The organism is Pantoea sp. Cy-639 (assembly GCF_011752525.1).
Classification (GTDB): Bacteria; Pseudomonadota; Gammaproteobacteria; order Pseudomonadales; family Pseudomonadaceae; genus Aquipseudomonas.
Genome location: NZ_VWXI01000009.1, coordinates 1 through 223,831, shown reverse-complemented (window position 1 = coordinate 223,831; position 223,831 = coordinate 1). Strand labels below are relative to the sequence as shown.

At 65.1% G+C, this 223,831-nt stretch carries 207 protein-coding genes, 3 tRNA genes, 3 pseudogenes and 1 riboswitch (1 of these 214 cut by a window edge); of the genes and pseudogenes, 115 read left to right on the top strand and 98 right to left on the bottom strand.

Going from position 1 to position 223,831, the window contains the following annotated elements; translation table 11 throughout:
- From F3J43_RS13735 to F3J43_RS13705, 7 genes and pseudogenes are all read left to right on the top strand, one after another.
- On the top strand, positions 1-2,659 hold the 3' portion of the coding sequence (locus F3J43_RS13735; protein WP_166887056.1) for an RHS repeat-associated core domain-containing protein. It extends 1,994 nt beyond the left edge of the window; the window shows 2,659 of its 4,653 coding nt (coding positions 1,995-4,653); its start codon lies off the left edge, out of view; it ends in the stop codon at positions 2,657-2,659.
- 2 nt (positions 2,660-2,661) lie between these two features.
- Positions 2,662-2,982, top strand: a complete 321-nt coding sequence (locus F3J43_RS13730; protein ID WP_166887055.1) for a hypothetical protein — start codon at positions 2,662-2,664, stop codon at positions 2,980-2,982.
- 52 nt (positions 2,983-3,034) lie between these two features.
- Positions 3,035-3,343, top strand: a complete 309-nt coding sequence (locus F3J43_RS13725) for a hypothetical protein (RefSeq protein ID WP_166887053.1) — start codon at positions 3,035-3,037, stop codon at positions 3,341-3,343.
- A gap of 300 nt (positions 3,344-3,643) precedes the next feature.
- The gene (locus F3J43_RS13720) at positions 3,644-4,231 is read left to right on the top strand and encodes a hypothetical protein (RefSeq protein WP_166887051.1); all 588 of its coding nucleotides are present in this window, start codon (positions 3,644-3,646) and stop codon (positions 4,229-4,231) included.
- A gap of 216 nt (positions 4,232-4,447) precedes the next feature.
- Positions 4,448-5,050, top strand: coding sequence for an RHS repeat-associated core domain-containing protein (locus F3J43_RS13715; RefSeq protein ID WP_286184566.1), 603 nt, complete (start codon positions 4,448-4,450; stop codon positions 5,048-5,050).
- Between the two features lie 169 nt (positions 5,051-5,219).
- A pseudogene (locus F3J43_RS24320) lies at positions 5,220-5,363 on the top strand (toxin C-terminal domain-containing protein); the annotation flags it as partial.
- Positions 5,364-5,810, top strand: coding sequence for a hypothetical protein (locus F3J43_RS13705; RefSeq protein ID WP_166887049.1), 447 nt, complete (start codon positions 5,364-5,366; stop codon positions 5,808-5,810).
- 95 nt (positions 5,811-5,905) lie between these two features.
- On the opposite strand, the pseudogene F3J43_RS13700 reads toward F3J43_RS13705, so the two are convergent.
- Positions 5,906-6,025, bottom strand: a pseudogene (locus F3J43_RS13700) (IS5/IS1182 family transposase); the annotation flags it as partial.
- Positions 6,026-6,554: 529 nt separating this feature from the next.
- Here F3J43_RS13700 and F3J43_RS13695 point away from each other — a divergent pair.
- Complete coding sequence (locus tag F3J43_RS13695) at positions 6,555-6,818, top strand: PAAR domain-containing protein (RefSeq protein WP_011531938.1); 264 nt, start codon at positions 6,555-6,557, stop codon at positions 6,816-6,818.
- A gap of 11 nt (positions 6,819-6,829) precedes the next feature.
- Here the strand turns inward: F3J43_RS13695 and F3J43_RS13690 are convergent, their stop codons facing one another.
- Complete coding sequence (locus tag F3J43_RS13690) at positions 6,830-7,327, bottom strand: GlcG/HbpS family heme-binding protein (RefSeq protein WP_166887046.1); 498 nt, start codon at positions 7,325-7,327, stop codon at positions 6,830-6,832.
- 235 nt (positions 7,328-7,562) lie between these two features.
- Between F3J43_RS13690 and fdnG the strand changes: the two genes are divergently transcribed.
- The 7 genes from fdnG to F3J43_RS13655 all read left to right on the top strand — a co-directional run bounded on the left by fdnG (position 7,563) and on the right by F3J43_RS13655 (position 16,747).
- Positions 7,563-10,631, top strand: coding sequence for a formate dehydrogenase-N subunit alpha (gene fdnG, locus F3J43_RS13685; protein WP_166887043.1), 3,069 nt, complete (start codon positions 7,563-7,565; stop codon positions 10,629-10,631).
- Positions 10,631-11,581: a formate dehydrogenase subunit beta gene (fdxH, locus tag F3J43_RS13680; RefSeq protein WP_166887040.1), complete on the top strand. Its 951-nt coding sequence runs from the start codon at positions 10,631-10,633 to the stop codon at positions 11,579-11,581. Before fdnG ends, fdxH begins: the two co-directional genes overlap by 1 nt.
- Entirely contained in the window at positions 11,578-12,234 is a 657-nt protein-coding gene (locus F3J43_RS13675) for a formate dehydrogenase subunit gamma (RefSeq protein WP_166887037.1), read from the top strand. Before fdxH ends, F3J43_RS13675 begins: the two co-directional genes overlap by 4 nt.
- Before the next feature lie 4 nt (positions 12,235-12,238).
- Positions 12,239-13,159 carry a formate dehydrogenase accessory protein FdhE gene (fdhE, locus tag F3J43_RS13670; RefSeq protein WP_166887034.1) on the top strand — a complete coding sequence of 307 codons (921 nt, stop codon included), beginning with the start codon at positions 12,239-12,241 and terminating at the stop codon, positions 13,157-13,159.
- Positions 13,160-13,294: 135 nt separating this feature from the next.
- Positions 13,295-14,722: an L-seryl-tRNA(Sec) selenium transferase gene (gene selA, locus F3J43_RS13665; RefSeq protein WP_166887031.1), complete on the top strand. Its 1,428-nt coding sequence runs from the start codon at positions 13,295-13,297 to the stop codon at positions 14,720-14,722.
- Positions 14,719-16,641 (top strand): selenocysteine-specific translation elongation factor, encoded by a 1,923-nt coding sequence (gene selB, locus F3J43_RS13660; RefSeq protein WP_166887028.1) that lies wholly within the window; start codon positions 14,719-14,721, stop codon positions 16,639-16,641. The genes selA and selB overlap by 4 nt, the downstream gene beginning before the upstream one ends.
- A gap of 10 nt (positions 16,642-16,651) precedes the next feature.
- Positions 16,652-16,747 (top strand) — tRNA-Sec (locus tag F3J43_RS13655).
- A 102-nt stretch (positions 16,748-16,849) separates the two neighbouring features.
- Here the strand turns inward: F3J43_RS13655 and F3J43_RS13650 are convergent.
- Entirely contained in the window at positions 16,850-17,839 is a 990-nt protein-coding gene (locus F3J43_RS13650; RefSeq protein ID WP_166887025.1) for an asparaginase, read from the bottom strand.
- Between the two features lie 75 nt (positions 17,840-17,914).
- Positions 17,915-19,357, bottom strand: coding sequence for an alanine/glycine:cation symporter family protein (locus F3J43_RS13645; RefSeq protein WP_166887022.1), 1,443 nt, complete (start codon positions 19,355-19,357; stop codon positions 17,915-17,917).
- A gap of 181 nt (positions 19,358-19,538) precedes the next feature.
- Here F3J43_RS13645 and F3J43_RS13640 point away from each other — a divergent pair, with 181 nt between their 5' ends.
- Complete coding sequence (locus F3J43_RS13640; protein ID WP_166887019.1) at positions 19,539-20,351, top strand: helix-turn-helix domain-containing protein; 813 nt, start codon at positions 19,539-19,541, stop codon at positions 20,349-20,351.
- 82 nt (positions 20,352-20,433) lie between these two features.
- Here F3J43_RS13640 and F3J43_RS13635 read toward each other — a convergent pair whose 3' ends face one another.
- The 3 genes from F3J43_RS13635 to F3J43_RS13625 all read right to left on the bottom strand — a co-directional run bounded on the left by F3J43_RS13635 (position 20,434) and on the right by F3J43_RS13625 (position 23,147).
- Positions 20,434-21,273 carry an alpha/beta hydrolase gene (locus F3J43_RS13635; protein WP_166887016.1) on the bottom strand — a complete coding sequence of 280 codons (840 nt, stop codon included), beginning with the start codon at positions 21,271-21,273 and terminating at the stop codon, positions 20,434-20,436.
- Positions 21,274-21,282: 9 nt separating this feature from the next.
- The gene (locus F3J43_RS13630; RefSeq protein ID WP_286184563.1) at positions 21,283-22,029 is read right to left on the bottom strand and encodes a TSUP family transporter; all 747 of its coding nucleotides are present in this window, start codon (positions 22,027-22,029) and stop codon (positions 21,283-21,285) included.
- Between the two features lie 77 nt (positions 22,030-22,106).
- Positions 22,107-23,147, bottom strand: a complete 1,041-nt coding sequence (locus F3J43_RS13625) for a Fe(II)-2OG oxygenase family protein (RefSeq protein ID WP_166887013.1) — start codon at positions 23,145-23,147, stop codon at positions 22,107-22,109.
- A 268-nt stretch (positions 23,148-23,415) separates the two neighbouring features.
- Between F3J43_RS13625 and F3J43_RS13620 the strand changes: the two genes are divergently transcribed.
- Both F3J43_RS13620 and F3J43_RS13615 read left to right on the top strand, forming a co-directional pair.
- Positions 23,416-24,300, top strand: coding sequence for a sugar nucleotide-binding protein (locus F3J43_RS13620; RefSeq protein WP_166887010.1), 885 nt, complete (start codon positions 23,416-23,418; stop codon positions 24,298-24,300).
- A complete protein-coding gene (locus F3J43_RS13615; RefSeq protein WP_166887008.1) occupies positions 24,293-25,225 on the top strand; it encodes an NAD-dependent epimerase/dehydratase family protein in 933 nt (310 codons plus the stop codon). The genes F3J43_RS13620 and F3J43_RS13615 overlap by 8 nt, the downstream gene beginning before the upstream one ends.
- A gap of 78 nt (positions 25,226-25,303) precedes the next feature.
- On the opposite strand, the gene F3J43_RS13610 is transcribed toward F3J43_RS13615, so the two are convergent.
- Complete coding sequence (locus F3J43_RS13610; RefSeq protein ID WP_166887005.1) at positions 25,304-25,744, bottom strand: winged helix-turn-helix transcriptional regulator; 441 nt, start codon at positions 25,742-25,744, stop codon at positions 25,304-25,306.
- 97 nt (positions 25,745-25,841) lie between these two features.
- Here F3J43_RS13610 and F3J43_RS13605 point away from each other — a divergent pair, with 97 nt between their 5' ends.
- The gene (locus F3J43_RS13605) at positions 25,842-27,083 is read left to right on the top strand and encodes an MFS transporter (RefSeq protein WP_205297844.1); all 1,242 of its coding nucleotides are present in this window, start codon (positions 25,842-25,844) and stop codon (positions 27,081-27,083) included.
- On the opposite strand, the gene F3J43_RS13600 is transcribed toward F3J43_RS13605, so the two are convergent.
- The 5 genes from F3J43_RS13600 to F3J43_RS13580 all read right to left on the bottom strand — a co-directional run bounded on the left by F3J43_RS13600 (position 27,071) and on the right by F3J43_RS13580 (position 30,976).
- Positions 27,071-27,754 carry an OmpW/AlkL family protein gene (locus F3J43_RS13600; RefSeq protein ID WP_166887002.1) on the bottom strand — a complete coding sequence of 228 codons (684 nt, stop codon included), beginning with the start codon at positions 27,752-27,754 and terminating at the stop codon, positions 27,071-27,073. The two genes, F3J43_RS13605 and F3J43_RS13600, sit on opposite strands and share 13 nt — an antisense overlap.
- Before the next feature lie 109 nt (positions 27,755-27,863).
- The gene (locus F3J43_RS13595) at positions 27,864-28,427 is read right to left on the bottom strand and encodes a DUF3299 domain-containing protein (protein ID WP_166886999.1); all 564 of its coding nucleotides are present in this window, start codon (positions 28,425-28,427) and stop codon (positions 27,864-27,866) included.
- 9 nt (positions 28,428-28,436) lie between these two features.
- Positions 28,437-29,702, bottom strand: a complete 1,266-nt coding sequence (locus F3J43_RS13590; RefSeq protein ID WP_166886994.1) for an ABC transporter permease — start codon at positions 29,700-29,702, stop codon at positions 28,437-28,439.
- A complete protein-coding gene (locus tag F3J43_RS13585) occupies positions 29,702-30,406 on the bottom strand; it encodes an ABC transporter ATP-binding protein (RefSeq protein ID WP_166886991.1) in 705 nt (234 codons plus the stop codon). Before F3J43_RS13585 ends, F3J43_RS13590 begins: the two co-directional genes overlap by 1 nt.
- Entirely contained in the window at positions 30,407-30,976 is a 570-nt protein-coding gene (locus F3J43_RS13580; RefSeq protein ID WP_166886989.1) for a DUF2796 domain-containing protein, read from the bottom strand.
- A 135-nt stretch (positions 30,977-31,111) separates the two neighbouring features.
- On the opposite strand from F3J43_RS13580, the gene F3J43_RS13575 reads away from it, so the two are divergent.
- A complete protein-coding gene (locus tag F3J43_RS13575; protein ID WP_166886986.1) occupies positions 31,112-31,456 on the top strand; it encodes a hypothetical protein in 345 nt (114 codons plus the stop codon).
- A gap of 63 nt (positions 31,457-31,519) precedes the next feature.
- On the opposite strand, the gene trxA is transcribed toward F3J43_RS13575, so the two are convergent.
- From trxA to F3J43_RS13560, 3 genes are read right to left on the bottom strand one after another with little or no spacing between them, the layout of a single operon-like run.
- Positions 31,520-32,407: a thioredoxin gene (gene trxA, locus F3J43_RS13570; protein WP_166886983.1), complete on the bottom strand. Its 888-nt coding sequence runs from the start codon at positions 32,405-32,407 to the stop codon at positions 31,520-31,522.
- Positions 32,408-32,438: 31 nt separating this feature from the next.
- Positions 32,439-33,098 carry a class I SAM-dependent methyltransferase gene (locus tag F3J43_RS13565; protein ID WP_166886980.1) on the bottom strand — a complete coding sequence of 220 codons (660 nt, stop codon included), beginning with the start codon at positions 33,096-33,098 and terminating at the stop codon, positions 32,439-32,441.
- Positions 33,099-33,551, bottom strand: a complete 453-nt coding sequence (locus F3J43_RS13560; protein ID WP_166886977.1) for a YbaY family lipoprotein — start codon at positions 33,549-33,551, stop codon at positions 33,099-33,101. It abuts the gene before it with no gap.
- Between the two features lie 104 nt (positions 33,552-33,655).
- Between F3J43_RS13560 and nrdR the strand changes: the two genes are divergently transcribed.
- The 12 genes from nrdR (at position 33,656) to F3J43_RS13500 (ending at position 42,363) form a co-directional block, all read left to right on the top strand.
- Entirely contained in the window at positions 33,656-34,120 is a 465-nt protein-coding gene (nrdR, locus tag F3J43_RS13555) for a transcriptional regulator NrdR (RefSeq protein WP_009685710.1), read from the top strand.
- Between the two features lie 2 nt (positions 34,121-34,122).
- A complete protein-coding gene (gene ribD / locus F3J43_RS13550) occupies positions 34,123-35,253 on the top strand; it encodes a bifunctional diaminohydroxyphosphoribosylaminopyrimidine deaminase/5-amino-6-(5-phosphoribosylamino)uracil reductase RibD (RefSeq protein WP_166886974.1) in 1,131 nt (376 codons plus the stop codon).
- 42 nt (positions 35,254-35,295) lie between these two features.
- Positions 35,296-35,961 carry a riboflavin synthase gene (locus tag F3J43_RS13545; RefSeq protein ID WP_166886970.1) on the top strand — a complete coding sequence of 222 codons (666 nt, stop codon included), beginning with the start codon at positions 35,296-35,298 and terminating at the stop codon, positions 35,959-35,961.
- Entirely contained in the window at positions 35,962-37,071 is a 1,110-nt protein-coding gene (ribBA, locus tag F3J43_RS13540; RefSeq protein ID WP_205297843.1) for a bifunctional 3,4-dihydroxy-2-butanone-4-phosphate synthase/GTP cyclohydrolase II, read from the top strand.
- A 97-nt stretch (positions 37,072-37,168) separates the two neighbouring features.
- The gene (gene ribH, locus F3J43_RS13535) at positions 37,169-37,639 is read left to right on the top strand and encodes a 6,7-dimethyl-8-ribityllumazine synthase (RefSeq protein ID WP_499225968.1); all 471 of its coding nucleotides are present in this window, start codon (positions 37,169-37,171) and stop codon (positions 37,637-37,639) included.
- On the top strand, positions 37,636-38,136 hold the full coding sequence (nusB, locus tag F3J43_RS13530) for a transcription antitermination factor NusB (protein ID WP_011531968.1): 501 nt from the start codon (positions 37,636-37,638) through the stop codon (positions 38,134-38,136). Before ribH ends, nusB begins: the two co-directional genes overlap by 4 nt.
- An 18-nt stretch (positions 38,137-38,154) precedes the next feature.
- Positions 38,155-39,129, top strand: coding sequence for a thiamine-phosphate kinase (gene thiL / locus F3J43_RS13525; RefSeq protein WP_166886964.1), 975 nt, complete (start codon positions 38,155-38,157; stop codon positions 39,127-39,129).
- Complete coding sequence (locus tag F3J43_RS13520) at positions 39,126-39,629, top strand: phosphatidylglycerophosphatase A family protein (RefSeq protein ID WP_166886961.1); 504 nt, start codon at positions 39,126-39,128, stop codon at positions 39,627-39,629. Before thiL ends, F3J43_RS13520 begins: the two co-directional genes overlap by 4 nt.
- A 16-nt stretch (positions 39,630-39,645) precedes the next feature.
- Positions 39,646-40,368 carry a substrate-binding periplasmic protein gene (locus tag F3J43_RS13515; RefSeq protein ID WP_166886958.1) on the top strand — a complete coding sequence of 241 codons (723 nt, stop codon included), beginning with the start codon at positions 39,646-39,648 and terminating at the stop codon, positions 40,366-40,368.
- Positions 40,369-40,520: 152 nt separating this feature from the next.
- Positions 40,521-41,138: a GTP cyclohydrolase II gene (gene ribA, locus F3J43_RS13510; protein WP_166886957.1), complete on the top strand. Its 618-nt coding sequence runs from the start codon at positions 40,521-40,523 to the stop codon at positions 41,136-41,138.
- Positions 41,135-41,554 (top strand): MFS transporter, encoded by a 420-nt coding sequence (locus F3J43_RS13505; RefSeq protein ID WP_166886954.1) that lies wholly within the window; start codon positions 41,135-41,137, stop codon positions 41,552-41,554. Before ribA ends, F3J43_RS13505 begins: the two co-directional genes overlap by 4 nt.
- Positions 41,554-42,363, top strand: coding sequence for a cobalamin-binding protein (locus tag F3J43_RS13500; RefSeq protein WP_166886951.1), 810 nt, complete (start codon positions 41,554-41,556; stop codon positions 42,361-42,363). Before F3J43_RS13505 ends, F3J43_RS13500 begins: the two co-directional genes overlap by 1 nt.
- Here the strand turns inward: F3J43_RS13500 and F3J43_RS13495 are convergent.
- From F3J43_RS13495 to F3J43_RS13480, 4 genes are all read right to left on the bottom strand, one after another.
- Positions 42,341-44,218 (bottom strand): TonB-dependent receptor plug domain-containing protein, encoded by a 1,878-nt coding sequence (locus tag F3J43_RS13495; protein WP_205297841.1) that lies wholly within the window; start codon positions 44,216-44,218, stop codon positions 42,341-42,343. The genes F3J43_RS13500 and F3J43_RS13495 overlap by 23 nt on opposite strands.
- 88 nt (positions 44,219-44,306) lie before the next feature.
- Positions 44,307-46,202: a 1-deoxy-D-xylulose-5-phosphate synthase gene (gene dxs / locus F3J43_RS13490; RefSeq protein ID WP_166886944.1), complete on the bottom strand. Its 1,896-nt coding sequence runs from the start codon at positions 46,200-46,202 to the stop codon at positions 44,307-44,309.
- A 234-nt stretch (positions 46,203-46,436) separates the two neighbouring features.
- Entirely contained in the window at positions 46,437-47,324 is an 888-nt protein-coding gene (locus tag F3J43_RS13485) for a polyprenyl synthetase family protein (RefSeq protein ID WP_166886941.1), read from the bottom strand.
- Positions 47,321-47,563, bottom strand: a complete 243-nt coding sequence (locus F3J43_RS13480) for an exodeoxyribonuclease VII small subunit (RefSeq protein ID WP_166886938.1) — start codon at positions 47,561-47,563, stop codon at positions 47,321-47,323. Before F3J43_RS13480 ends, F3J43_RS13485 begins: the two co-directional genes overlap by 4 nt.
- Positions 47,564-47,795: 232 nt before the next feature.
- Here F3J43_RS13480 and F3J43_RS13475 point away from each other — a divergent pair, with 232 nt between their 5' ends.
- The 3 genes from F3J43_RS13475 to F3J43_RS13465 are packed head-to-tail and all read left to right on the top strand — an operon-like array spanning position 47,796 to position 51,487.
- The gene (locus F3J43_RS13475) at positions 47,796-49,199 is read left to right on the top strand and encodes an MBOAT family O-acyltransferase (RefSeq protein ID WP_166886935.1); all 1,404 of its coding nucleotides are present in this window, start codon (positions 47,796-47,798) and stop codon (positions 49,197-49,199) included.
- Positions 49,186-50,289, top strand: coding sequence for an SGNH/GDSL hydrolase family protein (locus F3J43_RS13470; protein WP_205297840.1), 1,104 nt, complete (start codon positions 49,186-49,188; stop codon positions 50,287-50,289). Before F3J43_RS13475 ends, F3J43_RS13470 begins: the two co-directional genes overlap by 14 nt.
- A 1-nt stretch (position 50,290) precedes the next feature.
- On the top strand, positions 50,291-51,487 hold the full coding sequence (locus F3J43_RS13465; protein ID WP_166886932.1) for an SGNH/GDSL hydrolase family protein: 1,197 nt from the start codon (positions 50,291-50,293) through the stop codon (positions 51,485-51,487).
- A 26-nt stretch (positions 51,488-51,513) separates the two neighbouring features.
- Here F3J43_RS13465 and F3J43_RS13460 read toward each other — a convergent pair whose 3' ends face one another.
- Positions 51,514-52,029 carry a GNAT family N-acetyltransferase gene (locus F3J43_RS13460; RefSeq protein WP_166886929.1) on the bottom strand — a complete coding sequence of 172 codons (516 nt, stop codon included), beginning with the start codon at positions 52,027-52,029 and terminating at the stop codon, positions 51,514-51,516.
- A gap of 508 nt (positions 52,030-52,537) precedes the next feature.
- On the opposite strand from F3J43_RS13460, the gene F3J43_RS13455 reads away from it, so the two are divergent.
- Positions 52,538-52,837: a hypothetical protein gene (locus tag F3J43_RS13455; RefSeq protein WP_166886926.1), complete on the top strand. Its 300-nt coding sequence runs from the start codon at positions 52,538-52,540 to the stop codon at positions 52,835-52,837.
- A 19-nt stretch (positions 52,838-52,856) separates the two neighbouring features.
- On the opposite strand, the gene F3J43_RS13450 is transcribed toward F3J43_RS13455, so the two are convergent.
- From F3J43_RS13450 to F3J43_RS13435, 4 genes are all read right to left on the bottom strand, one after another.
- On the bottom strand, positions 52,857-54,422 hold the full coding sequence (locus F3J43_RS13450; RefSeq protein WP_166886923.1) for an ABC transporter permease: 1,566 nt from the start codon (positions 54,420-54,422) through the stop codon (positions 52,857-52,859).
- A complete protein-coding gene (locus F3J43_RS13445) occupies positions 54,422-55,435 on the bottom strand; it encodes an extracellular solute-binding protein (RefSeq protein WP_166886920.1) in 1,014 nt (337 codons plus the stop codon). The genes F3J43_RS13450 and F3J43_RS13445 overlap by 1 nt, the downstream gene beginning before the upstream one ends.
- 203 nt (positions 55,436-55,638) lie before the next feature.
- Positions 55,639-55,725: transfer RNA gene (locus F3J43_RS13440), tRNA-Leu, on the bottom strand.
- 87 nt (positions 55,726-55,812) lie between these two features.
- A tRNA-Leu gene (locus tag F3J43_RS13435) sits at positions 55,813-55,899 on the bottom strand.
- 98 nt (positions 55,900-55,997) lie between these two features.
- On the opposite strand from F3J43_RS13435, the gene F3J43_RS13430 reads away from it, so the two are divergent.
- The 9 genes from F3J43_RS13430 to F3J43_RS13390 all read left to right on the top strand — a co-directional run bounded on the left by F3J43_RS13430 (position 55,998) and on the right by F3J43_RS13390 (position 65,821).
- A complete protein-coding gene (locus F3J43_RS13430) occupies positions 55,998-56,171 on the top strand; it encodes a hypothetical protein (RefSeq protein WP_166886917.1) in 174 nt (57 codons plus the stop codon).
- On the top strand, positions 56,171-58,747 hold the full coding sequence (gene rnr / locus F3J43_RS13425; protein WP_166886914.1) for a ribonuclease R: 2,577 nt from the start codon (positions 56,171-56,173) through the stop codon (positions 58,745-58,747). Before F3J43_RS13430 ends, rnr begins: the two co-directional genes overlap by 1 nt.
- Positions 58,744-59,490 carry a 23S rRNA (guanosine(2251)-2'-O)-methyltransferase RlmB gene (gene rlmB, locus F3J43_RS13420; protein WP_166886911.1) on the top strand — a complete coding sequence of 249 codons (747 nt, stop codon included), beginning with the start codon at positions 58,744-58,746 and terminating at the stop codon, positions 59,488-59,490. Before rnr ends, rlmB begins: the two co-directional genes overlap by 4 nt.
- Before the next feature lie 299 nt (positions 59,491-59,789).
- A complete protein-coding gene (gene rpsF / locus F3J43_RS13415; RefSeq protein ID WP_166886907.1) occupies positions 59,790-60,215 on the top strand; it encodes a 30S ribosomal protein S6 in 426 nt (141 codons plus the stop codon).
- Positions 60,216-60,244: 29 nt separating this feature from the next.
- Entirely contained in the window at positions 60,245-60,475 is a 231-nt protein-coding gene (gene rpsR, locus F3J43_RS13410; RefSeq protein ID WP_003249563.1) for a 30S ribosomal protein S18, read from the top strand.
- Positions 60,476-60,509: 34 nt separating this feature from the next.
- Complete coding sequence (locus F3J43_RS13405; RefSeq protein WP_166886904.1) at positions 60,510-61,376, top strand: YybS family protein; 867 nt, start codon at positions 60,510-60,512, stop codon at positions 61,374-61,376.
- A gap of 20 nt (positions 61,377-61,396) precedes the next feature.
- Positions 61,397-61,843: a 50S ribosomal protein L9 gene (gene rplI / locus F3J43_RS13400; RefSeq protein ID WP_134690280.1), complete on the top strand. Its 447-nt coding sequence runs from the start codon at positions 61,397-61,399 to the stop codon at positions 61,841-61,843.
- A gap of 113 nt (positions 61,844-61,956) precedes the next feature.
- Positions 61,957-63,354 carry a replicative DNA helicase gene (gene dnaB, locus F3J43_RS13395; protein WP_166886901.1) on the top strand — a complete coding sequence of 466 codons (1,398 nt, stop codon included), beginning with the start codon at positions 61,957-61,959 and terminating at the stop codon, positions 63,352-63,354.
- Between the two features lie 169 nt (positions 63,355-63,523).
- Complete coding sequence (locus F3J43_RS13390) at positions 63,524-65,821, top strand: YgiQ family radical SAM protein (RefSeq protein WP_166886898.1); 2,298 nt, start codon at positions 63,524-63,526, stop codon at positions 65,819-65,821.
- 118 nt (positions 65,822-65,939) lie between these two features.
- Here F3J43_RS13390 and F3J43_RS13385 read toward each other — a convergent pair whose 3' ends face one another.
- The gene (locus F3J43_RS13385) at positions 65,940-66,527 is read right to left on the bottom strand and encodes a cytokinin riboside 5'-monophosphate phosphoribohydrolase (protein ID WP_166886895.1); all 588 of its coding nucleotides are present in this window, start codon (positions 66,525-66,527) and stop codon (positions 65,940-65,942) included.
- A gap of 348 nt (positions 66,528-66,875) precedes the next feature.
- Here F3J43_RS13385 and azu point away from each other — a divergent pair, with 348 nt between their 5' ends.
- On the top strand, positions 66,876-67,325 hold the full coding sequence (gene azu, locus F3J43_RS13380) for an azurin (RefSeq protein WP_166886892.1): 450 nt from the start codon (positions 66,876-66,878) through the stop codon (positions 67,323-67,325).
- Between the two features lie 114 nt (positions 67,326-67,439).
- Here azu and nadE read toward each other — a convergent pair whose 3' ends face one another.
- Both nadE and pncB read right to left on the bottom strand, forming a co-directional pair.
- Entirely contained in the window at positions 67,440-68,267 is an 828-nt protein-coding gene (gene nadE / locus F3J43_RS13375; protein WP_166886889.1) for an NAD(+) synthase, read from the bottom strand.
- A 3-nt stretch (positions 68,268-68,270) separates the two neighbouring features.
- Positions 68,271-69,476 carry a nicotinate phosphoribosyltransferase gene (pncB, locus tag F3J43_RS13370; RefSeq protein WP_166886885.1) on the bottom strand — a complete coding sequence of 402 codons (1,206 nt, stop codon included), beginning with the start codon at positions 69,474-69,476 and terminating at the stop codon, positions 68,271-68,273.
- Between the two features lie 463 nt (positions 69,477-69,939).
- Between pncB and F3J43_RS13365 the strand changes: the two genes are divergently transcribed.
- The 6 genes from F3J43_RS13365 to F3J43_RS13340 all read left to right on the top strand — a co-directional run bounded on the left by F3J43_RS13365 (position 69,940) and on the right by F3J43_RS13340 (position 76,460).
- Entirely contained in the window at positions 69,940-71,076 is a 1,137-nt protein-coding gene (locus F3J43_RS13365) for a branched-chain amino acid ABC transporter substrate-binding protein (protein WP_166886882.1), read from the top strand.
- A 156-nt stretch (positions 71,077-71,232) separates the two neighbouring features.
- Positions 71,233-72,147: an ABC transporter permease subunit gene (locus F3J43_RS13360; protein WP_166886879.1), complete on the top strand. Its 915-nt coding sequence runs from the start codon at positions 71,233-71,235 to the stop codon at positions 72,145-72,147.
- A gap of 2 nt (positions 72,148-72,149) precedes the next feature.
- On the top strand, positions 72,150-73,451 hold the full coding sequence (livM, locus tag F3J43_RS13355; protein WP_166886876.1) for a high-affinity branched-chain amino acid ABC transporter permease LivM: 1,302 nt from the start codon (positions 72,150-72,152) through the stop codon (positions 73,449-73,451).
- Entirely contained in the window at positions 73,448-74,323 is an 876-nt protein-coding gene (locus F3J43_RS13350) for an ABC transporter ATP-binding protein (protein ID WP_166886873.1), read from the top strand. The genes livM and F3J43_RS13350 overlap by 4 nt, the downstream gene beginning before the upstream one ends.
- Positions 74,320-75,036, top strand: coding sequence for an ABC transporter ATP-binding protein (locus tag F3J43_RS13345; RefSeq protein WP_166886870.1), 717 nt, complete (start codon positions 74,320-74,322; stop codon positions 75,034-75,036). The genes F3J43_RS13350 and F3J43_RS13345 overlap by 4 nt, the downstream gene beginning before the upstream one ends.
- 656 nt (positions 75,037-75,692) lie before the next feature.
- Positions 75,693-76,460, top strand: a complete 768-nt coding sequence (locus tag F3J43_RS13340; RefSeq protein WP_166886868.1) for an SDR family oxidoreductase — start codon at positions 75,693-75,695, stop codon at positions 76,458-76,460.
- 73 nt (positions 76,461-76,533) lie between these two features.
- On the opposite strand, the gene F3J43_RS13335 is transcribed toward F3J43_RS13340, so the two are convergent.
- The 3 genes from F3J43_RS13335 to F3J43_RS13325 form a co-directional block, all read right to left on the bottom strand.
- Positions 76,534-77,622, bottom strand: coding sequence for an AGE family epimerase/isomerase (locus tag F3J43_RS13335; RefSeq protein WP_166886866.1), 1,089 nt, complete (start codon positions 77,620-77,622; stop codon positions 76,534-76,536).
- Positions 77,623-77,740: 118 nt separating this feature from the next.
- Positions 77,741-78,373, bottom strand: coding sequence for a TetR family transcriptional regulator (locus F3J43_RS13330; protein ID WP_166886864.1), 633 nt, complete (start codon positions 78,371-78,373; stop codon positions 77,741-77,743).
- A gap of 121 nt (positions 78,374-78,494) precedes the next feature.
- Positions 78,495-78,860 (bottom strand): hypothetical protein, encoded by a 366-nt coding sequence (locus F3J43_RS13325; RefSeq protein ID WP_166886862.1) that lies wholly within the window; start codon positions 78,858-78,860, stop codon positions 78,495-78,497.
- Between the two features lie 334 nt (positions 78,861-79,194).
- Here F3J43_RS13325 and F3J43_RS13320 point away from each other — a divergent pair, with 334 nt between their 5' ends.
- On the top strand, positions 79,195-81,261 hold the full coding sequence (locus tag F3J43_RS13320; protein WP_166886860.1) for an AsmA family protein: 2,067 nt from the start codon (positions 79,195-79,197) through the stop codon (positions 81,259-81,261).
- An 81-nt stretch (positions 81,262-81,342) separates the two neighbouring features.
- Here F3J43_RS13320 and F3J43_RS13315 read toward each other — a convergent pair whose 3' ends face one another.
- Both F3J43_RS13315 and osmE read right to left on the bottom strand, forming a co-directional pair.
- Entirely contained in the window at positions 81,343-81,870 is a 528-nt protein-coding gene (locus F3J43_RS13315) for a ferritin-like domain-containing protein (protein WP_166886858.1), read from the bottom strand.
- Positions 81,871-81,896: 26 nt separating this feature from the next.
- On the bottom strand, positions 81,897-82,238 hold the full coding sequence (gene osmE / locus F3J43_RS13310; RefSeq protein ID WP_166886855.1) for an osmotically-inducible lipoprotein OsmE: 342 nt from the start codon (positions 82,236-82,238) through the stop codon (positions 81,897-81,899).
- Between the two features lie 123 nt (positions 82,239-82,361).
- Here osmE and F3J43_RS13305 point away from each other — a divergent pair, with 123 nt between their 5' ends.
- Positions 82,362-83,252, top strand: a complete 891-nt coding sequence (locus F3J43_RS13305) for a lipase family alpha/beta hydrolase (RefSeq protein ID WP_166886851.1) — start codon at positions 82,362-82,364, stop codon at positions 83,250-83,252.
- Between the two features lie 90 nt (positions 83,253-83,342).
- Here the strand turns inward: F3J43_RS13305 and F3J43_RS13300 are convergent, their stop codons facing one another.
- Positions 83,343-84,215, bottom strand: a complete 873-nt coding sequence (locus F3J43_RS13300; RefSeq protein WP_166886848.1) for a DMT family transporter — start codon at positions 84,213-84,215, stop codon at positions 83,343-83,345.
- 135 nt (positions 84,216-84,350) lie between these two features.
- Between F3J43_RS13300 and F3J43_RS13295 the strand changes: the two genes are divergently transcribed.
- The 3 genes from F3J43_RS13295 (at position 84,351) to F3J43_RS13285 (ending at position 86,565) form a co-directional block, all read left to right on the top strand.
- Complete coding sequence (locus F3J43_RS13295) at positions 84,351-85,139, top strand: AraC family transcriptional regulator (RefSeq protein ID WP_166886845.1); 789 nt, start codon at positions 84,351-84,353, stop codon at positions 85,137-85,139.
- 63 nt (positions 85,140-85,202) lie between these two features.
- Positions 85,203-85,487, top strand: coding sequence for a PsiF family protein (locus F3J43_RS13290; protein ID WP_166886843.1), 285 nt, complete (start codon positions 85,203-85,205; stop codon positions 85,485-85,487).
- A 70-nt stretch (positions 85,488-85,557) separates the two neighbouring features.
- On the top strand, positions 85,558-86,565 hold the full coding sequence (locus F3J43_RS13285; RefSeq protein ID WP_166886840.1) for an AI-2E family transporter: 1,008 nt from the start codon (positions 85,558-85,560) through the stop codon (positions 86,563-86,565).
- Between the two features lie 27 nt (positions 86,566-86,592).
- On the opposite strand, the gene F3J43_RS13280 is transcribed toward F3J43_RS13285, so the two are convergent.
- Positions 86,593-87,864 carry an Hsp70 family protein gene (locus F3J43_RS13280; protein ID WP_166886838.1) on the bottom strand — a complete coding sequence of 424 codons (1,272 nt, stop codon included), beginning with the start codon at positions 87,862-87,864 and terminating at the stop codon, positions 86,593-86,595.
- 164 nt (positions 87,865-88,028) lie between these two features.
- Between F3J43_RS13280 and cbpA the strand changes: the two genes are divergently transcribed.
- Together cbpA and F3J43_RS13270 are read left to right on the top strand one after the other, a co-directional pair.
- Positions 88,029-88,985, top strand: a complete 957-nt coding sequence (gene cbpA, locus F3J43_RS13275; protein WP_166886835.1) for a curved DNA-binding protein — start codon at positions 88,029-88,031, stop codon at positions 88,983-88,985.
- 2 nt (positions 88,986-88,987) lie between these two features.
- On the top strand, positions 88,988-89,293 hold the full coding sequence (locus tag F3J43_RS13270; protein WP_166886832.1) for a chaperone modulator CbpM: 306 nt from the start codon (positions 88,988-88,990) through the stop codon (positions 89,291-89,293).
- A gap of 145 nt (positions 89,294-89,438) precedes the next feature.
- On the opposite strand, the gene ribB is transcribed toward F3J43_RS13270, so the two are convergent.
- Entirely contained in the window at positions 89,439-90,089 is a 651-nt protein-coding gene (gene ribB, locus F3J43_RS13265) for a 3,4-dihydroxy-2-butanone-4-phosphate synthase (RefSeq protein ID WP_166886830.1), read from the bottom strand.
- 80 nt (positions 90,090-90,169) lie between these two features.
- Positions 90,170-90,311: riboswitch (FMN riboswitch) on the bottom strand.
- A 62-nt stretch (positions 90,312-90,373) separates the two neighbouring features.
- Here ribB and F3J43_RS24090 point away from each other — a divergent pair.
- Both F3J43_RS24090 and F3J43_RS13255 read left to right on the top strand, forming a co-directional pair.
- Positions 90,374-90,684, top strand: a pseudogene (locus F3J43_RS24090) (SPFH domain-containing protein); the annotation flags it as partial.
- A 39-nt stretch (positions 90,685-90,723) separates the two neighbouring features.
- Positions 90,724-91,929 carry an RtcB family protein gene (locus F3J43_RS13255; protein ID WP_166886827.1) on the top strand — a complete coding sequence of 402 codons (1,206 nt, stop codon included), beginning with the start codon at positions 90,724-90,726 and terminating at the stop codon, positions 91,927-91,929.
- A 240-nt stretch (positions 91,930-92,169) separates the two neighbouring features.
- On the opposite strand, the gene F3J43_RS13245 is transcribed toward F3J43_RS13255, so the two are convergent.
- The 3 genes from F3J43_RS13245 to F3J43_RS13235 are packed head-to-tail and all read right to left on the bottom strand — an operon-like array spanning position 92,170 to position 94,599.
- Positions 92,170-93,093, bottom strand: a complete 924-nt coding sequence (locus tag F3J43_RS13245; protein ID WP_166886824.1) for an alpha/beta hydrolase — start codon at positions 93,091-93,093, stop codon at positions 92,170-92,172.
- A gap of 44 nt (positions 93,094-93,137) precedes the next feature.
- Positions 93,138-94,067, bottom strand: coding sequence for a FecR domain-containing protein (locus F3J43_RS13240; protein WP_166886821.1), 930 nt, complete (start codon positions 94,065-94,067; stop codon positions 93,138-93,140).
- Positions 94,060-94,599, bottom strand: a complete 540-nt coding sequence (locus F3J43_RS13235; protein ID WP_166886818.1) for a sigma-70 family RNA polymerase sigma factor — start codon at positions 94,597-94,599, stop codon at positions 94,060-94,062. The genes F3J43_RS13240 and F3J43_RS13235 overlap by 8 nt, the downstream gene beginning before the upstream one ends.
- A gap of 179 nt (positions 94,600-94,778) precedes the next feature.
- Between F3J43_RS13235 and F3J43_RS13230 the strand changes: the two genes are divergently transcribed.
- From F3J43_RS13230 to F3J43_RS13210, 5 genes are all read left to right on the top strand, one after another.
- Positions 94,779-97,709, top strand: a complete 2,931-nt coding sequence (locus F3J43_RS13230; RefSeq protein ID WP_205297838.1) for a TonB-dependent receptor — start codon at positions 94,779-94,781, stop codon at positions 97,707-97,709.
- Positions 97,710-98,088: 379 nt separating this feature from the next.
- Entirely contained in the window at positions 98,089-99,213 is a 1,125-nt protein-coding gene (locus F3J43_RS13225) for a LuxE/PaaK family acyltransferase (protein WP_166886811.1), read from the top strand.
- 1 nt (position 99,214) lies between these two features.
- On the top strand, positions 99,215-101,638 hold the full coding sequence (locus F3J43_RS13220) for an acyl-CoA reductase (protein ID WP_166886808.1): 2,424 nt from the start codon (positions 99,215-99,217) through the stop codon (positions 101,636-101,638).
- 13 nt (positions 101,639-101,651) lie between these two features.
- Complete coding sequence (locus tag F3J43_RS13215) at positions 101,652-102,944, top strand: phenylacetate--CoA ligase family protein (RefSeq protein WP_166886805.1); 1,293 nt, start codon at positions 101,652-101,654, stop codon at positions 102,942-102,944.
- The gene (locus tag F3J43_RS13210) at positions 102,941-103,855 is read left to right on the top strand and encodes a GNAT family N-acetyltransferase (RefSeq protein ID WP_166886802.1); all 915 of its coding nucleotides are present in this window, start codon (positions 102,941-102,943) and stop codon (positions 103,853-103,855) included. Before F3J43_RS13215 ends, F3J43_RS13210 begins: the two co-directional genes overlap by 4 nt.
- A gap of 246 nt (positions 103,856-104,101) precedes the next feature.
- On the opposite strand, the gene F3J43_RS13205 is transcribed toward F3J43_RS13210, so the two are convergent.
- The 9 genes from F3J43_RS13205 to exaC form a co-directional block, all read right to left on the bottom strand.
- The gene (locus F3J43_RS13205) at positions 104,102-104,800 is read right to left on the bottom strand and encodes a LexA family transcriptional regulator (protein WP_166886799.1); all 699 of its coding nucleotides are present in this window, start codon (positions 104,798-104,800) and stop codon (positions 104,102-104,104) included.
- Positions 104,801-104,957: 157 nt separating this feature from the next.
- A complete protein-coding gene (ppa, locus tag F3J43_RS13200) occupies positions 104,958-105,485 on the bottom strand; it encodes an inorganic diphosphatase (protein ID WP_166886797.1) in 528 nt (175 codons plus the stop codon).
- Positions 105,486-105,577: 92 nt separating this feature from the next.
- Complete coding sequence (locus F3J43_RS13195) at positions 105,578-106,393, bottom strand: M90 family metallopeptidase (protein ID WP_166886794.1); 816 nt, start codon at positions 106,391-106,393, stop codon at positions 105,578-105,580.
- Positions 106,394-106,400: 7 nt separating this feature from the next.
- Positions 106,401-107,054 (bottom strand): DedA family protein, encoded by a 654-nt coding sequence (locus F3J43_RS13190; protein ID WP_205297837.1) that lies wholly within the window; start codon positions 107,052-107,054, stop codon positions 106,401-106,403.
- 273 nt (positions 107,055-107,327) lie between these two features.
- Positions 107,328-107,786 carry a GNAT family N-acetyltransferase gene (locus F3J43_RS13185; protein ID WP_166886788.1) on the bottom strand — a complete coding sequence of 153 codons (459 nt, stop codon included), beginning with the start codon at positions 107,784-107,786 and terminating at the stop codon, positions 107,328-107,330.
- Positions 107,787-107,892: 106 nt separating this feature from the next.
- A complete protein-coding gene (gene eutC / locus F3J43_RS13180) occupies positions 107,893-108,711 on the bottom strand; it encodes an ethanolamine ammonia-lyase subunit EutC (RefSeq protein ID WP_166886785.1) in 819 nt (272 codons plus the stop codon).
- Positions 108,712-108,719: 8 nt separating this feature from the next.
- On the bottom strand, positions 108,720-110,114 hold the full coding sequence (locus F3J43_RS13175; protein ID WP_166886782.1) for an ethanolamine ammonia-lyase subunit EutB: 1,395 nt from the start codon (positions 110,112-110,114) through the stop codon (positions 108,720-108,722).
- 49 nt (positions 110,115-110,163) lie between these two features.
- Positions 110,164-111,612 (bottom strand): ethanolamine permease, encoded by a 1,449-nt coding sequence (gene eat, locus F3J43_RS13170; RefSeq protein ID WP_166886779.1) that lies wholly within the window; start codon positions 111,610-111,612, stop codon positions 110,164-110,166.
- Positions 111,613-111,793: 181 nt separating this feature from the next.
- The gene (exaC, locus tag F3J43_RS13165; RefSeq protein WP_166886776.1) at positions 111,794-113,314 is read right to left on the bottom strand and encodes an acetaldehyde dehydrogenase ExaC; all 1,521 of its coding nucleotides are present in this window, start codon (positions 113,312-113,314) and stop codon (positions 111,794-111,796) included.
- Between the two features lie 263 nt (positions 113,315-113,577).
- On the opposite strand from exaC, the gene F3J43_RS13160 reads away from it, so the two are divergent.
- From F3J43_RS13160 to F3J43_RS13145, 4 genes are all read left to right on the top strand, one after another.
- On the top strand, positions 113,578-115,548 hold the full coding sequence (locus tag F3J43_RS13160) for a sigma-54-dependent Fis family transcriptional regulator (protein ID WP_166886772.1): 1,971 nt from the start codon (positions 113,578-113,580) through the stop codon (positions 115,546-115,548).
- Positions 115,549-115,614: 66 nt separating this feature from the next.
- Positions 115,615-116,964 carry a UDP-N-acetylmuramate:L-alanyl-gamma-D-glutamyl-meso-diaminopimelate ligase gene (gene mpl, locus F3J43_RS13155; protein WP_166886768.1) on the top strand — a complete coding sequence of 450 codons (1,350 nt, stop codon included), beginning with the start codon at positions 115,615-115,617 and terminating at the stop codon, positions 116,962-116,964.
- The gene (gene ubiX, locus F3J43_RS13150) at positions 116,961-117,590 is read left to right on the top strand and encodes a flavin prenyltransferase UbiX (RefSeq protein WP_166886765.1); all 630 of its coding nucleotides are present in this window, start codon (positions 116,961-116,963) and stop codon (positions 117,588-117,590) included. Before mpl ends, ubiX begins: the two co-directional genes overlap by 4 nt.
- Positions 117,587-117,874, top strand: a complete 288-nt coding sequence (locus F3J43_RS13145) for a YceK/YidQ family lipoprotein (protein ID WP_166886762.1) — start codon at positions 117,587-117,589, stop codon at positions 117,872-117,874. The genes ubiX and F3J43_RS13145 overlap by 4 nt, the downstream gene beginning before the upstream one ends.
- An 86-nt stretch (positions 117,875-117,960) precedes the next feature.
- On the opposite strand, the gene F3J43_RS13140 is transcribed toward F3J43_RS13145, so the two are convergent.
- The 3 genes from F3J43_RS13140 to F3J43_RS13130 form a co-directional block, all read right to left on the bottom strand.
- Positions 117,961-118,605 (bottom strand): oxidoreductase, encoded by a 645-nt coding sequence (locus F3J43_RS13140; protein WP_166886759.1) that lies wholly within the window; start codon positions 118,603-118,605, stop codon positions 117,961-117,963.
- Positions 118,606-118,632: 27 nt separating this feature from the next.
- The gene (locus F3J43_RS13135; RefSeq protein ID WP_166886756.1) at positions 118,633-120,366 is read right to left on the bottom strand and encodes a C13 family peptidase; all 1,734 of its coding nucleotides are present in this window, start codon (positions 120,364-120,366) and stop codon (positions 118,633-118,635) included.
- A gap of 158 nt (positions 120,367-120,524) precedes the next feature.
- Positions 120,525-120,980 (bottom strand): MaoC family dehydratase, encoded by a 456-nt coding sequence (locus F3J43_RS13130; protein ID WP_166886753.1) that lies wholly within the window; start codon positions 120,978-120,980, stop codon positions 120,525-120,527.
- Between the two features lie 150 nt (positions 120,981-121,130).
- On the opposite strand from F3J43_RS13130, the gene F3J43_RS13125 reads away from it, so the two are divergent.
- From F3J43_RS13125 to F3J43_RS13115, 3 genes are read left to right on the top strand one after another with little or no spacing between them, the layout of a single operon-like run.
- Positions 121,131-121,493: a CidA/LrgA family protein gene (locus tag F3J43_RS13125; RefSeq protein WP_166886750.1), complete on the top strand. Its 363-nt coding sequence runs from the start codon at positions 121,131-121,133 to the stop codon at positions 121,491-121,493.
- Positions 121,490-122,206, top strand: coding sequence for an LrgB family protein (locus tag F3J43_RS13120; protein WP_166886747.1), 717 nt, complete (start codon positions 121,490-121,492; stop codon positions 122,204-122,206). Before F3J43_RS13125 ends, F3J43_RS13120 begins: the two co-directional genes overlap by 4 nt.
- Positions 122,207-122,215: 9 nt before the next feature.
- Positions 122,216-122,806 (top strand): LON peptidase substrate-binding domain-containing protein, encoded by a 591-nt coding sequence (locus tag F3J43_RS13115; protein WP_166886744.1) that lies wholly within the window; start codon positions 122,216-122,218, stop codon positions 122,804-122,806.
- 4 nt (positions 122,807-122,810) lie between these two features.
- Here F3J43_RS13115 and F3J43_RS13110 read toward each other — a convergent pair whose 3' ends face one another.
- On the bottom strand, positions 122,811-124,127 hold the full coding sequence (locus F3J43_RS13110; RefSeq protein ID WP_166886741.1) for a bifunctional DedA family/phosphatase PAP2 family protein: 1,317 nt from the start codon (positions 124,125-124,127) through the stop codon (positions 122,811-122,813).
- A 3-nt stretch (positions 124,128-124,130) separates the two neighbouring features.
- Entirely contained in the window at positions 124,131-124,823 is a 693-nt protein-coding gene (locus F3J43_RS13105; RefSeq protein ID WP_166886738.1) for a DNA-3-methyladenine glycosylase, read from the bottom strand.
- A gap of 249 nt (positions 124,824-125,072) precedes the next feature.
- Between F3J43_RS13105 and F3J43_RS13100 the strand changes: the two genes are divergently transcribed.
- The 13 genes from F3J43_RS13100 to F3J43_RS13040 all read left to right on the top strand — a co-directional run bounded on the left by F3J43_RS13100 (position 125,073) and on the right by F3J43_RS13040 (position 137,603).
- Positions 125,073-126,344, top strand: a complete 1,272-nt coding sequence (locus F3J43_RS13100) for a glutamate-5-semialdehyde dehydrogenase (RefSeq protein WP_166886734.1) — start codon at positions 125,073-125,075, stop codon at positions 126,342-126,344.
- Between the two features lies 1 nt (position 126,345).
- Positions 126,346-127,005 (top strand): nicotinate-nucleotide adenylyltransferase, encoded by a 660-nt coding sequence (gene nadD / locus F3J43_RS13095; protein ID WP_286184548.1) that lies wholly within the window; start codon positions 126,346-126,348, stop codon positions 127,003-127,005.
- Positions 127,006-127,049: 44 nt separating this feature from the next.
- On the top strand, positions 127,050-127,478 hold the full coding sequence (gene rsfS, locus F3J43_RS13090; RefSeq protein ID WP_166886727.1) for a ribosome silencing factor: 429 nt from the start codon (positions 127,050-127,052) through the stop codon (positions 127,476-127,478).
- Positions 127,479-127,487: 9 nt separating this feature from the next.
- Complete coding sequence (rlmH, locus tag F3J43_RS13085; RefSeq protein ID WP_023631106.1) at positions 127,488-127,955, top strand: 23S rRNA (pseudouridine(1915)-N(3))-methyltransferase RlmH; 468 nt, start codon at positions 127,488-127,490, stop codon at positions 127,953-127,955.
- Positions 127,956-127,971: 16 nt separating this feature from the next.
- Positions 127,972-129,870: a penicillin-binding protein 2 gene (gene mrdA / locus F3J43_RS13080; protein WP_166886724.1), complete on the top strand. Its 1,899-nt coding sequence runs from the start codon at positions 127,972-127,974 to the stop codon at positions 129,868-129,870.
- Positions 129,867-131,012, top strand: coding sequence for a rod shape-determining protein RodA (rodA, locus tag F3J43_RS13075; RefSeq protein ID WP_353618231.1), 1,146 nt, complete (start codon positions 129,867-129,869; stop codon positions 131,010-131,012). The genes mrdA and rodA overlap by 4 nt, the downstream gene beginning before the upstream one ends.
- Before the next feature lie 17 nt (positions 131,013-131,029).
- Positions 131,030-132,040, top strand: coding sequence for a lytic murein transglycosylase B (gene mltB / locus F3J43_RS13070; RefSeq protein WP_166886721.1), 1,011 nt, complete (start codon positions 131,030-131,032; stop codon positions 132,038-132,040).
- Positions 132,041-133,036, top strand: a complete 996-nt coding sequence (locus F3J43_RS13065) for a septal ring lytic transglycosylase RlpA family protein (RefSeq protein ID WP_166886718.1) — start codon at positions 132,041-132,043, stop codon at positions 133,034-133,036. It begins immediately after the preceding gene.
- 354 nt (positions 133,037-133,390) lie between these two features.
- The gene (locus F3J43_RS13060) at positions 133,391-134,551 is read left to right on the top strand and encodes a D-alanyl-D-alanine carboxypeptidase family protein (RefSeq protein ID WP_166886716.1); all 1,161 of its coding nucleotides are present in this window, start codon (positions 133,391-133,393) and stop codon (positions 134,549-134,551) included.
- 73 nt (positions 134,552-134,624) lie between these two features.
- Complete coding sequence (locus tag F3J43_RS13055) at positions 134,625-134,900, top strand: DUF493 domain-containing protein (protein ID WP_011535839.1); 276 nt, start codon at positions 134,625-134,627, stop codon at positions 134,898-134,900.
- Complete coding sequence (lipB, locus tag F3J43_RS13050; RefSeq protein ID WP_166886713.1) at positions 134,900-135,547, top strand: lipoyl(octanoyl) transferase LipB; 648 nt, start codon at positions 134,900-134,902, stop codon at positions 135,545-135,547. The genes F3J43_RS13055 and lipB overlap by 1 nt, the downstream gene beginning before the upstream one ends.
- Positions 135,548-135,549: 2 nt before the next feature.
- Complete coding sequence (gene lipA, locus F3J43_RS13045; protein ID WP_166886710.1) at positions 135,550-136,566, top strand: lipoyl synthase; 1,017 nt, start codon at positions 135,550-135,552, stop codon at positions 136,564-136,566.
- 98 nt (positions 136,567-136,664) lie between these two features.
- A complete protein-coding gene (locus tag F3J43_RS13040) occupies positions 136,665-137,603 on the top strand; it encodes a S66 peptidase family protein (RefSeq protein WP_166886707.1) in 939 nt (312 codons plus the stop codon).
- 84 nt (positions 137,604-137,687) lie between these two features.
- On the opposite strand, the gene F3J43_RS13035 is transcribed toward F3J43_RS13040, so the two are convergent.
- From F3J43_RS13035 to cbiE, 9 genes are all read right to left on the bottom strand, one after another.
- Positions 137,688-139,001 (bottom strand): lytic murein transglycosylase, encoded by a 1,314-nt coding sequence (locus tag F3J43_RS13035; protein WP_166886704.1) that lies wholly within the window; start codon positions 138,999-139,001, stop codon positions 137,688-137,690.
- A 62-nt stretch (positions 139,002-139,063) separates the two neighbouring features.
- A complete protein-coding gene (gene arfA, locus F3J43_RS13030) occupies positions 139,064-139,228 on the bottom strand; it encodes an alternative ribosome rescue factor ArfA (protein ID WP_166886701.1) in 165 nt (54 codons plus the stop codon).
- Between the two features lie 188 nt (positions 139,229-139,416).
- A complete protein-coding gene (locus F3J43_RS13025; RefSeq protein WP_166886698.1) occupies positions 139,417-140,271 on the bottom strand; it encodes an SPFH domain-containing protein in 855 nt (284 codons plus the stop codon).
- 31 nt (positions 140,272-140,302) lie between these two features.
- The gene (locus F3J43_RS13020; RefSeq protein WP_166886693.1) at positions 140,303-140,740 is read right to left on the bottom strand and encodes an NfeD family protein; all 438 of its coding nucleotides are present in this window, start codon (positions 140,738-140,740) and stop codon (positions 140,303-140,305) included.
- A gap of 57 nt (positions 140,741-140,797) precedes the next feature.
- Positions 140,798-141,208: a type II toxin-antitoxin system tRNA(fMet)-specific endonuclease VapC gene (gene vapC / locus F3J43_RS13015; protein ID WP_166886690.1), complete on the bottom strand. Its 411-nt coding sequence runs from the start codon at positions 141,206-141,208 to the stop codon at positions 140,798-140,800.
- On the bottom strand, positions 141,208-141,438 hold the full coding sequence (vapB, locus tag F3J43_RS13010; RefSeq protein ID WP_166886687.1) for a type II toxin-antitoxin system VapB family antitoxin: 231 nt from the start codon (positions 141,436-141,438) through the stop codon (positions 141,208-141,210). The genes vapC and vapB overlap by 1 nt, the downstream gene beginning before the upstream one ends.
- A gap of 83 nt (positions 141,439-141,521) precedes the next feature.
- Positions 141,522-142,250, bottom strand: a complete 729-nt coding sequence (locus tag F3J43_RS13005; protein ID WP_166886684.1) for a cobalt-precorrin-6A reductase — start codon at positions 142,248-142,250, stop codon at positions 141,522-141,524.
- Complete coding sequence (locus F3J43_RS13000) at positions 142,247-143,341, bottom strand: cobalt-precorrin-5B (C(1))-methyltransferase (RefSeq protein ID WP_166886682.1); 1,095 nt, start codon at positions 143,339-143,341, stop codon at positions 142,247-142,249. The genes F3J43_RS13005 and F3J43_RS13000 overlap by 4 nt, the downstream gene beginning before the upstream one ends.
- The gene (cbiE, locus tag F3J43_RS12995; RefSeq protein ID WP_166886678.1) at positions 143,334-144,545 is read right to left on the bottom strand and encodes a precorrin-6y C5,15-methyltransferase (decarboxylating) subunit CbiE; all 1,212 of its coding nucleotides are present in this window, start codon (positions 144,543-144,545) and stop codon (positions 143,334-143,336) included. The genes F3J43_RS13000 and cbiE overlap by 8 nt, the downstream gene beginning before the upstream one ends.
- A 182-nt stretch (positions 144,546-144,727) precedes the next feature.
- Here cbiE and cobG point away from each other — a divergent pair, with 182 nt between their 5' ends.
- Genes cobG through cobJ form a run of 4 tightly spaced genes read left to right on the top strand, consistent with a single transcriptional unit; the run spans position 144,728 to position 149,076 of the window.
- Complete coding sequence (cobG, locus tag F3J43_RS12990) at positions 144,728-146,038, top strand: precorrin-3B synthase (protein ID WP_205297835.1); 1,311 nt, start codon at positions 144,728-144,730, stop codon at positions 146,036-146,038.
- A complete protein-coding gene (locus F3J43_RS12985) occupies positions 146,031-146,657 on the top strand; it encodes a precorrin-8X methylmutase (RefSeq protein ID WP_166886672.1) in 627 nt (208 codons plus the stop codon). The genes cobG and F3J43_RS12985 overlap by 8 nt, the downstream gene beginning before the upstream one ends.
- On the top strand, positions 146,654-147,388 hold the full coding sequence (locus tag F3J43_RS12980) for a precorrin-2 C(20)-methyltransferase (protein ID WP_205297834.1): 735 nt from the start codon (positions 146,654-146,656) through the stop codon (positions 147,386-147,388). The genes F3J43_RS12985 and F3J43_RS12980 overlap by 4 nt, the downstream gene beginning before the upstream one ends.
- Positions 147,385-149,076 carry a precorrin-3B C(17)-methyltransferase gene (gene cobJ / locus F3J43_RS12975; RefSeq protein ID WP_166886669.1) on the top strand — a complete coding sequence of 564 codons (1,692 nt, stop codon included), beginning with the start codon at positions 147,385-147,387 and terminating at the stop codon, positions 149,074-149,076. The genes F3J43_RS12980 and cobJ overlap by 4 nt, the downstream gene beginning before the upstream one ends.
- A gap of 6 nt (positions 149,077-149,082) precedes the next feature.
- Here cobJ and tspR read toward each other — a convergent pair whose 3' ends face one another.
- The 8 genes from tspR to prmA all read right to left on the bottom strand — a co-directional run bounded on the left by tspR (position 149,083) and on the right by prmA (position 159,687).
- On the bottom strand, positions 149,083-149,679 hold the full coding sequence (gene tspR, locus F3J43_RS12970) for a type III secretion system genes modulator TspR (RefSeq protein WP_166886666.1): 597 nt from the start codon (positions 149,677-149,679) through the stop codon (positions 149,083-149,085).
- Between the two features lie 199 nt (positions 149,680-149,878).
- The gene (locus tag F3J43_RS12965) at positions 149,879-152,638 is read right to left on the bottom strand and encodes a hybrid sensor histidine kinase/response regulator (protein WP_166886663.1); all 2,760 of its coding nucleotides are present in this window, start codon (positions 152,636-152,638) and stop codon (positions 149,879-149,881) included.
- Positions 152,639-152,774: 136 nt separating this feature from the next.
- Positions 152,775-154,070, bottom strand: coding sequence for a phosphoribosylamine--glycine ligase (gene purD / locus F3J43_RS12960; RefSeq protein ID WP_166886660.1), 1,296 nt, complete (start codon positions 154,068-154,070; stop codon positions 152,775-152,777).
- Positions 154,071-154,252: 182 nt separating this feature from the next.
- Entirely contained in the window at positions 154,253-155,860 is a 1,608-nt protein-coding gene (gene purH, locus F3J43_RS12955) for a bifunctional phosphoribosylaminoimidazolecarboxamide formyltransferase/IMP cyclohydrolase (protein WP_166886656.1), read from the bottom strand.
- Positions 155,861-155,937: 77 nt separating this feature from the next.
- Positions 155,938-156,216 (bottom strand): DNA-binding transcriptional regulator Fis, encoded by a 279-nt coding sequence (gene fis / locus F3J43_RS12950; RefSeq protein ID WP_013974370.1) that lies wholly within the window; start codon positions 156,214-156,216, stop codon positions 155,938-155,940.
- Positions 156,217-156,254: 38 nt separating this feature from the next.
- Positions 156,255-157,268: a tRNA dihydrouridine synthase DusB gene (dusB, locus tag F3J43_RS12945; RefSeq protein ID WP_166886651.1), complete on the bottom strand. Its 1,014-nt coding sequence runs from the start codon at positions 157,266-157,268 to the stop codon at positions 156,255-156,257.
- 205 nt (positions 157,269-157,473) lie between these two features.
- The gene (locus F3J43_RS12940; protein ID WP_166886648.1) at positions 157,474-158,766 is read right to left on the bottom strand and encodes a DUF3426 domain-containing protein; all 1,293 of its coding nucleotides are present in this window, start codon (positions 158,764-158,766) and stop codon (positions 157,474-157,476) included.
- 42 nt (positions 158,767-158,808) lie between these two features.
- Complete coding sequence (prmA, locus tag F3J43_RS12935) at positions 158,809-159,687, bottom strand: 50S ribosomal protein L11 methyltransferase (protein ID WP_166886646.1); 879 nt, start codon at positions 159,685-159,687, stop codon at positions 158,809-158,811.
- 175 nt (positions 159,688-159,862) lie between these two features.
- Here prmA and F3J43_RS12930 point away from each other — a divergent pair, with 175 nt between their 5' ends.
- On the top strand, positions 159,863-160,411 hold the full coding sequence (locus F3J43_RS12930; RefSeq protein WP_166886643.1) for a hypothetical protein: 549 nt from the start codon (positions 159,863-159,865) through the stop codon (positions 160,409-160,411).
- Positions 160,412-160,524: 113 nt separating this feature from the next.
- A complete protein-coding gene (locus F3J43_RS12925) occupies positions 160,525-164,433 on the top strand; it encodes a type III effector 1 (protein WP_166886640.1) in 3,909 nt (1,302 codons plus the stop codon).
- Positions 164,434-164,505: 72 nt separating this feature from the next.
- On the opposite strand, the gene accC is transcribed toward F3J43_RS12925, so the two are convergent.
- The 6 genes from accC to F3J43_RS12895 all read right to left on the bottom strand — a co-directional run bounded on the left by accC (position 164,506) and on the right by F3J43_RS12895 (position 172,700).
- Complete coding sequence (gene accC / locus F3J43_RS12920; RefSeq protein WP_134692520.1) at positions 164,506-165,861, bottom strand: acetyl-CoA carboxylase biotin carboxylase subunit; 1,356 nt, start codon at positions 165,859-165,861, stop codon at positions 164,506-164,508.
- Between the two features lie 17 nt (positions 165,862-165,878).
- On the bottom strand, positions 165,879-166,340 hold the full coding sequence (gene accB, locus F3J43_RS12915) for an acetyl-CoA carboxylase biotin carboxyl carrier protein (protein ID WP_166886638.1): 462 nt from the start codon (positions 166,338-166,340) through the stop codon (positions 165,879-165,881).
- Between the two features lie 98 nt (positions 166,341-166,438).
- Entirely contained in the window at positions 166,439-166,891 is a 453-nt protein-coding gene (gene aroQ / locus F3J43_RS12910; protein WP_011535870.1) for a type II 3-dehydroquinate dehydratase, read from the bottom strand.
- A gap of 177 nt (positions 166,892-167,068) precedes the next feature.
- Complete coding sequence (locus tag F3J43_RS12905; protein ID WP_166886635.1) at positions 167,069-168,847, bottom strand: protein-disulfide reductase DsbD; 1,779 nt, start codon at positions 168,845-168,847, stop codon at positions 167,069-167,071.
- 121 nt (positions 168,848-168,968) lie between these two features.
- The gene (locus F3J43_RS12900; protein WP_166886632.1) at positions 168,969-170,930 is read right to left on the bottom strand and encodes a methyl-accepting chemotaxis protein; all 1,962 of its coding nucleotides are present in this window, start codon (positions 170,928-170,930) and stop codon (positions 168,969-168,971) included.
- Between the two features lie 153 nt (positions 170,931-171,083).
- Positions 171,084-172,700, bottom strand: a complete 1,617-nt coding sequence (locus F3J43_RS12895) for a response regulator (RefSeq protein ID WP_166886629.1) — start codon at positions 172,698-172,700, stop codon at positions 171,084-171,086.
- Positions 172,701-172,949: 249 nt separating this feature from the next.
- Between F3J43_RS12895 and F3J43_RS12890 the strand changes: the two genes are divergently transcribed.
- The 4 genes from F3J43_RS12890 (at position 172,950) to speA (ending at position 177,233) form a co-directional block, all read left to right on the top strand.
- Complete coding sequence (locus F3J43_RS12890) at positions 172,950-174,017, top strand: DUF2333 family protein (protein WP_166886626.1); 1,068 nt, start codon at positions 172,950-172,952, stop codon at positions 174,015-174,017.
- A 1-nt stretch (position 174,018) separates the two neighbouring features.
- On the top strand, positions 174,019-174,555 hold the full coding sequence (locus F3J43_RS12885) for an NUDIX hydrolase (RefSeq protein WP_166886624.1): 537 nt from the start codon (positions 174,019-174,021) through the stop codon (positions 174,553-174,555).
- Between the two features lie 240 nt (positions 174,556-174,795).
- Positions 174,796-175,167 carry a translation initiation factor Sui1 gene (locus F3J43_RS12880; protein WP_166886621.1) on the top strand — a complete coding sequence of 124 codons (372 nt, stop codon included), beginning with the start codon at positions 174,796-174,798 and terminating at the stop codon, positions 175,165-175,167.
- Positions 175,168-175,319: 152 nt separating this feature from the next.
- Positions 175,320-177,233: an arginine decarboxylase gene (gene speA, locus F3J43_RS12875; protein WP_166886616.1), complete on the top strand. Its 1,914-nt coding sequence runs from the start codon at positions 175,320-175,322 to the stop codon at positions 177,231-177,233.
- Positions 177,234-177,264: 31 nt separating this feature from the next.
- Here the strand turns inward: speA and F3J43_RS12870 are convergent, their stop codons facing one another.
- Positions 177,265-178,602, bottom strand: a complete 1,338-nt coding sequence (locus tag F3J43_RS12870; RefSeq protein ID WP_166886612.1) for an MATE family efflux transporter — start codon at positions 178,600-178,602, stop codon at positions 177,265-177,267.
- A gap of 188 nt (positions 178,603-178,790) precedes the next feature.
- On the opposite strand from F3J43_RS12870, the gene F3J43_RS12865 reads away from it, so the two are divergent.
- Positions 178,791-183,695: an alpha-2-macroglobulin family protein gene (locus F3J43_RS12865; RefSeq protein WP_166886609.1), complete on the top strand. Its 4,905-nt coding sequence runs from the start codon at positions 178,791-178,793 to the stop codon at positions 183,693-183,695.
- 119 nt (positions 183,696-183,814) lie between these two features.
- Here F3J43_RS12865 and F3J43_RS12860 read toward each other — a convergent pair whose 3' ends face one another.
- Positions 183,815-184,108: a hypothetical protein gene (locus tag F3J43_RS12860; protein ID WP_166886606.1), complete on the bottom strand. Its 294-nt coding sequence runs from the start codon at positions 184,106-184,108 to the stop codon at positions 183,815-183,817.
- A 68-nt stretch (positions 184,109-184,176) separates the two neighbouring features.
- Here F3J43_RS12860 and pbpC point away from each other — a divergent pair, with 68 nt between their 5' ends.
- The gene (gene pbpC, locus F3J43_RS12855; protein ID WP_166886603.1) at positions 184,177-186,525 is read left to right on the top strand and encodes a peptidoglycan glycosyltransferase PbpC; all 2,349 of its coding nucleotides are present in this window, start codon (positions 184,177-184,179) and stop codon (positions 186,523-186,525) included.
- Positions 186,526-186,586: 61 nt separating this feature from the next.
- Here pbpC and F3J43_RS12850 read toward each other — a convergent pair whose 3' ends face one another.
- Both F3J43_RS12850 and F3J43_RS12845 read right to left on the bottom strand, forming a co-directional pair.
- Positions 186,587-186,994, bottom strand: coding sequence for a response regulator (locus F3J43_RS12850; RefSeq protein ID WP_166886600.1), 408 nt, complete (start codon positions 186,992-186,994; stop codon positions 186,587-186,589).
- Positions 186,995-187,040: 46 nt separating this feature from the next.
- Positions 187,041-187,214, bottom strand: a complete 174-nt coding sequence (locus F3J43_RS12845; protein ID WP_166886597.1) for a Flp family type IVb pilin — start codon at positions 187,212-187,214, stop codon at positions 187,041-187,043.
- Between the two features lie 285 nt (positions 187,215-187,499).
- Here F3J43_RS12845 and cpaB point away from each other — a divergent pair, with 285 nt between their 5' ends.
- Genes cpaB through F3J43_RS12805 form a run of 8 tightly spaced genes read left to right on the top strand, consistent with a single transcriptional unit; the run spans position 187,500 to position 194,943 of the window.
- The gene (gene cpaB, locus F3J43_RS12840; protein ID WP_166886593.1) at positions 187,500-188,441 is read left to right on the top strand and encodes a Flp pilus assembly protein CpaB; all 942 of its coding nucleotides are present in this window, start codon (positions 187,500-187,502) and stop codon (positions 188,439-188,441) included.
- Positions 188,442-188,459: 18 nt separating this feature from the next.
- Positions 188,460-189,707, top strand: coding sequence for a type II and III secretion system protein family protein (locus F3J43_RS12835; protein ID WP_166886590.1), 1,248 nt, complete (start codon positions 188,460-188,462; stop codon positions 189,705-189,707).
- Entirely contained in the window at positions 189,704-190,894 is a 1,191-nt protein-coding gene (locus F3J43_RS12830) for a CpaE/TadZ family protein (protein WP_166886587.1), read from the top strand. The genes F3J43_RS12835 and F3J43_RS12830 overlap by 4 nt, the downstream gene beginning before the upstream one ends.
- Positions 190,891-192,147, top strand: coding sequence for a TadA family conjugal transfer-associated ATPase (locus F3J43_RS12825; protein ID WP_166886584.1), 1,257 nt, complete (start codon positions 190,891-190,893; stop codon positions 192,145-192,147). The genes F3J43_RS12830 and F3J43_RS12825 overlap by 4 nt, the downstream gene beginning before the upstream one ends.
- The gene (locus F3J43_RS12820) at positions 192,147-193,025 is read left to right on the top strand and encodes a type II secretion system F family protein (protein WP_205297833.1); all 879 of its coding nucleotides are present in this window, start codon (positions 192,147-192,149) and stop codon (positions 193,023-193,025) included. The genes F3J43_RS12825 and F3J43_RS12820 overlap by 1 nt, the downstream gene beginning before the upstream one ends.
- A gap of 2 nt (positions 193,026-193,027) precedes the next feature.
- Positions 193,028-193,912, top strand: a complete 885-nt coding sequence (locus tag F3J43_RS12815; RefSeq protein WP_166886578.1) for a type II secretion system F family protein — start codon at positions 193,028-193,030, stop codon at positions 193,910-193,912.
- Positions 193,913-193,967: 55 nt separating this feature from the next.
- Complete coding sequence (locus tag F3J43_RS12810) at positions 193,968-194,669, top strand: tetratricopeptide repeat protein (RefSeq protein ID WP_166886573.1); 702 nt, start codon at positions 193,968-193,970, stop codon at positions 194,667-194,669.
- A 13-nt stretch (positions 194,670-194,682) separates the two neighbouring features.
- Positions 194,683-194,943 carry a DUF3613 domain-containing protein gene (locus tag F3J43_RS12805; RefSeq protein WP_166886570.1) on the top strand — a complete coding sequence of 87 codons (261 nt, stop codon included), beginning with the start codon at positions 194,683-194,685 and terminating at the stop codon, positions 194,941-194,943.
- A gap of 31 nt (positions 194,944-194,974) precedes the next feature.
- Here F3J43_RS12805 and F3J43_RS12800 read toward each other — a convergent pair whose 3' ends face one another.
- Both F3J43_RS12800 and F3J43_RS12795 read right to left on the bottom strand, forming a co-directional pair.
- On the bottom strand, positions 194,975-195,751 hold the full coding sequence (locus F3J43_RS12800; protein WP_166886567.1) for a response regulator: 777 nt from the start codon (positions 195,749-195,751) through the stop codon (positions 194,975-194,977).
- A 118-nt stretch (positions 195,752-195,869) separates the two neighbouring features.
- Positions 195,870-196,340, bottom strand: a complete 471-nt coding sequence (locus F3J43_RS12795) for an A24 family peptidase (RefSeq protein ID WP_166886562.1) — start codon at positions 196,338-196,340, stop codon at positions 195,870-195,872.
- A gap of 75 nt (positions 196,341-196,415) precedes the next feature.
- Here F3J43_RS12795 and F3J43_RS12790 point away from each other — a divergent pair, with 75 nt between their 5' ends.
- Positions 196,416-196,859 (top strand): TadE/TadG family type IV pilus assembly protein, encoded by a 444-nt coding sequence (locus tag F3J43_RS12790; protein WP_166886559.1) that lies wholly within the window; start codon positions 196,416-196,418, stop codon positions 196,857-196,859.
- Positions 196,856-199,492 carry a PAS domain-containing sensor histidine kinase gene (locus F3J43_RS12785; protein WP_166886556.1) on the top strand — a complete coding sequence of 879 codons (2,637 nt, stop codon included), beginning with the start codon at positions 196,856-196,858 and terminating at the stop codon, positions 199,490-199,492. The genes F3J43_RS12790 and F3J43_RS12785 overlap by 4 nt, the downstream gene beginning before the upstream one ends.
- Here F3J43_RS12785 and F3J43_RS12780 read toward each other — a convergent pair.
- The 7 genes from F3J43_RS12780 to F3J43_RS12750 all read right to left on the bottom strand — a co-directional run bounded on the left by F3J43_RS12780 (position 199,477) and on the right by F3J43_RS12750 (position 206,129).
- The gene (locus tag F3J43_RS12780; protein WP_205297830.1) at positions 199,477-201,429 is read right to left on the bottom strand and encodes a pilus assembly protein TadG-related protein; all 1,953 of its coding nucleotides are present in this window, start codon (positions 201,427-201,429) and stop codon (positions 199,477-199,479) included. The two genes, F3J43_RS12785 and F3J43_RS12780, sit on opposite strands and share 16 nt — an antisense overlap.
- A 114-nt stretch (positions 201,430-201,543) precedes the next feature.
- A complete protein-coding gene (locus F3J43_RS12775) occupies positions 201,544-202,104 on the bottom strand; it encodes a DUF4136 domain-containing protein (protein WP_166886553.1) in 561 nt (186 codons plus the stop codon).
- A 20-nt stretch (positions 202,105-202,124) separates the two neighbouring features.
- Positions 202,125-202,763: a DUF4136 domain-containing protein gene (locus F3J43_RS12770; RefSeq protein ID WP_166886550.1), complete on the bottom strand. Its 639-nt coding sequence runs from the start codon at positions 202,761-202,763 to the stop codon at positions 202,125-202,127.
- Positions 202,764-202,781: 18 nt separating this feature from the next.
- Positions 202,782-203,531: a methyltransferase domain-containing protein gene (locus F3J43_RS12765; RefSeq protein ID WP_166886546.1), complete on the bottom strand. Its 750-nt coding sequence runs from the start codon at positions 203,529-203,531 to the stop codon at positions 202,782-202,784.
- A complete protein-coding gene (locus tag F3J43_RS12760) occupies positions 203,528-203,833 on the bottom strand; it encodes a MazG-like family protein (protein WP_166886543.1) in 306 nt (101 codons plus the stop codon). Before F3J43_RS12760 ends, F3J43_RS12765 begins: the two co-directional genes overlap by 4 nt.
- An 89-nt stretch (positions 203,834-203,922) precedes the next feature.
- Complete coding sequence (locus tag F3J43_RS12755) at positions 203,923-204,774, bottom strand: MaoC family dehydratase (protein ID WP_166886540.1); 852 nt, start codon at positions 204,772-204,774, stop codon at positions 203,923-203,925.
- A gap of 2 nt (positions 204,775-204,776) precedes the next feature.
- A complete protein-coding gene (locus F3J43_RS12750; RefSeq protein ID WP_166886538.1) occupies positions 204,777-206,129 on the bottom strand; it encodes a 3-oxoacyl-ACP reductase in 1,353 nt (450 codons plus the stop codon).
- A 117-nt stretch (positions 206,130-206,246) separates the two neighbouring features.
- On the opposite strand from F3J43_RS12750, the gene F3J43_RS12745 reads away from it, so the two are divergent.
- Both F3J43_RS12745 and F3J43_RS12740 read left to right on the top strand, forming a co-directional pair.
- Positions 206,247-207,524 (top strand): acetyl-CoA C-acetyltransferase, encoded by a 1,278-nt coding sequence (locus F3J43_RS12745; protein ID WP_166886534.1) that lies wholly within the window; start codon positions 206,247-206,249, stop codon positions 207,522-207,524.
- 112 nt (positions 207,525-207,636) lie between these two features.
- The gene (locus tag F3J43_RS12740) at positions 207,637-208,425 is read left to right on the top strand and encodes an AraC family transcriptional regulator (RefSeq protein ID WP_166886531.1); all 789 of its coding nucleotides are present in this window, start codon (positions 207,637-207,639) and stop codon (positions 208,423-208,425) included.
- Between the two features lie 45 nt (positions 208,426-208,470).
- On the opposite strand, the gene cueR is transcribed toward F3J43_RS12740, so the two are convergent.
- The 3 genes from cueR to F3J43_RS12725 are packed head-to-tail and all read right to left on the bottom strand — an operon-like array spanning position 208,471 to position 211,706.
- Complete coding sequence (gene cueR / locus F3J43_RS12735; protein ID WP_166886528.1) at positions 208,471-208,869, bottom strand: Cu(I)-responsive transcriptional regulator; 399 nt, start codon at positions 208,867-208,869, stop codon at positions 208,471-208,473.
- Positions 208,866-211,265, bottom strand: a complete 2,400-nt coding sequence (locus tag F3J43_RS12730) for a heavy metal translocating P-type ATPase (protein WP_166886524.1) — start codon at positions 211,263-211,265, stop codon at positions 208,866-208,868. Before F3J43_RS12730 ends, cueR begins: the two co-directional genes overlap by 4 nt.
- Positions 211,266-211,319: 54 nt before the next feature.
- Positions 211,320-211,706 (bottom strand): hypothetical protein, encoded by a 387-nt coding sequence (locus F3J43_RS12725; protein ID WP_166886521.1) that lies wholly within the window; start codon positions 211,704-211,706, stop codon positions 211,320-211,322.
- Positions 211,707-211,852: 146 nt separating this feature from the next.
- On the opposite strand from F3J43_RS12725, the gene F3J43_RS12720 reads away from it, so the two are divergent.
- The 3 genes from F3J43_RS12720 (at position 211,853) to F3J43_RS12710 (ending at position 214,735) form a co-directional block, all read left to right on the top strand.
- Positions 211,853-212,050: a heavy-metal-associated domain-containing protein gene (locus F3J43_RS12720; protein WP_166886518.1), complete on the top strand. Its 198-nt coding sequence runs from the start codon at positions 211,853-211,855 to the stop codon at positions 212,048-212,050.
- Positions 212,051-212,240: 190 nt separating this feature from the next.
- Complete coding sequence (locus tag F3J43_RS12715; RefSeq protein ID WP_166886515.1) at positions 212,241-213,422, top strand: multidrug effflux MFS transporter; 1,182 nt, start codon at positions 212,241-212,243, stop codon at positions 213,420-213,422.
- Between the two features lie 602 nt (positions 213,423-214,024).
- Positions 214,025-214,735, top strand: a complete 711-nt coding sequence (locus F3J43_RS12710; protein ID WP_166886512.1) for an ArsR/SmtB family transcription factor — start codon at positions 214,025-214,027, stop codon at positions 214,733-214,735.
- Here the strand turns inward: F3J43_RS12710 and F3J43_RS12705 are convergent.
- The 6 genes from F3J43_RS12705 to F3J43_RS12680 form a co-directional block, all read right to left on the bottom strand.
- Positions 214,732-215,682 carry an adenosine deaminase gene (locus F3J43_RS12705; RefSeq protein WP_166886509.1) on the bottom strand — a complete coding sequence of 317 codons (951 nt, stop codon included), beginning with the start codon at positions 215,680-215,682 and terminating at the stop codon, positions 214,732-214,734. The two genes, F3J43_RS12710 and F3J43_RS12705, sit on opposite strands and share 4 nt — an antisense overlap.
- A gap of 81 nt (positions 215,683-215,763) precedes the next feature.
- Entirely contained in the window at positions 215,764-217,119 is a 1,356-nt protein-coding gene (locus F3J43_RS12700; protein ID WP_166886506.1) for an 8-oxoguanine deaminase, read from the bottom strand.
- A 120-nt stretch (positions 217,120-217,239) separates the two neighbouring features.
- Positions 217,240-217,926, bottom strand: a complete 687-nt coding sequence (locus F3J43_RS12695) for an SDR family oxidoreductase (protein WP_166886503.1) — start codon at positions 217,924-217,926, stop codon at positions 217,240-217,242.
- A gap of 407 nt (positions 217,927-218,333) precedes the next feature.
- Positions 218,334-218,918, bottom strand: coding sequence for an IMPACT family protein (locus F3J43_RS12690; protein ID WP_166886500.1), 585 nt, complete (start codon positions 218,916-218,918; stop codon positions 218,334-218,336).
- Positions 218,919-218,927: 9 nt separating this feature from the next.
- Complete coding sequence (locus tag F3J43_RS12685; protein ID WP_166886497.1) at positions 218,928-219,590, bottom strand: TetR/AcrR family transcriptional regulator; 663 nt, start codon at positions 219,588-219,590, stop codon at positions 218,928-218,930.
- A gap of 89 nt (positions 219,591-219,679) precedes the next feature.
- Positions 219,680-220,597 carry a LysR family transcriptional regulator gene (locus tag F3J43_RS12680; protein WP_166886494.1) on the bottom strand — a complete coding sequence of 306 codons (918 nt, stop codon included), beginning with the start codon at positions 220,595-220,597 and terminating at the stop codon, positions 219,680-219,682.
- 124 nt (positions 220,598-220,721) lie between these two features.
- On the opposite strand from F3J43_RS12680, the gene aptA reads away from it, so the two are divergent.
- Positions 220,722-222,062 carry an omega-aminotransferase AptA gene (gene aptA / locus F3J43_RS12675; protein WP_205297845.1) on the top strand — a complete coding sequence of 447 codons (1,341 nt, stop codon included), beginning with the start codon at positions 220,722-220,724 and terminating at the stop codon, positions 222,060-222,062.
- Positions 222,063-222,133: 71 nt separating this feature from the next.
- Positions 222,134-223,627, top strand: a complete 1,494-nt coding sequence (locus F3J43_RS12670) for a CoA-acylating methylmalonate-semialdehyde dehydrogenase (protein WP_166886488.1) — start codon at positions 222,134-222,136, stop codon at positions 223,625-223,627.
- The last annotated feature ends 204 nt before the right edge of the window (positions 223,628-223,831 follow it).

Below are 223,831 nucleotides of genomic sequence, written 5' to 3'. Positions count from 1 at the left end.
GCGTCATGTGCACGCCGATGGTAGCGAAGACCGCTACGACTATGACGAACAAGGCAGTGTCATTCGCCATATCCGTGCCGATCACAGTCAGATCCATATCGCTTACGACGACCGTCGTCATCCGATCAAGATCCGCGACGCCGAGGGTGGCCTGTGGCTGCGGGATTACGACCAGAAGGGCAACCTGGTCGAGACCACCGACCCGTTGGGCAACAAGACCGAATTCGCCTATACGCCATCCGGCCTGGTCAAGGCGATCAAGGATGCCAACGGCAACGAGAAGAAGCTGGCTTACAACGCCGCAGATCAACTGGTCGAGTACACCGACTGTTCGGGCAAGACCAGTCAGTGGGCGTACGACGCCTTCGGTCAGTTGGTGTTGTTCACCGACGCGGCTGCCAACCAGACCGCTTATGAGTACAAGGCCGGTCAGCTCTCTAAAGTCATTCACCCGGACAACACCGAAGAACGCTTCGAGCGTGATGCCGAAGGCCGGCTGCTGGCCCATGCCGATGCACTGGACCGCTGCACCACCTGGACCTACAACGCCGTGGGCCTGCTGGCCGAGCGGGTTGATGCCAACGAGCACACCTTGCGCTACCGCTGGGACAAGCTGGGCCGTTTGACCGGGCTGGAAAACGAAAACGAAAGCAAGGCCGACTTCCTTTACGACCCGGTGGGTCGTCTGTTGGAGGAAAAGGGCTTCGACGGACTGGTGACGCGCTACCAGTACGACCCTGATACGGGCCGCCTGGCCAGTACCCAGGTCGGCCAGCGCCGGATCGACATCGCCTTCGATCCGGTCGGGCGTCTTGTTTCCCGCGTGGCCAGCCAGGGGGATCAGCGCCAGGAAGAGACGTTTGCCTACGACGGCAACGGCAACCTGATTCAGGCCCTCAATGCCGACAGCAAGCTGCAATGGTTCCATGACCCAGCGGGCAACCTGACCCGCGAGCACCAGTACTACCTCAAGACCGATGTGCCGATGGTCGCGGTGTGGCAGCACGAGTACGACGCGCTGAACCTGCGCACGACAACGATCCGCCCCGATGGCCACAAGGTCAGCGTGCTCACTTACGGCAGTGGCCATGTACTGGGCATGACCCTTGATCAGCATGAACTGCTGGCCTTCGAGCGCGATGACCTGCACCGCGAAGTGGTGCGTCATCAAGGCAACCAGCTGATGCAGACCCAGAGCTGGGATCCGGCAGGGCGCTTGCAGGAGCAACTGCTGGGTAGCCATGACGGCCAGTCGACCTTGCTCAAACGCCAGTATCAGTACGATGCGGTCGGCCAACTGACTGATATCCACGACACCCGGCGTGGCCACCTGGCCTATCAATACGACCCGGTTGGCCGCCTGCTGCAAGCCACCAGCCGTCTCGGCGTGGAGACCTTTGCCTTCGACCCGGCCGGCAACCTGCTGGACGACAAGACCCAGGAACTGAACCGTCCGCTGGAAAGCGACCCGTGCCGTAACAAACTGATGGACAACCTGCTGCGTGAATACGCCGGGACCCATTATCGGTACGACGATCGCGGCAACCTGATCCACCGTCTGCACAACGGTGAACAGGCCCGGTTGAGTTGGGACCTGTTCGACCGCCTCATGCGTTTTGACGATGGCAGGCTCAGCGTGGTGTACAGCTACGACGCCTTGGGCCGCCGCTTGCACAAGCACTCCACCGCGCACCACCAAGACGATCCGCGTGCCGGCAGTGGCTGGAACCAGATACAGCGGGCCAAGCGCCAGCGCGAACTGGGCTGTGGTTACACTTTATACGGTTGGGATGGTGACAACCTGGCCTGGGAGAGCTCGCCGCCGCAGGGCGAAGGTGAGACTGGGCGTACCGTGCATTACCTGTACGAGCCGGGCAGTTTCGTGCCGGTTGCCCAGGCCCAGCGCAGCAATCCGATCCGCCTGCTGCGTCAGCCGGACTGGAGCGATCGTGAGTACGACTTCGATCAGGACCCGTTGTGGCATACCGAGGTCAAGGCGCAGCCATTCGATGCGATCCTCTGGTACCAATGCGACCACCTCGGTACGCCGATGGAACTGACCGACCACAACGGTGAGGTGGCGTGGGCGGCGCAGTACAAGGCGTGGGGTGAGGTCAAGGAAACGCGGTCTGACTGGGCGAAGCAGGTCGGCCTGACCAACCCGATTCGTTTCCAGGGGCAGTACCACGACCAAGAGACTGGGCTGCTCTACAATCGAAGCCGATACTATGACCCGAAGGTTGGCCGGTTTACGAGCCAAGATCCTATAAATTACGCGGGTGGTCTAAACCTATATTCCTATGCCTTGAACCCTATACTTTGGATTGATCCTTTAGGGCTAAGTGCTAGAAACAATGGAACAACTAGAGTTCGGCACTATACAAGCAGGCAGGGTTCGAACGCGATATGTGAAGAAGGGGTGATTCGTGCTAAGGATAATAATAGAGTGTATCTGGAGCCCGCTAGCAAAAAACCGTTATCAAAAGTAGAAGTGCAGAAAAAATATCAGATCAAGGAGAATAAAGGTCGGGATTATATTGAGACTGATGTTGAGAATAGTAGGTTGGAGTGGGTGGAGAATCCCAGGTATCATAGGAAAGAGTTGACTGTCAAAGGCGATCTTGAGCTGAAAAATCATACTGTAGTGCAAAGGAAGTAGTAATGAGAAGTGAGAATGAAGAGATTTTTCTGAGCAAAAAAGATGTGGGTGCCATATTGCGAGAGTTAGAATTTATTTTGGTGTCACTTGGGAGGTTGAATAGGCACTACGAAAGGGAACTAATCGCGGACCTCGCGGAGTGTGAGGGGTACTGTGCGGCGGTCACGAAATTTGTTGATGCCGAGCGGGTGACTGATAGGCTGGCAAAGATGAGAATGATAATTTCTTCAAAATTTGATGATACGCTAGGCGATGATGATATGGATGATCTGGAGAGGGTGTTGGATAAAATCGAGTTTTGGGAGCGACCAGGGGATGTATAGTTTCGTGGGTTTAAAGTTTATAAAAATTTAGCCCGGCGGGGAGGGGTAGTAATTGCTTGAAGAAAAAGAAGTGAAAATTTCTGGCGAGGAGGCTGTAGATATTCTTTGGGAGTTGGAGTATCTCCTGATTTCTTTAAGGAATATCGGGCTGTATTACTATATGCGTGAAGAGGTTACCGAAAACGATGAAAGGGACTATTGCATAGAGACTGCAAGGTTTGTATGTGGCTCTCAAATGATTTCTAGGTTGGAACGGATTAAAGGCAAACTATCGGATAGGTTTGAAGCGTGCTATGGTCAAGAGGAATTGGATGTGTTCCGAAAAAAGCTTAGAAGGAAGCGCTTTTGGAAGGCGGAGTGATTTATAAAAATTAAAGGAAAAGTTTAAATGATGTTTTTAACAAACTTCTGGTGTTCATTTTTCTGATCTCTGCCCTTGCTGATCGACGTGATTTGGTCTGTAAGGGGGGAGGCCTGAGGCCTTCGTTTGGATAGTAGGGGCAGTTTTTATTTTAATATCTGCCTGCATGGGGCTAAGGTGAGGGTTCTATCCTGCTAATACGGACACTTTCACGACTCATAGTGACAAGCAGAGTGAGTGGAAAGTTGGTGTAGGGATATCTGGGTCTACGCAAAAAAAAGATAACTCTGGGGATGAGTGATGGGAGAGTCATCAAAGTTGCCAGGTAGCTTTTCTCTGTGTGATATAAATTTTAACGGTTTTAGCAATTCGGCTAATTGGATTGGGTATTTTGAAAGGAATAAGGCTTTCTCATATTCACTGATAGATGAGGCGGTATCGTTATTTGAGGGGTTTTTCAAGTTGGATAATAAGGGGGCTGTGGTTCTCACGGCGCTTTCGTTTGATGATGAGCGGGAAGATGATGAGGAGACAATCAAGAAATATCAATGTATTTATGATGAGATGAAGACTAAGCGACTGCTTTTGCCAATGACTGATGATTTTGAAAGCTATCGATATGGGGAATCCCCTTTGATTGCAAACTCTCTCAGTTTCGGTTTTTCCAGTGCTGATTTTATAGGTCTTTCGAAACTGCTGATGTGTCATGCAGGGGTAATAGGTCAGGTGTGTTTTTATATTGATCCGTCATTGAATGTTGCAATTTATCCTCATGATGATACTGGTTTTGGGTGTGTTGCGCTTAATTCTGATCAGGGTGCTTGTCGAGATTTTCTAAATTACTGCTCCGGTAGTGGTAATTTTACTGTTGTTATGAATGATACTTAAGGGTTAGGTATAGTGGATTGTCGAGATTAGCTGTCCGCTCAAAGTTAATGCCTGAGAGGTTGGCTTGTAGTAAGAGGGGGGATTTGTTTTCCTATTCTAATCGAATTTTCGGAGAGTGCATTGAGCAGACGAGGCAGGGTATCCTAAAGTTAGAATAGGGAAAATAAATCTGTCCCCTTTTCTGTGGTGCACAGCTACGACGCCTTGGGCCGCCGCTTGCACAAGCACTCCACCACGCACCACCAAGACGATCCGCGTGCCGGCAGTGGCTGGAACCAGATACAGCGGGCCAAGCGCCAGCGCGAACTGGGCTGTGGTTACACCTTATACGGTTGGGATGGTGACAACCTGGCCTGGGAGAGCTCGCCGCCGCAGGGCGAAGGTGAGACTGGGCGTACCGTGCATTACCTGTACGAGCCGGGCAGTTTCGTGCCGGTTGCCCAGGCCCAGCGCAGCAATCCGATCCGCCTGCTGCGTCAGCCGGACTGGAGCGATCGTGAGTACGACTTCGATCAGGACCCGTTGTGGCATACCGAGGTCAAGGCGCAGCCATTCGATGCGATCCTCTGGTACCAATGCGACCACCTCGGTACGCCGAGGGAACTGACCGACCACAACGGTGAGGTGGCGTGGGCGGCGCAGTACAAGGCGTGGGGTGAGGTCAAGGAAACGCGGTCTGACTGGGCGAAGCAGGTCGGCCTGACCAACCCGATCCGCTTCCAGGGTCAGTACCACGATCACGAGACCGGGCTGCATTACAACCGCTATCGCTACTATGACCCTACACTCGGGCGTTTCATCAGTCAGGACCCTATATAAGCTACGCAGGTGGGTGGAACTTGTTTGCTTATGCGCCAAACCCGATATTTTGGGTTGACCCACTTGGCTTGGCAAAGCAGTGCCCGTTTGCAGATCAAGCGGCGGAGCTTGGTTATTCCAAAACGAATGAGCGGTCGCATGGTCAGGCGGTTTATATGAGAAAAAAGCGCCAAATAAATTAAAGTACATAACGCCGGATGTGGATGGACGTAATGGCGGAACTTGGAAGGCGGCCGATAGCGTCAGGAATTTGGGGAGTCGAAAGACACGGTCGGGGACATATGGCGAAAAGTTGAACAGAATTGGTGATTGAGTGAAAAAATCATATAGGATTACAAAGTATCACTGCTACAACGGGGAAGGGAGGCTTTACTCCCCAGATAGTGAGTGGGCTAGTTATTTCGATGTTGGAAGTAAAGTTTCGATCGAAGAGTATCTTCTTGTGGAGGGGAGGTATGTTAGTTTTATCCTTGAGTTATGTGAGAGGCTGGGAGTCCAGCAGCTCAAGGTAAATGGGTTGGAGGTTTCTGAAGATTGTAAATATAAGGAAGGTCAAAGCGTTGATGTCACTGATGTGGTGAGTTTAGTGGAAGGTGTTCTTCGTGAAACGTTCTGGTGCAAGCTGGTTTCCGATGAGGTTGAGTTTCACTTTGGTTATGATTTTTATATGTATGCCGTTTGCTCGCTTGAGCTTGCAGATGTAAAAAATGTGGCGTCCTTGCTGCTGAATGTTGAGTCATTCGAGTCGCCGTATCTGTAAGGGCGACTGGAAGGGGCGTGCGGATTTATCGCTGTCGGCATGTGTTCTTGGAACACTTGTCGGCGGCGGTCGCCCCGCCGTTAACGACCCTACACCTAGGCACTATATGAAAAGTAATGCCGTAGACACCGCCGCCAGCAAGCCAGTGCAACCATCGCAGCGACGCTTTTCGCCAGCTTGCAGTAGCGCGTACCCACGCGGCGGTGCTCCTTCAGAGTAAAAGAGAGTAAAAGGGGGCGGATTTATTTTCCTGCTCTAATCGAATTTCCGGGGAATGCATCGAGCAGACGAGGCAGGGTATCCTAAAGTTAGAATAGGGAAAATAAATCTTGTAGTGGTCTAATGAAGCCGGACACCCATTTAGGCGAAAATGCTCGCCATGGAGAGGTGTCTGATGACCAAACAACGCCGTACCTTTACACCGGGTTATAACCTGCTGGCACGAACACTTTCGCGTAAGCTCACATCGAGCCGAACGAGTGTTCATGTCCCTTGCTGGCTTGTGTAAACCATGGGGATGCCTTGCACAGATTCCCGCGCAGCGATGACATGCTCGACGAGTATCAACAGGCCGAAGCGCTTTGTTGACGCAGGTTCATGAAGTCGGCGTTGCCGTTGTCAGAAACACGCCATGCTCCGGCTTGTTGGGCGACAAGTCTGATAGCAGATGGCCTGCTCTCTGTATCGCTATGGTAGGCTTTCGCCACCGGCAGCGACGCCTTTCCCTGACACGGAGTTCACCCCATGAAAGACATCATCCGCCTCGGCGATTCCACTACCCACGGCGGCAAGGTGCTCGGCTCGTTCGGCAATACCAACGTCAACGGCAAGCCCATCGCCGGCGTCGGGCACATGGTCAGTTGCCCGCTGTGCAAGGGCGTGTTCCCCATCGTCGAGGGCAGCGCCACCTATAACGTCGACGGCACCCCGGTCGCTCTCGACGGCCACAAGACCGCCTGCGGCGCGGCGTTGATCGCCAGCGGCCCGAAGAGCGGCGTCGCCAGCTGAGCCTGGCGCTGTCAGGACGGGTCCGTCGCGTCCTCGAGCGCCGTACGGGCGAACTGGGTGTCCAGTTCCGGCGTGGCCCCACTGATACCGATGCCGCCTATGTGGTTGCCATCCGGGTCGATGATCGGCAGCCCGCCCTCCAGCAGCGTGAACCCTGGCAGCGAGGCATAGGGGTTGGCCGGCAGCGCTGCGCTGCGTTCGCCGAGCGAGCGGGATGCCAGGGGGAAGCGGGCCGATGTCGAGGCCTTGAGCTGGGCGACCTGGACGCTGCCGCTGCTGGTGCCGTCCATGCGGTGGAAATGCTTCAGGTTGCCATGGTTGTCGACAATGCTGATGACGATGGCATAGCCCTCGGCGCGGGCCGCGCTTTCGGCGACCGCGACCATCTTGCGCGCGTGCTCGGCAGTGATCCCGGAGGCTTCGGGGATCGCTGGCGGGGCGGCCAGCGCGGAAGTCGCGAGCCATGCGCTGCCGATCAACAGTGCGGTCAGGGTGTTTTTCATCTGCATGCCTGTGTGTCTTGCCGGGTCGATCTGGGCAAGCTAGCAGTCAAAGTCGCATGGCGATGTAGGCTGCTTCCGACTCTGGCGTAGGAGTTATCGCGCCATTCCCTGACCCATGTCATCGCACTTTCAGAATTCTTCGCTAGTCTTAACGGTTGGCGGCCTGCGTTTGCCGCCACCGTGAAGTCCCTGAGGCGCCGGCCATGTACCGCGCGCCCGAGAACCTGATCAGGAGTGCACGATGGACCTCAACCGTCGGCAATTCTTCAAGGTCGCCGCCGTCGGCCTTGGAGGCTCGAGCCTCGCGGCGTTGGGCATGGCCCCGACCCCCGCGTTCGCCGAGCAGGTGCGTCACTTCAAGCTGACGCACACCAAAGAGACCCGCAACACCTGCCCCTACTGCTCGGTCGGCTGCGGCCTGATCCTGTACAGCCAGGGCGACGCGGGCAAGAACGTCAAGCAGAACATCATCCACATCGAGGGCGACGCCGACCATCCGGTCAACCGCGGCACCCTGTGCCCGAAAGGCGCCGGCCTGCTGGACTTCATCCACAGCCCCAACCGCCTGATGTACCCCGAGGTACGCAAGCCGGGCAGCAGCGAGTGGACCCGCATCGAGTGGGACGAAGCCCTCGACCGCATCGCCGACCTGATGAAACAGGACCGCGACGCCAATTTCATCGAGAAGAACGCCCAGGGCCAGACGGTCAACCGTTGGCTCACCACCGGCTTCCTCGCCGCGTCGGCCGCTTCCAGCGAAGCGGGCTACCTGACGCACAAGGTGATCCGTTCACTTGGCATGCTGGGGTTCGATAACCAGGCGCGTGTCTGACACGGCCCGACGGTGGCAAGTCTTGCCCCGACGTACGGCCGTGGCGCGATGACCAATCACTGGTCCGACATCGCCAACGCCAACCTGGTCCTGGTCATGGGCGGCAACGCCGCGGAAGCGCATCCGTGCGGCTTCAAGTGGGTGACCGAAGCCAAGGCGCACAACAAGGCGCGGCTGATCGTGGTCGACCCGCGGTTCACCCGTACCGCCTCGGTGGCCGATTACTACGCGCCGATCCGTACCGGCAGCGACATCGCCTTCATGGGCGGGCTGATCAACTACCTGCTGGGCAACGACCTGATCCAGCACGAGTACGTGCGCAACTACACCGACGTGTCGTTCATCGTCAAAGAAGGCTATGGCTTCGAGGACGGGCTGTTCAGCGGCTACGACGCGGCCAGGCGCGTGTATGCCGACAAGTCCGGCTGGGGCTACGAGCTGGGTGACGACGGCTACGCCAAGGTCGACCCGAGCCTGCAGCACCCGCGTTGCGTGTACCAGCTGATGAAGCAGCACTACAGCCGCTACACCCCGGAGCTGGCGAGCATGACCTGTGGCATGCCGCAGGAACAGATGATGACGATCTGGAAAGAGATCGCCACCTGCTCGGCCCCGGGCAAGACCATGACGATCCTCTACGCCCTGGGCTGGACCCAGCACTCGATCGGCGCGCAGATCATCCGCAGCGCGGCGATGGTGCAGTTGCTGCTGGGCAACGTCGGCATGCCCGGCGGTGGGGTCAACGCCCTGCGCGGGCACTCCAACATCCAGGGCCTGACCGACCTGGGCCTGCTGTCGAACTCGCTGCCGGGCTACCTGACCCTGGCCGGCGACGCCGAGCAGGACTACGCCACCTATATCGACAAGCGCGCTTCCAAGCCGCTGCGTCCGGGGCAGTTGTCCTACTGGCAGAACTACGGCAAGTTCCACGTCAGCCTGATGAAGGCCTGGTACGGCGCCAACGCCACCGCGGCCAACAACTGGGGCTACGACTGGCTGCCCAAGCTCGACGTGCCGGCCTACGACGTGCTGCGCATGTTCGAGATGATGGGCCAGGGCAAGGTCAACGGCTACATGTGCCAGGGCTTCAACCCGATCGCCGCGCTGCCGGACAAGAACCGTGTCACCGCCGCGCTGGGCAAGCTCAAGTGGCTGGTGATCATGGACCCGCTGGCCACCGAGACCTCCGAGTTCTGGCGTAACGCCGGGCCGTTCAACGATGTCGACACGGCCAGCATCCAGACCGAGGTGATCCGCCTGCCCACCACCTGCTTCGCCGAGGAGGACGGCTCGCTGGTCAACAGCAGCCGCTGGCTGCAGTGGCACTGGAAAGGCGCCGACGGCCCCGGGCAGACCCGCACCGACGTGCACATCATGAGCGAGCTGTTCCTGCGCCTGCGCAAGCGCTACCAGGCCGAGGGCGGCGCCTACCCTGAGCCGATGCTCAACATCAGCTGGCCGTACAAGGTCCCTGAAGAGCCTTCGCCTGAAGAACTGGCCAAGGAGATGAACGGCTGGGCCGTCAGCGACCTCACCGACGCCAGCGGCGCCACGCTCAAGGCCGGGCAGCAACTGGCCGGGTTCGCGCAGATGAAGGATGACGGCAGCACCGCGTCCGGCTGCTGGATCTTCGCCGGCTGCTGGACCGAGCAGGGCAACCAGATGGCCCGGCGCGACAACAGCGACCCGTACGGCATGCACCAGATTCAGAACTGGGCCTGGGCCTGGCCGGCCAACCGGCGCATCCTCTACAACCGTGCCTCCAGCGACCCGCAAGGCAAGCCGTGGGACCCGGAGAAGAAACGCCTGGTGTGGTGGAACGGCAAGGCCTGGACCGGCACCGACGTGCCGGACTTCAAGGTCGATTCGCCACCGGAAGCAGGGATGAACCCGTTCATCATGAACCCCGAGGGCGTGGCGCGGTTCTTCGCCGTCGACAAGATGGCCGAGGGGCCGTTCCCCGAGCACTACGAGCCGTTCGAGACACCCATCGGCATCAACCCGCTGCATCCGCAGAACAAGAAGGCCATCAGCAACCCGGCCGGGCGGATCTTCGATTCGGTGTGGGACACCCTGGGTTCGCACGACGAGTTCCCCTATGCGGCGACCACCTACCGGTTGACCGAGCACTTCCACTTCTGGAGCAAGCACTGCCGCCTCAATGCCATCGCCCAGCCCGAGCAGTTCGTCGAGATCGGCGAGGTGCTGGCCAACGAGAAAGGCATCAAGGCCGGCGACCGGGTGCGGGTGTCGAGCAAGCGCGGGCATATCGACGCGGTGGCGGTAGTGACCAAGCGGATCCGTCCGCTGCAGGTCAACAACCAGACCGTGCACCAGATCGGCATCCCGTTGCACTGGGGCTTCACCGGTACCACCCGGCACGGCTACCTGACCAACACCCTGGTGCCGTTCCTCGGTGACGGCAACACCCAGACGCCGGAGTCCAAGTCGTTCCTCGTCAAAGTGGAGAAACTCTGATGGCCAGCCAAGACATCATTGCCCGCTCGGCCACCACCACCGTGCCGCCCTCGGTACGCCAGCAGCAGGAAGTCGCCAAGCTGATCGACACCACCAAGTGCATCGGCTGCAAGGCCTGCCAGGTGGCGTGCTCGGAGTGGAACGAACTGCGTGACGAGGTCGGCCACAACCACGGCACCTACGACAACCCGCAGGACCTGTCGGCCGAGACCTGGACCCTGATGCGCTTCACCGAGCACGAGCGCGACGATGGCAACCTGGAGTGGCTGATCCGCAAGGACGGCTGCATGCACTGCGCCGAGCCCGGTTGCCTGAAGGCCTGCCCGAGCCCAGGGGCGATCATCAAGCACGCCAACGGCATCGTCGACTTCAACCAGGACCACTGCATCGGCTGCGGCTACTGCATCACCGGCTGCCCGTTCAACATCCCGCGGATCTCGCAGAAGGACCACAAGGCGTACAAGTGCACCCTGTGCTCCGACCGCGTGACCGTGGGCCTGGAGCCGGCCTGCGTGAAGACCTGCCCGACCGGGGCGATCGTCTTCGGCAGCAAGGACGAGATGAAGGTGCACGCCGACGAGCGCATCGTCGACCTCAAGTCGCGCGGCTATGCCAACGCCGGGCTGTATGACCCGGACGGCGTCGGTGGCACCCATGTGATGTACGTGCTGCACCACGCCGACACGCCGAAGCTGTACGCCGGCCTGCCGGACCAGCCAGTGATCAGCCCGCTGGTCGGGCTGTGGAAGGGCTTCACCAAGCCGCTGGCGCTGCTGGCCATGGGCGCGGCGGTGGTGGCCGGGTTCTTCCACTACGTGCGGGTGGGGCCGCAGCGGGTCGAGGAGGATGAGCATGCGCCGGCGCCCGATGCCAGCGTCCACCAGGTCGACCCCGCGGTGCATGTCTATGATCCGAAGCGCCCGGGCGGCGAAGGGGAGCAGCGGCCATGAGCGACAACAAACCGATCCTGCGCTACAACGCCAACGAGCGCAGCAACCACTGGGTGGTGGCGATCCTGTTCGTGCTCGCCGGGCTGTCGGGGCTGGCGCTGTTCCACCCGGCGCTGTTCTGGCTCAGCCACCTGTTCGGTGGCGGGCCGTGGACACGGATCCTCCACCCGTTCATCGGCGTGGCGATGTTCGTGTTCTTCCTTGGCCTGGTGCTGCGCTTCTGGCGTGCCAACTTCATCACCGCCAACGACCGCCTGTGGCTGCGCCGCATCGATCGGGTGATGCTGAACAAGGAAGAGGGCGTACCGCCCATCGGCAAGTACAACGCCGGGCAGAAGCTGCTGTTCTGGACCCTGCTGGCGTGCATGCTGGTGCTGCTGGTCAGCGGCGTGGTGATCTGGCGGGCGTATTTCAGCCACCTGTTCGGCATCGACATCATTCGCCTGTCGGCGTTGCTGCATGCCCTGGCGGCGTTCGTGCTGATCCTCAGCATCATCGTGCACATCTACGCCGGGATCTGGATCAAGGGCTCGATCGGCGCCATGCTGCATGGCTGGGTCAGTCGCGCCTGGGCGCGCAAGCATCATGAACTGTGGTACCGGGACGTGACGGGCGACAAGACGCCGCACAACCACGGTGGAAAAGAAGGATGAGCGTTTGAGCACGATTCTCGAACCCGGGCAGATCGAAGCGTCGGCGGTGATGCCGCCGTTCCTGCACCTGCCTCCCGCCAACCTGTTCGAACTGCGCGCCGCGCGTCTCGAGCACCTGGCCGAGGGCCATGCCCTCGGCGACTACCTCAGGCTGGTGGCGCGGCTGTGCCGTGTCCAGCAGCAGCTTGTGGATAACCCGCCGGGCGGCTTGCCGGTGGCGGCGGAGCGTCAGCGCCTGTGCATAAGTCATGGCCTGCCGCCGCTGGCGGCGGACAGCCTGGTGCGCGAGGGGCCTTGGCTGGATTGGCTGCAGTCATTGATCGATCGCTTCGACACCGAGCCAGAAGGGCCGTTGGCTGACGCGCTGGGCACCTTGCGTGGCAGTAGCGATGCGCAGCGCAAGGGCTGGGCCATTGCGTTGCTGGGCGGCCAGTACGACGTGGTGCCGGCCGCCTTGGTGCCGTTCATCGGCGCTGCGTTGCAGGCGGCCTGGTCGAGCTGGCTGCTGGCATTGCCGGAGCCTGAACTCAAGCCCGCAGGCAGCCTGGCCCAGTGCCCGGCCTGTGGTTCGCCGGCGATGGCCGGAGTGGTGCGCAACCGTGGCAAGCACAACGGCCTGCGCTACCTGGCCTGTTCGCTGTGCAGCTGCGAGTGGCATGTGGTGCGGGTCAAGTGCGTGTACTGCGAGTCGAGCAAGGGCCTGCGCTACAGCAGCCTAGAGGACGACCGCCACGCGCCGGGCAAGGCGCCGCTGCGCGCCGAGTGCTGCCCGGGGTGCCAGGGGTACCTCAAGCAGAGCTACCTGGAGAACGACGCCGCCGCCGAGCCGCTGGCCGATGACCTGGCCAGCCTGGCGCTGGACATGCGGCTGGACGAAGAGGGCTTCCATCGCCTGGCGCCGAACTTGATGCTGGCGCCGGGGTAGTGTCTACACTGCAATCGAGTCGAACCCAATCGCGGGGCAAGCCCGCTGCCACGCCGGTCGCGACCACTGCGTGGGAGCGGGCCTGGCCCGCGATTGCGCCAGACCAGACAACGGATCAGTCATAGGTAGTACCGCATGTCTTCAAGCCTCGCCAGCGACACCCCACGCCTGCCTTCCATCGACACCCTGCTGCGCCACCCCGCCTGCCAGCCCTTGCTCGAGCGTCACGGCCGCGATGCCACGCTGGCCGCCTTGCGCCAGTTGCTCGACGACCTGCGCGAACCGGCCCGCCTGGGCCAACTGAGCGCCGTGGAACTGGCCGCCGAAGTGCTGCTCGGCCGTGCCGGCGAGCGCCTGGCCCAGCAGCAGCGCAGCCAGGTGCGCCGGGTGTTCAACCTGACCGGCACGGTGCTGCACACCAACCTGGGCCGGGCGCTGCTGCCCGAGGAGGCGGTCGAGGCGATGCAGACGGCCGCCCGCTACCCGCTCAACCTGGAATTCGACCTGGCCACCGGCAAGCGCGGCGACCGTGACGACCTGATCGAAGGCCTGATTCGCGAGTTGACCGGCGCCGAGGCGGTGACCGTGGTCAACAACAATGCCGCCGCCGTGCTGCTGGCGCTCAACAGCCTGGGAGCGCGCAAGGAAGGGGTGATCTCCCGCGGCGAGCTGATCGAGATCGGCGGCGCCTTCCGCATCCCCGACATCATGGCCCGCGCCGGCGTGAAGCTGCACGAGATCGGCACCACCAACCGCACCCATGCCCGCGACTACGAAGCCGCGATCAACCCGCGCACCGGCCTGCTGATGCGTGTGCATTGCAGCAACTACAGCATCCAGGGTTTCACCACCCAGGTGCCTACCGCGGCGCTGGCGCGCATCGCCCATGAACATGGGCTGCCGCTGCTCGAGGACCTGGGCAGCGGCAGCCTGCTTGACCTCACCCGCTGGGGCCTGCCGGCCGAGCCGACGGTGCGCCAGGCCCTGGCCGACGGTGCCGATATCGTTACCTTCAGCGGCGACAAGCTGCTCGGCGGACCCCAGGCCGGGATCATCGTCGGACGCAAGGAACTGATCGCGAAGATCAAGAAGAACCCGCTCAAGCGCGCCTTGCGCGTGGACAAGATCACCCTCGCCGCACTGGAGGCAGTGCTGCAGCTGTACCGCAACCCCGACCGCCTGGCCGAGCGCCTGCCCAGCCTGCGCCTGCTGACCCGTCCCCAGGCCGAGATCGCCGCCCAGGCCGAGCGTCTGGCGCCGGTGCTGTCCGAGCGCCTGGGCGCGCAGTGGCGTGTCAGCGTCGAGACTGCCCTGGGCATGATCGGCAGCGGCAGCCAGCCGGTCGCGCGGTTGCCCAGCGCGGCGCTGTGCCTGCGCCCGCAAGTCTCGAAGAAACTGCGCGGGCGCAGCCTGCATGTGCTCGAGCGGGCCTTGCGCGAGCTGCCGGTGCCGGTGCTCGGGCGTATCGATGACGATGCCCTGTGGCTCGACCTGCGCCAGCTGGACGACGAGGCGCAGTGGCAGGCGCAACTGCCGGCGCTGCAACTGGGGCCGGTCCAGTGATCGTCGGCACCGCCGGGCACATCGACCATGGCAAGACCGCGCTGCTCCAGGCCCTGACCGGCCAGGCCGGCGACACGCGCCAGGAAGAACGTGCCCGTGGCATGACCATCGACCTCGGCTACCGCTACGCGACGCTTGGCGAGGGCGAGCCGCTGACTGGCTTCATCGATGTGCCAGGGCATGAGCGCTTTATCCACAACATGCTGGCCGGTGCCCATGGCATCGACCTGGTCCTGCTGGTGGTGGCGGCCGACGACGGGGTGATGCCGCAGACCCGCGAGCACCTGGCGATCATCGAACTGCTGGGGATTCCCCAGGCACTGGTGGCGGTCAGCAAGTGCGACCGGGTCGAGCCGGCGCGGCTGGCCGAGGTGCAGGCCCAGGTCACCGAGCTGCTGGCGCCGGGGCCTTATGCCGGTGCGCCGCAGTTTCCGTTGTCGAGCCTCACCGGCGAGGGCGTGGCCGCCTTGCGCCAGGCGCTGCGGGCGGCGCAAGGGACGGTCAGGCAGCGCAGCGTGCGGGGTGGTTTTCGCCTGGCGGTCGACCGCGCCTTCGCGGTATCCGGCGCGGGGATCGTGGTCACCGGCACGGCGCTGGCCGGGCAGGTCAGCGCCGGCGACACCCTGTTGCTGGGCAAGGCCGGCAAGCCGGTGCGGGTCCGCGGCCTGCACGCGCAGAACCAGGCGGCCCTGGTGGCCGAGGCCGGGCAACGGGTGGCGCTGAACATCACCGGCGAACGCCTGGCGGTGGACCAGGTGCACCGTGGCGACTGGCTAGTGCCGCAGTGGCTGCACGCGCCCAGTGTCCGGGTCGATATCGAACTCAGCCTGCTGCCCACGCAAACCCGCACGTTCGAGCATTTCAGCGCGGTGCACGTGCACCTGGGGACCCAGGATGTGACCGCACGGGTCGCGCTGCTCGAGGGGGAGCAACTGAAGGCTGGGCAGCGCATGTTTGCCCAACTGCTGCTGAACGCGCCGTTGCAGGCGGTGCATGGCGATCGCCTGGTGCTGCGCGACCAGCGTGCCCAGCACACCCTGGGTGGCGGGCGGGTGCTCGACCCGTTCGCTCCCAGCCGCCAGCGCCGCAGCGAGGCGCGTCTGCGTCAGTTGCAGGTGCTGAACCAGGCCGACGATCTCGAGCAGGCCCTGCCGGCGTTGCTCGCCGCGGCGCCCGGTGGGCTCGACCCGCAGCGCCTGGAGCGTCAGTTCAATCGCCTGCGCGACACCTGGCGCTTGCCGGAGGGGGTACTGGTGGTCGCCACCCGCCAGGGCCAGTTGCTGTTTGCCCAGTCGCAGTGGCAAGCGCTCAAGCATCAGGTGCTGGAGCGCCTGGCCCGGTTCCACGAGCAGGAACCCGACCAGCTGGGGCCGGACCGCGACCGGCTGCGCCGGTTCACCGCATTGGCGCTGGAGCGTCCGGCGTTCGTCAGCCTGCTGGAAGAGTTGCTCGTTGAAGGGGCGCTCAGCAGCAGTGGCCCCTGGTTGCATCTGCCGGAACACAAGGTCCAGCTCAGCGACGCCGATACGCAGCTGTGGGCGCGTGTACTGCCGCGCTTGCTGGCGGGCGAGTTCGACCCACCCTGGGTACGGACCTTGGCCAGCGAGGAAAACGCTGCGCAGGATGAGGTGCGGCTGCTGCTGCGCAAGCTGGCACGGCTGGGCCTGGTGCACCAGGTGGTGCGTGATCTGTTCTATCCGGAAGCGACGCTCAGGCGCATGGCAGAGCGGTTGTTGCAGCAGGCGCAGACTTCGCCGATAGTGCAGGTCGCGGCGTTTCGCGATATGTTGGGCATCGGTCGCAAGCGCAGTGTGCAGATACTCGAGTACTTCGACCGCATCGGCCTGACCCGCAGGGTTGCCGACCAGCGTTATATCCGCGCTGACAGTGCTTTGGCCGAATTCCAGGCCAGGCCCTGACGATTTCTAAGGAAGGCAATCGCGCCCGGTGGCGCGGCCGGGCTTCAAACCCGGTTGGGGACGGCAGCCGTTCCCGGGCAGGTTCGACTCCCGCTGCCTTCCGCCACTTTTCCCGGTATCGAAACGACCGCGGGGCAAGCCCGCTCTCCACGCAAGCGCCACGTGGGAGCGGGCTTGCCCCGCGCTAGTGCGTTGTCGCCGAGCGTGACTAAGCGCGCTCGCCGCACAGGTCCAGGGCGAACCAGTGTTCGGCCGCCTGCACATCCAGCCCCGCACCCAGCAACGCGAACAGCTTGCCCAGCGCCGCCTCGCGGGTCATGCCACCGCCGCTGACCAGCCCGGTGTCGCGCAAGCGGCTGCCGGCGGCGTAGGTGTCGAACACCACGGAACCTTCCGGGCACTGGCTGATGGCAACGATCATCATGCCGCCCTGGCGGGCTTCCTGCAGCGCGTCGAGCAGCGCCTGGTCGTCGGACGGGCCTGTGCCGCTGCCGTAGCACTCCAGCACCAGGCCCTGGATGCCGCTGTCGATCAGGCCGCGCAGATGCGCGCCCGACAGTCCGGGGAATACCGGCAGCACCGCCAGCTTTACCGGCTGGCGCGGCTGACGGTAGCCCAGCTGGGCGGGTAGCTCAGAGGCGTGCTCGCTGTCGCGGTGGCGCGGCAATGCCTTGAAGGCATCGAACGCTTCGCTGCGCAGCTTGGAGGCGCGGCAGCCGTGCAGCAGTTGGCCGTGGAAGAACAGCTGCACACCATCTGCCAGGCCGCTTTCGAACAATTTCAGGGCGCCTGCGAGGTTGTCCCAGGCATCGCTGTCCGGCGCGCCGGCCGGCAGCATCGAGCCGGTCAGCAGCACCGGCGCCGGCAGGCCGAGCAGCAGGAACGACAGGGCGGCGGCGCTGTAGGCCAGGGTATCGGTACCGTGCAGCACCAGCACGGCGTCATGGCCATCGTGCTCGACGGCCTCGACGATGGCATCACGCATGGCCAGCCAGTTGGCCTGCTGCATGTTGGCGCTGTCGATCAGCGGATTCAGTTCGCGCAGCGACCAGCGCACGCCTGGCGCATCGGCCTGGCCGGCGAAGTGTTCGCGCATGCGCGCTTCGAAGCCACCGGCTGGCGCGAGGCCTTCGGCGGTCTGCAGCATGCCGATGGTGCCACCGGTGTAGAGGACGAGAAGATTCTTGACTGCACGCATGGGAGCATTCCGTAGCGATGTAGCGAAAGAAAGGACAGCCGCCCGCGAACGGGGCGGCTGTGGCAGGGCAGGGTATCAGCGCTGCGAGTGCGCCTGATCGGCGGCTTTGTCAGCGGCTGTTGCAGCCTGCGGGTTGGCCGGCCAGGCGGCGCGGTCCAGGTCGAGGTCGGTGAACTTGGCCGAGTCGAATACCGGCTGCTTGACGCCGGCACGACGCTGCTCGTCGTAGTCGCGCATCACCCGCAGGCCGACCTTGAACAGCAGGGCCAGGGCGATCAGGTTGACGAACGCCAGGCAGGTCATGGTGATGTCGGCAAAGGCGAACACGGTCGACAGATCCTGTACCGAACCCCAGACCACCAAGGCCAGCACCAGGCCGCGGAAGGTCATCAGGACCACGCGGTTGCGGCTCAGGTACTGCAGGCTGTTCTCGCCCAGGTAGTAGTTGTAGAGGATGCAGGTGAAGACGAACAGCGACAGGGCGACGCTGACGAACAGGCGGCCCCAGTCGCCGACCACGGCGGCCAGCGAGTTCTGGGTCAGGACGATGCCGTCACCTTCGAAGCCAGGGGTGTAGAAGCCCGACAGCAGGATCAGCAGCGCGGTGCAGGTGCAGATCACGAAGGTGTCGAGGAACACGCTGAACGCCTGGACCACGCCCTGGGCGCCCGGGTGCTTGACCGCGGCCACGGCGGCGACGTTCGGCGCACTGCCCAGGCCGGCTTCGTTGGCGAACACGCCACGCTTCACGCCCATGATGATGGCGCTGCCGAGCAGGCCGCCAAAGGCCGGGTCGAGGCCGAAGGCGCTCTTGAAGATGGTCTCCAGCATGGCTGGCACGTGTTCGATCTGGGTGCCGATCACGTACAGGGTCACCGCGATGTAGGCCAGGGTCTTGATGGGCACCAGCAGGTCGGACACCGCGGCGATCCGCTTGATGCCGCCGATGAACACGATGGCGATCAGGGCTGCCAGGGCGATGCCGGTGTGGCTTGGGTCGAAGCCAAAGGCGTTCTGCAGCGAATGGGTGACGGTGTACGACTGCAGGCCCATGAAGGCGAAGCCGTAGGTCACCAGCAGCAGGATCGAGAACACGATCGCCATGCTTTTCAGCTTCAGGCCGTGTTCGATGTAGTACGCCGGGCCGCCGCGGTACAGGCCGTCGCCGTCGGCGCGCTTGTAGACCTGGGCCAGGGTGCATTCGAAGAAGCTGCTGGCCATGCCGACCAGGGCGGTGACCCACATCCAGAACACCGCGCCTGGGCCGCCCAGGGTCACGGCGATACCGACGCCGGCGATGTTACCGGCGCCGACGCGACCGGCCAGGCTCAGCATCAGGGCCTGGAACGAGCTCAATTGGCCTGCCTGGCCGTGCAGGGATTCCTTGAAGACACCGAACATGTGGCCGAAGTGGCGGAACTGGACGAACCGAGAACGGATGGTGAAGTAACCGCCGAGTCCGACGATCAGCACAATGAGCAGTTTCCCCGAAAGGAAATCGTTGAGTGCTTCGAGCATTGGAAAATGACCTCGATTCTTATTCTTCGCGTGGAAGGACCAGCGGACGGCAGGCGCACCGCTTTTCGTTGGGGGCGCATGGTTGGCCATGACAAGTGAGGTTACAATTTCGCGTGTTGCTCCGTTTTGGTGCGACTTGATGCTAGAATGGCGCCACTCGCATCATCTGGACCCCCGCATCATGGGCGATCATTTCGCTGTCAACCTCAAATTGGCCTGTAGCCACTACCGCTCTATCTCCGAGGTTTGCCGGCAGCTGTCGATCAACCGGGCGCAATTCAACAAGTACCTGAGCGGCCAGAGCCGTCCGACGGCCTACAACCTCAAGCGCATCGGCGACTTCTTCGGCGTCGAGGATTACGAGCTGGGTTTGCCGCCCGAACAGTTCACCCGCCTGATCGGCGCGCGCAGTTCTGAGCAGCGCGCCGACCCGCAGGACGATCCGATCAGCGAGCTGTTCAAGCCGCTGCATAAAGAAGCAGGCAACTTGTCGCGTTATTGCGGCTATTACTTCGAGTATTCCAACTGCATGTCGGTACCGGGTTCGATCCTGGTGTCGCTGGTACACCTGTGGGAGGAGCGCGGCAGCTTTCTGTTCGAACGCCAGGAGCGTCAGGAGCGCAGCACTGCCACCGACCTGCATGCCGAGGTGCGTTGCCGTTATCTCGGCGCGGCCTTCCAGCTGCAGGACCGCATGTTCCTGATCGACTACGAGTCGCTGACGCTCAACGAAATGAGCCAGACCATCCTCATCCCCAGCTTCAAGAGCCGCATCAGTCGCCTGAATGGCCTCAAGACCGGAGTCTCCAGTGGCGACCGGCGCAATCCGGCGTGTACCCGGGTGGTCTGGGAGTACCTGGGCGAGGAGATCAATCGCATCAACGCCTATCGGCAGATCAAGCTGTACCGCCCGGACGATCCGCGCATCGATGACGATATCCGCGACCGGCTAAGTGCCGGGATGGTCAGCAACGGCCTGTTCGAGATCGAATAGTCCCCACGAACGACCTGCAGGCGCTGGCCATGCCGGCGCACACCGGCATGGCCGGCGCCCGGCGCCGAGGCACTTGTACCCCTCAGTCGAGAATGAACGCCGCCACCGTCTCGGCCACCTGCTCCGCTACTTCCGGTCGCTCGCGCAGGTGCGCGGCGATGCCATGGTCGCAATCGGTCAGCAGCAGGCATTGCACATGCGGCGCCGGCACCGAGCGCAGCAGGGTGTGGGTCACTTCCTCGGGGATCGGGCTGTAGCGCTCGACGCCCGCCAGCCGGCGGGTGCCTGCCGAGGTGCCAGGCCCCTGGCCGTGGACCTTCGAATTGAGGCTGTCGTACTCGCCGATCACCAGCAGCACCCGCCCCTGGAACTGGCGCAGGAAGGCATAGCTGTCGCATTCCAGGAACGCGAACGGCTTGCGGATCGCCGCCGTGAACGCCGGGCCGAAGGGGGCGGCGTGGGCCGCGTCGGGATAGACCGCCGGGCACACCAGCACCAGCTTGCGTACGCTCGGGCGCTGGGCCGCCAGCTTGAGGGCGATGGCGGCGCCCAGGCTGTGGCCGATCAGGGTGTCGCTGCGTGCGTCCAGATGTCGGTGGAAGCGCAGTGCCTCTTCAAGGTTGCTGGCCAGCGAGGCATCCTTGGCCCCGGGTTCGCTGGCCCGGCTGTGGCCGGACAGATTGCCGGTCAGCGAGCCGATGCCGCGCTGTTGCAGGCGATACAACAGCGGGTTGAGGCGAGTGAAGTCCGAGCGTGCGCCACCGACCACGAATGCCGGGGCTGTGTGCTCATGCTCCGGGACCAGCAGGCGCGCCTGCTGCCGATAGCCGTCGAAGGTTTCTTCGATGAAGCGTTCCTGCCCGGGCGCGGGCTCGCTGTATTGCCAGGTGGCACGCTGTACTGCGCTCGGCTCGAGGTCCATCTCTTGCTCCTATGGAAAATGATTGGCCAGCCATGCAACGGCAGGGTTGCCGGGCGTGTTCAGCAACTTGATTGCCATGATGCAGCAGATGCAGACCACCAGTGGCTTGATCAGTCGTGGGCCAAAGCGCACTGCGCAGCTGGCGCCAAGCTGGGCACCGACAATCGCCGTGCAGGCCATGCTCAGGGCCACTGGCCAGATGATCGCGCCACCGAACGCGAACACCGACAGGGCGCCCAGGTTACACGCTGCATTCAGCAGCTTGCTATCGCACACCGCCCGCATCAAATGTTGGCCGAGCAGCATCACGCAGGCAAGCATGAAGAAGGAGCCGACGCCGGGTCCGAAAATACCATCGTAGAAGCCGATCAGCGGTGCGACACCCAGGCAGAACAGGCTGAGCGATATCTTCGGCCGGCGTTGCTGTTCCTGAAGCGTCGGGCTGAAGGCGAACCAGGCTGCCACGAGAATCAGCAGCACCGGGACGCAAGCCTGGAGCATCCCTTGCGGTACAAGGCTTACCGAGACCGCTCCCAGGGCTCCCCCGATGAAGGCTGCGATCGCCATCGGCAGGCCACTGCGCCAATGGATCATGCCCTTGCGGGCAAAGGCCGCAGTGGCTGAGACCGTTGCCGAGGCGGCCTGGAACTTGTTGGTGGCGACGGCCGCCAGCGGGTCGACGCCAGCCAGGAACAGCGTGGGCAAGGTGAGCAGCCCGCCGCCGCCGGCGATCGCATCGAAGAAGCCGGCCAGCAAGGCGACCGAGGCCAGGAGCAGGAGCAGTTCGGGATCGACGGACTGGATCATGGGTTCCAGCATGATGAAGACTCCTGTTAACCGCGGACCAGCAGCGGGTCGTCGTTGAGCACCGAGGGACGGGCAAACGGTGAGTAGCCGAACAGACGCACCAGCAGGCGACGGTTGTCCCGAAGGATGTCGCGACCGTGCAAGGCCCGGCAGTTGTTGATCAGCAGGGCGTTATCGGCCTGTAGCACGAACGGTATCGGGGGCGTGTTCCTGAGCAGGGCCTGGAAGGTCTCGAACGCGCGCCCTGCGGCAGCGCAGGCGCGTTCGTTGAGCGAAAAGCGGTAGGCGTTGTAGCGCATGCTGAAGCCGCCGTGGGGGTTGTATTGCAGCATCGCGATGGCGTTGCCTGCCGCCCCTTGGCCATGCACGAAGCAATCGCTGCGGGTGAAGTCGAAGGAAGGGGAGGTCAGGGCCAGGGCATGCAGGCCACCCAAGCGTTCGATGATGGCGGGTAGCGGGATGATCTGCGTAGGCTCGCCCGCCGGGTTCCAGCGGGCTGTCAGGATCAATGCCGAGGGGGCGGGCGAGTGGCCGTGGCATGCCTGCACCGAGCAGTTGTAGGGGGCTTCGGTGTGCGGCCCCAGGGGCAGGCCGGAGTGTGAACTGAGCTCGGCAGGCTGCAAGGGGACTTCCCCAGCCAGCGGGGCATGACCGCCACCCTTGAAATTGGCGACCAGGCGGACGAGCTTGCCGTTGTTGTCGATGTCGAAGGCAAAGGCCCGATAGTCAGTCAGGGCCAGGAGCAACTGGTTGCGTGCGGCGAGGTAAAGACAGTCGCTGTCGTGCTCCAGCGTTGCGAGGGAAGGCAGGTGCTCGGGGGGCGCTCCTGCGGGGGCGCGCATCCGTGAGAACAAGAGTGCAGACAGGCTGCCTTGGGCAAAGCGCTGCAGCAGCGATTGTTGCGGGGGCGCCAATGTGGCGCTGAGGCGGTGGGCATGGGCACGAGCCTGCTGGGCGGCTCCCTTGGCCTGTGGCCCGCCCATGTTCGCCAGGCCCTGGCTGGCATGGTCGAGCATCTGGGCCTGCGATGGGGTGAATTGCAAGCATGCGGTTTCCGAGTGTTCCATCTGCCACGTTCCTTGTTTTCGGATTGATCCTGGTTGGCCTTGCCGGTGAACAGCGCCGATGGGCGAGAGGGCTATTGGACGTGCCGGTTGCCTCTGGCAAAAGTCAGGCGTTTCCTTGTCTTCTGTCGGCCATATCTGTGCCTGGAGGCGGCAGGATCAAGCCGCCACGAGTGAAATAACCCGCGTGTCTGGCCCAGGTTGGACTTCCCCTGCGGGAAACCGCAAAATGGCGGCTTTCCTCATCGACCTGAGCGGACCTGTTGACTCTATGCGTATGCGCCTGATGCTGTTGGGTGGTGGCAATGCCCTCGGGCAAGCGCTGATTCGTCTCGGGGCCGAGGAGGACATCGCCTTCCTGGCACCGCGCCCGCCCGAGGGCGGCTGGGACCCGGCCAGCCTGACCCAGTTGCTCGACGATCACCGCCCCGACGCGCTGGTCAATCTTGCCTACTACTTCGACTGGTTCCAGGCCGAGTCCGTCAGCGAGCAGCGCCTGGCCCAGCAGGAGCGGGCGGTGGAGCGGCTCGCCGAACTGTGCCAGCACCACGAGATCGTGCTGGTGCAGCCCTCCAGCTACCGGGTGTTCGATGGCTCGCGCGCCACGGCCTACAGCGAGAAGGACGAGCCGTTGCCGCTCGGCCTGCGTGGCCAGGCGTTGTGGCGTATCGAGCAGAGCGTGCGCGCCACCTGCCCGCAGCATGTGCTGCTGCGCTTTGGCTGGGTGCTGGACGAGAGCCGAGATGGTGCGCTGGGCCGCTTCCTGACCCGTGCCGAGCAACCCCAGGAGCTGCTGCTGGCCGATGACCGGCGCGGCAACCCGACGCCTGTGGACGACGCCGCGCGGGTGATCCTCTCGGTGCTCAAGCAGCTCGATTGCCAGGCGCCGCTGTGGGGGACCTACCACTACGCCGGCAACGAGGCGACCACGCCGCTGGCGCTGGGCCAGGCGATTCTCGCCGAGGCCGGGCAGTGGCAGCAGTTGGCGGTGCAGCAACCGACCGCCCAGGCCCATGCCGCGCGTTCGGATGCCGGCGAAGAGCCGCAGAACGCGGTGCTGGCCTGCAAGAAGATCCTTCATACTTTCGGCATCAAGCCGCGCGCCTGGCGTGCCGGCTTGCCGCCCCTACTGGACCGTTTCTACCGACATGGCTGACGCCCCCATCCTGATCACCGGCGGTGCCGGCTTCATTGGTTCCCACCTGTGCGATGCGTTGCTGGACAAAGGCTACGCGGTGCGCGTGCTCGACGACCTGTCGATGGGCAAGCGCGACAACCTGCAACTCGACCATCCGCGCCTGCAACTGATCGAAGGCGATGTCGCCGACGCCGCGCTGGTCGCCCGTGCCATGGCTGGCTGCCAGGCGGTGGTGCACCTGGCCGCGGTCGCTTCGGTACAGGCCTCGGTCGAGGATCCGGTGCGTACGCACCAGAGCAACTTCATCGGTACGCTCAATGTGTGCGAAGCCATGCGCACGAATGGCGTGCGCCGTGTGCTGTTCGCCTCGAGCGCGGCGGTGTATGGCAACAACGGCGAAGGCCAGGCTGTGGTCGAGGACACCCTCAAGGCGCCGCTGACCCCCTATGCGGTGGACAAGCTGGCCAGTGAACAGTACCTGGACTTCTACCGTCGCCAGCATGGCCTGGAGCCGGTGATCTTCCGCTTCTTCAATATCTTCGGGCCCCGCCAGGACCCATCCTCGCCGTATTCCGGGGTGATCAGCATCTTCTGCGAGCGCGCCCTGGGCGGCTTGCCGATCACCGTGTTCGGCGATGGCGAGCAGACCCGCGACTTCCTTTATGTCGGTGATCTGGTCCAGCTGATGATCCAGGCGCTGGAGCTGGCGCAGGTGGAAGAGGGCGCGGTGAACGTCGGCCTGAATCAGGCCACTTCGCTGAACCAGGTGCTGCAGGCGCTGGAGCAGGTGGTCGGCGGCCTGCCGGCGATCAGCCATGGCCCCGCGCGCTCCGGGGATATTCGGCATTCGCGTGCGGATAATTCGCGGCTGCTGGCTCGCTTCGACTTCCCCACGCCAACGCCGTTCGTCGAGGGCCTGGCGCGGTTGCTCGGCAAGGCCTGAACTCGATCGCGGGGCAAGCCTGCTCCCACGTTGCCCAGGATAACCATGGTCTTTGTGGGGGCTTGCCCCGCGATAGCATCAACGATGGCGGATCACCCGGCGGTGGCAGGTCTGCGGTTCCAGCACTCGCCCATCCTTGGCCCGCACTTGTAGCGTCTCCAGCGGCTGCTCGCGATCATCCACCAGTTGCGAGCGTGTCTCGCCCACCTCGAACAGAAACCGCTCCCCCCATTGGCGCAAACCGATCACTATCGGAAACACCGAGCGGCCCTTTTCCGTCAGCACGTATTCCTTGTAGGCACTGCCATCCGAGGCCGGCTGCTGCGCCAGCAGGCCGGCGTCCACCAGCAGCTTGAGCCGCGAGGCGAGGATGTTTTTCGCCAGGCCCAGGTTCTTCTGCAGCTCGCTGAAGCGGCGCAGGCCATCGAAGGCGTCGCGCAGGATCATCAGCGCCCAGCGATCGCCGAGCACTTCCAGGGCGCGGGCCACCGGACATTGCTGGTTGTTTGCGTCGAGCATCAGGTATCTCCGTGGTATCTGGTTGCAGATTAAAACCACATTTGCTAGAAATCCAGCTTGTGGTTTCAATTTGCAACCAGAATAGCGAGGCGCTCCCATGACTTCTCTTTCGCCGATGCCGATGCGGCTCAGTCGCGGCTTGACCCTGTTGTTGGCCGCCGCCTGCGCGCTGGCCGTGGCCACCGTATACCTGGCCCAGCCACTGCTGAAGTCAATGGCGTCCAGCTTTGGCATCGCGCCGGGCCGAGCGGGCCTGGTGGTGGGCGCGACCCAGGCGGGCTATGCCGTGGGCCTGGTGCTGATCGTGCCGCTGGGTGACTTGCTCGATCGCCGGCGGCTGATCGTCGCGCAGTTGCTGGTAGCGGCAGTTGCCCTGCTGGCGGTGGCGCTGGCCGTCGAGTGGGCGATGCTGCTCGGTGCCGTGGCGCTGGTTGGGCTGGCGGCGGTGGTGGTGCAGGTCATGGTGGCGCATGCCGCGACCCTGGCATCGCCGGCACAGCAAGGGCAGGCCGTGGGCACGGTGACCAGCGGCGTGGTGCTGGGCATCCTGCTGGCGCGCCTGGTATCGGGTGTCGTGGCCGACCTGCTGGGGTGGCGGGGTGTCTACTTGGCTGCGGCCGGGCTCGCGCTGCTGATGGCCGGGGTGCTGGCCTGGCGTCTGCCTGGCATTGGGCCGCGGGGCGTGCGTCCTCGTTACCGGGCGCTGCTCGGCTCGATGGTCGGCCTGTACCGGCATGATCGCCTGCTGCGCCAGCGCGGGCTGCTCGCCCTGCTGGTGTTCGCCGCATTCAGCGTGCTCTGGAGTGCGATGGTGCTGCCTTTGAGCGCTGCCCCGCTGGCACTCGACCATACCCGTATCGGCTTGTTCGGCCTGGCCGGAATTGTCGGGGCCCTGGCGGCGTCACGGGCCGGTCGTCTGGCCGACCAGGGGCAGGGGCGGCGCACCACTGGCCTGGCGTTGGGGCTTCTGATCCTGTCATGGCTGCCCACGGCATTCCTCGAGCAGTCATTGCTGGCGTTGCTGGCCGGTGTGCTGATGCTCGATCTGGCGGTACAGGCGGTGCATGTCACCAGCCAGAGCTTGCTGCTGGCAGGGCGGGGGGAAATGGCCAGCCGGCTGGTTGGCGCCTATATGTGCTGCTACTCGGTGGGCAGTGGCCTGGGCGCCATGGCGGCGACCTGGGTCTACGGACAGTGGGGATGGGCGGCGGTGTGCGGGCTGGGGGCGGGGATCAGTGCCTTGGCCTGGTGCTGCTGGTGGCAGCAGCACCAGGCCAATGGCGCCGGTCTTGCTGGCGACAGGCATCGCCAGCAAGGCCGGGAGGGTCAGAACTTGTAGCCGATACCGACCATGTAGACCCATGGGTCTACATCGACGTCGACCTTGGTCTTGCCGACGCCCAGGGCGGTCGGACCGTTGATGGAGGCCTTGGTGTCGATGTCGACGTACCAGACCGCGGCGTTGAACAGCAGGTTGTCGGTGAGCATGTAGTCCATGCCCAGCTGGCCGGCGATGCCGATCGAGTCCTGCAGTTTCATGTTGCTGAAGCCTTGCGCCTTGCGGTTGCTGCTCAGGTCTTCATCGAAGAACAGGGTGTAGTTGATGCCCACGCCGGCGTATGGCTGGAACTTCGAGGTGGGTTCCATCGGGTAGTACTGCAGCGACAGGGTCGGAGGCAGTTGCTTGATGTCGGCCAGCTTGCCGTCGAGGCCGGCACCCAGGCCCTTGACGCCGACGGTGTGCTTGAACGGGGTGGCGGCGAGCAGTTCGACACCGACGTGGTCGGTGAGCATGTAGGCGAAGGCCAGGCCCAGCTGGGTGTCGCTGTCCAGGGTTGCCTTGGTGCCCGAGACCTTGGCGCCATTGAGTTTCAGCGCGCTGCTGTCCTCGCTTGGCGAGACGGTGGCGGCACCGGCACGGACGATGAAGTCGCCGGCCTGGTGGGCGTGGGCAACAGGGGCTGCGAGCGCCAGCGCGACGAGCGAGGCACCGAGCAAGGACTTGTTCATGGAAGCTCCCAGAGGACGTGAGTAATCGAGTAGTCCAATGGTACGAATCCAGCTACATACAAAGTTTGACCCAGCTCAACGAAGCCGTTTCATGAAGTGGAACTGGTGCTCATTTCAGCTCATAAGCGTAGATTTTCTCCGCCTCCATCTGATAGCCCGCATCGGCCAGTTCGCTGCTGGAGGTCTTGACCTGCAGGGTGCCCTCGATCCAGTAGGGTTGGTAGAGGTCCTCGATGCGCACACCCATCTCGCTGAAAATGTGCACGATCTGGTTGGAGGGCGGTGGTGGCACGTGGATGCAGGCGCCGTAGTACGGCACCAGCAGGAACTCGGTGGTACGTCCCTCTTCGCTGACTTCGAGCGGCACGATGTAGCCTGGGAGTTTCACCCGCTGGCCATCCAGTGCCTTGACCACCGGGGCGTTGGGTGCCTGCTGGCGGGCGGCGGGAGCGGCCTCGGCGGCCAGCGCGTCGCCGATCTGCGACAAATCGTGCAGCGGGGTCAGTTGCGGTGGGATCACCGGCGCACCCTCGGGGATCAGTGCCGGCCAGTCCAGTTCGCGAGGCTCGCCAGCCCAGGAGGTCAGGGAGAGCAGCAACAGCGCGAGCAGCAGCAGGCACTGCAACAGTTGCACGGGGCGGGTGGCGAGCAAGGGTGTGGTGCGCGAAGTCATGACAGGCCCTTAGAGATGGATCGACAGGCCATCGGCCAGCGACTGCCGATAGGCGCGCCAGGCCGGCACGCTGCCCATCAGCAGCGCCGCGCCGAGGATGATGGCCAGCAGTGTCCACTCATGGGCCGACGGCCAGGCCAGTGGCAGGTACAGCCCATAGTTGGCCTGTACGTAGCCTTGGGCCAGGGCGATTCCGGCATAGAGCAGGGCCAGCCCGCTGACGATCCCGGCCATTGCCAGTGCCAGGGCCTCCAGTACCAGCAGGCCGGCGATATGCCAGGGCCGGGCGCCCACCGAACGCAGGATGGCCATCTCCCGGCGACGCTCGTTGAGGCTGGTGAGGATCGCCGTGAGCATGCCGATCAGGCCGGTGAGGACGACGAACAGCGAGACCACGAACAGCGCCTGCTCGGCCGTGCTCATCAGGCTCCATAGCTCTTGCAGGGCCACGCCGGGGAGGATCGCCAGCAAGGGTTCGTCGCGGAACTCGTTGATTTCGCGCTGCAGGCTGAAGGTGGCGATCTTGCTGTTCAGGCCGAGCATGAAGGCGGTGATGGCGGTGGGTTGCAGGTTCATGGTGCGGGCCTGCTCGGCGCTGATGCGTCCGGCGCCGCGAGCGGGCACGCCGTTGTGCCAGTCGATGTGGATCGCCTCCATGCCGCCCAGGCTGATGTGCAGGGTGCGGTCCACCGGTGTGCCGGTGCGCTTGAGCACGCCGACCACGGTGAACGGCTTGTCGTCGTGCTTGACCAGGCTGACCGCGGCCACGCCGTGGGCCAGCACCAGCTTGTCGCCGAGCGTGTAGTGCAGCGCGTCGGCCACCTCGGCACCCAGCACCACCTCGAACGGATCGTCGGCGAACGGTCGGCCCTGGCTCAGTTCCAGGGGCTGGTGATGGCCGTACTGATAGTGGCTGAAGTAGTCGCCGCTGGTGCCCATTACCCGGTAGCCACGGTGCGAGTCGCCCAGCGAGATGGGGATGGCCCATTTCACCCGCGGGTCCTTGGCGTAGTGCTGGTAGCTGTCCCAGCGGATGTTGTTGGTGGCGTTGCCGATGCGGAATACCGAGTACAGCAGCAGGTTCACCGAGCCCGAGCGGGCGCCGACGATCAGGTCGGTACCGCTGATGGTGCTGGCGAAACTGGCACGGGCTTCGGTGCGCACCCGCTCCACGGCCAGCAGTAGGCACACCGAGAGGGCGATGGCGAACGCGGTGAGGAAGGCGGTGAAGCGACGGTTGGCCAGGCTGGCCAGGGCAAGGCGGAGCAGGTACATCAGGCCTCCCGGGGCTTGGCGGCACGGTTGAGGTCGGCCAGGGACAGGTGACGGTCGAACAGCGGCGCCAGGCTCTGGTCGTGGCTGACGAACAGCAGGCTGGCGCCGGCCGTGCGGCACTCCTCGAACAGCAGGCGGATGAACGCCTCGCGGCTGTCGGCATCGAGCGCCGAGGTCGGCTCGTCGGCGATCACCAGTTCGGGCTGGCCGATCAGCGCGCGGGCTGCGGCGACTCGCTGCTGCTGGCCGATCGACAGGCTGTCGGCACGGCGCGCGAGCAGGGCCGGATCGTCCAGGCCCAGGTGGGCGAGCAGTTGGGCGGCGGCCTGGTCGATGCTGCCGTGGCGCTGGCTGGCCCGGCTGGCCCGGCTGTTCGAGAAGCGGCAGGGCAGTTCGACATTCTCGCGCACCGAAAGAAACGGCAGCAGGTTGAATTGCTGGAAGATATAACCGGTGTGATCGACCCGGAAACGGTCACGCTGGCCCTGGCCAAGCGCCGCGAGGTCCTGGCCGAGCAGCTGGATGCTGCCCTGGCCCGGACGGTTCACCCCGCCCAGCAGGCCCAGCAGGGTGGTCTTGCCACTGCCGCTGGGCCCCTTGAGGAACAGTGCTTCGCCCACTTCCAGGCGAAAGTCCGGAATATCCAGCAGCGGCGCCTGGCCGGGCCAGGCGAACACCAGGTCATGCAGTTCGATCAGCGGCATTCAGAACGCGACCACGGCCTTGGCCGGCGAGGTTTCGACACCTTTCTGGCCATTCGGGCCGATCAGTTGCACGTTGATCTTCTGGGTGGCAGGGAAGGCCTTGTAGAACGGGGCGAGGTCGATCTGGGCGAGCTTTTCCGGGGCGGTGCAGGTCAGTTGGTAGTGGCCATTGATGTCGCTGTGCACATGGCCTTTCTCGTGTTCGTCAGCGTCGTCGTCAGCCTTGGCCGCATCGCCGAACAATGGGCTTTCCAGCGCTTGCTGGTCTTCCTTGCAGCCGGCGGCGGCGGCCAGGCCGAACAGCTTCAGCGGCTGCTCGAGCTGCTGGCGCACGGCCGCGACCTTGGCCTTGTCGGCTTCGCTGCTGGCCATGTGCTCGAAGCCGACCAGGTTCATCGCCGGGCTGTCCAGCTCCAGCTCCAGGGTGTTGCCGTCGAGCACCGCATTGAGCTTGGCCACGCCATGCTCGTGGGCAGCCAGGGTGCCGTGGGCATGGTCATGATCGTCGTGGGCATGGGCCACGGCCAGGGGCAGCAGGGCGAAGGGCAGGGCGAGCAGCAGACGACGCATGAGCAACTCCAGGAGTGGACTGGGGAAATGTTTGGTTATGTTATAACAACTTTTCTCGAGGCCGCCAGCCTTGGTGGCGCAGGTTTCATGTTGCGGTAGCATGGCCCACATTGACCTGGGTGCAAGGAAACCATCGTGAGAATTCGTGGACAGATAGGCGACTGGCCGGTGGACCTGACCATCGAGCTGGCACCGGAGGAATGGGCGCAACTGGGCAGGTCCGCAGCTTCATCCGTGGCTCCCGAGGCGCCACCGCCAGCCGCCGGCCCGGCGCCGCGCCAGGATGACGGGCAGTGGGCGGCAGCACGCGAGCTGCTGCGCCTGGCCGGGCAGATGAGCGGGCCAGAGCTGCTGGATCGACTGGAAGGGCTGACAGGCAGTACCGCAGGGGGCAAGCGATTGCTGGTGCGCTTGCGACACAGCGGCGAGGTGAAAGTGGAAAGCGGCGCGGATGCGCCGGTATACCGCTGGGTGGGGTGAGCAAAGCTGCGCCGGGCAAGCCCGCTCCCACGAACCGTGGCGCGGGCTTGCCCGGCGAGGGGCTCAGAACATTGCGGCGGACAGCTTGCGGCGGTACACGCCGACCAGCGGGTGGTCGTTGCCCAGCAGCTCGAACACCTGCAACAGGGCCTTCTGTGGCAGGCCGTTCTCATAGCTGCGATTGCGCTGGAACAGCTTGAGCAGGCCTTCCAGCGCGGCTTCGTACTGCTGGCGCGCCAGTTGCTGGATGCACAGTTGGTAGGTGGCCTCGTCGTCCTGTGGGTTCTGCGCCAACCGGCTCTTCAGCTCGGCAGCCTCGGGCAGGCTGGCGGCCTGGCGCAGGAAGGTCAGCTGGGCCTTGGCGCCGGCCAGGGCTGCCTTGTGCTCATCGGTCTTGACTGCGTCGAGCACCACCTGGGCCTCGCCCAGCTCGCCACGTTCGGCCAGGCAGCGAGCATAGAGGATCAGCGCCTCGGCGTTGCTGTTGTCTTCTGCGAGCAACGCCTGCAACAGCGCCTCGGCCTCGCTGAAGCGGCTTTCGGCGAACAAGGCCTTGGCTTGCTCCAGTGGTGCGGCGGTGGGCGGGGCGGGCATCTGCACATGGGGTTCGAGCATGGCGCGGATGGCCGACTCGGGCTGGGCGCCGGCGAAACCGTCGACCGGCTGGCCATCCTTGAACAGCACCACGGTCGGCAGGCTGCGGATGCCGAACTGGGCCACCACCTGCTGCTCGACATCGCAGTTGATCTTGGCCAGCAGCAGCTCGCCCTGGTAGCCCTCGGCGATCTTGGCCAGCAGCGGCATCAACGCCTTGCACGGCGCACACCATTCAGCCCAGAAGTCGACTAGCACCGGCTTGTGGAAGGAGTTCTCGATGACCAGTTGCTGGAAATTGGCATCGGTGGCATCGAAGATGTAGGGCGTAGCGGTGGTTCCTGGCGCTTGGCTCATCGTGACTCTCGCAAATCCGTGAATGCCTCCACTATAAAGGCTCGCGGCTGGCATGGTACAGGCTGACCCGGCGGAATTCGTGCGGCTCGGCGAGGTCCGGCAAGGTCAGTGCATCGAGCACGCCGAGTGGCCGGTACAGTGGGTGGCGGAAGTCGCGTACCCGCGAGTCGGCCACCAGCGCCTGGCGCCCGCGGCTGAGGAACTGGTCCAGCAACGGCAGGTTGGCGCGGTCGTAGAGCACGTCGGCGACCAGGACCAGGTCGAAGCGGTCGGCTTCGGCGAAAAAATCGCAGCTGTAGGTCAGCGCGACGCCGTTCAGCGTGGCGTTGGCACGGCAGGCCTCGAGGGCCAGTGGGTCAAGGTCGCAGGCCACCACCTCCAGCGCCCCGGCCCGGGCCGCGGCGATCCCGGCGACGCCGGAGCCGGCGCCGAAGTCCAGCACACGCTTGTCGCGCACCCAGTGCGGATGCTCGGCCAGGTAACGGGCCATGGCCAGGCCGCTGGCCCAGCAGAAGCTCCAGTAGGGCGGCTCCTCGAGGATGCGCCGGGTCTCGTCGCTGCTGAAGGCGCGGTCCATGTTGCGCTCGTCGATCAGCCATAGCTTGAGGTCGCAGTCGGGCAGTTCGCTGACGACCAGGCGCGCTTCGCCGATCAGGCCCGAGAGGGCCTGTTGCAGGGCCTCTGGCGCCATTTACGGGACCTTTTCGAAGTGCAGCGGGCCGGTGGCCTGGGTCTGGGCCTGGGCGATGCGCTGCGGCGGCAGGTGCAGGATCAGCTGGCCGGAGCGGCTGGCGCGACCGCGCAGCTCGACCCGGGCGCCGGCCGGGAATGCCTCGGGGTTGAAGCGCAGCTGGTAGGGCAGGGCCTGGCCGGTACCGGTCAGGGTATTGCTGGCCAGCAATTGCTGTGGACGGCCACGTTCGTCGATCACCAGCAGCGCCAGTTCCACGTCGGCGCCGGCCGGGATGTCCAGCAGGGTGCCGCTGAGCTCGCGCTGGTAGGCCGGCAGAGGGCCGAGCGGGGGGCTTTTCCTGGCCACCTTGGCGGGCGCCTGGGCCGGGGTCTGTTCGGATTTCGGGCGATCGCTGCCACAGGCGGCGAGCAGGGCGGCGCAACACAGTACGACCAGCGCTCGAGGATGCATGGAGGGGTCCTTCTCGGCAGATTTGCATGGATGGTAAACCCTTTGGCTTGTCTTGCCAGTGCAATGCGCTACCATGGCCCTCCCTTTTTTTGTTGCCTGCCACCATGCACTGTCCGTTTTGCGGTGCCAACGACACCAAGGTCATCGACTCGCGCCTGGTCGCCGAGGGCGAACAGGTGCGCCGCCGCCGTGAATGCGTCGCCTGCGGCGAGCGCTTCACCACCTTCGAAACCGCCGAGCTGGTGCTGCCCCGGCTGATCAAGCAGGACGGCACGCGCCAGCCGTTCGACGAAGACAAGCTGCGTGCCGGCATGCAGCGTGCGCTGGAGAAGCGCCCGGTCAGCGTCGAGCGCCTGGAAGCGGCGCTGGCGCACATCAAGAGCCGGCTGCGCGCCACCGGTGAGCGCGAAGTGAAGTCGCTGGTAGTCGGCGAGATGGTCATGGCCGAACTGCGCAAGCTCGACGAAGTCGCCTACATTCGCTTCGCCTCGGTGTACCGGCGCTTCCAGGACCTTGACGAATTCCGCGAAGAAATCGACCGCCTGGCCCGCGAGCCAGCCAAAGAGTAAGCATGTCCAGCCAGACCGCGATTCTCGACGCCCACTACATGGCCCGCGCCGTGGAGCTGGCCCGCAAGGGCCTCTACAGCACGCACCCCAATCCCCGCGTCGGCTGTGTGATCGTGCGCGATGGCGAGGTGGTCGGCGAAGGCTGGCATGTGCGTGCCGGCGAACCCCACGCCGAGGTCCACGCCCTGCGCCAGGCCGGTGAGCGCGCCCGTGGCGCTTGCGCCTACGTCACCCTCGAGCCGTGCAGTCACCATGGCCGCACCCCGCCGTGCGCCGAGGCGTTGGTCAAGGCTGGCGTGGCACGGGTGGTGGCGGCCATGCAGGACCCCAACCCGCAAGTGGCCGGCAATGGCCTGCGGCGTCTGCGCGAGGCCGGCATCGAGGTCGCCAGCGGTGTGCTCGAGGCCGAGGCCCGCGCGCTCAATCCGGGCTTCCTCAAGCGCATGGAGCACGGCCTGCCGTTCGTCCGCGCCAAGTTGGCGATGAGCCTCGACGGTCGCACCGCCATGGCCAGCGGCGAGAGCCAGTGGATCACCGGTCCGGCCGCACGCGCCGCGGTACAGCGCCTGCGCGCCCGTTCCAGCGTGGTGCTGAGCAGCGCCCAGAGCGTGTTGCAGGACAAGGCGCGGATGACCGTGCGTGGCGAGGAGCTGGGCCTGGACCAGGAGCTCACGGCCTTGGCCCTGTCGCGCCCGCCGCTGCGTGTGCTGATCGACGGCCGCCTGCGCCTGCCGCTGGATGCACCGTTCTTCCAGGCCGGACCGGCGCTGGTGGTCAGCGCCATTGGCGATGATCCGCGCTACGCCGCTGCTGGCCATGAGCTGCTCGTCTTGCCGGGGCGCGATGGCCAGGTCGACCTGCCGGCCCTGTTGCAGGCCCTGGCCGCGCGCGGCGTCAACGAGATCTTGCTGGAGGCCGGCGCCGGCCTGGTCGGCGCTTTCGCCCGGCAGGGCCTGGTCGACGAATTCCAACTGTTCGTCGCCGGCACCTTCCTCGGCTCCGAAGCCCGACCGCTGCTGGACTGGCCGCTGGAGAAGATGAGCGAGGCTCCGCGGCTGAAGATCACCGAAATGCGCGCGGTCGGCGATGACTGGCGAGTCACCGCCATTCCCTTGCCGGCCCCCGGCGTATAATGCCTGGCTTGCTTCGCGCAGCCCGTACTTGAGGAGAACAGCATGTTCACCGGCATCATCGAATCCATCGGCACCATCCGCAGCCTCACCCCCAAGGGCGGTGACGTGCGCGTCTACGTCGAAACCGGCAAGCTCGACCTGGCCGACGTCAAGCTCGGCGACAGCATCGCGGTCAACGGCGTGTGCCTGACCGCCGTCGAACTGCCCGGCGACGGCTTCTGGGCCGACGTCAGCGTCGAGACCCTCAAGCGCACCGCGATGGTCGACCTCAAGAGCGGCAGCCGGGTCAACCTGGAAAAGGCCCTGACCCCGACCACCCGCCTGGGCGGCCACCTGGTCAGTGGCCACGTCGACGGTGTCGGCGAGATCGTCTCGCGCGCCGATAACGCCCGCGCCATCCAGTTCCGCGTGCGGGCACCGAAGGAGCTGGCCAAGTACATCGCCCACAAGGGCTCGATCACCGTCGACGGCACCAGCCTGACGGTCAACGAAGTCGATGGCGCCGAGTTCGAGCTGACCATCGTCCCGCACACCCTGTCCGAAACCATCATGGCCGACTACCGCCCCGGGCGTCGGGTGAACCTTGAGGTCGACCTGCTGGCCCGTTACCTGGAGCGTCTGCTGCTGGGTGACAAGGCCGCCGAGCCGAGCAAGGGCAGTGGCATCACCGAAAGCTTCCTGGCCGCCAACGGCTTCTTGAAATCCTGATTGAGAAGGGGGTGCCGCGTGGCGCTCAACAGCATCGAAGAACTGGTCGAAGACATCCGCCAGGGCAAAATGGTCATCCTCATGGATGACGAAGATCGCGAGAACGAAGGCGACATCATCATGGCGGCCGAGTGCTGCCAGGCCGAGCACATCAACTTCATGGCCAAGCACGCCCGCGGCCTGATCTGCATGCCGATGTCCCGCGAACGCTGCGAAACCCTGAAGCTGCCGCTGATGGCGCCGCGCAACGGCTCGGGCTTCGGCACCAAGTTCACCGTGTCGATCGAGGCCGCCGAAGGCGTCACCACCGGCATTTCCGCCGCCGACCGCGCACGCACCGTGCAGGCTGCGGCGGCCAGGGACGCCAAGGCCGAGGACATCGTCAGTCCAGGCCACATCTTCCCGCTGATGGCCCAGCCGGGCGGTACCCTGGCCCGCGCCGGCCACACCGAAGCGGCCTGCGACCTGGCGCGCATGGCCGGCTTCGAGCCGAGCGGCGTGATCTGCGAGGTGATGAACGACGACGGCACCATGTCGCGTCGCGCCGAGCTGGAAGTGTTCGCCGCCGAGCACGGCCTGAAGATCGGCACCATCGCCGACCTGATCCACTACCGCATGATCCACGAGCGTACCGTGCAACGCGTCTCCGAGCAGTTGATCGAGAGCGAGCTGGGCGAGTTCAACCTGGTCACCTACCGTGATTCGGTGGAAGGCGACGTGCACATGGCCCTGACCCTGGGCAAGATCTGCGCCGAAGAGCCGACCCTGGTGCGGGTACACAACATGGAGCCGCTGCGCGACCTGCTGCTGGTCAAGCAGCCGGGACGCTGGAGCCTGCGCGCGGCCATGGCTGCCGTGGCCGAGGCCGGCAGCGGCGTGGTACTGCTGCTGGGCCACCCGCTGGACGGCGACGTGCTGCTGGCGCACATCCGCGAAAGCGCGGGCGACGCGCAGCCCAAGGCACCGACCACCTACAGCACCGTCGGTGCCGGCTCGCAGATCCTGCGCGACCTCGGTGTGCGCAAGATGCGCCTGATGAGTTCGCCGATGAAGTTCAATGCGATATCCGGATTCGATCTGGAAGTTGTAGAATACGTGCCCTCCGAGTGACTTGAGGCGGCCCGTTCGCCCTCCCGCTCGAGTCAAAACCCTCCCGAGGCCGCCACAGCGCGGCCTCGCTCTTGAAGATGAGAACTCCGGAATGACCCTGAAGACCATCGAAGGTACCTTCATCGCCCCCAAAGGTCGCTATGCTTTGGTGGTTGGCCGCTTCAACAGCTTTGTCGTCGAAAGCCTGGTCAGCGGCGCAGTCGATGCCCTGGTACGCCACGGCGTCAGCGAAAGCGACATCACCATCATCCGTGCCCCGGGCGCTTTCGAGATCCCGCTGGTCGCACAGAAAGTCGCCCAGCAGGGCGCCTATGACGCGATCATCGCCCTGGGCGCGGTGATTCGTGGCGGTACCCCGCACTTCGAATACGTGGCGGGCGAGTGCACCAAGGGCCTGGCCCAGGTGTCCATGGAGTTCGGTGTCCCGGTGGCCTTCGGCGTCCTGACCGTCGACTCCATCGAGCAGGCCATCGAGCGTTCCGGCACCAAGGCCGGCAACAAAGGTGCCGAAGCTGCCCTGTCCGCCCTGGAAATGGTCAGCCTGCTGGCGCAGTTGGAGGCCAAGTGATTAGCGACGAAAGCGATCGTTTCAACCCGCGCGATCCAAAACCTGCGGATGCCGGCAAGCCGTCGAAGAGCGCCAAGCGTCGCGAAGCCCGCAAGCTCGCCACGCAAGCGCTCTATCAATGGCACATGGCCAAGCACTCGCTGAACGAAGTGGAAGCGCAGTTCCGGGTCGATAACGATTTCTCCGACGTGGACGGTGCCTACTTCCGCGAGATCCTGCATGGGGTCCCGGCGAAGAAGGTCGAGATCGACGAAGCGCTCAAACCCTGCCTGGACACCCCGCTGGAAGAGCTCGACCCGGTCGAGCTGTCCGTGCTGCGCCTGTCGGCCTGGGAATTCATGATGCGCGCCGACGTACCGTACCGCGTGGTGATCAACGAAGGTGTGGAACTGGCGAAAGTCTTCGGCGCAACCGACGGGCACAAGTTCGTCAACGGTGTGCTGGACAAGCTGGCGCCGCGCCTGCGTGAAGCGGAAGTCCGGGCGAACAAGCGCTGATAACGGCGCTGACCAGCCATGGGTGAGTTCGAGCTGATCCGTCATTACTTCGCCGCCGCGCCCTGTGCGCAGGGCGGCGAGGGCGTGGCCCTGGGCATCGGCGACGACTGCGCCCTGCTCGACATCCCCGCCGGCGAGCAGCTGGCGATTTCCACCGACACGCTCGTGGCCGGTGTGCATTTCCCCGTCCTCTGCGACCCGCGCTTGCTGGGTCAGCGTGCGTTGGCCGTGGCGGCCAGCGACCTGGCCGCCATGGGCGCCAGCGCTATCGGCTTCACCTTGGCGCTGACGCTGCCCGAGTTCGGCCCTGGCTGGCTTGAGGCCTTTGCCGACGGCCTCAGTCGCATGGCCCATCGTTGCCGCATGGCGCTGATCGGTGGCGACACCACCCGTGGTCCGTTGAGCATTACCGTCACCGTGTTCGGCAGGGTGCCTGCCGGCCAGGCGCTGCGCCGCAGTGGCGCACGGCCGGGCGACCTGCTGTGTGTCGGCGGCTGCCTGGGCAATGCCGCCGGGGCGCTGCCGCTGGTGCTGGGCGAGCGCGAGGCGCCGAGGGCCGTGGCCGAACCGCTGCTGGGGCAGTACTGGTCGCCGATGCCACAGCTGAACCTGGGCCAGTCTCTGCTCGGCCGCGCCAGCGCGGCCCTGGATATCTCCGATGGCCTTCTGGCCGATTGCGGCCACATTGCCAAGGCCTCCGGCGTCGCCCTCGAGGTGAGCCTGGAGCAGGTGCCAGTGTCTCCTGAACTGGAGACCTTCCTCGGCCCGCAGGGCGCCCGACAGGCGGCCTTGAGCGGCGGCGACGACTACGTGCTGGCGTTCACCATCGCGCCCGATACCCTGGCGGCGATACCGGACCTGGAGCGCAACTTCATGACCGTGCATGTGATTGGCCGTGTGCTCGCCGGCGAGGGCGTGACCCTGCGCGACAGCCAGGGCCAGGACATCACCCCCGACCAACGGGGCTATCAACATTTTAGGGAGACACCGTGACCGACCACCCCAACCAGGTGCCTGCGGAGTTCGTTCCGCCTTCGGTCTGGCGCAACCCCTGGCACTTCATCGCCTTCGGCTTTGGCTCCGGGACCTTGCCCAAAGCCCCGGGTACCTGGGGCTCGCTGGTGGCGCTGCCGTTCATTCCGCTGTGGCAGATGCTGCCGGACTGGGGCTACTGGCTGCTGCTGGGCGTCAGCATGTTGTTCGGCGTGTGGCTGTGCGGCAAGGTGGCCAACGACCTGCGCGTGCACGATCATGAAGGCATCGTCTGGGACGAGATCGTCGGCATGTGGATCACCCTGTGGCTGGTGCCGGAAGGCTGGCAGTGGCTGCTTGCGGGGTTCCTGCTGTTCCGTTTCTTCGACATCCTCAAGCCGTGGCCGATCCGTTGGGTAGATCGTCATGTGCATGGCGGATTCGGGATCATGCTCGACGATATCCTGGCCGGCGTGTTCGCCTGGCTGGGCATGCAGGTGCTGGTGTGGGCGTTTGCCTGAGACAGGGAGTGTTGCGATGTCCTTGAGAACCGTGTTGCTGGCGGCGATGCTGTTGATCGCCGGGCCGGGCGTGATGGCCCGCGAGGCACCGAGCCAGGTGCGCCTGGTGAGCGAGCAATGGCTGGACTACACCAACGCCGACGGCACTGGGCTGGCCTGGGATGTGTTGCGCAAGGTGTTCGAGCCGGCCGGCGTCAAGGTCGTCGCGAAGAGTGCGCCGTACAGCCGCGCGGTGGGGCTGGTCAAGCGGGGCGAGGCCGATGCCTGGGTCGGTTCGTACCAGGAAGAGAACGAAGACAACCTGTACCCGCGCTGGCACTTCGACATGGATCATATCTATGCCCTGGGCCTGACCAGCAAGCCTGCGCCTACCCTCGAGACCATCGGCCAGTACCGACTGGCCTGGGTGCGGGGCTACGCCTATGCCAACTACCTACCGAACGTCCGCAGTTTCCGCGAGATCCAGCGCCGCGAGGGGATCCTGCCGATGCTCGAGCATGATCGGGTGGACTACTACGTCGATGCCTTGGCCGAGGTGGACTACGTGCTCTCCCAGGCGCCTAATCCGCAGGATTTCCGTCGCACCCATGTCGCCGAGCTGCCGTTGTTCCTGGCGTTCACCCGCAGCGAGCAGGGCAAGGCGCTGCGTGACCTGTTCGACCGGCGCATGGAGCAATTGGTGCGCAGTGGTGAACTGAAGCCGATCTTCGAGCGCTGGAAGCAGCCGTATCCGTTCTGAGACTGTCAGCCATTGCGTCGCCTGCTACGCCAGCGAGGCGGTCCAAGCATCGAACTTTTCGATCTTAAGCGGCGATATTCAGCCTGCGCACCGGTGCCGGGCTGCTGATACAATCGGGCGAATTGAAATTTCCTACTTTCCAGGAGCACAACGTGCCCGTCGTCTTTGTTGCCGCCTCTAAACTCCCGACTCCCTTCGCGATCTTCACCATGCATGGCTTTCTCGACGAAGCCACTGGCCGCGAGCACGTGGTGCTCAGCCTGGGTGACATCGGTGACGGCGAGCCGGTGCTGGGGCGCCTGCACTCCGAGTGCCTGACTGGCGATGCCTTGTTCAGCCAGCGCTGCGACTGCGGCTCGCAGCTGGAAGCGGCGCTGCAGGCCATCGCCCGTGAAGGCCGCGGCGTGCTGCTGTACCTGCGCCAGGAAGGGCGTGGCATCGGCTTGCTGAACAAGATCCGCGCCTACGAGCTGCAGGACGGCGGTGCCGACACCGTCGAGGCCAACGAGCGCCTGGGCTTCGCCGCCGACCAGCGCGACTACGCCATGTGCCTGCCGATGCTCGAGCACCTGGGGGTCACCTCGCTGCGCCTGATGACCAACAACCCGCGCAAGGTCAAGGCACTGACCGACATGAACATCAAGGTTGCCGAGCGCGTGCCGCTGCACACCGGCCACAACCCGCACAACCGCCTGTACCTGGCCACCAAGGCCGACAAGCTTGGCCACATGATGGGCAACAAGCACCAGGGCGAGGTGCCCCAGGCGTGACTCGCGGCGAGGTGAAGCGCCGGCTGGCCCTGGCCTGGTGGCAGTACCTGGCGGTGGGCCTGGTGCCGCTGCCGGTGATGGCCTGGGCCTTCGGTGGCGGCGAGGCGCTGATCCCGGTGCTGGCCATGCCGCTGTTCATTGCCGGCGCCGCGACGATGTTCCTCAGCCTGCCGCGCTTCCAGGCCTACAAACGGGTGCTGATCGCCACGGACAAGGCGCTGGGCGGCGCCGAGGAGCCGGCGGCCTGGATCGCACTGGCCCGGGTGCGGCGCATGGCCATGCTGTTCGCCTGTTTCCCGGCGTGGATCGCCGCGTTGTCGGTGCTGGTCGGGCTGGAGGCGGTGCCGCAGATCCTGCTGGCGCTGTCCACCGTGGTGCTGCTGTACCTCTATCGCATACCGCGCCAGCTCGGCTGATGCGGGCGCTACTGGCCGGCTTGCTGCTGTGCTTCGGCGCCCTGGCCGAAGCCGGGCCACGGGTGGTCAGCCTGGCCCCTTCGATGACTGAAATCGTGCTGGAACTGGGCGCTGCCGACCTGCTGGTGGGCGTGCTCGACGGCGCGCAGCGTCCGCAGGCGTTGCAAGCGCTGCCTTCGGTCGGCCGCCAGGGCCAACTGGACCTGGAGCGCCTGCTCAGCCTCAAGCCCGACCTGTTGCTGCTCTGGCCCGGCAGCGTGGCGCCGGCCCAGCGCGAACAGTTGCGGCGCCTGGGCATCGCCATCTTCACGGCCGAGCCCGGCAACCTTGACCAACTCATCGACCAGATCGAAGCCATCGCCCATCAGTTGGGCCGTGACGAGCAGGGCCGCGTCTATGCGGCAAGCCTGCGCGAGCGCTTGCGCGGGTTGCGCGAGCAGTATCGCCGGGACACGCCGTTGCGGGTGTTCTACCAGGTCTGGGACAGGCCGCTGTATACCTTGGGCGGGCGCCAGGTGGTCAGCGATGCCTTGCGCGTCTGCGGCGCCCGCAACGTGTTCGACGACCTGTCGCAGCCGGCGCCGCAGGTGAGTGTCGAATCGGTGGTGCTGCGCAATCCCGAGGTGATCCTGGGCGGTGACATGGCGCAGTTGGCCAGTTGGCGCAACTGGCCGGCGCTGAGCGCGGTGGCGGGCGATCGTCTGTTAGTGGTGCCGGACAAGGGCCTGGAGCGGCCCAGCGGGCAGATGATCGACGCCACCGCCCGCCTGTGCGCATTGCTGGCGGCTAGAGCGCCGGCGTCCAGGTGAGGCTCAGCAGCCAGGTGCGACCTTCTTCGCGGTAGCCGTAGCTGTTGCCCTGGTAGCTGTAGAGGGTGCGGCTGTAGCGCTTGTCCAGCAGGTTGTCGAGCTTCAGGTCGAGCTTCAGCTCCTCGGTGGCGGCCCAGCCACCACGCAGGCCCAGCAGACCATAACCGGCGATGGCGTCGTTGTTGCCCTCGTCGTTGTAGCTGCCGCTGACGGCCTGCCAGCTTGCACCGACGTTGAAACGATCGAGCTGACGGTCAAGGTCCAGGCTCAGGGTTCGCCGTGCACGGCGGGCCAGGGTATGGCCGCTCTTGCGGTCGCGTGGGTCGATGACTGCCAGGCCGAGCTGCGAGGTCCAGCCCGCCCACTCCTGGGTCAGGGACAATTCCATGCCGTCGATCCGGGCGGCGGCGATATTGCCTGGCCGATTGCGCGTGGCATCGTAGCTGATGGCGTCGCGCAGTTCGGTGCGGTAGAGCGAGGTTTCCAGGCGGCTGCTGTCGCTCAGTTGGCTGCGCCATTGCACTTCATAGCTTTTCGAATGCTCGGGGCGCAGGTTCGGGTTGCCGTAACGGACATCGTAGAGATCGTTGAAGGTCGGCGCGCGGAAGCCCTCGCTGTAGGACAGCAGCATGTCGTTGCGTGGGTTCAACGGTACGCTCAGGCTGGCGTTCCAGGTCGTCTGGCTGCCGTATTGCTGGTTGCGATCCTGACGTATGCCCAGTTCGCTGGAAAACGCCTCGCCGGTGAACCGGTACTGGGCGAATGCAGCACGGTTCCAGCGGCTGTCTTCGCTGAAGTTCGCCGTGCCGTGAAAGCGGTCTTCGTACCAGTCGGCACCCAGCATCAGCTGGTTGCGCTCGTCGAGGGCCAGTTCGTTCTGCCAGGTTACCTGGTCGCGATAGGTGTTGTAGATGAAGCGCTCGTCGCTGAGTTTGTCGCGCTTGTCGTCGCGGTTCTCGCTGTGGCCCAGTTCCAGCCTGGAGTGCCAGGTGTCATTGAGCTGGGCATCGAACCAGGTACCCAGGCTGCTGACACTGAAATCTGTGTAAGGCTGCTGTGGATAACTTTCCCAGGTGGCTTCGTCCAGCCGTCCATAGGGGTTGTCGTACTCGCTGCGCCCACGGCTATCGAGCAGGTTCAGGCCCGCCTCGAAGCGTTCGTTGAAGGTATGGCTCAGGCTCAGGTTCAGCGAGCGGTTGCGGTATGCATCGTGGTCGCCATCGCTGGCAAAGGACGCTCCGGTCGAGTCGATGCCGGCGGTCTCGTCTAGGCTGGCACCGAGGTTGAAGCGCGTCGCCCCGTCGCCTCCGGACAGCCCCAGGCTGCGCTGCCAGGTCTGGTTGCTGCCTGCCGCCAGGCGCAGGCGCGGTTGCAGGCCCTGGTTGGCGCCACGGCGGGTGAAGATCTGGATCACCCCGCCAATGGCGTCGCTGCCATACACCGCCGAGCGTGAGCCGCGCAGCACTTCCACCCGTTCGATCTGGTCGACGTCGAGAAACTGCAGGCCGCTGTCGCCGGAGGTGGCGTTGGCGATGCGCACGCCATCGACCAGCACCAGGGTCTGCGCGGCTTTGGTGCCGCGGATGAAGATGCCTGGCAGGCTGCCACGGCCACCGGTCGGGGCCACCTGCACACCGGGAACGCGCGTCAGCAGGTCGGTGACGCTGGACGGCTGCAGGCGGTCGATGTCGCTGCGGGTGAAGACGGTATTGGCGGCGCTGGTGGCGGTGCGCGACTCGACCTGGCGGCTGGCGCTGATCAATACGTCGGGGAGCTTGAGGGCGTCGTCGCGGGTGGGTTCGGCGGCCAGGGTGGCGGCAGGGAGGCAGAGCAGGGGGAATGCGCAGATCTTCATTGGCAGCTCCATTGCGAGCGCGGGGCAAGCCTACCCCCACGGACCCTGGCGGGTTCTCGTGGGAGCGGGCTTGCCCCGCGACAGGGGATTACAGGCCGAGCTTGGTCAGGCGCGCCGTCACCGACGCTTCGATCCCGGCAGCATCCAGCCCGCACTCCGCCAGCATCTGCGCCGGCTTGGCGTGCTCGACGTAGATATCCGGCAGCCCCAGGTGCAGCAGCGGCTTGACCACTGCCTCGCGGGCCAGGAACTCGCCCACGGCCGCGCCGGCACCGCCCATGATGGCGTTCTCTTCGATCGTCACCAGCAGCTCATGGCCCGCGGCGATTTCCAGCAGCAGGGCTTCGTCGAGCGGCTTGACGAAGCGCATGTCGACCACGGTGGCGTCGAGTTTCTCGGCCACTTGCAGGGCTTCGGCCAGTTGCACGCCGAACACCAGCAGGGCGACCTTGCTGCCCTGGCGGCGGACCACGCCCTTGCCGATCTCCAGTGGCTCGAGGTCGCCGCTGATCGGTGCGTTGGGGCCGGTGCCACGCGGGTAGCGCACCGCCGCCGGGCCTTTGTAGTGGTAGCCGGTGCTGAGCATCTTGCGCAGCTCGTTCTCGTCGCTCGGGGTCATCACCAGCATGCCGGGGATGCAGCGCAGGTAGGACAGATCGTAGGCGCCGGCATGGGTCGGGCCGTCCTCGCCGACCAGGCCGGCACGGTCGATGGCGAACAGCACGTCCAGGTCCTGCACCGCCACGTCGTGGATCAACTGGTCATAGGCGCGTTGCAGGAAGGTCGAGTAGATCGCCACCACCGGCTTGGCGCCCTCGCAGGCCATGCCCGCGGCCAGGGTCACCGCGTGCTGTTCGGCGATGGCCACGTCGAAGTAGCGCTCCGGGTAGCGTTCGCTGAAGTCGATCAGGTCCGAGCCTTCCTTCATCGCCGGGGTGATGCCCACCAGGCGTTTGTCGGCGGCGGCCATGTCGCACAGCCACTGGCCGAACACCGAGGCGTATTTCGGGCCGCTGGGCTTCTTCGGCGCCACCGGCTTGTCGGCCGGCTCCAGCTTGGTGATGGCGTGGTAGCCGATCGGGTCGATCTCGGCCGGGGCGAAGCCCTTGCCCTTCTTGGTGACCACGTGCAGGAACTGCGGGCCCTTGAGGTCGCGCATGTTGCGCAGGGTGGCGATCAAGGTCGGCAGGTCGTGGCCGTCGATCGGGCCGATGTAGTTCCAGCCCAGTTCCTCGAACAGGGTGCCGGGGACCAGCATGCCCTTGGCGTATTCCTCGGTGCGCCGGGCGATCTCCCAGGCCCCTGGCAGGCGCGACAGCACTTTCTTGCTGCCTTCGCGCATGCTGGCGTAGGTGCGGCTGGAGAGGATCTTGGCCAGGTAGTTGGACAGGCCGCCGACGTTGCGCGAGATCGACATGTCGTTGTCGTTGAGGATCACCAGCATGTCGGCGTTGACTTCCTGGGCGTGGTTCAACGCCTCGAAGGCCATGCCGGCGGTGAGCGCACCGTCGCCGATCACGGCGATGGACTTGCGCGGGTCGTTCTGCAGCCGGGCGGCGATGGCCATGCCCAGCGCGGCGCTGATTGAGGTGCTGGAGTGGCCGACGCCGAAGGTGTCGTACTCGCTCTCGCTGCGTCGCGGGAAGGCGGCGATGCCATCCTTCTGGCGCAGGCTGAGCATGCGGTCGCGGCGCCCGGTGAGGATCTTGTGCGGGTAGGCCTGGTGGCCGACGTCCCACACCAGGCGGTCATCCGGGGTATCGAAGACGTAGTGCAGGGCGATCGTCAGCTCGATGACGCCCAGGCCTGCACCAAAATGCCCACCGGTCTGACCAACGGTATAGAGCAGCTCCTGGCGCAGCTCGTCGGCCAGGGTCTCCAGGTCGGCTTCGGCCAGCCGGCGCAGGCCAGCGGGCGTGTCGGCGCGGTCCAGCAACGGCGTGACCGGGCGTTCGCGGGGGATCTCTTGAAACGTCGTGGGCATCAGGCGAGTCGTTATAGGTGTGAAGAGGCGGCAGTTTACCCCATTGTGGGAAAAGCTGCCCATTCGGACGGGTGTGCAGGAAGCTCAATGCGACACGGATCCTGTAGGAGGCGCTTGTGCCGCGAAAGGGCTGCGTGGAGGCCCCAGGATTTCAGCGTTGACACGAAGATTGCCGGGGCCGCTTTGCGGCCCTTGCGCGGCACGAGGCCGCTCCTGCAGTGTCTATCTCAGGTCTCAGTGGCGACGCTCGACGATGTAGCGGGCCAGCGCGCGCAGCGGTTCGGCGTTATCGTCGAAACCGGCCAGCGCGGCAAGGGCCTGGTCGCGCAGTTCCAGCGCGTAGGCCTTGGCCGCCTCCAGCCCGAGCAGCGCCGGATAGGTCGGTTTGTCGCGGGCGATGTCGGCGCCCTGGCGCTTGCCCAGGGTGGCGGTGTCGCTTTCCACGTCGAGGATGTCGTCCTGCACCTGAAACGCCAGGCCGATGGCCTGTGCATAAGTCTGCAGGGCATCGAGCTGGGCCTGATCGGCGCGGGCGCTGGCCAGGGCGCCGAGGCGCACGCTGGCTTCGATCAGCGCGCCGGTCTTGTGCCGGTGCATCAGTTCCAGGGCCTTCTGGTCGAGCCTGATGCCCACCGAGCCCAGGTCGATGGCCTGGCCACCGACCATTCCGGCAGGGCCGGCGGCCTTGCTCAGGGCCTGGACCATCTGCAGGCGCACGCCGTCGGCCTGCGGGCTCAACTGTGGGTCGAGCAGGGCGGCGAAAGCCAGGCTCTGCAGGCCGTCGCCGGCGAGGATGGCACAGGCTTCGTCGAAGGCCTTGTGGGTGGTCGGCTGGCCACGCCGCAGGTCGTCGTCGTCCATCGCCGGCAGGTCGTCGTGCACCAGCGAATAGGCGTGGATCAGTTCCACCGCGCAGGCTGCGCCGTTGGCCTGCTCGGCAGGGGCGCCGAGGGCCTGGCAGGCAGCATAGGCGAGCAGCGGACGCACTCGCTTGCCGCCGTTCATCACGCTGTAGCGCATGGCGGCGTAGAGGCGTTCGAGTTCCTTCAGCGGCGCCTGGAACAGCGGCTCGAGCGCAGCGTCGACCCGCGCCTGGGCGCTGGCCTGGTACTCGGCGATCATGCTTGCGGCTCCGCGTCGAACGGCTGGGCAGCCAGTTCGCCGTCACGCTCCAGCAGGATCTGCACCTTCTGTTCGGCCTGGGCCAGGGCGCCCTGGCAGTCGCGGGTCAGGGCGATGCCTTGCTCGAAGGCGGCCAGCGAGTCTTCCAGCGACAGTTCGCCGTTCTCCAGGCGTTCGACCAGGGCTTGCAGGTCGGCGAGGGATTGTTCGAAATCGATGGAGGCTTTTTTGCGGGCCATGGCGACTGTCTCGGTGGTGTTCAGAACGGCGCGACACTAGCAGAGCAGGGCAGGGGGAGCAAATTGCCAGGCACTATCGTTCGTCGCATCTTGTTGCACTTGCCCGTCTGGAACGGCCTTGCATTCTGCGACGCAGTCGGATTGTGAGGGGTAGGGCCCTCTGCCATAATCCGCGCGCCCTGGCCCGAAGGCCAGCGGACTTTTCTCTCGATGTCACGTAACGGACTACGTTGTGAGCTTTCTCTCGATCGAATTCGGCCTCTGTTTCACGCTGTTCTTCACCCTCTACTGGAGCTTGTGCTGGAGCACTCGGTTGCAGAATGTCCTGCTGCTGGCGGCCAGCTATGGCCTGGTGGCCAGTTTCAGCCTGCAATCGCTGTACATCCTGCTTGGCTACAGCGCCCTGGTGTATCTGCTCGGACTGCTGCTGGCGCGCCATCCCGGTCGCTGGTTCGGCCGGGTACTGCTGCTGGCCCTGGTGCTGGGCTGCTTCTACCTGTTCAAGTACCAGGAGTTCTTCACCGGCGCCGTGCAGGTGGCGCTGGCCAGCGCCGGGTTCGACGTGTCGCTGCCGCTGCTGGAAGTGCTGGTGCCGATCGGGCTGTCGTTCTACACCTTCCATTCGGTCAGCTACCTGGTGTCGATCAACCGCCGCGAGCTGGCGCCGGCCACGCCCCTGGACCTGGCGCTGTACCTGGCCTTCTTCCCCAGCCTGGTGGCCGGCCCGGTCAACCGTGCGCCGCACCTGCTGGCGCAGATCCGCCCCGAGGCGATGCGCCAGGTGCTGGAGCCACAGCGGGCACTGGGGCTGATCGCCCTGGCCGTGATCAAGCTGTTCTTCTTCAGCGCCTGGCTGGGCAGCGAATGGGTCGACCCGGTGTTCGACACGCCCGGCAGCCATAGCCCTGAAGCGGTGCTGCTGAGCGTGTACGGCTACAGCTTCCTCATCTACTTCAACTTCAGCGGCTACACCAACCTGGTGACTGGCATCGCCCTGTTGCTGGGCTTTCGCCTGCCGGACAACTTCGATGCGCCCTATGCCGCGCGCAACCTCAAGGACTTCTGGGGGCGCTGGCATATCAGCCTGTCGCGCTTCATCCGCGACTACGTCTATATCCCGCTGGGGGGCAACCGCCACGGTGCCTGGCGCGGCAACCTGAACATGCTGCTGGCGATGCTGGTCTCCGGCCTGTGGCATGGCGCCAGCCTGAACTTCATCGTCTGGGGGGCGTTGCACGGTGTGGGGCTGGCCGTCTCCAAGCTGTTCGCCCAGCTAGTGCCGGGCTTCGCGCGGATGCCGGGGGCCGGCTTGCTGGCCCGGTTGATGACGTTCCACTACGTGGCCTTCGCCTGGATCTTCTTCCGCAACCCGACCCTCGACGGCGCCCTCGAAATGCTCGATGACATCGCCGCGGTCAGCCTGGCCGGCCTGGACAGCGCGACCGGCCTGATGCTGCTGGCCTGCGTGCTGCTGGTGGCGAGTTATCCACAGTGGCTGGCATTGCTGCGACAGGCCGGCGGACTGTTCCAGCGCTTGCCCTGGCCGCTGTATCCGGTTCCGCTGGGGATCGGCATGTCGCTGGTGATCTTCGCTTCGCAGTCGGGCGTGCCGGGGTTCATCTATGCAAGTTTCTGACAGCGGGCAACTGTTTCGGGTGCAGATGGGCGCGCTCCGCGCCCTCTACGCGATCGTGATCGCGACCGTCCTGCTGTTCTGGCTCAACCAGGACTCGATCAGGCTCTATTGCCAGCAGAAGTATCACCAGAGCTGCGAGATTCCGTTGCTCGGTCAGCAACCGGCCTGGCGTTTCGGGGCACAGTTGACCGCAGGGCTCGAGAGCGGCCGCGATGATCTGCTCGCGCGCTTGTATCCGGCCGCATTGCCCGTGCCGGAGGAGTTGCCAGCACCGGTGCCGGTGGTCACGGTCAATCTGGAGACGCCGGCAGCGCTGGCCAGGCCCATGGACGCCTCTCGCGAACCGGCTGAGACGCCGCTGGCGCCCACGCCTGCCGCCATGCCCGTATCGGTCCCTGTCGCCACCCCGCCGCCAGTCGAGGCGGACGCGAAGCTGACGCTGGCGTCGGGCGATGCGGTGTTCCTGGTAGGCGATTCGCTGATGCAAGGGGTCGCGCCGCACCTGGCCAACAGCCTGCGCAAGCGTTATCAGGTCCGTACCGTCAACCTCAGCCGGCAGAGCACCGGCCTGGCCTATCCGGGCTTCTTCAACTGGCCGAGGACTGTCGCCGAGACGCTCGAGCACGAGCCGGACATTCGCCTGATGGTGGTGTTCCTCGGCCCCAACGATCCCTGGGACATGCCCCAGGGCAAGGGCAAGCCGTTCCTGCGCTTCAAGTCGCCAGAGTGGGAGGCCGCGTACCGGGCGCGTATCGACATGCTCCTCGAGCAGGCGCGCCGCCACCGGGTCCAGGTGCTCTGGGTCGGGCCACCGAACATGGAGAAGGCCAGGCTTTCCACGGCCATGGACTACCTGAGCGGGCTGTACCAGCAGCAGACGGCACAGTTCGGCCAGCATTACGTTTCGGCCAACCCGATTCTCGGCTATACCGACGAGGCGTTCTCGTACACGGTGGCGACGCCGGAGGGCAAGCGGGTCAAGGTCCGGGTCGACGACGGCATCCATTTCACCATCACGGGCCAGAAGATGATCGCCGCGCAGGTGCTGTCGCTGATCAGCTTCCCGGGCCTGACCGTTACAGGACATTGAGATGCGCCAATGGCATCACCTGCTGGGCCTGGCCCTGCTGATCAGCGTAATGCCCGGTTGTAGCACCGGCGCCACCAGCGCGGCGATCCCCCCGGCCAAGCGCCCTGTGGCTGCGCCGGCCACCCGGCAGGACGGCAACCTGGCGTTGCTGGCCGGCAAGCTGCGCAACGCCGGACGTGCGCCGGTATCGATCGTCCAGCTGGGCGACTCGCACACCGCCGCCGACCTGTTCAGTGGTGAGCTGCGCCGCCTGTTGCAGGCGCGCTACGGTGACGGCGGCATCGGCCTGGTGCCCGCCTCGCCGGTACCGGGGATTCGTCATGACCGGGTGATCATCAAGAGCGAGAAGCGCCAGTGGGAGCTGGTGTCGGCGCGCAACCAGCGCAGTGACCGCTTCCCGCTGGGCGGCTACCTGTCGTTGCCCCAGGCCAGCCGCTCCAGCGTGCTGCTCCAGGCGCGCGACGAAGACCGCCAGCGCTACAAGATCTCGGCGCTCTACCAGTCCAGTGGCAACGCCACCCTGCTGGCCAGTGGCGGGCAGCGGCGAATGTTGCCGGCGAGCGCGGGTCAATGGCGCTTCAGCCCGGCATTGGCCAACCTCGGCTTGCCCGTGCAGTTGAGCGTGGAAGGGGGCGCTGGGGTCGCGCTCGGGGGCTGGTATGTCCAGGGGCAGAAGAATACCGGGGTGACCTACTCGACACTGGGGATCAACGGTGCCCGCCTCGAGGTGGTGGACAAGTGGCAGCCTGGCTGGCTGGACAGTCTCAAGGCGGTGCGCCCGGACCTGGTGATCCTGGCCTACGGCACCAACGAAGCGTTCGATGACACGCTCGACCTGGCGCTGTACCGGGCCCAGCTGGACACGACCTTGACCAGGCTACGCCAGACGCTGCCCCAGGCGGTGATCCTGCTGGTTGGCCCGCCGGACTCGATCAAGCAACGCAAGGCCCGCAGCTGCGCGGCACGCCAGCCGCAACCGTTGGCCTCGGTGATTCGCCTGCAGAAGCAGATGGCGCAGAAGCACAAGGCGCTGTTCTGGGACTGGCAAGCGTTCATGGGCGGCCCTTGCGCGATCGCCGGCTGGCAGGCCAGTGGGCTGGCGCGGCCTGACCTGGTGCACCTGACCGCAGATGGCTATCGCAAGAGCGCGACGGGGCTGTATGAGTTCCTCAAGGGGCCGCTGGGCCTGCGCCCCTAGGCGCCAGCCTGGCTGGCGAAATGTGCTCAGACCGGCTTGGCATCCGGGGTCAGCACCCGTTGCATGAAGGTCAGGTCCAGCCAGCGTCCGAACTTCACCCCCACCTGCGGCATCTGCCCGGTCACCACGAACCCCAGTCGCTCGTGCAGGCGTACCGACGCTGCGTTGCCGCTCTCGATGGCCGCGACCATCACATGCTTGCCGCAGTCCCGCGCCCGCTCGATCAGCGCGGTCATCAGCAGTGGTCCCAGGCCCTTGCCGCGCTGGTCGCCGCGGATATAGACCGAGTGCTCGACGGTATGCCGGAAGCCCTCGAACGGCCGCCAGTCGCCGAACGAGGCGTAGCCCAGCACGCCGGTCTCATCCACTGCCACCAGGATCGGATAGCCCTGCTGTTGGCGCGCTGCGAACCACGCCTGGCGGTTGGCCAGGTTCACCGGGGTTTCGTTCCAGATCGCCGTGGTGTTGCGCACGGCGTCGTTGTAGATGTCGAGGATGCCCGGCAGGTCGTTGGGCAGGGCGTCGCGGAGTGGGTGACTCATGGGGCGATCTCGCAGGGTGGGAGGGTTCAAGCGTGTGCCCATTGCAGAAGCAAGGCGCGTGCCGGGCTGGGGGCACGTGGTCAGGCCAGGGGCTGGACGGATTGTGCGTCGAAGCGGTGCGTCAGCCTGGGAAAGTGCACTGTTTGCGGGCGCTGTCGGCGAACATTTTGACACACCCCGGTTACTTGAGTACCGTGCCGCACCGCAGTAGATTCTGCGGTTCGGGATTGGCGTCCCGTATTCAGAGAGATCGAGCACTGACGCACCTGGCGGCGGTGTTCTGCATGGCTGCACCCGTTATGGGCGGGCCGTGTGTGGGAGCCTTCGGGCTCACCGGTTCTCTCTGCCGGCACGCCAACCCGCACGGCTTCGTCCACCCATCTTGGCGTATGGGCGCGGGGCTTTTCAAAGAGAGAGCAGCAAGGAGATGCACCATGCTCAAGAAGATCGTTCCAGATCCACCCTTCGCATTGATGGATACCGCCACCTTTCATCGAGAGGTGCAGCCATGAGCCAGGAATCGCTGGTCAACCCCGCGTCCCGCCTATCCCGTCCCGTCACCGCCAGTTCCCATTTCGGCACCTGCAATCACGCCCACGCCCCGATGCTTTCGGTGCATGCGGGGGTCGATAGCGAGGATGCGCTGGTGTGTGCCGTGGCGGCGTTGAAGGCGGCCTACGAGACCAATGCCACGGCGCTGGAGCAGGCGGGGGAACCGTTGCGCAGCTTGCTGACGGCGACGGAGAACTCGCTGGAGAAAGGCCTGGCGCTGGCTGAGGCAGTGCTCGAGGGGCTGGAGCAGGGTTAGCGGCTCCCGTCGCAGGTCTTTACGCCTTGTTCAGGTACATCCGGGTGGTCAGCAGGTACACCGGCAACCCTGACACCACGATCAGCAATGCGGCATAGGGCGCCGCCGCCGCGAACTCGACGTTGGCGGTGTGTGCCCACACTTCGGTGGCCAGCGTGGTCATCCCTGTCGGGCTGAGCAGCAAGGTCGCGGTCAGCTCCTTCATCGCATCCAGGAACACCAGGGCAAATGCCGCCGCCATCGCCGGGAAGATGATCGGCAGGGTGACCCGGCAGAACGCTGCGAAGCTGCTGGCCCCCAAGGTCCGTGCTGCTTCTTCGAGGGTCGGCGAGGCCTTGTTCAGCGCCGTGCGCACCGGGGACTGGGCCAGGGGCAGGAACAGCAGGGCATAGGCCAGGATCAGCAAGGCGGTGGTCTGGTACAGCGCCGGCACGTAGTGCAGGGCGAAGAACACCAGGGTCAGGGCGATCACCAGGCCAGGCAGGGCATGCAGCAGGTACGGCAGGCGCTCGGCCCAGATCGCCAGGCGGCCCTTGTAGCGCACCACCAGGAAGCTGATCGGCAGCGCCAGCAGGACGCAGAAGCCGGCGCCGCCCAGCGACACCGACAGCGAGGTGAACAGCGCCTTGCCAATGGCCGCGACCGGGAAGGCCGCCGATGAGCCGACACTCAACCAGTAGCCGAGCATCGCCAGGGGAATTCCGCTGCCCAGCACCGCCAGCGCCAGGCAGAACAGTTGCCCCAGCGGCATCCAGGCGCGCAGGCGCACGGGCGCTGCGCGACGTGCCACGCCCTGGCCGATGCGCACATGACGGGCCTTGCCGCGTACCCGCAGTTCCAGCCACAGCATCGCCAGGCACAGCACCAGCAGCACTGCCGAGAGCATGGCGGCGTTGGCGTTGCTGAACTCCAGCTCGAATTGCTGGTAGATCGCCGTGGTGAAGGTCTGCAGGCCAAGGATCGACAGGGCGCCGAACTCCACCAGCATGTGCAGGGCGATCAGCAGCGCGCCGCCGAGCATCGACGGCCACAGCAGGGGCAGGGTGATCCTGGTGAACACGCTCCAGCGGCTACAGCCCAGGGTGCGCGCCGACTCCTCGAGCGCGGTGTCGAGGTTGCGCAGGGTCGCGGCCACCGGCAGGAACACCAGCGGGTACTTGGACAGCGCCATGACCAGGATCGCCCCGCCCAGCCCTTCGAAGTCCGAGCTCAGCGACACCCAGGTGAAACTGCTGACGAACGACGGCACGGCGAACGGCAGGCACAGCACCACGCCCCACAGGCGGCGACCCGGCAGGTCGCTGCGCTCCAGCAGCCAGGCCAGGGCCACGCCGACCACCAGGCACAGCACGGTAACGCCGACCATCAGCAGCAGGGTATTGCGCAGCAGTCCCCAGACGAACGGACGCCAGAGCAGACGCAGGGCCTCGTGCCAGCCGGCGTCCCAGGCCTTGAGCCCGACGTAGGCCAGGGGCAGCAGGCTCATCGCTACCAGGAACAATACCGGCAGCACCACCCAGATGGACGGGCGCCTGCGCTTGGGTACGAAGCGCGTCAGCGCGGGCGAGGGCAGGGCGGCGGTCATCAGAGCAGGCCAACCTCACGCTCGAGTTCGATGGCTTCCTCGGCGTTGCCCAGGTCGGCCGGCGAGATCTTCGGTGGGCGCAGGTCTTCGAACGGCTTGAGGCCGCGATCGGAAACCATGCCCTTGTGCAGCGGGTATTCAGCGGTGGTCTGGGTGATCACGCGCTGGCCTTCTTCGCTGGCCATCCAGTTGAGCAGGGCCTGGGCCTCTTTCGGATGCTTGCTGGCCTTGACTGCGGCGGCGCCGGAGATGGTCACCAGGTTGCCGGCGTCGCCATCGGCGAGGTAGTACAGCTTGGAGTCGAGCTTGCCGCGCTCGCGCTCCAGGGCGTACCAGTAGTAGTTGTTCACCAGCACCGCGGCGACTTCGCCTTTCTCCACGGCCTTCAGGGCGACCATGTTGTTGGTGTAGGTCTTGCCGAAGGCTTTCAGGCCGGTCAGCCATTCTTCGGTGGCTTCACGGCCATGCAGCTTGAGGATGGCCACGGCCTGTTCCTGGAACGCGCCGCTGGTGGGCACATAGCCGACGCGGCCTTCCCACTCGGGGTCGGCGAAGTCCATCACCGTGGTCGGCAGGTCTTTCTCGTCGACCTTCTTCGGGTTGTACACCACGACGCGGGTGCGGGCGGTGACGCCCATCCAGGTGCCGTTGGCGCCTACATATTCCTTGGGCAGCATGTTCAGCGTGGCGTCGTCGATCTTGGCCAGCAGGCCCAGCTCGCCCAGGTTGTTCAGTGGCGGGGATTCTTCGGTGTAGATGATGTCGGCCGGCGAGCGTGCGCCTTCCTCGATGATCTGGCTGGCCAGCTGGTTGCTGCTGCCCTTGCGGATATTGATATGGATGCCGGTCTTGGCCTCGTAGGCCTTGGCGATGGCTTCGCCGATTTCCTTGTGCTGGCCGTTGTACATCGTCAACGTGACGGGATCGTCTGCCAGAGCGGTCGGAACGCCGATCACCAGGCTCAGCAGGGCAGCGGCCAGGGTGCGTATCAGCGCTTGCGGGCGGATCGTCATGCGGGTATTTCCTCGCTTACGGCTACATATTTGGAAACAATGGTAAACGAAATCGTTTCTCAAATGGGGCGTGAGGCGGGAAATTCATGGGCTTTGCAGGAGCGGCCCCGGCCTTTCGCGATGCAAGGCCGCTCCTGCGGGAGGCGGGGGCTGAAAAAACGCAGGCAAGAAAAAACCCACTAGCAAGCTAGTGGGTTTTTGTATGGTGCCCAGGAGAAGACTCGAACTTCCACGACCGTTAAGTCACTGATACCTGAAACCAGCGCGTCTACCAATTCCGCCACCTGGGCAAAGCTTTGCATCATCTGATGAAGGCGACTATCGTTCGCTTTCACACAGTAGTAACAGATCCTTGGTCATCTATTACTTGAAAAATTTGGTGCCCAGGAGAAGACTCGAACTTCCACGGCCGTTAAGCCACTGATACCTGAAACCAGCGCGTCTACCAATTCCGCCACCTGGGCACACATTCGAGATTACAAGATGCTTTACAGCGTCGTTCATCTCTACTACAACTTCGGGGTTGTCCGTCGTTGTGGTGCGCACTATACGGACGCTCCTGATGGCTGTAAAGCCCCCGATCGAAAAAAATTTCAAAAAATTCAACTTGTTGATTCCGCTGGCCTATTACCGCTCGCCGGACACCGTGGCGGGGCTGTCCAAGGCTGAGATTTCCGGTTTCAATACGCCTATGTCAGAATTCCTCTCTATATACACCAAGGTGAACCCCTTCTGATGGCCGATTGGCAATCCCTCGATCCCGAGGCCGCTCGCGAAGCGGAAAAATACGAGAATCCTATCCCCAGCCGTGAGCTGATCCTGCAGCGCCTTGCCGACCGTGGCGAGCCGGCTGCTCGCGAACAGCTGGCTGAAGAATTCGGTCTTTATGAAGAAGACCAGATCGAGGCCCTGCGTCGCCGCCTGCGTGCCATGGAGCGTGACGGTCAGCTTATCTATACCCGGCGCGGCACCTATGCCCCGGTGGACAAGCTCGACCTGATCTGCGGCCGTGTCTCCGGCCACCGCGACGGCTTCGGCTTCCTGATTCCCGACGATGGCAGCGAGGACCTGTTCCTCAGCCCGGCGCAGATGCGCCTGGTATTCGACGGCGACCGCGGCCTGGCCCGGGTTTCCGGGGTCGACCGCCGTGGCCGCCGTGAAGGCGTGCTGGTCGAGGTCATTTCCCGCGCCCACGAGAGCGTGGTCGGCCGCTACTTCGAAGAAGGCGGCATCGGCTATGTGACGCCGGACAACCCGAAGATCCAGCAGGAAGTGCTGGTCACCGCCGGTCGCAACGGCGGCGCCAAGATCGGCCAGTTCGTCTCGATCAAGATCACCCATTGGCCCACTCCGCGCTTCCAGCCGCAGGGTGACGTGGTCGAGGTGATCGGCAACTACATGGCCCCGGGCATGGAGATCGACATCGCCCTGCGCAGCTACGACATCCCGCATGTCTGGCCGAAGGACGTGATCAAGGAAGCGCGCAAGTTCCGCTCCGAAGTCGAGGAGAAGGACAAGGAGAAGCGCATCGACCTGCGCCACCTGCCGTTCGTCACCATCGACGGCGAGGACGCCCGCGACTTCGACGACGCCGTCTATTGCGAGCCACTGGGCAAGCTGCGCCTGTTCTCCGGCGGCTGGCGCCTCTATGTGGCGATCGCCGACGTGTCCAGCTATGTACGCCTGGGCTCGGCCCTGGACGTCGAGGCCCAGCAGCGCGGCAACTCGGTGTACTTCCCCGAGCGGGTGATCCCGATGCTGCCAGAGGAACTGTCCAACGGCCTGTGCTCGCTGAACCCGCACGTCGATCGCCTGGCCATGGTCTGCGAGATGACCATCAACAAGGCCGGCCAGATGGTCGACTACCAGTTCTACGAAGGCGTCATCCACTCCCACGCGCGCCTGACCTACAACAAGGTCAGCAGCATGCTCGAGCATGCCCGCACCCGTGAAGGCAAGGCCCTGCGCGAGGAGTACAGCGCGGTGGTGCCGGACCTCAAGCACCTCTATGCGCTGTACAAGGCGCTGGTGGCGGCCCGTCACACCCGTGGCGCGATCGATTTCGAGACCCAGGAAACCCGGATCATCTTCGGCGATGACCGCAAGATCGACGAAATTCGTCCGACCGTGCGTAACGATGCCCACAAGCTGATCGAAGAGTGCATGCTCGCGGCCAACGTCGCCACCGCCGAGTTCCTGCAGAAGCACAATGTGCCGGCCCTGTACCGGGTTCACGACGGTCCGCCGCCGGAGCGCCTGGAGAAGCTGCGCGCCTTCCTCGGCGAGCTGGGCCTGACCCTGCACAAGGGCAAGGATCCGTCGCCGAAGGACTACCAGCAGCTGCTGGCGAGCATCGCCGGGCGCCCGGACTTCCACCTGATCCAGACCGTCATGCTGCGTTCCCTGAGCCAGGCGGTGTACAGCGTCGAGAACAACGGCCACTTCGGTCTGAACTACGAGGCCTACACCCACTTCACCTCGCCGATCCGCCGCTACCCGGACCTGCTGGTGCACCGTGCGATCCGCAGCGTGATCCGCTCCAAGGTCGACACTCCGCACGTCAAGCGTGCCGGTGCCATGAGCATTCCCAAGGCGCGTATCTACCCGTACGACGAGAACGGCCTCGAGCAGATGGGCGAGCAGTGCTCGATGACCGAGCGCCGCGCCGACGAGGCCACGCGCGACGTGGTCAACTGGCTCAAGTGCGAGTACATGCGCGATCGCGTCGGCGAGACCTTCCCGGGCGTGATCACCGCGGTGACCGGTTTCGGCCTGTTCATCGAGCTGACCGACATCTATGTCGAAGGCCTGGTGCACGTCAGCGCCCTGCCGGGCGACTACTACCACTTCGATCCTGTGCATCATCGCCTGTCCGGCGAGCGCAGCGGTCGCAGCTTCCGCCTGGGCGACACGGTGGAGGTCAAGGTCATGCGCGTCGACCTCGAGCAGCGCAAGATCGACTTCGAGATGTCGGCTGCGACCGTCAATGCTCCGGTCGGCCGCAAGTCAGCCGCTGCTGCTGGTGCTGCCAAGGCAGCGCCGGTGGCCGAGCCGGCCCCGGCCGTCGAGGCGAAGATCTCGCCGAAGCCGCGTAGCCGCAAGAGCGAGACCTCCGAGGCGTACTTCCCCAAGGATGCCGTGCAGCGCAATGCCGAGGTGCGCAAGAGCCGCGAGATGAAGAAGGCCCTGATGGGCGAGGCGCGTCACGCAGGCAGCAAGCCGGAGAAGGGCGCCAAGGCGTCGGGCAAGACCAAGCATCGCAAGGGGCCGTCGAAGTCCGGCGCGCCACGTAAAGGCAAGAACAAGTCATGAGTCAGCTGGAAAAGATCTACGGCGTGCACGCCGTCCAGGCGCTGCTGCAGCATCACCCCAAGCGGGTCAAGCAGATCTGGCTGTCCGAAGGGCGCAGTGAGCCGCGTATCCAGGCCCTGCTGGAGCTGGCCGCGCAGAACCGCGTCCAGGTCGGCCAGGCCGAACGCCGTGAGCTCGACGCCTGGGTCGAGGGTGTGCACCAGGGCGTCGTCGCCGAGGTGAGCCCGAGCCAGGTATGGGGCGAGGCGATGCTCGACGAGCTGCTCGAGCGTAGCGAGACGCCACCGTTGATCCTGGTGCTCGACGGGGTCACCGACCCGCATAACCTCGGCGCTTGCCTGCGCACCGCCGATGCCGCCGGCGCCACGGCAGTGGTGATCCCCAAGGACAAGTCGGCCACCCTGACGGGCGTCGTGCGCAAGGTGGCCTGCGGCGCCGCCGAGGTGATGCCGCTGGTGGCCGTGACCAACCTGGCGCGCACCCTGGAGAAGCTCCAGCAGCGCGGGCTGTGGGTGGTGGGCACTGCCGGCGAGGCCGAGCAGGAAATCTACCAGCAGGACCTGACCGGTCCGCTGGTGATGATCATGGGCGCCGAAGGCAAAGGCATGCGCCGGCTGACCCGTGAGCACTGCGACTTCCTGGTCAAGTTGCCGATGGCCGGCAGCGTCAGCAGCCTGAACGTCTCGGTGGCGACCGGGGTGTGCCTGTTCGAAGCGGTGCGCCAGCGCCAGGCCAAGCGCTGATCTGACGTTGCGTGGGAGCGGGCCTGCCCCGCGATGCGGTGGTCGACTGGCCATCGCCATCGCCGGGCAGGCCCGCTCCCACGTTGTTTCTCGTGGTCGCGTTCTATCGGGCGATTATGTCTGCGGTTGTTCAAATATTCGCCAATCACCTTGCTTGTCCCAGCGGCCTTCTCTACAATTGCGCCCCTTGCCGAGCTGGCAGGCGCGCATGTGCCTTCACACTAGGGCAAGACATACAGTGTCATTCACTCCTTGTCTGACCAGATTGCTGGCAGACTACTAACCCGTAAGGAGCATTCATGCGTCATTACGAAATCATCTTCCTGGTTCACCCGGACCAGAGCGAGCAAGTCGGCGGCATGGTTGAGCGTTACACCAAGCTGATCGAAGAAGATGGTGGCAAGATCCACCGCCTGGAAGACTGGGGCCGTCGTCAGCTGGCCTACGCAATCAACAATGTTCACAAGGCTCACTACGTGATGCTGAACGTTGAGTGCACCGGCAAGGCCCTGGCCGAGCTGGAAGACAACTTCCGCTACAACGATGCCGTGATCCGTAACCTGGTCATCCGTCGTGACGAAGCCGTTACCGGCCCGTCCGAGATGCTCAAGGCCGAAGAGAACCGCAGCGAGCGCCGTGAGCGTCGTGAACGTCCTGAGAATGCTGATGGCGCCGAAGGCGACGACAGCAACGACAGCGACAACAGCGACAACGCTGACGAGTAATCCACGGACCTTCTTGAGGAGCCAATCACATGGCACGTTTCTTCCGTCGTCGTAAATTCTGCCGCTTCACTGCTGAAGACGTGAAAGAGATCGACTTCAAAGATCTCAACACCCTGAAAGCTTACGTATCCGAAACCGGCAAGATCGTTCCAAGCCGCATCACCGGTACCAAAGCTCGTTATCAGCGTCAGCTGGCTACCGCTATCAAGCGCGCCCGCTTCCTGGCCCTGCTGCCCTACACCGACAGCCACGGCCGCTGAGACCGGGTCGTCGACTGAGTAGTAAGGGATAGGCATGCGAGCGTTGGCAAGTTTCATCATGCGCGGTCGTGTGCAGGCCACCCTGGTGGTGGTCATCAGCGCGGTTCTGCCGCTGCTGTTCTGGTTGAGTGCCGCCGCCGGGAGCCTGGTGTTCCTGCGGCGTGGATTCAAGGATGCGTCATCGGTCATCGCCTGGGGCGTTCTGCCCGGGCTGGCCATGTGGTTCTTCGGCGAACCGAGCACCTTGCTGGTGTTCCTGGGCACGCTGGGACTGGCCGCCTTGTTGCGTGCCGGGCATTCCTGGAATCGGGTGCTGCTGTCCAGCATCGTATTAGGCGTGTTGTACAGCCTGATCCTGGACGTGGCGCTGCGCGATACCTTCGAAGTGCTGGCCAAGGCGCTTGAAAAAGCCCTGCCGCAGTTCGAGGGCAAGCCGGCACTGCCGGTGGAGCTGATCGGCCCGTTGCTGGTCGCTTCCAGTGCAGTGATGCTGCAGCTGTTCAGCGTGGTGGCTTTGATGCTGGCGCGCTACTGGCAGGCGGCGTTGTACAACCCGGGTGGTTTCGGTCGCGAGTTTCGCGAGATGAGACTGCCGCGAGTACCGATGTTGGTACTGGTGTCGCTGATGGTGCTGGGTCCGTTCCTCGGATCGCAGTTCATCGTGCTGGCATCGGCCTCCAGCCTGGTGCTCGTGCTCACGGCCATCGCCCTGATTCATGGGCTGGTGGCACAAGGGCGACTGGCCGGATTCTGGCTGGTGGGGCTGTACGTGACGTTGCCGTTGGTCATGCAGTTGATCTATCCGTTGCTCGTGGTTCTGGCCATTGTCGACAGCCTGATTGATTTTCGCGGTCGCAAGTCCCCTTCGCAGGGTGACGATTCCGCGAACGGTGAAGGTTAAAAGTTAAGAGGTTTTACCAAATGGAACTGATCCTGCTGGAAAAAGTCGCCAACCTGGGCAACCTGGGCGACAAAGTAAACGTTAAGGCCGGTTACGGCCGTAACTACCTGCTGCCATTCGGCAAGGCCACCGTTGCCAACGCCGCCAACCTGGCCGCGTTCGAAGAGCGCCGCGCCGAGCTGGAAAAGGCTGCAGCAGACAAGAAAGCTTCGGCTGAAAGCCGCGCTGCCCAACTGGCCGAGCTGGAAGTGACCATCACTGCCACCGCTGGCGACGAAGGCAAGCTGTTCGGTTCGATCGGCACCCACGACATCGCTGACGCCCTGACCGCCTCCGGCGTTGAAGTGGCCAAGGCTGAAGTTCGTCTGCCGAACGGCACCATCCGTCAGGTTGGCGAATACGACGTAGCCGTGCACCTGCACAGCGACGTTGAAGCCACCGTACGCGTGGTCGTCGTAGCTGCCTAAGCTGCGCTGATCGGCTGGCCCCTCGCGGGCCAGGCGGTTAACATCGGGCACGGTCCTGTTCTTCACAGGCCGTGCCCTTTGTCTTTTTCATCTAGCAGAATTCTTTCGTGGCCATGAACGAGATCACCCCTACCGAACAACTCGACCTGCAGACCTCTGCCCTGAAGGTGCCGCCGCATTCCATCGAGGCCGAACAGGCCGTGCTCGGTGGCCTGATGCTGGACAACAACGCCTGGGAGCGGGTACTGGACCAGGTTTCGGACGGTGACTTCTACCGGCATGACCACCGCCTGATCTTCCGCGCCATCCACAAGCTGGCGGATCAGAACCAACCGTTCGACGTGGTGACACTGCACGAGCAGCTGGACAAGGAAGGCCTGTCGACCCAGGTCGGCGGCCTGGCCTACCTGGCCGAGCTGGCCAAGAACACCCCGTCGGTGGCCAACATCAAGGCCTACGCCGCGATCATTCGCGAGCGGGCGACGTTGCGCCAACTGATCAGCATCAGTACCGACATTGCCGACAACGCCTTCAACCCGCAGGGACGCAACGCCGAGGAGATCCTCGACGACGCCGAGCGGCAGATCTTCCAGATCGCCGAGGCGCGGCCGAAGACCGGTGGACCGGTGGGGGTCAACGAGCTGTTGACCATGGCCATCGACCGCATCGACACGCTGTTCAACTCCGACAGCGACATCACCGGCATCTCTACCGGCTACACCGACCTGGACGAGAAGACCAGCGGCCTGCAGCCGGCCGACCTGATCATCGTTGCCGGCCGTCCATCGATGGGCAAGACCACCTTCGCCATGAACCTGGTGGAAAACGCCGTGCTGCGCAGCGACAAGGTGGTGCTGGTGTTCTCCCTCGAGATGCCCGGCGAATCGCTGGTCATGCGTATGCTCTCGTCGCTTGGCCGTATCGACCAGACCAAGGTCCGTTCCGGCCAGCTGGACGACGACGATTGGCCGCGCCTGACCTCGGCGGTGAACCTGCTCAACGACCGCAAGCTGTTCATCGACGACACCGCGGGTATCAGCCCGTCGGAAATGCGTGCGCGGACCCGGCGCCTGGCCCGTGAGCACGGCGAGATCGCCATGATCATGGTCGACTACCTGCAGCTGATGCAGATCCCGGGGTCTGCCGGTGACAATCGGACCAACGAGATTTCCGAGATCTCCCGCTCGTTGAAAGCCCTGGCCAAGGAGTTCAACTGCCCGGTGATCGCCCTGTCGCAGCTCAACCGCTCGCTGGAGCAGCGCCCGAACAAGCGTCCGGTCAACTCCGACCTGCGTGAATCCGGTGCGATCGAGCAGGACGCCGACGTGATCATGTTCGTCTACCGCGACGAGGTGTACCACCCGGAGACCGAGCACAAGGGCGTGGCCGAGATCATCATCGGCAAGCAGCGTAACGGTCCCATCGGCTTTATCCGCCTGGCCTTCATCGGCAAGTACACCCGGTTCGAGAACCTCGCCCCGGGCATGTACAACTTCGACGACGACGAATAACAGGCAGGCAAGGCGCCTGCTGGGGGCGGGGCGTGGGATCGACGCAGCGCCGCTCCCACGGTATTCATCCGCCCCCTCTGTGAATCCGACCACCATCGTCGGACTTGATCAAAATTTGTGCTATATTCCGCGCCCGCGATTTCCCTGCACACCAGAACCGGTCACTGACATGCAAGCAGCCAAACCACTCTACGACTATCCCAAGTACTGGGCCGAATGCTTCGGACCGGCACCGTTCCTGCCCATGAGCAGGGAGGAGATGGATCAGCTCGGCTGGGATTCCTGCGACATCATCATCGTGACCGGGGATGCCTACGTCGACCATGCCTCGTTCGGCATGGCCATCATCGGCCGCCTGCTGGAGGCCCAGGGCTTCCGCGTGGGCATCATCGCCCAGCCGAACTGGCAGTCGAAGGACGACTTCATGAAGCTCGGCGAGCCGAACCTGTTCTTCGGCGTCGCGGCGGGCAACATGGACTCGATGATCAACCGCTACACCGCGGACAAGAAGATCCGCTCCGACGACGCCTATACCCCCGGCGGTCTGGCCGGCAAGCGCCCGGACCGCGCCAGCCTGGTATACAGCCAGCGCTGCAAGGAGGCCTACAAGCACGTGCCGATCGTGCTCGGCGGCATCGAGGCCTCGCTGCGCCGGATTGCCCACTACGACTACTGGCAGGACAAGGTGCGTCATTCGATCCTGATCGACGCCAGCGCCGACATCCTGCTGTACGGCAACGCCGAGCGCGCGATCGTCGAGGTGGCCCAGCGCCTGTCCCAGGGTGAGCGTATCGAGAAGATCACCGATGTACGCGGTACCGCGTTCATCCGTCGCGACACCCCCGAAGGCTGGTTCGAGATCGATTCCACCCGTATCGACCGTCCGGGGCGGGTCGACAAGATCATCAACCCGTACGTCAATACCCAGGACACCCAGGCCTGCGCCATCGAGCAGGCCAAGGGCGACCAGGAAGACCCGAACGAAGCCAAGGTGGTGCAGATTCTCGACAGTCCGAGCGTGACCCGCGAGAAGTCGGTGATCCGCCTGCCGTCGTTCGAGAAGGTGCGCAACGACCCGGTGCTCTATGCCCACGCCAACCGCGTGCTGCACCTGGAGACCAACCCGGGCAACGCCCGCGCCCTGGTGCAGAAGCATGGCGAAGTGGACGTGTGGTTCAACCCGCCACCCATTCCCATGACCACCGAGGAAATGGACTACGTGTTCGGCATGCCTTACGCACGTATCCCGCACCCGGCCTATGGCAAGGAGCGCATTCCGGCCTACGAGATGATCCGCTTCTCGGTGAACATCATGCGTGGCTGCTTCGGCGGCTGCACCTTCTGCTCGATCACCGAGCACGAGGGCCGGATCATTCAGAACCGCTCCCATGAGTCGATCCTCCACGAGATCGAGGAGATGCGCGACAAGGTGCCGGGCTTCACCGGCGTGGTCTCCGACCTGGGCGGCCCGACCGCCAACATGTACCGCATCGCCTGCAAGAGCCACGACATCGAGAAGCACTGCCGCAAGCCGTCGTGCGTGTTCCCGGGCATCTGCGAGAACCTCAATACCGACCACAGCTCGCTGATCGAGCTGTACCGCAAGGCCCGTGCCCTGCCAGGGGTGAAGAAGATCCTGATCGCCTCGGGCTTGCGCTACGACCTGGCGGTGGAGTCGCCGGAGTACGTGCGCGAGCTGGTCACCCACCACGTTGGCGGCTACCTGAAGATCGCGCCGGAGCACACCGAGCGCGGTCCGCTGGACAAGATGATGAAGCCGGGCATCGGCACCTACGACCGCTTCAAGCGCATGTTCGAGAAGTTCTCGAAAGAAGCGGGCAAGGAGCAGTACCTGATCCCGTACTTCATCGCCGCCCACCCGGGCACTACCGACGAAGACATGATGAACCTGGCCTTGTGGCTCAAGGGCAACGGCTTCCGCGCCGACCAGGTGCAGGCGTTCTATCCGTCGCCGATGGCCTCGGCGACCGCCATGTATCACTCGGGCAAGAACCCGCTGCGCAAGGTCACCTACAAGAGCGAAGGCGTTGAGATCGTCAAGAGCGAGGAGCAGCGTCGCCTGCACAAGGCGTTCCTGCGCTACCACGATCCGAAGGGCTGGCCGATGCTGCGCGAGGCGCTGCAGCGCATGGGGCGCGCCGACCTGATCGGGCCGGGCAAGCACCAGTTGATCCCGCTGCACCAGCCGCAGACCGACAGCTACCAGAGCGCGCGCCGCAAGAACTCGACGCCGGCCGGCAGCCACAAGGTGGCCAAGGAGCAGAAGGTCCTCACCCAGCACACCGGCCTGCCGCCGCGCGCCAGCGATGGCAGCAAGCCGTGGGACAAGCGCGAGAAAGCCAAGGCCGAAGCGTTCGCCCGCAACCAGCAGGCGGCCAAGGAGCGCAAGGAAGCCGCCAAGGGTGGCAAGGGCAAGAAGCCGCGTCAGCCTGTCATTCCGCGCTGACTGATCCATTCCGGGGCTGCCGTGCAGCCCTTTCGTGACACAAGGCTGCTCCTGCAGGCGAACGTGATTACCTGCAGGAGCGGCCTTGTGTCGCGAAGCGGTCCCAGGATTGCAGCCTTCAATCCGGCTTTTTGTCTACCCACTTCGGCGCCACCGGCGCAACGAAGCTCTCCATTCCATCCAGCAGCGCCTCCGGCTGCTCCCCGAGCAACAGCATCGCCCGATGTTGCGGCCGCACGAAGCCCTCTTCGACGATATGGTCGAGGAACCCGCCAAGCTTTGCATAGAAACCGTTCACATCCAGCAGCCCCAGCGGCTTGGCGTGATAGCCCAACTGACCCCAGGTCCACACCTCGAACAGCTCCTCCAGCGTGCCCAGGCCGCCCGGCAGGGCAATGAAGGCATCGCTGAGCTCGGCCATGCGCGCCTTGCGCGCATGCATGCCGTCCACCACCTCCAGGCGAGTCAGGCCCTTGTGGCCGATTTCGGCGTTCATCAGGCTTTCGGGAATGATGCCGATCACCTCGCCGCCGGCGGCCATGGCAGCGTCGGCGACAGTGCCCATCAGGCCCACCGCGCCACCGCCGTAGACCAACGTCAGGCCACGACGGGCAATGGCTTCGCCCAAGGCGACGGCGGCTTCGCGGTAGGCGGGATTGGCGCCGATGCTGGCGCCACAGAAGACACACACGGAACGTACAGGCATTGCTTATCTCCCTTCACTGGCGCACAGGGTAAGGTGCAAGCCTGTCGCTTCCAAGCGCCGATTCACTCGGGGCGGGCGAACTCGCAGACCGCCGCGCCGGTGGCACCGCTGGCATAGGCGGCCAGCAGGCCACGCATCAGGCTGTTCAAGGTCATCACGGTTACTCCTAAATGAGAGGTTGTCCCATCGTCCAGTAAGAGGGCATGATGTGCACGTTGATTGGTTGTATACAATCCATTGAACAAATCAACTGCCTGAACCCTTGACGGCCCTTGACCCATATCAGGGACGGACGTTCCGGATTCAGGCAGTCTCGCAAGTGATAAAACCCTGCCAAGGAGATTCATGATGTTTGCGAAAGCTGTAGCGGTATCCCTGCTGACCCTCGCCAGTGCCTCTGTCTTCGCAGCCGAATGCTCGGTGACTGTCGACTCGACCGACCAGATGTCCTACAACACCAAGGAATTCACCGTCGACAAGAGCTGCAAGGAGTTCACCGTCAAACTGACCCACTCCGGCAGCCTGCCGAAGAACGTCATGGGCCACAACCTGGTGATCAGCAAGACCGCCGACATGCAGGCCATCGCCACCGAAGGCATGTCGCAGGGTCTGGAAAAGGACTACATCAAGGGCGACAACGCCGCGATCATCGCTCACACCAAGATGATCGGCGCGCCTGAGAAGGAAACCGAAATCAAGCTCGACACCTCGAAGCTGGAAGCCGGTGGCGACTACAGCTTCTTCTGCACCTTCCCGGGCCACATCTCGATGATGAAGGGCAAGGTCGTCGTCAAGTAAGCGACGCCTGACGCAGTACCCTTGTGGGAGCGGGCTTGCCCGGCGATGGCGATGGTGAATCCACCAACGTCATCGCCGGGCAAGCCCGCTCCCACAGTTGTTTCCACAAGTTCATCAAGGCGCGAACGGCAGCTCGCGCTTGTGCTGGGTCTTGCGGTAGGTGGCGACGATGATGTCGAACGCCTCCTGGCTCACTGCCTCGCCATGCAGGAACGCGTCGATCTGCTGGTAGGTGACGCCGTGGGATGCTTCGTCCGGCTTGCCCGGCTCGAGGTCTTCCAGATCCGCGGTCGGTACCTTTTCCACCAGTGCCTGCGGTGCGCCGAAGCTGCGTGCGATGGCCCGTACCTGGTTCTTCACCAGGCCGCTCAGCGGCGCCAGGTCGCAGGCGCCATCACCGAACTTGGTAAAGAAGCCCATCACCGCCTCGGCGGCGTGGTCGGTGCCGATCACCAGGCCTGCGCGGGCGCCGGCGACGGTGTACTGGGCAACCATGCGCGTGCGCGCCTTGACGTTGCCGACAACGAAGTCCACCAGGCTCGGCGAGCCGTTCTTCAGTTCCTGCACCTCGGCAGCCAGGGCCTTCACCGCAGGCGCGATATCGATGGTGTGCACCTCGTCGGCCTTGATCACGTCCAGGCAGGCCTGGGCGTCGTGCTCATCGTGCTGCACATGGTAGGGCAGGCGCACGGCGATGAAGCGGTAGGCCGGGTCACCGGTCTCGCTGCGCAGCTCGTTGATGGCACGCTGGGCGAGCAGGGCGGCGGTCAGCGAGTCGACCCCGCCGCTGATGCCCAGTACCAGGGTCTTGAGCCGGGCGTTGTTCAGGCAGTCCTTGATGAAGGCCACGCGCCGGGTGACGTCCTTCTCGAGGGCGGCGGCATCGGCGAACGGTGGCTGCACCTTGAGTGCCCGGGCAATCTCTTGCTGTACGGCTTGCATGGGTTACTCCTTGCTGGGGACTTTGAATACATGACGCATGTAGGCGACGAAGTTCTCGTCGCGACACTGGGTCTTGGCGGCTTCGTCGGAGATCTTCGCCACGGGTGAGCCGTTGCAGTCGGTCATTTTTAGCACGATGTTCATCGGCGCCACACCGGGGATGTCGCAGGTCAGGTTGGTGCCGATGCCGAAGCTCACGTTGATGCGTCCGCGCAGGGCCCGGAAGATCTCCAGCGAGCGGGTCAGGTTGAGGCCGTCGGAGAACACCAGGGTCTTGGTCATCGGGTCGATGCCCAGTTTCTGGTAGTGGGCGATGGCCTTTTCCGCCCAGGCCACCGGCTCGCCGGAGTCGTGGCGCAGGCCGTCGAACAGCTTGGCGAAGTACAGGTCGAAATCGCGCAGGAAGGCATCCATGGTGATGCAGTCGGTCAGGGCGATGCCGAGCAGGCCGCGGTACTCGCGAACCCAGCAGTCCAGCGCGGCGATCTGGCTGTCGATCAGCCGCGGGCCGAGCTGCTGGTGGGCCATGATCCATTCGTGGGCCATGGTGCCCAGCGGCTTGATGTCGAGCTTCCAGGCCAGGTCGACGTTGCTGGTGCCGACGAAGCGTCCGGGGAACTCGTCGCGCAGCACCCGGACCACGTCTTCCTGGACCCGACTGGAAAAGCGCCGGCGGGTACCGAAGTCGGCCACCTGCAGTTCGGCCAGTTCGTCGTCGCTGGCGTGGGCGCGCAGCCAGTCGAACTTGCGGTGCAACTGGTCGCGGGCCTCGGACAGGCGCATGCGCGGGTGCAGATGGCGGTTGCGTACCTCGCTGATGATTGCCAGCAGCGGTACTTCGAAGAGGATCACGTGCAGCCAGGGGCCACGCAGGCGCAGGCTCAGCTGGTCGTTCTCGATCCCCAGGCGCACGTAGCGCAGGTTGAAGCGGAACAGGCGCAGGAAGCGCAGGAAGTCTGGCTTGAGGAAACTGATGCGCTCGAGAAAGCCCAGCTGGCCATCGTCCAGGGTAAGGTCGCTGAGCAGTTCGAGCTGGTTGCGGATCTCGCCCAGGTAGGGGCGCAGGTCCTCGCCGTTGCGACAGCGAAACTCCCATTCGACGTCGGCGTCCGGGTAGTTGTGCAGGACGCCCTGCATCATCGTCAGTTTGTAGAAATCGGTGTCGAGCAGGTTGTGCACGATGCGCTCGGCGAATGCGCTCTCGCTCATCAGGGGGCGGCTCCAGGCGGGCAATGGCGGCTATTGTGCCAGCCTTTTGCTTTGCATGTGGCCAGATCGCGGGGCAAGCCCGCTCCCATGTGTCCGACGCTCAGGCGCTTGGCAGGTAATTTTCCGTGCGCCAGCTAGCCTTTTAAAGGTGCCGCCTGTAGCAGTCGCGCACCAGCGGTGTGCACTTCGGTGACGTCCGCTGTTACAGGGCGGTTGCACGTTAACACTCGCAAGGGTTGCAATGATGGCGCTCGGCGGTTGCTCCTTGTCTAGGCATTTCGGTAGCGCTTGCCTCACGGCAGACGGTTGCACGCTCAATAAAGAAAAGGCCGTCGGTCGCCTCGCCCAACCCCTCATCGTGTGTTTTCCCAGAAGACAAAACCACTGGCACGGCCCTTGCTCAGAGCACAGGGCTGAGAAGTTGTAGTGCCAACCAAAAAAAATACTCTAGGAGCACCACCTCATGTCGCAGACGTTTTACAAGAAAGGTTTCCTGGCCCTGGCTGTCGCCACGGCCCTGGGTGTTTCTTCGTATGTTCAGGCCGATCTCAAGATCGGCGTCGCTGGCCCGATGACCGGGGCCAACGCAGCGTTTGGCGAGCAGTACATGAAAGGTGCCCAGGCGGCGGCCGACAAGATCAACGCAGCCGGCGGCGTGAACGGCGAGAAGATCGTCCTGGTCAAGGGCGATGACGCCTGCGAGCCCAAGCAGGCGGTGGCCGTGGCCAACCGCCTGGTCGACCAGGACAAGGTCGCCGGCGTGGTCGGCCACTTCTGCTCCTCCAACACCATCCCGGCCTCCGAGGTGTATGACGAGGCTGGTGTGATCGCCATCACCCCCGGCTCGACCAACCCGCAGGTCACCGAGCGCGGCCTGTCGGCGATGTTCCGCATGTGCGGGCGCGACGACCAGCAGGGCATCGTCGCCGGCAACTACATCGTCGACGTGCTCAAAGGCAAGAAGGTCGCCGTGCTGCACGACAAGGACACCTACGGCCAGGGCCTGGCCGACGCGACCAAGGCGCAACTGGAGAAGCGCGGCGTCAAGCCGGTGCTGTACGAGGGCCTGACCCGCGGCGAGAAGGACTTCAGCGCCGTGGTCACCAAGATCCGCGCCGCCGGTGCCGATGTCGTCTACTTCGGTGGCCTGCACCCGGAAGCCGGCCCGCTGGTACGCCAACTGCGCGAGCAGGGCCTCAAAGACGTCAAGTTCATGTCCGACGACGGCATCGTCACCGACGAGCTGGTGACGACTGCCGGTGGGGCCCAGTACGTCGATGGCGTGTACATGACCTTCGGCGCCGACCCGCGCCTGTTGCCAGAGAGCAAGTCGGTGGTCGAAGAGTTCCGCAAGGCCGGCACCGAGCCGGAGGGCTACACCCTGTATGCCTACGCCTCGATCCAGGCCCTGGCCGCGGCCTTCAACGGCGCCAAGTCGAACAAGGGCGAAGACGCCGCCAAGTGGCTCAAGGCCAACCCGGTCGAGACCGTCATGGGCAAGAAGGAATGGGACCAGAAGGGCGATCTGAAAGTCTCCGACTACGTGGTCTACCAGTGGGATGCCAACGGCAAGTACCACCAGCTGGAAAAACAAAAATAACAATGGCATCCGGCCCGGGCGCGCCATGCCCCGGGCCGTTGCCCCGCGGTACCTGTCATTGTCAGTAGATCTGCACAGTTCTGCGCTGCGAGGGCCGCTGTACCTGGGCCCACCGTGGTCGGCGCTCGTGCAATCTCCATCAGGTGAGATTGCGTTATGGATGGTATTTTCCTGCAGCAACTGGTCAACGGCCTGACCCTCGGGTCGGTCTACGGCCTGATCGCCATCGGCTACACCATGGTCTATGGCATCATCGGCATGATCAACTTCGCGCACGGCGAGGTGTACATGATCTCCGCGTACCTCGCGGCGATCAGCCTGGCATTGCTGGCCTACTTCGGCATCGAGTCCTTCCCCCTGCTGATGCTCGGCACCTTGTTGTTCACGGTGGTCGTCACCGGCGTCTACGGTTTCACCATCGAGCGCATCGCCTACAGACCCTTGCGCAACTCCACCCGCCTGGCGCCGCTGATCAGCGCCATCGGCATTTCGCTGATCCTGCAGAACTACGCGCAGATCAGCCAGGGCGCCCGCCAGCAGGGCGTGCCGACGCTGCTCGAAGGTGCCTGGCGCATCGATGTCGGCAGCGGCTTCGTGCAGTTGACCTACACCAAGATCTTCATCCTCGTCGCGGCCTTCGTCGGCATGGGCCTGCTCACCTACGTGATCAAGTACACCAAGCTCGGGCGCATGTGCCGGGCCACCCAGCAGGACCGCAAGATGGCCTCGATCCTGGGGATCAACACCGACCGGGTGATCTCCTATGTGTTCGTCATCGGCGCGGTGATGGCGGCATTGGCCGGGGTGCTGATCACCATGAACTACGGCACCTTCGACTTCTATGCCGGCTTCATCATCGGCATCAAGGCCTTCACCGCCGCAGTGCTCGGCGGCATCGGCTCGCTGCCGGGAGCAATGCTCGGCGGGATCATCCTGGGGATCTCCGAATCGCTGTTCTCCGGCCTGATCAATTCCGACTACAAGGACGTGTTCAGTTTCTCGCTGCTGGTGATGATCCTCATCTTCCGGCCCCAGGGCCTGCTGGGCCGCCCGCTCGTGGCTAAGGTGTGAACATGTCCGCTGCCAATACTGCCTGCGCATCGCCTGGCAACACTTTCGATCTCAAACGCAGTCTGCTGGAGACCTTGGTCGCCGGCATGCTGGCCCTGATCGTCTTTGGTCCTGTCGTCGGCGTGGTGCTCGACGGCTACAGCTTCAACGCCGAGCCGCGCCGCGTCGCCTGGCTGGTCGGCGCGGTGATGCTCGGGCGCTTCGTGCTCAGCCTGTTCCTGCAGACCGCCACCGGGCAGCGCCTGCAGCAAGGGTTCGACAGTGGTGGTTCGGGTGTCCACGTGCTGGCGCCGAACTACAAGTCGCGCCTGCGCTACATCATTCCGGCACTGATCGTGATCGCCATCGTGTTCCCGGTATTCGCCAACAAGTACCTGCTGACCGTGGTCATCCTCGGCCTGATCTACGTGTTGCTGGGGCTGGGCTTGAACATCGTGGTCGGCCTGGCCGGGTTGCTCGACCTGGGCTACGTGGCGTTCTACGCCATCGGCGCCTACGGTCTGGCCCTGGGCTACCAGTACCTGGGCCTGGGCTTCTGGAGCGTGCTACCGCTGGCGGCCATCGCCGCGGCGCTGGCGGGCTGCATCCTCGGCTTCCCGGTGCTGCGCATGCATGGCGACTACCTGGCGATCGTCACCCTTGGCTTCGGCGAGATCATCCGCCTGGTGCTGAACAACTGGTTGTCGTTCACTGGCGGCCCCAACGGCATGCCTGCGCCGTCACCGACCTTCCTGGGCCTGGAATTCGGCCGCCGGGCCAAGGATGGCGGGGTGCCGATCCACGAGTTCTTCGGCTTCGAGTACAACGCCAATCTCAAGTTCGTGTTCATCTATGCGGTGCTGTTCCTGGTGGTGCTGGCGGTGCTGTACATCAAGCACCGCTTGACGCGCATGCCGGTCGGGCGCGCCTGGGAAGCGCTGCGCGAAGACGAGATCGCCTGTCGCTCGATGGGCCTGAACCATGTGCTGGTCAAGCTCTCGGCATTCACCCTGGGCGCCTCCACCGCGGGCCTGGCGGGGGTGTTCTTCGCCACCTACCAGGGCTTCGTCAACCCGTCGTCGTTCACCTTCTTCGAGTCGGCACTGATCCTCGCCATCGTCGTGCTTGGCGGCATGGGCTCGACCGTGGGCGTGGTGATCGCGGCCTTCGTGCTGACCGTGGCGCCGGAACTGCTGCGCAGCTTCTCCGAATACCGGGTGCTGTTGTTCGGCGTGCTGATGGTGCTGATGATGATCTGGCGACCGCGTGGGCTGATCCGCATCAGCCGTACCGGTGTGGTCCCGCGTAAAGGAGTGGCGCCATGAGCGACGATATCATTCTGTCGGTCGACAACCTGATGATGCAGTTCGGTGGGATCAAGGCGCTCAGCGATGTCAGCCTGAAGGTCAGGCGCAATCAGATCTTCGCCCTGATCGGCCCCAACGGCGCCGGCAAGACCACGGTGTTCAACTGCCTGACCGGTTTCTACAAGGCCAGTGGCGGGCGCATCGAACTGAACGTGCGCGGCACCAGCACCAACGTCATCCAACTGCTCGGCGAGCGCTTCCAGGCGGTGGACTTCGTGTCCCCGGCGCGCTTCGCCAGCCGTATGTACTACAAGATGTTCGGCGGTACCCACCTGGTCAATCGGGCCGGGTTGGCACGCACCTTCCAGAACATTCGCCTGTTCCGGGAGATGTCGGTGGTGGAGAACCTGCTGGTGGCCCAGCACATGTGGGTCAACCGCAACTTGTTGGCTGGCGTGCTCAACACGCCTGGCTATCGCAAGGCCGAGAGCGACGCGCTGGACCATGCCTTCTACTGGTTGGAGGTGGTCGATCTGGTCGATTGCGCCAATCGCCTGGCCGGCGAGCTTTCCTACGGTCAGCAGCGCCGCCTGGAGATCGCCCGGGCCATGTGCACGCGGCCGAAGATCATCTGCCTGGACGAGCCGGCCGCCGGCCTCAACCCGCATGAAACCGAGGCGCTGAGCCGGATGATCCGTGTGCTACGCGACGAGCACGACATCACCGTGGTGCTGATCGAGCATGACATGGGCATGGTCATGAGCATTTCCGACCATATCGTCGTGCTCGACCACGGCAACGTGATCGCCGAGGGCGCGCCACAGGAGATCCGCAACAACCCGACGGTGATCGCCGCCTACCTGGGTGCCGACGAAGAGGAGCTGGTATGAGTGCACCCATTCTCGAACTGAAGGACCTGGACGTGTTCTATGGGCCGATCCAGGCATTGAAGAAGGTCTCGATGCATATCGACGAGGGCGAGACGGTGAGCCTGATCGGCGCCAACGGCGCGGGCAAGTCGACGCTGTTGATGTCGATCTTCGGCCAGCCTCGCGCAGCGTCCGGGCAGATCGTCTACCGCGGCACCGACATTACCCGCAAGTCCTCGCACTACATTGCCTCCAACGGCATCGCCCAGTCGCCGGAGGGGCGCCGGGTGTTCCCCGACATGACCGTCGAGGAGAACCTGATGATGGGCACCATCCCGATCGGCGACAAGTACGCGGCTGAAGACATGCAGCGCATGTACGAGCTGTTCCCACGGCTCGAGGAGCGGCGCAACCAGCGGGCGATGACCATGTCCGGTGGCGAGCAGCAGATGCTGGCGATTGCCCGGGCGCTGATGAGCCGACCGAAACTGCTGTTGCTCGATGAACCGTCGCTGGGGCTGGCGCCGATCGTGGTCAAGCAGATCTTCGCGACCCTGCGTGAGCTGGCCAAGACCGGGATGACCATTTTCCTGGTCGAGCAGAACGCCAACCATGCGCTGAAGCTGTCGGATCGTGCCTATGTGATGGTCAACGGACAGATTCGCATGACCGGGACCGGGCAGGAGCTGCTGGCCAACGAGGAGGTGCGCAACGCCTATCTCGGCGGGCACTGAGCTCCTGTCGCGGGGCAAGCCCGCTGCCACGAACGCCATGCAGGCTATTCGTGGCAGCGGGCTTGCCCCGCGATGCTTTTCAGGTGTGCCAGCAGATGTGGACAACTTGTCGCATATCTTTCTCGACCCACGCTAGGACCTTCACGCAAGCCCTTGTTTCCACAGCTGGAAAACTTTCCACGGATTATGTGGAACCGCCTGTGGAAAACATGGTGGCACCTCGCGCAAGCCCAGGATTATCAAGGCATCCAAGGTGTTGCTCGTTTTTTGATCAATCGACCTTTGTAGCTGATTTATCACGCTTTTCCAGCCGTTGGACGAGGTGCTCAATGGCTGCCCGCTATCTGTGGGTAACTCTGTGAAAAAGCCTTGGACAGACGGTCGCAAGCGCCGTATTTGAAGGCGTGTAGCCATCATCGAAAGATTTCCACAGGACCCCAGGCAGGTAAACGCTTCCGCCAGGCTGATGAGTTGCCCCCAATCTGTGGGGAAAGCCTTGTGGATAAGATGCGCATAGTCTGGCCTGGACCCTCTAGCATAGGGCTTTCCCGGCGTTGTTCATTTTTTGTCCAGACACAGGGACAGTTGTCGGCAACGACGGCGCCGGGCATGCTGCGGGGCCTGCCGACGAATAATCCACAGCTAAGGAGAAGAGCATGACGTCCACCGTATTCATCACTGGCGCGACTTCCGGTTTTGGCGAGGCCACCGCCCGCCGATTCGCCGACGCCGGCTGGAAACTGGTGCTCACCGGCCGTCGCAAGGAACGCCTGGATGCGCTGTGCGCGCAGCTGTCGGCCAAGACCGAGGTGCACGGCCTGGTGGTCGACGTACGCGACCGCCAGGCGATGGAAGCCGCCATCGCCAGCCTGCCGCCGAGCTTCGACAAGCTGCAGGGCCTGGTCAACAACGCAGGCCTGGCGCTGGGAGTCGATGCGGCGCAGAACTGCAGCCTGGATGACTGGGAGACCATGGTCGACACCAACATCAAGGGCCTGATGTACACCACTCGCCTGTTGCTGCCGCGGTTGATCGCCCATGGGCGCGGTGCGTCGATCCTCAATGTCGGGTCGGTGGCGGGCAACTACCCGTATCCGGGCGCCAACGTGTATGGCGGCACCAAGGCCTTTGTCGGCCAGTTCTCGCTGAGCCTGCGCTGCGACCTGCGGGGGACCGGGGTGCGGGTCAGCAACATTGAACCTGGGCTGTGCGAGAGCGAGTTCTCGCTGGTGCGTTTCGGCGGCGACCAGGCCAAGTACGACGCCACCTATGCTGGCGCCGAGCCGATCCAGCCGCAGGACATCGCCGAGACCATCTTCTGGATCCTCAACCAGCCGGCGCACATCAACATCAACAGCCTCGAGCTGATGCCGGTGAGCCAGGACTGGGCAGGGTTCTCGATCGATCGCTCGGCCAAGGGTTGATACACCGATGATCGCCGGACAAGCCCGCTCCCGCGCCGGTGAAATGTGGGAGCGGGCTTGCCCCGCGACAGCGTCAGACCAGGCGCTGCAGGCTTTCCAGGCAGGTTGCCAGGTGATAGGGGGTGGTCGAGGGCATGTCATGGCGGCTCACCGCCCCCGCGTCGTCGCGGCATTCGTGCCAACCGCCGTGATGCAGGAACTGCGACTCCAGAGCCTGTAGCTGTACCAGCAGCTGCGCTTCGCTGCCGGGTCGCAAGGCCAGTGCCCGCAAGTATTCGGCCTGGGCCCAGACCCGCTGGGTCGCGTCGATGACCTTGCCATTGGCATCCAGCATCGCCAGTACCGCCGAACCCTTCACGCCGCACTGTTCGGCGAAGTCGAAGGCACGCGCGATGGAGGCGTGCAGCGGCGTTTCGCGCAGCAATGCTGAAGTATCCAGCAGGTAGAACCATTCGAACTGGTGCCCTGGCTCGAACCAGTTATCCACAGCGCCACGCGGTTTTTCCAGCATCAGGCCGTGGGTCGGTTCGATGAAGTGCGCCTGCAGGGCATCGCACAGTTGCAGCAGCGCCTGGCGTACCTCGTCGTCCTCGCGCACGGCCAGCACTTGCAGGAAGGCCTCGGCCAGGTGCATCTGCGGATTCTGCAACGGGCCGCTGCCCAGGTCGGACCAGTCTTCGCCGAGGCTGGCCTCGTACAGGCCGTCGTCGCGGGAGAACTGCTCGTGGATTACTTCGAGCGCGCCATTGAGCGTGGCTTCCACCAGCCCTTCGCCGACCTTGCCCCAGTAATGGGCACAGGCGAAGGCGATGAAGGCGTGGGTGTAGAGGTCCTTGCGCCGGTCGAGTGGCTTGCCCTGGGCGTCGATGCTGTAGAACCAGCCGCCGTGCTCGGCATCGTGGAAATGTTTCTGCAGCGAGCGGAACAGCGCTGCTGCACGTTCGGCCGCGCCCGGTTGTTCGATGCGGCTGCTGAACAGGTACAACTGGCGGGCGCAGGCCATGGCCCGATAGCGCTGCACCGGCAAGGGACGGTGCTCGGCATCGAGCGCCTCGTAGGGCAGGGCCATTTCGGCGTTCCAGCCCGGACCTTGCCACAGCGGCACGATGCGTTCGGCGAAATGCTGGCGGAAACGGGTCAATACAGGGCGGGGGTCGGGCATGCTGGCGCTCGTGGACGGTCGGGCAGGGCGCCATGGTAGCAGAACTGGGAGTGTGGATTGGCTGTTCGGGCCCATCGCGGGGCAGCCTGCCCCCACGATGAGCAGGGCAGGCCGCCACTTAGCCGGGGTTGCCCAGTCCTTGCCAGTGTCGGGCGCCAACGAAGATGAAGCGCAACTGCTGGGTGATCTTCTCTTGCGGGCTCATGGCTTGAGGGTTCGTCGGATCATCGCTGTCGATCAGCTCGGGCAGGGTGGCGAACACCGTCTTGACCACCAGGTCGGCCATCACCGCCAGGGCGGCGCCGTCCAGGTGCTGCCAGCGTGGCATGAGTGCCAGGTCGGTGGCCAGATCCGAGCTGATGTCGTGGCGCAGGCGCGCGATGGCCTGGCGCACCGCCTGGGAGCCGCCGTACTGCTCGCGGGCGAGGAACAGGAACTGCGCACGGTGGGCGGTGACCACGTCGAGGAAGATGCGCACCGAGGCATCGGTGATACCCCCGAGTTCGAACTCGTTCTGGCGCACCAGGCGAATGGTCTGGCGGAAGGTGGTGTCGACCTCGGCGACCAGGGCCAGGCCCAGGGCGTCCATGTCCGGGAAGTGGCGGTAGAAGCCGGTGGGAACGATGCCCGCGGCCTTGGCCACTTCGCGCAGACTGATGCTGCCGAAGCCGCGACCGCTCTCCATGAGCTGGCAGGCGGCGTCCAGCAGGGCCAGGCGGGTTTGGAGCTTCTGTTCGGCGCGCGGCAGCATGAGCGGGATTCTGTGACTGTACGGCTGGGCATTCTGGATAAAAAAACAAAGCCCGGTCAATGGACCGGGCCTGGCGGCGAGCAGATGTGTCGTGGCGGGCTGTTGTGCTTGGCCATGGCAATCAGCTCAGGTGGCTGCGTTCGATCAGGCGATCCGAGCCACCTTCGGCGACGCGGTTGTTGCGTTCGATCAGGCGATCCGAGCCACCTTCGGCGACGCGGTTGTTGCGCTCGATCAGGCGGTCCGAGCCACCTTCGGCGACGCGGTTGTTGCGTTCGATCAGACGATCCGAGCCACCTTCGGCGACGCGACCTGCGCGTTCCTGCAGACGCTCGGCGCCACCCTCGGCCAAGGTGTTCAGCGGTTGCGAGAACGTGGCGGCGCTGGAGTGCGATTCGGCGCTCAGGTGTTGTTCGGCGGCCGGCAGGGCGAAGGCGTTGGCGGCCAGAACTGAAAGGGTCAGGCTCAGCAGCAATTGGCGTTTCATGATCTCGGTGCTCCTCTGGGGGGCTGGGAAAGTGGGTATGGAGGCAATGCTACGCCCGGTAACCCCAGAGAGAAGTTCATCAGGATAATGGTAACAATCGACGCCATTGATACTCGGCTGCGCAGGCTCTGAATCAACGGGTACAGCGGTGATGCCGAAAAACTGCGGCGTCGTTCGCCCGGTAACAGGCAAGCCCGGCGTCGACCAATAGCTGAGAAAGGCGTCAGGAAAAACTCCGTTATCATGCGCGCCAGATTAAACCCGACGGGTTTTCATCAGTCCGACATACTGAGAGCCATCGCCCCGCCCGTTTTGCCGTCAGGAGACCCATGCAATGACGCGCCCTGCCAGAATCCTGCTCTGGACCTTCGCCACCCTGGCCACCCTGCTGGCGATCCTGGTGGTGGTGATCGCCACCTTCGACTGGAACCGCGTCAAGCCACTGCTCAACGAGAAGGTCTCCGAGGCCCTGCACCGGCCGTTCGCGATCAATGGCAACCTCGCCGTGCACTGGCGCACCGAACCTGAAGAGGGTGGCTGGCGGGCCTTCGTGCCCTGGCCGCATTTCACCGCCGAGGACCTGACCCTGGGCAACCCCGACTGGCTCAAGGAACCGCGCATGGTAGGCCTCGAGCGTGTCGAGTTCCGTCTGGCACCGTTGCCGTTGATTGTCCAGCGCATCAGCATTCCCCGTATCGATCTGGTCAAGCCTGCCGCCAGCCTCACGCGCCTGGCCGACGGCCGGGCCAACTGGGTCTTCGACTTTGGTCCCAAGGACGAGAACGAAGCTCCCTCCAAGTGGGAGCTGGAGATCGGTGCCATTGGCTTCGACCAAGGCAACATCAGCTTCGACGACCAGACCTTGAAGACCAGCATGAAGGTGCAGGTCGACCCGCTGGGCAAGCCGGTGCCGTTCAGCGACATCGTCGGCAAGGCCCGTGCCGAGAAGGTCGGCAACGCCCAGGACTACGCCTTCGGTTTCAAGGCGCAGGGGCGCTACAAGGGGCTGGCCGTCACCGGCACCGGCAAGATCGGCGGCCTGCTGGCGCTGCAGGATGCCAGCCAGCCGTTTCCGCTGCAGGCCGACGTGCGCATCGGCGACAGCCACGTCGCCTTGGCCGGGACCCTGACCGACCCACGCAACCTCGGAGCCCTCGACTTGCGCCTGAAACTCTCCGGCAGCAGCCTGGGCAACCTCTATCCCTTGACTGGCGTGACCCTGCCGGACACGCCAGCCTATTCCACCGATGGCCACCTCAGCGCCAACCTGCACGCTGCCGAGGGGGCGCAGTTCCGCTACCAGGGTTTCAACGGCAAGATCGGTGACAGCGACATTCATGGCGACCTGGCCTTCGTGGCCAGCCAGCCGCGTCCGAAGCTGTCCGGCAACCTGGTCTCCAGCCAATTGCTGTTCAAGGACCTCGCGCCGCTGATCGGCGCCGATTCCAACACCGAGCAGAAGGCCCGCGGCGGCGCCAGCAAACAGCCGGCGGACAAGGTGCTGCCGGTCGAGGAGTTCCGTACCGAGCGCTGGCGGTCGATGGATGCCGACGTGACCTTCGCCGGCAAGCGCATCGTGCACAGCGAAAAACTGCCGTTCAACGACCTGTCGGCCCATGTGATCCTCGAAGATGGCCTGCTGCGCCTGGAGCCACTGCGCTTCGGTGTGGCCGGCGGCAACCTCGATGCCAACATCCGCCTGGACGGGCGCAGCGCGCCCATGCAGGGCCGTGCCCAACTGACCGCCCGTGGCTTCAAGCTCAAGCAGTTGTTCCCAGGATTCGCGCCGATGCAGACCAGCTTCGGCGAGCTCAACGGCGATGCCGATATCAGTGGCCGCGGCAACTCGGTGGCGGCCTTGCTCGGCACCTCCAGCGGCGCCCTGCGCTTGTTGATGAACGATGGCGCGATCAGCCGCGGCCTGATGGAGATCGCCGGGCTCAACGTGGGCAACTACGTGATCGGCAAGCTGTTCGGTGACGAGGAGGTGAAGATCAACTGCGCGGCGGCCGACGTGGGTATCAAGGATGGCCTGGCCACTACTCGCCTGTTCGTCTTCGACACCGAGAACGCGATCATCTACATCAATGGCACGGCCAACTTCGCCAGCGAGCAGCTGGACCTGAAGATCACTCCGGAATCCAAGGGCGTGCGGCTGTTCTCGTTGCGCTCGCCGCTGTACGTGCGTGGGCCGTTCGCCAAGCCCAGCGCGGGCGTGCAGGCAGTGCCGCTGGCACTGCGCGGCGCGGGGATGGTGGCGTTGGGCGTGGTGGTCGGACCGGCGGCGGGACTGCTGGCGCTGATCGCCCCTAGCAGCGGCGATGTGCCGAACCAGTGCACGCCGCTGTTGCAGCAGATGAAAGCCGGCAAGGCGCCGGCAGCGGTCAAGGGCAGGAAGTAACCGGAATCTCGCGACCTGATCGCGGGGCCGGCCCGCTCCCAGGGATATCAGCAGGGGAGTGGGCTTGCCCCGCGATTGCGATCACAAGCCTTGCAACAGGTCCGACATATCGTCCGCGTGTTCTTCTTCCTGGGCCAGGATGTCCTCGAAGATGCGTCGGGTGGTCGGGTCCTTGTCGCCGATGTACTGGATGATCTCGCGGTAGCTGTCGATGGCGATGCGCTCGGCCACCAGGTCCTCCAGCACCATTTCCTTCAGGTCGCGCCCGGCCACGTACTGGGCATGGGAGTGCTTGCTCAGGTTGTCCGGGTTGAAGTCCGGTTCGCCACCCAGCTGGACGATGCGCTCGGCCAGTTTGTCGGCATGTTCGGCCTCCTGGTTGGCATGCTCCAGGAACTCCGCGGCGGCGACGCTGGCCTTGATGCCGCTGGCCATGAAGTAGTGACGCTTGTAGCGCAGGGTGCAGACCAGCTCGGTGGCCAGCGACTCGTTGAGCAGGCGCAGGATCTTCTCGCGATCGGCGTGGTAACCCTCGGTCACCGCGCCTTGTTCGACATGCTGGCGGGCACGCTCGCGCAGGGTCTTCACATCGGTCAGTTCAACGCTCATGTTCATCTCCTAGACGGTCAGGGTGGTCATGCGCCGTGGATGGCGTCGCTGTCTTGCTGGCGTTGCTTGCAGGTCTTGAAGCCTTTGGCGTCGACATGCCCGGTGGCATCGAAGCGCACGTAGTAGGGCTGCTGGTGCCCGTCGCGGTTGAGCACGTAGTTGTTGCAGGTGCCGCCGTGAGGCAGGTCGATCACGCTCGACGGGCTGCCGCCGATGGCGATGACTTTCTGCATGGTCATGCCGTTCTCGACCTGCTTGACCAGGGGTTCGTTGCGGTAGGTGACGTAGTCCACCGGGTTCTCCGGACGGCTGCCACAGGCGCTCAGGGTCACGCTTGCCAGCAGGATGGCCAGGGTTCGCTTGTACATGGTCCAGCTCCTTGCTCAAGGTCTGTTCTGCTTGGAACCGCACGGCGCGCCAGGAGTTCGATTGCGCATGACTTGGCCGGGGCGCTAGTGTGGCGCGGTCGTCCACGCAAGAGGGCAGGGGCAATGAGTCAGGAACTGGCCACGCGATATCCACTGGTACTGGTGCCGGGCATGCTCGGCTTCGTGCGGGCGCTGGTGTATCCCTACTGGTTCGGCATCGTTCCGGCGTTGCGCCGAGGCGGCGCGCAGGTGTACCCGGTGCAGGTGTCGCCCTTGCACGCCAGCGAGGTGCGTGGCGAGCAGCTGCTGCTCATCATCGAGGATATCTGCCAGCGCAGCGGGGCGCAGAAGGTCAACCTGATCGGCCACAGCCAGGGCGCGTTGAGCGCTCGCTACGCGGCGGCGAAACGACCGGAGCGGGTGGCTTCGGTGACCTCGGTGGCAGGGCCGAACCATGGCTCGGAACTGGCCGACCATCTTGAGCGCACGGCGCCTGGCGACTCGCCCCGAGGACGTATCCTCAAGGCCGTGCTGCATGGCTTCGCAGTACTGCTGGGCTGGCTGGAAACTGGCTGGCGCCGCGATCCGCTGCCGATCGACGTGCACGCTTCGCACCAGTCGCTGACCAGCGCCGGGGTGGCGCTGTTCAACCAGGCCTATCCACAGGGCCTGCCGGAGGTCTGGGGCGGCGAGGGGCCGGCGCAGGTGAACGGCGTGCGTTACTACTCCTGGTCCGGCACCTTGCAGCCGGGGCGTACGGATCAAGGCTTGAACCGCTTCGATGGGAGCAATCGCTTCTGCCGCCTGTTCGCCCGCAGCTTCGTGCGTGAAAAGGGGCAGTGCGACGGTATGGTCGGGCGCTTCAGTTCGCACCTGGGGCAAGTGATCGGCGATGACTATCCGCTCGATCACCTGGATATCGTCAACCAGTCACTCGGTGCGGTGGGCAAGGGCGCGGAGCCGGTGCGGCTGTTCACCGAGCATGCGGCACGGCTCAAGGCTGCCGGGTTGTGACGAACCCGAGGCTGCTCTTGCTAGAAGAGCGAACCTCCCCGCAGGAGCGGCCTGGTGTCGCGAAAGGAGCGCATCGCGCTCCCCCTGCGGTCAACGGCGTACCGGCGTGGTCCAGCGTTCGGCCAGCAGCACGCCGACCAGGGTCAGCACACCACCGACCAGGTGATAGCTGGCCAGGCGCTCATCGAGCACCACGGCGGCGATCACCGCAGTGACCACCGGCAGCAGGTTGAAGAACAGCGTGGTGCGGCTGGGGCCCAGGCGATGCACGGCCTGCATCCACACCCGCGGCGCCACCATCGAGGCCAGCACGCAGGCATACAGCACCAGGCCGATGTTGTTGCCGTTCAGGCCGGTCTTCGGCGACAGCAGGAACAGCGGCAGCAGCACCAGGATGGCCACCAGCACCTGCAGGTACAGCAGTTGCAACGGCGGCAGGCGCAATTGCCATTTCTTCAGCAGGAAGCTGTACAGCGCGTAGGCCAGGGTAGCTACCAGCATCAGCAGGTCGCCGCTGTTCAGGCCCTGGTGCAGCAAGGTCGCCGGCTGGCCCGCGGAGACCACCTCGAGCACGCCGACGAACGACACCAGTGCTCCGGCCAGCGCGCCGTAGCTCAGGCGCTGGCCGAGCCAGGCGATGGACAGCGCCAGTGACATCAGCGGCATCAGCGACAGGATGATGCCCATGTTGGTGGCGCTGGTGATGCCGGCGGCGAAGTACGCCAGGCTCTGGTACATGGCCATGCCCAGCACGCCGAGGACGAACACCTTGCCCAGGTGCGGGCGGATCGCCGCACGGTTGCGCCAGACCTGGGGCAGCAGGAACGGGGTGAACAGCAGGCCGGCCAGCAGCCAGCGATAGAAGCCGATCTCGGCGGGCTGGATGGCGCCGGCGGACATCTTGGTGACCACGGTGTTGCCAGCCCAGATGAGGATGGCGACGAGGGGGAAGAGGTAGTTCATGATGACTCTCGAGTTGCGGTTGGTTCGTGGGAGTGGGGCAAGCCCGTGCCCACGAGGTATAGCGGCGGGTATTATCGCCTGTCTGTCCACATGCCTATACTTCCATACAGACAATCCGCCCTGCGAAGCAGACAGATGGCCCGTAAATACCTCGACATTCCCCGTTTCGAACGGCTCCCCGCCCCGGTGTACTTCCGCTACGACGAGTTCGGCGCCGACACCCACAGTGCCCCGCATCGCCACCCGTGGGGCCAGCTCAACTATGCCGCCCATGGCTTGATGCACCTGGATGTCGAGGGCCAGCGCTTCATCTCGCCGCCGCACTACGCGGTGTGGGTACCGCCAGGCACCGAGCACGGCTGCTACAACCCTCAGGCCATCGTCTATCGCTCGGTCTACCTGGATCGCAGCCTGTGCGCCGGCCTGCCGCCAGAGCCTTGCAGCCTGGTGATCAGCGATATCCTCAAGGCCATCCTCGGCGACTTCGCCCGCCGCGACCTCAAGGTCGCCCAGGATGAGCGCGACCAGCGTCTGGTGCAGGTGCTCATCGACCAGTTGCACCTGGCTCCGACCCAGAGCTGCTACCTGCCGTTCGCCCGCAGCGACAGCCTGCGCCAGGTGCTCGAGGCCCTGCACGGCGACCCCGGCGACAACCGCCCGCTGGCCGACTGGGCTGTGCAGGTGCATGTCAGTGAGCGGACCCTGGCCCGGCACTTCCTGCGTGAACTGGGCATGAGCTTCGGCGAGTGGCGCCTGCGCCTGCGTTTCCTGCGCGCGATCGAAGCGCTGGAGGCAGGCCTGCCGATCCAGGCCATTGCCTTCGACCTCGGCTACAGCAGCGCCTCGGCATTCATTGCCATGTTCCAGCGCCAGGCCCAGTGCACGCCGGAGCAGTATCGGCGGCAGGCGCGGGCAGAGATGTAAGAATTGTTGTCTACACTCAGCTCGACGACCGCGCATCGGGCGCGGGAACAAGGAGACCACTCCATGAAGCTGCTGCACGTACCTCTGCTGGTGTTGGGCATGTTGATCGCCGGCCAAGGATTCGCCGCCACCGCGCAACAGGAAAAGATGAAGACCTGCAACGCCGACGCCACCGCCAAGGCGCTCAAGGGCGACGAGCGCAAGGCGTTCATGAGCACCTGCCTGAAAAAGTCCCAGCCTGCCACCCAGCAGGAAAAGATGAAGACCTGCAACGCCGACGCCACCACCAAGGCGCTCAAGGGTGACGAGCGCAAGACCTTCATGAGCGACTGCCTCAAGAAGAAATGACCTGCGCCTATGCCTCTACCGTGAAGGCTGGCAGACTGCGGGTCTTTCCGCTGTCTGCCGTCGAGGCCGTATGACCTTCACTTCCCGCCAGGTCACCCTGGCCAGCTGGATCATCGTCATGGCCGGGCTGTTGCTGGCCCTGCCTCTCAAGCTGCTGCCGAGCCTGCTCGCCGGTCTGCTGGTGTTCGAGCTGGTCAACATGCTCACCCCGCGGCTGCAGCCGCTGATCGCCGGGCAGCGCGCACGCTGGCTGGCGGTGGCGTTGCTCGGCACCCTGGTGGTCAGCAGCCTGACCCTGCTGATCGCTGGCGCTTTCAGTTTCCTGTTGCACGAGGCGGAGAACCCCGGCGCCTCGCTGGACAAGTTCATGGCCCTGGTCGAGCGTGCCCGCGGCCAGTTGCCGCCGTTCATCGAAGGCTACCTGCCGGCCAGCGCGGCGGAGTTCAAGGTGGCCATCGGCGACTGGATCAGAAGCCACCTGAGCGACCTGCAACTGGTGGGCAAGGGCATGGCGCACATGTTCGTGACCTTGCTGATCGGCATGATCCTCGGCGCCATCATCGCCCTGCAACGGATCCCCGACCTGTCCCGGCGCAAGCCATTGGCGGCGGCGCTGTTCGAACGCCTGAGCCTGCTGGTGCAGGCGTTTCGCAACATCGTCTTCGCGCAGATCAAGATCTCGCTGCTCAACACGACCTTCACCGGCATCTTCCTGGCTGTGGTGCTGCCGCTGTTCGGCGTGCACCTGCCGCTGACCAAGACCCTGATCGTGCTGACCTTCCTGCTCGGATTGCTGCCGGTGATCGGCAACCTGATGTCCAACACCCTGATTACCATCGTCGGCTTGTCGCTGTCGCTCTGGGTGGCGGCGGCGGCGCTGGGTTACCTGATCGTGATCCACAAGGTCGAGTATTTCCTCAACGCGCGGATCGTCGGCGGGCAGATCAGTGCCAAGTCGTGGGAGCTGCTGCTGGCGATGCTGGTGTTCGAGGCCGCGTTCGGCCTGCCGGGGGTGGTGGCGGGGCCGATCTATTACGCGTACCTGAAGAGCGAGTTGAAGCGCGAGGAACTGGTCTGATCCAGCTCCCCGTCGCGGGGCTTCGGCTCAGGCTGCGCCGTAGCGCTTGCGCGCCTCGATCGCCAGGCCGCTGCCGATGCTGCCAAAGATGTTGCCTTCCACGTGCCGCGCGTTGGGCAGCATCGCCGCCACGCTGTTGCGCAGTGCCGGAATACCGCTGGAACCACCGGTGAAGAACACTGTGTCGACCTGGCTCTCGCTCACGCCGGCCTTGGCCAGCAATTCGGTCACGCTGGCGCGTACCCGCTCCAGCAAACCGTCGATCGCTTCCTCGAACAGGGCCCGGGTCAGCTCGGCGGTCAGTGCCGGCTCCACCCGGCCCAGGTCGATCTGGCGGCTGTTACGGTCGGTCAGCTCGATCTTGCTGGCTTCGACTTCCATCGCCAGCCAGTGCCCGGCACGCTGCTCGATCAGCTTGAACAGGCGGTCGATGCCCAGGGTATCCTCGATGTCGTAGCGCATGCTGCCCAGGGCCAGCTGCGATTTCTGCGCGTAGAGGGCGTTGATGGTGTGCCAGGTAGCCAGGTTGAGGTGGTAGCTGGTGGGCATCAGCGCGCCGCTCTTCATCCGGCTGCCGTAGCCGAACAGCGGCATCACGCCTTGCAGGCTCAACTGCTTGTCGAAGTCGGTACCGCCGATGTGCACGCCACCAGTGGCGAGGATGTCGTCCTGGCGTTCGTCCACCTGGTGGCGCTCGGGCGACAGGCGGATCAGGGTAAAGTCCGAGGTACCACCGCCGATATCGACGATGAGTACCAGCTCTTCACGGGCGATGCCCGACTCGTAGTCGAATGCGGCGGCGATCGGTTCGTACTGGAACGACACGTCCTTGAAGCCGATCTTGCGCGCGACCTCGGCCAGGGTGTCTTCGGCCTCCTGGTCGGCGGCCGGGTCCTCGTCGACGAAGAACACCGGGCGGCCCAGCACTACCTGGTCGAATTCACGACCGGCATCGGCTTCGGCGCGCTTTTTCAGCTCGCCGATGAACATGCCCAGCAGGTCCTTGAACGGCAGGGCGCTGCCCAGCACGCTGGTGTCGTGCTTGATCAGCTTGGAGCCCAGCAGGCTCTTGAGCGAGCGCATCAGGCGGCCTTCGTAGCCTTCCAGGTATTCGTGCAGGGCCAGACGACCGTATACCGGGCGACGTTCCTCGATGTTGAAGAAGACCACCGAAGGCAGGGTGATCTTGCCGTCTTCCAGGGCGATCAGCGATTCGACGCCCGGACGGTGCCAGCCGACCGTGGAGTTGGAGGTGCCGAAGTCGATGCCGAGGGCGCGGGCCGGGGATACGTCAGACATGAGGGAGTGCTTCCGGAGGCAAAACGGCCGCGCAGTTTATGCCAGTCTGCGGCTAAATCAAGACCGGTCGTCTGCGATAGCGCAACGCCGGATGAACCTTGAAAGGCTATGCTTGACCCCAATCTTCAGTAGCAATATGCACATTTCACATCGGTGATCCCCAGATGGACTTCAAAGACTATTACAAGATACTCGGCGTCGAACCGAGCGCGGACGAGAAGGCGATCAAGGCCGCGTACCGCAAGCTCGCGCGCAAGTATCACCCCGACGTCAGCAAGGAGCGTGACGCCGAGGACAAATTCAAGGAGGCCAACGAGGCCTACGAAGTGCTTGGCGACAAGGACAAGCGCGCCGAGTACGACGAGATCCGCAAGTACGGCGGCCAGCATGGCCGGCCGTTCCAGGCGCCGCCTGGCTGGGAGTCGCGCGGCGGTGGCGGCGGTGGCTTCGAGGGCGGCGATTTCTCCGACTTTTTCAGCTCGATCTTCGGTGCCCGGGGCGGCAATCCCTTCGGTGGCGGTGGCCGGCAACAACGCAGCGCGGGCAGGCGAGGGCAGGACGTGGAGCTTGAACTGGCGGTGTTCCTCGAGGAAACCCTGAGCAAGGAATCCAAGCAGATCAGTTTCCAGGTGCCGCAGACCAATGCAGCCGGCCAGCGTACCGGCTTCACCACCAAGACCTTGAACGTGAAGATCCCGGCCGGGGTGACCGACGGCGAGCGTATCCGCCTCAAGGGCCAGGGCGCGCCGGGTATCGGCGGTGGCGCCAACGGCGATCTGTTCCTGACCATTCGCATGGCACCGCACCCGCAGTTCGATGTCGAAGGACATGACCTGATCATCACCGTGCCACTGGCACCGTGGGAAGCCGCGCTCGGTGCCAAGGTGGCGGTGCCGACCCTGACCGGCAAGATCAACCTGACCATCCGTCCCGACAGCCAGAGCGGCCAGCGCCTGCGGGTCAAGGGCATGGGCCTGTTGAACAAGCAGGGCGAGCGTGGCGACCTGTACGCCCAGCTCAAGGTGGTGATGCCTGCCCAGTCCGACGCCGCTGCCCGTGAATTGTGGACTCAGCTCTCCGAGAAAGCCGCGTTCAATCCGAGGACTCAATGGAGTAAGTGATCATGAGCAGCACCCTGATCGTTCAACTGGACATGCGTACCCTGTGTCAGGAGGCCGATATCACGGCCGATTGCGTGATCGAGATCGTCGAGCACGGCATTGTTGAACCTTCGGGGCGAACGCCGGAGGAGTGGTTGTTCGACGATCGCGCGCCGGTGACGCTCAAGCGTGCAGTGAAGCTGCACGAGCAGTTGGAGCTGGAGTGGGAAGGGGTGGCGCTGGCGCTGGAGTTGCTGGAAGAAGTGCAGCAGCTGCGCAGCGAGAACAGCATGCTCAGGCAGCGCCTGGGGCGTTTTACCCAGATGTAGCCGCCGCCCTGCAGGAGCGGCTGGCCGGCGCTTATGGCTCGAAGCGCAATGCCCCGTTTCCTGCGCGTCAGCGCAGCCTGAAAGGCTGCGTGATCGCCTACGGTGATTGCGCCAGTCGTCGCTGTCGAATTGGCTGGCGTGCGGATCAGGCCGGCTCGGCCTGCCGCTCGAGCATCGCCTCGCGATAGCGCGCCAGTTCCTCGATGGTCAGTACCGGCAGGTTGTACTGGCGGGCGTACACCGCCACCTGCTCGCCGCGGGCCATGCTGCCGTCGGGATTCATCAGTTCGCACAGCACCGCCGCCGGACGCAGGCCGGCCAGGCGAGCCAGGTCCACCGAGCCTTCGGTGTGGCCGCGACGGGTCAGCACGCCGCCGTCACGGGCGCGCAGCGGGAACACATGGCCGGGGCTGACGATATGGCGCTCCTGCTCGGTGGAGCGCAGCGCGGCTTCGATGGTGGTGATGCGGTCCTGGGCCGACACGCCGGTGCTGACCCCTTCTGCCGCCTCGATGGTGACGGTGAAACCGGTGCCGTGGCGGGCCTGGTTGTTCTGTACCATCGGCGCCAGTTGCAGGGCGTCGACGGTGGCTTCGTCCAGGCACAGGCAGACGATACCGCTGCAATCGCGGATCATCATGGCCATGGTCTGCAGCGAGAGGTTCTCGGCGGCGGCGACGATATCGGCTTCGTCCTCGCGATCGTCGTCGTCGAGCAGCAGTACCGGGCGCCCGGCCTGGAAGGCGGCGATGGCGGCACTGACGTTGGGGAATTGCGGGTGCATTGGGGTGGACATGAAACGCTCCTCGTGAATGATCGATGAACGTCTCGGGGCGAACAAAATGCGCGCGCAGGGGCGCCTGGACGGCCCCTGCCAAACGCCTTCTTTCATCCGGACTATGACCGTCGGCTCTGGAGTCGCACCAGATCTGCTGACCCCCGGCATGGCCGGGGCGCTCGCGGGCTCATCTTTCGATTTACCGCCGGTGGGGACTTTCACCCCGCCCTGAAGACCGGGCAAGCATACCCCAGGGGGGCTGCCCGCTGGCAAGCCCTACGACTTTAGTTGCTGCCAGTCCAGGCCGAACCGTGCTCGACGTGTTGCTGGAAGGCAAGCAGTCCATCGACGGTAGCGTCACCGAGCACCTGCGGGCGCATCTGCAAGGCAGTGGCCTGGAAGTGAGCAGCCTGGGGGGCGCGACATCATCCTGCCGGGCGAGATGAAGACCCTGCTGGCGCAGGTGGTGGAGGCGGAGAAGGCCACCCAGGCCAACGTGATCCGGCGCCGCGAGGAAACCCTGGTGCGGGTGGCCGAGCGCATCGAGCGGATTTCGGTGTTCGGTGGCCTGGATCAGGTATTGAATGGAATGGTCAGCCTCAAGGCGGGTTGACCCTTGGCGACATGACGTGGCGCAACAAGGAACAAAGCAATGAACATACTCGAAGTGGCGGGCGGCAAGCCGATCAAACTGTGGACCGACGGTGTGCCGGTCGAGGACGACGCCCGCAAGCAACTGGTGAACACGGCGAAGATGCCGTTCATCTTCAAGCACCTGGCGGTAATGCCGGACGTGCACCTGGGCAAGGGCTCGACCATCGGCAGTGTGATTCCCACCGTGGGCGCGATCATTCCGGCGGCGGTGGGCGTGGACATCGGTTGCGGCATGATCGCCGCGCGCACCTCGCTGCACGCCCGCGACCTGCCGGACAACCTGCATGGCCTGCGCACGGCCATCGAGAAGGCCGTGCCCCATGGCAAGACCTTCGGCCACCGCGACCAGGGCGCCTGGGACAACGTGCCCAGCCAGGCCGACCAGATGTGGAGCGGACTCGCTGGGCGCTTCAAGGCGATCACCGACAAGTACCCGCGGCTGGAGAAGACCAACAACCGCCAGCACCTGGGAACGCTGGGGGGCGGCAACCACTTCATCGAAGTCTGCCTGGACGAGGCCGACCGCGTCTGGTTCATGCTGCACAGCGGATCGCGCGGCGTGGGTAATGCCATCGGCAACCTGTTCATCGAACTGGCCCAGGCCGACATGCGCCAGCACATGGTCAACCTGCCGGACCGTGACCTGGCGTACTTCGAGCAAGGCAGCCGCCATTTCGCCGACTACGTCGAGGCCGTGGAATGGGCGCAGGATTTCGCCCGGCATAACCGCGAGCTGATGATGCTGGGGGTGGTCGCCGCCACCCGCAAGGTACTGGGAAGGCCGTTCGAGGCCAGCCTCGAAGCGGTCAACTGCCACCATAACTATGTGCAGAAAGAGCAGCATTTCGGTCGCGAGGTATTGGTGACCCGCAAGGGCGCGGTGTCGGCACAGAAGGGCCAGCTGGGCATCATCCCGGGCTCGATGGGTGCCAAGAGTTTCATCGTTCGCGGCTTGGGCAACGAGGAATCGTTCTGCTCGTGCAGCCACGGCGCGGGCCGGGTGATGAGCCGTACCAAGGCCAAGAGCCGCTTCACCGTCGAGGACCAGCAGCGCGCCACCGCCCATGTGGAGTGCCGCAAGGACAAGGACGTGATCGATGAGATCCCGATGGCCTACAAGGACATCGATGCCGTCATGCACGCCCAGCGCGAGCTGGTCGAGGTAGTGCACACCCTGCGTCAGGTGGTGTGCGTGAAAGGCTGACCCCCTGCGCAAGAATCGGGGCCATGAATCAGGAAGAACTGCATCCACTGTTCACTGCCATGCGTGAGCGGGTGTTGGATGAGTTGCAACGTATCGGGCGCGAGCAGGGGCCGCGTGATCAAGTGCTGCATGCCTTCATCGAGGCGGAGCTTGAGCGGGCTGACGGGGCGCAGGAGGTGCCGGTGATGCGTTCCTGCGCGAGGCTGTGTGGCGGTTCTCGATATGAGGTTGGGCCGGCGTTCATGGGGCAACCTGCACCTCTTTGTTTTGGCACGAGCTCTGTAGGCATGCCTGTTGGCTCAGCACGTACTGCAACGACGCCGGCAGCATCGGGCCATGCCCCAGCCCCTCGAAACGCTGGAAGGTCACTTGCAAGCCTTTCACCTTTTCCAGATCGCCGAGCAATCCACGCATCGGGCGTTCCGCGTCACCTGCCACAGGCGCCCGTGGATTCGCCGGCTCGTCCGTGCCACGCATCAGCAACAGGCGCGGCTGGCTGTTGCTCAAGCGCTGCTGCAACCCCGAGGCCTCGCGCTGGATGGCGCCCTCGTTCCACCACAGCGATGGGCTGGCCGCCGCATAGTCGCTGAACATGCCGGGACGGGTGAACAGCGTGTGCAGCACTGCCAATCCGCCATAGGAGTGCCCCCACAGTGTTTGCCGGTGTGGGTCGATGGCGGCGACGCCGGCAACCATCGGGCGCATGCGTTGCTCCAGCAGGTCGAGGAACGCATCGACGCCACCACTGGGCTGGCCGGTCAGGGGATCGCGCTGTTCGGCCAGGCCGGGCACGTTGGGCGTGTAGTCATAGGTGCGGGCACTGCGCTCGATGCGCTGGTCGGTCTGGTAGCCGATGGCGACCAGCACGGGGGCCTGCCCGGCGGCGAGTTGCTCCAGCTGCTGCGGCTGCAAGGCGCTGACGGCGGCGTTGCCGTCGAGCATCCACAGGACCGGATGGCCGGTCGCGGGCGCCGGACGCTTGGGTTCGCCGATCCACAGGCGGTAGTGGCGCTGGCCGTCCTGCGAGTCCAGGTCGAGGTGGCTGAAGTGGTAGGCGAGGTCCTGACGTTGCAGCAGGGTGCTGTCCATCAGTTGCTTGGGCTGCACCTGGGCGAAGGCCATGCTGCTCATCGCCAGGGCCAGGACAAGGGGGAGAAGCTTCATGTCGGTGCTCCTGATCTTTGTCAAACCCATGCAGGCTGCCTGGTTCAGCGGCTGATGACCAGCTGCGTCCGGTCGTCATTCATCCGCAACCCGTAGGTCTGGGCGAGCATGGCCAGGGCCAGGGGCAAGTCATCGACGGGGAAGGTGCCGGAGACGCGCAATGTCTCCACGCCCGGATCACAAGCCATTGGCCTTGTCGTGTAACGCATCATCTCCTGTGCCCACTGCACCAACGGCATGTCGTCCGCCAGCAGCAACCCGTTGCGCCATGCGATCAAGGCTTCGCTGGTCGCCTCGACGGGCCCCAGGCGGTCGTGGCTGAAACGCAGTTGCTGCCCGGCGCGGACGATGGTCTCACGGGGCGCGACTTGAACGGCGCCCTCGTAGACCGCGAGCAGGGTTTCCCCGGGCAATTGGCGCACGCTGAAGCGGGTGCCCAGTGCGTGCAGGGTGCCTTGCTCGGTCTGCACCTTGAAGGGTCTCGTGGGTACCTGTGGGTCGCTGGCGGTGACGATATACAGCTCGCCGCGCTGCAACTGCAGCAGGCGCAGATCCTTCGTGAAACGCACAGCCATGGCCGTGTCGCTGTTGAGCGAGACGCTGCCGCCATCCGCCAGGCGCACGTCCCGGCGCTCGCCCACGGCGGTCTGGTAGTGGCTGTCGGGCGCGCCGCGCCGCCAGGCCCACCAGCCCAGCGGTACGGCGCCGATCAACACCAGCAGCCCCCGCAACACGGTGCGTCGGTCATGGCCCGTTGGGCGTTCCAGGCTGTGCCTGGCCAATGTCGGGGGCAGGGTGCCGAGGCGGTCGAGCAGGCGCTGGGCGCGGTTCCATGCACGTTCGTGTTCCGGATCGGCTTGCCGCCACTGCGCCAGTCGGGCCTGCTGTTCGGTGGTCAGTGGCCCTTCCTGCATCAGCAGCAGCCACGAGGCGGCCTGGGCGAGCACTGGGCGAGCGATCGATGTGTCAGTCATCAGGCATCTGGCTCAGGCAGGTCAGGTAGCCTTCGTGAATGTACTTCTTCACCGTCGGCAGGGCGATGTTCAGGGCCTGGGCGATGTCCTTCTGTTTCATGCCATCGAGGGTCGCCATCAAGAACGCCTGGCGCACGCGTGGGCGCAGGGTATCGAGCACGGTGTCGATCTCGTGCAGGGTCTCGAGGATCACGCTTTGCTGCTCCGGGGAGGGGTGCTCTGGCTCCGGGACCTGCGCCAGCGCTTCGAGCCAGGCCTGCTCGAGTGAATGGCGACGGCGCCAGCTGACCAGCACGCAGTTGGCGATGCGGGTTAGGTAGGCGCGGGGTTGCCGCAGGGTGTCTGGCTGCGTGGCGTCGCGGTTGCTGAGCACGCGCAGGAAGATGTCCTGGGCCAGGTCGTCGGCCACGCCATGCCCCCACGAGCGCAACCGATATGCCAGCCAGCCACGTAACCAGGCATGATTCTCGAGGTACAGCGTCGTGACGGCGCAGGGGGTGGTACGCAGGGGAGGGGTTTCGAAGGCGGTCATGGTGGGCTGAATCGAGGTCGATATTTCGCGAATGAAAACCATTATCACTGGTTTCTTTCGAATCACAAGCACCTGATGAAAATACGAATCGAGTGCATATACCTTTTTCGATCTCGTGCGACAGAAGGGGTAGAAGCCTGCCTCGAGTGGTGGGCGCAAACCCTACGAGCGAGAAAAGCATGCCCACAGCACGTCGGCTTTCCCCTGTTTCGCGCCCCTTGCAGCGCCCGTCACCGATCAGTTTCGCCGTGCGCTGCGCGATGCTCGGCTGCCTGATGGCGGGTGACGCCTCTCTGGCCCAGGCTGCTGGCGCGACGACCAGCGTGGCCACGCGGCTGGACGACGCCACACTGCGCGACTACGACATCGGCCAAGGCCCCTTGGGGACTTCGCTGGGCGTGTTCGCCAACCAGTCCGGCCTGCTGCTGTCCTATGAACCCGAGCTGACCCGGGGGCGCGCGGCGCCCTCGCTCAAAGGTCGCTACACCGTGCTGGAAGGTGCGCGGCGCCTGCTGGCGAACACCGGGCTGCAACTGCTGCCGAGCGCGTCGGGCACCTACATCCTGGCGCCGCAGACCCGCGTATCGTCCACCGCCACCGAGTTGAGCGCGACCGTGGTCGACTCCACCGTGCTGCTCGATCCGCAGCGGGACACCTACCGTGCGCCGCGTTCCACGGTGCACCTGTCACGGGAAGACCTTGACCGTTTCGGCACGGTGTCAGTGGGCGACATGCTCAAGGGCGTGGCGGGCGTGCAGGTGGGCGACAGCCGCAACGGCGGCGCGCTGGACGTCAATATCCGGGGCATCCAGGGGCAGAGCCGGGTGGCCGTGCGGGTCGATGGCTCGGAGCAGGCGCTGGATGTCTATCGCGGTTACGGCGGTACCCAGCAACGCAGCTACATCGACCCGGACCTGCTCAGCAGCGTCACCGTGAACAAAGGCCCCAGCACCCGCTCGGGGGCGATCGGTGGCTCGGTGGAGATGAAGACCCTGGGCGTCGATGACATCCTGGTGGATGGCAAGGACGTGGGCCTGCGCCTGACCGGCAACCTCTGGAACAACGGTGTCGCCCCCGACCATCGCAACAGCCACTCCCGGGACGAGGACCTGAGCGCGGTACCTCGCGACAAGCGCAACGGCCTGTTCGGTTCCAAGGCCGAATCCGGCAGTGCGGCCTTCGCCTACAGCAACGAGCGCCTCGACCTGGTGGCGGCCTACGCGCACCGCAACCAGGGCAACTATTTTTCGGGCAAGCATGGGCAGGACCGCTACCGACTCTACGACCGCGATGGCGACGAGCAGGCCAGCGTGGCCAGTACCTACAACGCCGGCGAGGAAGTGCTCAATTCGTCGTCGCAGACCGACTCCTACTTGCTCAAGAGCACCTGGCGGCTGGCGGACGACCACACCCTGGAGCTGGGCTACCGTCGTTTCGAAGGGCGCATGGGCGAGATCATGCCGTCGGACATCTTCCGTTTCGGCACGGCCGGCATCTATCAATATCCCCAGTCCGAAATCGATATCGACACCTACACCGCCCGCTACCACTATTTGCCCGAAGGCAATCCATGGGTGGACCTGACCAGCAGCCTGTGGATCACTGATTCGAAGACCAGCACACTGAGCGCGGCCTGGATGGCGCCCAAGTCGCAGCTGTTTCGCACCGATCGCAGCTGGTCGCGCCAGGACGACCGGCGCATCGGCGGCGACCTGAACAACGTGTCGCGTTTCACCACCGGCTATGGCGACTTCACGCTCGACCTGGGCGGTGCCTTCCAGCTCGAAGACCTGCAACCGCAGAAAAGTGTGGTCGCCACCCAGCACGACATCAATGCCAACCGCATGCTGCGCGATGCATCGCGCCAGGAGTTCAGCTTCAACGGCAAGCTGGAGTACCAGCCCATCGAGCAGGTGACGCTGTGGGGCGGGGGCCGCTACGCCCACTACCGCACCAAGGACAATACCGTGCTGGCCGAGGCCCGCCGCGAGGAGCGCGAAATGCGCTGGATTACCGCGAGCAGCCCGGGGCACTGGGGCAGCATGATGTGGTTCCCCGACCAGAACGGCCAGTACACCGACGCCACCGACCCGCGCCTGAACAACGGCATCGTCTTCGAGAACAGCAACGAGCCATTCAATGGCGTGCCGTTCAACGAGTCCGGCGCAGTTGATGTGACGGTGTATCCGGAAGGCATTAGCAGCGTGGTCACCGGCTACGATTACACCCCGCAGGGCAAGTCCAGTGGTGGCGGCTTCGCGCCGGCCTTCGGCGTCAACGTCGAATTCCTGCCCGACACCTTCGTCTATGCCTCGTACACCCAGGGCCTGCGCCTGCCTTCGTTGTTCGAGACCAGCCAGGGCACCCAGCAGGTCACCCCGGGCAAGCACCTCGAGCCCGAGCGTTCGCGCAGTTGGGAGGTCGGGGTCAGCGCCTTGCGCAGCAACCTGCTGGCCGCGGGCGACGAGGCGTCGGCGAAGCTGGCGTTCTTCGACAACGACATCAAGCACTACATCACCCGCTACTACGACCCGAGCCCAGGCAAGTGGGGGCAGATGACCTTCAGCAACACCGACCGTTTCCGCACCCGTGGCCTGGAGCTGCAGTCGCACTATGACGCCGGGCGCGTGTTCGCCGACCTGTCGGCCACCTATTACCTGAAGACCGAGACCTGCGACGCGGCCTTCGCCGCCAAGCTGCGCGCCAGCGCCAATCGTTACCAGCCCACCCACAACACCCCGGACTGCACGCCGGGCAGCTACATGGGCTCGTACACCAACACCCAGAACCCGCCGAAGTTCTCGGCCAACCTCACCACCGGCCTGCGCTTCTTCGACGAGGCGCTGACCGTGGGCGGGCGCATGACTTACACCTCCGGCCCCACCGCGCAGATGGACAAACCGTGGCAGACCGGCGCCACCACGCCGCAGATCGACTACCGCACGGTGGCGTTGTTCGACCTGTTCCTCAAGTACAAGGTGCTGGAGCATACCGAGCTGAACCTGTCGGTGCAGAACCTGACGGATCGCTATTACCTGGACCCGCTGGCGCAGAGCTTCATGCCGGCACCGGGGCGGACAGTGCGAATGGGAGTGCAAACGCGGTTCTAGGCCAACCCCGTCCCCGCCGTTAACCGAAAGATCTCCAGCAGGCCCGATGCTGCGCAAGCGTCCGGGTCTGCGGCCCCACCTCTAGAATCCCACGTGTCTTGAGGGGCGCGCTGACACCAATCTTCGCACCTGTCCTATATCGCAAGTCGAAAGAGCCCCTGTTTCGTGAGGATTTTCCCTACTAACTTTCACTACGCATCTACATAGAGTGCTCCGCGGCAACGCTCGGACCGCCTGGATGAACCGCTAGCAGTCAACGGGGCTTCAGGCGCATCCCGATGTTTCAACCGTGTCGCAGCACAACGGTGCCGGGCATTCCCAGTACCTGCTTGCGGGCTGACCACGGTTGTTTCTCCGTTCATGGCTCGGAGCTCGATCGATGAATCTTGTACACGTTGAAGTACTGTGTGCGCTTGATGATCCTTACCTGGTCGGCGAGCACGCCGATCATCTGTTTGATGCCGCGATGCGCGAAATCACGGCTTACCACCAGCAGCACTCACCGGGCTATTCCGAGTGGTTGCGCCAACAGCAGTTCGATCCTTCTGCCTCGAGTATCGAGACTTGGGGGCAGCTGCCGCCGATATTCGCCAACTACCTGAAGAAGCACCTGCTGCTCAGCGAGACAGGGCTGGATGCCCTGGAGCTGACCTCGTCAGGCACTACGGGCCAGAAAAGCCGAATGCGCTATGACGCGCGCAGCCTCGGTGCCGCGCAAGGCATGGTCGACCGGATCTACCGGCGGTATGGCTGGGATACGCCGCAGGTGCCGTGCAACTACCTGATGCTGGGCTACGAGCCCGTCGGGCACAGCGCGCTTGGCACCGCTTATACCGACGATTTCCTGTGCAAGTACGCGCCGGCCAGACAGGTCTTCTATGCCCTGCGTCACAACGGCCGGCAAACAGAGTTCGACCCCTTTGGTGTCATCGAGGCATTGCAGCGGTTCGCGCAGGATGATGCGCCTCTGCGCATCCAGGGCTTCCCGGCGTTCATGTGGTTCGTCCTCGAACGAATGCGTGAAATGAAGATTGCGCCGCTGGAGTTTGCCGCCGAATCGCTGGCCATGTTCGGCGGTGGCTGGAAAACCCATGCCGACCAGCAGATCCCCAAGGCCCAGTTGTATGCGCGGATGAACGAGCAATTGGGCATACCGACCTCGCGCTGCCGCGACGGTTACGGCTCCGTCGAGCACTGCGTGCCCTACGTCGAGTGCGAGAACCACCGCCACCACGTGCCCACCTATTCCCGCGCCTACACCCGCCACACCGGGACGTTCGCCTTGCAGGGTTACGGGCAGCCGGGGCTGATCCAGTTCGTATCGCCGTACATCACCTCCAGCCCCGCCCACAGCATCGTGATGAGTGACCTGGCGGTGCTGCATCGCGGTGACGAGTGTGGCTGCGGCATTGCCACCGACTGGTTCGAGATTCTTGGGCGGGCGGGTACCGGCAAGAGCCGCAGCTGTGCATTGGCCGCCTCTGAACTGATAAGGGAGAACTGATATGTACCTCATTCAAGGGCAGTACCAGGCGGAGCTGACGTTGGACCAGGCACTGCTACGGTTGACGGGCAAACTGGCGCATACGCTGAGCCATCCCTGTGGGATCGACACCGTGCTGGCTTGCGCCGGTCGGTTTGCCGAGAAACTGCTGGACGGAGCGTTCCTGGCTGAGCTCGACCCTGCTTTGCGTGAGCAGCTTCGGGCGTTCTGCCAGCCTGATACTCTGCGCGCCAAGCTGGAAAACGAACTGGGCGTCAATCCATTCTCCCTACGCCGTCGCGATTATCGGGCCCCCCGCTTCGAGAGCTGGCGGCCGCTGGGTCTCATCCTGCATGTCACCCCAGGCAACGCGCCGCTGCTGCCATTCTTTGCCGTGCTGGAAAGCTTGCTGGTGGGCAATGTCAACTGGCTGCGCCCCAGCGTGTGCGACCAGGGCTTGAACACCCGGTTGCTGCAGGCGTTCCTGCAATGCGATCGATCCGGCGAACTGGCCAACCATGTGGCGGTGTTGCCGGTGGCCAAGGCCGAGCTCGCGAGGTTGATGCACTATGCCGATGGTGTTTCGGCCTGGGGGGGAAGCGCGGCATTGAAGGCCATTCGCGACCAACTGCCTGACGGTTGCCTATGGATTCCCTGGGGGCACAAGGTCAGTTTTGCCTGGCTGGTGCCGGAGGTTGTCGATGAGTCTGCGCTCGATGCGCTGGCCGACGAAGTTTGCCGTCTGGACCAGCAGGCATGTTCCAGCCCGCAGGTGGTGTTCGTCGACAGCGACGATGCAGACACGTTGCGCGAGTTGGGTGGGCAACTGGCCGCCGCGATGCAGCGCCGTCATGCGCAGTGGCCTGCGCTGTCGCCCAGTGTGCAGGAAGCCGCGCAGGTCACCACCAAGCTCGCATTGGCCGAGCTGGATCACGCGTTCGCCGATACCAGAGGCCAGGTCTGGAAAGGCCAGGGCTGGCAAATTGTGCTTGAGCAGGCGATGGCACTCGAGCCTTCGCCGCTGTTTCGCACCATCCTGCTACGGCCGCTGCCGCGCCAGGCAGTGATGCACGCCCTGCGTCCTTGGCGCACCCGGTTGCAGACCTGCGGCCTGGTCTGCGCTGCCCACGAATTTGCCCACCTCAGCCAGTTGCTGCTGGCCGCAGGCGTCGACCGGGTCGCGTCAGTGCAGACGATGCACGACGGCTACAGCGGTGAACCTCACGATGGCGTGTATGCCCTGAGCATGTTTGCGCGCCGGGTGTCCGTGAGCCTGGCGCAGGGCAGCTTGCCCCGGCAGGCGACCTTGGACGCCCGTGGTGAGGAACCTGCTGGCATGGAGGGGCAGCCGATCATGAGCCGCAGCGCATTCTTGGACGGTTCGATCAATACGCGCGCCCAGCTGTTCTTCCGCACGGGCGGTACCACGGGAGCACCACAGCTTGCCGGCTATTCCTATCGTGATTATCACCGGCAGATGCAGGCGGCGGCCGACGGGTTGTTTGCCGCTGGCCTGGAGCCTGACAGGGATCGGGTCATCAACCTCCTGTATGGCGGCAATCTGTATGGCGGCCTGCTCAGTTTCTTCACGGTCCTGGACAAGCTGGGAGCCCGGCACTATCCGATGGCCGGACCCCAAGATGACGATTACCACGAGATAGCCCAGCTCATCGTCTCTGAACGTATCGACACTGTGATCGGCATGCCGACCACGGTGCATCAACTGTTCTTGCGCGAGGCCGCAACGTTGCGTGCCTATGGCGGGATCCGCAAGGTACTGCTGGGCGGTGAACACCTTGCTCCGGCACAGCACTCGTTCATCCAGGGCTTTGGCGTCGAGGCCATCCGTTCCGCGCTCTATGGCTCCGTCGATGCCGGCCCCCTGGGCTACACCTGCGCATCCAGCCCGGATGGGGTCTTCCACCTGATGGGCGATACCCAATGGCTGGAGATCGTCGACCCTGAGCGCGATGAGCCGGTTGCCCCGGGTGAGGCGGGGCGCCTGCTGTTCACCTCGAAGGCCCGGGAAGGGCAGGGCGTCACCCGCTACGACATCGGCGACTTGGGGCGCTGGGTGAGTGGCCAGTGCCCATGCGGCGTGGCGGAGCCACGGTTCGAGCTGTTGGGACGTCATGGTGCGCGGGTGCGCATTGGTTCGCTGTTCATCCAGCCACAAGAACTGGCCGCGTTGGCCGGGGCCCCGGTGCAACTGCACCTGGAGCACAACCCGGAAAATGGCATTGAGCGTATTCGCCTGTTGGCGGAGGCAGAGCCCGACGTGGTCAGGGCCAGGGTGTGTGTCGATGCCGAGTTGAACAAGGCTTTGACGCTTGGGCTGCTGGAGCTGGAGGTGTACCAACGGGCGCAACAGCACTTCGAGAACCATCCGCGGACTGGGAAGACGCCGTTGCTCATCGACAAACGCACTGAGCCACGGTGCCTGTAGAGGAGGCAGCAATATGGATTACCACAGCAAATGCCCGCTCGCACTGGCATGGCTCGTCGATCATGCCCGCGCTCATTCCCCTTACTACGCCCGGCTGTATCGGGACCTCCCGAAAGCGGGCTGGACACTGACCGACCTGCCGATGGTCGACCCCCACCAGTATTGGGCAGGCGGGGCGGTGCTCGAAGGCTGGCCTGTTCTGACGGGGCCGGTAACGGACGCGATCGTCTACAAGACCGGTGGCACGACTGGCGCGGCCAAGCACTCGGTCTACACCCAGGCGGAGTGGGATCGGTTCGTCACGACGTTCGGGCGCAGTCTCTGCGCCTGGCTCGAGCCTGGGGATCGCGTGGCCAACCTGTTCTTCGCGGGTGACTTGTACGCCAGCTTCCTGTTCATTCAAGGGGCGCTGGCCAAGACTCTGGTACCGATCTGCGTGTTCCCCTTCACCGGGGCGGTCGATCCGCAGGCGCTGGCGGCGCAGGTCGGGCAGCACGGGATCAACGTTCTGGCGGGCGTACCCGGAAAACTCCTGCACGCCATCGCCAGTCTCGAACAGAACGGCATCCAGCTGCCAGGGGTCAGGACCGTCCTGTATGGCGGGGAAAGTGTGTTTGCCGAACAACGCGCGTTGTTCAAGGCGGTGCTGCCCAACGCCAACGTGGTATCGATCGGCTGTGCCAGCGTGGACGCGGGCCTGATTGGCGCCAGCACGGTCGACTGTGCACCGGGTGAGCATCGTGTCTTCGAGCCCGACACCCTCGTCGAGATTGTCGATGAGGTGTCGGGCGAGCCAATCCACGAGGCCAACCGTACCGGCCTGTTACTGGTGACCAACCTGACGCGCTCCTTGATGCCCGTCATTCGCTACCCCGTCGGTGACCTGGCGCAATGGTCCGAAGCACCAGGGAGCGCTAGCCGCAAGTTCACGCTCGCAGGGCGCAGCAGCCTCGGTTACCGGGTGAGGGTCGGTTATGCAACGCTCTTCCCGGACGAACTGGCGGTGGCTATCGAGGAGTGCCTGGGACAATGCCAGTGGCAACTGGTGATCGACAGGAAGAACGGCACCGACTTCATCGTGCTTCGTATTGCCCACCCGGGCGACGGCGGGTGCGCCGAGGCATTGCTGCAGTCTCTGAAAGCAGGGGACGCTGCGGTGGTCGAGCTCATGGAGAAAGGGGCGCTGGTTGTATCGGTCAGTTGGTGCCAACCCTTGGAGCTGGTGACGAATCAGCGAACTGGCAAGTTGCTGCGTGTTGTCGACAGACGAGACTACCAGGCCCTTCTCGAGGAGGCTGCACGATGATGTTCGTCCGTGGGTTAGAGGAGTGTGACGCGGCGCAGGTCAGTGCGTTGTTCAACAGGGTCTATGGCGAAGACTATTTCTACCCGGAGATCTATCTGCCCTCCGTCATCTATCACCACAACCGGACGCGGCGCTGGCAATCCGTGGTCGCGTTGCTGGGAGGTCATATTGTCGGGCATGCCCTGCTGTGGCGCTCCTCGGAGGATGACCGTCGTGCCGAGCTGGCGATGATCGTCGTCGATCCCCAGGCGAGGGGACAGGGCGTCGCCACCCGCATGGGCCGGCATTTGTGTGACCTGGCCCGTCGTCAGCACCTGGCTGTGTTGACGATCAAGATGGTCGCCAGCCACGTGTGGACACAGCGACTGGGGGCTGCACTGGGGTTCCAGGCCACGGGGCTGCTGCTCGATTACGTCGATTCGCCGATCTGCCATCCAGCGCGGGAAACCGCCATTCTCGGTGTGCTGCCTTTACAGGCGTTACCTCTGCCACTGACGGGCATGCCAGGCGACCAGCCGTCGTGGCTCGCTCCGCTGATCGAGCAATTCGGAGCGGTTTCGGCCGGCGCTGCCGGGGATCGTGCGGCACTGACGAAAATTACGGTCCAGGATGATCGCCTGGACCTGATCATCGAGTGTGCAAACCACTTCTCGCTCATCGAAGCCTCGCGATTGTCGTCTACCCGGATGACCCACGTCTGGGTGAGGATGGATGCCAATCTGGCAATGGCGTTGTCGGTGCTTCATCAGGCAGGTTATGCCGACATGGGGCTTGCCCTGGGGCCAGGGCGGCACTGGTACTGGTTGCTGCAGCGCGGTTTTTCCGGCCGCTCGCTGCAGCTTCACAGCCCGACTGCGCGTGCGTTGCTTGCCAGCGTGAAGCAACAGGCGCTCCACGCCGAAGCGTGCTGAGTATCGAGAATGGCGGGCATTAAAAAGCCGGCTTGTGGCCGGCTTCTTGGGGACGGTCTTGGCTTATTTTTGATAAACCGCAACCGCCTTAAACGGTTGGCAACATGGCCTGAAAAAGATGGCGTACGGCTGTGTGAGACGTCGCCAGGCCCTCTGGAATGCGGCTTGCGCCATCAGGGGCGTGATGTGCCGCGTAGCATACTAGGGCTCGTCAGTGATGCCCAGCAAAAAATGGTGCGAGGTGTTTCAGCCTGGACGGGCTGGGCGCAGGCATGACCACCAGAACACCCAACCGAGGATGTCCAGATGTTGTGTACGGCGCTGGGCCGCGCTGTAGCGCTCGGTGGGGTGATTGAAGCGGTCGTGGCTGTGCAGGCACAGGATGCCGCCATGGCCCAGGGTGAGTTGGTGCACCCGCAGCCGGCCATTGTGCAGCAGGGCGTAGTATTCGCCCTCGACCACTTGGGTGAAGCTGCGATCGATGGCCAGCAATGTGCCCGGCGGCAACAGCGGCTGCAGATTGCTGGCTGGCATGTCCAGGCAGATGGCGTGCTGTGGGTCCACGCTCAAGGCTTGCAGTGCCTGCCTGGGGATTGCCTGGCCTGGGCCTGCCAAGGGTTGCAGCAACCCCTGGTGAATGTGATGCAAGGGTAATTGCACGCTATCGTCGTCGGGCACCAGCAAGGCCGCTTGGGGGGACTTGTGCTGCGGTTGCGCGCGTACCGGCTTGAGAGGGTCGAGGTGCTTGCAGCCTTTGCCGGTACGTAGCCAGCGGCGCTGAACGCAGAACAGGTCGGCGATCTCGTCGAGCCGGGGATGGGGCACGCCGCGCTTGAACCAGTTGTTGACGTGCTGGGGCGTGACACGTTGCTGGGCGGCAAAGTCGGAAGGGGTCAGGTCGCACTCCAAGAGGAGGGCTTTGAGGCGGTCACCGGAATTGTTCATGGCGGCGAGTCTATCGCCATGAAAAGTGTGAGGAAATAAACCTGATGTGGATGCTATCTGTAGGAAAAACTCAACTTCGCAAGCAATTCTTAAGTTTTAGTAGGAAATTGCGCTGATGAAAAAAAGCCCCGCATTGCGGGGCTTTTTCGTATCGGTCTCAGCCCTTGTAGGCGGCAACCGACTTGGTGATCTCGGCACGGGCGGCATCGGCGCCTTCCCAGCCCTTGATCTTGACCCACTTGCCCTTTTCGAGATCCTTGTAGTTCTCGAAGAAGTGCTTGATCTGTTCCAGCAGCAGGGCTGGCAGATCGGTGTATTCCTTGATGTCGACGTACAGCTGGCTCAGCTTGTCGTGCGGAACAGCCAGGACCTTGGCGTCGCCACCGCTCTCGTCGTCCATGTGCAGGACGCCGACCGGACGGGCGCGGATCACCGAGCCTGGAGCGACCGGGTACGGGGTCACGACCAGCACGTCCAGCGGATCACCGTCGTCGGCCAGGGTGTTGGGGATGTAGCCGTAGTTGGCCGGGTAGAACATCGGGGTGGCCATGAAGCGGTCGACGAACAGGGTGTCGCTGTCCTTGTCGATTTCGTACTTGATCGGCGCGTGGTTGGCCGGGATTTCGATGGCGACGTAGATGTCGTTCGGCAGGTCTTTGCCAGCCGGAATCTTGCTGTAGCTCATTGGGCAATGCCCCCGTGTTTGATCAAAAAAGTGGCGGGGATTATAGGCACATTCCCACAGTGCATGCCACGCCCGGCCTGATGTGCGGGGCCTCAGGCGTGGCTTTCGCGGTAATCCGGGTGCTCGGCCTGCAGCCGAGCGAGACGGGCCAGTGGATCCTGGCGGTAGAACAGCGCCAGTTGCTGGTAGACCTGTGGGTAGGCCTGTGCCAGCAAGTCGGGAGCGCTGAAGAAATATTCGCTGGTCACGGCAAAGAACTCCGCCGGGTTTTCCGCTGCGTAGGGGTCGATGGCGGTCTCGGCGTCAGGGTTGGCATCGAGCTGGCGATTCATGTCCTCGTAGGCCTGCTGCATGGCCGCAGCCCATGCCTCTACGTGCATGCCATTGTGCAGCGGCGGCAGGCCGTTGGCGTCGCCGTTGAGCATGTCGAGCTTGTGCGCCAGCTCATGGATCACCAGGTTGTAGGCCTCCCAGCCACCGCTGGCCAGGACCCCGGGCCAAGCCAGGATGATCGGCCCCTGGAGCCAGGCTTCGCCGCTGTGCTCGGCGTCCCAGACATGCTCCACGCCGCTGCTGTCGCGGTGGCGCTGGGGGCTCTTGAAGTCGTCGGGGTAGAGGATGATCTCGTGGAACCCCTGGTACCAGTTCAGCTCGCCCAGGTGCAGCAACGGCAGCTGGGCCTGGGCCGCGAGGAACAGGCGCTGTTCATCGTCCAGCTCGACACCGGGCAGGGTGGTCAGGTGCTTGTCATTGAGGAACAGCACGCTGGCCTCGCGCAGCCAGCGATCTTCTTCGGCGCTGATGCCGTCGAGCATCGGCAGGCGATCGCGGATCGCCTGCCACAATGTCGCCTCGACGGGATAGCGGGCCAGCGTGCGCCGGCGCCGCCAGGCGCTGAACGACCACATCGGCGGGTCAGTGGGCCTTGGCCGAGCGGCTCATGCGGCCACGCAGCAGGCCGAGAATCATCGGCACCAGCGACAGGAAGATGATGCCCACCACCATCAGCGACAGGTGTTGCTTGATGAATGGCACGTTGCCGAAGAAGTAGCCCAGGGTCACCAGGCCGCCAACCCACAGCAGCGTGCCGGCGACGCTGAAGGCCAGGAAGCGTGGGTAGTGCATGTGCGCGATGCCGGCGACGAACGGCGCGAAGGTGCGCAGGATCGGCAGGAAACGGGCCATGGTGACGGTCTTGCCGCCGTGGCGCTCGTAGAACTCGTGGGTGCGCTGCAGGTAGTCGCGGCGGAAGATCTTCGAGTTGGGATTGCGGAACAACCGTTCGCCGGCGGTGCGGCCGATGATGTAGTTGGTGCTGTCGCCGAGGATCGCCGCGGCCATCAGCAGGCCGGCGAGCAGGACCGGGTCCATGCCGCCACCGGCAGCCACGGCGCCGGCGATGAACAGCAGCGAATCACCCGGCAGGAACGGCATCACCACCAGGCCGGTCTCGCAGAAGATCACGGCGAACAGGATCGCGTAGATCCAGGGGCCATAGTTGGTGACCAGCAGGTCGAGGTAGGCATCGAGGTGCAGGATAAGGTCCAGCGGGTTGAAATCCATGTACATACCTGTGTTCTTGACCCGCTTCTACGGGCGCGCGGTGACGGACGGCGGCATGGCGGCTAGGTACACCGGAGTGCGGGTAACTTTTCACACATGACCGGCAGGCATTATACGGTGAAGTCCGGAAAGTGCCCGGGGAGTTTGTAGCGGCGGGTTACCAGTGGGCTCACACCTTGTGGGAGCGCGCTTGCCCCGCGATGAAACTGCCTTGCGATCGCAGGACTCGCTCCCACGGCGCTGCTCCCTGCGTCAGGCTTGCGGCAGCGCCTTCGCAGGTCAGTCCTGGGAGATCGGCAGGATGTAGTTCTCGAACTCGGTATCCTTGCGAAAGCCCATGGACTCGTAGGTCTTGCGCGCCACCTCGTTGTCGCTGCTGGTGGACACGCGCATGCGCACGGCATTGGAGGCCTTGGCCATCTTCTTGGCCTCGCGCATCAGGTGGTCGGCCACCAGCATCCGCCGCGAGTCTTCGGCCACGTAGATGTCGTTGAGGATCCACACACGCTTGAGCGACAGCGACGAGAAGCTTGGATAAAGCTGGCAGAAGCCCAGCAGGCGGTCGTCGCCGTCATCCGGCAGCGCCAGGTAGATCACCGATTCGGCACGCTTGAGGCGCTTTTCCAGAAAACTCCGCGAGCTGTCCGGATAAGGCAACTGCCCATAGAACTCGCGGTACTTCACGAACAGCGGAGTGAGCAGGTCGAGGTGCTCCAGGGTTGCCTTGATGATGCGCATGTGCGGGCCTCTGAGTCCATTGGGGATACGGCGGATTGCCTGCAGCGGCTACTGCATGCTGCCTAATGCAGGCTAGAAGCGCAATCCGCCTTCCATGACATGTTTCTTACCCTTCTCCGAGCAGGAAGTTTCCGCCTTTGTTGTCGGAGCTTTCACTGTCGAGACTATGGACCTCCGCTTCGTCCTTCAGGTTCACGCCGGACAGCTGGCGTCGGCAGGCTTCGCGCATCAGGTACAGCAGTCGATGGGCGGCCATGCCGTAGCTCAGGCCTTCAAGGCGCACATTGGAGATGCAGTTGCGGTAGGCGTCGGTCAGGCCGACTCGTGGCGCGTAGGTGAAGTACAGGCCGAGGCTGTCGGGCGAGCTCAGGCCAGGGCGTTCGCCGATCAGTATCACGGTCATGCGTGCGCCAAGCAGTTCACCGACCTCGTCGGCCACTGCCACCCGGCCCTGCTCCACCAGTACCACCGGGGCTCGGCTCCAGCCATCGGTGGCAGCCTGCTCCTCGAAGCGGGCGAGGAAGGGCAGGGTATGACGGTGGACGGCCAGCGCCGAGAGACCGTCGGCGACGACGATGGCCAGGTCGACCCCGCCGGGATTGGCCTGGGCGTGCTGGCGCAGATGTTCGGCCGAATCCTCGTGCAGGCGCCGGCCCAGGTCGGGGCGTTGCAGGTATTGATGACGATCGCTGGCGGCGCTGTGCAGCAGCAGGCTGTCGTGGCCACGCTCGCCGAGCTGCTGGCGCAGGCCGACATGGTCGAAGGCCAGGTGCACGGCGTCGCGGGCCTGGGCGTGGGCGTACTGGAAGTCCAGCTGGGCCGCGGTCGGCAGGCTGGTGCCGACGCGGCCCAGGGCGATGCGTGCGGGGGTCAGGTTGCGCAGTGCCAGCCAGGGATTTTCCGGGGTTGGGGCATGTCGTTCCATGGTCACCTCTAGGCCAACTGGCGCAAGGCCTGGCGGAAGGCCGGCGGCAGGTTTTCGCCGAAGCGGATGCGACCGTCGGCCTGGGTGAAGATACCGGTACGCTCCAGCCAGGCCTCGAATTCCGGCCCGGGCTTCAGCCCCAGGGTCTGGCGGGCATAGAGCGCGTCGTGGAACGAGGTGGTCTGGTAGTTGAGCATGATGTCGTCGGAGCCAGGAATGCCCATGATGAAGTTGATCCCGGCCACCCCCAGCAGGGTCAGCAGGGTGTCCATGTCGTCCTGGTCGGCCTCGGCGTGGTTGGTGTAGCAGATGTCGCAGCCCATCGGCACGCCGAGCAGTTTGCCGCAGAAGTGGTCCTCGAGCCCGGCACGGATGATCTGCTTGCCGTTGTACAGATATTCCGGGCCGATGAAACCGACCACGGTGTTGACCAGGAATGGCTTGAAGTGCCGGGCCACTGCATAGGCGCGGGTCTCGCAGGTCTGCTGGTCGACGCCGTGGTGGGCGTTGGCCGACAGTGCGCTGCCCTGGCCGGTCTCGAAGTACATCAGGTTTTGCCCGACGGTCCCGCGCTTGAGCGACAGGCCGGCCTCGTAACCTTCCCGCAGCACGTTGAGGTTGATGCCGAAGCTGGCGTTGGCCGCCTCGGTACCGGCGATGGACTGGAACACCAGGTCCAGTGGTACGCCGCGGTTGATCGCTTCGATCGAGGTGGTGACATGGGTCAGCACGCACGACTGGGTAGGGATGTCATAGCGCTGGATGATGGCATCGAGCATCTCCAGCAGGGCGCAGATCGAGGCGATGCTGTCGGTGGCCGGGTTGATGCCGATCATGGCGTCGCCGTTGCCGTACAGCAGGCCATCGAGGATGCTGGCGGCGATACCGGCCGGCTCGTCGGTGGGATGGTTGGGCTGCAGGCGGGTGGACAGTCGGCCGCGCAGGCCCATGGTGCCGCGAAAGGCCGTGATCACGCGGATCTTCTGCGCCACCAGCACCAGGTCCTGCACGCGCATGATCTTCGACACTGCGGCGGCCATCTCCGGGGTCAGGCCTGGCGCCAGGGCGCGCAGGCTGTGTTCGTCGGCCTGCTCGCCCAGCAGCCAGTCGCGCAGGCCGCCGACGGTCAGGTGGCTGACCGGGGCGAAGGCCTGCGGGTCGTGGCTGTCGATGATCAGCCGGGTGACTTCGTCCTGTTCATAGGGGATCAGCGCTTCGCTGAGGAAGTGCTTGAGCGGGATATTGGCCAGGGCCATCTGCGCGGCGACCCGCTCGCCGTCGTTGCTGGCGGCGACCCCGGCCAGGTAGTCGCCGGAGCGTGCCGGGCTGGCCTTGGCCATCACCTCTTTGAGGCTGTCGAAGCGGTAGAGCTGGTTGCCTACCGTGTGTACGAAACTTGCCATACAGAATCTCCAGAGCGCCGCAGGGCTGGCCTGCGGCGTAAGTCGGCGATCAGTGCAGGGCCTCTTCGGCCTTCTGGATCGCGGCGAATTCCTCTTCCGGCGTCCCGGCCACCAGGTGGTGACGGCTGTAGAAAGCAAAGTAGGCAATTAATACCGCATAGATCACGGCGGCGCCAATCACCACGCGAGGATCGACCAGGAAGCCGGCGACCACGGCGATGCAGGCCAGCACCAGGGCCAGGCCGGAGGTGAAGATGCCGCCGGGTGTGCGGTAGGGGCGCTCCATCTTCGGCCGGCGAATGCGCAGGGTGATATGCGCGGCCATCATCAACACGTAGGACAGCGTGGCGCCGAACACCGCCACCAGGATCAGCAGGTCGCCCTGGCCGGTCAGCGACAGGGCGAAGCCGATGATCCCGGGGATCACCAGGGCCAGCACCGGGGCCTTGCTCCGGTTGGTTTCCGACAGCTTGCGCGGCAGGTAGCCGGCGCGCGAAAGGGCGAAGATCTGCCGCGAATAGGCATAGATGATCGAGAAGAAGCTGGCAATCAGGCCGGCCAGCCCCACCAGGTTGACGAAACCGCCCATCCAGGTCGAGCCGCCGTAGGCCTTGGCCAGCGCCTCGACCAGTGGGTTGCCCGAGGCCTTGAGGGCTTCGGAGCCGGCGCCGCCGGGGCCGACCACCAGGATCAGCAGGGCGAAGGCCAGCAATACCAGCATTGCCCCGATCAGGCCGCGTGGCAGGTCCCGCTTGGGATTCTTGGTTTCTTCGGCGGCCAGCGGCACGCCTTCGACGGCGAGGAAGAACCAGATGGCATAGGGAATCGCCGCCCATACGCCAACGTAGCCGAACGGCAGGAAGCTGCTGGCGCCCGCAGCGTCCGTCTTGGCGATGTCGAACAGGTTGGCTGCATCGAAATGGGGCACCATGGACACCAGGAACACGGCCAGGGCGATGGCCGCGATGGCGGTGATGATGAACATCAGTTTCAGCGCTTCACCCACGCCGAAGATGTGGATGCCGATGAACACCACGTAGAACGCCAGGTAGATCATCCAGCCGCCGATGCCGAACAGTGACTGGCAATAGGCGCCGATGAAAGTGGCGATGGCCGCCGGGGCGATGGCGTACTCGATGAGGATCGCCGTACCGGTCAGAAAACCGCCCCAGGGCCCGAAGGCGCTGCGAGCAAAGCCGTAGCCGCCGCCTGCGGTGGGGATCATCGACGACAGTTCGGCAAGCGAGAAGCACATGCACAGGTACATGGTGGCCATCAGCAGCGTGGCGAGGAACATCCCGCCCCAGCCGCCCTGGGCCAGGCCGAAGTTCCAGCCGGCATAGTCGCCGGAAATCACGTAGGCCACGCCCAGGCCTACCAGCAGGATCCAGCCGGCGGCACCTTTTTTCAGTTCACGTTGCTGGAAGTAGTCCGAGCCGACCTTTTCGAAGTCGACAGAGGAGCTGGCCGGCGCGCCGGCAGAGTGATCGCTTGGCATAAGTTCACCTGTTGTTTTTCTTAGGTTGCCGGGTGGGATGCCGGCCACTGGTGATTCGTTTTGCAGAAAGCGGGCCAGGCGGTTCGTGCACGCGAACCGCGCTGGTTCGAGGGGGCCTCATTGCGGGGCAAGCCCGCTCCCAGGCTATGTGGGAGCAGGCTTGCCCCGCAATGGTGCTGGCTTAGAAGAAGCCCAGCGGGTTGATGTCATAGCTCACCAGCAGGTTCTTGGTCTGCTGGTAGTGGTCGAGCATCATCTTGTGGGTCTCGCGGCCGACGCCGGACTTCTTGTAGCCACCGAACGCGGCATGCGCCGGGTACAGGTGGTAGCAGTTGGTCCATACGCGGCCGGCCTTGATGCCACGGCCCATGCGGTAGGCGCGGTTGATGTCGCGGGTCCAGACACCGGCGCCGAGGCCGAACTCGGTGTCGTTGGCGATGGCCAGGGCCTCGGCTTCGTCCTTGAAGGTGGTGACGCTGACCACCGGGCCGAAGATTTCTTCCTGGAACACGCGCATCTTGTTGTTGCCCTTGAGCAGGGTCGGCTGGATGTAATAGCCGGTGGCCAGCGAGCCCGCGAGTTGCTCGACCTTGCCGCCGGTCAGCAACTCGGCGCCTTCCTCCTGGGCGATCTTGAGGTAGGACTGGATTTTCTCGAACTGCTGCTCCGAGGCCTGGGCGCCGACCATGGTATCGGTGTCCAGCGGGTCGCCGCGCTTGATCTGCAGCACCTTCTTCATCACCACTTCCATGAACTGCGGGTAGATCGACTCCTGCACCAGGGCGCGGGAAGGGCAGGTGCACACTTCGCCCTGGTTGAAGAACGCCAGGACCATGCCCTCGGCGGCCTTGTCGATGAACGCCGGCTCCGCCTGCATGATGTCTTCGAAGTAGACGTTCGGCGACTTGCCGCCCAGCTCGACGGTGGAGGGGATGATGCTCTCGGCCGCGCATTTCATGATGTGCGCGCCGACCGGGGTGGAGCCGGTGAAGGCGATCTTGGCGATACGCTTGCTGGTGGCCAGTGCTTCACCGGCTTCGCGACCGAAGCCCTGGACTACGTTGAGCACGCCCTTGGGCAGCAGGTCGCCGATCAGTTCCAGCAGCACGGTGATGCCCAACGGGGTCTGCTCGGCCGGCTTGAGCACCACGCAGTTGCCGGCGGCCAGGGCCGGGGCGAGTTTCCAGGCGGCCATCAGGATCGGGAAGTTCCACGGAATGATCTGTCCGACCACGCCCAGCGGCTCGTGGATGTGGTAGGCCACGGTGTTCTCGTTGATCTCGGCGGCGCCGCCTTCCTGGGCGCGGATGCAGCCGGCGAAGTAGCGGAAGTGGTCGACGGCCAGGGGGATGTCGGCGTTGAGGGTCTCGCGGATCGGCTTGCCGTTGTCCCAGGTTTCGGTGATGGCCAGGAGCTCGAGGTTCTGCTCGATACGGTCGGCGATCTTCAGTAGCACGTTGGAGCGATCCTGCACCGAGGTACGGCCCCAGGCATCGGCGGCGGCGTGGGCCGCATCGAGGGCCTTGTCGATGTCCTCGGCGGTGGAACGGGGGAACTCGGCGATCGGCTGGCCGTTCACCGGCGAGGTGTTGGTGAAGTACTCACCCTTTACCGGAGGCACGAACTCACCACCGATGTAGTTGCCGTAGCGGGTCTTGAAGGAAACCTTCGCGCCTTCGGTGCCGGGATGTGCGTAACGCATGGGGTGTCTCCTGGTCGTTGTGATTGTTGCGGAGTTTCCAAGCGTAGAGCAAAGGTCGGGCCAGTGCCTGGAGTGTCTTGTCAATCAATGACTTGGCCCAATGGCCGGGTGTATTGGCGCGCAGGTTGTGCCAAGACTGGCGCGTTGCGAGTGACAGTTTGTTCCGTTTGCGACACACGGGTGACCCGACGGTCAGCAGCAATTGCAATGCGTCCGCGCCTGGAGGATGCTGGCGAGACTCTATCTGCGGAGCACAACAACAAATGCAGAGCACGTCTTTCAGCCGCCACGCCCAGCAAGTGCTCACCGTGGCCCGTGGCCAGGCCAGCGGGCCTGGCAGCGATCCCTCCATCGCCCGTTCCTGGCTGCGCTGCCTGCAGGACCATCACCTGGACCCGGCACGGGCCCAGGCACCGGTGGTGCTCGAGCACGGCCGCCTGCTGGAGAGCCGCGAGCGCTTGCGCCAGGTGTTGCAGATCGCCGACCACGAGATGAACAGCCTGCACCAGCAATTGTCCGGCGCCGGCCATGCGGTGCTGCTGACCGATGCCCGCGGGGTGATCCTCAGTTGCGTGACGGCGCCCAGCGAACGCCCCATCTTCGAGCGCGCCGGGCTGTGGCTGGGCGCCGACTGGAGCGAGGCCCGCGAGGGCACCAACGGCATCGGTACCTGCCTGGTCGAGCGCCAGGCCCTGACCATTCACCAGGACGAACACTTCAGTGGTCGGCATACCGGGCTGACCTGTTCGGCCAGCCCGGTGTTCGACCCCCATGGCGAGCTGCTGGCGGTGCTCGACGTCTCTTCGGCGCGTGCGGATGTCTCGCGCCAGAGCCAGTTCCACACCATGGCGCTGGTCAATCTCTCGGCGAAGATGATCGAAAGCTGCTACTTCCTGCGGCATTTCGAACAGCAGTGGCTGTTGCGCTTCCACCTGCAGCTCGAGTCGGTCGGCTTGTTCAGCGAAGGCCTGCTGGCATTCGACGGCGATGGACGGATCTGCGGGGCCAACCAGAGCGCGCTGAACCTGCTCGGCAGCATTCGCGGCGGCGTGCTGGGCAAGCCGCTGGAGATGTTCTTCGCCTGCGGCCATGACGAGCTGTTCGCCCGGGCCACGCCGCAAGGCAGCACGGCCTGGCCGCTGCAGACCCGCGACGGACGGCAGATGTTCGCCAGCCTGCGCGGCCAGGCCCGGGCGCCGGTATGGTCGGTACCGGCCCTGTGTGCCGACGCGCCGCCGATCTGCCTGCTCGACCCGGCGCTGCAGCAGGACTTTCACCGAGCTGTGCGCGTGTTCGAGCGCGATGTTCCGTTGTTGCTGCGGGGAGAGACCGGCTGTGGCAAGGAGGCCTTCGCCCAGGCGGTGCATCAGGCCAGTACGCGTCGCGACAAGCCGTTCGTGGCGATCAACTGCGCCTCGATACCGGAGAGCCTGATCGAGAGCGAACTGTTCGGCTACCGCGGCGGCAGTTTCACCGGCGCGCGCAAGGAAGGCATGCGCGGCAAGCTGCTGCAGGCCGATGGCGGGACCTTGCTGCTGGATGAGATCGGCGACATGCCGCTGGCCTTGCAGACCCGTTTGCTGCGGGTGCTGGAAGAGCGCCAGGTGGTGCCGATCGGCGGCGAGCCGCAGGCGGTGGATGTGCGGATCGTCAGTGCGACCCACCGGGACTTGTTGGAGCGGGTGGCGCAGGGGAGTTTCCGCGAAGACCTGTATTACCGGCTGAACGGGCTGGAAGTGGCGCTGCCGGCGGTGCGTGAACGCAGTGACAAGGAGCCGCTGCTGGACTTCCTGTTGCAACAGGAGGCGCAGGGGCAGGTGGTTCGGCTGGTGCCTGAGGCGCGTCAGGCGCTGCTGGAGTTCGCCTGGCCGGGGAACGTACGGCAGATGCGCAATGTGTTGCGGACCTTGGTGGCGCTGTGCGAGGGCTCGCTTGTCGAACTTGCGGACCTGCCGGCAATCGTCCGCAATGGCGCTAGCCCGGCAGGAACGGCCTTGTGTCGGGAAAGGGGCACGCAGCGGCCCCAGGATCCTCACGCTGATATCGATATAGCCGGGGCTGCTGTGCAGCCCTTTGGCGACACAAGGCCGCTCCTGCAGGCCGAGGGGCAGGCATTGCGGGAAGTCCTGGAGGCAAATCACTGGCACATGACCCACGTCGCCGAGCACCTGGGCATCAGCCGCAATACCTTGTATCGAAAACTGCGCAAACACGGCATCGCCAGGGGGGGCTGAGCAAAACACCGGGTGCGATTTCCCGCGCCCTGGGCTACCCTGCCTCGACGTTTTGCGAGGTCGATCATGCACATTCACATTCTTGGTATTTGCGGCACTTTCATGGGTTCCCTGGCCGTGCTGGCGAAGGAACTCGGCCACCGCGTCACGGGCTCCGACGCCAACGTCTACCCACCCATGAGCACTCAGCTCCAGGCCCAGGGCATCGAGCTGACCCAGGGCTATGACCCGGCCCAGCTGGAACCCGCGCCAGACCTGGTGGTGATCGGCAACGCCATGTCGCGGGGCAACCCGGCGGTGGAGTACGTGCTGAACAAGGGCCTGCCCTACGTGTCCGGCCCGCAGTGGCTGGCCGACCACGTGCTGCAGGGCCGCTGGGTGCTGGCGGTGGCCGGTACGCACGGCAAGACCACCACCAGCAGCATGCTGGCCTGGGTCCTGGAGCACGCTGGCATGAGCCCGGGCTTCTTGATCGGCGGCGTGCCGCAGAACTTCTCGGTGTCGGCGCGCCTGGGCGGCACACCGTTCTTCGTGGTCGAGGCCGATGAATACGACAGCGCCTTCTTCGACAAGCGCTCGAAGTTCGTGCACTACCATCCACGCACCGCGATCCTCAACAATCTCGAATTCGATCACGCGGACATCTTCCCGGACCTGGCGGCCATCGAGCGGCAGTTCCACCATCTGGTGCGCACTATCCCCAGCGAAGGCCTGGTCATCCACCCGACCGCCGAGCAGGCGTTGGCGCGGGTGATCGAGATGGGCTGCTGGACCCCGGTGCAGACCACCGGCGAAGGTGGCCAGTGGCAGGCGCGCCTGCTCAGCGCCGACGGTTCGCGTTTCGAAGTGCTGTTCGAAGGCCAGGCCCAAGGCGTGGTCGACTGGGCCCTGACCGGCCAGCACAACGTTGCCAACGCCCTGGCCACCCTGGCGGCCGCACGTCATGTCGGCGTGGCGCCGGCCATGGGCATCGAGGGCCTGAGTGCGTTCAAGAGCGTGAAGCGGCGCATGGAGAAAGTCGCCGAGGTGCAGGGCGTGACCATCTACGACGACTTTGCCCACCATCCGACCGCCATCGCCACCACCCTCGACGGCCTGCGCAAGCGCGTCGGCGAAGCCCCGGTGATCGCGGTGATCGAGCCACGCTCAAACTCCATGAAGCTGGGCGCCCACCGCGATGGCCTGCCGCAAAGCGTCGACGACGCCGACCAGGTGATCTGGTACGCACCGCCTAACCTGGGCTGGGACCTGGCCGGCACCGCCGCCCAGTGCAAGGTGCCGAGCGTGGTGGCCGACAGCCTCGAGGCGATCATCGAACGCATCAAGGGCCAGGCCCGGCCAGGCACCCACGTGGTGATCATGAGCAACGGCGGCTTCGGCGGCCTGCACGGCAAGCTGGCCGAGGCGCTGAAGTGAGCGGTCCGGAGCGCATCACCCTGGCCATGACCGGCGCTTCCGGCGCCCAATATGGCCTGCGCCTGCTCGACTGCCTGGTGCGCGAGGACCGCGAGGTGCACTTTCTCGTATCCAAGGCCGCGCAACTGGTGATGGCCACCGAGACCGACGTGCTGCTGCCGGCCAAGCCGCAGGCGATGCAGGCGTTCCTCACCGAGTACACCGGCGCTGCCGACGGGCAGATCCGCGTGTATGGCAAGGAGGACTGGATGTCGCCGGTGGCCTCGGGCTCCGGCGCTCCGGCGGCGATGGTGGTGGTGCCCTGTTCCACCGGCACCCTGTCGGCGATCGCCACCGGGGCCTGCAACAACCTGATCGAGCGCGCCGCCGATGTCACCCTCAAGGAGCGCCGGCAGCTGATTCTGGTGCCGCGCGAGGCGCCCTTGTCGACGATCCACCTGGAGAACATGCTCAAGCTGTCGCAGATGGGAGCGGTGATCCTGCCGGCGGCACCGGGCTTCTACCATCAGCCACAGACCATCGACGATCTGGTCGACTTCGTCGTGGCGCGGATCCTCAACCTGCTGAACATTCCCCAGGACATGCTGCCGCGTTGGGGCGAGCACCATTACGGGGTCGATGATTGAGGGCGACGCTGCTCGGGTTGCTGATGCTGGTCCAGCTGGGTGGGTGTGCCACGGTGCGCACGCTGGATGCCAACCGGCCGGGCGTGCCGGTGGTTTATGCCGGAGCCCGCCTTGACCTGTATGCGATCAATGGCGGGTGCTGCCCCGAGGATCGGTTTGGCGCCAGGGCGCCAGCCTATCCGCGGCTGGACCTGCCGGGCAGCGCCTTGCTCGATACCTTGCTGCTGCCGTTGTCATTGCTGACGGCCGCGGGGGTGGGCTTCAACGCCACGGGCGGGTTGTAAGGCACGCGGGGCAAGCCCGCACCCACGCGCCACGTTGTGCCGGGCGCTTGGTGGGCGCGAGCTTGCCCCGCGACAGGTCAGATGGCCTACTGCTTGCCGAGTTTGCGCAACTCGTCCGACTCGATCACGCGAATCCCGTCTTCTTCCTCCAGCGCCAGGCGCCACAGAGCCCGGGCCAGGGTGCAGGCCTCGATACCGCGGTACTTGCCGGGGATCAGGCGCGAGAACGGCGCTGCGAGCATCTCGCCCATGCGGGGCTCCAGGCGCTCTCCGAGCAGCAGCGAAGGCCGGACGATGGTCAGTTGCGGCCAGTCCTGCTGCTTGAGTGCCTCTTCCATCTCGCCCTTGACCCGGTTGTAGAAGACCGACGACTTGGGGTCGGCGCCCAGGGCACTGACCACCAGCAGGTGGCGGGCCCCCATCTCGCGGGCGCGTTTGCTGAAGGCCACCACCATGTCCAGGTCCACCGCGCGGAAGGCGGTCTCCGAACCTGCCTGCTTGAGCGTGGTACCCAGGCAGCAGAAGGCGATGTCGACACGACCGGCGAGTTGCGGGAGAAAGACCGCCGGGTCGCCCACCGGGTTTTCCAGGTGCGGATGCTCGGCCAGCGGCCGGCGGGTGGGTGCCAGCACACGGCTGATGGTCGGCTCGTTGAGCAGGCGGTCGAGCAGGTGTTCACCTGTCAGACCGGTGGCACCGGCAAGTAGGACGTGTTGAGGCGTCAAGTACATGATGTCTCTCCCTTGGTACTGTTCAGCTTAGTGGCTGGCGGGGTTTTTCGCCTGCTCTCCTGAGGCTGGCTGGGCTTCATTGCGCAAGGCTTGCTCGGCTTGTTGCCGGCGCAGGCGCTGCCAGTGCGCGATCACGCTCGGCGGCGCCCAGAGCTGTGGTTCGGAGGCCTCGAAGCCTTCCCTGCGTTCTCTTTCGGCAACACTTTGTCGCGCCAGTTCAAACGCTTGTTTCAGGTCGTCGGTCTGGTTCAGCGCCTGGGCGAACAGGGCGTCGCCGAAATACGTGAAATCAGCCTCCTCCGAACAGCCGAACGACACTCGGTCGGGGCGTGCGGCGGTCATGATCAGGGTCCGGTCGTCCTTGAGCGGGGCGATGTAGCCTCCGGAATAGCAGGCCGAGATGACAATGACCTTGTCGCGACCCTTGAGTGGGGCGAGGGCACTGGCCAGTTCATCGGCGGACAGGTCGGCCAGTTGCAGGCGTGGCTGGTCGAGTACCAGTTGGTGATCGTGGCTGCCGTGGCTGGTCAGGTAGATGAACACCAGGTCTTCGGGGCCGCTGCGTTCGGCCAGGGTTCGGGCGGCGCGGGTGAGGTTCTCGCGAGTGGCCATGGGGCGATCGGCAAGATGGTCGCGATGGTTGACCAGGGTTACCTGGCCGTGGGCACCGAAGCGCACCTTGAGCATGTGACTGACATAGTCGGCCTCGCGCAGGAACACGCTTTGCTGTCCGTCACCGGCCAGCACCAGGCTGTACAGCTGGACCGGTGGCACCGAGCGCGGCACCTGGGCCAGGGCATCGTCCAGCAACTTGCCCTGGTTGAGCAGGGCGAGGTCGAGAGGATCGGGCAACAGCTTGCCCTGTTCGTCACGCACCCGCACGCCGTTGGCCCAGGTCCCGCTCTCGATCCGGCCGTCGGGGTGGGTCAGGCGGCCCTGGCCCTGGTAGGCGTCGTCGGCGAAGCCGCCGGTGTATTGGCTGCCGTCGGCCAATTGCAGGTTGCCCTTGCCGACAAAGTGCCAGTCGCGAAAACCGCCTTTGTAGTGGCTGCCGTCGCTGCCCAGCAACTCGCCTTCGCCGACCAGCGAGCCGTCCTTGAAGTCACCGATCCACACGTCGCCGTCGGTGTTCTCGTAGCGACCGCGCCCTTCAAGGCGGTTGTCCTTGAACTCGCCGATGTATTGCTCGCCATCGCTGCTGTCGTAGGTGCCGGCGCCTTGCAACTGGCCATCGATGAAGTGCCCGCTGTACTGGTTGCCACTGGCGTCGCTGCGTACCCCGGCGCCGTTGGGCTTGCCCTTGGCGAACAGGCCCTGGTAGCGGCTGCCGTCGGCCAGCTCGAGCTGGCCGGCGCCATCGTACTGATCGTCCTTGAACTGGCCGCGGTAGGTCTGGTCGTGTTGCTTGAGCGTACCCTCGCCATCGCGACGGCCATGCTTGAAGGTGCCCGCATAGTGGCTGCCGGGTGTGGTCAGATCGCCCAGGCCCTGGAACAGGCCCTCGCTGAACTGGCCGCGGTAGACCTCGCCGTTGCTGCCATGCCATTCGCCCTGGCCATGCCACTGGCCGTCCTTGAAGGTCCCGGCGTACCAACTGCCGTTGGGGTAGTCGATACGTCCCTCGCCCTGCAACAGGCCGTCGACCACCTGGCCGCGGTAGCGCCCGCCATCGGGCAGGCGGGCATCCGGAGGCGACAACGGTTCGCCTTCGCCACAGGCGGCGAGCAGCAGGATCAAGGTCAGGGGCAGCAGGGGGCGCATGGCGGCTTCCGGGGAAAACGATGCGCCGAGTATGCCGCAGAATGCGTGGAGGCGTGAATCTGGCCGCGAGAGAGCTGCAGGAGCCGGTCTTGCCGGCGAATACCGGCCAGCGTTTCGCCAGCAAGCGGGCTCCTACAGGAGCGAGTGGTCGCTGCGTCTCAGACGAAGCACAGCGACAGTGGCTCGGCGATATAAGCCGGTTTTTCCTCGCCCTCGATCTCGAGGGTGGCGGTGGCCTTGAGCAGCCATTGTCCTGGCTTCTTCTCGGTGACATCGACCAGCTCGACCTTCAGGCGCACGTTGCTGTCGACCTTCACCGGCTGGATGAAGCGCACACTGTCCAGCCCATAGTTGACCACCATCTTCAGGCCTTCGGGCAGGACCAGGATGTCTTCCATCAACTTGGGGATCAGCGACAGGGTGAGGAAACCATGGGCGATGGTGCTGCCGAACGGGGTCTTGGCTGCTTTCAGCGGGTCGACATGGATGAACTGGAAATCGCCGGTGGCCTCGGCGAACAGGTTGATGCGTTGCTGGTCGATCTTCAGCCAGGCGGAACGTCCCAGTTCCTTTCCAACGTACTGCGAAAGCTCTGTAACAGGTACATAGGGCATCGCGACTCTCCAGGTTGTCTTTTGGTACGAAGGTGCAAGATCAGCACGGCGAACCGTTTCAGTCAAGTTGCCCGCTTTTCGGCGAATATCGCCTTATAGGCACTGAGTTGGCGTGCTTATAATGGCCGCCATGCTCTGAGGGAGGTCCGTATGCTGTTGCGTGGTTTGACCTGGCTGGTGTTGTTCCAGTTGCTGGGGACGGCGATCAATCACCTGTTCCTGCACATCCTGCCCGGGCCGATCATCGGCCTGCTGTTGCTACTGGTCTTCCTGATGATTCGCGGCGAGGTCGGCAAGCCGCTCAACGACGCCGCGGGCAGCCTGTTGCGCTACCTGCCGTTGCTGCTGGTGCCGCCGGCGGTGGGGGTGATGGTCTATGCCCGGGACATCGCCGCCGATTTCTGGGCCATCGTCGGGGCCTTGCTGATTTCCTGCCTGGTGACCCTGGTATTCGTCGGGGTGCTGATGCAGAAGCTCATCCACCGCCAGGGCAAGCGCGAGGAGCAGCCATGATCCTCGACTGGCACGGCGCGCTCGAAGCGGTCATCCACCACCCGTTGTTCGGCATCGGTATCACCCTGGCGGCCTACCAGTTGGTGCTGGCGGCCTTCGAGAAAACCCGCTGGATCTTCCTGCAACCGGTGCTGGTATCGATGCTGGTGGTGATCGGCATCCTGCTGGCTTGCGGCATCGACTACACCGAGTACCGCAAGAGCACCGAGATCATGAACATTCTCCTCGGCCCTGCCACCGTGGCGCTGGCGGTGCCGCTGTACCTCAACCTGCGGCGCATCCGTCAGTTGTTCTGGCCGACATTTACTACGCTGGTAGTCGGAGGCCTGTTCGCCACCGTGGCATGCCTGGCGCTGGGCGCCTGGTTTGGCGCCGAACACATGATCCTGATGACCATGGCGCCAAAGTCGGTGACCTCGCCGATCGCCATGCTGGTGGCCGAGCAGATCGGTGGCGTTGCGGCGCTGGCGGCAGTGTTCGTGCTGATCACCGGGGTGATCGGGGCGATCTTCGGTCCGGCGCTGCTGACCCGCTTTGGCGTGCTCAGTCCCGAGGCGCGGGGCATGGCGTTGGGGGTGACTGCCCACGCGGTGGGCACTTCGGTGGCCCTGCAGGAAAGCGATGAATGCGGCGCCTTCGCCGCGCTGGCGATGAGCCTGATGGGAGTGGCCACGGCAGTGTTCCTGCCGTTGGCGGTCAGCCTGGTGGCTTGAGGAGTCGACATGACACTACCGCTGTTCCCCCTCAATACCGTGCTGTTTCCGGGGTGTCTGCTGGATCTGCAGATCTTCGAGGCCCGTTACCTGGACATGATCGGACGCTGCATGAAACAGGGCGAAGGCTTTGGCGTGGTCTGCATCCTCGAAGGCGAGCAGGTGGGCAAGGCGCCGCCGGTGGTGGCTTCGCTGGGCTGCGAGGCGCTGATTCGTGACTTCGTGCAGCAGGACAACGGCCTGCTGGGGATCCGCGTGGAGGGTGTGCGGCGTTTTCGCGTCGAGCAGACCGACGTGCGCAAGGACCAGTTGCTGGTCGGCGAGGTGCGCTGGTTGCCGGAGCTGGCCGACAGCCCGCTGGTGGAGCATGACGACGACCTGCTGGCGTTGCTGCTGGCGCTGGGCGAGCACCCGATGGTCGAGGCGCTGGACATGCCGCGCGACGTGGACGGACGGCAATCGTTGGCCAACCAGTTGGCCTATCTGCTGCCGTTCATGGAGGAGGACAAGCTGGACCTGCTGGCGATCGATTCGCCACAACAGCGTCTGGAGGCGATCCAGGCGCTGTTGGAGCGAATTCAGGGCGAACTGTTCGCCTGACGGTTCAATACTGGTAACGCAGGATCGCCTTGGGCAGCGCGTGCAGGGCAAAGAACGCCAGCAGGGCGAAGCAGGCCGGGAGCGTCAGCCACCAGGCGCGTGGCACCAGCGGCGCAAGCATCTGGCGCTGCTGTACCAGGCTCAGGCTCACCGCGCAGACGCAGGCGGCCAGCAGGGCGCCGGCAAGAATGTCGGTGGGCCAGTGGGCTCCCAGGTAGACCCGTGACAGGGCGATTGCCAGCGCCGGCAGGCAGCACAGCACCGCCCAGGTCAGGCGCATGCGTGGCGGCTGGCCGCGTCCGGCCAGGACCGCCAGCACCAGGAAGAACGCGAACGATGCCGAGCTATGGCCACTGGGCATGCTGTAGCTGGTCAGCGGATCGGCCAGCACGTCCGGGCGGGCGCGGGCGAAGAACCATTTCAGCGTGCCATTGGCCAGCGCGGTGCCGACCATCGTGGTGCCAGCGAACACCGCATGGCGCCATTGTCGGGTCAGCAGCAGCAGGCCGGTGAACAGGCCGCCGAGCAAGAACTGGGTATGGAAATCACCCATCTTGGTAATCATCACCACCGCGCCATCGATGGCTTGGCTGCGGTGCTCCTGCACCAGGGTCATCACGCCCTGGTCGAACGCTGGCAGGTAGGGCCAGCCAAGGAACAGCGCCGCCACTGCCACGCCGCTGAGCGCGGCGATCAGGCGGGTGCCGTTGCGCTGGTCGCGGAGGCTGTAGCTCACGCTCAGGCCAATCAGCACCGCCAGCGTGCCGACGACGATGCCCGCTTGCAGCCAGAATCCTTCCGGCAGCGGCAGGCGCATGGCCGCGCCGGTGGCCCAGCCAGGCAGCAGGTAGGCCACCGACCAGCCAGCGCCGGCCAGCAGGCTCACGGCGATGAAGCGCGGCAGGGGCATGTCGAGCATACCGGCGACCATTGGCAGCATGGGACGCAGCGGGCCGATGAAGCGGCCGACCAGCAGGCTGGCGATGCCGTAGCGCTGGAAGTACGTCTCGGCGCTGCCTATCCACTGAGGATGGCTGCGCAGTAATGGCAGGCGCCGGATGTTCTGGTGGAAATGCCTGCCCACGGCGTAGGACAGGGCATCGCCCAGCAAGCCACCGAGAAAGCCCAGCAGCAGGGTTTCGCCGAGGCCGAGCGCGCCGTTGCCGGCCAGCACGGCGACAGCGAACAGCAACACGGTGCCGGGCACGATGATGCCGGCGATCGCCAGGCACTCGATGCAGGCGATCACGAGGATGGCCAGGCCAAGCCACTGCGGGTTGGCGCCTAGCCAGGCGGTCAGGCTGTCCAGCCATTGGCCCATGGGTCAGTTTCCTTGTTCGAGGATGAAGTAGTCGCGTCCCGGGGCCTGGCCTCGGCGCTGTGGATTGCGGGTACAGAAGCGGGCGAAGGCGGCGTCGACGAAGCGGTAGGGCAGGTGCTCGTCACGCCCGTGGGGGATGCCCAGGCGAGTGGTCTGCAGCACGTGGGGCACCTCGACGCCGCAGTCCTCGACATAGAGGCGATCCGGGTCGAAGCGCTGGGCATCCCAGTGCGGCACTTTCAGGCCCAGGGCACGGCACAGCAGGGTCTGGCCATTGCACAGGCGCTCGGGCGGGCGCGGGTTGCCGCTGGCGTCGGGGTTGTTCAGTTGCATCCGGGCCAGGGCATCAGCGCCGGAGATGGCATCGGTCCAGGGGTAGGCCGACTTGATCAGGACCGCGTTGCCGGCCCCCTGGGCACTGAAGTTCAGCGAGTCGCCGCCACGGGCGTAGTACATGTAGATGTGGCCGCCGTCGAGGAACAGGGCCTTGCGTTTTTCGGTATAGCCCAGGGAGGCATGGCTGCCTTTGTCGGTGAGGTAGTAGGCCTCGGTCTCGATGATGCGCGCCGCCAGCCACAGGTCGCCCTGGCGGTGACGGATCACCTTGCCGAGCAAGGCGCGGGCGAGGGTCTGGGCGTCGCGGTCGAAGAAACTGTCGGGCAGGACGCGGGCCGGGCAGGGAGCGGTATCGGGCATGCGGGCGCTTCGTGGGCTGTCATGGCGCGAATGATAGCAACGAATGGCTTAATCGAGGCTGAATCAACAGCGACAACCTTCGCTGCAAGAGCCCGCCATGCCTGGCTCCAGGGCGATGGAGATACGGGTGGTTACATCTTTACTGCACATTGGAGCAGTCATTTTCTACCATCCGCCTCCCGCCGCTGGGCGTACCCGAGCGCTCCAGTTATAATCAGCCGATTTCCCCTTTGCCAAGACACCGAGCCCATGACTGAGTCCGTTCTTGACTACATGACCCGCCTGGGTCGCGCCGCCCGTGAGGCCTCGCGGGTGATCGGCCGTGCCAGCACCGCGCAGAAGAACCGCGCCCTGCAGGCGGCTGCCGACGCCCTGGACGCCGCACGCGACGTGCTCACTGCAGCCAATGAGCAGGACCTCGCCGCCGGCCGCGCCAATGGCCTGGAACCGGCGTTGCTCGATCGTCTGGCACTGACGCCGGCGCGCATCGACGGCATGATCACCGGGCTGCGCCAGGTGGCTGCATTGCCGGACCCGGTCGGCGCCATTCGTGACATGAGCTACCGGCCGTCGGGCATCCAGGTCGGCAAGATGCGCGTGCCCCTGGGCGTCATCGGCATCATCTACGAATCGCGCCCCAACGTGACCATCGACGCCGCCAGCCTGTGCCTGAAATCGGGTAACGCCACCATCCTGCGCGGCGGCTCCGAAGCCATCCACTCCAACCGTGCCATTGCCACCTGCATCCAGCGTGGCCTGGCCGAGGCCGGCTTGCCGCCGGCGGTGGTGCAGGTGGTCGAGACCACCGACCGCGAGGCGGTCGGTGCGTTGATCAGCATGCCGGAGTTCGTCGATGTCATTGTCCCGCGTGGCGGACGTGGCCTGATCGAGCGTATCAGCCGTGATGCCCGGGTACCGGTGATCAAGCACCTGGACGGTATCTGCCATGTGTTCGTCGACCAGCATGCCGAGCTGGACAAGGCCTGGCGCGTGGCATTCAACGCCAAGACCTACCGCTACGGTATCTGTGGCGCCATGGAGACCCTGCTGGTCGATGCCCAGGTCGCCGAGCGCTTCCTGCCGGAGATGGCTCGCCGCTTCCTGGAGAAGGGCGTGGAACTGCGCGGATGCGAGCGCACCCGGGCGATCATCGACGCCAAGCCGGCCAGCGAGGCCGACTGGCAGACCGAATACCTCGATGCGATCCTGTCGATTCGCGTCGTCGACGGGTTGGACCAGGCCATCGAGCACATCAACCACTACGGCTCGCACCACACCGACTCGATCATCACCGAGCACCAGGGCCAGGCCCGGCGCTTCATGGCCGAGGTCGACTCGGCGTCGGTCATGCTCAACACCCCGACCTGCTTCGCCGATGGCTTCGAGTATGGCCTGGGCGCGGAGATCGGCATTTCCACCGACAAGCTGCATGCCCGCGGCCCGGTCGGCCTGGAAGGCCTGACCTGCGAGAAGTACGTGGTGATCGGCGATGGCCAGCTGCGCGGCCAGGAGTCCTGCTGAGTTGAGCAAGGCGGTAGCGGTCCGGCGCGTCGGCATTCTCGGCGGCACATTCGACCCGGTGCATATCGGTCACCTGCGCAGTGCGCTGGAAGTGGCCGAGTTCATGCGCCTGGACGAACTGCGCCTGTTGCCCAATGCCCGTCCGCCGCACCGCGACACGCCGCAGGTGGCGGCCGAGGACCGGCTGGCCATGGTGCGTAGCGCGGTAGCCGGGGTCGGCTGCCTGAGTGTCGATGCCCGCGAACTGGCGCGCGACAAGCCGTCGTACACCATCGATACCCTCGAATCGATCCGTGCGCAGTTGAATGCGCACGACCAGTTGTTCCTGGTGCTGGGCTGGGACGCGTTCTGCGGTCTGCCCAGCTGGCATCGCTGGGAAGAATTGCTGCAACACTGTCACATCCTGGTGCTGCAACGCCCGGATGCCGATGTCGAACCCCCTGACGAGCTGCGCAACCTGCTGGCGGCGCGCTCGGAGAGCGATCCCACCGCCATGTCCGGCCCGGCGGGGCACATTTCGTTCGTCTGGCAGACGCCGCTCGCGGTGTCCGCCACGCAGATCCGACAGCTGCTGGCCAGCGGCAAGTCGGTGCGGTTCCTGGTGCCGGACGCAGTACTGGCCTACATCGAGGCGCACGACCTGTATCGTGCGTCCAACTGACGGCGCCTGTGGGCGCCTCACTTAATGAGTTGAACGAGTTTTATATGACCAAGCAGAAAATCAATGGCATCAGTGGCGAAGAGCTGGTCGAACTGACCAAGGTCGCGCTGGAAGACGTCAAGGCCCAGGACATCCAGGTCATCGACGTGCGTGACAAGCACAGCCTGACCGACTACATGATCATCGCCACCGGTACTTCCAACCGCCAGATCAGCGCGATGCTGGAAAAAGTTCGTGAAGCGGTCAAGGCCAAGGGCGTGCAGCCGCTGGGCGAAGAAGGCAAGGGCGACAGCGACTGGGTGCTGCTCGACCTGAACGATGTCATCGTGCACATGATGACTGCCGCCGCCCGTCAGTTCTACGACCTGGAGCGCCTGTGGCTGGGCGCCGAGCAGAGCCGCTCGGCCGACGGCAAGCACCACAGCCCGGAGCATGCCCACGAGTATGCCGACAAGCTCAAGGGTCGCGAGTAAGGTCGCGCCATGCGTCTGCGCCTGATCGCGGTCGGTTCGCGCATGCCCAAGTGGGTCGAGGAAGGCTGGCATGAGTATGCCAAGCGCCTGCCCCCGGAGCTTGCGCTCGAGCTGGTGGAAATACCGCTGAATACCCGTGGCAAGAACGCCGACGTCGCCCGCCTGATCCGTCAGGAGGGCGAGGCGATGTTGAGCAAGGTGCAGCCAGGGGAACGCATCGTCACCCTCGAGGTCCATGGCAAGCCCTGGAGCACCGAGCAACTGGCTGGCGAGCTGGACCGTTGGCGCCTGGATGCGCGAACGGTCAACCTGATGGTGGGTGGCCCGGAAGGGCTGGCGCCGGAGGTCTGCGCCCGCAGCGAGCAGCGCTGGTCGCTGTCGCCGCTGACCTTGCCGCACCCGTTGGTAAGGATACTCATCGGCGAGCAGATCTATCGGGCCTGGACCGTGTTGTCCGGGCATCCCTACCACAAATGAAACCGTAAGCCGCCCGATGCCGCAGCAGATCCGCCTCAAGGACCACGAGAAAGACGCCCGCCTGGTGCGTAACCGCGTGGTCGTGGGCGCCATTGCGGTGGTGCTGCTCGTTTGCGCGTTGATCGCCCGTCTGTATTACCTGCAGGTGATCCAGTACGACTACCATTCGACGCTGTCGGAGAACAACCGGGTGCATGTGCAGCCGATTCCGCCGACCCGCGGCTTGATCTTCGACCGCAACGGCGTGGTGGTCGCCGACAACCGCCCAAGCTTCAGCCTGGTCATGACCCGCGAGCGTGCCGGCAATCCCGGTAGCTGGCCGCAGGTGCTCGACGTGATCGTCGAGGTCCTGGGGCTCACCCCCGATGACCGGGCACTGTTCGAGAAGCGCATGAAGCAGGGGCGCCGGCCGTTCGAGCCGGTGCCGATCCTGTTCGAGCTCACCGAGGAACAGATCGCCCGCATTGCCGTGAACCAGTTCCGGCTGCCTGGTGTGGAGGTGGTCGCGCAGCTGGTGCGTCACTATCCGCAGGGAGCGCACTTCGCCCATTCGGTGGGCTACGTGGGGCGGATCAACGAGAAGGAACTCAAGACCCTCGACACGGTGAACTACAGCGGTACCCACCATATCGGCAAGACCGGCATCGAGCGCTTCTACGAAGACGACCTGCATGGCCAGGTGGGCTACGAGGAAGTCGAGACCAACGCCCGTGGCCGGGTCCTGCGGGTGCTCAAACGCACCGATCCGAAGCCGGGCAAGGACATCGTGCTGAGCCTCGACATCAAGCTGCAGGAAGCCGCCGAGCAAGCCCTCGGCGGCCGCCGTGGGGCGATCGTGGCGCTCGATCCGCGTACCGGCGAGGTCCTGGCGATGGTCAGCCAGCCGAGCTTCGACCCCAACCTGTTCGTCACCGGCATCAGCTTCAAGGCCTACGCCGAGCTGCGTGACTCGATCGACCGCCCGCTGTTCAACCGGGTCTTGCGCGGCCTGTACCCGCCGGGCTCGACGATCAAGCCGGCGGTGGCCATTGCCGGCCTCGACAGTGGCGTGGTCACCGCCTCGACTCGGGTGTTCGACCCGGGCTACTACCAACTGCCCAACTACGACCACAAGTACCGTAACTGGAACCGTTATGGCGACGGCTGGGTAGACCTCGATGTGGCGATCATGCGTTCGAACGACACCTACTTCTACGATCTTGCGCACAAGATGGGCATCGATCGGCTGTCGACCTACATGAACCGCTTCGGTGTCGGGCAGAAGGTCGCCCTGGACATGTTCGAGGAATCCCCGGGCCTGATGCCGTCTCGCGAATGGAAGCGCGCCACCCGCCGCCAGGCCTGGTTCCCGGGTGAGACCCTGATCCTCGGCATCGGCCAGGGCTACATGCAGACCACACCATTGCAACTGGCCCAGGCGACTGCGCTGATTGCCAACAAGGGCGTGTGGAACCGTCCGCACCTGGCCAAGACCATCGAGGGCCAGGCGCCGGTGGACGAGAACCCGATGGAGAACATCGTCCTGCGCGACAAGTCCGACTGGGCCAAGGTCACCCATGGCATGGAGCAGGTGATGCACGGTGCCCGTGGTACCGCGCGCAAGGCCGCCATCGGCTCGCCCTACCGCATCGCCGGCAAGAGCGGTACCGCCCAGGTGGTAGCGATCAAGCAAGGCGAGAAATACGACCGCAACAAGCTCCAGGAACGGCACCGCGACCATGCCCTGTTCGTTGCCTTCGCCCCCGCCGAAGCCCCGAAGATCGTGGTTTCGGTGATGGTCGAGAACGGTGAGTCCGGCTCTGGTGTCGCCGCCCCCGTGGTACGTCAGGTCATGGACGCCTGGCTGCTCGACGAGAATGGCCGGCTCAAGTCCGAGTCCGGCCCCGCCACAGTCGCCGAGGAACCGGCCCCGTGAAGAACAATTTCGATCGCATGCTCTCCAGCGAGGACGTGATGCGCAGGCGCGCCAGCTTCCTGCAGCGCATCCATGTCGACGGCCCCTTGCTGCTCATCCTGCTGACCCTGGCCGCCGGCAGCCTGTTCGTGCTGTATTCGGCCAGCGGCAAGAACTGGGACCTGCTGATGAAGCAGGCCACGTCGTTCGGCATCGGCCTGGTGTCGATGTTCGTCATCGCCCAGCTGGAGCCGCGTTTCATGGCACGCTGGGTGCCGCTGGCCTACCTGATTGGGGTCATGCTGCTGGTGGTGGTGGACGTGATGGGCCACAACGCCATGGGCGCCACGCGCTGGATCAACATTCCCGGGGTGATTCGCTTCCAGCCCTCGGAGTTCATGAAGATCATCATGCCGGCGACCATCGCCTGGTACCTGTCCAAGCGCACCTTGCCGCCGCATCTCAAGCACGTGCTGATCAGCCTGGTTCTGATCGGCATGCCGTTCATCCTCATCGTGCGCCAGCCCGACCTGGGCACGGCGCTGCTGATCCTCGCCTCCGGCGCCTTCGTGCTGTTCATGGGCGGCCTGCGCTGGCGCTGGATCATCAGCGTGGTGACAGCGGCGGTGCCGGTGGCGGTGGCCATGTGGTTCTTCGTCATGCACGACTACCAGAAGCAACGCGTGCTGACCTTCCTCGACCCGGAGAGCGACCCGCTGGGCACTGGCTGGAACATCATCCAGTCCAAGGCGGCCATCGGCTCCGGCGGTGTCTTCGGCAAGGGCTGGCTGCTGGGCACCCAGTCGCACCTGGACTTCCTGCCCGAGAGCCATACCGACTTCATCATCGCCGTGCTCGGCGAGGAGTTCGGTCTGGTCGGCATCTGCCTGCTGCTGATCATCTACCTGCTGCTGATCGGCCGCGGCCTGATGATCACCGCCCAGGCCCAGACCCTGTTCGGCAAGCTGCTTGCGGGCAGCCTGACCATGACCTTCTTTGTTTATGTGTTCGTCAATATCGGTATGGTCAGCGGCCTTCTGCCCGTGGTGGGCGTGCCGCTGCCCTTCATCAGCTATGGCGGAACTTCGTTGGTGACGCTGCTGTCAGCGTTTGGCGTTCTGATGTCGATCCACACGCACCGCAAGTGGATCGCACAGGTTTGAAAAAGGTGAAGAATTTCATGCAAGCAGTGCGTGGCTGGGCTGCCCGTTGTGTGCCGTGGATCGGCGCGGTGGGCCTGTTCGGCGCTGTCCAGCAGGCGCTGGCCGGCGATTACGACGGTTCGCCCCAGGTGGCCGAGTTCGTCGGCGAGATGACCCGCGACTACGGCTTCGCCGGTGAGCAACTGATGGGCGTGTTCCATGAGGTGCAGCGCAAGCAGTCGATCCTCGACGCGATCTCGCGGCCGGCCGAGCGGGTCAAACCGTGGAAGGAATACCGCCCGATGTTCATCACCGACGCGCGGATCGCCCGCGGGGTGGACTTCTGGCGCCAGCACGAGGCGGCCCTGGCGCGTGCCGAGCAGGAATACGGCGTGCCGGCGCAATACATCGTGTCGATCATCGGCGTGGAGACCTTCTTCGGTCGCAACACCGGCAACTACCGGGTCATCGATGCACTGTCGACCCTGGGCTTCGACTACCCGCCACGTGCCGACTTCTTTCGCAAGGAGCTGCGCGAGTTCCTCCTGCTGGCCCGCGAGGAACAGCTCGATCCGCTGACGCTCAAGGGGTCCTATGCCGGGGCCATGGGCCTGCCGCAGTTCATGCCGAGCAGCTTCCGCGCCTATGCGGTGGACTTCGATGGCGACGGCCATATCAATATCTGGAACAACCCGGACGATGCCATCGGCAGTGTCGCCAACTACTTCAAGCTGCATGGCTGGGTGGCCGGCGAGCCGGTGGTCAGCCGCGCGCTGGTGCGCGGCGAGCGCGCCGACGAAGGCCTGACCACCGGCATCGAGCCGGTGAAAACGGTCGGGGAGTTGCGGGCGCTGGGCTGGTCGAGTCATGATGCGCTGCGCGATGATCTGCCGGTCACGGCCTTCCGCCTGGAAGGCGAGAATGGTCCGGAGTACTGGATGGGCCTGAAGAACTTCTATGCGATCACGCGCTACAACCGCAGCGTGATGTACGCCATGGCGGTGCATCAGTTGGCGGAGCAACTGGTTCTGGCACGGGGCCCCAAGTAAATGCGCGAACTCTTCACACGCAACACCTTCAAGCTGCTGACGTGCCTCGCCGTGGGCCTGGTCCTGACCAGTTGCTCCTCCAGCCGCCCCACCCCGCAGGGGGGCAGCACGGTGCGTGCGCAGCCAGGCCTGGACATCAACCGGGCCCACAAGGACGGCGCACCCTGGTGGGACGTGGACGTCAACAAGATCCCCGACGCCACGCCGACCGTGCACACCGGAGCCTACAAGGCCAATCCCTACACCGTGCTGGGTAAGACCTACTACCCGATGCAGGACTCGCGCAGCTACCGTGCCGAGGGCACCGCGTCGTGGTATGGCACCAAGTTCCATGGGCAGAACACCGCCAACGGCGAGCTCTACGACCTCTATGGCATGAGCGCCGCGCACAAGACCTTGCCGCTGCCGGCCTACGTGCGGGTGACCAACCTGGCCAATGGCCGTAGCGTGATCCTGCGGGTAAACGACCGTGGGCCGTTCTACTCCGACCGCATCATCGACCTGTCCTACGCGGCGGCGAAGAAGCTTGGCTATGCCGAGATCGGTACCGCCCATGTGCGCGTCGAGGGTATCGACCCGCAGCAATGGTGGGCCCAGCGCGGCCAGCAGCCGCCGCTGATGCTCAAGGAACCACAGGTGGCCCAGGCCCAGCCGATCCCGGCCAGCACCGGGCGGGTCGAGCAGTGGACGCCGCCGCCAGCGCAGCATGCCGCGGCAGTGGTGCCGGTGCAGGTCGCCGGCAACAACGTCCCGGGCAACGGCACCGGCAGCATCCTGCAGGTCGGCGCCTTCGCCAACCCGGACGCCGCCGAACTGCTGCGCTCGAAACTCAGCACCATGGTCAGCGCGCCGGTGTTCATCAGCTCCATCGTGCGCAACCAGCAGACCCTGCACCGGGTGCGCCTGGGGCCGATCAACAGCCAGGGCGAGATCCAGCAGGCGCAGGACAGCATTCGCCTGGCCAACCTCGGCCAGGCGAAAGTCGTCACTGACTGAACGCCGAGGGTTGCCGGCAGTCTGTAGGAGCGGCCTTGCGTCGCGAAAGGGCTGCCTGGCAGCCACCCGGCGATATCTGTGTCGCCCGGGGGCGCGTTGCGATCCTTTCACGGCGCAAGGTCGTTCCTGCAGGGGGCGTGCCTGAAGCAAAAGGCATCGAAACAGGCGACATCGATCTGTCGGTTTGTTCATGAATTGCCGGGCACAGGTATGTACAATGGCCGCTTTTGCCCGCAGCGGCATTACGCCGCACTTTGCAGGCCAGGCCTTGCGCCATGAAACTAGACTGACGGGGCGTTGGGCACACGATGTGGCCCGCGGAACATCAGACCATTAGCGATCTACGAGAGACGGATGAACATCACCAACCTTGCCAAACGACTTTGCCTGCCCGTTCTGCTGATGATCATGCCTGCTGCCTTCGCAGCGGAGCAGATGATGCCGGCACCACCGCAACTGGCCGCCAAGTCCTATGTACTCATGGATGCGTCCAGCGGCAACGTGCTGGTCGAGAACAACGGTGACGAGCGCCTGCCGCCAGCCAGCCTGACCAAGCTGATGACTGCCTACATCGCCACCCTGGACATCCGCCGTGGTCAGATCGGCGAGAACGACCCGGTCACCGTCAGCGAAAACGCCTGGCGTACCGGCGGTTCGCGCATGTTCATCAAGGTTGGCAGCCAGGTCACCGTCAGCGACCTGCTGCACGGCATCATCATCCAGTCGGGCAACGATGCCTCGGTCGCGCTGTCCGAGCACATCGCCGGCAGCGAAGACGCCTTCGCCGACATGATGAACAAGACCGCCGCCGACCTGGGCATGGCCAACAGCCACTTCATGAACCCGACCGGCCTGCCGAATCCGGAGCATTACTCTTCGGCCCATGACATGGCCCTGCTGGCCCGCGCGATCATCAACGAAGATCCGGCGCACTACGCCATCTACTCGCAGAAAGAGTTCTTCTGGAACAACATCAAGCAGCCGAACCGCAACCTGCTGCTGTGGCGTGACAAGACCGTCGATGGCCTGAAGACCGGCCACACCGACGAAGCTGGCTACTGCATGGTGGCTTCCGCGGTGCGCGACGGCCAGCGTCTGATCGCGGTGGTGTTCGGTACCAACAGCGAGCAGGCCCGTGCTGCAGAGACCCAGAAGCTGCTGACCTACGGCTTCCGCTTCTTCGAAACCCAGACCTTTTATCAGAAGGGTACCGAGCTGACCCAGGCGCAGGTATGGAAGGGCGCTACCAGTCAGGTCAAGGCCGGTCTGGCCAACGATCTGACCATGACCATGCCTAAAGGCCAATTGAAACGCCTGCAGGCTTCGATGACCATGAACCCGCAACTGACCGCACCCATCGCCAAAGGTGACGTGATCGGCAAAGTGGAAGTCAAACTGGACGAGAAAGTGGTTCACAGCGCCGACCTCATCGCCCTGGACGGCGTCGAGGAAGCTGGTTTCTTCGGCCGTATGTGGGATAGCATCCGCCTGTTCTTCTACGGTTTGTTCAACTGATACGTGACCTGCACGCCCCCGTGAACCATGCGGGGGCGCTGTTGCTGCCACGGCTTACGAGGCCGTTTCCGCCATGAGCGAAGAAGACGTCAAGTCGCACAAAATCGAGTTCCCCTGCGAGGACTATCCGATCAAGGTGATCGGCGATACCGTTGTCGGTTTCCGTGACACCGTGATCGAGATCCTCAGCAAGCACGCCAAGGTCGACCTGTCGACCCTGGCCGAGCGCCAGAGCAAGGAAGGCAAGTACACCACGGTGCAACTGCATATCGTTGCCGAAAGCGAAAACCAGTTGCACGACATCAACAGTGCCTTGCGTGCCACCGGCATCGTGAAAATGGTGCTGTGATGCCTGGCGTGCTCGGTATTCGCGAACTTGGCCTGCAGCCCTATGAACCGGTGCTGGAGGCCATGCGCCGCTTTACCGAGCAACGCGGCCCGGACAGCCAGGACGAGATCTGGCTGGTCGAGCACCCGCCGGTGTTCACCCAGGGCCAGGCCGGCAAGGCCGAGCACCTGCTGGTGCCTGGCGAGATCCCGGTGGTGCAGACCGACCGCGGCGGCCAGGTGACCTACCACGGCCCTGGCCAACTGGTGGCCTACCTGCTGCTGGATGTGCGTCGCCTGGGTTTCGGGGTGCGCGAGCTGGTCAGTCGCATCGAGCAGACACTGATCGACCTGCTCGCCAGCTACGCCGTCACCGCCAGCGCCAAGCCCGATGCGCCGGGCGTCTATGTCGATGGGGCGAAGATCGCTTCCCTCGGCCTGCGAATCCGCAACGGTCGTTCCTTCCACGGCCTTGCTCTGAACGTGGACATGGACCTTGCGCCATTCCGCCGAATCAACCCCTGCGGGTATGCGGGGCTGGCCATGACCCAGCTGCGCGACCTGGCAGGTCCGATCGAACTCGACGAGGTCAGGACAAGGCTGCGCGGACAGCTGGTCAGGCACCTCGACTACGCTGAGCAGACGACCCTCACGGGCGGAATCGACTGATTATGACAACTGTGCAAGAAGCCGTGCCGAACCTGATCCCGACACAAGACGCCAGTGCGCGTCCGGCCCCGAAAAAAGTGGAAGCCGGCGTGAAGCTGCGTGGCGCCGAGAAAGTCGCGCGCATCCCGGTGAAGATCATTCCCACCGAAGAACTGCCGAAGAAGCCTGACTGGATCCGCGTGCGCATCCCGGTTTCGCCGGAAGTCGACCGCATCAAGCAACTGCTGCGCAAGCACAAGCTGCACAGCGTCTGCGAAGAGGCCTCCTGCCCGAACCTGGGCGAGTGCTTCTCCGGCGGTACTGCCACCTTCATGATCATGGGCGACATCTGTACCCGTCGTTGCCCGTTCTGCGACGTTGGCCACGGCCGGCCGAAGCCGCTGGACCTCGATGAGCCGAAGAACCTGGCCATCGCCATCGCCGACCTGCGCCTGAAGTACGTGGTGATCACCTCGGTGGACCGCGACGACCTGCGTGACGGTGGTGCCCAGCACTTCGCCGACTGCATCCGCGAGATCCGTGCGCTGTCGCCGGGCGTGCAACTGGAGACCCTGGTCCCGGATTACCGCGGCCGCATGGACGTGGCGCTGGAAATCACCGCGCAGACCCCGCCGGACGTGTTCAACCACAACCTCGAGACCGTGCCGCGCCTGTACAAGGCCGCGCGTCCGGGTTCGGACTACGACTGGTCGCTGGACCTGCTGCAGAAGTTCAAGCAGATGGTCCCGCATGTGCCGACCAAGTCCGGCCTGATGCTGGGCCTGGGCGAGACCGACGAAGAGGTCATCGAGGTCATGCACCGCATGCGCGAGCACGATATCGACATGCTCACCCTCGGCCAGTACCTGCAGCCGTCGCGCAACCACCTGCCGGTGCAGCGCTTCGTGCATCCGGACACTTTCGCCTGGTTTGCCGAGGAAGGCTACAAGATGGGCTTCAAGAACGTGGCTTCCGGCCCGTTGGTGCGTTCTTCGTACCACGCCGATCAGCAGGCTCACGAAGCCAAGATCAAGCTCTGAGGCAGGCCTGAGCGAAACATGCCGATGCGCGCCGGAAGGCGGCATCGGCATTTTTTTTGAGCTACAAGTTTCAAGCGACAAGCAGCAAGGAGTTGCCGATGAATTGTGTCGAGACCGTTGAAACCCCGCTGCCCCGGGCGTTGCCCGATAATGCCCGGTTCGCCATCGTGGCCCCGGCGGGACCGGCGCGGCTGGATACCGACAAGGCCAGGCAGTGGTTCGAGAGCCGCGGCTACCAATGCCGGATCTATCCCGGTGCGCTGCAGGCCGATGGCTATCTGGCGGGCAGCGACGAGCAACGCCTGCAGGACTTGCACGATGCCTTCCGCGACCCGGCGATCGACGCCATCGTCTGCATGCGTGGCGGCTACGGCAGCATGCGCCTGCTGGACCGGCTCGACTTCGACCTGATCCGTCGCCATCCCAAGCCGCTGGTGGGCTATAGCGATATCACGGCGTTGCACTGTGCGCTCAGCCGCCATGCCGGTCTGGTGACCTTCCATGGGGCGATGCTCAATGCCGACTTGCTGGGCGGCAAGCAGGAGCCGACGGAGCGTTCGTTCCTCGAGCAACTGGGTGGGAGGCTGGGGCAGGGGGATGCGATCGTTCATCCAGCGGTCTACCCGCTCAGCAGCGTGGTGCCTGGGGAGGCCGTTGGCCGGTTGGTGGGGGGTAACCTGTCCTTGCTCGGTGCAACGCTGGGAACGCTGGCCGAGGTCGATACCCGGGACAGCATCCTGTTCATCGAGGACGTCAACGAGCCGCTCTATCGCGTTGACCGTCTCCTCACCCAGTTGCGCCTGGCCGGCAAGCTGGAGGGGGTACGCGGGGTTCTGGTCGGGGACTTCGCCGGCATTACGGTGACGGCCTTGTCGCCCTTGCTGCTGGATATCTTCGGACCGCTAGGGGTGCCGGTGCTGGCGGGATGGCGCAGCGGGCACTGTGATCCTAATGTGTGCCTGCCGTTGGGCGCACGGGTGAGGCTGGACAGTACAGCTCAGTCTTTGCGGCTTGCCCAGGCGCTGTTCAAGCACTGAGGCGATCACGGGGCAAGCCCGCTCCCACGACAGCCGATACGACCATGTGGGAGCGGGCTTGCCCCGCGATGGATGGCTACAGCGTCAGCGGCGCAGGCTGTCGAGCAGCTTGTGCGTCGGATATCCATCTGCCGGCCAGCCCTGCATCTGCTGGGCATTGCGGATGGCCTTGCGGGTATTGGCGCCGATGATGCCATCGGGATTGCCCGCGTCGTGCCCGCGGGCGTTGAGCAGGGTCTGCAACTCGATTCGCTCGCTGCGGCTCAGCGGCAGGTCTTCCTTCGGCCAACTGCCAGCGATGAAGCCAGATCCGTAGAAACGATCACCCAGCAGGCTCACGGCCAACGCATAGGACGACGAATTGTTGTACTTGAGGATCGCTCGGAAATTGTCCAGCACCAGGAACGCCGGGCCACGGGCACCGGCGGGCAGCAGCAGGGCGGCGGACAGCTGGCTGCTGCCGACGGGCAGTTGGGTGCCGGCTGGCAGTTTCACACCCAGTTGCAGCCATTCGCTGACGCTCTTGCGCTGGCTGCCATCGGCCAGCCACCAGTCGAAGCTGGCGGGGACCTGAACCTCGAAGCCCCAGGGCTGGCCATGCTTCCAGCCAGAAGCCTGCAGGTAGTGGGCAGTCGAGGCGAGAGCGTCGGGGGTGCTGTTCCAGATATCGCGGCGGCCGTCACCGTCGAAGTCCACGGCATGGGTCAGGTAGGTGGTCGGAATGAACTGGGTCTGGCCCATGGCGCCGGCCCAGGAGCCACGCATGGCTTCTGGCTGGATATCGCCGTTCTGCAGGATGCGCAGGGCGGCGATCAGCTGCTCCTGGGCGAATTGTGGGCGACGCCCTTCGTAGGCCAGGGTCGCCAGTGAGCGGATCACCGACTTGTTGCCCTGGAACTGGCCAAAGTTGCTCTCCATGCCCCATACCGACACCAGTACCTGGCGGTCCACGCCATAGCGCTGTTCGATACGGCCCAGCAGCTCGGCATTCTGTTCGAGCAGTTTCTTGCCGTTGCGCACACGCAATGGCGATAGGGCGCCGTCCAGGTATTCCCAGACCGGGCGGGTGAACTCGGGTTGGCTGCGGTCGGCCTTGATCACGTCCATGTCCGGCGTGACGCCGAGGAAGGCGCGGTCGAACAGGCTGGGGCTGATACCGGCTTGCAGGGCTTGCTGGCGGAAACCGGCCTGCCATTGGGCGAAGGTCTGCAGGGGCTGGATTTCGCTGCTGGCGTCGGCAGTGGCGACAGGCAGGGTCACAACGGGGGCGGGCTGGGCGGGGGCCAGCGGCAGGGCGTCGGCGGCAGTGGGTTTCTCGGCGCAGGCAACGAGCAGGATGAAGCTGGTGGCCGCGATCAGCTGGCGGGGTTGCCAGCGTAGAGTGAGACGAGAGGGCATGCACAGATCCAGGATTGCAGGTCAGGTGCCGACCATACCATGACTGCGCGACAGATGCTTTTTCAGGCCGCCATAAAGCATGAAGCCTCCCAATCTCTCGATTGGAAGGCTTCGCGGCGGTAGCTGCCCTTGCCTTTGCCTGCCCGTTCCTGGCGGCAGCGGAACAGGGGTTGGGCGATGATCGACTTGGCCTTGTTGGGGCCGTGATTTTTCGGTTTCTTGCTCATGCTGGTTTCCCGTTTGGGTCAATGGCGGTGCGAACTCTAGGCTGGTACCGGTATGCGGGCCAATTGATTGTGTTTATGGTCCGCCAATCCTCTTGAAACAATGAGTCACAATAGCCTTGGCGGCGGACACCGGCATGGCCTGCCTGGTTCGCCGCCAAGGTTGGCTCCTGCGGTTGCAGGAGAGGGCGTCAGGCCTTGCCGCGGCCCAGCAGCCCGCGCACGGTCTCTTGCAGGTCGGCGGGCAGCACCACAACTTTCGAGTTGTCGCTGCCGGCCAGGTTCTCCATCGCACCGATATAGCGCTCGCCCAGCAGGTACATCGCCGGCACGGTCTCGCTGCCCACCGCTTCCTTGACCAGGGTGATCGCCCGTGCCGAAGCCTCGGCCAGGTTGACCTGGGCCTCGGCGTCCAGCTTGGCCGCCTGCAGGCGCGCCTCGGCCTCGAGGATCGCCGCCTGCTTGTTGCCCTCGGCACGGGTCACGTCGGCCTTGCGCTCACGCTCGGCTGCGGCCTGGCGCTCCATGGCGGTCTGCATGCTCGGCGATGGCTTGATGTCCTGGATCTCCACCGAGCGCACGGTCACGCCCCAGTCTTCGGTCTGTTCGGACATCGCCTCGCGCAGGCGCGCCTTGATCTGCTCGCGGCTGGACAGCGCCTCGTCCAGGTCCATGGCACCGACGATGGCGCGCAGCGAGGTCATGGTCAGGCTGGTCACGGCGAATGAGAAGTTCTGTACGCCATAGGAGGCTTTCTGCGGGTCGACGACCTTGGCGAAGCACAGGGCGTTGGCGACGATCACCGCGTTGTCCTTGGTGATGATCTCCTGCTGCTGCACATCGAGGATGATGTCCTTGGTCGGCAGGCGGTAGGCGACCACGTCCATGTACGGAATGACGATGTTCAGGCCAGGCTTGAGGGTGCTGTGGTAGCGACCCAGGCGTTCGACGATCCATTCCTCGCCCTGGGGCACGATGCGTACCCCCTTGAACACGGTGATCAGAACGAACGCGGCGAGGGTGCCGACGACGATGAGGCTGGTCATGCTTGCAAACTTCCTTATTAGTGCTACGGATTCAAACCCGGGTGATCCGGGCAGTGTTGCCTTCGATGGCGGTCAGGCGCACGCGCTCGCCGGCCGGGATGTCGCTGTCCGAGACGCAGGTCCATTCCTCGTTGCCGAGGATCGGTTTCTGGAAGCGCACGCGACCTTTCTGGAACTGCGAGACGCCAGCGGTCAGCAGGCCGACTTCGCCGATGACGCTGTCGGCAGTCCAGCGGGTGTCGGCCTTCTTGCGGCGCAATACCTTGAACCAGAGGGCGGTGGTGATCGACGAGAACACCACCCACAGCAGCCCCTGCATGTCCAGTTGCAGGCTGGGGGCGAGCAGGGCGATGAACGACACCAGTACGGCACCGATGCCGAACCAGAGAATGAAGAAGGTGGGGAGCACCAGTTCCAGCAGGATCAGGGCTACGCCGAAGACGAGCCAGATCCACCATTGCATTTCCATATGGGCGGAGCCTTCCAGAAGAGAGGGTGACAAGTGTACGGCAGGTGCCGCACTGCGTCAGCGTGTAGCGGCCAGCCAGTCTTCCACGCGCAGCCCCGGAACCCGGGTGAATTCGCGTAGGTTGTTGGTCACCAGCACCAGGCCCCTGGCCCGGGCGTGGCCGGCGATCATCTGGTCATAGGGGCCGATGGGCGTGCCTGTCCTGGCTAGTTCCGCTCTAAGTTGAGCGGTATGGGCGGCGCCGAGGTGGTCGTAGTCGAGCACCTCCAGGCGGGCCGCGAAGCCTTCGACCACGGCCAGGTTGCGCTCCGGTGCTGCTGACTTCTCGGCACCGTACACCAGCTCCATCAGGGTGACGCTACTGATCGCCAGTTGGCCGTAATGGCGATTGAATGTCTCGCGCACCACCTGCGGCTTGTTCTTGATGGTGTAGATGCAGATGTTGGTGTCGAGCATGTACCTGAGCATCAGAATCCTTCGCGCTCCTGGTCGGCGGGTTGTTCACGGCTGGCCATGTAGTCCGCGCTCACGTCGTCGCCCTCGAACCAGTGATCCCAGGCTTCGCCGGCGGGCGAAAGGATGCGCGAGCGCCCGACCGCGACGATGTCCACGCGGGTGACGTCTTCTGGCAGGGCTAGGGCTTTTGGCATGCGAATGGCCTGGCTGCGGTTGCTTTTGAAGACTGCACCTTGCTCCATGATGTGCCCCTCTTGAAAGCTCAAATGTATGTCGGAGTTTATGCTGAGGGGCGTATATGTCAACGGGATATACGTTGCGTTGTTCAGTTGAAGCAGAGGCCCAGTGCCGCCAACAGTCGCTGTGGATCCTCGAAGACCTGCTGCACCGCAGGCAGTGTCGGCCGCTTCAGCACCAGTACCGGCACGCCGCGTTCGCGCGCCACTTCGAGCTTCGGTTCGGTAGCACCGCTGCCGCTGTTCTTGCTGATCAGCACATCGGTCTGGCAGCGCTCGAACAAGGCACGTTCGTCTTCGAGGTGGAACGGGCCACGTGCGCCGATGACTTCGCAGCGTTCATTGCCTGGGCAGGCGTCGAGGGCGCGGAGCGTCCAGAACTGATGCGACGGGATTTCATCCAGATGCTGCAGTGGCTCACGACCAAGGGTGAACAAGGGACGCCGGAAGCTGGCGAGGGCCTCGATCAGTGCCGCCCAGTCAGCGACCTCGCGCCAGTCGTCCCCCGGTTGCGCCTGCCAGGCCGGGCGGCGTAGCGCCCAGCAGGGAATGCCGGCGCGCTCCGCGGCCTGGGCGGCGTTGGCGCTGATCTGCGCCGCGTAGGGGTGGGTTGCGTCGATCAGCAGGTCGATGCCTTCGCTGTTCAGGTAGTCGGCCAGGCCTTCGGCGCCACCATAGCCGCCGACCCGTACCTGGCAGGCCAGGTCCTCGGGCACGCGGCCGATACCGGCCAGGCTGTAGACATGTTGCGGGCCAAGCCGACGGGCGATCGCCAGGGCTTCGGCGATGCCGCCGAGCAGCAGGATACGACCGCTCATTGCACGCCCGCCTTGCCGACGATGCCACCCTGGCGGTCGATGGCGAACACTTCGACCTGCACCTGGGCTGGTACCACGCTGCGTGCGAAAGCCAGGGCATGGCGGCAGACCTCATCGCCCAGCGCGATGCCAGCGGCATGGGCCAGGGCCAGGGCCTGCTGGCTGGTGTTGGCGCCGACGATCGCTTGCTGCAGCGGCGCATCGGCACCGATGGCGGCGGCCCATCCGGCCAGTTGCGGCAGGTCGATGCTCGAGTGGCGGCTGTGCAGGTCCATGTGCCCGGCGGCCAGCTTGCTGATCTTGCCAAAGCCGCCGCACAGGGTCAGGCGCGGTACCGGTACCTTGCGCAGGTGCTTGAGCACGGCGCCGACGAAGTCGCCCATCTCGATCAGGGCGATCTCGGGCAGGTTGTACACCCGGCGCATGGTGTCTTCGCTGGCGTTGCCGGTGCAGGCGGCGACATGGGTGTAGCCGTTGGTGTGGGCGACATCGATCCCTTGATGGATCGACGCGATGTAGGCCGAGCAGGAGAACGGTCGGACAATACCGCTGGTGCCGAGAATCGACAGGCCGCCAAGGATGCCCAGGCGGGGGTTCATGGTCTTGAGGGCCAGCGTTTCGCCGTCGCGGACATTGACCGTGACTTCGAACCCGCCCGGGTAGGCGCACTCGTTGGCGAGCTGTTGCAAGTGATCGTTGATCATCTTGCGCGGCACCGGGTTGATGGCAGGCTCGCCCACCGCCAGCACCAGCCCGGGGCGGGTCACGGTACCCACGCCAGTGCCCGCGACGAAGCGGACACCGGGCTCGGCGAGCAGGCGTACCTGGCTGTAGAGCAAGGCGCCGTGGGTGACGTCAGGGTCGTCACCGGCATCTTTCAGGGTGCCGGCTTCGGCGCCTTCGTCGCGTAGCTGGCAGAACTCCAGGCGCATCTGCACGACCTTGCCCTTGGGCAGGGTGATATGCACCGCGTCATGCTGCTGGCCGGTCAGTAACAGGCGCGCCGCGGCCAGGCTGGTGGCGGTGGCGCAACTGCCGGTGGTCAGGCCGCTGCGCAGGGGCGCGGGCTGTTCGCGGGTCTCTTCACGCATCGAGGGGCTTGACCACATCGAGCAGGGTGATCGGCAGGGCCTGGCGCCAGGTGTCGAAACTGCCCAATGGCTGGGTGTGGGCGACATGGATGCGGGTCAGCTCGCCGCCGTGTCGTTGGCGAAAATGCGCCAGGGCGATCTCGCTCTGCAGGGTGACAGCATTGGCTACCAGACGGCCACCGGGGCGCAACTGCGCCCAGCAGTGCGCCAGCACGCCTTCGCGGGTGACGCCGCCGCCGATGAAAATCGCATCGGGACGCTCGAGACCGAGCAGGGCGTCCGGGGCCTTGCCACGGATCAGTTGCAGGCCGGGCACGCCGAGCGCGTCGCGGTTGTGCTCGATGAGGCCCTGGCGGCCTTCGTCAGCCTCGATGGCCAGGGCACGGCAACTGGGATGGGCGCGCATCCACTCGATGCCGATCGAGCCGCAGCCGGCGCCGACATCCCACAGCAACTCGCCGGGTTGTGGGGCGAGGCGGGCCAGGGTGATGGCGCGCACATCGCGCTTGGTCAACTGGCCGTCATGGCGAAACGCGCTGTCGGGCAAGCCGGCGACACGGGGCAGGCGCGGGGCATCCGGGTTGGCCTGGCACTCGATTGCCATAAGGTTCAACGCGGCGATGTCCGTGTGCGGCCAGTCTTCGGCGGTGCCGACCAGGTGGCGCTCGTGCGGGCCGCCCAGATGCTCGAACACGTGCATGCGGCTCGTGCCGAAACCGCGTTCGCGCAGTTGCGCGGCGATGGCGGCGGGGCTGTGCTCATCGTTGCTCAGCACCAGCAGGCGCACACCGCTGTGGAGCTGGGCGTTGAGCGCGGCCAGCGGCCGGGCCACCACCGAGACCACCTGCACATCCTGCAGTGGCCAGCCCAGGCGAGCGGCGGCGAGGGCGCAGGAGGAGGGCATCGACAGCACGCGCATCTCTTCGCTGGCCACGTGCCGCGCCAGGCTGGCACCAACGCCGTAGAACATCGGGTCGCCGCTGGCCAGTACACACACCGCCTCGCCGCGCAGGGCCAGGACCGGGGCGAGGGAGAAGGGGCTGGGCCAGGGGAGCTGTTCGGCAACCACGCAACGTGGCAGCAAGGCCAGCTGACGCGGGCTGCCGACGATCCGCGAGGCCGACAGCAGGGCGCGTCGCGCCTGCTTGCCCAGGCCGCTGAAACCGTCTTCTCCGATGCCTATTACTGTCAGCCAGGGGGCCATGTGTTCCTCGTACCATCCATTGATCGCGGGGCCAGCCCGCTCCCACGAAGTCGCGTGGGGGCGGGCTGGCCCCGCGATTCGTCTTAGCGTTCGACCACCGGCTTTTCATGCCGCTGGACAAAGCAGGCATAATACCGCGCCTTCTACACTGAAGCGCACTTTCACGATTGTCGGATGCCCCCTTGAAGCAGGCCCAGCCCCCCGCAGTTTCGCCCCGTCCCTCGGCTTGCCCGGGGTTGTGGCGCATCGTCGCCGCCCGCGATGGCGGCATCTGCCGGATCAAGCTACCCGGCGGGCAACTGCTGGCCGGCCAGGCCGAGGCCGTGGCCGAGGCGGCCGAACGCTTCGCTGGCGGCGTGATCGAGGCAACCAATCGCGCCAACCTGCAGATCCGCGGCATCGGCCAGGATCATCGTGGGCTGGTTGATCACCTGCTGGCGGCAGGACTCGGCCCACGCGATGCGGCGGGCGACGATGTGCGCAACCTGATGCTCAGCCCGTTGGCCGGCCTGGACCCGGCCATGTTGCTGGACACGCGTGTGTTGGCCGGGCAGATCCTGGCGCTGCTCGAGGGCACGCCGCGCTTCCATGCGCTGTCGGCGAAATTCGCCGTGCAGCTTGATGGTGGCGAGGCCCTGACGATGCTCGAGCATCCCCACGACCTGTGGTTGAGCGCGGCGCGCTTCGAACAACGCACCTGGCTGGTGTTCGGCCTGGCCGGCAGCCCGGCCGGGGGCCAGGCACTCGGCGCGGTGCCGGTGGAGCAAGGGCTGGGCCTGGTGCAGGCCGTGCTGGATCGCTTTCTCGAGCTGGCCACGCCTGAACAGGCGCGTATGCGCCAATTGCTCGAGACCTGTACTGCCGAGCGTTTGCTCGAAGGCCTCGACATCCGTCGCGACGATGTGGTGCTCGGCTGGCGGCGTCCAGCGCTCGCAGCCAGCTGGCTGGGCATCCTGCAGCAGCAGCAGGGGCTGGCTCTCGGCGCGGCCCCCCCGCTGGGGCGCCTGACACCCGCCATGTTGCGCGCCGCGGCCGACATCGCCCGACGCTGGGGCGATGGCAGCCTGCGCCTGAGCCCGTGGCAAAGCCTGGTGCTGACGTCGCTCGAGCCGGCCCATATCGAACAGGCTCGCGACCAGCTCGCGGCCCTGGGCATGCTCTGCGATCCTTCCGCGCCGCTGGCCCGGATCACCGCCTGCACGGGCTCGGCAGGTTGCGCCAAGGGCCTGGCCGATACCAAGGCGGATGCCGTCACCGTGGCCGCTCGGTTGCATCCCGCTGCCCCCGGCAGCGTGCACCTGTCTGCCTGCCCGCGCTCCTGCGCCCTGGCCCATGTCGCCCCGGCCACCCTGCTGGCCCGGGCCCCGGGCCGTTATGACCTTTACTTGCGCGATGCGCGCCTGCCGGGCTTCGGCAGGTTGCGCGCATCCGACCTTACCCCAGAAGAAGCAGGCGCCATGCTCGACCTGCCGACGGAGCACCTTGATGATTGATTACATCCGCGATGGTCAGGAGATCTATCGCAATTCCTTCCGGATCATCCGCGAGGAAGCCCGGCTCGAACGGATCCCGGCAGACCTCGAGAAGCTTGCCGTGCGGGTGATCCATGCCTGTGGCATGGTCGAGGCCATCGATGGCCTGCAGTTCTCCGCCGGGGCTGGCACTGCCGGTCGCGAAGCGCTGGCCAAGGGTGCGCCGATCCTCTGCGACGCACACATGGTCGCCGAAGGCATCACCCGCGCTCGCCTGCCGGCCAGCAATCCGGTGATCTGTACCCTGCGCGACCCGAGCGTGCCGGACCTCGCCAAGCAGGCCGGCAATACCCGTTCGGCGGTGGCCCTGGAGCTGTGGCGGCCGCACCTGGAGGGTAGCGTGGTGGTGATCGGCAACGCGCCGACTGCGTTGTTCTACCTGCTGGAGATGCTCGACGCCGGTGCGCCGAAGCCTGCGTTGATCCTGGGCTTCCCGGTGGGCTTCGTCGGTGCTGCCGAGTCCAAGGCGATGCTCGCCGCCGATAGCCGTGGTGTGCCGTTCGTGATCATGCAGGGTCGCCTCGGTGGCAGCGCGATGGCCGCCGCGGCGGTCAACGCCCTGGCCACGGAGGTGGAATGATGCACGTACGCGGACGACTGCTGGGCCTGGGCGTAGGCCCGGGCGATCCTGAGCTGATCACCCTCAAGGCCCTGCGCCTGCTGCGCGAGGCGCCGGTGGTGGCGTACTTCGTGGCCAAGGGCAAGCGCGGCAATGCCTTCGGCATCATCGAACAGCACCTGGCGGCCGAGCAGACCCTGCTGCCGCTGGTCTATCCGGTGACCACCGAAGCACTGCCGGCGCCGTTGTCCTACGAGCAGGTGATCAGTGACTTCTACGACGAAGCCAGCGTGCAAGTGGCCGAGCACCTCGACGCCGGTCGCGATGTCGCGGTGATTTGCGAGGGCGATCCGTTCTTCTATGGCTCGTACATGTACCTGCATGACCGCCTGGCGTCGCGCTACGAGGCGCAGGTGATCCCGGGGGTTTGTTCGATGCTGGGTGGCGCCTCGGTGCTCGGTGCGCCGCTGGTCTATCGCAACCAGACCCTGACCGTGCTTTCGGGCGTGTTGCCCCATGACGAACTCAAGCGCCGTCTGGCCGACGCCGACGCCGCCGTGATCATGAAACTGGGTCGCAACTTCCCCAAGGTGCGCCAGGTGCTCGCCGAACTGGGCCTTGACCAACGCGCGCTGTACGTCGAGCGGGCGACCATGGCCAACCAGAAGATCGTGGCGCTGGATGCCGTCGACCCGCAGTCCTCGCCTTACTTCTCGCTGATCATCGTGCCGGGTGAAAAATGGCAGGGATGAACACGTCACCGGCAATCGTCATTCTTGGCTCTGGCAGCCTGGCTACCGCCCGGCGCATTCAGCAGCGTTATCCACAGGCGCTGGTCCATGGCCTGGAAGGGCGCGTGGAAGGGGCTGACCGTCAGTACGCCGCGTTCGGCGACACCCTGCGCGCGCTTTACCAGCAGGGCACGCCGATCATCGCCCTGTGCGCGGCCGGTATCGTCATCCGTACCTTGGCGCCGTTGCTGAACGAGAAGGGCGCCGAGCCGCCGGTACTGGTCGTTGCCGAAGACGGCAGCGCGGTAGTGCCGCTGCTCGGTGGCCTGGGCGGGGTCAACGTCATGGCCCGCGAACTGGGCGAGGTGCTGGGCGTAGCGGCGGCAATCACCACCAGTGGCGAGCTGCGCTTTGGCACCTGCCTGCTCAACCCGCCGCCGGGCTATGCCCTGGCGGACCTGGAACAGGGCAAGCGTTTCGTCTCCGATCTGCTGGCGGGCGAGGCAGTGCGCATCGAAGGCGATGCGCCTTGGCTCGGCCAGGCACAGCTGCCGGCCAGCGACAGCGCGCAACGCACCATCCATGTGGGCTGCACGGCACGCCCGGCCAGTCGTGACGAGCTGTTGATCCATGCCCGCTGTGTGGTGGTGGCTGTTGCCACCGGCGGCGCCGATCTGGCGCCACGGGTCCGTGACGCATTGCAGGCCGCAGGCATCGCCGAACCCGCGCTGGCCTGCCTGCTGGCGAGTGATGCCGACATGGCCGAGCCTGCGTTACATGAGGCCGCACGGGCGCTGAATGTCGCACTGCGCTTCGTGCCGGCGGGCACAGACCTGCAACAGATGCTGGGCGATGCGTTGCCAGCGGCGCGAGTCGAAAGCGTAGGTGGGCTGGCCCTGGCCATCGCACCCGCACCGGTCGAGGTCGAGCGACTGGGCCGTCGTCGTGGCCGCCTGGCGGTGATCGGCCTTGGGCCGGGAGCGGCCGAGCTGATGGTGCCGGCCGTGAAGGCCGAGCTGGCCCAGGCCCAGGACGTGCTCGGCTACGAGACCTATGTGCGCATGGCCGGCCCGTTCCGCGATGACCAGGTGCTGCACTGCACCGATAATCGCGAAGAAATGCAACGCGCCCGTCACGCCTTCGAGCTGGCGGCCCAGGGGCGTTCGGTGGTGGTGGTCTCGTCCGGTGATCCAGGAGTGTTCGCCATGGCCGCGGCTGTGCTGGAGGCCCTGCACGAATCCGCGCAGCCGGCCTGGCAGCGTGTCGAGCTGGAAATCCTTCCTGGCGTTTCTGCCTCCCTGGCCACCGCTGCGCAGGCAGGGGCACCGTTGGGGCATGACTTCTGCGTGATGTCGCTGTCGGACAACCTCAAACCCTGGTCGATCATCGAGAAGCGCCTCGACCTGGCCGCCCAGGCGGATCTGGTGCTGGCGTTCTACAACCCGATCTCCAAGGCTCGGCCGCATCAGTTGGGCCAGGCGCTGGAGGTGGTGCGCCGGCATCGTCAGGCGCACACGCCGGTGGTGCTCGGGCGCGATATCGGGCGCCCGGGGCAGACCCTGCGGGTCGTCACCTTGGGCGAGCTGGAGCCGATGATGGTCGATATGCGCACGATGGTGCTGATTGGCTCTTCGACGACGTGCACCTTCGCGCGTGTCGGTGGTGGCGAGTGGGTGTACACCCCGCGCTGGTATCCCACCAGACCGTGAACGGGGTCAAGTCACCAGGTAGCCCTTGATCCCGGTAAAGATGATCTGCGCCGCGAGGGCACAGACGAACAGCCCCATCAGGCGGCTGACGATCTGCAGGCCCTGGTCGCCGAGCAGGCGTTCGATGCGGTGCGAAAGGTAGAGCACCAGGCCCACGGTGAAGCTGGCCAGGGCGATGCTGACGATGGCCAGCAGCTTGTCGTCCCAGTGCGGTTGGCTCACGCCCATCACCAGCAGTGCACCGATGGTTCCGGGGCCAACGGTCAGCGGGATGGTCAGTGGCACGATGGTCACGTCTTGCTGCACATTGTCGGTCTGGATCGCCGACTTGCCCTGGGCCATGCCCAGCGCCGAGATGAACAGTACCGAGCCCGCGCCGATGCGAAAGGCGTCGGCGGTAATGCCGAAAACGCCGAAAATCACTCGTCCGAACAGGTACAGCAGCACGCTGGCGATCAGGGTGGCGATGGCCACGCGCCAGGCCAGTTGCTTGCGTTCCTTGCTGGAGTGGCCGCGAGTCAGGCTGATGAAGCACGACAGCACGAAGAACGGGCTGTAGAGCACGAGCATTTTCAGGTAGACGCTGAACAACTCATGGAGCATGGCAGTGAGTTCGCGGCGGGGGAGATGCCACTGTATAGCATGGAACCGACGGGGCGGACGTGGCTTCGTGGGCGCGCCGCGATGCGGGTTGTCTGGTTGAGGTTAGCGCGGGGCAAGTCCGCTCCTACAAGGCGTCTGCTGCACACAGCGCTTTTCGGTACTGCACCTCCTCGCAACACCAGGTCCTGCAACGGCCAGCTCAGGCGTCCGACGCCACCTGCCGCTGCGCCGCCCAGAACTGGATGAGTTCGCGCAACTGCGACAGTTCCACCGGCTTGGCCATGTGTCCGTCCATGCCGGCCAGGCGCGCGCGCTCCTTGTGTTCGTTGAGGATATGCGCGGTCAATGCCACCACAGGGGTGCGCGGGCGATGGTTGGCGTTCTCCCAGGCGCGCAACTGCTGGGTGGCGGAAAAACCGTCGAGGATCGGCATCTCGCAGTCCATCAGCACCAGGTCGTAGCGTCGGGCTTTCATCGCCTGCAAGGCCTGAGCCCCGTCGCTGGCGGTATCCGGCTCCAGGTTGAGCTTGCCCAGCATGCCGCGGATGACTTTGGTCGAGATGCTGTTGTCCTCGGCAACCAGGATCCGGAAGTCGCTCGGCAGGTCGAGAGGTTGTGGCGTACCTGGCGGTGATGGCGCTGCGACCTGCTCGCGGCCACGCAAGGCGAGCTCCTCGGCGAGGGTGGTCTTGAGCGTGTAGCCGGCCACCGGCTTGGCGAGGATGCGCTTGACGCCAGCATTGCGCGCGATGACCTTGCTTGGCGCGTTGCTGATACCGGTGAGCATGACCACCAGGATGTCGTGGTTCAGGCTCGGGTCTTCCTTGATCTTGGCGGCCAGTTGCATGCCGGTCATGCCGGGCATGTTCTGGTCGAGCAGCACCGCATCGAAGTAGTCACGCAGATGTGCCTTGGTACGCAGCAGGGCCAGGGCTTCCTTGCCCGAAGGCACCGCACTGACGTTCATGCCCCAGGCGCTGCACTGTTGCACCAGTACCTTGCGGCAAGTGTCGTTGTCGTCGACCACCAGCACCCGGGCATCGCGCAGTGGGCTGTCGAGGTCGGTGGCGGGCTGCTCCAGACGTTGTGGATCCAGCGGCAAGGTCAGCCACAGGGTGTTGCCCATGCTGGCGCTGGTCTTGATCCCGAACTCACCTTGCATCAGGCCGATCAGTTGCTTGGCGATGACCAGCCCGAGATGGCCGCCGAGCTTGTTGCTGGAGAGGAAATGGCGGCTGTGCAGTTCGGCCTGCAGCAGGGCGTCGCGTTCGGCGGCCGGCATCGGCTCGCCACTGTCCTGCACGGCGATGCGCAGGCGGGGCAGCTCACCGCGCTGGTCGAGGGCGACCACCAGCAGGATTTCGCCCTGCTCGGTGTTCTTCAGTGCGTTGTCGAGCAGGCTCGACAAGGCCTGGCGCAGGCGCGTGGGGTCGCCGCTGACCACTCGCGGCACCTGTGGCTGGGTGAAGCTGATCAGTTCGATGTTCTGCTGCTCGGCCTTGGCCCGGAAGATGTTCAGGCAGTCCTCGATCAGGGCATTGAGGTCGAACTGCACGTCGTCCAGCTCGATCTGTCGCGACTCCAGCTTGGAGATGTCGAGAATCTCGTTGATCAGCGTGAGCAATTCGTTGCCGGCACTGTGGATGGTTTGCACATAGTCGCGCTGCTTGACCGACAGGGGCGTGCCCAGCAGCAGTTCGGTCATGCCCAGCACCCCGTTCATGGGCGTACGGATTTCGTGGCTGATCTTGGCCAGGAACTCGGCCTTGGCGTTGATCTCGGCATCGCTGGCGGCCAGGGCGCGGCTGGCGCGGAAGCGTTCCTCGCTGATACGGCGCAGGCGTTCGCTGACCGCCAGGTTGAGCAGCAGGCCGCTGACGACGGTCAGTGCCATCAGCACGCACAACAGCCAGGGCGTGGAGGTGCGGGTCAGGCCGAGCAGCGCCGGCAGCAGTACCAGGCCGCCGAGGTTGAACACCAGCATGGCCAGGGCGAACAGCCGGGCCGGTGCATAGCCCTTGTACCAGTAGTAGCTGCTGACCATCAGCATGCTCAGGCTGCCCAAGGCCAGCAGGGCATAGGTCATCAGGTTCAGTGGCAGGGTGTCGACGAACAGCAGTATCAGACCGCAGGCCCCAGCCACGAGCATTTCGCTGTACAGCAGGCGGTTGAGGCGTGGCGAGCTGCAAGGGGCGAAGAAATGCAGGGTGAAATACAGCCCGGACAGGCCCGCCAGCACCAGGGTGAGATAGGCCGCCGGGGTCTGGGCGCTGTACCACAGGTGCCACCAGGGACCGCTGAGGTTGAGCAGGATCAGTGCGCTGAGCAGCATCAGGCCGTGGTATAGGGCCAGGACCAGCGTGGAGCTGGAGCGGGTGTAGGCGAAGCGGATCAGGTTGTGCAGGATCAGCATCAGCAGTCCACCGAACAGCAGGCCGAACAGCAGCGGCTGGCGCTGGTCGGCGGCGGCGTGGGCGGCGGACTCGAGGCTGATGGCCGGGCGCAGCTGGTGTTCGGAGACCAGCCGCAGGTAGATGTCCAGGGGTTGGTTGCTGTGCGGCAGAGGCAGTACATGGTCGCTGCCCTGCAGGGTCGGGCTGGTGTTCTCGCCCTGGCGGCCATGGTGCAGTTGGTGCAGCAGCTTGCCATCCTCGAGGGCGTACAGATCCAGGCGCGACAGGTCGGGGGCGAAGATGCGCACCAGGCGCTCCTGTTCGCCGGGTTCCAGGCGGTAGTGCAGCCACAGGGCCTGGTCGGGACGGGCTGCATTCAGTTCGTTCAGCGGCAGGGGGCTGAACTGGTTGCGATAACGCTCGGAGCGTACGTCGGACAGCTGCAGGTTGGCCTGTTCATCGAGTAGCACCGACCAACCCGCGCCCGTGTCGGCGTGCGCCGGCAGCAGGCAAAGCAGGGTCAGCAGGCTGACGATGAGGAGGCTGGCAATCCGAAGCCGACGCACGACGAAATCCTTTCTTAGCTAATGTGCCGGGTAACAACTATGCGCGGCACGCCAAGGCGAAGGCAAGGCCTCAGGAGGACCTTGGCGACGAGCCGAAGGCCGCGCGCGCGAAGCGCCGCGGCCATTCGGTGCACTATCAATGCTGGTGTTCACCGCGCTCGCGGGCGATGGCCCGGTAGCCGATGTCGGTACGGTAGAAGCTGGCATCCCACTTGACCTGCTCGGCCAGGCGATAGGCCTGCTGCTGGGCGGACGCGACGGTGTCGCCCATGGCGGTGGCGCACAGCACACGGCCGCCGGCGGTGACCACCTGGCCGTCCTTCAGCGTGGTGCCGGCGTGGAACACCTTGCCTTCGAGCTTGGCGGCAGCGTCCAGGCCGCTGATCGCAGCGCCCTTGGCGTAGTCGCCCGGGTAGCCGCCGGCGGCCAGCACGACGCCCAGGCTCGGACGCGGATCCCACTGTGCCTCGACCTTGTCCAGGGCTTTGGCGAAGGCGGCTTCGACCAGCAGCACCAGGCTCGATTCCAGGCGCAGCATGACGGGCTGGGTTTCCGGGTCGCCGAAGCGGCAGTTGAACTCGATGACCTTGGGGTTGCCCGCCTTGTCGATCATCAGGCCTGCGTAGAGGAAGCCGGTGTAGACGTTGCCTTCCTCGGCCATGCCGCGCACGGTTGGCCAGATCACCTGGTCCATCACGCGCTGGTGCACCTCGGCGGTGACCACCGGGGCTGGCGAGTAGGCACCCATGCCGCCGGTGTTCGGGCCAGTGTCCTGGTTGCCGACACGCTTGTGGTCCTGGCTGGTGGCCATCGGCAGCACGTTGTGGCCGTCGACCATGACGATGAAGCTGGCTTCCTCGCCGTCGAGGAACTCTTCGATCACCACGCGCGAACCGGCTTCACCGAAGGCGTTGCCGGCGAGCATATCGCGTACGGCGTCCTCGGCTTCCTGCAGGGTCATGGCGACGATCACGCCCTTGCCCGCGGCCAGGCCGTCGGCCTTGATCACGATCGGTGCGCCTTTCTCGCGCAGATAGGCCAGGGCCGGCTCGATCTCGGTGAAGTTCTGGTAGTCGGCGGTCGGGATCTTGTGACGGGCCAGGAAGTCCTTGGTGAAAGCCTTGGAGCCTTCCAGCTGGGCGGCGCCCTTGGTCGGGCCGAAGCAGTCCAGGCCACGGCTGCGGAACAGGTCGACGACGCCGATCACCAGCGGCGCTTCCGGGCCGACGATGGTCAGGTCGACATTCTGCTCGGCGAAGTCGGCCAGTTGCTCCAGGGCGCAGACGTCGATGGCGACGTTTTCGCACTTGGCTTCAGTGGCAGTGCCGGCGTTGCCGGGGGCGACGAAGACTTTCTCGACGCGTGGGTCCTGGGCGACTTTCCAGGCCAGGGCGTGCTCACGGCCGCCGCTGCCGATGATCAAAACTTTCATGTCAAAACCTCGATTCTGTATGACGGCGATCCGCGTTCCCTGCACGAGCGGCCTTGTGTCGCGAAAGGGGCGCGCAGCACCCCAGGTGTTCAGCTTCGCAACAGATATTGCCGGGGCCGCTTGGCGGCCCGTTCGCGACACAAGGCCGCTCCTGCAGGGGCCGGGATCGGCCCAACATCTGATTAGTGGCGGAAGTGGCGCATACCGGTGAACACCATCGCGATGCCGGCTTCGTCGGCAGCGGCGATGACTTCGGCATCACGCATCGAGCCACCTGGCTGGATCACGGCGCTGATACCCACTTTGGCGGCGTTGTCGATACCGTCGCGGAACGGGAAGAACGCGTCCGAGGCCATGACCGCGCCCTGTACCTGCAAGCCGGCGTGCTCGGCCTTGATCGCGGCGATGCGCGCGGAGTTGACGCGGCTCATCTGGCCGGCGCCGACGCCGATGGTCTGGCGGTTCTTGGCATAGACGATGGCGTTGGACTTGACGAACTTGGCCACTTTCCAGGCGAACACCAGGTCGTGGATCTCCTGCTCGGTCGGTGCGCGCTTGGTGACGATCTTCAGGTCGTCGGCGCTGATCATGCCGATGTCGCGGCTCTGCACCAGCAGGCCGCCGTTGACGCGCTTGAAGTCCCAGCCGGCGGCGCGCTCGGCGGGCCACTCGCCGCACTCGAGCAGGCGTACGTTCTGTTTGGCAGCCACGACGTCACGGGCGGCCTGGGAGATTTTCGGGGCGATGATCACTTCGACGAACTGACGCTCGACGATGGCCTTGGCGGTTTCACCGTCCAGCTCGCGGTTGAAGGCGATGATGCCGCCGAACGCCGACTCGGTGTCGGTGGCATAGGCCAGGTCGTAGGCCTTGCGGATGCCGCCCTCGTTTTCGGGAACCACGGCCACGCCGCATGGGTTGGCGTGCTTGACGATGACGCAGGCCGGCTTGACGAAGCTCTTCACGCATTCCAGCGCGGCGTCGGTGTCGGCCACGTTGTTGAACGACAGTTCCTTGCCCTGCAGCTGGAGGGCGGTGGAAATGCTGGCTTCGCCTTTCTTCGCCTCGACATAGAACGCCGCGCTCTGGTGCGGGTTCTCGCCGTAGCGCATTTCCTGGGCCTTGACGAACTGGCTGTTGAAGGTGCGCGGGAACTCGCTGCGCGCTTCGGTGGACAGGGTGTCCTTGGCCTGGTCGATGGTGCCCATGTAGTTGGCGATCATGCCGTCGTAGGCGGCGGTGTGCTCGAAGGCCTTGAGCATCAGGTCGAAACGCTGGGCGTAGGTCAGGCCGCCAGCCTTGAGGCTGTCGACGATGCCGGCGTAGTCGCTGGCGTTGACCACGATGGCGACGTCCTTGTGGTTCTTCGCCGCGGAACGGACCATGGTCGGGCCGCCGATGTCGATGTTCTCGATGGCGGTCGGCAGGTCGCAGCCTGGCTTGCTGATGGTCGCTTCGAAGGGATACAGGTTGACCGCGACCAGGTCGATCGGCTTGATGCCGTGCTCGTTCATGATGGCGTCGTCGGTGCCGCGACGGCCGAGAATACCGCCATGGATCTTCGGATGCAGGGTCTTGACCCGGCCGTCCATCATTTCAGCGAAGCCGGTGTAGTCGGCCACTTCCACCGCGTTGACGCCGTTGTCCTTGAGCAGCTTGTAGGTGCCGCCGGTGGACAGGATCTCGACACCGAGCTGTTGCAGCTCACGGGCGAATTCGAGGATACCGGTCTTGTCGGAGACGCTGATCAGGGCGCGGCGGATCGGCAGGCGGGTAGTCTGGTCGGTCATTTCGGATTCCATAACGCGGTGAAGTCAAAAAAAGGCGCCATTTTGCATGAGCGCCTTTTCTGTATGGGGTTCTGGCCTTACAACAGATCGTACTGCTTGAGCTTCTTGCGCAGCGTGCCTCGATTGAGTCCGAGCATCTCGCTGGCCTTGGTCTGGTTGCCCTTGACGTAGTTCATCACGCTTTCGAGCAGTGGCGCTTCGACTTCCGAGAGCACCAGGTTGTATACGTCCGTGACGGTTGCGCCTTCCAGGTGGGCGAAGTAGTTGTGCAGTGCCTTCTCGACGCTGTCGCGCAGGGTCTGACCCTCTTCGCTCGGCGTGTTCAGGTGCTGCTTGAGGTTGGCGTTGTCGCTCACGGGCGTTGTTCCACTCACTAATGTCTCGGTCATCATCGTCATGCGGCCACCCCTTGTTCGTCCTCTGTACCAAGGCTCTCTCTACGCTCGGCGAAAAATGCCCGAACGTTGGCGCACTGCGCTTGTGTGTCTTGCAAAGCGTTGAACTGGCTGCGGAACTCCTTGCCGCCAGGTCGGGTTGCCAGGTACCAGCCAACGTGCTTGCGGGCGATCCGCACACCCATCACATCGCCGTAGAAGGCATGCAACGCGGCCAGGTGTTCCAGCAGAATGCGTTCCACTTCATCCAGCGCCGGGGCGGGCAGATGCTCTCCCGTACGCAGGTAATGCTCGATCTCGCGGAAAATCCACGGCCGCCCCTGGGCGGCGCGGCCAATCAGCAAGCCGTCGACCCCGGTGGCGTCCAGCACCGCCCGGGCCTTTTCCGGCGAGGTGATATCGCCGTTGGCGAACACCGGGATCGACACTGCCTGCTTGATCGCGGCAATGGTGTCGTACTCGGCTTCACCGGTGTACAGGTCGGCACGTGTGCGGCCATGGACCGCAAGCGCCTGGATACCGGCCTGCTCGGCGATTTTCGCCACGTTCAGGCCATTCTTGTTCGCCCGGTCCCAGCCGGTGCGGATCTTGAGCGTCACCGGGACCTGCACCGCACCGACCACGGCGTGGAGGATCTCGTTGACCAAGGCTTCATCTCTCAATAAAGCAGAGCCGGCCGCCTTGTTGCAGACTTTTTTTGCCGGACAACCCATGTTGATGTCGATGATCTGCGCACCGGCCTCGACGTTGGCACGCGCGGCTTCGGCCATCATCTGCGCGTCGCCGCCGGCGATCTGCACCGAGCGTGGCTCGGGATCATCCTCGTGGATGCGGCGCAGGCTCGACTTGCGGCTGTTCCACAGGCGCATGTCGCTGGAGACCATTTCCGAGACCACCATGCCGGCGCCGAGGCGTTTGCACAGGGTACGGAAAGGCTGGTCCGTGACGCCGGCCATCGGGGCCAGGATCAGGTTGTTCTGCAGTGTGTAAGGGCCGATGCGTACCGCCGACATAGGTGTTCCCTGTTGTGGGGCCGAATCATGGGAGTCCGAAAAAGGGTTGGCATGATACCCGCTCTCGATGACTGGATAAAGATGAATCTGGATAAAATCTGAACAGTTGCGGCGTTATGACACCCCGCGTCGAGCGGCAGGCCTCAAGCAGCGAGAGGCCTGCGGGCGGGCTTGCAGGCATGGGGCGCAGCGTGCCGCCTGTCGCTTACTCCGGGGAGCGGAAGCTCAGGCTGTAGTTCACTGCCTTGGGGCCCGGGTCAAGGATGTCCAGGGCGATATGGATCGGTGTCTGGCTGGGCATCTCGCCGCGTCCGGCCAGTTCGCCCGACAGGTACTCGCTGGGCTTGAATCGGCGGCTGGCGATCAGTTGGCCGTTGAGATCGGCAAAGCGTAGCTCGAGCAGGGGGAAGGGCTGGGCGAAGGGCGCGCGGTTGTAGATGATCGCGTCGACGATCAGCGCACCCTTGAAGTCCGGGTGGCTGCGTACCACCAGGTTGCTGCTCTTGACCCGCGAAATGTCCACGCGCGTGGGCACCTCGCAGCCCAGCGTCGAGCATAGCTGCTGGAACCAGGGGCGGTACTGGTCCTGGCGCGCCATTTCGTCGAAGTGGTACCAGACGTACTGGAACGCCAGCAGGCCGGCGGCGAGCAAGGTGAGGAAGCCCCACAGCAGGCGTCTGCCCCAATTCGGCGCGGGTTTTTCCCAGCCCAGTTGCAGCGGGTCGTCGACCACGTCGACCAAGGGCTCCTTGCGCGGGCGTTCGGGTTTGATCGCCAGGCTCGGTTCCAGGCGTGTATCGGGCTCGTCTTCGTCGCGGGCCGACAGGCCTGGCTCCGGCAGAGGCTCGTGCGCAGGTGACGAGTGGCGGGTCGGTTCGCCGCGTTCGGCTGCGAAGGGAGGCGAATGAAGGGCGGGCTCTTCGTCCAGGTCCAGGGCCGTGGTGCCGAGGGTCGGCTCGGTACGTGCGTTGGCATCGGGTTCCAGGTCAAGCGGCTCTTGCTCGACCAGAACAGGCGCCTGCTCTCGCTCCAGGGCCGGCTCGGGACGTTCGTCAGTAGCGGTGCCGAAGGCTTCGACGGCAGGCTCGTCATTGCCCTGCTCGTCGCGGCGGGCCTGCAGCACGCCTTTGGCAGGCGCGCTGCGCCGATCGCCCGGGCTGCGACGCTCGAGACGGGCCAGTTCCTGGTCGAGGTCCAGGGCATCCAGTTGCTCAGCGGTGACGGCCCAGTCCTGCTCGGTCATCGGCGCCCGCTCGGCGGGGGGCGGCGCAGGTGTCTGGGGCGCGCTGGCCGGTTCCGCCACGGAGGTGGCAGGTGCCGGACCCGGCTCGATGGGCTGACCGGCGGCGCGGTTCTGCTCCAGCAACTGCTTCGCTGCGTTGAACACCTGCAGGCAATTGCCGCAGCGCACCACGCCGCGCGCCACGTTCAACTGCTGATGAGTGACGCGAAAGCTGGTCTGGCAATGCGGACACTGGGTGACGAAACTGTCGGTCATGCGGCGATCCGGAGGCTGGGCAGGTGTTGAGTCTAGGCGCGCTTAGCGACGGCGACCACTGATGCGTACCCAGCCGTCGCGCACGACGATCGGGTCCAGGTCGAAGTCGGCGGCATAGGCGGCAGCCACTTCCTCGCCCTGCTCGGCGAGGATGCCCGACAGCGCCAGCAGGCCGCCTGGGCGGACCAGGCCGGACAATTGCGGCGCCAGCGACACCAGCGGGCCGGCGAGGATGTTGGCGACCAGTACGTCGGCCTGCATGGCTGGCATGTGCTCGGGCAGGTACAGGGCGAACAGCTCGTCGGCGATACCGTTGCGCTGGGCATTGTCGCGGGAGGCCTCGAGGGCCTGCACGTCGATGTCGGTACCCACGGCTTCGCGGGCGCCGAGCAACAGCGCGGCGATGGCCAGGATGCCCGAGCCGCAGCCGAAGTCCAGCACCTGGGTGCCTTGCAGCTGTTGGCCGTCGAGCCATTCCAGGCACAGCGCGGTGGTCGGGTGGGTGCCGGTGCCGAAGGCCAGGCCCGGGTCGAGCAGCAGGTTGACCGCGTCCTTTTCCGGCGCCTCGTGCCAGCTCGGCACGATCCACAGGCGCTGGCCGAAGCGCATGGGCTGGAAGTTGTCCATCCAGCTGCGCTCCCAGTCCTGGTCCTCGATCACTTCGGCCTGATGCTCGGGCAGCTCGGTGCCGGTCAGCAACTGCAGGTGGGCGAACACCGCCTCAGGCTCGGCATCGGCCTCGAACAAGGCCAGCAGGTGGGTATGCGACCACAGCGGAGTGGTGTTGAGGTCGGGTTCGAAGATCGGCTGGTCTTCGGCGTCCATGAAAGTCACCGAGACGGCGCCCACTTCCAGCAGGGCGTCTTCGTAGGTTTCGGCTTGGTCTGGACTGATGGCCAGGCGTACTTGCAGCCAGGGCATGGCGGGTACCTTTGGTAAATCGACAGGGGCAGCCCTGGGCTGCGCGAATAGGGCGCCAGTTTACGCGAGTGCGGGGAGTTTGTAGAGCTGAGGGGGCTCGGGTCATATATAGATAGTGCAGATCCGTCCTAGGACACTGTCAGCCTAAAGCCTCATTCACTGAGAGGTAACTGATATGTTTGATGAGCGGAGCAAGCAACTGCCGGAACCCTGGAGTGCGATCTTCACCGAGCGGCTGGCTGCACAGTCGCCGCTGTTGGCGGTCATCAGGGAACAGATCGCTGTCGAGTTCGGCATGTTGATATTCGAGGCAGAGTTGACAGAGCAACTGCGGGATGAGTTGTTGGTCGCCGTGTTGGACCGTGCCGCTGCGTACTTTGCCAGTGCCCAGGCGCAGCACGACGAACCTTGGCGCGAGCGGGTGCCGCAAGCCCAGCATGAACGTGTGGAGTTGCTGATCGAAAGCGTCGGCGTGCGTCTGCCGAGTGCCTACGATGACTATCTGCAACGGCACTGGATGACTCGTCTGCCTGAAATGGAGGGCAAGACGAACTATGTCGCGTGGCTTGAGACGCGACTGTCCTGGCATGTAAGTGCGTTGCAGGCTTTGTTGGAGCAGAGCCATGACGGGAACACCCTGGGTCAGGCACTGGCAGACTTCCAGCATGACTGGGGTGAACAGGCGCTCGTTCCGCAGAAGGGAGCGGTCGACGTCGGGGCGTAATAGTGAGGTGTTCGGGGGGCAACCGCACTACAACTGGCAGAAGTATCTAACTACCACCGTTGTTACAGCGCAAAAGCTGATCGTTGATGACTTCACCAGCCAGAGATATTGTCATGAGCGATCAACTTTCACCCGATGCATCGGCTGACGACACGCAGGCATCATCCAACCTGTCCCTCGAGCGGATAACGGTCTGGGCCGATCTGTTTCAGCAACGTCTGGGCCAGCAGTCGACGTTATTCCAGGTGGCGGAGCAGAACCTGCTGGTCGAGCTGAGAACTCATTACAGCGAGAACATCGATCCTCGGTTGCCCCGTGACTTGATCGATGCAGCCCTACAGCATCGAATCGAGCAGGTGCCGCTGGCCTTCGATGAAGCGCTGCATGCGCCTTATCGTCCGGACGGGTTTGCCGTTCGGGCGATACCATCGCAGCGCCGCGATGTCATGGTTCAGCTTGTGGAAGGCACCAGCTCCCGGCTCATCGAGCAGTACCAGGACTACCTCACCCGGTATTGGCAGGCAGCACCCCCTGCACTTGTCGAGCGCCAGACCTACCTTGACCGTGTCAGGTCCTTGGTCGATGGGCATTGCGCCAAGCTCAAGGCATTGCTCGAACCAGCAGCGATTGAGGGGGCGTCGGTCGATGAACTACGTGCACGGCTGGCCGAATGCGAAGAAGCCTGGCACGGCCAACTGGCATTGATCGCTTTGGCCAGCGGCCCCGATCGTCAATGGATGAAGGCTTTGCTGAGCGCGCAACTGCCCCATTGGTACAAGTTGCTGGATGAGCAGCGGCGTGCACAGCTGAAAGAGGCATTGCTGGACTGGCAGGATGCCGAGGATCAATTGAGCCGTGTGTTGGGCGATGTGCAATCGTTGCGTCATCACGCCAATCGCTGTGCCCAGGATTATCTGGATGATCGATTGGAGGCCCCCTGTTTCGCCAATCGTATTACCCTCAAGCGGCTGCGCCTGAATGCGCCACCCGAAGAGCGCGAGTCGCTGTCCCTGGTCGATATGGTTGTCGAGGGGGCCCAGGCGATCGAGCAGCAATACCAACTGAGCGACATTGCCGATACCTCCTTGCTGTCATCGCCGCCGTCTTCCCTGGTTATCCAGCAACTGCTGGCCAGTGTCGATGCACCTGCCACCTATCTGAAGGCGCTGGTCGATCGTCATGCTGCGCCTGAAGTCGCGCTCGCGATGTTCGATGTTTACCACACTTCCCTGGCATACAGCGCGCAGCGGGCTATTCATGCGGGGCATCTGAGCGTCTCGCATCATGGGTCGCTTGCGAGACTGTGGACGGATGGAGACGCGGACCTTGAGGTCCGCACTGTCGAACTGTTCGACGGCATGGCATGCAGTGATCTGTTGGTGTTCTCCCCCAGTAGCAAGGATGACCTGTTCCTTTACGCCCCGGGTAAGCCGGATGGGCAGGAGTGGGTCGAGCTCCGTTCGTTGCGGGCGCTGAGTGCAGAGGTGGGGGGCTGGATGAAGGATGCGGTCGGGCAGGGCTATCTGCTTGCCCAGTTGCCCGTGCCCATGCGCGACCGTGCGCAGGCGCGGATGGCCGCGATCCAGGCATTGCCTGGCGAATGGGACCTGGCACGGGATATCCGGGGGGCGCTCAGGAGCTACAGGACCTGCGTGGAGTCTAGTGTGCAGGCGCGTTTGCAGCGTCGTCAGGACGAGGTGGCGCGCAAAGAGTCGCCCCGTTGGTACAGTCAGCTGGCAATTGAGGAGCGGCAGGTGATCAACTTGACCCGCGATGTAGCCCGGGTCGCCGAAGCGGCCTTTGTCAATGCGCTGAAATCCTATGAAAGCTTTCCAGAATTCGCCAGCCGCACGATCGGCGTGGCCATCAAGCCTTACCTCTCGAGCAAAGGGGTACTAGGGTCAGTAGCACCTGAATCGATCGTCATTGACCTGGGCGCGGGCGCGAGCGGTGAGGCGGATCGGTCGATCAATCTGATCGACCTGGTCTGCTATGGCTATGACGACAACTCCAGTATCGATCACCCGAGCAAGGGGGTGCGTTCGTTGGCAGGGGATGACCTGTCTGCGTTGCGCAGTGCCGAACTAGCCTCTTATGCACGCCGCGCTTATGTAGGTGAAAAATACATCGCGCATGTGCGTCGGACATTTCTTGATGCTGGCTCTTCAAGCTATGCGCACTACCAGCAGCTGTTCAGCACAGCGCTGGTGATGGGGATGGACCGTGACCTGCGGGTCGCTCATGGCCAAGGGCAGATAGATGGCGCTGTCTACAAGGCGCTGACCGGTCTGGTCAGCGCCTTGGGGGCAACGTTGAGGCAACAGAATGTTCGCGACACTTCGGAGCAGGTGGCTGCTTATGATGGCATCTTCCGTCTGACCATCGCTGATCATCCGATTCTGGGTGGATACGTCTTTCGCTACCTCGACGAGGGCAAGGCCCATGACTGGCTCTACTCGCCCGGAGCGCCGGACGGTCTATTGTTCAGTCGCTACAGCGCGCTTGGCTCGGCAAGCGAGGGGCCTTCGCACGATTATCTGCTCCAGCGTGCGCCGCATATCGGCAGGCGTAACGTGAAGAAGCGTCTGCAGGCCTTGGCCACGCGGCAGGCCAATCGCGATGCGCTGCGTCGTTTCAACCAGGTACTCACGATCGCTGGCGAGTATGACGCCTACATCGAGCATGCCTTGAAGGATGTCGACGATGCGACGAACAGTCGTGGCGAGGTGATTCGCGCGCAGATCTTCAAGGGGTTGTTGTTCGCCTCCCTGCCGTTGTCGCTGGTCAGCCCTCCATTTGCCGTAGTGCTGGGGGGGTATTTCGTCCTGGCCCCGTTGCACGCGGCAGTCATTGCTCATGTTAAGGGGGATACTTCTCTGGCGTTACGGCATTGGCTGCAGGCATCCTGGGGGTTGTTGGGCCTGATGACGGTGCTGCCCGGCATGTCGTTCAAGGCGATGGGCGCGTTGATGAGCGACGCCAGGCGAGTGGCAGCCATCAAGCACATGCCACTCGAAGGGACTTTACGTGCACCGTCGATGCGCTTCGACAGGCGCTGGGCAATCCAGCATAGGCCTGGGCAACTGCAGAAGGTGACCGAGCCAGGTATCTGGCAGGGGACCTATCGCAGTGGTGAGGCAAGCGAAGCCCTTGGAATCGAGCACTTCGTGCTCAACCGTGGCCGCTACTTCAAGGTCGTCAAGGACGTTGAGCGAGATACGCTGCGGGTGGTCAAGGCCAATCGGCTGGGCAGCTTTCACCAGGAGGCCATCGTCCGCAGTGCCGATGGTCGCTGGGTGGCCAACAGCACAGGATTGCGCGGTGGCAATCCCGTGGAGGACGTGGGGCGGGTCAGTGCCCTGCGATCGATCGGCCTCGGCGAGCATCCGAATGAGGTGCGCGGCGCGCTCCAGGGCGAAGCGGTCGTCGGGCGATTTGTCGCGGATGCACCTGACAACTACCTGTTCACGCTCAACGCGCAGACCTGTGTGGCGGTGTCGTTGTACTGCCCGGTGACCAGGGCGGGGGCGGTCATTCATTTCGACCACAACATCCAGGCACTCATCGAACGTGCCGTTCGAGATATCCTGCCACGCATCCGCAGGGCCCGCGGGGACGAAGTTCGCGCGGTCATGGCGGGGGGCGACTGGTTGGGCGGAGCGAACATCGGCGAGCCGATCAGGTCGGTGCTGAGGCGCCAGGGGGTCAGCGCGCAGTGGGACCATTGGTCGTATTCATCGTGCTTCGGCAACACTTATGGCATGACGCTGGATTTGAATACGGGCGTGACGCGTGTCTACACCACCTCCACTGATCTGGTGCAGCGTTTGTACGATCCGATTTTGCGCGGTGCCCGGGCAGGTGCCGCAGGCATGCCTGGCAGGGCGCATCAGTTCATGCGGCGGGCCAGGGCCGAGCCGCTGTTCCAGGCAAGTAGTGGCAGAGTGATCAACAGTGCAGGGCGCTCGTTCAGACCCGCCGAGTATGAGCACAACGCCATTGTGATCAACTTGATGAGCTGAGGCTGGGCCTGTCGCAGGCCCAAATAAAGAACCCCGGCACTGGGCCGGGGTTCTGTCATCACGCTAACGCGATCACTCCTGGTTGGCCAGTTTGTGCTCGAGGTAGTGGATGTTGACGCCGCCTTTGCAGAAACCTTCATCACGCACCAGGTCGCGGTGCAGCGGGATGTTGGTCTTGATGCCGTCGACGACGATCTCGTCCAGGGCATTGCGCATGCGCGCCATGGCTTCGTCGCGGTCCTTGCCGTAGGTGATCAGCTTGCCGATCAGCGAGTCGTAGTTCGGCGGAACCGAATAACCGCTGTACAGGTGCGAATCGACGCGTACGCCATTGCCGCCCGGGGCGTGGAAGTGCTTGACCTTGCCTGGGCTCGGGATGAACTTCTTCGGGTCTTCGGCGTTGATCCGGCACTCCAGCGAGTGACCACGGATCACCACGTCTTCCTGGCGGAACGACAGCTTGTTGCCAGCGGCGATGCTGAGCATCTCCTTGACGATGTCGATGCCAGTGACCATCTCCGAGACCGGGTGCTCGACCTGGACGCGGGTGTTCATCTCGATGAAGTAGAAGCGGCCGTTCTCGTACAGGAACTCGAAGGTACCGGCACCGCGGTAGCCGATCTCGATGCACGCATCGACGCAACGCTTGAAGACTTCCTGGCGGGCCTTCTCGTCGATGCCCGGGGCAGGGGCTTCTTCCAGCACCTTCTGGTGACGACGCTGCAGCGAGCAGTCGCGGTCGCCCAGGTGGATGGCGTTACCCTGTCCGTCGGACAGCACCTGGACTTCCACGTGGCGCGGGTTGGTCAGGAACTTCTCGAGGTAGACCATCGGGTTGCCGAAGGCGGCACCGGCTTCGGTGCGGGTCAGCTTGGCCGAGGCGATCAGGTCCTCTTCCTTGTGCACCACGCGCATGCCGCGACCACCACCGCCACCGGCGGCCTTGATGATCACTGGGTAGCCAACCTCGCGGGCGATGGCCAGCGCGGTCTCTTCGTCTTCCGGCAGCGGGCCGTCGGAGCCCGGTACGGTCGGTACGCCCGACTTGATCATCGCGTCCTTGGCCGAGACCTTGTCGCCCATCAGGCGAATGGTGTCGGCTTTCGGGCCGATGAAGGCGAAGCCGGATTTTTCCACCTGCTCGGCGAAGTCGGCGTTTTCCGCGAGGAAACCGTAGCCTGGATGGATGGCGGTGGCGCCAGTCACTTCGGCAGCGGCGATGATCGCTGGAATGTGCAGGTAGGAATCCTTGGACGATGCAGGGCCGATGCAGACCGACTCGTCTGCCAGGCCCAGGTGCATCAGTTCACGGTCGGCCGTGGAGTGCACGGCGACGGTCTTGATGCCCAGCTCTTTGCAGGCACGCAGGATCCGCAGGGCAATTTCCCCGCGGTTGGCGATCAGAACTTTTTCGAGCTTCCCAGACATCGTTGGCTCTCCGCGGTTCAAACGATGGTGAACAGCGGCTGGTCGAACTCAACCGGCTGGCCGTCTTCCACCAGGATGGCGTCGATCACACCGCCGATGTCGGCTTCGATGTGGTTCATCATCTTCATGGCTTCGACGATGCACAGGGTGTCGCCTTTCTTCACGGCCTGGCCGACTTCAGCGAAGTTCGGCGAGGTCGGCGACGGCTTGCGGTAGAAGGTACCGACCATCGGCGAGCGGATCACGGTGCCTTTCAGGGCAGGGGCAGCGGCTTCGGCGGCCGGGGCTGCGGCAGCAACCGGTGCGGCAGCGGCGACCGGTGCGGCGACTGGTGCCGGTGCGGCGAAGTACTGGGCGCCGGCCGGGGTCTTGCTGTGACGGCTGATGCGAACGGACTCTTCGCCTTCCTTGATCTCCAGTTCGTCGATGCCAGACTCTTCCAGCAGTTCGATCAGCTTCTTGACTTTACGGATATCCATTAATCATCAACTCCCAGGTTCGGTCGGGGACGTAATTTGAAAACGTATCGAAAACGTTTCTCTCGAGCCTCGGCCCCTTGGGCCAAGACCTTGTGTCATCAGGGCTGTGCGTTGGCAGCCAAGTGCTCCAGCGCGGACTCCAGGGCCAGCCGGTAACCGGTGGCGCCCAGGCCGCAGATCACCCCTACGGCGACATCGGAAAAGTAGGAGTGATGACGGAACGGTTCACGCTTGTGCACGTTGGACAGGTGCACTTCGATGAATGGGATGCTCACCGCGAGCAATGCGTCACGTAATGCGACGCTGGTGTGGGTGAAAGCGGCCGGATTGATCAGGATGAAGTCCACGCCTTCGTTGCGTGCGGCATGGATCCGGTCGATCAATTCGTATTCGGCATTGCTCTGCAGGTATTGCAGGTGGTGGCCGGCGGCGCGGGCGCGTTGCTCCAGGTCCTGATTGATCTGCGCTAGGGTGGCCGCGCCGTAGTGGCCCGGTTCGCGGGTGCCGAGCAGGTTCAGGTTGGGGCCGTGCAGCACCAGTAGGGTTGCCATCTGCGATTCCTTGGTTTTGTAGGGCAATTCGACATAGCGCGGCGACTATGCCGGAACAGGCGCCGGGTGTCCAGTTCCCGGCAATAGCCAGCACGATGACCGAGATTCGCGCAAAGTATGTGACCAGATGATTAACTCTGGTCACGTGCTCGCCGTTTTTTCACAGGTCGCGGGAAGTTATAGACCGAGTTGGCCACGCACGCGCGCGAGAACCGCGGCAAAATCGCCGGCGTTTATCTCGCCAATCACCCGGTCGGTGGCCATTTCGCTGCCGTTCGCCGCAAAGAACATCAGCGCGGGTGGGCCGAACAGCCGGTAGCGGTCGAGCAGGGCGCGCTGCTCGGGGTTGCTCTCGGTGATGTCGAAACGCAGCAGGCGGAACGTGCCCAGTTGTGGGCGAACCTGCGCGGCGCCCAGCACTTCGTGCTCGATCACCTTGCAGCTGATGCACCAGTCGGCGTACCAGTCCAGCAGCACCGGCTGGCCGGCGGCCTTGGCCTCGGCCAGGGCGGCGTCGAGTTGCGCCGGTGTGGTCAGCGTCTGCCAGGTGGCGCTGTTGCCAACGGCCGGCGCGCCATTGTTCGAGGTGCTTGGCTGTGGCAGCGGTCGCAGCGGATCGCCCTGGCCATTGAGGGCGCCATAGCCGCAGGCCAGGGCGTAGAACAGCAGGGCCAGGCCGAGCAGTTGCGCCAGGCGCTGGCGCGGAGTCTTGACCACGAACTCCAGGGCGCCGAGGAACAGCGCCACGCCGGCGGCCAGCAGGCCGATCAGTAGCAAGGTCACCGGGCCCGGCAGCACGCGGCTGAGCAAGCCGATGGCCAGGCCCAGCAGCAGCACGCCGATGGCGTTCTTCACAGTGTTCATCCATGGACCGCTCTTGGGCAGCCAGGCTGCGCCGCCGGTGGCCACCAGCAGCAGCGGGGCGCCCATGCCCAGGCCCAGGGCGAACAGCTTCAATGCGCCGCCGAGGGCGTCGCCGCTGGCGCTGATGTACAGCAGCGCTCCTGCCAGGGGCGCCGACACGCAGGGCGAGACCAGCAGGCTGGAGAGCACGCCGAGCACCGCCGCACCCAGCAGCGAACCGCCATGGGTACGGTTGGCGACGTTGTTAAGGCGGTTGTTCAGCGCCTGTGGCAGGCGAATTTCGAACAGGCCGAACATGGCCAGGGCAAACAACACGAAGAACGCGGCGAAGGGCACCAGCACCCAGGCCGACTGCAGGCGTGCCTGCAGGTTCAGGCCGGCGCCGAACAGGCCCATCAGCGCGCCCAGCACGGCGAAGCTGGCGGCCATCGGCAGCACGTAGGCCAGCGATAGCGAAAGCCCGCGCAGGCCGCCGACCTGGCCGCGCAGGACCACGCCGGAGAGGATCGGCAGCATCGGCAGCACGCAGGGCGTGAAGGTCAGGCCGACGCCGGCGAGGAAGAACAGCAGCAAGGATTTCCAGGTCCATCCTGGCTCGCTGGCCGTGGCCGCGGCGACCTGGGCGGCCCCCTGGCCCTCGATGCTCAAGCGCTCGGTTTCCGGTGGGTAGCACAAGCCCTTGTCGGCGCAGCCCTGGTAGCCCACCAGCAAGGTGAAGGCACGTGGGTCGCTGCGCGGCAGTTCGATGTCGACCACGCCGTGATAGACCTCGACATCGCCGAAGAACTCGTCGTGCTTGGGCTCGCCCTGGGGAATCTGCGGGGTGCCCAGGGCGATGTCGGCCGGTTCGCTGTGGAACTGGAAACGATGACGGTACAGGTAGTAGCCATCGCTAGCGACCAGGCGCAACTTGATGGTCTGGGCGTCAGCCTTGACCAGGCTGAGCTTGAATGCTTCGTGTACCGGCAGGAAGTCGGCGCCGCTGGACAACGAAGCGGCGCCAAGGGTGGCGCTGGGGCGGCTGTCGAGCAGGCCCGAGGCGAAGACGGGGTTGGCCAGCAGCAGGATCAACAGGAAAAACAGGCGGCGCATGGCGGACTCGCGAGGTGGAACGTGGTGGCCATGATAGCGGGTTTGGCAAGGCCATGGGCCATCGCGGGACATGCCTGCTCCCATGGGATTGGCTTGGGGAGCGGCTTGCCCTGCGCTGGGTTCACAGGCGGAACGCGCGCACCGCGGTATTCAGCTCGGCGCCGAGGGTGAGCAACTGCTCGCCCTGTTCACGCCCTTCACCGATGCGCTGCAGGTTGTCCTCGCCCAGCGTGTGGATGCGTTCACTGTGGTCACGGATCTCGCTCACCGCCCCCGTCTGCTGCGCGGTGACGTCGGCGATGCGCACGGCGGTCTCGGCAATGGTGCCGATGGCGCTGACGATCTGGTCCAGCGCGCCATCGGCGGATTGCGCCTGGTTGGCGGTGGCTTCGGCATGCTCTAGCTGGGCGCGCATGCCTTCCACCGAGTCGCGCGCCGCCTGCTGCAGGCGGTCGATCAGGGCCTGGATCTCGCCAGTGGCGCCGGTGGTGCGCTGGGCCAGCGAGCGCACCTCGTCGGCTACCACGGCGAAGCCGCGGCCCATCTCACCGGCCCGGGCTGCCTCGATGGCGGCATTGAGGGCCAGCAGGTTGGTCTGCTCGGCGATGGCGCGGATTACCGTGAGCACGCCACCGATGGTCGCCGACTCTTCGGCCAGTTGCTCGATCATCCGTGCGTTGCCCTGCACTTCATCGACCAGCGAGCGCAGCCCGGACAGGCTCTGGCCGATCACCGCCTGGCCGTGCTCGACAGCGCGGCCGGCATCACGGCTGGCATGTGCCGCCGCGCTGGCGTCGCCTGCGACCTGCTGGATGGTGGCTTCCAGCTCGCCCAGGGCATCGCGGATCTGCGCGGTGTCGCCGGCCTGGCGTTCGGCACCGTCATGCAAGGCGCTGCTCATGCCAGCCAGGGCGTGGCTGCTGCCGGCGACCTGCTCGGCGTTGTGGCGGATGGTGCCGACCAGCTCCACCAGGTAGTGGCGCAGGCGGTTGAGCGACTCCTGGATATCGTGCAGTTCGCGGTTGGTCCTGCCCAGGGCGATGGCCTGGGCAAAGTCACCTTCGGCCCAGCGCGACAGGGCCGGGGCCAGGCCGGTGAGGGTGCGCGCCAGGCGCCGCTGCAAGGTATCGATGAGCAGGGCGATCAGCAGAATCAGGCCGATCATCAGGCCCTGGATCAGGCGCACCTCGCCGGCGATCTTCGCGTGCTGGGCGCGCACTTGCGGTTCGAGGGCGGCGATTGCCTGCTGCACGGCTTCCATTCGCTCGCTGGTACTGGCGGCCAGGGCGGCGCGCCGCTCGATCTGCTCCCGCGTGCGTTGCAGTTCGGCCGGGTAGCGGCTGATCAGGCTCTGCAGCTCACGCTTGAGGCCGATGGCGATGTCTTGCTGTTCGCCGCTGCCCTGGGACGCCAGGCCCATCAGCGCGGCGAAGTCATCGGCGCTGGACTCGGCGGCGCGGGTCACCCCGAGCAAGGGCAGGCCATCGATCAGCCGGGCCTGGGCGGCGACCTGCTGCAGCTCGCGATCCACCTCGTCGGCCAACTCGGCGCGCCCGCTGCTGACCAGCTTGTCGCGGGCCAGCGACAGGCGCGCCAGGTGCAGGGTCGCCTCCAGCAGTGGCGAGAGGTAGCGGCCGGCGTCGGGGTTGCCGCTGTCGCGGGCGTAGCTGCCCAGTTGTTCGAGGTTCGCGCCCAGTTCACGCTCGGCTTGCAGCAGCAGGGCCTGCGGATCGCCAGCGAGCTTGCCGGCGGCGAGCAACTCATTGGCGGTGAAGGCCTGCAGGCTGTCGAGGCTCGGGCGCAGTTTGTCGGCCAGCTCTCCAGGCCAGTCGGCCAGGGCTGCCTGCAACTGGCTGTTGGCTTCCACGGCGGCGGCATGGCGCACGGCGTCGCCGTTGCCCAGGTAGGCCTGGATGTTGCGCGCGGCGTCATTCTGGAACTGCTGCGACAGGCCGAGGTAGCGTTCCATCAGCAGATAGGGGCGCTCCAGCGCACGTTGCGACCACCACAGGGTCGCGGCCAGGGCGATACACACGGTCACCAGCAACAGGGTGTTGAAATTGGTCAGCCACTTCAGGCGCATAGCCGCGAACTTCCAGCGCAGGGGGGAGGTAGGTGCCTGAAGTTATTGCGGATTTATGACGAGGTGATGACGACGGAGGGCTGGCGTCATAAAAAAGTGGCACAGTGCCGGTATTGCCCCAAGGGCATTGCGGGGCCGCCTGTCTCCAGCATTTCACGGCTCGACCCGCACCACGCAATTGCGCCCGGCGTGCTTGGCCCGGTACAGCGCCTCGTCCGCCGCGCTGGCCATGGTCAGTGCATCGAGGTCGTCATCCAGTTGCACCACCCCGGCGCTGAAAGTGCACAGCAGATCGTGCGGCTGGGCCGGGTAGTGGATCTCGGCGAAGCGCCGGCGGATTTCGTCGAGCACCCTGTACGCCGCCTCCAGCCCGGTGTTGGGCATGACGATGGCGAACTCCTCGCCGCCGTAGCGGCCGATGAAGTCGGTCTTGCGCAGGCGCTGCTTGAGAAACAGCGCCAGGCTCTTGATCACCCGGTCGCCCATGGGGTGGCCGTGACGGTCGTTGATCTTCTTGAAATGGTCGATGTCGAGCATGGCGAAGCTCAGCGGCTGTTCCTCGCGGCGGGCGCGGAAGCTGCAGTCTTCGAGCAGTTGCAGGATATGGGTGTGGTTGTACAGCCCGGTGAGGCTGTCGCGGACCATCCGCGCCTTGAGGTGGCGGGCGCGGGCCGCGCGATTGCGCACGGTGGTCACCAGGTGCCGGGAGCGGATCGGCTTGGTGAGGAAGTCGTCGCCGCCTTCGCTCATGGCATCGAGTTGCTTGTCCAGGTCGTCCTCGGCCGACAGGTAGATGATCGGCACGCTGACATAGCGATCATTGTGGCGGATCACCTTGGCCAGCTCGGGGCCTGTGCACTCGGGCATGTACAGGTCGAGGATGATCAGGTCGGGCTGGAAGTCGGCCAGCTCGCTCATGGTGCGGATCGGTTCGGTGAGGGTGCGGGTGATGATCCCGGCGTTGTTCAGCAGGCGCTCGGTGTGCAGGGCCTGGGCCCGCGAGTCGTCGATCACCAGCACGCGGAACGGGTCGTACTGGGTGGCGCTGGTCAGCAGCTCGACCTTCTCCAGCAGGCTGGAGGCCTCCAGGGTACCGGTGAGGAACTCCTGGCCACCGGCGCGTACTGCGGCCAGGCGGGTCGGGGTGTCGGTTTCGTGCAGGCTGAAGAACAGCAACGGGATGTGCTGCTCCAGACCCTGCTGGGCCTGCGCGGCCAGGTCCAGGCCGGCACCGGGGCCGCTGAAATCGACATCCATCACGATCGCCGACGGCAGGCGTTCGCTCATCGACGCCTTGAAGGCGCTGACGCTGTCCAGCGCCTGCACGCCGAGGCCGAAGAACTCCAGCTGCTGGGCCAGGCGCTCGGCACGCTCATGGTCCTGCAGGGCGATGTACACCGGTTTGCGCAGGGGCGGCAGCGGCACGTTGTCGAGCTGGTCGCCCTTGCGCAAGCCGGTGCGTGACAGGCGTTGCATCAGGCGGTTGAGCTCGCCGATCAGTTCGGAGTTCAGGCGTGCGCTGTTGGCCTGGATGGCATGCAGGGTCTGGCCGATGGCCAGCGATAGGTGACCGTGTTCGGGTTGCTCGAAGCGTTCGGCATAGCGCTGCAGGCGCAGGTTGGCCTCGCCCAGTTCCCCCAGGTCGGCGCTTGACCATTCGCCGCGCTGCAGGCGCTGCCAGATCTCGAGGATCTGCCGGGCCTGGTGGATGACGCGCTGGGCGAAATGCTGCTTGAGGCGCTCGTGGCTCGGCTCGGCTGGCTGGGTCATGTCCTGACTACTTATAGGGGGTGGGGTGCAGGTTCAATGATGGCTCTATGCTAGCACTGCTTTTCCGGTGCGCGAGTGTCCGGGGTCAACAAAGTGTCGGAGGGACGATTATTCAGTTGCTGACCCCTTGGTCGCTTATACGAATGGCGGCGTCTGCTTTATAGTGCAGGCACACGGGCTTGTCGTGGCACGCTGGCTACGCACTGTGGTCCAAGCCCCGAACTGTCGAGACTGATTAAGGACACTGCCATGCTGGATTGGAAAAACCGCGAGGCCAAGAGCGAGCCCCGTGAGCGGGTCGAATCCCGCGGCTCCGCTACCCGTAGCTACCTTGGCGGCTTGTGGAGCCGTGCTCTCGGGACCCTGATCGGGTTGTACCTGCTGGTGTGCATCGGCCTGGGCTGGTACTGGAGCCAGGAACCGGCCTTGTTCCCGGTACAGCAGAATGCCCAGGCCGCCGCCGAGCGCAACGGGCAGAAGATGGTGGTTGGCTACACCACTGTCGAAACCCTCAAGACCGTGGCTGGCACCTTGCTCAACAAGCCTGGCGGCTACATCTCCAACGACCGCTTCCCGCCGGGCCTGTGGCTGGACAACATGCCGAGCTGGGAATATGGCGTGCTGGTCCAGGTCCGCGACCTGTCCCGTGCCCTGCGCAAGGACTTCGCCCGCTCCCAGTCGCAGTCCACCGAGGATGCCGACCTGGCCAAGGCCGAGCCACGCTTCAACTTCGACAACAAGAGCTGGATCCTGCCGTCGAGCGAGTCGGAGTTCGAGGAAGGCATCAAATCGCTGTCGCGCTACCAGGCCCGCCTGGCGGCTGGCGACCAGGGCGCGATCTTCTACACCCGCGCCGACAACCTGAACAACTGGCTGGGTGACGTGGCCACTCGCCTGGGCTCGCTGTCCCAGCGCCTGTCGGCCAGTGTCGGCCGGGTCAAGCTCAACAGCGACCTGAAGACCGAGAGCGTGGCGGCCGGCCAGGCGCCGCAGGTCGACGAGGAAATCGTCGAGACGCCATGGCTGCAGATCGACAACGTGTTCTACGAGGCCCGTGGCCAGGCCTGGGCGCTGTCGCACCTGCTGCGCGCCATCGAGGTGGACTTCGCCGACGTGCTGGCGAAGAAGAACGCCACCGTCAGCGTGCGTCAGATCATCCGCGAGCTGGAAGCCTCGCAGGAGCCGCTGTGGAGCCCGATGGTGCTCAACGGCAGTGGCTTCGGCATGTGGGCCAACCACTCGCTGGTCATGGCCAACTACATCTCCCGGGCCAACGCCGCGGTCATCGACCTGCGCCAGCTGCTGTCCCAGGGCTGACATGGCCATCAGTCCTGCCGAGGTCGCGCATCGCGCGGCCTCCGACGCCGAACTGGTCGCCTGGGTCGATGATCATGACCAGTTGCTAGGCGCCTTGCCCCGGGCTGAACTGCGTGAGCGTGGCCTGATCGGGCGTTGCACGTTCATCCTGTTGTTCAACAGTGCGGGTGAGTTGTGCGTGCACCGGCGCACGCTGAGCAAGGCGCTGTATCCCGGGTACTGGGACGTGGCGGCGGGCGGCATGGTGGCGCTTGAGGAAAGCTATGCCGACTCGGCGGCCCGGGAGCTTGCCGAAGAGCTTGGGGTCGCGGGCGTCGCGTTGCGCTTTCACGAGAAGTTCTACTTCGAGCAGCCGGGCAACCGCCTGTGGTGCGCGGTGTTCTCGGCACTCTGGGACGGGCCGTTGCGCCTGCAGCCCGAGGAGGTCAGCGAGGCGCGCTTCATCAGCGTCGCGCAGGCCGAGAGCGAGAGCGTGAAGCAGCCGTATTGCCCGGATTCGCTGGTGGCATTGCAGCGCTACAAGGCCAGCCAGAGCTAGCCGCCCGCTCCTGTGCAATAAAGGCAATGGCCTGGGCGCGGGCCTGTCCCGCGACGAGGTCGCAAAACTTTCGCAAAATGGCGCAATCCAGTACTTAGCAAGGCCCGGATTTATCGTTACACTGCGCGCCCTTTTCGGGCTGCCGCAGGACTTTGCGGCAGTAGCGCCGCCCCTGCCAGAGTGGGGCTTCGCGGTCGGCACCCGCCGACCAGTTTTTGTCCTCAGCACAGAGGAACAAAAGTGGCCAAGAAAGCTTCTTCCTTCGCCGCCCTTGGCGGTCTCGTATATTCCACCGATGCCGGTCGGCACTGCCCTGACTGCGGCAAACCGGTGGACGCCTGTATCTGCAAGCAGCAGGTCATCCCCGAGGGTGACGGCATTGCCCGTGTGCGCCGCGAAAGCAAAGGGCGTGGCGGCAAGACCGTGACCACCATCAGCGGCGTTCCACTGCCCCTGGAGCAGCTCAAGGAGCTCGCCAGCACGCTCAAGCGTCGTTGCGGCACCGGCGGGGCGCTCAAGGATGGGGTCATCGAAATCCAGGGCGACCATGTCGAGCTGCTGCTCGGCGAGCTGGTCAAACAGGGCTTCAAAGCGAAGAAATCCGGCGGCTGAACGGCCCGTACGCGATTTTTCGTCCAGTGCTTTCTAAACTCGTTCCCGTGGCCGGGGTCTACCCCTGGCACGCAAGAATCGTCATTTTCGGCTTCTACACTGCGCCCGCCACCTTGCGCGGCAGTGTCTTGACTTATCTACAGGGGACTTGAATGTCCGTACGACGCACACGCAAAGACGATGGTAGCCAATGGACCGTGGCCGACAGCCGCAGTGTTTACGGCATCCGCCATTGGGGCGCGGGTTATTTCGCCATCAATGAAGCCGGGCGCGTCGAAGTGCGCCCCAACGGCCCGGACAGCGCGCCGATCGATCTCTTCGAGCAGGTCCAGGAGCTGCGCCAGAGTGGTCTGTCGCTGCCGCTGCTGGTGCGCTTCCCCGATATCCTGCAGGACCGCGTGCGCCAGCTGACCGGTGCCTTCGACGCCAACATCGCGCGCCTGGAGTACCAGAGCCAGTACACCGCGCTGTACCCGATCAAGGTCAACCAGCAGGAAGCGGTGGTGGAAAACATCATCGCCACCCAGAACGTCTCCATCGGCCTGGAGGCCGGTTCCAAGCCCGAGCTGCTGGCAGTGCTGGCGCTGGCGCCGAAAGGCGGCACCATCGTCTGCAACGGCTACAAGGACCGTGAGTTCATCCGTCTGGCGCTGATGGGCCAGAAGCTTGGCCATAACGTGTTCATCGTCATCGAGAAGGAGTCCGAGGTCGCCCTGGTGATCGAGGAAGCCGCGGACCTGAAGGTCAAGCCGCAGGTCGGCCTGCGCGTGCGCCTGTCGTCGCTGGCCTCGAGCAAGTGGGCCGACACTGGCGGCGAGAAGTCCAAGTTCGGCCTGTCCGCCGCCCAGTTGCTGTCGGTGGTGCAGCGTTTCCGCGACGCCGGCCTGGACCAGGGCATCCGCCTGCTGCACTTCCACATGGGCTCGCAGATCGCCAACCTGGCCGACTACCAGCACGGTTTCAAGGAAGCTATCCGCTACTACGGCGAACTGCGCGCGCTGGGCCTGCCGGTCGATCATATCGACGTCGGCGGTGGCCTGGGCGTGGACTACGACGGTACCCACTCGCGCAACGCCAGTTCGATCAACTACGACATGGACGACTACGCCGGGGTGGTCGTGGGCATGCTCAAGGAGTTCTGCGACGCGCAGGGCCTGCCGCACCCGCACATCTTCTCCGAGAGTGGCCGTTCGCTGACCGCGCACCACGCCATGCTGGTGATCCAGGTCACCGACGTCGAAAGCCACAACGACGAGATGCCGACCATCGAGAACAAGGACACGCTGCCCGAGACCGTGCAGTGGCTGGCCGACTTGCTGGGTCCGACCGACATCGAGATGGTCACCGAGACCTACTGGCGCGCCACCCACTACATGGGTGACGTTGCCGCGCAGTATGCCGATGGCAAGCTCAGCCTGGCCGAGAAGGCCCTTGCCGAGCAGTGCTACTTCGCTGTCTGCCGCCGCCTGCACAACTCGCTGAAAGCCCGTCAGCGCTCGCACCGCCAGGTGCTCGACGAGCTCAACGACAAGCTGGCCGACAAGTACATCTGCAACTTCTCGGTGTTCCAGAGCCTGCCGGATACCTGGGCCATCGGCCAGGTGCTGCCGATCATTCCGCTGCACCGCCTGGACGAGGAGCCGCTGCGCCGCGCCGTGCTGCAGGACCTGACCTGTGACTCCGACGGCAAGATCAACCAGTACGTCGACGAGCAGAGCATCGAGACCAGCATGCCGGTGCACGCGGTCAAGGAAGGCGAGGACTATCTGCTGGGCGTGTTCCTGGTCGGCGCCTACCAGGAGATCCTGGGCGACATGCACAACCTGTTCGGCGACACCGACTCGGTGAACATCTACCAGAACGCCGACGGCAGCGTGTACCACGCCGGTATCGAGACCCACGACACCATCGAGGACATGCTGCGCTACGTGCACCTGTCGCCGGAGGAACTGATGACTCACTACCGCGACAAGGTGGCCAGTGCCAAGATCAGCGCACGGGAGCGGACGCAGTTCCTTGATGCGCTGCGCCTTGGCTTGACGCGGTCTTCGTACCTGTCTTCGTAAACTGCAGGGGGCCGCTTTGCGGCCCCCTGCATCACTGAATCCAACGCCCTTTCTCCTGCAGTCGCCACCCCACCCATCCCAACGTCACCCCCCGCAAGGCCATGAACCCCAGGAACGCCAGCCACAAGCCATGGTTGCCGAACCCCCGCATGGCAAATGCCAGCGGCAGCGCAATCGCCACCGAAAGCAGCATCGCATTGCGCATTTCCCGCGCACGGGTGGCGCCGATGAACAGCCCATCGAGCAGATAGCTCCACACCGCGATCAACGGCAGCAGCGCCAGGTACGGCAGGTACGGATACGCCGCCGCGCGCACGCTGGCGATGTCGGTCTGCAGATCGATGAACAGGTGTCCGCCCAGCAGGAACACCACGGCGAACCCCAGGCTGACGATCAGCGACCAGCCACAGGCCACCACCAGCGACCGGCGCAAGACCTCGCGATCACGGGCGCCGATGGCATGCCCGCACAGGGCTTCCACCGCATGCGCCAGGCCATCCAGGGCATAGGCGGTGAGCAGCAGGCCATTGAGCAGCAGGGCGTTGGCCGCCACCGTCGCTTCGCCCAGGCGTGCGCCCTGCACGGTGATGAGCAGGAATACCAACTGCAATGCCAGGCTGCGCAGGAAGATGTCGCGGTTCACCGCCAGCAGCGGCCGCCAGCTCTGCCAGCGCTTGAGCGCGTTCCAGGCGACCTGCCCGGGGTAGGCGCGCAGTGCCGGGCGGGTGAGGGCCAGGCCGAGCAGGGCAGCGGTCCATTCGGCGATCACCGACGCTCGCGCCGAGCCGACCACGCCCCAGTCCAGACCCAGGACGAACCACAGGTTCAGGGCGATGTTCAGCAGGTTGGTGGTCAGCAGGATCGCCAGGGGCGCGCGGGCGTTCTGCGTGCCGAGGAACCAGCCGACCAGCGCATAGCTGGCCAGCGCCGCCGGCAGGCCGAGCAGGCGGGTGTGGAAGAAGGCTTCGGTCGATGCCTGCAGCGCCTCGCTAGGTTGCATGGCTTGCAGGGCGAGCTGGCTGAAGGGCAGGGCGAGCAGGCCGATCAGCGCGGCGAGGCCGAGCGCCAGCAGCAGTCCCTGGGCCAGTACCTGGCGCAGTGCGGCGCCATCGGCGCGGCCGGCCGCCTGGGCGGCGAAACCGGTGGAGCCCATGCGCAGGAACCCCAGCAGCCCGACCATGAAGGTGAACAGAGTGGCGCCCACCGCCACCGCGCCCAACTGGTGAGCGTGGGGCAGGTGGCCGATGACCGTGCTGTCGACCAGCGCCACCAGCGGCACCGAGATGTTGGACAGGATCATCGGCGCGGCCAGGGCCCAGACTTTGCGGTGGGTGAGGCGGTCGCGCCAGGCGATGGACAGTGAGGACATGCGGGCTCCGGCAGGAAAGCGTGGGGCGTGGGAGCGGGCTTGCCCCGCGATTGCCCAGCGATTGTACCGACCCGGGCACTGCTGCGCGCGAACAGGGTCTCACTTGTCGCGCATCGCCAGGTAAGCCGCGAGTCGTTGCGCTATAGTTGCCCCCCTCACGTACACGCTGCCGAAGAGTTCTCTCTCAAATGCTCAACAAAGGATTGTTGCTGGCCTGCGCGCTGGCCTTGCTCAGTGCCTGTGATTCGTCGACGCCGGACGCTCCTCCGGCCGCCCCCGAGAAAGCCACCACCAGCGCGCCTGCCGCCAGCACGCCGAGCAAGCGCGAGGATCCGGCTGTGCTCGCCAAGCGCTACGCCGGCCGCGAGCTGAGCGTGCTGGATGTCTCGGAAGTGCAGCTCGACGGTGCCAGCACCTTGTCGGTCAGTGTCTCCGCGCCGCTGGACGCCAATCAGGATTTCGCCGCGAAGCTGCACCTGGTGGATACCGTCAAGGGCAAGGTCGATGGTGCCTGGGAACTCTCCGATAACCAGATGGAGCTGCGCCTGCGTCATCTGGAGCCGCAGCGCAAGATGGTCCTGACCATCGACAAGGGCCTGCTGTCGGTCAACGGCAACACCCTCGAGGCTGAATCGGTCAGCCGCTTCGAGACCCGCGACATGCAGCCGACCGTAGGCTTCGCCAGCCGTGGCTCGCTGCTGCCCACGCGCCTGGCCGAAGGCCTGCCGGTGATCGCCCTGAACGTCGCCAAGGTCGATGTCGAGTTCTTCCGGGTCAAGCCCGAGATGCTGTCGACCTTCCTGGTCAACTGGGGCCGCAACTCCAGCCTGTACTACTACCAGTCCAAGGAAACCCTGGACATGGCCGAGCTGGTCTACAGCGGCCGTTTCGACCTCAATCCGGCGCGCAACACCCGCGAGACCGTGCTGTTGCCGATCGCCGGGATCAAGCCGCTGCAGGACCCGGGCGTGTACCTGGCGGTGATGCGGGCCTCGGGCACCTACGACTACTCGCAGCCAGCGACCCTGTTCACCCTCAGTGACATTGGTGTGTCCGCCCACCGCTACCGCGACCGGCTGGATGTCTTCACCCAGGCGCTGGAAGGCGGCAAGGCGCTCGCTGGCGTCACCCTCGAGCTGCATGACGACAAGGGCAAGCTGTTGGCCCAGGCCAAGACCGACGGCGACGGCCACGCGCAACTGCCGATCACTGCCAAGGCCGACACCCTGATCGCCACCCAAGGCGTGCACACCACCTTGCTGCGCCTGAACACCGCGGCGCTGGACCTGGCCGAGTTCGACATCACCGGTCCCCAGGCCAATCCCTTGCAGTTCTTCATCTTCGGCCCACGCGACCTGTACCGCCCGGGCGAAACGGTGTTGCTCAACGGCTTGTTGCGCGATCAGGACGGCAAGCCGGTCAAGGCCCAGCCGGTGAATGTGGAAGTACGCCGCCCGGATGAGCAGGTCAGTCGCAAGTTCGTCTGGGAGGCCGATACTAACGGCCTGTTCCAGTACCAGCTGCAACTGGCCAGCGAGGCACCGACCGGGCGCTGGCAACTGCTGCTCGATCTCGGCGGCGGTCGTCAGCAGGTCTACGAGTTCCTGGTCGAGGACTTCCTCCCTGAGCGCCTGGCGCTGGAGCTCAAGGGCAGCAGCACGCCCCTGGCGCCTGAAGACACCGCGACCATCCAGGTCAGCGGCCGCTATCTCTACGGTGCGCCGGCCGCAGGCAATCGCCTCAGTGGCCAGGCCTATGTACGACCGCTGCGCGAAGCGGTGCCGGCACTGCCGGGCTACCAGTTCGGTGCGGTCACCGAGACCGAGCTGAGCCAGGACCTGGAGCTGGACGAAGTCACCCTCGACCAGAACGGCAAGGCGAGCATCGACATCGAGAGCCGCTGGAGCGAGGCCCGTTCGCCATTGCAACTGACCGTGCAGGCCAGCCTGCAAGAGTCGGGCGGCCGGCCGATCACCCGCCGCCTGGAACAACCGATCTGGCCGGCCGAGCGCTTGCCCGGCCTGCGTGGCTTGTTCTCCGGCGAGGAGACCGACAGCGACGGCCCGGTGGAGTTCGAGTTCCTGGTGGCCGATCGCGACGGCAACAAGCTCGCCGCCGACAACCTCAAGGTGCGCCTGATCCGCGAGCGCCGCGATTACTACTGGAACTATTCGCAGAGCGACGGCTGGAGCTACAACTACAACGAGAAGTTCCTCACCCAGAGTGAAGAGACGCTCAGCGTCAAGGCCGGCTCCACCGCCAAGCTGAACTTCCAGGTGGAATGGGGCCCGTACCGCGTTGAGGTGGAAGACCCGCAGACCGGTCTGGTGTCCAGTGAGCGCTTCTGGGCCGGCTACCGTGCCCAGGACAACGCCGAAGGCGGCGCCGTGCGCCCTGACCAGGTGAAGATCGCCCTGGACAAACCGGCCTACCAGGACGGCGCCACCGCCAAGGTCACTGTGACCCCGCCTGCTGCCGGCACCGGCTACCTGATGATCGAGTCCGCCGATGGCCCGCTGTGGTGGCAGGCGATCGACGTGCCCGCCGAGGGCAAGACCTTCGACGTCGCCCTGGACAAGAAATGGGCGCGTCACGATCTGTACATCAGCGCCCTGGTGATTCGCCCGGGCGAGCGCAAGGCCAATGCCACGCCCAAGCGCGCCGTGGGCGTGCTGCACCTGCCGCTGGACCGCGCCGAGCGCAAGCTCGCCGTGACCCTGCAGGCGCCGGAGAAGATGCGGCCCAAGCAACCGTTGACGGTGAAGTTCAAGGCCGCCAACGCCGACGGCAGCGTGCCGAAAGAGATCCACGTGCTGCTGTCCGCGGTGGATGTGGGCATCCTCAACATCACCGACTTCAAGACCCCTGATCCGTTCGCCAGCCTGTTCGGTCGCAAGGCCTATGGCGCCGACCAGCTGGATATCTACGGCCAGCTGATCGAGGCTGGCCAGGGGCGTCTGGCCAGCCTGGCGTTCGGTGGCGATGCGGCGATGGCCAAGGGCGGCAAGCGTCCGAACACCACGGTGACCATCGTTGCCCAGCAGAGCCTGCCGGTGACGCTGGATGACAAGGGCGAGGGGCAGGCCACTGTCGAAATCCCTGACTTCAATGGTGAGCTGCGGCTGATGGCCCAGGCCTGGACCGACGAGCATTTCGGCATGGCCGAAGGCAAGACCATCGTCGCCGCACCGTTGATCGCCGAGCTGTCGGCGCCGCGCTTCCTCGCCGGCGGTGACCGCACCAGCCTGGCACTGGACCTGGCCAACCTGTCCGGCCGGGCCCAGCAACTGAATGTGCAACTGAGTGCCGAAGGCCAGCTCGCCCTGGCCGCTGGCGCCCAGCAGAGCGTCACCCTGGGCGAAGGCCAGCGCAGCACGCTGATGATTCCGGTTCAAGCCCAGGGCGGTCTTGGCCAGGGCAAGGTGCGGGTACGGGTCGAAGGCCTGCAACTGCCGGGCGAACCGGCCACGCCCTTCGAGCGCGAGTGGACCCTGGGCGTGCGCCCGGCCTACCCGGCGATGCTCAAGCACTACCGCGTGGCCCTGAAGGACCAGCCCTGGACATTGCCGGACAGCGACCTGGCCGCGTTCGAGCCGGCCGGGCTCGAAGCCAGCCTGGCCCTGTCGAGCCGTCCTCCGCTGAACCTCGCCGAACAGATCCGCGCGCTGGAGGCCTACCCCTACGGCTGTCTCGAGCAGACCACCAGCGGCCTGTACCCATCGCTGTATGCCGACGCCGACAGCCTCAAGCGCCTGGGCATCAAGGGCGAGCCGGCCGATGTGCGCAAGCGCAAGATCGAGATGGGCATCGAGCATTTGCTGGGCATGCAGCGCTACAACGGCAGCTTCGGCCTGTGGAGCTCGGACAGCGAGGAAGAATACTGGCTGACTGCCTATGTCACCGACTTCCTGCTGCGTGCCCGCGAACAGGGCTACGGCGTGCCGGCCGAGGTGCTGAAGAAGGCCAGCGAGCGCCTGCTGCGCTACGTGCAGGAGCGTAACCTGATCGAGGTCGACTACAGCCAGAATGCCGATCACACCCGTTTCGCGGTGCAGGCCTACGCGGGCCTGGTCCTGGCGCGCAGCCAGCAGGCGCCGCTGGGGGCGTTGCGCAGCCTGTTCGAGCGGCGCGCCGATGCCCGTTCCGGCCTGCCGCTGGTGCAACTGGCAGTGGCACTGGACAAGATGGGCGACAAGCCGCGCGCGCAGCAGGCGCTGCAGGCTGGCCTGGCGATCACCCGCAGCACTGGCTGGATGGCCGACTACGGCAGCGCCCTGCGCGATCAGGCGCTGATCCTGGCATTGCTGCAGGAGAACAATCTGGCCGGCAACCAGGTCGACCAGCGTCTGTTCGCCCTGTCCGACGAACTGGCCGCCAACCGCTGGTTGTCGACCCAGGAGCGCAACGCGTTGTTCCTCGCCGGGCGAGGCTTGCTGGGCAAGCCTGAAGGCAACTGGAAGGCGCGTCTGGACAGCGCCGGCGAGGTCCGCGAGTTCGACAACGCCGAGTCGGGCATGAAGCTCGAAGGTCCGCTGCTGGCCTCGCCGCTGACGGTGCAGAACGAAGGCAGCGACACTCTTTATCAACAGCTGACCTTGTCGGGCTATCCGCGCCAGGCTCCGCCTGCCAGCAGCAATGGCCTGGAGATTCGTCGCGAATACCTGGGTATGAATGGCCAACCGTTGGATGTGCGCAGCCTGCGCAGCGGCGACCTGGTGCTGGTGCACCTGGCGCTCAAGGCGCAAAGCCAGGTGCCGGATGCGCTGGTGGTGGACCTGCTGCCGGCCGGCCTGGAGCTGGAGAACCAGAACCTGGCGCAGAGCGCCGCCAGCCTGGACAACGCCAGCAGCGCGGTGAAGCAGTGGCGCGAGTCGATGCAGAACGCCAGCGTGGTGCACCAGGAGTACCGTGACGATCGCTATGTCGCGGCGCTCAAGCTCGACAGCTACGGCACCACCCACCTGCTGTACCTGGCGCGGGCGGTGACCCCGGGCAGCTACCGTATCCCGCCGCCGCAGGTGGAATCGATGTACCGGCCGAACCTGCAGGCGACCGGCGAAAGCCAGGGGGAGATGGTCGTGCGCGGCCGCTGAGCCTGCGTGGGCGAAGATTCGTGGGCGCGGGCTTGCCCCGCGATGGCGTCAGCACAACGGGCATCACTGCCTGACCTGACGCTATTGCAGGGCAAGCCCGCGCCCACGAGGACGTGCATTCAATGGACGACCCAACTCAATACCCACAAGCCCAGCAACGCCCAGATGATCCCGAGGATGATCGACGCCCGCATGAACGCGCGGATGGCCGAGTACAGCAGCATCAGGCCAACGATGAGCGCCAGGATGCTGACCAGCGAGGTGTCCATGCCCAGCGTGCGCGCCAGCCCGTCGATGAAGTTGCCACCTGCGTTGGCCAGCAGGTTGAACAGCCCGCTCAGCCCGTCGACGATGAAGCGGATCAACGAACCCAGTGCCTGGCCCAGCCACTCGAAAAAACCTTCTACATGCATAGTTGCTTCCTGATGAACGAATCGGTGATTCCAAGCCTTTGGCCATCACCTGGCCCGGTCGGTTCCCGATGCCAAGCTTAGCCCGGTCAAGCCTGAAACGGGTCCTGCGGCGCATGGCCATCGTCGGTCTGGGGAGTATCGCCCTGTTGTGGCTGGCCGACCGCATCTGGCCGTTGCCGATGCCGGGCGACGACCTGGCGCGGGTGGTGCTCGCCGAGGACGGCACGCCCTTGTGGCGTTTCGCCGATGCCGATGGCGTGTGGCGCTATCCGGTGAGTCCGCAAGAGGTGTCGCCGCTGTACCTCGAGGCGCTGCTTGCCTACGAGGATCGCTGGTTCTACCACCACCCCGGGGTCAACCCCATGGCCCTGGCCCGGGCCGCCTGGCTCAACCTGCGGGGTGGGCGCGTGGTGTCGGGCGGCAGCACCTTGTCGATGCAGGTGGCGCGGTTGCTCGACCCGCATGATCGTACCCTGCCTGGCAAGCTGCGCCAGCTGTGGCGCACGGCGCAGCTGGAGTGGCACCTGTCCAAGCAGCAGATCCTGCAGCTCTACCTGAACCGAGCGCCGTTCGGCGGCACCTTGCAGGGTGTGGCGGCAGCCAGTTGGGCCTACCTGGGCAAGTCGCCGAAGCACCTGACCCCGGCCGAGGCCGCGTTGCTCGCGGTACTGCCCCAGGCTCCCAGCCGGTTGCGCCCGGACCGCCATCCCGAGCGCGCCCAACGGGCCCGCGACAAGGTGCTGCAACGCCTTGACGAGTACCAGGTGTGGCCGGCCCAGCGAATCGCCGAGGCCCGGGAGGAGCCGCTGCTGCTCGCACCGCGTCAGGAGCCGGCGCTGGCGCCACTGCTGGCCCGACGGTTGAATACGCCGGACAGTCCGCCGCTGATCCGCACCACGATCGACGCGGCCTTGCAGCGACGCCTCGAGGACCTGCTGCTGGGGTGGCGTGCGCGGCTACCCGAGCGCACCTCGGCGGCGTTGCTGGTGGTGGAGGCCCAGAACATGGCCGTGCGAGCCTACCTGGGCTCCATCGACCTGGGCGACGAGCGCCGCTTCGGCCATGTCGACATGGTCCATGCCTTGCGTTCGCCGGGCTCGACCCTCAAGCCGTTCCTCTATGCCATGGCCATGGACGATGGCCTGATCCACTCCGAATCGCTGCTGCAGGATGTGCCGCGTCGCTACGGTGACTATCGCCCCGGCAACTTCTCCATGGGCTTCAGCGGGCCGGTCTCGGCCAGCTCGGCGTTGGCGCTGTCGCTCAACCTGCCTGCGGTGCAATTGCTCGAAGCCTACGGGCCGAAGCGTTTCGCCGCGCAGATGCGCATGGGTGGCGTGCCGTTGCTGCTGCCGCCATTGGCCGAGCCGAACCTGTCGCTGATCCTCGGCGGTGCCGGCAGCCGCCTGGAGGACCTGGTCGGCGGCTATGCGGCATTCGCCCGCCAGGGGCGCAGTGCGAGGATCCGCCTGCAACCGCAGGATCCATTGCTGGAGCGACGCCTGCTGTCGCCAGGTTCGGCATGGATCACCCGGCGCATTCTCAGCGGCCTGGCCCGTCCGGATCGCGATCCCCACGCCGAGCTGGTGCAGCGCCCGCAACTGGCCTGGAAGACCGGCACCAGCTATGGCTTTCGGGATGCCTGGTCGGTGGGGGTGGGGCCGCGTTACCTGATCGGTGTATGGATCGGTCGCCCCGACGGTACCCCGGTGCCCGGCCAGTTCGGCCTGGCCTCGGCGGCGCCACTGATGCTGCAGGTGCACGATCTGCTCAGCAATCGCGATGCCCAGCGTGGCATCGATGTGCCGGTCGAGGCGGTGCCGGCCTCGGTCGGGGTGGCGGCGATCTGCTGGCCGCTGGGGCAGCCGATGAGCCGGCAGGATCCGAACTGCCGCCGCCAGCGCTTCGCCTGGACCTTGGACGGCACCACACCGCCGACCCTGCAGGCGGCCGACCAGCCGTTGGGCCTGGGGCTGCGCGACACGGTCTGGGTCGATGAGCAGGGGCTGCGGGTCGATGCCGCCTGCACGGGCGCACATGCGCGGGACATCGCATTGTGGCCAGCGCCGCTGGAGCCCTGGCTGCCGCGTCAGGAGCGGCGAGCGGCACGCCTGCCGGCGGTGAATCCGGCGTGCCCGCCGAAGGTAGCGGCCAGCGCGCCGCCATTGTCTATCGTCGGCGTACGTGCCGGCGACAACCTGCGACGCCCGGCCACCAGCAGCGAGCCCTTGCAGTTGCGGGTATCGGCGTTGGGCGGCGGGGGGCAGCGCTGGTGGTTCCTCAATGGCCAGCCGCTGGGCGAGACCCGCGGACAGGACAGCCTGCTGGTGCGTTTCGAACAGACCGGCCGGGTCGAGTTGAGTGCCCTGGATGGCAGTGGCGAGACCGCGCGGGTGGAGTTCCAGGTCAGCGATTGAAGCGGCCAGGACGCGCCTGGGGCGAGATGGCCGCGGCGGGCGCGATACACATGGGCGGATGTTATTTGATGGCTGTCAGCAGCGGCTTGGGAAACAGGTTCTCGAGGGTTTCCAGCAGGCGGGCGTGATAGATCGGCTTGCGGAACAGGTCGAGGACATGCAGGCGCAGCAGGTCGCTGACGTCGTCCAGGTCCGCGTGCCCGGACATCACGATCACCGGCAGGTGCTGGCGCGCGGTATGGTCGCGCAGGCGCTTGATCAGGCCGATACCGCTTTCGCCGGGCATGCGCAGGTCGGTGATGACCAGTGCCACGTCGGGATGCCGGGTCAGCTGGCGCAGCGCGGCGTCGACCGAGGTGGCGGTGTGGCAGCAGAAGTGTTCGTTCTCCAGCAGTTCGGCCAGTTCGAGCAAGGCCTCTTCCTCGTCGTCCACCAGAAGAATCTGTTCACGCAAGGAAGAGGTCGACATGGCTGGCTCCTGCGGGATGGATCACCCAGGTGTTGCGCGGCGGCCCTCAGAGCGCGCCCTGAATGGTGGTGAACATGGTCCTGATCGCGGCCGAGATGGGGGTGACGAACCCGGCGATCACCACCGCGACCATCGCCGCGATCACCGCGTACTCGATGCCCGAGGCGCCGTCCTTGCGTTGGATGAAGTGTTTGCAGTGATTCAGGATGCGTTGCAGCATGGCAGATCTCCTCGCGCTCGAGCGGCGCCGGTGGTGGGGCTTGAAAGTGACACCCCTTTGCCATCACAGGATTGCCAAGCGGTGGCAGGCTGCAAATGTAAGAAGGCATTAGTCCTAAAGCATTGGTGCGTATTGACGCTGCCAAGTCGCTGTTTTGGCAAAGCGTCAAATTCATGGCTCAAAAAACCAGAGGCACCTAATGGCGAATTGGCAGGGCTGCGCTACCGTCCAATAGCAAAATAATTACTTTTTGCCATCATTTGGCCAGGGCGTAGGGAGGAGCGAATGAGCAGTCGCTTGAGCATGATCCTCGCTGGCCTGTTTCTGTTCGCGGCACTGCTGGCCGGCTACTGGGGAGTGCGCCTGAGTCGCCCACCAGTGTCTGCACCGGCACCGCCCGGCACAGTGGCCGATGCGCCATTGCCGGTTGTCGCCCCTCCTGTTGTCCAACCCGAGGAACCGCCGCGCACACCGGTGCTGGTATTGCGCCGGGCATTGCCGGCCAACACGCCGGTCGGCGAGGACGATGTGCTGGTCGAGCGCTTGCAGGTGGCGCCGGTCGGCGCCTTCCAGCAACTCGAGCAGGTACTTGGGCGCAGCAGCGCCCGCCCGTTGCCGGCGGGCAGTTGGCTGGAGGAGGCGAGCTTCCAGGCTGGCGGCCCACTGGCCAGGATGATCCGCCGTCATGAGCGGGCAGTGGCACTGGCGGTGGATGACGTGATCGGGGCCGCAGGGCAACTACGCCCGGGCGACTATGTGGATGTGCTGCTGTTTCTGCGTGAGGACAACAACAACCCGCAGGCATCGGCACAGGTGGTGCTGCCAGCCTTGCGCGTGCTTAGCGTCGATCAGCAGACCGGGTTGGCCAACGACGGCCGGCCGGCGCAGAGCGCCGAAGAGCAGAAGGCCCGCCGTGACCAGCAGCCTGCGGGTGGCAGCAGCGCCCGTACCGTGGCCCTGGCGGTCCCCGAGGCGCTGGCCAGCCGGCTGATGCTGGCGGCCCAGGCCGGCACCTTGCGCCTGGCCGTGCGCAGCGCCGACGAAGCGCTGCTGGCGAGCTACTGGCGAGATGCAGATACCGCGCCGGCGCTGGAGAGCGCCAGCCGCGATCTCTACCGGTTCAGCCAGTTGTCACAGGTTTCTTCAGGGGCCGCCGCCGCCGTCGGGGCCCCGGCGATGCAGATCATCCGTGGCGCCCAGGGCGTCGAGTCGAACAAAAAACCCTAACCGGCAAGGATGCACGTCATGCGTAGTTCTTTGCGTAGCGCTTTGCGTCGTACCGCGTCGATCGCGACATGCGCCGGCCTGGCCCTGTCATTGCTGGCGCCGTTGGCAGAGGCCGCTGGCAAGGGCTGCCCAGGATACGATCAGTTGCCCTCGGTGATCGAGCTGGACCAAGGGTTGCAGCAAGAGCTGCGCCTGCCGATGACCATCACCCGCGCGGCGGTGGGCGAGCCGAAGGTGGCCGATGTGCAGGCCAGTGGCGAACGGGCGGTGCTGTTGACGGCGGTGGGGCAGGGCAATACCAGCCTGATGCTGTGGACCGGTTGCTCGTCGACGCCGCACCGGACGATGCTGTTCGTCAAGGGCCGGGCCAGCGCCGACATGACCGGGACCGCGCAACTGCCGTCGGCGCAGGCGGATCTGCCGGTGCAGGTACAGGCTGACATCCGCTTCGTCGAGGTGCGCCGGCTCAAGTACAAGGAGGCCGGCGCGCGATTGTTCTTCAAGGGCTCCAACAGTCTGATCGGCGCGCCCGGCACGGTGCCCGGGGCCACGGTACGCCCGACCGATCTGCCTGGCGTGGGGCTGAACGACAACGTCTTCAACATCGTTCTGGGCGGTAACAATGGGCGCTTCATGGCGATGATCAATGCCCTGGAGAACAGCGGCTTCGCCTACACCCTGGCACGTCCCAGCCTTACCGTGCTCAACGGGTTGACCGCAAGCTTCCTGGCCGGTGGCGAGATTCCCATCCCGGTACCCAGCAGCGGCAGCAACAACGTGTCGATCGAATACAAGGAGTTCGGCGTGCGCCTGGCGCTGACCCCCACGGTGGTCAGCCGCGACCGCATCACCCTGAAGGTGGCTCCCGAGGTCAGCGAGCTGGACTACAACCACGCGGTGACCATCGCCGGCACCCAGGTCCCGGGCCTGAGCGTGCGCCGCACCGACACCAGCATTTCCCTGGCCGATGGCGAGAGCTTCATCATCAGTGGCCTGATCAGCAGCAACGTGCGTTCGGGCGTGGACAAGATGCCGGGCCTGGGCAACCTGCCGATCATCGGCGCGTTCTTCCGCCAGTCGGCGCTCAACCGCGAGGAGACCGAGTTGCTGATGATCGTCACCCCGCACCTGGTCCAACCATTGGCAGCCAATGCCCGCTTGCCGGAACTGCCGGGCGAGGGCTTGCGCAGCTACGACCCTAGCTGGGGGCGTCTGTTCTTCATGGAAAACGGCAGCTTCGATGGCCGGGGCGGGATGTCGCGATGAGCGAGAGCCTGAACCAGACCTACCTGGCCCTGACCCGCAACGAGGAGGACCTGCACTGGCTGCAGGGAGCCCTGGCACCGATGGGCCAGGTGATCGCGGCGGCCGGCACCAGCCTTGACGAGCTGCTGGCGCTGGTCGACATGACGTTCAGCAACCTGGTGTTCATCGGCCTGGACCGTGAGCAATTGATCGGCCAGTGCACACTGATCGAGGGCATGCTGGAGGCCAAGCCGATGCTGGCCATCGTTGCGCTGGGCGATGGCATGGACAACCAGCTGGTGCTTCACGCGATGCGAGCCGGTGCCCGCGACTTCGTCGCCTACGGCTCGCGCGCCAGCGAAGTGGCCGGGCTGGTGCGGCGCCTGGGCAAGCGTCTGCCGGCGGTCACCAGCAACCCCAGCCTGGGCGGCCTCACCGTGCTCTACGGGGCCCAGCGCGGCGCCGACGGCGCGCTGCTCACCACCCACCTGGCGCGGGTGGTCCAGGACAGTGGCCAGCAGACCCTATTGCTCGATCTCGGCCTGCCCCGTGGCGATAGCCTGGCACTGTTGGGGCTGGAGGCCTCGTTTCATTTCGGTGACGCCTTGCGGCACCTGCGCCGGCTCGACGCGACGCTGATCGACAGCGCCTTCAGCCGCGACAAGGGTGGCCTGCGCCTGCTCGCCTACGCCGATGGCGACGAGGCCCTGGAGCAGAGCAGCGCCGCCGAGCTGTACATGCTGCTCAGCGCCTTGCGCCAGCATTTCCAGCACATCGTCGTGAACCTGGCCGGGCAGGCCGACAGCGAGGCCTTGCGGACCATCGTCAGCCATTGCGACAAGCTGATCCTGTACACCGACCAGAACATCCTCGATTGCCGGCGCAACCTCGAGGTGCTCGAACAGTGGCGCGACCGTGGCATCAAGCTCGAGCACGCCAGCTTGCTGGTCGACCGCTTCATGCGCCATGTGGCGCCCGATGCCGAGGCCTTGGCCAAACGCTATGGACTGCCCTTGCTCAAGGTCATGCCCTATAGCCCAGAGGTGCGCCTGAACGCCAAGAACCAGGGGCTGAGCCTGTTCGAGCTGGCGCCACGCGAGGGGCTGACCCAGGCCCTGCGCAGCCTGGGCGAGCGCCTGGCCAGCCGCTCCGAGAACCTGGCGCCGCCTAGCCACGCCTGGCTGCGCGGCTTGTGGGGCAAACGATGAGCAACGAGGAGCCGTTTGGCGGGGCCCGCCATGCCGGCAACGACCCGCAAGTGCTCAAGCGGGCCTTGCACCGGCATGTCATCGATGCGATCGAGGACAGCGGCCGCAACCTGCTCGAAGGGGCCCGCCCGGTATTGGCGCAGTTCGTGCTCGAGCAGGTCGGCGATTATGTCGCCCGCCTGCGCCTGGCGTTGTCGCGCTATGAGATGGAGCGCCTGGCCGAGGAAATCGTCGACGAGTTGACCGGCTATGGTCCGCTGGAGGTGCTGCTGCGTGATCCAGGCGTCACCGAGATCCTGGTCAACGGGCCGCACCGGGTGTTCATCGAGCGCTCCGGGTTGCTGCAGCAGACCGACCTGCGGTTCATCGACGCCCATCATGTCGAGCGCGTGGTGCAGCGGATCCTGGCGCCCCTGGGGCGACGCCTGGACGAGTCCTCGCCGATGGTCGATGCGCGCATGCCCGACGGCAGCCGGATCAATGCGATCATCCCGCCGGTAGCGCTGGACGGTCCGTGCCTGTCGATCCGCAAGTTCCGCCAGGACATGCTCAAGAGCGCCGACCTGCTGGCCACCCGCGCCATCGACCAGGCCATCTTCGACTTTCTCGAGCGCGCCGTGGGGCGGCGCTGCAACATCCTCGTCAGTGGTGGTACCGGCACCGGCAAGACCACCCTGCTGAACATCCTCAGCCAGATGATCGCTCCCCAGGAGCGCCTGGTGACCATCGAGGACGTCGCCGAGCTGCAACTGCACCATCCGCATGTGGTGCGCCTGGAGACTCGCCCGCCGAACGCCGAGGGGCATGGCGAGATCAAGGCCAGCGAGTTGATCCGCAACGCCCTGCGCATGCGCCCCGACCGCATCATCCTGGGCGAGGTCCGTGGCGCCGAGGTGGTCGATGTGCTGACGGCGATGAACACCGGCCATGACGGCTCGATGAGCACGGTACACGCCAACAGTGCCCAGGATGCCTTGCTGCGCCTGGAGACCCTGGTTGGCCTGACGGGGCGCCAGGTGGCCGAGAAGACCCTGCGGCAGATGATCTGCGCGGCGCTGGATGTGGTGATCCAGCTGACCCGCCTGGCCGATGGCCGGCGCTGCGTGAGCGAAGTGCTGGAGGTGGTGGGGGTGCGCGACGACGTCTATGTCACCAACACCCTGTTTCGCCTTGACCGCCGCAACGGCGATGGCTTCCTGCGCGAGGCGCCGAACCCGGCGGGCGCCAAGCTGCGCCATGAGGGCATCCAGTGATGGGCCCGCTGCTGCTGGCGCTTTCGCCGCTGTGCCTGGGCATGGCGTTGCTGCTGGTGCGCCTGGGGCTGCACAAGCGCGGCGAGGAGCGCGTGCTGCAACGCCTGGGGCAGGCCTATCGCAGCCTGCGTGTCGGCAGTGTCCGGCACGACTGGTTCGATCCGTTGTTGCATCGTGCGGGGCTGACCCAGGGGCGGCTTCCCCTGCGTGGCGCGCTGGCGGTCTGGCTGGTGGCGAGTCTGCTGGCGGCCCTGGCCGCCGGCTGGGTGGCGGGCTTGATGCTGTTGCTGGGGCTGCCGCTGCTGGCCTACCTGTACCTGAGCTGGCGCTGTCGGTACCGGTTGCGGCAGATCATCCAGCAACTGCCCGGGCTGCTCGACTACAGCGTGCGCAGCCTGAAATCCGGGCGCACCTTGAACGATGCGGTGCTCGGTGGCATCGAGTCCACCCGCGAGCCCTTGCGCTCGGCGATGTTGCGGGTTCGGCGCAACGTGCAGCTGGGGGTGCCGCTGGAAGATGCGGTGGGCGAGCTGGCCGAGCTCTATGGGCAGAACGAGCTGCGCCTGTTCGCCCTGGGCCTGCGCATCAACCAGCGCCATGGTGGCAATGCCAGCGAGCTGATGGAGAACCTGATCAAGCTGATCCGCGAGCAGGAGCAGGGCGAGCGGCAGTTGCGCGCGATGACCGGAGAAACCCGCATCACTGCCTGGATTCTCGGTGCGTTGCCGTTGGCCATGGTCGGCTACTTCCTGTTCGCCAACCCCGGTTACCTGTTGGCCATGTGGAACGATGGCCATGGCCGGTTGATGTTGCTGTTCGCCTTCGCCCTGCAGGCCATCGGTTGCCTGGTGCTGTGGCGCATGATGAGGAGCCTGTGACCATGGCCTTGATGCTCAGCGCCCTGTGCCTGTTTGCCGGCTTTGCCCTGTTCGGCCTGCAGGCGCTGCGGCAGTGGCGGGGCCGGCAGCGGGTGGCGCGGCGTCTGCAGGGAGGCCTGGGGCGGGACGAGCGGCTGGGCGACTGGTTGCAATGGCTGGGCAGCAGCCCGCTGGGGCGCCGCCTGCAGCGGCTCGATGGCGAGAGCCAGGTGTTGCTCGACCGCCTGGGCTGGCGCCGTAGTCGGCAGCGGGCGCTGTTTGCCGCCGTGCAACTGGGCTTGCCGGTACTGATGTTGACGCTGGTGCTGCTGATGCTCCACAGCCTGCCGGGGGAACAGGGGCACTGGCCGGTACTGGCGCTCTGTGCGCTGGGCGCCGGCTACCTGCTGCCCAAGCGCCTGCTGGCGCTGGCGGCGGCGCGGCGGCAGCGGCGTATCGGCGAAGAAGTGAGCCTGTTGATTCCGTTGCTGCGCATCCTGTTCGAGACGGGGCTGGCGGTGGAGCAGGCCTTGCGGGTGCTGGCCCATGAGGGGCGTAGCCTGGTGCCGAACATCAGCGACGAACTGCGCCTGGTGCTGCAACGGGTCGATTCAGGGTTGGCGCTCGGCCTGGAGCTGGACAAGTGTGCGCGGCAACTGGCGGTGGACGAGTTCAGTGATGCCTGCGTGATCCTCCAGCAGTTGCTGGTCCAGGGTGGTGGCTCGATGAAGTCGCTACTGGCGCTCAAGGAATTGCTCGACGACCGCCGCCTGACTGGCTTGCAGGAGCGGGTCTCGAAGATGTCGGCGAAGATGTCGGCGGTGATGATGGTGTTTCTGTTCCCGGCCCTGCTGATCGTACTGGCGGGACCGGGCTTTTCGGCACTGGCGCGGGCCTTGGGGCCATGAGCTTGCAAGGGCGCGTCGAGCCATGGGTGGGGGCTGGTTTCAAGGGGGAAGTGCAATGAAAGCGATCCTGCTGTTCAGTGGCCTGTTGCTGCTCACAGGTTGTGCCGGCCAGCCGCCCGAAGGGCTGGCTCACCTGCTCGGCGCAGGCAGCTGCGGCAAGCCGGATACCGACCAGCAGATGAGCCTGGACCTGGCCGACCAGATGATCAGCGAAGGCCGACCCCATGCCGGGCTGGCGCACCTTGAGCAATTGCCGGAGCGCCTCGACCAGGTGCGTCTGCGCAAGGCCAGGGTATTGCGCCTGCTGGGACGCAGCGAGGCCGAGCCGTTGTATCGCAGCCTGTTGGGCGGCTGCCTGGCGGCCGAGGGCGAACATGGCCTGGGCCAGATGGCCTCGGCCCGTGGCGATGATCCGCAGGCGCTGCGTCACCTGCAACGGGCGGCGCGCCTGGCGCCGACCGACGAGAAAGTGCGCAACGATCTGGGCGTGGTGCAGATGAACCTGGGCAACCATGAGCAGGCGCGGTTCGAGTTCCTCACCGCCCTCGAGCTCAAGGATGACAACCCGTTGCCGGCGGTGAACCTGGTTACCCTGTCGCTGGTGCAGGACAACTGGGGTCAGGCCGAGGACCTGGTCAATCGCCTGCACCTGCGGCCCGAGCAGTTCGCCCAGGCCCAGGCCCGGGCACAACAGCTACGCGCCAGTGGACGTGGCCCGCTGGCTGCGGCCAGCGTTTCCAGCGCATTGCTCAACTGATCGGGAGGTGACCATGTACCGAACCTGTTTCGCCCTGCTGTGCCTGGCCGCGACGCTGCCTGCCCAGGCCGATGATCCGCCCCGCCAGCTCCAACCGGAGACCGCCACGGAAGCCTGGCTGCAGGTGCAGGCGAAGAACCGCCAGGCTTCCCCGGTGCCCCAGGTGCAGACCGACAAGGAGCGCGACCAGGCCATGCAGCGCTGGCTGGACAGCTACAAGTATGCGATCCCGGATTTCTATCGCTGGACCAGGGTCAACTCGTCGAACAACTGAGCCCCGCACATCCGTGGCGGGGCTCAGTCATTCAATGGGTGGTGAAGCGCTGGTGTACCGGTGACGAGCGCGGTGTCAGCGCCAGTGCCAGTTGGGTGCGGTTGTGCATGTGGGTCAGGCGCAGCACCTGCGAGACGTAGAGTTTCACGGTGTTTTCGGTGATGCCCAGCTCACAGGCAATCTGGTAGTTGGTCTTGCCCTTGCTCACCAGCTTGGCCACTTCGAGCTGGCGCGGCGACAACTTCTCGAACGCCGCCGGCAGTTCGGGCTCGCTGTCCTCCTTGTCGCTGGCACGGCGGTGGGTGCCCTGGCCACGGGCTTTCTCCAGGTCCTGGTAAAGGTCGTCGATGGATTCGGCCAGTTCCTGCAGGCGCTGGTTGAGGCTGCCCAGCTCGCGGAAGTTGCGTTGGCGTTCCTGCAGTGCCTGCTCCTGGCGACGCACGCCTTCGAGCAGCTCATCGAGGTCCATGGGCTTCTGGTAGTAGTCCGCGAAACCCTCGCGCAGGGCGCGGATCACATCCTGCTTGTCGGCGCGGCCGGTCAGCATGATGGCTTCGAACAGCCGCTGCTGGCCGGCGATCTGCTTCAGCGCGCGGACCAGCTCGATGCCATCGTGTTCGGGCATGTGCAGGTCGCACAGCACCAGGCCGATGGCTTCGTCGGCCTTGAAGCACTCGATGGCCTGCCGGGTGGATTGGGCGGGCACGCAGCGATAGCCTTCGCCCTCGAGAAACTCGCACAGCTCTTCGACGATCACCGGCTGGTCGTCGACTATCAGCACTTTCACCCCACTGACGGATTTGTTCACGATCAACTCCCTGTTGTATCGGCCCTGTGCCTGAGCCAGACGCCCTGGCAGCAAGAAACGTAGTCGCACTTTGCAATTATGTACATCGACTGTAGACCTCTTCTGACTGTTTGGTCGTTTATTGGATCCAGACGGCGGTCAGGAGGAATCCGGCCAGCACATAAGGTGCGAAGGGCTGCTTGTCGCCGACCTCTTCCGCGAGTTTTTGCAGGCGCTTTTTCAGCTTGGGGTTGAGCAGGGTCCACAGGCGCCGGCGGCCAAGCAGCCAGGCCAGCACGGTGATGCCGGCGCCGATGAAGGTGCCGAGCACGTACTGCGGGCTGGTGGCCAGGGCCAGGGTGCCCATCAGCTTGACGTCGCCGGCGCCGAACCGGCCCAGCATGTAGCCGGGCAGGGTGAGCAGCATGACGATCGCCAGGGCCCAGCCGGCATCGCTGGCATCGGCACCGATCCAGCTGTGCCCGGTGGCGAACAGCCAGATCAGCGCGAAGGCCGCGACGCCGAGGGTGAGGGAGTTGGAAATCTGTCGTTCGCGGACATCTTGTTCGGCGCACAAGGCAAGCCACATCAGGAGAACAATGCTTTGCATTGGCAAATTGCCATCCCTATTCGTTGAACGGTTCTATGCTGTCAGACAGGTCTCACAGTCAGGGTAGACGCGATCATGCAAGCAGGCCCGGCGGGACGGCAAAAAGGCGCGGCAGCCCTCGAATTTGTCGCGGTATTCATGATCTTTTTCGCGGTGTTCTACGGCCTGGTCAGCTACGCCCTGCCAATGCTCATGCTGCAGTCGTTCAACCAGGCCAGCAGCGAGGCAGTGCGCCGCTGCGTGGCGGTGGACCCGGCCAGTGCCACCTATGAACTGGACGTGCAGGGCCTGGCACGCCAGGTGATCGCCCAGCAACTGGCGTGGATGCCCAGTTCGCTGGGTTTCAGCGCCCTGACCGACACCCGGATCAGCATTGGCGCGGACAAGGTGCTGACCGTGACCATCGACTACCCTCGCGAGCGGCTCAACCGGGTCATGCCGGTCCTGGTACTGCCTTTGATCGGCGAGGTGCCGAACCTGCCGGCGCGCCTGCAGGCCCAGGCGAGCCTGCAACTGTGAGCGGCAGCCTGTTCGACCGCTGGCGCGGGGCGCCGGTGCTTCCTGCCGAGGTCGACGCCGTGCCGGCGGTCGGCTTGCAACTGTGGCTGGACGGCCAGGCCCGGGTCCTGCGCCTGTCCGGCCCGCTGCGAACCTTGCTGGTCCTGCCCGGGCAGGCAGAACCCCGGGTCCATGACTACCTCGAGGCGCACAGCTGGCTGGTGCTCGAGGGTGTGCCCGGCGACTGGCAGGGGCAAGCGCTGGACCTGGATTTCCACACGGTGACCGGGCACGCCCTGCATACCCGCGGCTGGCTGCAGCGCCAGGGCGGGCAGTGGCTGCTGCAACTGTTCGATATCGGCGACCTGTTGCGCGAGCAGCGCTGGGACCGGCAGCGGCCGCTGCTCGGGGAGATCGGCCATGCCCTGCGCGAGTGCGGTGCCGAGCGGTTGGCGCAGGTCGCCGCCGAGCAGTTGCAGGCACTTGCCACCCATTGGCAGGCCACTGCGCTGCGCCTGCTGTTGCGCGACGGTACGGCCTGGCGTACTTACGCCAGCAGCGAGGAGCAGTGGCCATGGCCTGCGGACAGCCGTCTGCAGCCTTGGCTGTCGCGGTTGCCTGCGCAGTCGTTGCTCGAGATACGTGACGACCCGGACCTGTTGGCCGCCTGTGGTGGCACCACCTTGTTCCTGCTGCCTTACCGTCAAGGGCTGGAAGCCGAAGCCTGGCTGTTGTGCGCCGGCGCCAGGCAGCCGCCGGCCGATGACATGGCCCTGGCGTTGCTGCGGACCCTGGCCGAACCGCTGCTGGCGCGCTTGCGGCGTCAGCAATTGCAGCAGCAGGCCAGCTACCTCGACGAACTCCAGCAACAGCTCGGTGCCGGTTGGTGGACATGGCCCCTGGAGGGTGACATGACGCTGGACCCGGTCTTGGCCAGGGCGCTCGAGCTACCGTGCCAGGTATCGCGGGAGCAGTGGCTGGCCTGCCTGCATCCGGCCGAGCGCGAGCCCGCCCGGCTGGCCTTGTCCCAGGCCCATGAAGGCCAGGCGCTGAACCTCAGCCTGCGGCTGTCGGCGGCGAATACCCAGGGCGCGTCGCGCTGGTTCCACTGGGTGGGGCAGCGTGAGGGGCGCCAGTTGCGCGGCTTCCTGCTCGATATCACGGCGCTCAAGGCCCAGGAGCAACAGGCCGATGCCGCCAAGGCACGCCTGGAAAACCTCATCGCCAGTTCGCCTGCGGTGATCTATGTGCAACGTTATGCCCAGGGCGCGCTGCACGGTGAGTTCTTCAGTGCCAGCCTGGCACCGCTGCTGGGCTGGGCCAATGACAGTGAACAGGCGCGCCAGCCTGGTCTGGCCGTGCACCCGCAGGATCATGCCTTGTGGCTGGAGCGCACGCGCAGCCTGCTGCGTGATGGCCAGGTGCGCTGCCGCTATCGGCTGCGCGACCGGCATGGCGGCTATCACTGGATGCTCGATGAGGCGCGCCTGTTGCGCGACGATCTCGGCCAGCCCCTGGAGGTGGTCGGCCTGTGGCTGGATGTCAGCGAGGCCACCGAAAGCGCCGAGCGGGTACGCCAGAGCGAGGAGCGCTACCGAGTGCTGGTGGAGGATTCTCCGGCGATGATCTGTCGCTACCTGCCGGACCTGACGCTGCAGTTCGGCAACCGGCCGTTGGCCGAGCAGTTGCGCTGCAGTTCGGGACAACTGCCGGGGATGAACCTTGGCCAGTGGCTGTCCGAGCAGCAGCGCGAAGCCTTTCTCCTGCGTCTGCGCCAACTGACGCCAGAGCAGCCACTGGGCAGCGCGGAAATCTGCCTGCAACTGCCGGGGCGTGAACATGCCTGGTGGGTATGGGCCGATCGTGGCCTGTTCGACGCCGCGGGCCGGCTCGTGGAGGTCCAGGCGGTAGGTCGGGACAACAGCGAGGTCCGCCGCAGCCAGCAGCAACTGTTGCAGGGCGCGAAGATGGCCACCCTGGGCGAGCTGGCCACGGGCCTGGTGCACGAGATCAACCAGCCGCTCAATGTCATGCGCATGGCAGTGGCCAATGCCCTCAAACGCCTGGAAAGCGGTAACGCCGATCCGGCCTATTTGCAGGACAAGCTGCGCCGAGTCGAGGCCCAGGTCGAACGGGCGGCGCGGTTGGTCGAGCACATGCGTGTGTATGGGCGGCGCTCGGCGCTGGAACCGGTGCCTTTCGTGGCCTGGGCCGCGGTCGAAGGGGGCCGGGCAATGCTCGAGGAGGGCCTGCGTGGCAAGGGGGTGCAGTTGCACCTGGAGGTGCCCGCCGAGCAACCGACGGTGCTTGGACAACAGGACCAGCTGGAGCAGGTGCTGATCAACCTGCTGGTCAATGCCCGCGATGCACTGTTGGCGAATGCTGGCGCGCAGCCCTGGATCCGGGTGCGCCAGGCGCTGGAGGGCAACTGGCTGAACCTGCTGGTCGAGGATAACGCCGGCGGTATAGATCCACTGCTGCATGCGCGCATCTTCGAGCCGTTCTTCACCACCAAGCCGGTCGGTGCCGGCACCGGACTCGGGCTGTCGGTCAGCCATGGCATCGTCAGCCACATGGGCGGGCGCCTGAGCGTGGCCAACGGTGCAGCAGGCGCCTGCTTTCGTATCGAGCTGCCGCTTCACATCACCAGTTGAGCGTGACCGCCGGTACAACTGAGATTGGCGCCGACCTGGGCGTTGGCCAGGTCGATGCCCAGCACTTTCAAGAGACTGTTGAGCAGCGGATCGAGCAGTGGGCTCAGCAAGTTGCGGATCAGCGGTTCGAGAATGTTCCTGACCCCATCCAGCAAACCGGCGGTGAGCACCAGCACCTGGCCGAGGCCGCTGTTGACGATGGGCTTGTAGGCTTCCAGGTGGATGCCGGAGAGGGTGTCGCTCAGGCTGGCGACCACCTGGGCCTGGTCGCTGTCCATGGCTTGGTAGGCCGGCGCCAGGCCAAGGTTCGGCGGGGCGCTGGCACCGGCGAACAGCAGCGGCTTTTCCAGCGGGCCGCTGCCCAGCACCTTGCTGTCGACCCGTAGGCCGATACCACCTCCGGCGAACGGCACCCGTGTGCCGCAGGACGGCGGCAGGATCAGCAGGCGGCTGCAGACATTGGTGCCGATGTCGATCAACGGCAGCGCCTTGACCACCGCTGTGCCCTGGCTGAGGAAGTCCGCCGGTGAGTCGAAGCTGCCGATGGCGATCTTCGCCGCGGAGCGTTGGGTGAGGGTCGTCAGGCTCTTGGGGCTGCAACTGTAGTTGTCCGGCGGTGCCGGGCGCAGTCGGCTGCTGGCCTCGGCCACTTCGAGGCCGATGTCGATGTGCAGCTGGCTGTCGAGCAGCTTGATGTCGCTGACCTTACACGGCACGCCGAGGGCGCAGGTAAGCGACTGCACGGTGCCCAGCAGGTTGAGGCTGAGCAGGTTGTTGAGCACGTTGGTCAGTGGCGCGGCCAGGTCCAGCACGGCATTGAGCAGCCCGGCGATGCCACTGAGCAAGGGCAGGTCGAGGGACACCAGGGCACGGACCTGGGCGGTGTGCACGCGCAGGTCGTCGACCCGCGGATCGCCGATGGCCGAGATCTGCTGCGGCTCGATGATGCGTAGCTGGACGCGGCCATTGACCAGGCCCAGCAGGTTGATCGGCAGGTCGGCGTTGACCGCGCGCTCGCTGGCCGCCAGCTGGATGACGCCCTGCACCAGTTGCAGTAACTGGACGCTGGCGTCGAGGCCGGCATGGGCGGTGCCGCTTTGCAGGTCGAGCAACTGGCCCAGTTGCAACCCACCAACCGGCAGGTCGGCGGCGATCTTGCCCAGGTTGGTCACCACGTCGACTGCCGCGCCACCTTGCTGCAGTACCTTGACCGCCGCCTGCAGCAGCACCGTGGCGCTGGTGTCGAGGTTGAGCAGTTGCTGATAGTCGCCCACCCCCAGGTGCAGATCGATCGCGAGCTGGTCGAGGTAGCTGAGCAGGTCCAGGCGAGTGTTGGCGATGCCCTGCCAGCCCAGCAGGTCGAGCTGAGCCGAACCGCCCAGGGACTTGAGCAGGGCGTTGAGCAGCGAACCTTGGGCGGAATTGAGCGTGACCAGGCTGCTGCGGATGCTCAGCATGGCCTGGGGCGGCAGCGGCTTGGCCGCCACCGCGCTGGCACGCAGGGTCGTGGTGCGTGGCAGGCCGTTGCCTTGCACCAGGTCGAACACACCGGCGGCGACGCTGGTGCTCACTCGGCTGCTGACCTCGACCTTGATCGCTTCGTTGCGCACAGGATCACCGATGAAGCTGCGCACGTTGTTGCCACCGGTGCGCAGGTAACCGCAACTGGCGATCAGCGGATCACTGGCGGCATGGCCGTTGCGGGTGGCGGCGGTGCGGGCGAGGGTGGCGGCCTGGGGGGCGCTGCCACTGCAGGCGGCGCCATGTTCGGCCGCTTCCAGGGCCGCCATGTCGGCGACGCGCTGGAGCTTGCGTTGTTCGAGATAGAGACGGCCACTGTCGACGGCCAGGAGCATGAACAGCAGGGCCAGGCCCAGGATCAGCGCGGCCATCAGGCCGATCGCGCCACGTTGGCGAAGCGCTGGACGGGAAACCACGGGCACTCCTTTGCCGGCGTCGAGCCGGGCAGCGTGGCGGCGGTCAAGGCAGTGTAGTCAAGATGATGGCATCTTGCCTTGTCGCGCCGCCTGCGCTCGGATGGCCCGTCGAGGTCAGTGCGGCGGGTAGTTCGACAGCACCTGGGTCACGGTCTTCTGGATCGCTGCATTGCGCTCTTCAGGGCTTGGCGGGTAGTTGTTCATGATCTGTTCGGCGCTGCCACGCCACACCAGCTTGCCGTCGCGCCCATCGAACAGGTCGACCTGGATGGTTGCCACCTTGTAGTCGACGCTGCGGGTCTCGTTGTACATCGGCCCACCCCAGTAGCCGCCCCAGTAGCCCCCCCAGGCTCCGCCGTAATTGGTGGTGATCTGTTGCTGGCGGTCTTCGACGATCAGGTAGGCGCGCACCTTGAGGTCCGCCTTGGCATTGCCTTGCACCGGGCGCAGGCCGCGCTGGTCGAGCTGGTCGGCGACGGCCTGGCGGATACGCTGCTCGGTGAGGTCGCTCTTGATCCGCGGATCATCCGGGCGGTACTGCAGGCCCGGCTCCTGCCAGGCCCAGCTGCGGTAGGCGGCGAAGTTGCGGCTGGCATCGAAATCCTGCTGCACGTTGTTGCTCGAACACGCAGCCAGCAGCAGGGCGAAGGAGAGTAGGATGAGACGGCGCAACATGATGGTTCTCCGTTAAAAAGTTAACTGGGAGGATAGCCGCTCAGTGCCTTGTCCACCGATTCGCGCAAGGCGTTCTCGCGGTCGAGTGGCGAGCCCCGCTCGCTGCCGCTCTCGGCGCTGGCGCTCCATACGGGCTGGCCGTTGCGCGCGTCGAACAGGTCGATGCGTACCACCATCACTTCGATCTCGTAGGTACGCACGACAGGCACGCTGCCATACACGCCGTAGCCATGGCGATAACCGCCGTAGCCGATGCCGCCATAGCCCGGGTAACCCCCGTAGTAGGGGTCGTAGGCGTCATAGTCGCGAACTTGGCGCAGACGCCGCTCCAGGCGCACGTCGGCGCTCACCAGCAGGTCGGCCGGCGCATTGCGGGCCGGGCGCAGACCGTGCTGGTCGAGGGCACTGCTGACCGCGTCGGCGAAGGGGGCTGGATCGGCGTTGGGCACACCGAGTGGCAACTGGTCGTTGCGCCAGCGCCAACTGCGGTAATGGCCGTAGTCGAGGGGCTTGGCCGGATAGGCGCTGGCGTCGAAGGTGCGGGCAGCCTGGGGCGGGGCCGGGGGGATCGGCTTGCCGCTGGCGATGTAGGGGTTGGTGCCTTCGCAGGCACTGAGCAGCCACGGCAGCACGGCCAGGCAGAGCAAGCGGTACGGCATGAGTCCTCCTGCGGTGGATCAGTGGGGCCGGCACATCCAGTGCAGGTAGCGGCCCAGGCCGGCGAAGCTCGGGTGCCGACGGTGCGCCAGCTCCATCTCCAGCAGGTCGAGCAGCTCGGCCTTGTCCTGGAACTCCTTGGGCATGTAGTCGTGGAACACCCGGACACCGCTTTCGCTTTCGACCTGCCACAGAGGTTCAAGGTGCGCCTTGAGATCCCGTGGATCAAGCGGTTTCTGTGGCGTCAGGCTCTGTTTCTCGCCGGCCATGCGGTTGCTGCGCAACTTGCGGAAATGCCCCTTGAGCAGGTTGCGGTAGACCAGCGCATCGCGGTTGTAGAACGCCAGTGACAACCAGCCGCCGGGTGCGGTCAGTTGGTGCAGCACCGGCAGGATGCTCTCGGGTTCGGCCAGCCATTCCAGCACGGCGTGGCACAGCACCAGGTCGTAGGGTTCGGTGAGCTGGCCGAGCAGTTCCTGCCAGGGCGCCTGGATGAAGGTGGCTGCCTGGCCGGCTTCGGCAAAACGCGCGCGGGCGCCTTCGAGCATGGGTTCGGCAGGTTCGGCCAGGGTCAGGTGATGGCCGCGCTGGGCCAGCCACAGGGCCATGTGGCCCAGGCCCGCGCCAATATCGAGCACCCGCAGCGGGCGGTCGGGCAGGGCTTCGGCCAGGTCGGCCTGCAACACCGCGAGGCGGATTGCGCCCTTGGCGCCGCCGTAGATCTTCTCGGCAAAACGGGTGGCCAGCTCATCGAAGTGACGGTCGTTCATTTGGCGAAGCGCCTTTCGCTGTCGGTCAGCTTGGCTCGCACCACCTGGTCCATGTCCAGGCCCAGCTCACTGCACAGCAGCAACAGGTACAGGACGATGTCGCCGACCTCCTGGCCGGCGTGGGCGAGCTGTTCGGGGGGCAGTTGGCGGGACTGGTCCTCGCTCAGCCACTGGAAGATTTCCACCAGCTCGGCCATTTCGACGCTGGCGGCCATGGCCAGGTTCTTCGGGCTGTGGAAACCACGCCAGTCGTTGTTGTCGCGGATGCGGTGCAGGCGTTCGGTCAGTTCTTGCAGGTTCATCGGGATCTCCTCGTGAGGCATAGCTTCGGGCGAGGTCCCGTGCAAAGCAAGTGACTTCATCCGTGCCGCCCGCCGGGAGCAGGCAGGCGCTACAGCGTGCGCCAGCGCCCCAGCATATGCAGGACGTCGCCATGCCCGTCCAGGCGCAACTCGCCCATCGGCCCGGCAGCGCTGGCGCCGAGGATCACCTCCGAGGGCAGGCGCACCGGCTTGTGGAAGTCCACCTCGAAGGCATAGCCCGCCACAGGCAGGTGCCCCTTGAGTGCGGCCAGTGCCATGGCCTTGGTCCACATGCCGTGGGCGATGGCCCGGGGGAAGCCGAACAGGCGCGCGCTGATAGCGCTCAGGTGGATCGGGTTGCAGTCGCCGCAGACCCGGGCATAGCGCCGGCCGATGTCGCGGTCGGCATACCAGCGTGCGGCCTCGGGCAGTGGCGCCGGTATCTGCTGGGCCGGCGCCTCGGCCACGCCGTCAAGCTTCAGGCCGCGCACCAACATGCGGCTGGTTTCGCGCCACAGCGCGCCCATGGCGTCTTCGGCTTCGGTTACCAGGTCGAAGGTGGCGCCCTTGTCGTGCGCCTGAAGGTTGTCGGCGAACACCGAGAAGCGCAGCCCATCGACGCCGCCGAGCGGGCGCAGCACCTGGATGCGGTTGTGCAGGTGCACCAGGCCTGGCAGCGGGAAAGGAAAGTCGCGGGCGCTCAGCAGTTGCAGCTGCAGGTTGAACGCCATGACATGGGGGTAGGTGGCGGGCAGGCGGCCATCGTCGACGAAGTGGCAGAGCTTGCGGTAGGCCGCGAGGTTGGCCGGGTCGACCCGCAACTGACAGCGCAGCCCCTGTGCCGGCAGCGCGTGGCCAGTGATCCGGCGCTTGCACAGGGCGCGCAGGTAAAGGCTGGCACGGGCGTCGGGACGATGCAGTTCGAGCCATGGACGCTTCATGCTCAGGCCCCCATCAGTGCCTGGCCGCAGACCCTCAGGGCCTGGCCATTGACAGCCCCCGAGCCCGGCTGGCTGAGCCAGGCGATGGCCTCGGCGACATCTTGCGGCTGGCCGCCCTGGCCCAGCGAGCTCAGGCGTCGGCCCGCTTCACGCAGGCCCATCGGCATGGCGGCGGTCATATGGGTTTCGATGAAGCCCGGGGCCACGGCGTTGATGCTGGCGCCGTGTTCGGCCAGCCTGGAGGCCCAGGCCTGGGCGAAACCGATCAGGCCAGCCTTGCTCGCCGCATAGTTGGACTGGCCGCGGTTGCCGGCGATGCCGCTGACCGAGGCGAGCAGGGTGATGCGTGCATCGGCGTGCAGCTTGCCGGCGTCGAACAGCGCCTGGGTCAGGACCTGCGGTGCCTTGAGGTTGACCGCCAGCACGGCATCCCAGTAGTCCGGGGTCATGTTGGCGAGGGTCTTGTCGCGGGTGATGCCGGCGTTGTGCACGACGATGTCGAGGCCGTCCGGCAGGGCCGCGACCAGTTGCGTGGCGGCGTCGGCGGCGCAGATGTCCAGGGCCAGGGCCCGTCCGCCCAGGCGTTCGGCCAGGGCGTCGAGATCCTGTTGCGCCGGGGGAACGTCGAGCAACGTTACCTCGGCGCCATCGCGGGCCAGGGTTTCGGCGATGGCTGCACCGATGCCGCGCGCCGCGCCGGTCACCAGTGCCCGGCGCCCGGCCAGCGGACGGCTCCAGTCGGCAACCTGCGCGGCACAGGCGCTCAGGCGCAGCACCTGTCCGCTGACGAACGCGCTGCGGGGCGAGAGGAAGAAGCGCAGCGCACCTTCGAGCTGGTTCTCGGCGTCGCTGGCGACATACAGCAGGTTGGCCGTTGCGCCGTTGCGCAGTTCCTTGGCCAGCGAGCGGCTGAAGCCTTCCAGGGCACGCTGGGCCACGCTGGCCAGCGGATCGTCGAGGGTCTCCGGGGCGCGGCCGAGGATCACCACATGGGCGCAAGAGGCCAGGCTGCGCAGCAGGGGCTGGAAGAACTCGCGCAACTGGCGGAGCTGGTCGCTGTCGGCCAGATGGCTGGCGTCGAACACCACGGCCTTGATCTTCGCCCCGAGCCCGGCGACCCACGCCGGCGAAGCCAGGCTGTCGTCGTTGAAGCCGTAGCAGTCGGCGGTCAGCCTCGGGGCCAGGGCCTCGACCTGTCGGGCCAGCGGACCGCCGCCAAGTACCAGCGCGCCCTCCACCGGGCGCAGTCGGCCGGCCTCCCAGCGCTCCAGCGGCACCGGGCGCGGCAGGCCCAGGGCATCGAGCAGGCGGCGGCCGAAGTTGGAGTTGGCAAAGCCGAGGTAGCGATCGGTCATGGGGGCGAGTCTCCGTGAAGGCCAGCATGCAAGTGTGGACCAAGTTTGCCGCCTAGGGGTCCGAATCCGCTAAAAACGCCTAGGCTTAGCGCTCAATACGTTTCAGGAGGGACAGGCATGCGTTCAATTCGCCGGGTAGCGATCCTGGGTGGCAACCGGATTCCATTCGCCCGCTCCAACGGTGCCTACGCCAGGGCCAGCAACCAGGCAATGCTCACCGCCGCGCTGGAAGGGCTGATCGAGCGTTTTCGCCTGCATGGCCTGTGCCTGGGCGAAGTGGCAGCCGGCGCGGTGCTCAAGCACTTCCACGACATGAACCTGACCCGTGAATGCGTGCTGGGTTCGCGCCTGGCTGCGCAGACACCGGCCTACGATATCCAGCAGGCCTGCGCCACGGGCCTGGAGGCTGCGTTGCTGGTGGCCAACAAGATCGCCCTCGGACAGATCGACAGCGGCATCGCCGGCGGCGTGGACACCACCTCCGATGCGCCGATCGCGGTCAACGAGGGGCTGCGCCAGATTCTCCTGCGGGCCAACCAGGGCCGTACCCTCGCCGAGCGCCTCAAGCCGTTCCTCGGTCTGCGCCCCCGGCACTTGATGCCGCAACTGCCGCGCAACGGCGAGCCGCGTACCGGGCTGTCCATGGGCGAGCACTGCGAGCGCATGGCCCAGGCCTGGCAGATCGGCCGGGTCGAACAGGACGAGCTGACCCTGCTCAGCCACCAGCGCCTGGCGGCCTCTTTCAACGAGGGCTGGCATGACGACCTGCTCACGCCATACCAGGGGTTGAGCCGCGACAACAACCTGCGTGCGGACCTCACCCTCGAGCAACTGGCCAAGTTGCAGCCGGTATTCGATCGCAGCGGCCAGGGCACCTTGACCGCAGGCAACTCGACCCCGCTGACCGATGGCGCTTCGCTGGTGCTGCTGGGCAGCGAGGGCTGGGCACAGGCGCACGGCCTTGAGGTCATGGCCTGGCTGGTCGACGGCGAGGCGGGCGCGGTGGATTTCGTCCACGGCCAGGAAGGCCTGCTGATGGCACCGGTGTATGCGGTCCCCCGCTTGCTGGCGCGCCATGGCCTGGCGTTGCAGGACTTCGACTACTACGAGATCCACGAAGCGTTCGCCGCTCAGGTGCTGTGTACGTTGAAGGCCTGGGAGGATGCCGACTACTGTCGCACGCGGCTCGGCCTCGAGGCGCCGCTGGGGGCGATCGACCGCAGCCGCTTGAACGTCATGGGCAGTTCACTGGCCGCCGGGCACCCGTTCGCCGCGACCGGCGGGCGGATCCTGGCGCACATGGCCAAGCTGCTGAAGACCCATGGCAAGGGCCGGGGGCTGATCTCCATCTGCGCGGCCGGAGGGCAGGGGGTGACGGCAATCGTCGAGCGCTGAGGGCGGGCACAGCCGCAGGCCGGACAAGTCCGTTGCCACAGGCGTCACAGTACCCCTGTGGAAGCGGGCCCGGGCTGTTAGTCTTGCCTGACCAGCACTCTCGGGTCTCGTCATGCCGACCACCGGACACCTTCCCGCACCTCGCGCCATCCCTGCCCTGGAGCAGTTGCCGCGGCCGCTCTATGCCCGCGCCGAAAGCCTGGGCGCCGGCTCCTGGACCACCCGTCACCAGCATGACTGGGTGCAGTTCTCCTATGCCATCAGCGGCGTGCTCGGTGTCTATACCAACGATGGCAGCTACTTCGCGCCACCACAGTGGGGGGTGTGGATTCCCGCTGGCGCCGAGCATGAAGTGGTCACTTCGATGCAGGCCGAGATGCGCAGCCTTTATGTACGGCGCGATGCCTGTCCCTGGGCCCCGGGGCAATGCCGGGTGCTCGAGGTAACGCCATTGGCGCGCGAACTGATCAAGCAGTTCTGCACCTTCTCGGTGGACTACCCGGAGCATGACAGCGTCGAGTCGCGCCTGGTGGCGGTGTTGCTGGACCAGTTGCGCACCCTGCCCGAAGTCGGTTTTTCGTTGCCATTGCCGCGTCATCCGGGGCTGCTGGCCCTGTGCAATGGTTTGATCGCCGAGCCGGATCAGGCGCAGACGCTGCAGCAATGGGCAGTGCGCCTGGGCGTGTCGGAAAAGACCCTGATGCGTCTGTTCCAGCGGGAAACCGGCTTGAGTTTCCGCAACTGGCGCCAGCGCATGCGCCTGCTGTCGTCGCTGGCGTTGCTCGAGGCCGGGGAGAGCGTCACCCAGGCAGCGCTCGGCTGCGGCTACGACTCGACGTCGGCCTACATCGCTGCGTTCAAGCAGCTGTTCGGGGCGACGCCGGGGGAGATCAGGCTTTGAGGCGGGCCGGCGAGCTGTATGCAGGCGCGGCCCTGATCGCGCGGGTCAGTGGCAGCAACCGTTGGCCAGGTCCTTGAGGATCGGGCAGTCCGGTCGGTCATCGCCCTGGCAGTGGGCGACCAGCTCACTGAGGGTGTCGCGCAGGCTCACCAGCTCCTCGATACGCTGGTTCAACGCGTCGATATGCTGGATGGCCAGGGTCTTCACGTCGGCGCTGGCGCGCTGGCGGTCCTGCCAGAGGGTCAGCAGTTTCGCCACTTCCTCCAGGGAAAACCCCAGGTCCCGCGAGCGCTTGATGAAGGCCAGGCTGTGCAGGTCCTCCTGCTGGTACAGCCGGTAGCCACTGTCGCTGCGTTGTGCCGGACGCAACAGGCCGATGGATTCGTAGTAGCGGATCATCTTGGCGCTGAGCCCGCTGCGGCGGGCGGCCTGGCCGATGTTCATGGGGTCTCCTTGTCACTGTCGGTGGGGGACCAGGTCTTCAGCCACAAGGCATTGCTCACCACGCTCACACTGGACAGCGCCATGGCGGCACCGGCCAGGACCGGATTGAGGTAGCCGAAGGCCGCCAGGGGGATGCCGACCAGGTTGTAGATGAAGGCCCAGAACAGGTTCTGGCGAATCTTCGCGTAGGTCTTGCGGCTGATCTCCAGCGCTGCCGGAACCAGCCGCGGGTCGCCGCGCATCAGGGTGATGCCGGCGGCCTGCATGGCCACGTCGGTGCCGCCGCCCATGGCGATGCCGATATCGGCCGCGGCCAGGGCCGGGGCGTCGTTGATGCCGTCGCCGACCATCGCCACCACGCCATCCTGCTTGAGCGCGGCGACGGTGGCGGCCTTGTCCGCCGGCAGCACTTCGGCGTGCACGTCCTCGATGCCCAGCACCTCGGCGACCACCTTGGCACTGCCGCGGTTGTCGCCGGTCAGCAGGTGGCAGCTGATGCCCTTGAGATGCAGCGCCTCGATGGCCTGGCCGGCACCGGCCTTGAGGCTGTCGCCGAAGGCCAGCAGGCCCAGCACCCTTGGTTGCCCGCCGCGTTCGATCAGCCAGGACAGCGTACGACCTTCGGCTTCCCAGGCTTGGGCGCTGGTGGCCAGGTCACCAGGCGCCAGGCCACTTTCTTCGAGCAACCGACGGTTGCCCAGGGCCAGTGGCTGCCCCGCCACCTGTCCAGCGATGCCTCGGCCGGTCAGGGACTGGCTGTCGAGCACCTGCGGGATGTCCAGGCCTTGCTCGGCGCAGGCATCGAACACGGCCTTGGCCAGAGGGTGTTCGCTGCCGCGCTGCAGGGCTCCGGCCAGGCGCAGCAGTTGCGCGTCGTCGCCATCGGTGGCGCGTTGGTGGACGATGCGTGGGCTGCCAGAGGTGAGGGTGCCGGTCTTGTCGAATACCACGCGGTTCACCGCATGGGCTCGCTCCAGGGCTTCGGCGTCCTTGATCAGGATGCCGTGGCGGGCGGCCACCCCGGTGCCGGCCATGATCGCTGCCGGTGTGGCCAGGCCGAGGGCACAGGGGCAGGCGATCACCAGCACCGCCACGGCGTTGATCAGTGCCGTCTCCAGTGGCGCGCCGGCCAGCCACCAGCCGATCAGGGTGAGCAGGGCGAGCAGCAGCACGGCAGGCACGAACACCTGGCTGACCCGGTCGACCAGTTTCTGGATCGGCGCCTTGGCCGCCTGGGCGTCCTCGACCAGGCGGATGATCCGCGCCAGCACGGTCTCGGTGCCCAGCGCCTGGGTCTGCACCAGCAGCCGGCCCTCGCCGTTGATCGCTCCCCCGGTGACCGTGTCGCCGGGCTGCTTGGGCACTGGCAGGCTTTCGCCACTGATCAGCGCCTCGTCGGCATGGCTGCTGCCTTCGAGCACTTCGCCATCTACCGGGAAGCGCTCGCCAGGCTTGACCAGTACCTGGTCGCCCAGACGCAGCTGGCTGATCGCCACGTCCTCCTCGCGGCCATCGACCACGCGTACGGCGCGCTCCGGGCGCAGCGCCTCGAGTGCGCGGATGGCGCTGGCGGTCTGGCGTTTGGCCCGGCTTTCCAGGTATTTGCCGAGCAGTACCAGGGCGATCACCACCGCCGAAGCTTCGAAATACAGGTGGGGTTCCATACCGGCGTGTGCATTCGACCATTGGTACAGGCTCAGGCCATAGCCGGCGCTGGTGCCCAGGGCCACCAGCAGGTCCATGTTGCCGGCGCCGGCGCGCACGGCTTTCCAGGCGGCGACATAGAAGCGTGCACCGAGGATGAACTGCACCGGGGTGGCCAGCAGGAACTGCGCCCAGGCCGGCAACATCCAGTGCAGGCCGAACGGTTGCACCAGCATCGGCAGCACCAGTGGCAGGGCCAGCAGCAAGGCGGCGCCGACCGCCAGCCGCTCATTGCGCAGGCGACGCTGGGCCTGGGACTGCTGATCTTGGGTGGCGCGCGGCAGGGTGGCGCTGTAGCCGGCTTTTTCGACGGCGGCGATCAGCGTGGCGTCATCGACGGCTTGGAGCACTTCGAGGTGGGCGCGTTCGCTGGCCAGGTTGACGCTGACCTGCTCGACCCCCGGCAGTTTGCCTAGGGCGCGTTCGACGCGTCCGGCGCAACTGGCGCAGGTCATGCCGCCGATCTGCAACTCGAGGGTACGGGTGGGCACCTGGTAACCGGCCTCGCGCACGGCGCCAACCAGCGCCGGCAGGCTGTCGGCCGGGGCCTGGACCCGGGCCTGCTCGGTGGCGAGGTTGACGCTGACCTGTTCGGTGCCGGTGACCTTGCGCAGGGCGCGTTCGACCCTGCCTGCGCAACTGGCGCAGGTCATGCCGCTGATCGGCAGGTCGAAGGTGGTGGATGCGGGCATGGCTCTCTCCTCCGTGGACTGGCCTCCAGCATCAACCTTGCCATGCGGTCAAGGTCAATAGTCCAGGCTGGCCTGCCTCAACTCCAGGCCGCGAGTGCCGGTGGCGATCCGGTATTTGCTGATCTGCCCGGCCTTCAGGTTCAAGCGCGTGCTGCGCTGGTCCTCGACTCCGGCGGCGCAGCCGGGCATCTGTCCAGGCAGCAGGCGCATGCGCACATCGACCGGTCCTGGCGGCAGGTTGAACGAGGTGGACTGTTCCTGGAACAGGCGCGCGGCCAGTTGGTCGTTGAGGTAGATGCCGATCTCGCAACTGGTGGCCACTTCCAGGCGTTCCCGGGAAATCATCAGCACGCTGTAGTCCGAGTTGCCCTCGGCGCTGGCCGGTGGCACCACGGCCAACGCGCCCAGCAGTCCGACGAGGCCCAATGCTGCCCTGATCATGAAGAATCTCCTGCGTGCAAAAATCGTCAAAGGCGCAGCTTGGCCGAGCCGCGCGCGGATTTCCAGCCCGGCCGTTCATGGCAGAACTTGACCTTGCCCCCATGGCAAGGATGAGACTGCGCAAAACCCTGATGGAGGCAACCTCGATGCAAGTGTTCAATGTACAAGGCATGACCTGCGGCCATTGTGTGAAAGGTGTGACCCGGGCGGTGCAGGAGCAGGACGCGGCGGCACGGGTGGAAGTGGACCTGGCCGGTCGGCAGGTCCGGGTGGACAGTGCGTTGACTGCCGAGCAGATCCTGGCGGCGATCCGCGAGGAAGGGTACTCGGCCGAAGTGGCCTGACCGGCGCTCTTCCCCGGTTGGTGCGGGCCTGTCCGGTGTGCCGCGCGAGGCATGGGCAGGCCGTCGACCAGGCGCTCGACAGCACCACCCCACGCAGGGCGTGGCCAGGCAAATTATTGCAAAGCTTTTCATCGCAGAGTGTCCCGTGCAGGTAGACTAGCCAGCTTGCTTAGCCTGCTATGGATTTCCCATGAACCTGCGAACCTTGCTGATCCTCGGCGCCCTCAGTGCGTTCGGGCCTCTGGCGATCGACTTCTATCTGCCTGCCTTCCCGGCCATGGCGCATGCTTTTGCGACCGACGAGCAGCATGTGCAGACCACCCTGGCCGCATACTTTCTCGGCCTGTCCCTCGGCCAACTGGTCTACGGTCCGGTCGCCGACCGCTTTGGCCGACGTGTGCCGCTGCTGTTCGGCGTGGGCCTGTTCACCCTGGCCTCGCTCGTGTGCGCCTATGCGCCCAACCTGGACAGCCTGATCCTGGCGCGCTTCGTCCAGGCCCTGGGGGGCTGCGCGGGGATGGTGCTGTCGCGGGCGATCGTCAGCGACAAGTGCGACGCAGTGGCTTCGGCCAAGGTGTTCTCGCAACTGATGCTGGTGATGGGGCTGGCGCCGATACTCGCACCGATGCTCGGCGGCGTGCTGGTGAAGGTCTCGGGTTGGCAGTCGATCTTCCTTGCCTTGAGCCTGTTCAGTGCGGCTTGCCTGCTGGCCGTCGGCCTCGGGCTGCCGGAGAGCATGCCGGCGCACGTGCCGCGCCAGCCCTTGTCCGGCGCGTTGCGTCAGTACCTGCGTCTGCTCGGTGACCGGGTGTTCATTGGCCATGCCCTGACCGGAGGTATCGCCATCGCCGGGATGTTTGCCTATATCGCCGGCTCGCCGTTCGTGTTCATCAAGTTGTACGGGGTGCCGGCCGAGCACTATGGCTGGTTGTTCGGTACCAATGCGGCAGGTTTCATCCTCATGGCCCAGGTCAACGCACGCCTGCTGGCCAAGCGTGGCCCGGCCTTCTTGCTGGCGCGCGCGGTCTGGTTGTATCTGGCAGCGGCCTTGGTGCTGCTGGCACTGGCGGCATTGCGCCCGGCAGTACTCTGGCCCCTGCTGATTCCATTGTTCGTGTGCATCGCCAGCCTGGGCTGCATCGCTCCTAACGCTGCGGCCTGTGCCATGAGCGGGCAGGGCGCCCGCGCAGGTAGCGCCTCGGCCTTGATGGGCTGCTTGCAGTTCAGCGTCGCGGCCGGTGCGGCGGCGCTGGTCGGGTGGCTGCACGATGGCAGCGCGGTGCCCATGGCGCTGGTGATCAGCCTGTGTGGCGCGCTGGTGGTCAGTGTCGCAATGTTGACCCGACGCTTGCAGACCAACCGTCACGCCTGAGCGGGTGAGGGGCGTTGAGACGGGCCTCGAGCAGCGCGGTGAAGGCCCGTGCTTCGGCTTCGCTGCGAAAACTCACCACGTGCTGGTCGAGCTGGACCTGCCACGGGCAATCGGGGTTGCGGTTCGACGCACTGACGACAATCTTCATGGCGGCTTACCTTCAAGGGGCGGGAGCCGATGAAGTCTAGCGCTCTCTTCCGACATCGGCACGGCCAACCCCGGTGCACTGACTGACGGTCAAGTTCGACGTGTAGTCAGGACAAATTCTCCTTTCTCTGCGCATATTGCGGCGCCTGGGTGTCGGCCTTTGCCGCTGTAGCTGCGCCCGCTGTGACGAGGTTGGGCGTGGCGCACGCCGGAGCGTGCGCTGTGCGGCAGATTTTCGCCACCTGGGCGGGAAAACCCCACCTGCCAGGCTACCTGGGCTGCTCTGCTCACCCTGCCCCTGGGGATGCGGTGAGCGGTTGCCACCGGCTTATACTGCGCCACGGCAGCCAGTATCAGGGAGATACAGCCCTGCCAAGGTGCCGATATGCCCCTGCGTGCGGGATGGTATCGACACCCTCACTGTCAGATGGGTTTTCTCAGGGAGCTTCGGAGCAATGAACGCAGTCCACAGCATCAGTCAGGTCGCTGGCCTGATTGCCGATCCCAAGCGTAGCGCCATGTTATGGGCGCTGATCGATGGCACACCACGGGCGGCGGATGAGCTGGCGCCGATGACGGGCTTGAGCACGTCATCGGCCTGCGCGCATCTGTCGCTGCTCTCGGCGGCAGGGCTGCTCAAGCTCGAGACCCGTGGGCGCAAGCGCTACTTCCGCCTGGCATCTCCGGCAGTGGGGGCCGCCGTGGAGGCGCTGGCCAGCGTGCAGGTGGAAGAGCGTGCACCGAGCCAGGCTGGCATGGCATTGAACGTCCCGCTGACGATGCGCAGAGCACGCCTGTGCAGTGATCATCTGGGCGGAGAGCTGGCCGCCGACCTGCTCCAGCGCTTGCAGGCGGCTGGTTGGCTGGAGGGGAGCCAGCAGCACCTGTACGTGAGTCCGGAGGGGCGTGAACGCCTGGCGTCGCTGGGGGTGTTCATCGAGGCCCTGGCGCCCGGTGACAGGCGTGGGTGTGTCGTCTGCCATTGCAGCGAGTGGAGCGACCAGGCCCCGCACCTGGGCGGGAGCCTGGGCCAGGCGCTGTACCGGTTGTTCCTGCAGTCGGGCTGGATCCGCGAGCAGGAGGGCAGCCGGGCCGTGCAGATCACGCCGCTGGGCATTCGCCAGATCAACGCCATTGCCCGGCAGCCCGGCCTTCAGTTCGGTTAACGGACCAGACGGGCATCCAGGCTGTTCTGCGCCAGGCGGCGAGCCTGGTCCTGGGTCATGCCCAGGTGCTGGTGCAGGGCGTGGAAGTTCTCGGTGACATAGCCGCCGAAGTACGCCGGGTCATCCGAGTTCACCGTGACCTTCACGCCACGCTCGAGCATGTCGAGGATGTTGTGCTGGCTCATGTGATCGAACACGCACAGTTTGGTATTGGACAGCGGACAGACAGTGAGCGGGATCTGCTCGTCGATGATGCGCTGCATCAGGCGCTCGTCTTCGATCGCCCGCACACCGTGGTCGATCCGCTGGATCTTCAGCAGGTCGAGCGCTTCCCAGATGTACTCGGGCGGGCCTTCCTCGCCAGCATGGGCCACGGTCAGGAAGCCTTCGCTGCGGGCACGGTCGAATACACGCTGGAACTTGCTTGGCGGGTGCCCTTTCTCGGAGCTGTCCAGCCCCACGGCGACGAAGGCGTCACGGAAGGGCAGGGCCTGGTCGAGGGTCTTCTGCGCCTCGTCCTCGCTCAGGTGGCGCAGGAAACTGAGGATCAGGCCGCTGCCGATGCCCAGTTGTTCGCGACCATCCTTGAGTGCCTGGTTGATGCCGTTGAGCACCACTTCGAAGGCGATGCCGCGGTCGGTATGGGTCTGCGGGTCGAAGAACGGCTCGGTGTGGATGACGTTCTGCGCCTTGCAGCGCTGCAGGTAGGCCCAGGTCAGGTCGTAGAAGTCCTGCTCGGTGCGCAGGACATCGGCGCCCTGGTAGTAGAGGTCGAGGAATTCCTGCAGGTTGTTGAAGGCATAGGCGTTGCGCAGGGTCTCCACATCGGCCCAGGGCAGGGCGACTTTGTTGCGTTCGGCCAGGGCGAACAGCAACTCGGGTTCCAGGGAGCCCTCCAGGTGCATATGCAGTTCCGCCTTGGGCAAGGCGTTCAGCCATTCATACATGTGTGCAATCTCGATCAGGTACGGTTGGCCGGCATTCTACAGGGCCTGGCCGGGCAATGCGCCCGACCAGGCCCTTGTTCATCAACCGGCGATCAGACGGGCTGCCGCCTGGCGGTGATCGGCGATCAGGCCTTGTACATCCAGCCCTTCGATCTGACCGTCGATGACCCGCCACTGGCCACCGACCATGACCCGGTCGGCACGGTCGGCGCCGCACAGCAACAGCGCCGAGAGCGGGTCGTGGCTGCCGGAGAAGCGCAGTTCGTCGAGCTTGAACAGCGCCAGGTCGGCCTGCTTGCCCACCGTCAGCTCACCGATGTCGCTGCGACCCAGCAATTTCGCCGAGCCACGGGTGGCCCAGCCCAGGGCGCGTTCCGGGGTGATCTGCTCGGCGCCGTAGCGCAAGCGCTGCAAGTACAGGGCCTGGCGCGCTTCGAGGATCATGTTGGATGCATCGTTGGAGGCCGAGCCGTCGACCCCTAGCCCTACCGGCGCGCCTGCGGCTTCCAGGTCAACGGTCGGACAGATGCCCGAGGCCAGGCGCATGTTCGAGCTCGGGCAATGGCAGATACCGGTGCCGGCGGCGCCGAGGCGGGCGATTTCATCGGGGTTGAAGTGGATGCCATGGGCCAGCCAGGTGCGGGGGCCGAGCCAGCCGACACTGTCGAGGTAGTCGACGGTGCGCAGCCCGAAGCGCTGCAGGCAGAAGTCCTCTTCATCGAGTGTTTCCGCCAGGTGGGTGTGCAGGCGTACGTCGAGTTCCTCGGCGAGCGTGGCGCTGGCGCGCATGATTTCGGGGGTGACCGAGAATGGCGAGCAGGGGGCCAGGGCGATCTGGATGTGCGCGCCTTCGCCACGTTCGTGGTAGCTGTGGATAAGTCGCTGGCTGTCGGCCAGGATCACCTCGCCTTGCTGCACGGTCTGTTGCGGGGGCAGGCCGCCGTCCTGTTCGCCAAGGCTCATCGAGCCGCGGGTGAGCATGGCGCGCATGCCCAGCTTGCGCACGGCCTCGACTTGTACGTCGATGGCGTTGTCCAGGCCTTCGGGGAACAGGTAGTGGTGATCGGCGGCGGTGGTGCAGCCGGACAGCAGCAATTCGGCGAGTGCCACCCGGCTGGCCAGCTCCAGCTTGGCCGGCGTGAGGCGTGCCCAGACCGGGTAGAGGGTCTTGAGCCAGGGGAACAGTGGCTGATTGACCACCGGCGCCCAGGCGCGGGTGAGGGTCTGGTAGAAGTGGTGGTGGGTGTTGATCAGGCCGGGCAGCACCACGTGCTCGCGGGCATCGAAGACTTGGTCGCAAGGGACACTGGGTGATTGACCGCAGGCCAGCAATTCGGTGATACGGCCGCCTTCGATGACCAGGCCGCCACGGGCGTCCTCGGTGTTGGCAGTGAAGATGGCGAGGGGGGATTTCAACCAGATACGGGTCGCAGGCATGGTGCCGGCTCCTCTGAAAGTGGGTTCAGGGTTAGCCAGCTCAGTGTTGTCCTGTCTGCTGATCCAGGTCCGCCGCAGGGCGAGGCATCGAGTCTACTGCCTCGCTGCGGGGCTTTCAATTCACCAGGTCAGCGCTTCGCCCTTGTAGTTGATGAAGCGCAGGCCGCCGTTGCCGCTCTGGGCCTTGATCTGCGCGAGCATGCCGCGGGTGCTGGTGAGCACGTCGATCTCGGCATTCTCGCCGCCCATGTCGGTCTTGACCCAGCCCGGGTGCATGGCCAGTACGCACAGGTCGGGCCGTTGTAGTTCGACCACGAAGCTGTTGATCATCGAGTTGAGGGCGGCCTTGCTGGCCTTGTACAGGCAGATCTCGCCACCCTCGGGGATGCTCACGCTGCCGAGGATCGAGCTCATGAAGGCCAGCACGCCGCTGCCTTGGCGAACCTGGCCGGCCAGACGGCGGGCTACGCGGATTGGCGCCACGGCGTTGGTCATGAACAGGTCGCCGACCTGCTGTACCTGGACGCTCTCCAGGTCTTGCGGCAAGGGGCCCATGACCCCGGCGTTGACGAACACCAGGTCGAACACCTCGCCGTGCAGGCGCTGCTTGAGCTGGTCGAGTTGCACGGTATCGTTCATTTCCAGTTGTTCGATACGCACGCCGGGCACCTTGTCGAGGGCGCCGGCCTTGGCCGGGTCGCGTACGGTGGCGACGATGTTCCAGCCATCCTCTTGCAGGCGCTGGACCAGGCCCAGGCCAAGGCCTCGGGAGGCACCGATGATCAGGGCGGTCTTGTGTGCAGTCATTGCAGGGGCTCCTTGAAGTGAACAGATGCAACCTGGGAGCATACTCCAAGCTGGAGCCGGGGCTTTTGCGGATTAGTCCACAGGTGTGGTCGGTCGCATGGCTGGTCAATAAACGACCAGGCTTGCCGCAAGCCCGTAACGGCAGGGCCTGGCGCATTGGCGCACGGGTTATCCACAGGGTGCTCCACAGTATCTGTGCGCAAGCCCGACGGCTTCGAAGGGATGCCTTTCAGAGCGGTTTTTCGTTCGGAGTTGGGGATAACCCCTTGATACCCTTTCAGTTGAATCGCTGTAACAGCATTGTGATCAAAATATGATCAATGGTCTGCAAGCCTTGCCTGGCAAGGGCCGGAAGCAGATGCCCAAAGCTTATCCACAGGCAGGCCCACAGTAGTTGTGGGCAACGCTCAGCGTGGTTCCAGCAGGATCCGCCCGCGGCTCAGGTCGGCCAGTTGCTGTTGCAGCCGCTCCAGGTGGGTAGCGCCAAAGGCGATCAGCAGGTCGACGCCGTTGGCGGTGAACTGCTCGTCCAGCACCAGGCCGTCGACTTCCGCCAGACGCAACTTGAGCAGCGCCAGTTCGCTGAACGTACAACTGCAACTGAACTCGCTGCGCTGGATCAGCAATCGCTTGGGTGCCTGCTGCAGGCATTTGTTGGCACCGCCGCCATAAGCCCTGGCCAGGCCGCCGGTGCCCAGTTGGATACCGCCGTACCAGCGGATCACCAGGACCACCACCTGGTCGCAGTCCTGGGCCTCGATGGCGGCAAGGATCGGGCGTCCGGCCGTGCCGCCGGGTTCGCCGTCGTCACTGCTGCGGTACTGGGCGCCCAGCTTCCAGGCCCAGCAGTTGTGGGTGGCGGCCAGGTCGCTGTGGCGTTCGATGAAGGCCATGGCCTCGGCGGCACTGCTGATCGGGCCGGCGAGGGTGATGAAGCGGCTCTTGCGGATTTCCTCGCGGAATTCGCAGAGCTCGAGCAGGGTAGAAGGCATAGGTCCGGTTCAGCTAGGCATGGCGATGCCACAGCCTTTGAGAATGATGTGGATAAGGTTGCTGCTGGCGTCTTCCATGTCTTGCTTGGTCAGGCGGCTGCGACCGGTGACCTGGCAGATCTGGGTGGCGAAGTCGGCATAGTGCTGGGTGCTGCCCCAGAGCAGGAAGATCAGGTGGACCGGGTCGACCGGGTCCATCTTGCCAGCGTCGATCCAGGCCTGGAACACCGCGGCCCGGCCACGGAACCAGTCGCGGTAGTCGGCGCTGAAGTACTGGTTCAGGCACTCGCCACCGCTGATCACTTCCATGGCGAAGATCCGCGAGGCCTGCGGGTTGCGCCGGGAGAATTCCATCTTGTTGCGAATGTACTGGCTCAGCGCCTCGGCGGGATCGTCATCGACGCTCAGGGCGTTGAAGGTGCTGTCCCACAGCTCGATGATGTTGCTCAGTACGGCGATGTACAGGCCCAGCTTGTTGGTGAAGTAGTAATGCAGGTTGGCCTTGGGCAGCCCGGCCTTGAGCGCGATGGTATTCATGCTCGTGCCCTTGTAGCCGTGGCGGGCGAATTCGTCTTCGGCGGCCTGGATGATGGCCTGTTCGTTCTTCTGGCGGATGCGGCCGGCGGGTTTGCCCGAGGCCGGGACGCGATGCGCAGGGACTTCTAGGGTCATGGACGATTCCGTACAGGTCGTTGGCAACGGATGTCGGACAGATTACCTGCCTGTGCCGAAGTGACAAGCATTAGCGTCAGCGACAGGTATCAGCGTGTCGCAGCCAGGCTCTCGAGGAAGCTTTCCAGCACCAGGTTTGGCCGGCGCCCCTTGCGGGTCACCCAGCTCAGGCTCAGGTCATAGAAGCGCTGCGTGGGCTTGAGCGCGCGCAGGCGCCCTTGCTGGACCCAGAAGCTGGCGTAGTGGTCCGGCAGGTAGCCGATGTAGCGGCCCGTCAGGATCAGGAAGGCCATGCCTTCGCGGTCCGAGGCGCTGGCGGTGCAATGCAGTGCTTGATAGTGCGCCTGGATGTCGGCCGGCAGGCGGAAGGTCGGGGCGATGGCGTCCTGGCTGTTGAGGCGGTCGTCATCGATCTGCTGGTCGTCGGCATAGAACAGCGGATGACCAACCGCGCAGTAGAGCAGCGAGCGCTCGCTGTACAGCGATTGGTACTCGAGCCCGGACAGCGGGCTGGTCTGCGGCACCACGCCGACATGCAGGCTGCCATCGAGCACCCCCTGCTCGACCTGGCTGGGGGCGATCATGCGGATCTGGATGCGCACGTCGGGGCCGCGGTCCTTGAGTTCGGCCAAGGCATGGGTGATGCGCATGTGGGGCAGGGTGACGAGGTTGTCGGTCAGGCCGATGTTCAGTTCGCCGCGCAGGTGCTGGTGCAGTCCGTTGACCTCGGTGCGAAAGGTCTCCAGGGCGCTGAGCAGTTGCAGTGCCGAGTGGTAGACCTCGCGGCCTTCCTCGGTCAGCGAGAATCCCGCCCGTCCCCGCTGGCAGAGGCGCAGGCCCAGGCGCTGCTCGAGGTCGTTCATCTGCTGGCTGATCGCCGAACGACCGATGCCCAGAACGTTTTCCGCAGCGGAGAAGCCGCCGCATTCCACCACGCTGCGGTAGATCTTCAACAGGCGGATATCGAAATCACTGACTTGGGCGAGGGGATCTGGGCGTCGACTCATATGTTTAGCACACTGCGGAATGAAGATTAGAAATGTTGGCTTTTCCGCACTTTATCGGCGTGCCAATTTAGCTGCAACAACATCCATCGTTGCCTAATCGTCTTCCGAGGAACCGCCGATGAACATGCCCGAAACCGCCCATGCCAGTCTGGCCAGCCAGCTCAAGCTGGATGCCCACTGGATGCCCTACACCGCCAACCGCAACTTCCAGCGCGATCCACGCCTGATCGTGGCGGCCGAAGGCAACTACCTGGTCGACGACAAGGGGCGCAAGGTGTTCGACGCGCTGTCGGGCCTGTGGACCTGCGGCGCCGGCCACACCCGCAAGGAAATCAGCGAAGCGGTTGCTCGCCAGGTCGCTACCCTGGACTACTCCCCAGCCTTCCAGTTCGGCCACCCACTGGCGTTCCAGTTGGCCGAGAAGATCGCCAACCTGGTGCCGGGCGACCTGAACCATGTGTTCTTCACCAACTCCGGTTCCGAATGCGCCGACACTGCGCTGAAGATGGTGCGTGCCTACTGGCGTCTCAAGGGCCAGGCCACCAAGACCAAGATCATCGGCCGCGCCCGTGGCTACCACGGCGTGAACATCGCCGGCACCAGCCTGGGCGGGGTCAATGGCAACCGCAAGCTGTTCGGCCAGTTGCTAGATGTCGACCACCTGCCACACACCCTGCTGCCGGCCAACGTGTTCAGCAAGGGCATGCCCGAAGAGGGCGGGATCGCCCTGGCCGACGAGATGCTCAAGCTGATCGAGTTGCATGACGCCTCGAACATCGCAGCAGTGATCGTCGAGCCACTGGCTGGCTCCGCCGGTGTGCTGCCGCCGCCGAAGGGCTACCTCAAGCGCCTGCGCGAGATCTGCACGCAGCACAACATTCTGTTGATCTTCGACGAAGTCATCACCGGTTTCGGCCGCATGGGGGCCATGACCGGCGCCGAAGCCTTCGGCGTCACCCCGGACCTGATGTGCATCGCCAAGCAGGTCACCAACGGTGCCATTCCGATGGGCGCGGTGATCGCCACCGGCGAGATCTACCAGACTTTCATGAACCAGCCGACGCCTGAGTACGCGGTGGAATTCCCCCACGGCTACACCTACTCGGCGCACCCGGTCGCCTGTGCCGCAGGTATCGCCGCGCTGGATCTGCTGCAGAAGGAAAACCTGGTGCAGTCGGCCGCCGACCTGGCGCCGCACTTCGAGAAGCTGTTGCATGGCCTGAAGGGCGCCAAGAACATCGTCGATATCCGCAACTACGGCCTGGCCGGCGCCATCCAGATCGCCGCGCGTGACGGTGACGCGATCGTGCGTCCGTACGAGGCGGCGATGAAACTGTGGCAAGCCGGCTTCTATGTACGCTTTGGCGGCGACACCCTGCAGTTCGGCCCAACGTTCAATACCCAGGCGCAGGAACTGGACCGTCTGTTCGATGCCGTGGGCGAAGCGCTGAACAAGGTCGACTGACTTTTCCGATTGTGACGTCGGGCGCGTGAAATGCACGCGCCTGCTTCTACCTTCTTTATCTGGAGTTTTGCATGAGCATTGTTCAGCACCTGATCAACGGTGAACTGGTCGCCAAGGGCGAGCGCACCGCCGATGTCTTCAACCCGTCCACCGGCCAGGCCGTGCGCAAGGTCGAGCTGGCCAGCCGCGCGACCATCCAGCAGGCCATCGACTCGGCCAAGGCCGCGTTCCCGGCCTGGCGCAACACGCCGCCGGCCAAGCGTGCCCAGGTGATGTTCCGCTTCAAGCAACTGCTGGAGCAGAACGAGGCGAAGATCTCGCAACTGATCAGCGAAGAGCACGGCAAGACTCTCGAAGATGCCGCCGGTGAGCTCAAGCGCGGTATCGAGAACGTCGAGTTCGCTTGCGCCGCGCCGGAACTGCTCAAGGGCGAGTACAGCCGCAATGTCGGCCCGAACATCGATGCATGGTCCGACTTCCAGCCGTTGGGCATCGTCGCCGGCATCACTCCGTTCAACTTCCCGGCCATGGTGCCGCTGTGGATGTACCCACTGGCCATCGCCTGCGGCAACGCCTTCATTCTCAAGCCGTCCGAACGCGATCCGAGTTCGACCCTGTTCATTGCCCAGTTGCTGCTGGAGGCTGGCCTGCCGAAGGGCATCCTCAATGTCGTGCATGGCGACAAGGAAGCGGTCGACGCGCTGATCGAGGCGCCTGAGGTCAAGGCCCTGAGTTTCGTTGGCTCGACCCCGATCGCCGAGTACATATATGCCGAGGGCACCAAGCGTGGCAAACGCGTGCAGGCCTTGGGCGGCGCGAAGAACCACGCGGTGCTGATGCCCGATGCCGACCTGGACAACGCGGTGAGCGCTCTGATGGGCGCGGCTTACGGTTCCTGTGGCGAGCGTTGCATGGCGATTTCGGTGGCGGTGTGCGTGGGCGACCAGGTGGCCGATGCGCTGATCGCCAAGCTGGAGCCTCAGATCAAGGCGCTGAAGATTGGTGCCGGGACGTCCTGCGGCCTGGACATGGGACCGCTGGTGACTGCTGCCGCGCGCGACAAGGTGGTCGGCTACATTGACGACGGCGTTGCAGCTGGCGCCAAGCTGGTCGTCGATGGCCGTGGCTTGCGTGTGTCCGGTAACGAAGATGGCTATTTTGTGGGCGGCACCTTGTTCGACAAGGTGACTCCACAGATGCGCATCTATAAGGAAGAGATCTTCGGGCCGGTACTGTGCGTGGTGCGGGTGAGCAGCCTTGAGCAGGCCATGCAACTGATCAACGAGCATGAGTACGGCAATGGTACTTGCATCTTCACTCGCGACGGTGAGGCGGCTCGCCTGTTCTGCGACGAGATCGAAGTGGGCATGGTGGGTGTCAACGTACCGCTGCCGGTACCGGTGGCTTATCACAGCTTTGGTGGATGGAAGCGGTCGCTGTTTGGTGACCTGCATGCCTATGGCCCGGATGGGGTGCGCTTCTATACCCGTCGCAAGGCGATTACCCAGCGTTGGCCACAGCGCGCCAGCCATGAGGCATCGCAGTTTGCGTTCCCAAGCCTGTAAGGAATAGAGGCGTGGAAACGGGGCGGCCGGCAGGCTGCCCCGTTTTGCTTTGGGGGGCTTGTCGATCACCGGGAGGCCTTTGCAGGCCCTTTTCCCTAAATATTTGAAAATATTGAAATTAAGGGTTGACGCGGTTTCAGATCCCCTTATAATGCGCCCCACTTCCAGCGACAACGGAACGCGAAACTCCTTGAGAATCAACGA

What these genes read in the sequence shown, in the direction of transcription:
- F3J43_RS13730 (WP_166887055.1), top strand. Translation starts at nt 2,662, where the DNA reads ATGAGAAGTGAGAATGAAGAGATTTTTCTGAGCAAAAAAGATGTGGGT.
- F3J43_RS13720 (WP_166887051.1), top strand. Translation starts at nt 3,644, where the DNA reads ATGGGAGAGTCATCAAAGTTGCCAGGTAGCTTTTCTCTGTGTGATATA.
- F3J43_RS13695 (WP_011531938.1), top strand. Translation starts at nt 6,555, where the DNA reads ATGAAAGACATCATCCGCCTCGGCGATTCCACTACCCACGGCGGCAAG.
- F3J43_RS13690 (WP_166887046.1), bottom strand. Translation starts at nt 7,327, where the DNA reads ATGCAGATGAAAAACACCCTGACCGCACTGTTGATCGGCAGCGCATGG.
- fdxH (WP_166887040.1), top strand. Translation starts at nt 10,631, where the DNA reads ATGGCCAGCCAAGACATCATTGCCCGCTCGGCCACCACCACCGTGCCG.
- F3J43_RS13675 (WP_166887037.1), top strand. Translation starts at nt 11,578, where the DNA reads ATGAGCGACAACAAACCGATCCTGCGCTACAACGCCAACGAGCGCAGC.
- selA (WP_166887031.1), top strand. Translation starts at nt 13,295, where the DNA reads ATGTCTTCAAGCCTCGCCAGCGACACCCCACGCCTGCCTTCCATCGAC.
- F3J43_RS13650 (WP_166887025.1), bottom strand. Translation starts at nt 17,839, where the DNA reads ATGCGTGCAGTCAAGAATCTTCTCGTCCTCTACACCGGTGGCACCATC.
- F3J43_RS13645 (WP_166887022.1), bottom strand. Translation starts at nt 19,357, where the DNA reads ATGCTCGAAGCACTCAACGATTTCCTTTCGGGGAAACTGCTCATTGTG.
- F3J43_RS13640 (WP_166887019.1), top strand. Translation starts at nt 19,539, where the DNA reads ATGGGCGATCATTTCGCTGTCAACCTCAAATTGGCCTGTAGCCACTAC.
- F3J43_RS13635 (WP_166887016.1), bottom strand. Translation starts at nt 21,273, where the DNA reads ATGGACCTCGAGCCGAGCGCAGTACAGCGTGCCACCTGGCAATACAGC.
- F3J43_RS13625 (WP_166887013.1), bottom strand. Translation starts at nt 23,147, where the DNA reads ATGGAACACTCGGAAACCGCATGCTTGCAATTCACCCCATCGCAGGCC.
- F3J43_RS13620 (WP_166887010.1), top strand. Translation starts at nt 23,416, where the DNA reads ATGCGTATGCGCCTGATGCTGTTGGGTGGTGGCAATGCCCTCGGGCAA.
- F3J43_RS13615 (WP_166887008.1), top strand. Translation starts at nt 24,293, where the DNA reads ATGGCTGACGCCCCCATCCTGATCACCGGCGGTGCCGGCTTCATTGGT.
- F3J43_RS13610 (WP_166887005.1), bottom strand. Translation starts at nt 25,744, where the DNA reads ATGCTCGACGCAAACAACCAGCAATGTCCGGTGGCCCGCGCCCTGGAA.
- F3J43_RS13605 (WP_205297844.1), top strand. Translation starts at nt 25,842, where the DNA reads ATGACTTCTCTTTCGCCGATGCCGATGCGGCTCAGTCGCGGCTTGACC.
- F3J43_RS13600 (WP_166887002.1), bottom strand. Translation starts at nt 27,754, where the DNA reads ATGAACAAGTCCTTGCTCGGTGCCTCGCTCGTCGCGCTGGCGCTCGCA.
- F3J43_RS13595 (WP_166886999.1), bottom strand. Translation starts at nt 28,427, where the DNA reads ATGACTTCGCGCACCACACCCTTGCTCGCCACCCGCCCCGTGCAACTG.
- F3J43_RS13590 (WP_166886994.1), bottom strand. Translation starts at nt 29,702, where the DNA reads ATGTACCTGCTCCGCCTTGCCCTGGCCAGCCTGGCCAACCGTCGCTTC.
- F3J43_RS13585 (WP_166886991.1), bottom strand. Translation starts at nt 30,406, where the DNA reads ATGCCGCTGATCGAACTGCATGACCTGGTGTTCGCCTGGCCCGGCCAG.
- F3J43_RS13580 (WP_166886989.1), bottom strand. Translation starts at nt 30,976, where the DNA reads ATGCGTCGTCTGCTGCTCGCCCTGCCCTTCGCCCTGCTGCCCCTGGCC.
- trxA (WP_166886983.1), bottom strand. Translation starts at nt 32,407, where the DNA reads ATGAGCCAAGCGCCAGGAACCACCGCTACGCCCTACATCTTCGATGCC.
- F3J43_RS13565 (WP_166886980.1), bottom strand. Translation starts at nt 33,098, where the DNA reads ATGGCGCCAGAGGCCCTGCAACAGGCCCTCTCGGGCCTGATCGGCGAA.
- F3J43_RS13560 (WP_166886977.1), bottom strand. Translation starts at nt 33,551, where the DNA reads ATGCATCCTCGAGCGCTGGTCGTACTGTGTTGCGCCGCCCTGCTCGCC.
- nrdR (WP_009685710.1), top strand. Translation starts at nt 33,656, where the DNA reads ATGCACTGTCCGTTTTGCGGTGCCAACGACACCAAGGTCATCGACTCG.
- ribD (WP_166886974.1), top strand. Translation starts at nt 34,123, where the DNA reads ATGTCCAGCCAGACCGCGATTCTCGACGCCCACTACATGGCCCGCGCC.
- F3J43_RS13545 (WP_166886970.1), top strand. Translation starts at nt 35,296, where the DNA reads ATGTTCACCGGCATCATCGAATCCATCGGCACCATCCGCAGCCTCACC.
- thiL (WP_166886964.1), top strand. Translation starts at nt 38,155, where the DNA reads ATGGGTGAGTTCGAGCTGATCCGTCATTACTTCGCCGCCGCGCCCTGT.
- F3J43_RS13515 (WP_166886958.1), top strand. Translation starts at nt 39,646, where the DNA reads ATGTCCTTGAGAACCGTGTTGCTGGCGGCGATGCTGTTGATCGCCGGG.
- F3J43_RS13500 (WP_166886951.1), top strand. Translation starts at nt 41,554, where the DNA reads ATGCGGGCGCTACTGGCCGGCTTGCTGCTGTGCTTCGGCGCCCTGGCC.
- F3J43_RS13495 (WP_205297841.1), bottom strand. Translation starts at nt 44,218, where the DNA reads ATGAAGATCTGCGCATTCCCCCTGCTCTGCCTCCCTGCCGCCACCCTG.
- dxs (WP_166886944.1), bottom strand. Translation starts at nt 46,202, where the DNA reads ATGCCCACGACGTTTCAAGAGATCCCCCGCGAACGCCCGGTCACGCCG.
- F3J43_RS13485 (WP_166886941.1), bottom strand. Translation starts at nt 47,324, where the DNA reads ATGATCGCCGAGTACCAGGCCAGCGCCCAGGCGCGGGTCGACGCTGCG.
- F3J43_RS13480 (WP_166886938.1), bottom strand. Translation starts at nt 47,563, where the DNA reads ATGGCCCGCAAAAAAGCCTCCATCGATTTCGAACAATCCCTCGCCGAC.
- F3J43_RS13470 (WP_205297840.1), top strand. Translation starts at nt 49,186, where the DNA reads ATGCAAGTTTCTGACAGCGGGCAACTGTTTCGGGTGCAGATGGGCGCG.
- F3J43_RS13465 (WP_166886932.1), top strand. Translation starts at nt 50,291, where the DNA reads ATGCGCCAATGGCATCACCTGCTGGGCCTGGCCCTGCTGATCAGCGTA.
- F3J43_RS13460 (WP_166886929.1), bottom strand. Translation starts at nt 52,029, where the DNA reads ATGAGTCACCCACTCCGCGACGCCCTGCCCAACGACCTGCCGGGCATC.
- F3J43_RS13455 (WP_166886926.1), top strand. Translation starts at nt 52,538, where the DNA reads ATGAGCCAGGAATCGCTGGTCAACCCCGCGTCCCGCCTATCCCGTCCC.
- F3J43_RS13450 (WP_166886923.1), bottom strand. Translation starts at nt 54,422, where the DNA reads ATGACCGCCGCCCTGCCCTCGCCCGCGCTGACGCGCTTCGTACCCAAG.
- F3J43_RS13445 (WP_166886920.1), bottom strand. Translation starts at nt 55,435, where the DNA reads ATGACGATCCGCCCGCAAGCGCTGATACGCACCCTGGCCGCTGCCCTG.
- F3J43_RS13430 (WP_166886917.1), top strand. Translation starts at nt 55,998, where the DNA reads ATGGCTGTAAAGCCCCCGATCGAAAAAAATTTCAAAAAATTCAACTTG.
- rnr (WP_166886914.1), top strand. Translation starts at nt 56,171, where the DNA reads ATGGCCGATTGGCAATCCCTCGATCCCGAGGCCGCTCGCGAAGCGGAA.
- rlmB (WP_166886911.1), top strand. Translation starts at nt 58,744, where the DNA reads ATGAGTCAGCTGGAAAAGATCTACGGCGTGCACGCCGTCCAGGCGCTG.
- rpsF (WP_166886907.1), top strand. Translation starts at nt 59,790, where the DNA reads ATGCGTCATTACGAAATCATCTTCCTGGTTCACCCGGACCAGAGCGAG.
- rpsR (WP_003249563.1), top strand. Translation starts at nt 60,245, where the DNA reads ATGGCACGTTTCTTCCGTCGTCGTAAATTCTGCCGCTTCACTGCTGAA.
- F3J43_RS13405 (WP_166886904.1), top strand. Translation starts at nt 60,510, where the DNA reads ATGCGAGCGTTGGCAAGTTTCATCATGCGCGGTCGTGTGCAGGCCACC.
- rplI (WP_134690280.1), top strand. Translation starts at nt 61,397, where the DNA reads ATGGAACTGATCCTGCTGGAAAAAGTCGCCAACCTGGGCAACCTGGGC.
- dnaB (WP_166886901.1), top strand. Translation starts at nt 61,957, where the DNA reads ATGAACGAGATCACCCCTACCGAACAACTCGACCTGCAGACCTCTGCC.
- F3J43_RS13390 (WP_166886898.1), top strand. Translation starts at nt 63,524, where the DNA reads ATGCAAGCAGCCAAACCACTCTACGACTATCCCAAGTACTGGGCCGAA.
- F3J43_RS13385 (WP_166886895.1), bottom strand. Translation starts at nt 66,527, where the DNA reads ATGCCTGTACGTTCCGTGTGTGTCTTCTGTGGCGCCAGCATCGGCGCC.
- azu (WP_166886892.1), top strand. Translation starts at nt 66,876, where the DNA reads ATGTTTGCGAAAGCTGTAGCGGTATCCCTGCTGACCCTCGCCAGTGCC.
- nadE (WP_166886889.1), bottom strand. Translation starts at nt 68,267, where the DNA reads ATGCAAGCCGTACAGCAAGAGATTGCCCGGGCACTCAAGGTGCAGCCA.
- pncB (WP_166886885.1), bottom strand. Translation starts at nt 69,476, where the DNA reads ATGAGCGAGAGCGCATTCGCCGAGCGCATCGTGCACAACCTGCTCGAC.
- F3J43_RS13365 (WP_166886882.1), top strand. Translation starts at nt 69,940, where the DNA reads ATGTCGCAGACGTTTTACAAGAAAGGTTTCCTGGCCCTGGCTGTCGCC.
- F3J43_RS13360 (WP_166886879.1), top strand. Translation starts at nt 71,233, where the DNA reads ATGGATGGTATTTTCCTGCAGCAACTGGTCAACGGCCTGACCCTCGGG.
- livM (WP_166886876.1), top strand. Translation starts at nt 72,150, where the DNA reads ATGTCCGCTGCCAATACTGCCTGCGCATCGCCTGGCAACACTTTCGAT.
- F3J43_RS13350 (WP_166886873.1), top strand. Translation starts at nt 73,448, where the DNA reads ATGAGCGACGATATCATTCTGTCGGTCGACAACCTGATGATGCAGTTC.
- F3J43_RS13345 (WP_166886870.1), top strand. Translation starts at nt 74,320, where the DNA reads ATGAGTGCACCCATTCTCGAACTGAAGGACCTGGACGTGTTCTATGGG.
- F3J43_RS13340 (WP_166886868.1), top strand. Translation starts at nt 75,693, where the DNA reads ATGACGTCCACCGTATTCATCACTGGCGCGACTTCCGGTTTTGGCGAG.
- F3J43_RS13335 (WP_166886866.1), bottom strand. Translation starts at nt 77,622, where the DNA reads ATGCCCGACCCCCGCCCTGTATTGACCCGTTTCCGCCAGCATTTCGCC.
- F3J43_RS13330 (WP_166886864.1), bottom strand. Translation starts at nt 78,373, where the DNA reads ATGCTGCCGCGCGCCGAACAGAAGCTCCAAACCCGCCTGGCCCTGCTG.
- F3J43_RS13325 (WP_166886862.1), bottom strand. Translation starts at nt 78,860, where the DNA reads ATGAAACGCCAATTGCTGCTGAGCCTGACCCTTTCAGTTCTGGCCGCC.
- F3J43_RS13320 (WP_166886860.1), top strand. Translation starts at nt 79,195, where the DNA reads ATGACGCGCCCTGCCAGAATCCTGCTCTGGACCTTCGCCACCCTGGCC.
- F3J43_RS13315 (WP_166886858.1), bottom strand. Translation starts at nt 81,870, where the DNA reads ATGAGCGTTGAACTGACCGATGTGAAGACCCTGCGCGAGCGTGCCCGC.
- osmE (WP_166886855.1), bottom strand. Translation starts at nt 82,238, where the DNA reads ATGTACAAGCGAACCCTGGCCATCCTGCTGGCAAGCGTGACCCTGAGC.
- F3J43_RS13305 (WP_166886851.1), top strand. Translation starts at nt 82,362, where the DNA reads ATGAGTCAGGAACTGGCCACGCGATATCCACTGGTACTGGTGCCGGGC.
- F3J43_RS13300 (WP_166886848.1), bottom strand. Translation starts at nt 84,215, where the DNA reads ATGAACTACCTCTTCCCCCTCGTCGCCATCCTCATCTGGGCTGGCAAC.
- F3J43_RS13295 (WP_166886845.1), top strand. Translation starts at nt 84,351, where the DNA reads ATGGCCCGTAAATACCTCGACATTCCCCGTTTCGAACGGCTCCCCGCC.
- F3J43_RS13290 (WP_166886843.1), top strand. Translation starts at nt 85,203, where the DNA reads ATGAAGCTGCTGCACGTACCTCTGCTGGTGTTGGGCATGTTGATCGCC.
- F3J43_RS13285 (WP_166886840.1), top strand. Translation starts at nt 85,558, where the DNA reads ATGACCTTCACTTCCCGCCAGGTCACCCTGGCCAGCTGGATCATCGTC.
- F3J43_RS13280 (WP_166886838.1), bottom strand. Translation starts at nt 87,864, where the DNA reads ATGTCTGACGTATCCCCGGCCCGCGCCCTCGGCATCGACTTCGGCACC.
- cbpA (WP_166886835.1), top strand. Translation starts at nt 88,029, where the DNA reads ATGGACTTCAAAGACTATTACAAGATACTCGGCGTCGAACCGAGCGCG.
- F3J43_RS13270 (WP_166886832.1), top strand. Translation starts at nt 88,988, where the DNA reads ATGAGCAGCACCCTGATCGTTCAACTGGACATGCGTACCCTGTGTCAG.
- ribB (WP_166886830.1), bottom strand. Translation starts at nt 90,089, where the DNA reads ATGTCCACCCCAATGCACCCGCAATTCCCCAACGTCAGTGCCGCCATC.
- F3J43_RS13255 (WP_166886827.1), top strand. Translation starts at nt 90,724, where the DNA reads ATGAACATACTCGAAGTGGCGGGCGGCAAGCCGATCAAACTGTGGACC.
- F3J43_RS13245 (WP_166886824.1), bottom strand. Translation starts at nt 93,093, where the DNA reads ATGAAGCTTCTCCCCCTTGTCCTGGCCCTGGCGATGAGCAGCATGGCC.
- F3J43_RS13240 (WP_166886821.1), bottom strand. Translation starts at nt 94,067, where the DNA reads ATGACTGACACATCGATCGCTCGCCCAGTGCTCGCCCAGGCCGCCTCG.
- F3J43_RS13235 (WP_166886818.1), bottom strand. Translation starts at nt 94,599, where the DNA reads ATGACCGCCTTCGAAACCCCTCCCCTGCGTACCACCCCCTGCGCCGTC.
- F3J43_RS13230 (WP_205297838.1), top strand. Translation starts at nt 94,779, where the DNA reads ATGCCCACAGCACGTCGGCTTTCCCCTGTTTCGCGCCCCTTGCAGCGC.
- F3J43_RS13225 (WP_166886811.1), top strand. Translation starts at nt 98,089, where the DNA reads ATGAATCTTGTACACGTTGAAGTACTGTGTGCGCTTGATGATCCTTAC.
- F3J43_RS13220 (WP_166886808.1), top strand. Translation starts at nt 99,215, where the DNA reads ATGTACCTCATTCAAGGGCAGTACCAGGCGGAGCTGACGTTGGACCAG.
- F3J43_RS13215 (WP_166886805.1), top strand. Translation starts at nt 101,652, where the DNA reads ATGGATTACCACAGCAAATGCCCGCTCGCACTGGCATGGCTCGTCGAT.
- F3J43_RS13210 (WP_166886802.1), top strand. Translation starts at nt 102,941, where the DNA reads ATGATGTTCGTCCGTGGGTTAGAGGAGTGTGACGCGGCGCAGGTCAGT.
- F3J43_RS13205 (WP_166886799.1), bottom strand. Translation starts at nt 104,800, where the DNA reads ATGAACAATTCCGGTGACCGCCTCAAAGCCCTCCTCTTGGAGTGCGAC.
- ppa (WP_166886797.1), bottom strand. Translation starts at nt 105,485, where the DNA reads ATGAGCTACAGCAAGATTCCGGCTGGCAAAGACCTGCCGAACGACATC.
- F3J43_RS13195 (WP_166886794.1), bottom strand. Translation starts at nt 106,393, where the DNA reads ATGTGGTCGTTCAGCGCCTGGCGGCGCCGGCGCACGCTGGCCCGCTAT.
- F3J43_RS13190 (WP_205297837.1), bottom strand. Translation starts at nt 107,054, where the DNA reads ATGTACATGGATTTCAACCCGCTGGACCTTATCCTGCACCTCGATGCC.
- F3J43_RS13185 (WP_166886788.1), bottom strand. Translation starts at nt 107,786, where the DNA reads ATGCGCATCATCAAGGCAACCCTGGAGCACCTCGACCTGCTCACTCCG.
- eutC (WP_166886785.1), bottom strand. Translation starts at nt 108,711, where the DNA reads ATGGAACGACATGCCCCAACCCCGGAAAATCCCTGGCTGGCACTGCGC.
- F3J43_RS13175 (WP_166886782.1), bottom strand. Translation starts at nt 110,114, where the DNA reads ATGGCAAGTTTCGTACACACGGTAGGCAACCAGCTCTACCGCTTCGAC.
- eat (WP_166886779.1), bottom strand. Translation starts at nt 111,612, where the DNA reads ATGCCAAGCGATCACTCTGCCGGCGCGCCGGCCAGCTCCTCTGTCGAC.
- exaC (WP_166886776.1), bottom strand. Translation starts at nt 113,314, where the DNA reads ATGCGTTACGCACATCCCGGCACCGAAGGCGCGAAGGTTTCCTTCAAG.
- F3J43_RS13160 (WP_166886772.1), top strand. Translation starts at nt 113,578, where the DNA reads ATGCAGAGCACGTCTTTCAGCCGCCACGCCCAGCAAGTGCTCACCGTG.
- mpl (WP_166886768.1), top strand. Translation starts at nt 115,615, where the DNA reads ATGCACATTCACATTCTTGGTATTTGCGGCACTTTCATGGGTTCCCTG.
- F3J43_RS13140 (WP_166886759.1), bottom strand. Translation starts at nt 118,605, where the DNA reads ATGTACTTGACGCCTCAACACGTCCTACTTGCCGGTGCCACCGGTCTG.
- F3J43_RS13135 (WP_166886756.1), bottom strand. Translation starts at nt 120,366, where the DNA reads ATGCGCCCCCTGCTGCCCCTGACCTTGATCCTGCTGCTCGCCGCCTGT.
- F3J43_RS13130 (WP_166886753.1), bottom strand. Translation starts at nt 120,980, where the DNA reads ATGCCCTATGTACCTGTTACAGAGCTTTCGCAGTACGTTGGAAAGGAA.
- F3J43_RS13125 (WP_166886750.1), top strand. Translation starts at nt 121,131, where the DNA reads ATGCTGTTGCGTGGTTTGACCTGGCTGGTGTTGTTCCAGTTGCTGGGG.
- F3J43_RS13120 (WP_166886747.1), top strand. Translation starts at nt 121,490, where the DNA reads ATGATCCTCGACTGGCACGGCGCGCTCGAAGCGGTCATCCACCACCCG.
- F3J43_RS13115 (WP_166886744.1), top strand. Translation starts at nt 122,216, where the DNA reads ATGACACTACCGCTGTTCCCCCTCAATACCGTGCTGTTTCCGGGGTGT.
- F3J43_RS13110 (WP_166886741.1), bottom strand. Translation starts at nt 124,127, where the DNA reads ATGGGCCAATGGCTGGACAGCCTGACCGCCTGGCTAGGCGCCAACCCG.
- F3J43_RS13105 (WP_166886738.1), bottom strand. Translation starts at nt 124,823, where the DNA reads ATGCCCGATACCGCTCCCTGCCCGGCCCGCGTCCTGCCCGACAGTTTC.
- F3J43_RS13100 (WP_166886734.1), top strand. Translation starts at nt 125,073, where the DNA reads ATGACTGAGTCCGTTCTTGACTACATGACCCGCCTGGGTCGCGCCGCC.
- rsfS (WP_166886727.1), top strand. Translation starts at nt 127,050, where the DNA reads ATGACCAAGCAGAAAATCAATGGCATCAGTGGCGAAGAGCTGGTCGAA.
- rlmH (WP_023631106.1), top strand. Translation starts at nt 127,488, where the DNA reads ATGCGTCTGCGCCTGATCGCGGTCGGTTCGCGCATGCCCAAGTGGGTC.
- mrdA (WP_166886724.1), top strand. Translation starts at nt 127,972, where the DNA reads ATGCCGCAGCAGATCCGCCTCAAGGACCACGAGAAAGACGCCCGCCTG.
- mltB (WP_166886721.1), top strand. Translation starts at nt 131,030, where the DNA reads ATGCAAGCAGTGCGTGGCTGGGCTGCCCGTTGTGTGCCGTGGATCGGC.
- F3J43_RS13065 (WP_166886718.1), top strand. Translation starts at nt 132,041, where the DNA reads ATGCGCGAACTCTTCACACGCAACACCTTCAAGCTGCTGACGTGCCTC.
- F3J43_RS13060 (WP_166886716.1), top strand. Translation starts at nt 133,391, where the DNA reads ATGAACATCACCAACCTTGCCAAACGACTTTGCCTGCCCGTTCTGCTG.
- F3J43_RS13055 (WP_011535839.1), top strand. Translation starts at nt 134,625, where the DNA reads ATGAGCGAAGAAGACGTCAAGTCGCACAAAATCGAGTTCCCCTGCGAG.
- lipB (WP_166886713.1), top strand. Translation starts at nt 134,900, where the DNA reads ATGCCTGGCGTGCTCGGTATTCGCGAACTTGGCCTGCAGCCCTATGAA.
- lipA (WP_166886710.1), top strand. Translation starts at nt 135,550, where the DNA reads ATGACAACTGTGCAAGAAGCCGTGCCGAACCTGATCCCGACACAAGAC.
- F3J43_RS13040 (WP_166886707.1), top strand. Translation starts at nt 136,665, where the DNA reads ATGAATTGTGTCGAGACCGTTGAAACCCCGCTGCCCCGGGCGTTGCCC.
- F3J43_RS13035 (WP_166886704.1), bottom strand. Translation starts at nt 139,001, where the DNA reads ATGCCCTCTCGTCTCACTCTACGCTGGCAACCCCGCCAGCTGATCGCG.
- arfA (WP_166886701.1), bottom strand. Translation starts at nt 139,228, where the DNA reads ATGAGCAAGAAACCGAAAAATCACGGCCCCAACAAGGCCAAGTCGATC.
- F3J43_RS13025 (WP_166886698.1), bottom strand. Translation starts at nt 140,271, where the DNA reads ATGACCAGCCTCATCGTCGTCGGCACCCTCGCCGCGTTCGTTCTGATC.
- F3J43_RS13020 (WP_166886693.1), bottom strand. Translation starts at nt 140,740, where the DNA reads ATGGAAATGCAATGGTGGATCTGGCTCGTCTTCGGCGTAGCCCTGATC.
- vapC (WP_166886690.1), bottom strand. Translation starts at nt 141,208, where the DNA reads ATGCTCAGGTACATGCTCGACACCAACATCTGCATCTACACCATCAAG.
- vapB (WP_166886687.1), bottom strand. Translation starts at nt 141,438, where the DNA reads ATGGAGCAAGGTGCAGTCTTCAAAAGCAACCGCAGCCAGGCCATTCGC.
- F3J43_RS13005 (WP_166886684.1), bottom strand. Translation starts at nt 142,250, where the DNA reads ATGAGCGGTCGTATCCTGCTGCTCGGCGGCATCGCCGAAGCCCTGGCG.
- F3J43_RS13000 (WP_166886682.1), bottom strand. Translation starts at nt 143,341, where the DNA reads ATGCGTGAAGAGACCCGCGAACAGCCCGCGCCCCTGCGCAGCGGCCTG.
- cbiE (WP_166886678.1), bottom strand. Translation starts at nt 144,545, where the DNA reads ATGGCCCCCTGGCTGACAGTAATAGGCATCGGAGAAGACGGTTTCAGC.
- F3J43_RS12985 (WP_166886672.1), top strand. Translation starts at nt 146,031, where the DNA reads ATGATTGATTACATCCGCGATGGTCAGGAGATCTATCGCAATTCCTTC.
- F3J43_RS12980 (WP_205297834.1), top strand. Translation starts at nt 146,654, where the DNA reads ATGATGCACGTACGCGGACGACTGCTGGGCCTGGGCGTAGGCCCGGGC.
- cobJ (WP_166886669.1), top strand. Translation starts at nt 147,385, where the DNA reads ATGAACACGTCACCGGCAATCGTCATTCTTGGCTCTGGCAGCCTGGCT.
- tspR (WP_166886666.1), bottom strand. Translation starts at nt 149,679, where the DNA reads ATGCTCCATGAGTTGTTCAGCGTCTACCTGAAAATGCTCGTGCTCTAC.
- purD (WP_166886660.1), bottom strand. Translation starts at nt 154,070, where the DNA reads ATGAAAGTTTTGATCATCGGCAGCGGCGGCCGTGAGCACGCCCTGGCC.
- purH (WP_166886656.1), bottom strand. Translation starts at nt 155,860, where the DNA reads ATGACCGACCAGACTACCCGCCTGCCGATCCGCCGCGCCCTGATCAGC.
- dusB (WP_166886651.1), bottom strand. Translation starts at nt 157,268, where the DNA reads ATGTCGGCGGTACGCATCGGCCCTTACACACTGCAGAACAACCTGATC.
- F3J43_RS12940 (WP_166886648.1), bottom strand. Translation starts at nt 158,766, where the DNA reads ATGACCGACAGTTTCGTCACCCAGTGTCCGCATTGCCAGACCAGCTTT.
- prmA (WP_166886646.1), bottom strand. Translation starts at nt 159,687, where the DNA reads ATGCCCTGGCTGCAAGTACGCCTGGCCATCAGTCCAGACCAAGCCGAA.
- F3J43_RS12930 (WP_166886643.1), top strand. Translation starts at nt 159,863, where the DNA reads ATGTTTGATGAGCGGAGCAAGCAACTGCCGGAACCCTGGAGTGCGATC.
- F3J43_RS12925 (WP_166886640.1), top strand. Translation starts at nt 160,525, where the DNA reads ATGAGCGATCAACTTTCACCCGATGCATCGGCTGACGACACGCAGGCA.
- accC (WP_134692520.1), bottom strand. Translation starts at nt 165,861, where the DNA reads ATGTCTGGGAAGCTCGAAAAAGTTCTGATCGCCAACCGCGGGGAAATT.
- accB (WP_166886638.1), bottom strand. Translation starts at nt 166,340, where the DNA reads ATGGATATCCGTAAAGTCAAGAAGCTGATCGAACTGCTGGAAGAGTCT.
- aroQ (WP_011535870.1), bottom strand. Translation starts at nt 166,891, where the DNA reads ATGGCAACCCTACTGGTGCTGCACGGCCCCAACCTGAACCTGCTCGGC.
- F3J43_RS12905 (WP_166886635.1), bottom strand. Translation starts at nt 168,847, where the DNA reads ATGCGCCGCCTGTTTTTCCTGTTGATCCTGCTGCTGGCCAACCCCGTC.
- F3J43_RS12900 (WP_166886632.1), bottom strand. Translation starts at nt 170,930, where the DNA reads ATGCGCCTGAAGTGGCTGACCAATTTCAACACCCTGTTGCTGGTGACC.
- F3J43_RS12895 (WP_166886629.1), bottom strand. Translation starts at nt 172,700, where the DNA reads ATGACCCAGCCAGCCGAGCCGAGCCACGAGCGCCTCAAGCAGCATTTC.
- F3J43_RS12890 (WP_166886626.1), top strand. Translation starts at nt 172,950, where the DNA reads ATGCTGGATTGGAAAAACCGCGAGGCCAAGAGCGAGCCCCGTGAGCGG.
- F3J43_RS12885 (WP_166886624.1), top strand. Translation starts at nt 174,019, where the DNA reads ATGGCCATCAGTCCTGCCGAGGTCGCGCATCGCGCGGCCTCCGACGCC.
- speA (WP_166886616.1), top strand. Translation starts at nt 175,320, where the DNA reads ATGTCCGTACGACGCACACGCAAAGACGATGGTAGCCAATGGACCGTG.
- F3J43_RS12870 (WP_166886612.1), bottom strand. Translation starts at nt 178,602, where the DNA reads ATGTCCTCACTGTCCATCGCCTGGCGCGACCGCCTCACCCACCGCAAA.
- F3J43_RS12865 (WP_166886609.1), top strand. Translation starts at nt 178,791, where the DNA reads ATGCTCAACAAAGGATTGTTGCTGGCCTGCGCGCTGGCCTTGCTCAGT.
- F3J43_RS12860 (WP_166886606.1), bottom strand. Translation starts at nt 184,108, where the DNA reads ATGCATGTAGAAGGTTTTTTCGAGTGGCTGGGCCAGGCACTGGGTTCG.
- pbpC (WP_166886603.1), top strand. Translation starts at nt 184,177, where the DNA reads ATGCCAAGCTTAGCCCGGTCAAGCCTGAAACGGGTCCTGCGGCGCATG.
- F3J43_RS12850 (WP_166886600.1), bottom strand. Translation starts at nt 186,994, where the DNA reads ATGTCGACCTCTTCCTTGCGTGAACAGATTCTTCTGGTGGACGACGAG.
- F3J43_RS12845 (WP_166886597.1), bottom strand. Translation starts at nt 187,214, where the DNA reads ATGCTGCAACGCATCCTGAATCACTGCAAACACTTCATCCAACGCAAG.
- cpaB (WP_166886593.1), top strand. Translation starts at nt 187,500, where the DNA reads ATGAGCAGTCGCTTGAGCATGATCCTCGCTGGCCTGTTTCTGTTCGCG.
- F3J43_RS12835 (WP_166886590.1), top strand. Translation starts at nt 188,460, where the DNA reads ATGCGTAGTTCTTTGCGTAGCGCTTTGCGTCGTACCGCGTCGATCGCG.
- F3J43_RS12830 (WP_166886587.1), top strand. Translation starts at nt 189,704, where the DNA reads ATGAGCGAGAGCCTGAACCAGACCTACCTGGCCCTGACCCGCAACGAG.
- F3J43_RS12825 (WP_166886584.1), top strand. Translation starts at nt 190,891, where the DNA reads ATGAGCAACGAGGAGCCGTTTGGCGGGGCCCGCCATGCCGGCAACGAC.
- F3J43_RS12820 (WP_205297833.1), top strand. Translation starts at nt 192,147, where the DNA reads ATGGGCCCGCTGCTGCTGGCGCTTTCGCCGCTGTGCCTGGGCATGGCG.
- F3J43_RS12815 (WP_166886578.1), top strand. Translation starts at nt 193,028, where the DNA reads ATGGCCTTGATGCTCAGCGCCCTGTGCCTGTTTGCCGGCTTTGCCCTG.
- F3J43_RS12810 (WP_166886573.1), top strand. Translation starts at nt 193,968, where the DNA reads ATGAAAGCGATCCTGCTGTTCAGTGGCCTGTTGCTGCTCACAGGTTGT.
- F3J43_RS12805 (WP_166886570.1), top strand. Translation starts at nt 194,683, where the DNA reads ATGTACCGAACCTGTTTCGCCCTGCTGTGCCTGGCCGCGACGCTGCCT.
- F3J43_RS12795 (WP_166886562.1), bottom strand. Translation starts at nt 196,340, where the DNA reads ATGCAAAGCATTGTTCTCCTGATGTGGCTTGCCTTGTGCGCCGAACAA.
- F3J43_RS12790 (WP_166886559.1), top strand. Translation starts at nt 196,416, where the DNA reads ATGCAAGCAGGCCCGGCGGGACGGCAAAAAGGCGCGGCAGCCCTCGAA.
- F3J43_RS12775 (WP_166886553.1), bottom strand. Translation starts at nt 202,104, where the DNA reads ATGTTGCGCCGTCTCATCCTACTCTCCTTCGCCCTGCTGCTGGCTGCG.
- F3J43_RS12770 (WP_166886550.1), bottom strand. Translation starts at nt 202,763, where the DNA reads ATGCCGTACCGCTTGCTCTGCCTGGCCGTGCTGCCGTGGCTGCTCAGT.
- F3J43_RS12765 (WP_166886546.1), bottom strand. Translation starts at nt 203,531, where the DNA reads ATGAACGACCGTCACTTCGATGAGCTGGCCACCCGTTTTGCCGAGAAG.
- F3J43_RS12760 (WP_166886543.1), bottom strand. Translation starts at nt 203,833, where the DNA reads ATGAACCTGCAAGAACTGACCGAACGCCTGCACCGCATCCGCGACAAC.
- F3J43_RS12755 (WP_166886540.1), bottom strand. Translation starts at nt 204,774, where the DNA reads ATGAAGCGTCCATGGCTCGAACTGCATCGTCCCGACGCCCGTGCCAGC.
- F3J43_RS12750 (WP_166886538.1), bottom strand. Translation starts at nt 206,129, where the DNA reads ATGACCGATCGCTACCTCGGCTTTGCCAACTCCAACTTCGGCCGCCGC.
- F3J43_RS12745 (WP_166886534.1), top strand. Translation starts at nt 206,247, where the DNA reads ATGCGTTCAATTCGCCGGGTAGCGATCCTGGGTGGCAACCGGATTCCA.
- F3J43_RS12740 (WP_166886531.1), top strand. Translation starts at nt 207,637, where the DNA reads ATGCCGACCACCGGACACCTTCCCGCACCTCGCGCCATCCCTGCCCTG.
- cueR (WP_166886528.1), bottom strand. Translation starts at nt 208,869, where the DNA reads ATGAACATCGGCCAGGCCGCCCGCCGCAGCGGGCTCAGCGCCAAGATG.
- F3J43_RS12730 (WP_166886524.1), bottom strand. Translation starts at nt 211,265, where the DNA reads ATGCCCGCATCCACCACCTTCGACCTGCCGATCAGCGGCATGACCTGC.
- F3J43_RS12725 (WP_166886521.1), bottom strand. Translation starts at nt 211,706, where the DNA reads ATGATCAGGGCAGCATTGGGCCTCGTCGGACTGCTGGGCGCGTTGGCC.
- F3J43_RS12720 (WP_166886518.1), top strand. Translation starts at nt 211,853, where the DNA reads ATGCAAGTGTTCAATGTACAAGGCATGACCTGCGGCCATTGTGTGAAA.
- F3J43_RS12715 (WP_166886515.1), top strand. Translation starts at nt 212,241, where the DNA reads ATGAACCTGCGAACCTTGCTGATCCTCGGCGCCCTCAGTGCGTTCGGG.
- F3J43_RS12710 (WP_166886512.1), top strand. Translation starts at nt 214,025, where the DNA reads ATGAACGCAGTCCACAGCATCAGTCAGGTCGCTGGCCTGATTGCCGAT.
- F3J43_RS12705 (WP_166886509.1), bottom strand. Translation starts at nt 215,682, where the DNA reads ATGTATGAATGGCTGAACGCCTTGCCCAAGGCGGAACTGCATATGCAC.
- F3J43_RS12700 (WP_166886506.1), bottom strand. Translation starts at nt 217,119, where the DNA reads ATGCCTGCGACCCGTATCTGGTTGAAATCCCCCCTCGCCATCTTCACT.
- F3J43_RS12695 (WP_166886503.1), bottom strand. Translation starts at nt 217,926, where the DNA reads ATGACTGCACACAAGACCGCCCTGATCATCGGTGCCTCCCGAGGCCTT.
- F3J43_RS12690 (WP_166886500.1), bottom strand. Translation starts at nt 218,918, where the DNA reads ATGCCTTCTACCCTGCTCGAGCTCTGCGAATTCCGCGAGGAAATCCGC.
- F3J43_RS12685 (WP_166886497.1), bottom strand. Translation starts at nt 219,590, where the DNA reads ATGACCCTAGAAGTCCCTGCGCATCGCGTCCCGGCCTCGGGCAAACCC.
- F3J43_RS12680 (WP_166886494.1), bottom strand. Translation starts at nt 220,597, where the DNA reads ATGAGTCGACGCCCAGATCCCCTCGCCCAAGTCAGTGATTTCGATATC.
- aptA (WP_205297845.1), top strand. Translation starts at nt 220,722, where the DNA reads ATGCCCGAAACCGCCCATGCCAGTCTGGCCAGCCAGCTCAAGCTGGAT.
- F3J43_RS12670 (WP_166886488.1), top strand. Translation starts at nt 222,134, where the DNA reads ATGAGCATTGTTCAGCACCTGATCAACGGTGAACTGGTCGCCAAGGGC.